The sequence below is a fragment of the Olleya namhaensis genome (assembly GCF_900114005.1).
Lineage (GTDB): Bacteria > Bacteroidota > Bacteroidia > Flavobacteriales > Flavobacteriaceae > Olleya > Olleya namhaensis.
In genome coordinates this window covers 173,015-403,700 of record NZ_FORM01000002.1, presented here as the reverse complement: position 1 = coordinate 403,700, position 230,686 = coordinate 173,015, and the positions used below count along the sequence as shown (strand labels likewise).

202 protein-coding genes, 2 tRNA genes, 1 pseudogene and 1 riboswitch (2 of these 206 cut by a window edge) are annotated in these 230,686 nt (G+C 33.1%); of the genes and pseudogenes, 115 read left to right on the top strand and 90 right to left on the bottom strand.

The window, feature by feature from the left end; all coding sequences use genetic code 11:
• The 5 genes in view from BMZ09_RS04895 to BMZ09_RS04875 are tightly spaced (at most 16 nt apart) and all read right to left on the bottom strand, a layout consistent with a single transcriptional unit that may run on beyond the window.
• A protein-coding gene (locus BMZ09_RS04895) for a cellulose synthase family protein (RefSeq protein ID WP_090838041.1) crosses the window boundary here: on the bottom strand, window positions 1-1,170 show its 5' portion. It extends 321 nt beyond the left edge of the window; only the first 1,170 of its 1,491 coding nucleotides appear in the window; it begins with the start codon at window positions 1,168-1,170; its stop codon lies off the left edge, out of view.
• Window positions 1,167-1,859 carry a glycosyltransferase family 2 protein gene (locus tag BMZ09_RS04890; protein ID WP_090838040.1) on the bottom strand — a complete coding sequence of 231 codons (693 nt, stop codon included), beginning with the start codon at window positions 1,857-1,859 and terminating at the stop codon, window positions 1,167-1,169. The genes BMZ09_RS04895 and BMZ09_RS04890 overlap by 4 nt, the downstream gene beginning before the upstream one ends.
• A complete protein-coding gene (locus BMZ09_RS04885; RefSeq protein WP_090838038.1) occupies window positions 1,856-2,692 on the bottom strand; it encodes a toxin-antitoxin system YwqK family antitoxin in 837 nt (278 codons plus the stop codon). The genes BMZ09_RS04890 and BMZ09_RS04885 overlap by 4 nt, the downstream gene beginning before the upstream one ends.
• Window positions 2,693-2,708: 16 nt before the next feature.
• Complete coding sequence (locus tag BMZ09_RS04880; RefSeq protein WP_090838036.1) at window positions 2,709-4,298, bottom strand: 4Fe-4S binding protein; 1,590 nt, start codon at window positions 4,296-4,298, stop codon at window positions 2,709-2,711.
• A gap of 11 nt (window positions 4,299-4,309) precedes the next feature.
• Window positions 4,310-5,614 carry an NAD(P)/FAD-dependent oxidoreductase gene (locus BMZ09_RS04875; protein WP_090838034.1) on the bottom strand — a complete coding sequence of 435 codons (1,305 nt, stop codon included), beginning with the start codon at window positions 5,612-5,614 and terminating at the stop codon, window positions 4,310-4,312.
• Window positions 5,615-5,810: 196 nt separating this feature from the next.
• Between BMZ09_RS04875 and BMZ09_RS04870 the strand changes: the two genes are divergently transcribed.
• The 4 genes from BMZ09_RS04870 to BMZ09_RS04855 all read left to right on the top strand — a co-directional run bounded on the left by BMZ09_RS04870 (window position 5,811) and on the right by BMZ09_RS04855 (window position 9,762).
• Window positions 5,811-6,527: a DUF547 domain-containing protein gene (locus BMZ09_RS04870; RefSeq protein WP_317042600.1), complete on the top strand. Its 717-nt coding sequence runs from the start codon at window positions 5,811-5,813 to the stop codon at window positions 6,525-6,527.
• Window positions 6,528-6,570: 43 nt separating this feature from the next.
• Window positions 6,571-7,437, top strand: a complete 867-nt coding sequence (locus BMZ09_RS04865) for a transporter family protein (RefSeq protein ID WP_090838030.1) — start codon at window positions 6,571-6,573, stop codon at window positions 7,435-7,437.
• A gap of 72 nt (window positions 7,438-7,509) precedes the next feature.
• Complete coding sequence (locus BMZ09_RS04860) at window positions 7,510-8,508, top strand: glycoside hydrolase family 113 (RefSeq protein ID WP_090838028.1); 999 nt, start codon at window positions 7,510-7,512, stop codon at window positions 8,506-8,508.
• The gene (locus BMZ09_RS04855) at window positions 8,509-9,762 is read left to right on the top strand and encodes a BamA/TamA family outer membrane protein (protein ID WP_090838027.1); all 1,254 of its coding nucleotides are present in this window, start codon (window positions 8,509-8,511) and stop codon (window positions 9,760-9,762) included.
• Here BMZ09_RS04855 and BMZ09_RS04850 read toward each other — a convergent pair.
• The 15 genes from BMZ09_RS04850 to BMZ09_RS04780 form a co-directional block, all read right to left on the bottom strand.
• A complete protein-coding gene (locus tag BMZ09_RS04850; RefSeq protein WP_090838025.1) occupies window positions 9,759-10,448 on the bottom strand; it encodes a TIGR04283 family arsenosugar biosynthesis glycosyltransferase in 690 nt (229 codons plus the stop codon). The two genes, BMZ09_RS04855 and BMZ09_RS04850, sit on opposite strands and share 4 nt — an antisense overlap.
• A gap of 32 nt (window positions 10,449-10,480) precedes the next feature.
• The gene (locus tag BMZ09_RS04845; RefSeq protein ID WP_090838023.1) at window positions 10,481-11,377 is read right to left on the bottom strand and encodes a DUF547 domain-containing protein; all 897 of its coding nucleotides are present in this window, start codon (window positions 11,375-11,377) and stop codon (window positions 10,481-10,483) included.
• A complete protein-coding gene (locus BMZ09_RS04840; protein WP_090838021.1) occupies window positions 11,374-12,255 on the bottom strand; it encodes a sterol desaturase family protein in 882 nt (293 codons plus the stop codon). Before BMZ09_RS04840 ends, BMZ09_RS04845 begins: the two co-directional genes overlap by 4 nt.
• Window positions 12,256-12,311: 56 nt before the next feature.
• On the bottom strand, window positions 12,312-13,124 hold the full coding sequence (locus tag BMZ09_RS04835) for a purine-nucleoside phosphorylase (RefSeq protein ID WP_090838019.1): 813 nt from the start codon (window positions 13,122-13,124) through the stop codon (window positions 12,312-12,314).
• A 4-nt stretch (window positions 13,125-13,128) separates the two neighbouring features.
• Window positions 13,129-13,851 carry a DM13 domain-containing protein gene (locus BMZ09_RS04830; RefSeq protein ID WP_090838018.1) on the bottom strand — a complete coding sequence of 241 codons (723 nt, stop codon included), beginning with the start codon at window positions 13,849-13,851 and terminating at the stop codon, window positions 13,129-13,131.
• Between the two features lie 12 nt (window positions 13,852-13,863).
• A complete protein-coding gene (locus BMZ09_RS04825; protein WP_090838016.1) occupies window positions 13,864-14,463 on the bottom strand; it encodes a TIGR04282 family arsenosugar biosynthesis glycosyltransferase in 600 nt (199 codons plus the stop codon).
• 10 nt (window positions 14,464-14,473) lie between these two features.
• On the bottom strand, window positions 14,474-15,016 hold the full coding sequence (locus BMZ09_RS04820) for a rhodanese-like domain-containing protein (protein WP_090838014.1): 543 nt from the start codon (window positions 15,014-15,016) through the stop codon (window positions 14,474-14,476).
• Window positions 15,017-15,020: 4 nt separating this feature from the next.
• Window positions 15,021-15,848, bottom strand: coding sequence for a metallophosphoesterase family protein (locus tag BMZ09_RS04815; protein WP_090838013.1), 828 nt, complete (start codon window positions 15,846-15,848; stop codon window positions 15,021-15,023).
• Entirely contained in the window at window positions 15,833-17,167 is a 1,335-nt protein-coding gene (locus BMZ09_RS04810) for an SLC5/6 family protein (RefSeq protein ID WP_090838011.1), read from the bottom strand. Before BMZ09_RS04810 ends, BMZ09_RS04815 begins: the two co-directional genes overlap by 16 nt.
• A gap of 3 nt (window positions 17,168-17,170) precedes the next feature.
• Window positions 17,171-18,616, bottom strand: a complete 1,446-nt coding sequence (locus BMZ09_RS04805) for a SusD/RagB family nutrient-binding outer membrane lipoprotein (RefSeq protein ID WP_090838010.1) — start codon at window positions 18,614-18,616, stop codon at window positions 17,171-17,173.
• A 10-nt stretch (window positions 18,617-18,626) separates the two neighbouring features.
• Window positions 18,627-21,818 (bottom strand): SusC/RagA family TonB-linked outer membrane protein, encoded by a 3,192-nt coding sequence (locus BMZ09_RS04800; RefSeq protein ID WP_090838008.1) that lies wholly within the window; start codon window positions 21,816-21,818, stop codon window positions 18,627-18,629.
• Window positions 21,819-21,859: 41 nt separating this feature from the next.
• Window positions 21,860-22,546: a TIGR04282 family arsenosugar biosynthesis glycosyltransferase gene (locus BMZ09_RS04795; protein ID WP_090838006.1), complete on the bottom strand. Its 687-nt coding sequence runs from the start codon at window positions 22,544-22,546 to the stop codon at window positions 21,860-21,862.
• Between the two features lie 36 nt (window positions 22,547-22,582).
• Window positions 22,583-23,638 (bottom strand): arsenosugar biosynthesis radical SAM (seleno)protein ArsS, encoded by a 1,056-nt coding sequence (gene arsS, locus BMZ09_RS04790; protein ID WP_090838003.1) that lies wholly within the window; start codon window positions 23,636-23,638, stop codon window positions 22,583-22,585.
• A 59-nt stretch (window positions 23,639-23,697) separates the two neighbouring features.
• Window positions 23,698-24,033 carry an arsenosugar biosynthesis-associated peroxidase-like protein gene (locus BMZ09_RS04785; RefSeq protein ID WP_090838001.1) on the bottom strand — a complete coding sequence of 112 codons (336 nt, stop codon included), beginning with the start codon at window positions 24,031-24,033 and terminating at the stop codon, window positions 23,698-23,700.
• A gap of 87 nt (window positions 24,034-24,120) precedes the next feature.
• Window positions 24,121-25,017, bottom strand: coding sequence for an alpha/beta hydrolase (locus BMZ09_RS04780; RefSeq protein ID WP_245741087.1), 897 nt, complete (start codon window positions 25,015-25,017; stop codon window positions 24,121-24,123).
• Window positions 25,018-25,098: 81 nt separating this feature from the next.
• On the opposite strand from BMZ09_RS04780, the gene BMZ09_RS04775 reads away from it, so the two are divergent.
• From BMZ09_RS04775 to BMZ09_RS04760, 4 genes are all read left to right on the top strand, one after another.
• Entirely contained in the window at window positions 25,099-26,340 is a 1,242-nt protein-coding gene (locus BMZ09_RS04775) for a cation:proton antiporter (protein WP_090837996.1), read from the top strand.
• 5 nt (window positions 26,341-26,345) lie between these two features.
• Entirely contained in the window at window positions 26,346-27,125 is a 780-nt protein-coding gene (xdhC, locus tag BMZ09_RS04770) for a xanthine dehydrogenase accessory protein XdhC (RefSeq protein ID WP_090837994.1), read from the top strand.
• Window positions 27,126-27,212: 87 nt separating this feature from the next.
• Window positions 27,213-28,220, top strand: coding sequence for a hypothetical protein (locus BMZ09_RS04765; protein ID WP_090837992.1), 1,008 nt, complete (start codon window positions 27,213-27,215; stop codon window positions 28,218-28,220).
• Window positions 28,217-28,702 (top strand): nucleoside-triphosphatase, encoded by a 486-nt coding sequence (locus tag BMZ09_RS04760; RefSeq protein ID WP_090837991.1) that lies wholly within the window; start codon window positions 28,217-28,219, stop codon window positions 28,700-28,702. Before BMZ09_RS04765 ends, BMZ09_RS04760 begins: the two co-directional genes overlap by 4 nt.
• On the opposite strand, the gene BMZ09_RS04755 is transcribed toward BMZ09_RS04760, so the two are convergent.
• The 6 genes from BMZ09_RS04755 to BMZ09_RS04730 all read right to left on the bottom strand — a co-directional run bounded on the left by BMZ09_RS04755 (window position 28,699) and on the right by BMZ09_RS04730 (window position 34,417).
• The gene (locus BMZ09_RS04755) at window positions 28,699-29,073 is read right to left on the bottom strand and encodes a hypothetical protein (protein WP_198520015.1); all 375 of its coding nucleotides are present in this window, start codon (window positions 29,071-29,073) and stop codon (window positions 28,699-28,701) included. The genes BMZ09_RS04760 and BMZ09_RS04755 overlap by 4 nt on opposite strands.
• Window positions 29,074-29,194: 121 nt before the next feature.
• Window positions 29,195-29,770 (bottom strand): GNAT family N-acetyltransferase, encoded by a 576-nt coding sequence (locus BMZ09_RS04750; protein WP_090837987.1) that lies wholly within the window; start codon window positions 29,768-29,770, stop codon window positions 29,195-29,197.
• 10 nt (window positions 29,771-29,780) lie between these two features.
• On the bottom strand, window positions 29,781-32,099 hold the full coding sequence (locus BMZ09_RS04745; RefSeq protein WP_090837984.1) for a xanthine dehydrogenase molybdopterin binding subunit: 2,319 nt from the start codon (window positions 32,097-32,099) through the stop codon (window positions 29,781-29,783).
• Window positions 32,092-33,501, bottom strand: coding sequence for an FAD binding domain-containing protein (locus BMZ09_RS04740; protein WP_090837982.1), 1,410 nt, complete (start codon window positions 33,499-33,501; stop codon window positions 32,092-32,094). Before BMZ09_RS04740 ends, BMZ09_RS04745 begins: the two co-directional genes overlap by 8 nt.
• A gap of 237 nt (window positions 33,502-33,738) precedes the next feature.
• Entirely contained in the window at window positions 33,739-34,212 is a 474-nt protein-coding gene (locus BMZ09_RS04735; RefSeq protein ID WP_090837980.1) for a nucleoside deaminase, read from the bottom strand.
• 129 nt (window positions 34,213-34,341) lie between these two features.
• A tRNA-Phe gene (locus BMZ09_RS04730) sits at window positions 34,342-34,417 on the bottom strand.
• A gap of 187 nt (window positions 34,418-34,604) precedes the next feature.
• Here BMZ09_RS04730 and BMZ09_RS04725 point away from each other — a divergent pair.
• The 7 genes from BMZ09_RS04725 (at window position 34,605) to BMZ09_RS04695 (ending at window position 42,359) form a co-directional block, all read left to right on the top strand.
• Window positions 34,605-35,333, top strand: coding sequence for a type III pantothenate kinase (locus BMZ09_RS04725; protein ID WP_090837977.1), 729 nt, complete (start codon window positions 34,605-34,607; stop codon window positions 35,331-35,333).
• Window positions 35,333-36,640: a BamG family beta-barrel-assembly machinery protein gene (locus tag BMZ09_RS04720; RefSeq protein WP_090837975.1), complete on the top strand. Its 1,308-nt coding sequence runs from the start codon at window positions 35,333-35,335 to the stop codon at window positions 36,638-36,640. Before BMZ09_RS04725 ends, BMZ09_RS04720 begins: the two co-directional genes overlap by 1 nt.
• A gap of 19 nt (window positions 36,641-36,659) precedes the next feature.
• Window positions 36,660-37,991 carry a tetratricopeptide repeat protein gene (locus BMZ09_RS04715; RefSeq protein WP_090838336.1) on the top strand — a complete coding sequence of 444 codons (1,332 nt, stop codon included), beginning with the start codon at window positions 36,660-36,662 and terminating at the stop codon, window positions 37,989-37,991.
• Window positions 37,991-38,545, top strand: coding sequence for an LPS export ABC transporter periplasmic protein LptC (gene lptC / locus BMZ09_RS04710; RefSeq protein ID WP_090837974.1), 555 nt, complete (start codon window positions 37,991-37,993; stop codon window positions 38,543-38,545). The genes BMZ09_RS04715 and lptC overlap by 1 nt, the downstream gene beginning before the upstream one ends.
• A gap of 64 nt (window positions 38,546-38,609) precedes the next feature.
• Window positions 38,610-38,795, top strand: a complete 186-nt coding sequence (locus tag BMZ09_RS04705; protein WP_090837971.1) for a hypothetical protein — start codon at window positions 38,610-38,612, stop codon at window positions 38,793-38,795.
• Window positions 38,796-40,085, top strand: a complete 1,290-nt coding sequence (locus BMZ09_RS04700; protein WP_090837969.1) for a hemolysin family protein — start codon at window positions 38,796-38,798, stop codon at window positions 40,083-40,085. It abuts the gene before it with no gap.
• 132 nt (window positions 40,086-40,217) lie between these two features.
• Window positions 40,218-42,359: a peptidylprolyl isomerase gene (locus BMZ09_RS04695; RefSeq protein ID WP_090837967.1), complete on the top strand. Its 2,142-nt coding sequence runs from the start codon at window positions 40,218-40,220 to the stop codon at window positions 42,357-42,359.
• Window positions 42,360-42,434: 75 nt separating this feature from the next.
• On the opposite strand, the gene BMZ09_RS04690 is transcribed toward BMZ09_RS04695, so the two are convergent.
• The gene (locus BMZ09_RS04690) at window positions 42,435-43,340 is read right to left on the bottom strand and encodes a GYDIA family GHMP kinase (protein ID WP_090837965.1); all 906 of its coding nucleotides are present in this window, start codon (window positions 43,338-43,340) and stop codon (window positions 42,435-42,437) included.
• Window positions 43,340-44,638, bottom strand: a complete 1,299-nt coding sequence (locus BMZ09_RS04685) for a hydroxymethylglutaryl-CoA reductase, degradative (protein ID WP_090837963.1) — start codon at window positions 44,636-44,638, stop codon at window positions 43,340-43,342. The genes BMZ09_RS04690 and BMZ09_RS04685 overlap by 1 nt, the downstream gene beginning before the upstream one ends.
• A 147-nt stretch (window positions 44,639-44,785) precedes the next feature.
• On the opposite strand from BMZ09_RS04685, the gene BMZ09_RS04680 reads away from it, so the two are divergent.
• The 4 genes from BMZ09_RS04680 to BMZ09_RS04665 all read left to right on the top strand — a co-directional run bounded on the left by BMZ09_RS04680 (window position 44,786) and on the right by BMZ09_RS04665 (window position 51,403).
• Window positions 44,786-46,972, top strand: a complete 2,187-nt coding sequence (locus tag BMZ09_RS04680) for a S9 family peptidase (RefSeq protein WP_090837961.1) — start codon at window positions 44,786-44,788, stop codon at window positions 46,970-46,972.
• A gap of 29 nt (window positions 46,973-47,001) precedes the next feature.
• Window positions 47,002-48,555 carry a peptide MFS transporter gene (locus BMZ09_RS04675; RefSeq protein WP_090837959.1) on the top strand — a complete coding sequence of 518 codons (1,554 nt, stop codon included), beginning with the start codon at window positions 47,002-47,004 and terminating at the stop codon, window positions 48,553-48,555.
• A 73-nt stretch (window positions 48,556-48,628) separates the two neighbouring features.
• Window positions 48,629-50,749 carry a peptide MFS transporter gene (locus BMZ09_RS04670; protein ID WP_090837957.1) on the top strand — a complete coding sequence of 707 codons (2,121 nt, stop codon included), beginning with the start codon at window positions 48,629-48,631 and terminating at the stop codon, window positions 50,747-50,749.
• Window positions 50,750-50,851: 102 nt separating this feature from the next.
• Window positions 50,852-51,403 carry a thioredoxin family protein gene (locus BMZ09_RS04665; protein WP_090837955.1) on the top strand — a complete coding sequence of 184 codons (552 nt, stop codon included), beginning with the start codon at window positions 50,852-50,854 and terminating at the stop codon, window positions 51,401-51,403.
• Window positions 51,404-51,409: 6 nt separating this feature from the next.
• Here the strand turns inward: BMZ09_RS04665 and BMZ09_RS04660 are convergent, their stop codons facing one another.
• From BMZ09_RS04660 to surE, 5 genes are read right to left on the bottom strand one after another with little or no spacing between them, the layout of a single operon-like run.
• Complete coding sequence (locus BMZ09_RS04660) at window positions 51,410-53,440, bottom strand: ComEC/Rec2 family competence protein (RefSeq protein ID WP_090837953.1); 2,031 nt, start codon at window positions 53,438-53,440, stop codon at window positions 51,410-51,412.
• Window positions 53,441-53,460: 20 nt separating this feature from the next.
• Window positions 53,461-54,057, bottom strand: a complete 597-nt coding sequence (locus tag BMZ09_RS04655; protein WP_090837951.1) for a C40 family peptidase — start codon at window positions 54,055-54,057, stop codon at window positions 53,461-53,463.
• Window positions 54,058-54,065: 8 nt separating this feature from the next.
• The gene (gene lpxB / locus BMZ09_RS04650; protein WP_090837949.1) at window positions 54,066-55,181 is read right to left on the bottom strand and encodes a lipid-A-disaccharide synthase; all 1,116 of its coding nucleotides are present in this window, start codon (window positions 55,179-55,181) and stop codon (window positions 54,066-54,068) included.
• A gap of 1 nt (window position 55,182) precedes the next feature.
• Window positions 55,183-55,464 (bottom strand): hypothetical protein, encoded by a 282-nt coding sequence (locus BMZ09_RS04645; RefSeq protein ID WP_090837947.1) that lies wholly within the window; start codon window positions 55,462-55,464, stop codon window positions 55,183-55,185.
• A complete protein-coding gene (surE, locus tag BMZ09_RS04640) occupies window positions 55,454-56,230 on the bottom strand; it encodes a 5'/3'-nucleotidase SurE (RefSeq protein ID WP_090837945.1) in 777 nt (258 codons plus the stop codon). Before surE ends, BMZ09_RS04645 begins: the two co-directional genes overlap by 11 nt.
• Window positions 56,231-56,385: 155 nt before the next feature.
• Here surE and BMZ09_RS04635 point away from each other — a divergent pair, with 155 nt between their 5' ends.
• Together BMZ09_RS04635 and BMZ09_RS04630 are read left to right on the top strand one after the other, a co-directional pair.
• Window positions 56,386-58,542, top strand: coding sequence for a carboxy terminal-processing peptidase (locus tag BMZ09_RS04635; protein ID WP_090837943.1), 2,157 nt, complete (start codon window positions 56,386-56,388; stop codon window positions 58,540-58,542).
• Between the two features lie 37 nt (window positions 58,543-58,579).
• Entirely contained in the window at window positions 58,580-59,674 is a 1,095-nt protein-coding gene (locus BMZ09_RS04630; protein ID WP_090837941.1) for an ABC transporter permease, read from the top strand.
• Here the strand turns inward: BMZ09_RS04630 and BMZ09_RS04625 are convergent.
• The 5 genes from BMZ09_RS04625 to BMZ09_RS04605 all read right to left on the bottom strand — a co-directional run bounded on the left by BMZ09_RS04625 (window position 59,671) and on the right by BMZ09_RS04605 (window position 63,168).
• Window positions 59,671-60,390, bottom strand: a complete 720-nt coding sequence (locus BMZ09_RS04625) for a 3-ketoacyl-ACP reductase (RefSeq protein ID WP_090837939.1) — start codon at window positions 60,388-60,390, stop codon at window positions 59,671-59,673. The two genes, BMZ09_RS04630 and BMZ09_RS04625, sit on opposite strands and share 4 nt — an antisense overlap.
• A 10-nt stretch (window positions 60,391-60,400) precedes the next feature.
• Window positions 60,401-60,625, bottom strand: a complete 225-nt coding sequence (locus tag BMZ09_RS04620; RefSeq protein WP_090837937.1) for a hypothetical protein — start codon at window positions 60,623-60,625, stop codon at window positions 60,401-60,403.
• A gap of 56 nt (window positions 60,626-60,681) precedes the next feature.
• Window positions 60,682-61,452, bottom strand: coding sequence for an SDR family NAD(P)-dependent oxidoreductase (locus tag BMZ09_RS04615; protein WP_090837935.1), 771 nt, complete (start codon window positions 61,450-61,452; stop codon window positions 60,682-60,684).
• A gap of 277 nt (window positions 61,453-61,729) precedes the next feature.
• Entirely contained in the window at window positions 61,730-62,335 is a 606-nt protein-coding gene (gene yihA, locus BMZ09_RS04610) for a ribosome biogenesis GTP-binding protein YihA/YsxC (RefSeq protein ID WP_090837933.1), read from the bottom strand.
• 68 nt (window positions 62,336-62,403) lie between these two features.
• On the bottom strand, window positions 62,404-63,168 hold the full coding sequence (locus tag BMZ09_RS04605) for an alpha/beta fold hydrolase (RefSeq protein ID WP_090837931.1): 765 nt from the start codon (window positions 63,166-63,168) through the stop codon (window positions 62,404-62,406).
• 282 nt (window positions 63,169-63,450) lie between these two features.
• Between BMZ09_RS04605 and mraZ the strand changes: the two genes are divergently transcribed.
• From mraZ to BMZ09_RS04515, 18 genes are all read left to right on the top strand, one after another.
• A complete protein-coding gene (gene mraZ, locus BMZ09_RS04600) occupies window positions 63,451-63,921 on the top strand; it encodes a division/cell wall cluster transcriptional repressor MraZ (RefSeq protein ID WP_090837929.1) in 471 nt (156 codons plus the stop codon).
• Complete coding sequence (gene rsmH, locus BMZ09_RS04595; RefSeq protein WP_090837927.1) at window positions 63,899-64,804, top strand: 16S rRNA (cytosine(1402)-N(4))-methyltransferase RsmH; 906 nt, start codon at window positions 63,899-63,901, stop codon at window positions 64,802-64,804. Before mraZ ends, rsmH begins: the two co-directional genes overlap by 23 nt.
• Window positions 64,805-64,807: 3 nt before the next feature.
• Complete coding sequence (locus BMZ09_RS04590) at window positions 64,808-65,125, top strand: FtsL-like putative cell division protein (protein ID WP_090837924.1); 318 nt, start codon at window positions 64,808-64,810, stop codon at window positions 65,123-65,125.
• Window positions 65,126-65,188: 63 nt separating this feature from the next.
• Window positions 65,189-67,141, top strand: coding sequence for a penicillin-binding protein (locus BMZ09_RS04585; RefSeq protein WP_090837922.1), 1,953 nt, complete (start codon window positions 65,189-65,191; stop codon window positions 67,139-67,141).
• A complete protein-coding gene (locus tag BMZ09_RS04580; RefSeq protein ID WP_090837920.1) occupies window positions 67,138-68,601 on the top strand; it encodes a UDP-N-acetylmuramoyl-L-alanyl-D-glutamate--2,6-diaminopimelate ligase in 1,464 nt (487 codons plus the stop codon). The genes BMZ09_RS04585 and BMZ09_RS04580 overlap by 4 nt, the downstream gene beginning before the upstream one ends.
• Window positions 68,602-68,655: 54 nt before the next feature.
• Entirely contained in the window at window positions 68,656-69,888 is a 1,233-nt protein-coding gene (mraY, locus tag BMZ09_RS04575; RefSeq protein ID WP_090837918.1) for a phospho-N-acetylmuramoyl-pentapeptide-transferase, read from the top strand.
• A gap of 1 nt (window position 69,889) precedes the next feature.
• Window positions 69,890-71,221 carry a UDP-N-acetylmuramoyl-L-alanine--D-glutamate ligase gene (gene murD / locus BMZ09_RS04570; protein WP_090837917.1) on the top strand — a complete coding sequence of 444 codons (1,332 nt, stop codon included), beginning with the start codon at window positions 69,890-69,892 and terminating at the stop codon, window positions 71,219-71,221.
• 52 nt (window positions 71,222-71,273) lie between these two features.
• The gene (locus tag BMZ09_RS04565; protein WP_090837915.1) at window positions 71,274-72,482 is read left to right on the top strand and encodes an FtsW/RodA/SpoVE family cell cycle protein; all 1,209 of its coding nucleotides are present in this window, start codon (window positions 71,274-71,276) and stop codon (window positions 72,480-72,482) included.
• Window positions 72,483-72,491: 9 nt separating this feature from the next.
• Window positions 72,492-73,598, top strand: a complete 1,107-nt coding sequence (gene murG / locus BMZ09_RS04560) for an undecaprenyldiphospho-muramoylpentapeptide beta-N-acetylglucosaminyltransferase (protein WP_090837912.1) — start codon at window positions 72,492-72,494, stop codon at window positions 73,596-73,598.
• Entirely contained in the window at window positions 73,598-74,950 is a 1,353-nt protein-coding gene (gene murC / locus BMZ09_RS04555) for a UDP-N-acetylmuramate--L-alanine ligase (RefSeq protein WP_090837910.1), read from the top strand. The genes murG and murC overlap by 1 nt, the downstream gene beginning before the upstream one ends.
• Window positions 74,940-75,659, top strand: coding sequence for a cell division protein FtsQ/DivIB (locus BMZ09_RS04550; protein ID WP_090837908.1), 720 nt, complete (start codon window positions 74,940-74,942; stop codon window positions 75,657-75,659). The genes murC and BMZ09_RS04550 overlap by 11 nt, the downstream gene beginning before the upstream one ends.
• A gap of 3 nt (window positions 75,660-75,662) precedes the next feature.
• The gene (gene ftsA, locus BMZ09_RS04545) at window positions 75,663-77,015 is read left to right on the top strand and encodes a cell division protein FtsA (RefSeq protein WP_090837907.1); all 1,353 of its coding nucleotides are present in this window, start codon (window positions 75,663-75,665) and stop codon (window positions 77,013-77,015) included.
• 68 nt (window positions 77,016-77,083) lie between these two features.
• The gene (gene ftsZ, locus BMZ09_RS04540) at window positions 77,084-79,048 is read left to right on the top strand and encodes a cell division protein FtsZ (protein WP_090837904.1); all 1,965 of its coding nucleotides are present in this window, start codon (window positions 77,084-77,086) and stop codon (window positions 79,046-79,048) included.
• A 207-nt stretch (window positions 79,049-79,255) separates the two neighbouring features.
• Entirely contained in the window at window positions 79,256-79,705 is a 450-nt protein-coding gene (locus BMZ09_RS04535) for a GatB/YqeY domain-containing protein (protein WP_090837902.1), read from the top strand.
• A gap of 7 nt (window positions 79,706-79,712) precedes the next feature.
• Window positions 79,713-79,786, top strand: a tRNA-Arg gene (locus BMZ09_RS04530).
• Between the two features lie 587 nt (window positions 79,787-80,373).
• On the top strand, window positions 80,374-81,939 hold the full coding sequence (locus BMZ09_RS04525) for a glycerol-3-phosphate dehydrogenase/oxidase (RefSeq protein ID WP_090837900.1): 1,566 nt from the start codon (window positions 80,374-80,376) through the stop codon (window positions 81,937-81,939).
• 12 nt (window positions 81,940-81,951) lie between these two features.
• The gene (locus tag BMZ09_RS04520; RefSeq protein WP_090837898.1) at window positions 81,952-82,833 is read left to right on the top strand and encodes a zinc-dependent peptidase; all 882 of its coding nucleotides are present in this window, start codon (window positions 81,952-81,954) and stop codon (window positions 82,831-82,833) included.
• A 78-nt stretch (window positions 82,834-82,911) separates the two neighbouring features.
• Window positions 82,912-83,331, top strand: a complete 420-nt coding sequence (locus BMZ09_RS04515; RefSeq protein ID WP_090837896.1) for a CBS domain-containing protein — start codon at window positions 82,912-82,914, stop codon at window positions 83,329-83,331.
• A gap of 60 nt (window positions 83,332-83,391) precedes the next feature.
• Here BMZ09_RS04515 and rpe read toward each other — a convergent pair whose 3' ends face one another.
• From rpe to BMZ09_RS04495, 4 genes are all read right to left on the bottom strand, one after another.
• A complete protein-coding gene (gene rpe / locus BMZ09_RS04510; RefSeq protein WP_090837894.1) occupies window positions 83,392-84,054 on the bottom strand; it encodes a ribulose-phosphate 3-epimerase in 663 nt (220 codons plus the stop codon).
• Between the two features lie 42 nt (window positions 84,055-84,096).
• Complete coding sequence (locus BMZ09_RS04505; RefSeq protein ID WP_157823477.1) at window positions 84,097-84,504, bottom strand: BLUF domain-containing protein; 408 nt, start codon at window positions 84,502-84,504, stop codon at window positions 84,097-84,099.
• Window positions 84,505-84,644: 140 nt separating this feature from the next.
• Window positions 84,645-85,508 (bottom strand): sigma-70 family RNA polymerase sigma factor, encoded by an 864-nt coding sequence (locus tag BMZ09_RS04500; protein WP_090837891.1) that lies wholly within the window; start codon window positions 85,506-85,508, stop codon window positions 84,645-84,647.
• 256 nt (window positions 85,509-85,764) lie between these two features.
• Entirely contained in the window at window positions 85,765-86,733 is a 969-nt protein-coding gene (locus BMZ09_RS04495; RefSeq protein WP_090837889.1) for a hypothetical protein, read from the bottom strand.
• Between the two features lie 117 nt (window positions 86,734-86,850).
• Here BMZ09_RS04495 and BMZ09_RS04490 point away from each other — a divergent pair, with 117 nt between their 5' ends.
• Window positions 86,851-87,513: a hypothetical protein gene (locus BMZ09_RS04490; RefSeq protein ID WP_090837888.1), complete on the top strand. Its 663-nt coding sequence runs from the start codon at window positions 86,851-86,853 to the stop codon at window positions 87,511-87,513.
• Here the strand turns inward: BMZ09_RS04490 and BMZ09_RS04485 are convergent.
• Window positions 87,510-88,508, bottom strand: coding sequence for a hypothetical protein (locus BMZ09_RS04485; RefSeq protein WP_090837886.1), 999 nt, complete (start codon window positions 88,506-88,508; stop codon window positions 87,510-87,512). The genes BMZ09_RS04490 and BMZ09_RS04485 overlap by 4 nt on opposite strands.
• A 136-nt stretch (window positions 88,509-88,644) precedes the next feature.
• On the opposite strand from BMZ09_RS04485, the gene BMZ09_RS04480 reads away from it, so the two are divergent.
• Complete coding sequence (locus BMZ09_RS04480) at window positions 88,645-89,031, top strand: hypothetical protein (RefSeq protein WP_143067785.1); 387 nt, start codon at window positions 88,645-88,647, stop codon at window positions 89,029-89,031.
• A gap of 47 nt (window positions 89,032-89,078) precedes the next feature.
• Here the strand turns inward: BMZ09_RS04480 and BMZ09_RS04475 are convergent, their stop codons facing one another.
• From BMZ09_RS04475 to BMZ09_RS04465, 3 genes are read right to left on the bottom strand one after another with little or no spacing between them, the layout of a single operon-like run.
• Window positions 89,079-90,299, bottom strand: a complete 1,221-nt coding sequence (locus tag BMZ09_RS04475; protein WP_090837882.1) for a hypothetical protein — start codon at window positions 90,297-90,299, stop codon at window positions 89,079-89,081.
• Window positions 90,289-90,840, bottom strand: a complete 552-nt coding sequence (locus BMZ09_RS04470) for an RNA polymerase sigma factor (RefSeq protein ID WP_090838335.1) — start codon at window positions 90,838-90,840, stop codon at window positions 90,289-90,291. Before BMZ09_RS04470 ends, BMZ09_RS04475 begins: the two co-directional genes overlap by 11 nt.
• A gap of 34 nt (window positions 90,841-90,874) precedes the next feature.
• Window positions 90,875-91,927: a hypothetical protein gene (locus BMZ09_RS04465; RefSeq protein ID WP_143067784.1), complete on the bottom strand. Its 1,053-nt coding sequence runs from the start codon at window positions 91,925-91,927 to the stop codon at window positions 90,875-90,877.
• Between the two features lie 172 nt (window positions 91,928-92,099).
• Here BMZ09_RS04465 and BMZ09_RS04460 point away from each other — a divergent pair, with 172 nt between their 5' ends.
• Window positions 92,100-93,098 (top strand): hypothetical protein, encoded by a 999-nt coding sequence (locus tag BMZ09_RS04460; protein WP_090837879.1) that lies wholly within the window; start codon window positions 92,100-92,102, stop codon window positions 93,096-93,098.
• Between the two features lie 113 nt (window positions 93,099-93,211).
• On the opposite strand, the gene BMZ09_RS04455 is transcribed toward BMZ09_RS04460, so the two are convergent.
• From BMZ09_RS04455 to rpsO, 3 genes are all read right to left on the bottom strand, one after another.
• Window positions 93,212-94,636 (bottom strand): glycosyltransferase family 2 protein, encoded by a 1,425-nt coding sequence (locus tag BMZ09_RS04455; protein WP_090837878.1) that lies wholly within the window; start codon window positions 94,634-94,636, stop codon window positions 93,212-93,214.
• A 198-nt stretch (window positions 94,637-94,834) separates the two neighbouring features.
• Window positions 94,835-97,075: a polyribonucleotide nucleotidyltransferase gene (locus BMZ09_RS04450; protein WP_090837876.1), complete on the bottom strand. Its 2,241-nt coding sequence runs from the start codon at window positions 97,073-97,075 to the stop codon at window positions 94,835-94,837.
• A gap of 186 nt (window positions 97,076-97,261) precedes the next feature.
• Window positions 97,262-97,531 (bottom strand): 30S ribosomal protein S15, encoded by a 270-nt coding sequence (gene rpsO, locus BMZ09_RS04445; protein WP_090837875.1) that lies wholly within the window; start codon window positions 97,529-97,531, stop codon window positions 97,262-97,264.
• A gap of 144 nt (window positions 97,532-97,675) precedes the next feature.
• Between rpsO and def the strand changes: the two genes are divergently transcribed.
• The gene (def, locus tag BMZ09_RS04440; RefSeq protein ID WP_090837873.1) at window positions 97,676-98,299 is read left to right on the top strand and encodes a peptide deformylase; all 624 of its coding nucleotides are present in this window, start codon (window positions 97,676-97,678) and stop codon (window positions 98,297-98,299) included.
• 40 nt (window positions 98,300-98,339) lie between these two features.
• Here the strand turns inward: def and accD are convergent, their stop codons facing one another.
• The 3 genes from accD to tamL all read right to left on the bottom strand — a co-directional run bounded on the left by accD (window position 98,340) and on the right by tamL (window position 103,238).
• Window positions 98,340-99,197: an acetyl-CoA carboxylase, carboxyltransferase subunit beta gene (gene accD, locus BMZ09_RS04435; RefSeq protein WP_090837871.1), complete on the bottom strand. Its 858-nt coding sequence runs from the start codon at window positions 99,195-99,197 to the stop codon at window positions 98,340-98,342.
• A 321-nt stretch (window positions 99,198-99,518) separates the two neighbouring features.
• Complete coding sequence (gene fbaA / locus BMZ09_RS04430; protein ID WP_090837869.1) at window positions 99,519-100,586, bottom strand: class II fructose-bisphosphate aldolase; 1,068 nt, start codon at window positions 100,584-100,586, stop codon at window positions 99,519-99,521.
• 114 nt (window positions 100,587-100,700) lie between these two features.
• The gene (tamL, locus tag BMZ09_RS04425; RefSeq protein WP_317042598.1) at window positions 100,701-103,238 is read right to left on the bottom strand and encodes a translocation and assembly module lipoprotein TamL; all 2,538 of its coding nucleotides are present in this window, start codon (window positions 103,236-103,238) and stop codon (window positions 100,701-100,703) included.
• A 163-nt stretch (window positions 103,239-103,401) separates the two neighbouring features.
• Here tamL and BMZ09_RS04420 point away from each other — a divergent pair, with 163 nt between their 5' ends.
• Window positions 103,402-104,115 (top strand): TrmH family RNA methyltransferase, encoded by a 714-nt coding sequence (locus tag BMZ09_RS04420; RefSeq protein ID WP_090837865.1) that lies wholly within the window; start codon window positions 103,402-103,404, stop codon window positions 104,113-104,115.
• A gap of 14 nt (window positions 104,116-104,129) precedes the next feature.
• The gene (locus BMZ09_RS04415; protein WP_090837863.1) at window positions 104,130-104,447 is read left to right on the top strand and encodes a hypothetical protein; all 318 of its coding nucleotides are present in this window, start codon (window positions 104,130-104,132) and stop codon (window positions 104,445-104,447) included.
• 13 nt (window positions 104,448-104,460) lie between these two features.
• Here the strand turns inward: BMZ09_RS04415 and porT are convergent, their stop codons facing one another.
• Window positions 104,461-105,186: a type IX secretion/gliding motility protein PorT/SprT gene (gene porT, locus BMZ09_RS04410; protein ID WP_090837861.1), complete on the bottom strand. Its 726-nt coding sequence runs from the start codon at window positions 105,184-105,186 to the stop codon at window positions 104,461-104,463.
• Entirely contained in the window at window positions 105,186-105,917 is a 732-nt protein-coding gene (gene ubiE, locus BMZ09_RS04405; RefSeq protein ID WP_177183508.1) for a bifunctional demethylmenaquinone methyltransferase/2-methoxy-6-polyprenyl-1,4-benzoquinol methylase UbiE, read from the bottom strand. Before ubiE ends, porT begins: the two co-directional genes overlap by 1 nt.
• A gap of 115 nt (window positions 105,918-106,032) precedes the next feature.
• Between ubiE and trkA the strand changes: the two genes are divergently transcribed.
• The 4 genes from trkA (at window position 106,033) to BMZ09_RS04385 (ending at window position 109,676) form a co-directional block, all read left to right on the top strand.
• A complete protein-coding gene (gene trkA / locus BMZ09_RS04400) occupies window positions 106,033-107,382 on the top strand; it encodes a Trk system potassium transporter TrkA (protein ID WP_090837857.1) in 1,350 nt (449 codons plus the stop codon).
• Window positions 107,382-108,887, top strand: a complete 1,506-nt coding sequence (locus BMZ09_RS04395; protein WP_090837855.1) for a TrkH family potassium uptake protein — start codon at window positions 107,382-107,384, stop codon at window positions 108,885-108,887. The genes trkA and BMZ09_RS04395 overlap by 1 nt, the downstream gene beginning before the upstream one ends.
• 93 nt (window positions 108,888-108,980) lie before the next feature.
• The gene (locus BMZ09_RS04390) at window positions 108,981-109,229 is read left to right on the top strand and encodes a hypothetical protein (protein ID WP_090837854.1); all 249 of its coding nucleotides are present in this window, start codon (window positions 108,981-108,983) and stop codon (window positions 109,227-109,229) included.
• Window positions 109,230-109,409: 180 nt separating this feature from the next.
• On the top strand, window positions 109,410-109,676 hold the full coding sequence (locus BMZ09_RS04385) for a hypothetical protein (RefSeq protein ID WP_090837853.1): 267 nt from the start codon (window positions 109,410-109,412) through the stop codon (window positions 109,674-109,676).
• 49 nt (window positions 109,677-109,725) lie between these two features.
• Here BMZ09_RS04385 and BMZ09_RS04380 read toward each other — a convergent pair whose 3' ends face one another.
• Window positions 109,726-110,916 carry a pyridoxal phosphate-dependent aminotransferase gene (locus BMZ09_RS04380; protein ID WP_090837852.1) on the bottom strand — a complete coding sequence of 397 codons (1,191 nt, stop codon included), beginning with the start codon at window positions 110,914-110,916 and terminating at the stop codon, window positions 109,726-109,728.
• Between the two features lie 30 nt (window positions 110,917-110,946).
• Window positions 110,947-112,041, bottom strand: coding sequence for a fatty acid desaturase family protein (locus BMZ09_RS04375; RefSeq protein WP_090837850.1), 1,095 nt, complete (start codon window positions 112,039-112,041; stop codon window positions 110,947-110,949).
• 135 nt (window positions 112,042-112,176) lie between these two features.
• Here BMZ09_RS04375 and rsmG point away from each other — a divergent pair, with 135 nt between their 5' ends.
• Window positions 112,177-112,809, top strand: coding sequence for a 16S rRNA (guanine(527)-N(7))-methyltransferase RsmG (gene rsmG / locus BMZ09_RS04370; RefSeq protein WP_090837849.1), 633 nt, complete (start codon window positions 112,177-112,179; stop codon window positions 112,807-112,809).
• A 60-nt stretch (window positions 112,810-112,869) separates the two neighbouring features.
• Here rsmG and metK read toward each other — a convergent pair whose 3' ends face one another.
• Window positions 112,870-114,126 (bottom strand): methionine adenosyltransferase, encoded by a 1,257-nt coding sequence (gene metK, locus BMZ09_RS04365; RefSeq protein ID WP_090837847.1) that lies wholly within the window; start codon window positions 114,124-114,126, stop codon window positions 112,870-112,872.
• A 352-nt stretch (window positions 114,127-114,478) separates the two neighbouring features.
• Here metK and BMZ09_RS04360 point away from each other — a divergent pair, with 352 nt between their 5' ends.
• The 18 genes from BMZ09_RS04360 to BMZ09_RS04275 all read left to right on the top strand — a co-directional run bounded on the left by BMZ09_RS04360 (window position 114,479) and on the right by BMZ09_RS04275 (window position 135,737).
• Window positions 114,479-117,058: a phosphoenolpyruvate carboxylase gene (locus tag BMZ09_RS04360; protein ID WP_090837845.1), complete on the top strand. Its 2,580-nt coding sequence runs from the start codon at window positions 114,479-114,481 to the stop codon at window positions 117,056-117,058.
• 231 nt (window positions 117,059-117,289) lie between these two features.
• Window positions 117,290-117,412, top strand: a riboswitch (SAM riboswitch).
• A 120-nt stretch (window positions 117,413-117,532) separates the two neighbouring features.
• Window positions 117,533-118,825 carry an O-acetylhomoserine aminocarboxypropyltransferase/cysteine synthase family protein gene (locus BMZ09_RS04355; RefSeq protein ID WP_090837844.1) on the top strand — a complete coding sequence of 431 codons (1,293 nt, stop codon included), beginning with the start codon at window positions 117,533-117,535 and terminating at the stop codon, window positions 118,823-118,825.
• A 93-nt stretch (window positions 118,826-118,918) separates the two neighbouring features.
• Window positions 118,919-119,923, top strand: coding sequence for an alpha/beta fold hydrolase (locus BMZ09_RS04350; protein WP_090837842.1), 1,005 nt, complete (start codon window positions 118,919-118,921; stop codon window positions 119,921-119,923).
• A gap of 2 nt (window positions 119,924-119,925) precedes the next feature.
• On the top strand, window positions 119,926-121,092 hold the full coding sequence (locus tag BMZ09_RS04345) for a trans-sulfuration enzyme family protein (RefSeq protein ID WP_090837840.1): 1,167 nt from the start codon (window positions 119,926-119,928) through the stop codon (window positions 121,090-121,092).
• 17 nt (window positions 121,093-121,109) lie between these two features.
• The gene (locus BMZ09_RS04340) at window positions 121,110-121,400 is read left to right on the top strand and encodes a rhodanese-like domain-containing protein (RefSeq protein WP_090837838.1); all 291 of its coding nucleotides are present in this window, start codon (window positions 121,110-121,112) and stop codon (window positions 121,398-121,400) included.
• Between the two features lie 10 nt (window positions 121,401-121,410).
• Window positions 121,411-122,412, top strand: a complete 1,002-nt coding sequence (locus tag BMZ09_RS04335; protein WP_090837835.1) for a homocysteine S-methyltransferase family protein — start codon at window positions 121,411-121,413, stop codon at window positions 122,410-122,412.
• A gap of 79 nt (window positions 122,413-122,491) precedes the next feature.
• The gene (gene metH, locus BMZ09_RS04330; protein WP_090837834.1) at window positions 122,492-125,203 is read left to right on the top strand and encodes a methionine synthase; all 2,712 of its coding nucleotides are present in this window, start codon (window positions 122,492-122,494) and stop codon (window positions 125,201-125,203) included.
• Window positions 125,204-125,315: 112 nt separating this feature from the next.
• Window positions 125,316-126,272 carry a methylenetetrahydrofolate reductase [NAD(P)H] gene (gene metF, locus BMZ09_RS04325; RefSeq protein ID WP_090837832.1) on the top strand — a complete coding sequence of 319 codons (957 nt, stop codon included), beginning with the start codon at window positions 125,316-125,318 and terminating at the stop codon, window positions 126,270-126,272.
• 26 nt (window positions 126,273-126,298) lie between these two features.
• Window positions 126,299-126,709 carry an RrF2 family transcriptional regulator gene (locus tag BMZ09_RS04320; RefSeq protein WP_090837831.1) on the top strand — a complete coding sequence of 137 codons (411 nt, stop codon included), beginning with the start codon at window positions 126,299-126,301 and terminating at the stop codon, window positions 126,707-126,709.
• Between the two features lie 122 nt (window positions 126,710-126,831).
• Window positions 126,832-127,452, top strand: coding sequence for a phosphoadenosine phosphosulfate reductase domain-containing protein (locus BMZ09_RS04315; RefSeq protein WP_090837829.1), 621 nt, complete (start codon window positions 126,832-126,834; stop codon window positions 127,450-127,452).
• 79 nt (window positions 127,453-127,531) lie between these two features.
• A complete protein-coding gene (locus tag BMZ09_RS04310) occupies window positions 127,532-129,622 on the top strand; it encodes a HEPN domain-containing protein (RefSeq protein WP_090837828.1) in 2,091 nt (696 codons plus the stop codon).
• A 21-nt stretch (window positions 129,623-129,643) separates the two neighbouring features.
• Entirely contained in the window at window positions 129,644-130,426 is a 783-nt protein-coding gene (cobA, locus tag BMZ09_RS04305; RefSeq protein WP_090837826.1) for a uroporphyrinogen-III C-methyltransferase, read from the top strand.
• A gap of 5 nt (window positions 130,427-130,431) precedes the next feature.
• On the top strand, window positions 130,432-131,013 hold the full coding sequence (locus BMZ09_RS04300; protein WP_090837824.1) for a precorrin-2 dehydrogenase/sirohydrochlorin ferrochelatase family protein: 582 nt from the start codon (window positions 130,432-130,434) through the stop codon (window positions 131,011-131,013).
• Between the two features lies 1 nt (window position 131,014).
• Entirely contained in the window at window positions 131,015-132,064 is a 1,050-nt protein-coding gene (locus BMZ09_RS04295) for an NAD(P)/FAD-dependent oxidoreductase (RefSeq protein ID WP_090837823.1), read from the top strand.
• An 80-nt stretch (window positions 132,065-132,144) separates the two neighbouring features.
• Window positions 132,145-132,882 (top strand): serine O-acetyltransferase EpsC, encoded by a 738-nt coding sequence (gene epsC, locus BMZ09_RS04290; protein WP_090837821.1) that lies wholly within the window; start codon window positions 132,145-132,147, stop codon window positions 132,880-132,882.
• 3 nt (window positions 132,883-132,885) lie between these two features.
• Window positions 132,886-133,764: a cysteine synthase CysM gene (gene cysM, locus BMZ09_RS04285; protein WP_090837820.1), complete on the top strand. Its 879-nt coding sequence runs from the start codon at window positions 132,886-132,888 to the stop codon at window positions 133,762-133,764.
• A 70-nt stretch (window positions 133,765-133,834) separates the two neighbouring features.
• Complete coding sequence (locus BMZ09_RS04280; protein ID WP_090837817.1) at window positions 133,835-134,926, top strand: acyloxyacyl hydrolase; 1,092 nt, start codon at window positions 133,835-133,837, stop codon at window positions 134,924-134,926.
• Window positions 134,927-134,993: 67 nt separating this feature from the next.
• The gene (locus BMZ09_RS04275; protein WP_090837815.1) at window positions 134,994-135,737 is read left to right on the top strand and encodes a head GIN domain-containing protein; all 744 of its coding nucleotides are present in this window, start codon (window positions 134,994-134,996) and stop codon (window positions 135,735-135,737) included.
• Window position 135,738: 1 nt separating this feature from the next.
• Here the strand turns inward: BMZ09_RS04275 and gldA are convergent, their stop codons facing one another.
• Window positions 135,739-136,632 carry a gliding motility-associated ABC transporter ATP-binding subunit GldA gene (gene gldA / locus BMZ09_RS04270; RefSeq protein ID WP_090837814.1) on the bottom strand — a complete coding sequence of 298 codons (894 nt, stop codon included), beginning with the start codon at window positions 136,630-136,632 and terminating at the stop codon, window positions 135,739-135,741.
• Between the two features lie 341 nt (window positions 136,633-136,973).
• On the opposite strand from gldA, the gene BMZ09_RS04265 reads away from it, so the two are divergent.
• Genes BMZ09_RS04265 through BMZ09_RS04250 form a run of 4 tightly spaced genes read left to right on the top strand, consistent with a single transcriptional unit; the run spans window position 136,974 to window position 140,918 of the window.
• Window positions 136,974-137,801: a prephenate dehydratase gene (locus BMZ09_RS04265; protein WP_090837812.1), complete on the top strand. Its 828-nt coding sequence runs from the start codon at window positions 136,974-136,976 to the stop codon at window positions 137,799-137,801.
• Window positions 137,798-138,940, top strand: coding sequence for a pyridoxal phosphate-dependent aminotransferase (locus tag BMZ09_RS04260; protein WP_090837810.1), 1,143 nt, complete (start codon window positions 137,798-137,800; stop codon window positions 138,938-138,940). Before BMZ09_RS04265 ends, BMZ09_RS04260 begins: the two co-directional genes overlap by 4 nt.
• A complete protein-coding gene (locus tag BMZ09_RS04255; RefSeq protein WP_090838333.1) occupies window positions 138,940-139,791 on the top strand; it encodes a prephenate dehydrogenase in 852 nt (283 codons plus the stop codon). Before BMZ09_RS04260 ends, BMZ09_RS04255 begins: the two co-directional genes overlap by 1 nt.
• 44 nt (window positions 139,792-139,835) lie before the next feature.
• On the top strand, window positions 139,836-140,918 hold the full coding sequence (locus BMZ09_RS04250) for a bifunctional 3-deoxy-7-phosphoheptulonate synthase/chorismate mutase type II (protein WP_090837809.1): 1,083 nt from the start codon (window positions 139,836-139,838) through the stop codon (window positions 140,916-140,918).
• A 56-nt stretch (window positions 140,919-140,974) separates the two neighbouring features.
• Here BMZ09_RS04250 and BMZ09_RS04245 read toward each other — a convergent pair whose 3' ends face one another.
• Window positions 140,975-141,454, bottom strand: a complete 480-nt coding sequence (locus BMZ09_RS04245) for a hypothetical protein (protein WP_090837807.1) — start codon at window positions 141,452-141,454, stop codon at window positions 140,975-140,977.
• A 113-nt stretch (window positions 141,455-141,567) separates the two neighbouring features.
• Here BMZ09_RS04245 and rsgA point away from each other — a divergent pair, with 113 nt between their 5' ends.
• The 9 genes from rsgA (at window position 141,568) to rlmN (ending at window position 153,248) form a co-directional block, all read left to right on the top strand.
• Window positions 141,568-142,518 (top strand): ribosome small subunit-dependent GTPase A, encoded by a 951-nt coding sequence (gene rsgA, locus BMZ09_RS04240; RefSeq protein ID WP_090837805.1) that lies wholly within the window; start codon window positions 141,568-141,570, stop codon window positions 142,516-142,518.
• Complete coding sequence (gene dtd, locus BMZ09_RS04235; RefSeq protein WP_090837803.1) at window positions 142,519-142,971, top strand: D-aminoacyl-tRNA deacylase; 453 nt, start codon at window positions 142,519-142,521, stop codon at window positions 142,969-142,971.
• A gap of 178 nt (window positions 142,972-143,149) precedes the next feature.
• On the top strand, window positions 143,150-145,018 hold the full coding sequence (locus tag BMZ09_RS04230; RefSeq protein ID WP_090838331.1) for a DUF3857 domain-containing protein: 1,869 nt from the start codon (window positions 143,150-143,152) through the stop codon (window positions 145,016-145,018).
• Between the two features lie 4 nt (window positions 145,019-145,022).
• The gene (locus tag BMZ09_RS04225; protein ID WP_090837801.1) at window positions 145,023-147,032 is read left to right on the top strand and encodes a DUF3857 domain-containing protein; all 2,010 of its coding nucleotides are present in this window, start codon (window positions 145,023-145,025) and stop codon (window positions 147,030-147,032) included.
• 189 nt (window positions 147,033-147,221) lie between these two features.
• Window positions 147,222-149,231, top strand: coding sequence for a DUF3857 domain-containing protein (locus tag BMZ09_RS04220; protein ID WP_090837799.1), 2,010 nt, complete (start codon window positions 147,222-147,224; stop codon window positions 149,229-149,231).
• Window position 149,232: 1 nt separating this feature from the next.
• Window positions 149,233-149,559, top strand: a complete 327-nt coding sequence (locus BMZ09_RS04215; RefSeq protein WP_090837797.1) for a nucleotide pyrophosphohydrolase — start codon at window positions 149,233-149,235, stop codon at window positions 149,557-149,559.
• Window positions 149,560-149,599: 40 nt separating this feature from the next.
• The gene (locus tag BMZ09_RS04210) at window positions 149,600-150,832 is read left to right on the top strand and encodes a 3-phosphoshikimate 1-carboxyvinyltransferase (RefSeq protein ID WP_090837795.1); all 1,233 of its coding nucleotides are present in this window, start codon (window positions 149,600-149,602) and stop codon (window positions 150,830-150,832) included.
• Between the two features lie 86 nt (window positions 150,833-150,918).
• Window positions 150,919-151,968, top strand: a complete 1,050-nt coding sequence (queA, locus tag BMZ09_RS04205; RefSeq protein ID WP_090837794.1) for a tRNA preQ1(34) S-adenosylmethionine ribosyltransferase-isomerase QueA — start codon at window positions 150,919-150,921, stop codon at window positions 151,966-151,968.
• Window positions 151,969-152,207: 239 nt separating this feature from the next.
• The gene (gene rlmN / locus BMZ09_RS04200) at window positions 152,208-153,248 is read left to right on the top strand and encodes a dual-specificity RNA methyltransferase RlmN (protein ID WP_090837792.1); all 1,041 of its coding nucleotides are present in this window, start codon (window positions 152,208-152,210) and stop codon (window positions 153,246-153,248) included.
• A 76-nt stretch (window positions 153,249-153,324) separates the two neighbouring features.
• Here rlmN and BMZ09_RS04195 read toward each other — a convergent pair whose 3' ends face one another.
• Window positions 153,325-154,488 carry a T9SS type A sorting domain-containing protein gene (locus BMZ09_RS04195; RefSeq protein WP_090837790.1) on the bottom strand — a complete coding sequence of 388 codons (1,164 nt, stop codon included), beginning with the start codon at window positions 154,486-154,488 and terminating at the stop codon, window positions 153,325-153,327.
• A 162-nt stretch (window positions 154,489-154,650) separates the two neighbouring features.
• Between BMZ09_RS04195 and BMZ09_RS04190 the strand changes: the two genes are divergently transcribed.
• On the top strand, window positions 154,651-155,628 hold the full coding sequence (locus BMZ09_RS04190) for a polyprenyl synthetase family protein (protein ID WP_090837788.1): 978 nt from the start codon (window positions 154,651-154,653) through the stop codon (window positions 155,626-155,628).
• Here BMZ09_RS04190 and BMZ09_RS04185 read toward each other — a convergent pair whose 3' ends face one another.
• Window positions 155,629-156,945: an aryl-sulfate sulfotransferase gene (locus tag BMZ09_RS04185; protein ID WP_090837786.1), complete on the bottom strand. Its 1,317-nt coding sequence runs from the start codon at window positions 156,943-156,945 to the stop codon at window positions 155,629-155,631.
• A gap of 84 nt (window positions 156,946-157,029) precedes the next feature.
• Between BMZ09_RS04185 and BMZ09_RS04180 the strand changes: the two genes are divergently transcribed.
• The 10 genes from BMZ09_RS04180 (at window position 157,030) to BMZ09_RS04135 (ending at window position 167,337) form a co-directional block, all read left to right on the top strand.
• Window positions 157,030-157,590, top strand: a complete 561-nt coding sequence (locus BMZ09_RS04180; RefSeq protein ID WP_090837784.1) for an RNA polymerase sigma factor — start codon at window positions 157,030-157,032, stop codon at window positions 157,588-157,590.
• Window positions 157,577-158,323: a hypothetical protein gene (locus BMZ09_RS04175; protein WP_090837782.1), complete on the top strand. Its 747-nt coding sequence runs from the start codon at window positions 157,577-157,579 to the stop codon at window positions 158,321-158,323. Before BMZ09_RS04180 ends, BMZ09_RS04175 begins: the two co-directional genes overlap by 14 nt.
• 33 nt (window positions 158,324-158,356) lie before the next feature.
• Window positions 158,357-159,406, top strand: coding sequence for a hypothetical protein (locus BMZ09_RS04170; RefSeq protein ID WP_090837780.1), 1,050 nt, complete (start codon window positions 158,357-158,359; stop codon window positions 159,404-159,406).
• Window positions 159,407-159,827: 421 nt separating this feature from the next.
• Window positions 159,828-161,225 carry an arginine decarboxylase gene (locus BMZ09_RS04165; protein WP_090837778.1) on the top strand — a complete coding sequence of 466 codons (1,398 nt, stop codon included), beginning with the start codon at window positions 159,828-159,830 and terminating at the stop codon, window positions 161,223-161,225.
• On the top strand, window positions 161,215-162,153 hold the full coding sequence (gene speB / locus BMZ09_RS04160; protein WP_090837776.1) for an agmatinase: 939 nt from the start codon (window positions 161,215-161,217) through the stop codon (window positions 162,151-162,153). The genes BMZ09_RS04165 and speB overlap by 11 nt, the downstream gene beginning before the upstream one ends.
• On the top strand, window positions 162,143-163,117 hold the full coding sequence (locus BMZ09_RS04155; RefSeq protein ID WP_090837774.1) for a deoxyhypusine synthase family protein: 975 nt from the start codon (window positions 162,143-162,145) through the stop codon (window positions 163,115-163,117). The genes speB and BMZ09_RS04155 overlap by 11 nt, the downstream gene beginning before the upstream one ends.
• Window positions 163,118-163,132: 15 nt before the next feature.
• Window positions 163,133-163,459: a hypothetical protein gene (locus tag BMZ09_RS04150; RefSeq protein ID WP_090837772.1), complete on the top strand. Its 327-nt coding sequence runs from the start codon at window positions 163,133-163,135 to the stop codon at window positions 163,457-163,459.
• Window positions 163,460-163,461: 2 nt separating this feature from the next.
• Window positions 163,462-164,238, top strand: coding sequence for an RMD1 family protein (locus BMZ09_RS04145; protein ID WP_090837770.1), 777 nt, complete (start codon window positions 163,462-163,464; stop codon window positions 164,236-164,238).
• Window positions 164,239-164,378: 140 nt separating this feature from the next.
• Entirely contained in the window at window positions 164,379-164,708 is a 330-nt protein-coding gene (locus tag BMZ09_RS04140; RefSeq protein WP_090837769.1) for a hypothetical protein, read from the top strand.
• Between the two features lie 247 nt (window positions 164,709-164,955).
• Complete coding sequence (locus BMZ09_RS04135; protein WP_090837767.1) at window positions 164,956-167,337, top strand: GAF domain-containing protein; 2,382 nt, start codon at window positions 164,956-164,958, stop codon at window positions 167,335-167,337.
• Here the strand turns inward: BMZ09_RS04135 and BMZ09_RS04130 are convergent.
• Window positions 167,327-168,598 carry a Pycsar system effector family protein gene (locus BMZ09_RS04130; RefSeq protein WP_090837766.1) on the bottom strand — a complete coding sequence of 424 codons (1,272 nt, stop codon included), beginning with the start codon at window positions 168,596-168,598 and terminating at the stop codon, window positions 167,327-167,329. The genes BMZ09_RS04135 and BMZ09_RS04130 overlap by 11 nt on opposite strands.
• A 55-nt stretch (window positions 168,599-168,653) precedes the next feature.
• Here BMZ09_RS04130 and BMZ09_RS04125 point away from each other — a divergent pair, with 55 nt between their 5' ends.
• Both BMZ09_RS04125 and BMZ09_RS16405 read left to right on the top strand, forming a co-directional pair.
• A complete protein-coding gene (locus tag BMZ09_RS04125; protein WP_090837764.1) occupies window positions 168,654-172,364 on the top strand; it encodes a metallophosphoesterase in 3,711 nt (1,236 codons plus the stop codon).
• Window positions 172,365-172,374: 10 nt separating this feature from the next.
• A pseudogene (locus BMZ09_RS16405) lies at window positions 172,375-173,657 on the top strand (DUF2254 domain-containing protein).
• Here BMZ09_RS16405 and BMZ09_RS04115 read toward each other — a convergent pair.
• Complete coding sequence (locus BMZ09_RS04115; protein WP_090837762.1) at window positions 173,652-174,458, bottom strand: SdiA-regulated/phytase-like domain-containing protein; 807 nt, start codon at window positions 174,456-174,458, stop codon at window positions 173,652-173,654. The pseudogene BMZ09_RS16405 and the gene BMZ09_RS04115 sit on opposite strands and share 6 nt — an antisense overlap.
• Before the next feature lie 86 nt (window positions 174,459-174,544).
• Between BMZ09_RS04115 and BMZ09_RS04110 the strand changes: the two genes are divergently transcribed.
• Genes BMZ09_RS04110 through BMZ09_RS04100 form a run of 3 tightly spaced genes read left to right on the top strand, consistent with a single transcriptional unit; the run spans window position 174,545 to window position 176,974 of the window.
• Window positions 174,545-175,231 (top strand): glycerophosphodiester phosphodiesterase, encoded by a 687-nt coding sequence (locus tag BMZ09_RS04110; RefSeq protein WP_090837760.1) that lies wholly within the window; start codon window positions 174,545-174,547, stop codon window positions 175,229-175,231.
• Window positions 175,228-176,439, top strand: a complete 1,212-nt coding sequence (locus BMZ09_RS04105; RefSeq protein ID WP_090837759.1) for a BaiN/RdsA family NAD(P)/FAD-dependent oxidoreductase — start codon at window positions 175,228-175,230, stop codon at window positions 176,437-176,439. Before BMZ09_RS04110 ends, BMZ09_RS04105 begins: the two co-directional genes overlap by 4 nt.
• Window position 176,440: 1 nt before the next feature.
• The gene (locus BMZ09_RS04100; RefSeq protein WP_090837757.1) at window positions 176,441-176,974 is read left to right on the top strand and encodes a DUF1697 domain-containing protein; all 534 of its coding nucleotides are present in this window, start codon (window positions 176,441-176,443) and stop codon (window positions 176,972-176,974) included.
• Here BMZ09_RS04100 and BMZ09_RS04095 read toward each other — a convergent pair whose 3' ends face one another.
• Entirely contained in the window at window positions 176,975-177,535 is a 561-nt protein-coding gene (locus BMZ09_RS04095; protein ID WP_090837755.1) for a TetR/AcrR family transcriptional regulator, read from the bottom strand. It lies immediately after the preceding gene.
• Between the two features lie 189 nt (window positions 177,536-177,724).
• On the opposite strand from BMZ09_RS04095, the gene BMZ09_RS04090 reads away from it, so the two are divergent.
• From BMZ09_RS04090 to BMZ09_RS04070, 5 genes are all read left to right on the top strand, one after another.
• Window positions 177,725-178,807: a diphosphomevalonate decarboxylase gene (locus BMZ09_RS04090; RefSeq protein ID WP_090837753.1), complete on the top strand. Its 1,083-nt coding sequence runs from the start codon at window positions 177,725-177,727 to the stop codon at window positions 178,805-178,807.
• A gap of 29 nt (window positions 178,808-178,836) precedes the next feature.
• Window positions 178,837-179,766 (top strand): mevalonate kinase family protein, encoded by a 930-nt coding sequence (locus tag BMZ09_RS04085; protein WP_090837751.1) that lies wholly within the window; start codon window positions 178,837-178,839, stop codon window positions 179,764-179,766.
• Between the two features lie 141 nt (window positions 179,767-179,907).
• Window positions 179,908-180,813 (top strand): geranylgeranylglycerol-phosphate geranylgeranyltransferase, encoded by a 906-nt coding sequence (locus BMZ09_RS04080; RefSeq protein ID WP_090837749.1) that lies wholly within the window; start codon window positions 179,908-179,910, stop codon window positions 180,811-180,813.
• Between the two features lie 4 nt (window positions 180,814-180,817).
• Window positions 180,818-181,768, top strand: coding sequence for a carbon-nitrogen hydrolase family protein (locus tag BMZ09_RS04075; RefSeq protein ID WP_090837748.1), 951 nt, complete (start codon window positions 180,818-180,820; stop codon window positions 181,766-181,768).
• A gap of 55 nt (window positions 181,769-181,823) precedes the next feature.
• Entirely contained in the window at window positions 181,824-182,678 is an 855-nt protein-coding gene (locus BMZ09_RS04070; protein ID WP_090837746.1) for a pseudouridine synthase, read from the top strand.
• Between the two features lie 85 nt (window positions 182,679-182,763).
• Here BMZ09_RS04070 and BMZ09_RS04065 read toward each other — a convergent pair whose 3' ends face one another.
• The 4 genes from BMZ09_RS04065 to BMZ09_RS04050 form a co-directional block, all read right to left on the bottom strand.
• Window positions 182,764-183,498, bottom strand: a complete 735-nt coding sequence (locus tag BMZ09_RS04065) for an SDR family oxidoreductase (protein ID WP_090837745.1) — start codon at window positions 183,496-183,498, stop codon at window positions 182,764-182,766.
• 38 nt (window positions 183,499-183,536) lie between these two features.
• Complete coding sequence (locus BMZ09_RS04060; RefSeq protein ID WP_090837743.1) at window positions 183,537-184,337, bottom strand: haloacid dehalogenase type II; 801 nt, start codon at window positions 184,335-184,337, stop codon at window positions 183,537-183,539.
• Window positions 184,338-184,386: 49 nt separating this feature from the next.
• Window positions 184,387-184,989, bottom strand: a complete 603-nt coding sequence (locus BMZ09_RS04055) for a TetR/AcrR family transcriptional regulator (protein ID WP_090837742.1) — start codon at window positions 184,987-184,989, stop codon at window positions 184,387-184,389.
• A gap of 101 nt (window positions 184,990-185,090) precedes the next feature.
• Window positions 185,091-186,002: a dihydrofolate reductase gene (locus tag BMZ09_RS04050; protein WP_090837740.1), complete on the bottom strand. Its 912-nt coding sequence runs from the start codon at window positions 186,000-186,002 to the stop codon at window positions 185,091-185,093.
• A 262-nt stretch (window positions 186,003-186,264) separates the two neighbouring features.
• Between BMZ09_RS04050 and BMZ09_RS04045 the strand changes: the two genes are divergently transcribed.
• Window positions 186,265-186,561 carry an isoamylase early set domain-containing protein gene (locus tag BMZ09_RS04045; RefSeq protein WP_090837738.1) on the top strand — a complete coding sequence of 99 codons (297 nt, stop codon included), beginning with the start codon at window positions 186,265-186,267 and terminating at the stop codon, window positions 186,559-186,561.
• Window positions 186,562-186,623: 62 nt separating this feature from the next.
• Here BMZ09_RS04045 and BMZ09_RS04040 read toward each other — a convergent pair whose 3' ends face one another.
• The 5 genes from BMZ09_RS04040 to BMZ09_RS04020 form a co-directional block, all read right to left on the bottom strand.
• Complete coding sequence (locus BMZ09_RS04040) at window positions 186,624-187,448, bottom strand: thymidylate synthase (RefSeq protein WP_090837736.1); 825 nt, start codon at window positions 187,446-187,448, stop codon at window positions 186,624-186,626.
• A 230-nt stretch (window positions 187,449-187,678) separates the two neighbouring features.
• Window positions 187,679-189,397: a NupC/NupG family nucleoside CNT transporter gene (locus BMZ09_RS04035; RefSeq protein WP_394364788.1), complete on the bottom strand. Its 1,719-nt coding sequence runs from the start codon at window positions 189,395-189,397 to the stop codon at window positions 187,679-187,681.
• Window positions 189,378-189,986 (bottom strand): bifunctional nuclease family protein, encoded by a 609-nt coding sequence (locus BMZ09_RS04030; RefSeq protein WP_090837732.1) that lies wholly within the window; start codon window positions 189,984-189,986, stop codon window positions 189,378-189,380. Before BMZ09_RS04030 ends, BMZ09_RS04035 begins: the two co-directional genes overlap by 20 nt.
• Window positions 189,987-190,100: 114 nt before the next feature.
• A complete protein-coding gene (locus BMZ09_RS04025) occupies window positions 190,101-191,063 on the bottom strand; it encodes an electron transfer flavoprotein subunit alpha/FixB family protein (RefSeq protein WP_090837730.1) in 963 nt (320 codons plus the stop codon).
• Window positions 191,064-191,144: 81 nt separating this feature from the next.
• Window positions 191,145-191,891, bottom strand: coding sequence for an electron transfer flavoprotein subunit beta/FixA family protein (locus BMZ09_RS04020; RefSeq protein ID WP_090837728.1), 747 nt, complete (start codon window positions 191,889-191,891; stop codon window positions 191,145-191,147).
• 241 nt (window positions 191,892-192,132) lie between these two features.
• Here BMZ09_RS04020 and BMZ09_RS04015 point away from each other — a divergent pair, with 241 nt between their 5' ends.
• The 6 genes from BMZ09_RS04015 (at window position 192,133) to BMZ09_RS03990 (ending at window position 201,303) form a co-directional block, all read left to right on the top strand.
• On the top strand, window positions 192,133-193,110 hold the full coding sequence (locus BMZ09_RS04015; RefSeq protein WP_090837726.1) for a pyruvate dehydrogenase complex E1 component subunit beta: 978 nt from the start codon (window positions 192,133-192,135) through the stop codon (window positions 193,108-193,110).
• A gap of 77 nt (window positions 193,111-193,187) precedes the next feature.
• Window positions 193,188-195,689 carry a DUF5686 family protein gene (locus BMZ09_RS04010; RefSeq protein WP_090837724.1) on the top strand — a complete coding sequence of 834 codons (2,502 nt, stop codon included), beginning with the start codon at window positions 193,188-193,190 and terminating at the stop codon, window positions 195,687-195,689.
• Between the two features lie 81 nt (window positions 195,690-195,770).
• Window positions 195,771-196,865 carry a methyltransferase gene (locus BMZ09_RS04005; protein ID WP_317042594.1) on the top strand — a complete coding sequence of 365 codons (1,095 nt, stop codon included), beginning with the start codon at window positions 195,771-195,773 and terminating at the stop codon, window positions 196,863-196,865.
• A 168-nt stretch (window positions 196,866-197,033) separates the two neighbouring features.
• The gene (locus BMZ09_RS04000) at window positions 197,034-197,561 is read left to right on the top strand and encodes an inorganic diphosphatase (RefSeq protein ID WP_090837722.1); all 528 of its coding nucleotides are present in this window, start codon (window positions 197,034-197,036) and stop codon (window positions 197,559-197,561) included.
• Between the two features lie 246 nt (window positions 197,562-197,807).
• Window positions 197,808-200,228, top strand: a complete 2,421-nt coding sequence (locus BMZ09_RS03995) for a sodium-translocating pyrophosphatase (protein ID WP_090837720.1) — start codon at window positions 197,808-197,810, stop codon at window positions 200,226-200,228.
• 70 nt (window positions 200,229-200,298) lie between these two features.
• The gene (locus tag BMZ09_RS03990; RefSeq protein ID WP_090837718.1) at window positions 200,299-201,303 is read left to right on the top strand and encodes an App1 family protein; all 1,005 of its coding nucleotides are present in this window, start codon (window positions 200,299-200,301) and stop codon (window positions 201,301-201,303) included.
• Between the two features lie 101 nt (window positions 201,304-201,404).
• Here BMZ09_RS03990 and BMZ09_RS03985 read toward each other — a convergent pair whose 3' ends face one another.
• Both BMZ09_RS03985 and BMZ09_RS03980 read right to left on the bottom strand, forming a co-directional pair.
• Entirely contained in the window at window positions 201,405-202,019 is a 615-nt protein-coding gene (locus BMZ09_RS03985) for a deoxynucleoside kinase (RefSeq protein ID WP_090837716.1), read from the bottom strand.
• A gap of 2 nt (window positions 202,020-202,021) precedes the next feature.
• Window positions 202,022-202,801 carry a hypothetical protein gene (locus BMZ09_RS03980; RefSeq protein ID WP_090837715.1) on the bottom strand — a complete coding sequence of 260 codons (780 nt, stop codon included), beginning with the start codon at window positions 202,799-202,801 and terminating at the stop codon, window positions 202,022-202,024.
• Window positions 202,802-202,962: 161 nt separating this feature from the next.
• On the opposite strand from BMZ09_RS03980, the gene BMZ09_RS03975 reads away from it, so the two are divergent.
• Entirely contained in the window at window positions 202,963-203,877 is a 915-nt protein-coding gene (locus BMZ09_RS03975) for a GLPGLI family protein (protein WP_090837714.1), read from the top strand.
• A gap of 37 nt (window positions 203,878-203,914) precedes the next feature.
• Entirely contained in the window at window positions 203,915-206,659 is a 2,745-nt protein-coding gene (locus BMZ09_RS03970) for a TonB-dependent receptor (protein ID WP_090837712.1), read from the top strand.
• Window positions 206,660-206,837: 178 nt separating this feature from the next.
• On the opposite strand, the gene rodA is transcribed toward BMZ09_RS03970, so the two are convergent.
• From rodA to BMZ09_RS03935, 7 genes are all read right to left on the bottom strand, one after another.
• On the bottom strand, window positions 206,838-208,112 hold the full coding sequence (rodA, locus tag BMZ09_RS03965; protein WP_090837710.1) for a rod shape-determining protein RodA: 1,275 nt from the start codon (window positions 208,110-208,112) through the stop codon (window positions 206,838-206,840).
• A complete protein-coding gene (gene mrdA / locus BMZ09_RS03960) occupies window positions 208,099-210,075 on the bottom strand; it encodes a penicillin-binding protein 2 (protein ID WP_090837708.1) in 1,977 nt (658 codons plus the stop codon). The genes rodA and mrdA overlap by 14 nt, the downstream gene beginning before the upstream one ends.
• Window positions 210,072-210,578 carry a rod shape-determining protein MreD gene (locus BMZ09_RS03955; RefSeq protein WP_090837706.1) on the bottom strand — a complete coding sequence of 169 codons (507 nt, stop codon included), beginning with the start codon at window positions 210,576-210,578 and terminating at the stop codon, window positions 210,072-210,074. Before BMZ09_RS03955 ends, mrdA begins: the two co-directional genes overlap by 4 nt.
• Entirely contained in the window at window positions 210,571-211,386 is an 816-nt protein-coding gene (gene mreC / locus BMZ09_RS03950) for a rod shape-determining protein MreC (RefSeq protein ID WP_090837704.1), read from the bottom strand. The genes BMZ09_RS03955 and mreC overlap by 8 nt, the downstream gene beginning before the upstream one ends.
• A 13-nt stretch (window positions 211,387-211,399) precedes the next feature.
• A complete protein-coding gene (locus BMZ09_RS03945; RefSeq protein ID WP_090837702.1) occupies window positions 211,400-212,428 on the bottom strand; it encodes a rod shape-determining protein in 1,029 nt (342 codons plus the stop codon).
• 242 nt (window positions 212,429-212,670) lie between these two features.
• Window positions 212,671-214,200 (bottom strand): bifunctional phosphoribosylaminoimidazolecarboxamide formyltransferase/IMP cyclohydrolase, encoded by a 1,530-nt coding sequence (gene purH, locus BMZ09_RS03940; protein ID WP_090837700.1) that lies wholly within the window; start codon window positions 214,198-214,200, stop codon window positions 212,671-212,673.
• 174 nt (window positions 214,201-214,374) lie between these two features.
• Window positions 214,375-214,830, bottom strand: a complete 456-nt coding sequence (locus BMZ09_RS03935; RefSeq protein WP_090837698.1) for a GAF domain-containing protein — start codon at window positions 214,828-214,830, stop codon at window positions 214,375-214,377.
• An 80-nt stretch (window positions 214,831-214,910) separates the two neighbouring features.
• Between BMZ09_RS03935 and xrtF the strand changes: the two genes are divergently transcribed.
• The 3 genes from xrtF (at window position 214,911) to BMZ09_RS03920 (ending at window position 220,035) form a co-directional block, all read left to right on the top strand.
• Window positions 214,911-215,453 (top strand): exosortase family protein XrtF, encoded by a 543-nt coding sequence (gene xrtF, locus BMZ09_RS03930; RefSeq protein WP_090837696.1) that lies wholly within the window; start codon window positions 214,911-214,913, stop codon window positions 215,451-215,453.
• Window positions 215,454-215,882 (top strand): exosortase F system-associated membrane protein, encoded by a 429-nt coding sequence (locus BMZ09_RS03925; protein ID WP_090837695.1) that lies wholly within the window; start codon window positions 215,454-215,456, stop codon window positions 215,880-215,882.
• 199 nt (window positions 215,883-216,081) lie between these two features.
• The gene (locus tag BMZ09_RS03920) at window positions 216,082-220,035 is read left to right on the top strand and encodes a LamG-like jellyroll fold domain-containing protein (protein WP_090837693.1); all 3,954 of its coding nucleotides are present in this window, start codon (window positions 216,082-216,084) and stop codon (window positions 220,033-220,035) included.
• 295 nt (window positions 220,036-220,330) lie between these two features.
• Here the strand turns inward: BMZ09_RS03920 and groL are convergent, their stop codons facing one another.
• From groL to miaB, 8 genes are all read right to left on the bottom strand, one after another.
• Window positions 220,331-221,965 carry a chaperonin GroEL gene (gene groL, locus BMZ09_RS03915; protein WP_090837691.1) on the bottom strand — a complete coding sequence of 545 codons (1,635 nt, stop codon included), beginning with the start codon at window positions 221,963-221,965 and terminating at the stop codon, window positions 220,331-220,333.
• Between the two features lie 103 nt (window positions 221,966-222,068).
• The gene (locus BMZ09_RS03910; protein ID WP_090837690.1) at window positions 222,069-222,347 is read right to left on the bottom strand and encodes a co-chaperone GroES; all 279 of its coding nucleotides are present in this window, start codon (window positions 222,345-222,347) and stop codon (window positions 222,069-222,071) included.
• A gap of 144 nt (window positions 222,348-222,491) precedes the next feature.
• Window positions 222,492-222,842 (bottom strand): preprotein translocase subunit SecG, encoded by a 351-nt coding sequence (secG, locus tag BMZ09_RS03905; RefSeq protein ID WP_090837687.1) that lies wholly within the window; start codon window positions 222,840-222,842, stop codon window positions 222,492-222,494.
• Window positions 222,843-222,855: 13 nt separating this feature from the next.
• Window positions 222,856-223,770, bottom strand: a complete 915-nt coding sequence (locus tag BMZ09_RS03900) for a hypothetical protein (protein ID WP_090837685.1) — start codon at window positions 223,768-223,770, stop codon at window positions 222,856-222,858.
• A gap of 5 nt (window positions 223,771-223,775) precedes the next feature.
• Window positions 223,776-224,279 (bottom strand): LptE family protein, encoded by a 504-nt coding sequence (locus BMZ09_RS03895; protein ID WP_090837684.1) that lies wholly within the window; start codon window positions 224,277-224,279, stop codon window positions 223,776-223,778.
• A gap of 31 nt (window positions 224,280-224,310) precedes the next feature.
• On the bottom strand, window positions 224,311-225,582 hold the full coding sequence (locus tag BMZ09_RS03890) for a sigma-54 interaction domain-containing protein (protein WP_090837682.1): 1,272 nt from the start codon (window positions 225,580-225,582) through the stop codon (window positions 224,311-224,313).
• Window positions 225,583-225,599: 17 nt separating this feature from the next.
• A complete protein-coding gene (locus tag BMZ09_RS03885) occupies window positions 225,600-226,520 on the bottom strand; it encodes a hypothetical protein (protein ID WP_090837681.1) in 921 nt (306 codons plus the stop codon).
• Between the two features lie 5 nt (window positions 226,521-226,525).
• The gene (miaB, locus tag BMZ09_RS03880) at window positions 226,526-227,974 is read right to left on the bottom strand and encodes a tRNA (N6-isopentenyl adenosine(37)-C2)-methylthiotransferase MiaB (protein ID WP_090837679.1); all 1,449 of its coding nucleotides are present in this window, start codon (window positions 227,972-227,974) and stop codon (window positions 226,526-226,528) included.
• A gap of 155 nt (window positions 227,975-228,129) precedes the next feature.
• On the opposite strand from miaB, the gene topA reads away from it, so the two are divergent.
• Window positions 228,130-230,686: the 5' portion of a type I DNA topoisomerase gene (gene topA / locus BMZ09_RS03875; RefSeq protein ID WP_090837677.1), read on the top strand. The gene runs 2 nt beyond the window's last position; the window shows 2,557 of its 2,559 coding nt (coding positions 1-2,557); it begins with the start codon at window positions 228,130-228,132; only part of the stop codon is in view: it crosses the right edge, with 1 base visible at window position 230,686.

Genomic DNA, 230,686 nt, shown 5'->3' with positions numbered 1-230,686 from the left:
GAAAAAGGTAAAAAATAGTGCGATATATTTTAAAAAGTCTTTGAAAGTATTACCATGACTTTGCTTGTACATAACCCAATAACATACAAAAAAGATAATTGTACTAACCACAAAAAAGCTCATAACATAAAAGTATGGTCTTAGGTGTGCATATTCGTTTTTAATGTATAACATCGGGATACTTAAAATACCAACTATTAGTACGTTTAAAAACATAGTACTATTTAATAAGTGTAATAACCCGTGAAGTTTAGTTTTAGCTGAAATGTTTTTACTTTTAACGACGCGTCCAAACATTTTTTGGAAGTTTTCTGCTCCACCTTTGTTCCATCTAAACTGTTGTGATCTTGCTGCGCTAATTACCACAGGAAGTTCTGCAGGTGTCTCTACATCTTCTAAGTACTTGAATTTCCAGTTTTTAAGCTGCGCTCTGTAACTTAAATCTAAATCCTCTGTCAATGTATCACCTTCCCAATTACCGGCATCTAAGACGCAAGTTTTACGCCATACACCAGCGGTACCGTTAAAGTTTATAAAATGTCCTTTACTGCTACGTCCAACTTGCTCTAAAGTAAAGTGTGCGTCTAAAGCAAAGGCTTGTATTTTTGTTAGTGTGGAATAGTCTCTGTTAATGTGTCCCCAGCGTGTTTGAACCACACCAATTTCTGGATCTTTAAAAAATGGAATGGTTTTTTTAAGCCAATTTGGTTCTGGTAAAAAATCGGCATCAAAAATAGCAATGTATTCTCCTTTTGCTATTTCTAAACCTTCTTTTAAAGCACCTGCTTTAAAACCTTGTCTGTTGGTTCTAGTAATATGGACAATGTCTAATCCTTGTGCTTTTAATTGTTCTACATGTGCTTTTGTAGTGGCAACGGTCTCATCTGTAGAGTCGTCTAAAACTTGTATCTCTAATTTGTCTTTTGGATAGTCCATTAAGGCTATGTTGTCCAATAGACGATCCATAACATACAACTCGTTATAAACGGGAAGTTGAATAGTTACTAGTGGAATTTCTTCCGAGTTATTAAAGTTGAATTTTGGTCCGTTTTCTTCTTTCTTTTTTGCTGCTAGGTAATTAAACAAAAGGTTTAATTGTGCCAAGGCATACATAAAGATAAGAACTAGCGCAATGCTATAAATAATAATGGTAATGGTTTCGAGAATCACTTTTTAAAACTGTATTTAAAAATCCACGTTAGTATTTTAACGCCAGCAAATATACTACCTTTTATTGTTCCTGAAACTTTTGAGACACCAATTCTATTTCTATAGTTTACAGGAACTTCTATATAGCTTAATTTTTGCTTTAACACTTTAAGTTGCATTTCTACTGTCCAGCCATAGGTTTTGTCTTCCATATTCAGCGCCAGTAGTTTATCATATTTAATGGCTCTGAAAGGACCTAAATCTGAAAATTTGGCACCAAAAAAAAGTGACATTAAAGTTGTTGCTAGCCAGTTGCCAAACACTTGTTGTGGCATCATGCTACCTTCCTCTCTCAAGTTTTTGACACGTGCTCCAATAACAAAGTCCATGTTTTGATCTATAATAGGGGCTACAATTTTGGTTAACTCTTCAGGGAAATCACTATAATCTCCATCTAAAAACACCACAATGTCAGGTTTACTATCTTGTTTAGCGATATAATCCATACCTTTTAAACAGGCGTAACCATAACCTTTATTACTTTCTTGTAACACAGTTGCACCTGCGTTTTTAGCATTAGCCTCTGTTAAATCTGTCGAGTTGTTGCTAACCACAATCACCTCGTCCACTATAGAAGGTATATCTTTAATTACATGTGCAATCGAGTCTTGCTCGTTATAGGCAGGAATGATGACTTTTATTTTGGTCATTTAAGGTCGCTTAATTTATTTTCTTTTTTGAAGGACTTTAAATCGGTCCATTCTTTTATTTTTTGTCCTGCTTTGTATTTTACAGCAGATATCAACGCTTCGTTTTTATACATTAGACAATACCCGTTTTTTTGATTGTCTTTGAGTTGGCATTTATGATTTATTTTTTCGTTGTCATCATAAAACAACCACCATTTTACCTTTTTATCGGTTAGATAATGGCCTTCCTTTTCTTTTTTACCGCTTTCGCGGAAATATTGCCAGTAGCCAACTTTTAGGTTTTGGTTAAAGCTTCCAAATTTAGATATTACTGCGTTGTTATGATAGAATTTCCAGAATTTATTTTTTAAACCATTAAGATAATTCCCTTCGCTTTTGCTTTTAGTATTGTCGTGATATGTTTTCCAATAGCCCGTTTTAGCGCCATTTATATAACGTCCTTGACTTTTTAAATTGGTGTTTTTATGGTATGTTTTCCAATAGCCATTAGCGTTATTATTGGTGTAATTACCTTCTTTTTCTAAGGTGTTACTTTCAAAATAGTACTTCCAATACTCGGTTTTTAAATCAGATGCAAAACGCCCTTTTGCTTTTACTATGTTGTTATCATGATAAAATATCCAGAAATCTGTTTTTAGATTATTTTTGTAATTTCCTTTTTTTTCAACATTTCCGTTTGGATAATAATAGATCCAAAAATCGGTTTTGTTATTGTCAATAGTCCATCCTTTGGATTGTATGTTGCCATTATCAAAATAAGTGGTGACATAGGTTTTTTCCGCGTAAGCGCCAACGCTTAAAACTAAAAACAGATATACTATAAAGGGTTTCATGATTAAAAATGGACGTTTATTTTTTGTTTACAAAATCCATTAAGTCTACATCGTTACCAAGTAATACTTCTGTTGGGTTTATACGTCCTTCCATTGAGTCGTTTTCTAATTTTAAAACTCCTCTTGGGCAAACCGCACTACAAACACCACATCCAACACAACTAGAACGTACTATGTTTTCTCCTTTTTGTGCGTATGCACGAACATCAATTCCCATCTCGCAACTGTTAGAACAGTTACCACAAGAGATACATTGTCCTCCGTTAGTTGTTATTCTAAATTTAGAAAACATACGTTGCTGAAATCCTAATATAGCTGCCATTGGACATCCAAATCGGCACCAAGAACGACTTCCTAATATTGGATAAAAACCAGTACCTATTACTCCAGAAAAGATAGACCCTATGTAAATACCGTAAGTAGATCTTAAAGCGGTTCCTTTAACAAAAAACAGTTGCTCTGTAGTAGATGTAAAATGCATGAATAATAATAAGGCAATTACAACAGCATAACCTATAGCACCAGCTTTTGCATCTTTACCAAGCTCTTTACCTCTAAAGTACATTACTGCAGCAAAAATGATAGTTAAAAATACTATTACTGATGTAATAAAAACATCACGTGTTAACCAAAAGTTATTACTGTCTTTACCTAAATAGCTATATACCATAGCAGTTGTCATAACTACAGAAAACACTAAAACCGTATGTATTAACCAGCGCTCTAACTTCCAAGCAGAAAGTTTTTTTGATGATAATTGTCTAAAACTATCTCCCGCAGTTTCTGCCAATCCACCACATCCACAAACCCATGAGCAATACCAACGTTTTCCGTATTTGTATGTTAAAATAGGGGTTATTAAAAAGGTAGATACAATACCAAATATTATTAAGGCTAAACCAAGATTACCATTAGATAAAAAGCCTTTAACAGACCACTCGTCAAAAAGATAATAGTTAAGTGGCCAAACACTTTTTAGATCGTAATATGGTAAGTCATTATTCATGACATACATAAATTCTGGAATCAAAAAGGCAAACCCTAATTGAAAAAACATAACAGACATGGTACGTATTTGTTGGTAACGGTTGTGTCTATATTTTAATATAAACTTATAACCAAAAGCAAGTATTGCAATAGTATATAATGATCCGTACACAAACCATTGGCTAGCATTACGTCCACTTAATAAATTACTTAAAGGGTCAAATAAACCAACCAAACCAGTATTTGGAGCACCATCTTTGGCTAATCCTAAATATTGTGGGTAAAAGTATAATACAATATAAAAGCTAGTTAATATTATACCTAAAGCCCAACCCCAAAAACCTCTGGAGGAAATGGATTTAAACCAGGTACCGTCGTTTTTTATTCCTTCTAATTTTGTTAAATAGGCTTCTCTAGAATAAACTACAATACCTACTGAAATTAGTCCGATAGCTAAGGTTAAAAATAATGCGGTATTAGGTAGATTTACATTAAATAAAGCTAGCGCTAGTATTAATAATCCAACAAGTCCAATACCTAAAGCAAACTTTTGTTTTGTTGATATATGAAACGCATCAGGAGATGCTAATGACATACTATGGTTTAATTTATTACTCATATCTGGAAAGGTTAGGCTGTTTGCATTTGGTTATTGTAAGTCTCTAAAATTTGATTTTCAAAATGTTTGTAAAATTCTGGATCAAAATTGGCTTCTTTTAAGTGATTGATAACATAATCAACGTCACGTTGTTCTGTCAGCCATGTGTCAAACGTTTCATGACGCATTCGGATTCCAAAAGTATTAATACCTAAAAACGCTTTAGTGTCTTTGTTGTAGGCTACGGTTATACATTTGGTGTCGTCTTCATGTTTCCAATGGAAGTGTTTTTCGTATTCTGGACGTCCACGCTCTCCAAATACCCAACCGTAGGTTTGGTATTCGATATCTAAAAATTTAGCACTATTAAACCAATGTCCTGGTTTGTATTGTAGTTTATTACCGCATAATGTTTGGGCTAAAGTTTCGCCCATCATACGTCCTGTATACCAAACGGCTTCAATTGGACGTCTGTTTCCAATTGCTTCGTGTTGCTCTGCACAATCACCAATGGCATACACGTCTTTAACGTTGGTCTCTAAGTAACGGTTAACTAAAATCCCTCTATTAATTTCGATTTTTGAGTCTTTTAAAAACGAAACATTAGGCGATACACCTGCTGTTAATCCAACAAAGTTACATTCTAGCTCTTCTCCAGTTTCTTCAATTATAATAGATTTGATATTTCCGTTTCCGTCCGATTTAATTTCTTTTAAATTGGTGCTTAATCTTAAATCTATATGATGGTTTTTAATATGTCTGTTAATCATTTGACTTTCGCCTTCAGGCAAGACGCCATTCCAAAAACTAGATTCTCTAACTAAAAAAGTGACCGGTATGTTTCTTGAGTTAAACATTTCTGCCATTTCAATACCAATTAATCCACCACCAACAATTACTGCACGTTTGCAGGCTTTGTTATCCGGAGCGATTTGCTCCATACTATCCAAATCTTGTTTGCTATATAAACCTTGCGCACCATTTAAATCTTGACCTGGCCAACCAAATTTGTTAGGTTTACTACCTGTGGCAATAATTAATTTATCATAAACTAAAGTGTCTCCTTCGGCAAATAATAAGGTTTTGTTATCTGTGTCAATACTATTTACGTATCCTTTTTTTAGCTCAATTCGGTTTTTCTTCCAAAACCAATTCTCGTAAGGTTGCGTGTGTTCAAACTTCATGTGTCCCATGTATACGTACATTAAGGCGGTTCTTGAGAAAAAATAATCCGTTTCGGCAGAAACAATTGTTATTTTTTTGTCCGATAATTTTCTGACGTGTCTTGCTAGAGTAACTCCAGAAATCCCGTTTCCTATAATGACGATGTGTTCCATAAATTTAGTTTGTTAGATAGTCTGTCGGTTTTAAAGTTAAAAACTTAATTGGATTTTTAGTTTAGAATCTTTTTAAATAACACAAAGTGTGTAAGGTTCTAACTAAAAATAAGACGTGAATTTTTTTTATTTTTTTTGAAAGTTTAGCGCAATTGTTAAGACTTAAAGCATGTTGTAAGTAATTAAAACTTTATAAATGATGAAAAATAACCTAATAATATTACTAGTATTCTGCGGATTGTTTTCCGCGAAAGCGCAAACGCTTGACGACTTTTTTATACAGACGGATGCCTTTTTAAAAGCACACGTGGCTAAAGGTAAAGTAGATTACAAAGCAGTAAAGGAAAACTCAGAAACTTTAACCTCTATTTTAACAATTGCTAACAAGGTGTCTGTAACAAAAGCAGATGCTAAAAACTACCAAGCCTTTTGGATTAATGCCTATAACTTATCCGTTATAAAAGGGATTGTGGATAATTATCCAATAGCATCACCTTTAGATAAATCTGGTTTTTTTGATAAAACTACATACAGTTTGGCTGGTAAAAAGGTGACTTTAAATACTATAGAAAATGAGTTGTTAAGAGCTAATTTTAAGGATGCAAGATTTCATTTTGTGCTAGTTTGTGGCGCTATTGGTTGTCCGCCTTTAATTGCAGAAGCTTATATGCCAAAAACTTTGGAAGCGCAGTTGGAACAACAAACCAAATTGGCTTTAAATGGTGATTATTTTATTAAGGTTAATGATAAAAAAGAAACCGTAGCAGGTTCTGAAATAATGAAATGGTATAACGAAGATTTTGTGCAAAATGGAATGACCGAAATTCAATTTATAAATAAATACAGAACTAATAAAATACCTGAAAATTATAAGCTGACCTATTTTACGTATAACTGGAAATTAAATAAATAATAATAAAATAACGCTTTCGCGGAAATTAAAATACACACAAAACATGAGAAAATTAACCATTGTATTACTTGCTTTATCAACAACCTTTGCAGGTTTTAGTCAAGAAGATCAAACTGAAACAACTAGTAACATCCAAACATATACACCATCTAAACTATTAAGTAAAGGACAATGGGATATTAAGTTTTTTAATAACCTATATACTCAAAACGAAAGTACGTTTACATCTGGTACAGAAGCTAGAGAGACTTATTTTACATCCACAGTTGATGTGTTTACAGGACTTAGCGATAGCAACCGTTTTAATGTTGGTTTATTATTAGAATTTAGATCTAATGTTATTGGAGATCGTGATGCTTTAGACGTTTTTAAATTTGATGGAGAGACAAATACTGCACGTTCTGGATTTACATCTTTTGCGCCTGCAATTAAGTTTAACCCGATTAAAAGTGTGAGTAATTTTACCATTCAAACCGCATTTCATATTCCTTTGGTAGATAACGAAAGTGAAAATGGGGTGTTTTTAGATCAAAAAGGATTTACATTTCAAAACCGTTTTTTCTATGATTATAATTTTAACTCTAAATGGCAATTATTTACGGAGCTTAATACAGAGTATCACTTTGGTAAAAAGGAAGAGAGTTTTGCTAATAACAGTTTAAGTTTAACACCAGGTTTGTTTTTAAGTTATTTCCCGAGTTCTAAATTTACTGTTTTAGGATTAGTGCAACATTCACAACGTATTGATACTGGTAACGATTTTGAACAAGATTTTACAGCAGTTGGTGGTGGTGCAAAGTATCAAATTAGTGACGTTTTAAATATTGAAACGTTATACACAACATTTGTAAGAGGTAATAATACAGGGTTAGGGCAATCTTTTAATATTGGTTTAAGAGCTTTATTCTAGAATAGTCATAAAATAATATGTCAAATATATCCTGCTGAAAAGCGGGATTTATTTATATTTAGTCAAAAAAAAATGCGCATTAATCCTCTATTACTTCTAATTGTGTTACTTCAGTCTTGTACGGCTCAGGTAAAAAAAATTAATGGCGTAAGTTACGTCGCACATAGGGATAGTATTACTCAAAAAAACATAGCACCTTTACTAAATATAAATGCTAATTATGCGGCCATAATGCCTTTTGCTATGATTAAAGACTTGGCACATCCAGTAGTTAATTATGATAAGGAAAGACAATGGTTTGGAGAAACCCTTACAGGCGGTAAACAATACATTAATACGTTAAAAAAGAACAATATTAATGCCATGCTTAAACCACAAATATGGGTATGGAAAGGGGAGTTTACTGGGTTTTTAGAAATGACAACCGAAGCCGATTGGCTAACGTTTGAAACCACGTATTCAAAATTTATTTTAGCTTTTGCTCAAGTAGCAGAAGATACCAATACTGAGATTTTTTGCATTGGTACAGAGTTAGAAAAATTTGTTGCTGCTAGACCAGAATATTGGTCTAAGTTAATTAAAGATATTCGCGCCATTTATAAAGGTAAATTAACCTACGCTGCCAATTGGAATGAGTTTGAAAAAACACCATTTTGGGATCAGTTAGATTATATTGGTGTCGATGCCTATTTTCCGGTTAGCGATAGTAAAACACCAACAATAGAAGAGTGTTTAAAAGGTTGGGCTAAGCATAAAGAAACACTCAAAACGTTTTCTGAAAAGTATAATAAACCTATTTTGTTTACAGAGTTTGGATACCGCAGTATAGATTATTCTGGTAAAGCACCTTGGACTGTAGACCGTGTAGAAAGTAAGGTAAATCTGGACGCTCAAGTTAATACCACAAAAGCGTTATTTAAAACCTTTTGGAACGAAGATTGGTTTGCAGGTGGTTTTGTGTGGAAATGGTTTATTAACCACGATAAAGTTGGAGGGCTGGAAAACAACCGTTTTACACCGCAAAATAAGCCCGCAGAAACTGTAATTAAAGAACATTATAAAGTAAATTAAATGAAATATTTTCTGTTTTTATTAAGCCTGTTAGCAACCATTGTAATGCACTCTCAAAACATTACAGATGTGAAAATTCAAGGTAATAAAAAACTGAAATCTAGTTTTGTAAAAAAAATAGCTATAGCAAAAGCAGGAGCTGTGTTAGACTCCATGCAACTAGAGGAAGATATTAAATTATTAAAACGTTTGCCATCCGTATCTCATGCGTATTATCAAGTGTTTCCGTCGGAAAATGGCAATTATAATGTGTTTTATAATATTGAAGAAAATTTTACTATTATTCCTTCTTTTAATGTTTATACATCTAATGATGGCGAGTTTGCTTACCGTTTAGGTGTTTATGAATTTAATTTGTTAGGTCAAAATATGATTTTTGGAGGTTTTTATCAAAAGGATATTTTTAGTTCTTATGGTATTAATTTTAGAGCACCTTTTTTGTTTAGTCGTCGGTTTGGTTTGGCGGTAAATCATCAAGATTTACAAACGTTAGAACCTGTCTTTTTTGATAATACAACATCAGATTATAAGTATAGAAATAAGTCTTTTGAAGTTTTGGGTTTATATCAACCTAATTTTAATAACCGTTTTGAATTTGGAATTAATTATTTTTTAGAAGAATATCAATACGTGTCAGGAGCTACAAGTCTTAGTGTGCCTCAGGAATTAAGTGTCAAAAAATTATTATACAAGGGTATTTACGAATATAACAACCTAGATTATAATTATCAATACGTATCTGGTTTTAAGAGCCAGTTAAATTTGCAATATGTGACGTCTACTAGTGATGACTTACCCGAGTTTTTAATTGGTTGGAACGATTTTAATTACTACAAAAGAGTAGGGCAGAAAGGGAATTGGGCGACACGAATGCGTGTTGGTTTTTCTAGTAATGATGACACACCATTTGCTCCGTTTTCAGTAGATAATAATTTAAATATTAGAGGTGTCGGTAATACCATTGATAGAGGTACAGGTGCTATTGTGGTTAATACAGAGTATAGACACACCTTATACGAAAAAGGTTGGTTTGCGTTGCAAGGTAATGCGTTTGTTGATGCAGGAAGCTGGCGTAATCCAGGAGGTGATTTTGGCGATTTTAGTGACGCTGATAACTTTAGGGTTTTTCCTGGTGTTGGTTTGCGCTTTATACACAAATCTATATTTAATGCTATTTTTAGAATAGATTATGGCTACGGAGTCTCAGAAAAAGATGGTCAAGGTTTAGTCTTTGGTATTGGACAATATTTCTAGCAAATATGTTTTTTGTAGTAATGATGCAAGTCTTCCGCAGAAGCGCCAAACCATTTTTTGACATATATTACCCAAAAGTGATATTGTAGTTTCCAAATTCCATGTTTCTCGTAGCGTCTTGCAGAGGTTTTAAGTTTGTGGTTGATAACTACAAATTCATTACGTTTATACAACTCGTTAATCAAAATATTGTCTTCGTAGATTGTATATGTTTCGTTAAAACCACCAATATCATTAAATAATGCTTTGGTAATAAATTGACTTTGATCACCACCGCGACTAGCTCTCCATGAAAATTTAGTTAGCCAACTAGCCAAGCGTAACCACCAATGTTTACTATCAAATTGTAACCTGAAACAACCTGCGTTATTTCCTTTTTTAATTTCTTCTAAAATTAAATGATCGTATCTGTTTGGTGGAAAAGAGTCGGCATGTAAAAAATAAAGAATGTCTCCTTTAGAAGCTTTTGCACCAATATTCATTTGTTTTGCACGTCCTTTTTCAGAATGCAACACTTTAATGTTTAAACCTAATGTATTGATAATTGAAACGGTATTGTCCGTACTTCCGCCATCAACAACAATAATCTCTTGAATGGTGTTTAATGAGGCGTTATCAATTAAATGATATAAGAGCTCAGTAATGTGTTCAGCTTCGTTTAAAACCGGGATAATAATGCTTATCATGCTTTATTTACGTAAGTTTTATTAGATTGGTTTTAGTTATTTAAGTCCCAGTTGTAATCTTTATAGCTAATTTTAGCTTTCGCTGAAATGGTTATGTCTGTATACTTGTTTAAAAAGTCAATCAAACTGCCATTTTGTTCAAAATCTTTATCAAACCATTTAAATATTTTTGATAATTTCAAACTGTTTTCTTTGATCTCGTTACGTTTAGTATCGCTTAAAAACTGTTTAGTTGCAGCAGTTAATTGTGTTTCTAAACTTGAAGCTGTAAATGCAGTATTTTGTAATTTAGGACAAGAATAAGAGGCGCAAACAATCGCGAAGTGAATACGCGGTTCGTCCATTTTACGCAAAATTTCATGCTCAATGTCTTCTAAACTATACCATTTGTCTCCTAGTTCCCAAAGTTTTTGGCCCCAAGGGGCTTTGATGTCTTTAATGCTTTTTACAGGATAGTTTTTTATAATTAAATCTATTGTTAATGCGTTGTATGCATTAATCCAATAGGCTAGCTTTTCGTTTTTAGAAATAGAATCAAATTCGGGTTTGGACTTTAATAAAGCCAGAATATGTATGTATTCTACTAATTTTTTATGATCAGTTTTAAAGGATTTATAGTTTACATTTCCGTTATCAGAAACATGTTTTTGTAATAGCTCATTCCATAAAAAATGAATGTTAGAATGCTCAGTTTTAGTAAGGATTTGATTGAATTCCTTTTGAATAATAGTGTCTTTTGCTTTTATGTTTTCAGTTTCTTGAATAGTGTTTTCTTTCAGTACTAAATCATCTGTTTTAATTTCAGCGACAGCTTGCTCCTGTAAAACAGTCGATTCTTGGATTGGTTTTGTGGTGTCTTGAGCAACTTTTTTTGCATTACAGCAAGAACTAAACAAGACAATTAAAATTAATACGATGCTGTTTTTCATTTTTTTAAAGGATATAATTCTTGACTAATAAAATCTTTTGGAAACGTTTCGTCACCTTCAAAACCTAACTCGATATCACGACCATCATGCGGAATGTAATTGGTTTTAAAAATATAATCCCAAATACTTAACGTGATCCCAAAGTTTACACCATAAGTTATGTTTTTTGGTAAGTGTTTTACGTGATGCCAAATGTGCATTTTTGGATTGTTAAATACATATTTTAAAGCCCCATAATCCCAACCTAAATTGGCATGATTTAAGTGCCCAACAGTGATCGCGAAAAAATGCACTATCGCAACATGTTGTGCATCAAATCCACCAATAATGGCAATAGGAATGTATAACATGGATTTATATAAAATAGGTTCCATCCAGTGGTAACGTAAATGTGCTGCAAATCCCATTTCTTTTACACTGTGGTGTACTTTATGGAAGTTCCATAAAAACTCAAAACGATGTAATAAATTATGTGTAATCCATTGTGTAAAGTCAGAGATTATAAAAAATATAAACAAGCCTAACCATAATGGTAAATTGTCAACATCAAACAGCTGAAAGTTAGAAATAGATAAACCAACAACACCTAAAATATCATCAAAAAAACCAGCAGCAGTATTAGATAATGCTATTAAAATGATAAGATTAAGCAAAAAGAAATTAAAGAACATATAAAACGTGTCCAACCAAAAATCTTTACGGAAAATAGATTGATTTTTACGCCAAGGAAACACAATCTCTAAACCCCAAACTACTAACGATATTAGGATTAACCCATAAAAATAGTTGTCCCAGTTATTTGGGAATATAATTTGGTGTTTTAGATAGTTCCAATAACCAAAATAGGCGTTTTTTATAATGTCTATATATTTTTCCATAGCTGGCTAAATTAGCCTTTTAGTTACTTTTTTGATGTAACTAAAGTTACATCGTGTTATAGTGTTTCTATTAAACCTTTAAATAACGTAATCATATCTGGTTCTGCTTGATTAGCCATTGCAATAATTTCGCTAATATCTACCGGTTTTAGATTACTTGGGTCGCATTCATCTGTTAAAACTGACACAGCAGCTACTTTTAAATTTAAATGATTAGCAACAATTACTTCTGGAACAGTACTCATCCCAACAGCATCGGTACCAATAATTTTTAACATTCTGTATTCTGCTCTAGTTTCTAATTGCGGTCCAACAACGCTAGTGTATACGCCTTCGTGTAATGTGATATTGTTTGCTTTAGCAATTGCTTTAAATTTTTTGTTTATTTCTAAATCGTAAGGCGCACTCATGTCAACAAAACGTTCTCCTAATTCTTGAACACCTTTAAAGGCTAAAGGAGAACTTCCTTGAAGGTTAATATGATCGTCAATTAACATCAATTCACCTTTCTTAAAGTCTAAATTAATGGCTCCAGAAGCATTAGAAACTAGTAATGTTTTAATCCCTAGTTTTTCCATAACTCTAACAGGGTAAGTCACGTCTTCCAAACTGTAACCTTCATAAATATGAAAGCGACCTTGCATGACAATTACTTTTTTACCTGCTAGATTTCCGAAAATTAATTTCCCTTTATGAAACTCGACAGTCGCTGTCGGAAAATTAGGAATATGATTATAACTTACTTCTTCTATAATCTCAATTTCGTCTGTTAATTTACCTAATCCAGTACCTAAAATAATACCAACTTCAGGAGTGTTAAAACCTTTTTCTTGAAGATATTCTACTGTTTTATTTATATGTTTTATCATTAATTTATTGCTTAATAAGCTTCTTTGTAATGCTTTTACCTTCAGCTTTAATTTCTACCAAATATACGCCAGAATTTAATGAAGATAAATTTATAGTTTGATTTCTTAAGGATACAGTATTATCTTCTAATACTTTTTTACCAAATACATTATATAAATTGATTTCTAAATTTAATTGCTTAGGGTTCGAAATCTCAATTTGATTATTTGTTGGGTTTGGGTAAAAAGAGACGTTGTTTAATAGCTCGTTTTCATCAACGCTTAATGTAGTGCAATCTGTTCCTGAAGGCGTATTTAAACTTACATGTCCCCAACGTTCATTTATTGTTATACATTGTATAACAATATAATCGTATTCATCTAAAGTTACAGTAGAAGGAATTGAAAAAGTCATCATTCCTGTTATTGGAGATACTCCTGGTCCTCCAGTTCCACCACCATCGTTCATTAATGGTTGTGTGCTTACTTCTAGAGCATCAGAACCAGTTGCTTCTATGTTATCGAATTTAGATAAATAAACTCTTAAATCGGCTCCTTGAACAGTTGCGAAATCAGATTCAAAAATCACATTTTTAGTTCCATTCGTTTCGAAAGTAATATTTCCAGTTCCACTAATACTATAAGCTGGATCACTTTGTATAAATGTCCCACTTCTTGAACATTGCGCATTTGCTAATTGAAAAAAAGCCGCAAAAAATGCAGCTAAATAAAGTAGTTTTGTTCTCATAGTAGTTTTGTTTTATTTTAAATATTTTTTAAAAATATCGTAAGGCTTTAAGTCTTCGACATAATCTATGTCGTTTAAAGTCTCTAAAACATACAAACTAGAAGTTAATTTTGAAACGGTTTGTTTGTAAACAGTTTCTGTTCCCCAATTTTCAATATCAAAAACAGATGTGTTAAGAGTTTTCATGCCTAAAAGATAATAACCACCATCTTCAGCAGGACCAATAACATTATCATTTGTGTCTAATTTCTTAAAAGCTTGATTTATTATTTCGGTATTTAAATCGTATAAATCGCTACCAACAATTATTATTTTCTCGTAACCTTTTTTAAATCCATTGTCGAAAGCATTTTGCATGCGTGCACCTAAATCGTCCCCAAATTGTTGGTGTTTAGAGAATACTTCTGAATCCCAAATATCATTTTCTCGTATTTTTACAGAATAATAAACCGCTCTATCACAATCTAATTTAGAAAGCACATTTTTAGTGTATTCTAATAAAAACTTGTAAATTTCTAAAGCAGAAGTTTCACCAATACCTTTTGCTAAGCGCGATTTAACCTTGCCTAACTCTGGATTTCTTGTAAATGTAATGATGAGATTTTTGTGCATTCTAGCTTAATTATTTTTTAGATTTCTTTCGTGTCTTTTTCTTCTCAGTTTTTGGCTCTTCTTCATAAATTTTATCTCCTTTTTTAAGCCATTTGCTCCATGCTTCATTAAAAGTATGGACTTTATTGGTTTCTTTTTCTTCCGAATCTACTACAATAAAATCGTTGTTTTTCCATTCGAAAATACCGCCATAAAGATTAAGTACATTTGTGTAGCCTTCGTCTTTTAGTTTTTTTGCAATTGTTTCTGATCGTATTCCAAGTGAGCAATAAACTACTATTTTTTGATCTTTGTTAGTATGTTTTTCTGTGACTGTTTTAATGTCAAAAAAGTCATAACCAACTAATATTGCATTTTTAATATGACTCACTTCAAACTCTTTAGGCTCTCGTGCATCTAGTATAACAGCGTCAGTTATTGGCATTGCTAATTCTTGCACAGTAATGTAAGGGACGCTGTTTTTATTGTGTTTTTTTAATAACTCATCCAACGTGTCTTGTGCTATACTTTGTGCAGCAAAAAGACTTATAAATAAAAATAATACTGTTTTCATAGGGTTATAAATTAATTCCGAAACCTTGTAAACCACTTTCTATTGCTGGTAATATTTCTGTGTTATCCCAAATTCCCGTAATAATGGTTCTTGCATATTCTTCTGGCAACAATCCATTTTTCATTAAACTATTGGTCAATTTATAATTATAGTCGAGGTTATGGTGTGTAAATTTCATTTCGCCATTAACATTTTCTAAAATAGCATACCATACTTGCGGAGTGCCATCATTAGCAGGCATACCAATAACGCCTGGATTTAACCATAATTTTTGGTCTTGCTCATGGCTAAAAGGCAGACCGCAATGTCCAGCAATAATAACATCGCTATTGGTGGCTTCTAATGTTTTTGATTTAACAGACCAGTCTGTAGATTTAAACACAAATTCTGATACATTAAAGTAATCACCATGTACAACCGCTACTTTTTTGTTGGCATAGTTAAATGTTATATGATCAGGAATCGTTTTAAGATGTTCAATGGAGTTTTTACTCAGCTGACTTTGGGCAAATGGATACCATAGTTTTGAAAACCCATCACAACGTGACCCTTCAGTAAAGTCGCAACCACAATCTTCTTCGCCTTCAATAAGTTGTATTTCTACATTACCTAAAACACTATTGGCTTTCCATAATTTAAACAGCTGGACTGTTTCTTCTGGTTGTGCGCAATAGCCAACAATATCTCCAGTACAAATGCAGTTTTCTGGTTTGATCTCTTCTTTTTCGGCAACAGCTTTAAGCGCTTCTAAAGCTTGTAAATTACTGTAAACGCCTCCAAAAAGAAGCACTTTACCAGATAATGTGCCAATATGTTTTATTGTTTTATCCATCTAGGAACGAAATATAAAATGTTACAACTAAAAATCCCCCAAACATTTACCCAAAGTAAATCGGCATAACGCCCTTTAGTAAAAATTAATGCCTCAGGAAAAGCTTTAAATATTAATAAAAATCCAAAAAGTAAGCCACAACCCACACTTAAATAAAAACTTATTTTGGGTACTTTATAATTCCAGAATAAAAAGATTGGTGTTAAACCAATGACCATAGTTCCGGAAATGGTGGTTGCTGATAGGATTTCGGCATTAAAAAAGATTGGAATGGTCCCTAATAAGGCAATTGCAACCATCGCTAATCTTCCAAAAGAAAGGCTTTTGCCTAAGCCTAAATCCACAGCTAATAATTTTGAAAATGAAGAAAAAGTAGAATCTAAGGTTGATGCTGCAGAGGTAATCATTATAAAATTAATGACTAACAATACCACCACACCAAATGCTTTTCCAACCTCAACTGCTGCTTGTCCTTTAAAACCTTGTGTTTGTGCGTAAACACCAATAATACTGAATAACACAATACAAATGGCGCCTAATAAACTAGCCCATAAAAAGCTTTTTCTAGTCACTTTAGGAGAACTTATAAAGGCTCTGTCGGTTAAAACGGGATCGTGAAAAGGGTAACTAAACGATTGGATTATAGCTGCAAAAAACAGATTTAAACCCAGTTCAAAACTCCAAGTTCCTGACGTTGCAATGTCTTTTGCTGTAAAATTTTCCACAGAAAAAATAGTATATAAAATAATGATTAGCAGTACAGAAAACAAGACCATCTGGATCACGTCCGTAAAAATAGAACTACTCAGACCACCTTTGATAGCATAGCTTAGCGTTAGTAATGTAAATACAATTATGGCTGTGTAGTAGCTAGCACTTCCTGTTTCTCCAAAGTAAGAGCCAATAACCATGGTGTTACTCCAGACCTCATTAAACAATCTAATAATAATCAAAATAGTAAAAACAGCGACTGCTTTTTTACCAAATTTACTTGTTAAAAACTGATGGATGCTAGTGTAGCCACCTTTGGTGCGTAATTGATATATTAGTAATCCTGCAACTGCAAAACTTAAATAATATCCCGCATAAGCGACTCCACCAACAATACCAAAGTCTAAACCTAAATTAGCCGCATTGGTAATGCTTTTGGCAAAAATCCAAGAAATAATAAGGCTTCCTGTTAGGACTAAAACGTTAGGTGATTTTTTATTGTGATTAGCTTTAAAAAACGACTCGGTAGTTTTAGCGTAAGGGGACAGTAAAAACAAGAGTAAACTTGATCCTACTACCAAAATCCATTGCCAAATTTCTGTACTCATCTGTTAGTTTTCGTCCCACCAAACTGGGAAGTTTATATCGTTACCATTTGTTGCATTTGCAGCTTGATTATAATTCTCAGCATTTAAAGCATCTTCTTCTGCAGGATAAGGCATTCTAACCGGAATTAAACCATTATTTAAACTTGCAGACACGGTGTTAAATTCAGGGTAACCTGTACGTCTGTAGTCTACCCAACCTTCATAACCATTAATAATATTAGCAATCCACTTTTGAGTCATTATTTGTTGTAACGGTGTTGTGCCAACAGCATCATAAGCTGCGTTATCTGTTAAGTAAGTTGCTGGTAAATCAGTCTGCCAATATTCAAAAGCTTGCGTTACTCCTGTGTTGTATAACGCTTGTGCATTTGCTGTAATTAACCCTTTTTCGGCAGCTTCGGCTAGTGTAAAGTAAACCTCCCAAGAGGTCATGAAATTAGCATCTAAAACCGAGGTGTCTTCTCTAAAAGCAGTGCCTGCTAAAGAGTATTCTGCTAAAGCAATAGATGTTGATGAGGCATCTATACCATTTAGTAAGCCGTTATACTCATTAGTTGTGGCGTTTTCAAAAGGTCTGAAAAAAGTGCCTATTCTGTTATCGTTTAAGTTCGTTAATAGCTCCTCCATAGTTTCGGATAGTACAAAATTATTGAAATCTCCAACACGCAATTGTGCTAGTCTAAAGCTGTTTGGATCAGTATTAGTAAAGTTAAATACTGCGTTTTCAGCTGTAGCTGAAATAAAATCGCCTGAGTTGTATAAGGCTTGTAAGTCTTCCGAAACATCGATTTTATCCGATAGTCTCATTAAATATTTCAACTTTAAACTATTAGCAAAAGTTATCCAAGCTTGCAAATTTCCATCAAATAGAATGTCACCTTCTAAAGGAATGGCTAAGCTGTAATTTTGGATGGCTGTAATCCCTTTGTCTAAGTTATCAAGGATTCCGTTCTCATCTAAATAAATAGATTGCTGCGTGTTATAAGTTGGTGTAACGGTTCCGTTAACACCATTAAAAGCTTCAAAGTAGGGCACATCTCCAAATAGATCTGTTAATCCTGCTGCCATATACGCTTTCAGAATTAAGGCTGGACCTTCATATACTTGAAAAGTAGCTGTTGTTCTGGATTGCGTTAGTATGATTTCGTTATCACGTAAGTTGGTGTAAAAAATAGGCCAAGGATTTCCTCCTAATTGTGGCGATTTTAAATCATGTCTGTCAAAAAGGTTAAAGTCTAAAGCGGTTCTGTGTTGCGATAATAAATCACCTGCAACAAAACCTTCGTAACTCATTTGTTCTCCAAAATCGTAAATAACTTGACGTAACAACAAACTTGGTTGTACAGTGTTTGGAGCGTTAGGATTAGTATTAATGTCTTCAAAGTCCTTGGTGCAACTTGTAGTTAAAACAAGCGCGAAAAAACTTAATATATATAATGTGTTTTTCATGGTGTTGCTCTTAAAAATTTAAACTTGCTTTTAATCCAAAACTACGTGATGAGGCATAACTCATGTCTTCCACACCACTTACAAAACCATCACCTTGAACCGCTAATTGCTCTGGATCAAAATGTGGGTTTTCTGTAATAACAAACAAGTTGCGACCAATTAAGGATATGGCAATATCGCCACCTTCTTCTAAGCCTAAAAAGCCTTCTTTTAGTTTAAAATTGTAACCAATAGAAAATTGTCTCAACTTTAAGTAAGACGCATCATAGACATTATTCTCTTCATGGTTTCTGTCGTAAAATTGTCTGTAATAGCTTTCGGCAGATACCGCTACGGTGTTAGGTTGTCCGGAAGCAGTTACACCTTCTGCAACAATACCATCTTCAGGTCTGTACTCGGTTTCTGCTAATTGACCTCCAACATTACCTAAAGCACTGGTTCTTGATACAATTTCTCCACCTTGTCTCCAATCAAACAAAAAGCTTGCAGTCCAATTTTTATAACTAAAATCGTTATTCCAACCTAATGTAAAATCTGGATTGTAATTCCCTAGTTTTTTAAGTGTATTGTCTGCTATATAGCGTCCGTCGCTATCTATTATAAATTGTCCGTCTTCGTTTTTAAGATACCCTGTACCATAAAAGTCTCCAATTTGCCCACCTTCTTCAACTTGAAACCAAACGGTTTGATTGGCACTATCGTAAATTCGGCTATAAGCCAATGTTAAACGACCATCAGCTTGCGGTAACTCTTCAATAGTTGCTTTGTTTTTAGCGAAGTTAAACGTCGTGTTCCACTTGAAGTTATTGGTTTTTACAGGTGTGATACCGGCAATAATTTCGATACCAGTCGATTTTACTTTACCACCGTTAACGACTTGTTGCTCATAACCTGAGGATATAGGAATAGGTAATGATATGATCTGGTCTTTGGTAATCGCATTGTAATAGGTAAAGTCAAAACGGATACGGTCATTTAGAAAACGTAAATCTGCACCAAACTCGTAATTAGTGGTGCTTTCTGGTTTTAAATTAGCGTTAGGAATAAAGTCCTGATTGCTAAAAGTTGGTTGACCGTTATAAGGTGTTTGGGAGATAAAAGCGCCCGAGGTTTGATACGCATTAGTATCGTTTCCTACTTGCGCTACACTAGCTCTTAGTTTAGCAAATGATACCGCTTTTGGAAGTGTGGTAACATTAGATAAAATAAAGCTAGCTGAAGCCGAAGGATAGAAAAATGAAGTCCCATCTACAGAAAAAGGGGTTGCTAAAGCACTAGACCAATCATTACGTCCTGTAATATCTAAATATAGAAAGTCTTTGTAACCCAATTTGGCAATACCGTAAAAAGAATTAATACGTTTTTTAGAGTCAAACTGAAATACTTCAATAGGAGATGCTGCATTATTTAAACTAAAAATACCAGGTTGTGCTAAATTAACGGTTTGCGCTTGTTTTGTGGATGCCTTCTGGTCTAAACGATTTCCTCCAGCGGATACATCTACTTTAAAATCGCCAAAGGTCTTATTGTAATTTAATAAAAAGTCAGTGTTAATTTCTCTGAAAAACACATCGTGTTCTGCGTAAGCACCATTTTTAAATCGGTTGCTAGAATAACTGCGTTTTAATTCTCTTTTTTCTGAAGAGTAGTCCATTCCTGTTCGGAATTGTAAACTAAAGGCATCGGTAAATTGATGCTTAAAAGCCACATTACCAAACACACGATCGCGATTAAAACTGTTGGTGTTTTCGTATAAAATAAAATAAGGATTGTCAAAAAACGTGTAGTTAAAACTGTATTGTTGCACGCCTTCTAAACCAGGTTGCCAATAATTTTTTAAGCTATTAATATCTAGACTTCGTGGTCCCCAAGCGACCAAACTATAATTTGCGTTTTCACTTCCATAACCATTAGACGGTCTATTATCACTAGTTGAGTTAGTGTAAGAAATAGAGGTTGAAATCGTGGTTTTATCCGTAGGTTCAAAATTTAGTTTTGCAGCAACGGTTTGCCTGTCTAAATTGACACCAGGGATAATAGATTCACTTCTCAAGTCTGTAAAAGACAAACGATAATCTCCTGTGTCAAACCCATTAGAGATCGCAATATTATTAATTGTTGTGACGCCAGTTTGATAAAAGTCTTTTAAGTTGTCAGGATTGGATTTTAAGAGTGTTGGTGTAATAGCGTCGCCATTATATAAAGCAGTATCGCCACCACGTATAATCGTTCCGTTTGACAACACGACAGGACTATCAAATTGCGATGCAAAATTACCTGCATCCAATTGCGGTCCCCAAGAATAGGTAATATTGTCGTTAATACCACCACCAAGACCATCTACATATTCAAATTGTCCAGAATTACCTTGTCCGTAACTATTTTGAAATTCTGGTAATCTAAAAGCAGAATCCACAAATACAGAGGTGTTAATACTAATCCCTAAACCTTTTGACTTTTTACCATCTTTAGTTTTTATTACAATAACGCCGTTTGATGCGCGCGTACCATATAAAGCAGCTGCACTTGGTCCTTTTAAAACCGAAACTTCTTCAATATCATCCGCATTAACATCCATTGCGCCATTTCCGAAATCTATTTCCTGAAAACCTGCAGCAGCTTCGTTTGTAAAGTTAAAAACAGTATTGTTATTGATAGGGACACCGTCGACAACAAATAGAGGATTGTTGTTAGAGAAAGAGGCTTCACCACGAATCGTGATTTTTGAAGACGATCCAACACCTGTTGCGCCTTGAGAGATCGTCACACCTGCTAATTTCCCTGCTAAATTGTCTAAAAAATTAACCGCTTTAACTTCTGTAAGTCCTTTTGAAGATAAAGACTGTACCACATAACCTAGCTCTTTTGTGTCGCGTTCTAACCCTAAGGCTGTGATAACCACTTCGTCTAAACTTGAAGCATCTTCCATTAAAGCAACGTTTATAGTGGTTTGATTAGTGATGGCTATTTGTTGTGTTTTATACCCAATAAACGAAAACGATAACGTCTCCGTATTATCTAAAATAGTAATAGAATATTGTCCATCGTTATCCGTAATTGTTCCGCTGTTGTTGCTAGTCACAATGTTAACGTATGGTAATGTTTGACCATCTTCAGCACTTGTAACGGTACCTGTAATTGTAGTTTGCGCGATGCTAAATGTAGATACAAGAAGCAAAGCACATAAGTAAATGTGTTTCATTTAAAAAGATTAGTTTCAGTAATAAAATGACTTAAAAGTCTTTAGTTTTTAATTGAAACTAATTGCGGAGAACCTTTATTAAAAAGGGTATGATTTATAGTAAAATTTATAACTATAGCAGTGTATAAAAGTATCGCTTTCGCGGAAATACAAAGCTGGAGTAATACTGTTTTTACTGCTTTTGAAATAGTTTTATAGCTATTTAATATTGAGGATATATCTGAAGCCGAATCAATATCAACCAAAGTTTCTAGTAAACTGAAGTTAATATGATTTACAGATAGTAACTGTAAAGTGGTTGTTTTTAACGCTGAGGTTTGCCAAGGAAGTTGACTAAAACGTTTAGTATTAAATAACGCTTTATTAAGTCCCATTAAATAAAAACCACCATCCTTAGAAGGCCCAAAGACTAACTGATTGTTATTTAGTTTTTGGTTCGCATCATTTAAATGCTTGGTTTTTAAATGAGGCGTGTCATTTCCTATCGAAATTATATTTGTAAAACCTTTGTCAAAAACGGTTTGTATTGCATGACTAAAACGTGCACCAAAAGACGTTCCTTCTTGCTGCGTTTCAGTAAAATGAAAATAGGGTAATCCCGTTTTTTTTACCTTATTAATGGTTTCATTAGTCAATGTTTCAAACAACTGACTATCTGCAAAAGATTTGCGCTTAGCATCCTCTTTAGCAGAATTTGAAAAAATTAATATGGCAGTTTTTTTTGTCATTTTTTAATTTCCGCGTAAGCGAAAACGCTATTTTAACTATGCAACAACACCTTGACAGCTGCTTCCTGCACCTGCAGTACAACCATAACAATGTTGAGAAATTATAATGTTTCGTCCCTCTAATAATTCTGTTTTATACTCAGAAATGTGTTTAGATTTACTGTTTACAGGTAGTTCTAACATTTGATTAAAATCACAATCAAATAAATAACCATCCCAACTTACAGATAATGTATTAGTACACATGACGTTTTGTACGGCTGCAGGATTATAAGCTTCTACTAAAGAGTACATGTAATCTTCATAGTTTTCTGAAGCAATTAAATAATCTAAAAAACGTGCAATTGGTAAGTTTGTAATAGCAAATAAGTTATGAAACTGAATGCTAAAATCTTCTGATAGTGCTTTCTTAAAATCTTTTTCCATAGCCATTTGATCACCAGGTAAAAATGCGCCTGAAGGATTATAAACTAAGTCCAGTTTTAAGTCGCTTCCTGGCATACCATAACCAACAGCATTTAATTCTTGTAACGCTTTTATGGACATGTCAAAAACACCTTCACCACGTTGTTTATCTGTTTTTCCTCTAGTCCAGTGTGGCATAGAGCTTATAACATGGATATTATGCTTTTTGAAAAACTCTGGTAAGTCGTAATACTTTTTATTAGCACGAATAATGGTTAAATTAGAGCGTACAATAAAATCTTTAATTCCAATTTTTGAAGCTTCTTCTACAAACCATCTAAAATTTGGGTTCATTTCTGGAGCACCTCCCGTTAAGTCTAAAGTATGCGCGCCAGTTGTTTTTATAACATCCAAGATTTGTTGCATGGTCTCTTGGGTCATGATTTCCTTTCGGTCAGGACCTGCATCTACGTGGCAGTGCTCGCACACTTGATTACACATGTAACCCACGTTAATTTGTAGTATTTCTAGTTTTTTCGCTATAAGCGGAAATTGACCAGTTTCAGAAATTTTATCTTTAAAAGTCGGTAATTCGCCATCAGCAAAAATACCACCAGACAAAATCTCTAATTGTTTATTGCTTTTTGCTAAATCGCTTCCTAGTTTTTTAAGGGACTTTGTTGCCATTAATACAGTTATCTTGTTTGTAGTCTACCTACGAAATTAATTAATCAGTGGTTTTAATACTAACCATCTAGTTTGTTTACTTTATTCATCATTTGCACACCGTGTACTAAAGTCGCACCGCTTTTTATGGCTGCACCAACGTGAATGGCTTCCATCATTTGCTCTTTTGTAATACCACGTTGTAAGGTGTCTTTGGTATAAGCATCAATGCAATAAGGGCATTGCTCTGTATGCGCAACAGCTAATGCTATTAAAGATTTTTCTCTAGCAGTTAAAGCGCCTTCTTCAAATACTTTTCCATAATAGTCAAAAAACTTGTTTCCAAGTTCTTCATTCCATTCTGTTATTTTTCCGAATTTTCTTAGGTCTGCTGGATCGTAATATGTTTTTGCCATTATGTTTTTTTTTAAAGATATAAATCTAAAACCGTTTTGTCGTAAAGTTTTAGTACTACTAACAAAGGTATCTAAATTTATGATAAATTAATAGGTGGTAGGTTTTGGCAATGTGTATTTTTTGGTTTGAATAACGTCGTTTTCTAGGACTGTTTTGTTTAAAAAATAAAATATAGCGTCTAGATCTTCAGGATGCACATTTGCAGCATCGTGAGTTCCGTTTTTAACAATGTTTAAAAAGTAAGACGCTTCTAAAGTGTCTAGTTTTTCTGTAATGGTTTTTGAGCCATGTAACATCATATACCCCGGTTTTTTAGGTTGGCAATTTTGGTGTGGAGCACTACCATAAGGTACAGCGCCGTCCTCTGTGCCATGTGTAAGTGCTATCGGAATAGCGTTGTCAATAGTTAATGAATCTATGTCTAAAAAGGCACCCGCAAATCCAATGACACCAGCAAATGTAATGTCTTTATATGTTGTTAAGTCAGGGATAAAAAAACGTCTCATAAAGGCAGCGTGTAATGCGGTTTCGGCACCAGAACTACTACCTGCAGCTATTATTTTTGTGGTGTCTACTTGTAGCATCGTACTATTTTGATAGATAAAATTAGTAGCGTCTAAAAAGTCGATAACTGCTTGGTTAAAGGTAAAAAGTTTATCCTCTTTACTGCAATTGCAACCAAAGCCTGTTTTGGTGCCTTTTCTTAATAATCGGTAAGAAATAGAAACACCAATATATCCATTTTTATTGGCAGCATTTACAATGTTGACCTCGTCAATACCATTACGTCCGCCTCCAGAAAAACCGCCACCATGCATCCAAATAACAACAGGTAAACTATCTGTTGGTTTTATATTCTCAGGCGTGTAAATATCTAATTTAAGTGTGTCTAATCCTTTTGTAGCGTAAGTGTATGTTTTCATGTTTTGTGCTGGACTTGAAAAATAGGTTAATACAAGAACTAGTATGTATAGGTTTTTCATAAAACGTATTAAAATCTAAATTTAGTCAAATAACAGATTTTTATGTTAATTATTTTAATTTAGCAATAAATATATTTTTCTATGGATTATTTTGTGATTGCATCAATATTAGTGCTTATTTCTGCCATTTTTGGGTATATAAATGTGCGGTTTTTAAAAATGCCTAATACTATAGGCTTAATGTTAATTACCATTGTATTTACTTTAGGAGTGTTTGCACTAAGTTATTTTGATGACACCTTGTTGAATGCTGAGAAGTTTATAATTACACAAATAGATTTTAAAAGTATTTTATTGGACGTTATGTTAAGTTTCTTGTTGTTTGCTGGTGCTTTGCATACTAATTTTGAACAGCTTAAAGTACAACGTTGGCCCGTATTAGCGTTTGCGACTTTTGGCGTTTTAATCTCGACATTTTTGGTTGGTGGCGCTATGTTTTTTGCGCTACCAATTATAGGCTTACATATAGATTTTATATACTGTTTATTGTTTGGGGCATTAATTTCGCCAACAGATCCAATTGCTGTTTTAGGGATACTAAAAAAAGCAGGTGTACCTAAAAAATTAGAAACCAAAATTGTTGGAGAATCCCTTTTTAACGATGGTGTTGGTGTTGTTATATTTTTAACCATTTTTAAAATTGCTGATTTAGGTATTGAAAATGTTAGTGCTTTAGAAGTTGTGGAGTTGTTTGGTGTTGAGGTGCTTGGAGGGATTGCATTAGGTTTGATTTTGGGTTGGATTACGTATAGATTAATGAAGTCTATTGACGATTATGATATTGAAGTTATTATAACCTTGGCTGCTGTTATGGGAGGAACTGTTTTAGCACAAAAGCTACATATATCAGCGCCTTTAGCAATGGTAACTGCTGGTTTGGTAGTTGGGAATGATACCGTTAGAGATAGCGCGATGTCAGATACTACGGAGGCTTATGTCGATAAGTTTTGGGAGTTGTTGGATATTCTTTTAAATACAATTCTGTTTGTTTTAATAGGAATGGAGATGTTAGTGTTAACCTTTAAATTTGAGTATTTAACTGCCGGTTTATTAGCAATTCCTTTAGTTTTAGTGTGCAGATATATTTCGTTATTGGTACCAATAAAATTCTTTGAAAACAAGTTAGACTTTGTTCCAAAAACTAACTTAATTATGACTTGGGGTGGACTACGCGGTGGAATATCTATAGCGTTGGCATTAGGCCTTACAGAAGTTATGGAGCGTGATTTAATTTTGGTAATTACTTATGTTGTGGTTGTCTTTTCTATATTAATACAAGGAATGACCGTTGGTAAATTGGTTAAAAAACTAGAAATTAAATAGCCTTTATGCAAAACTGGATTAGTCTATTATCTGATTTTAAGGCAAAACAACAACCTATTGCTTTTATTACTGTTTCCAAATGTCTGGGGTCAACACCTTGCGTTGTTGGTTCTAGAATGATAGTGACTAAAGACAAACAGATTTACGGAACTATAGGAGGAGGGAAGCTAGAGTTTAAAGCTATTGACGAAGCAATAACAGCTATTAATGACAACAGAATTATAGCGTCCAGTTACACTTTAGGACCAGAGTTTGAGCAATGCTGTGGCGGGAAAGTCGAATTTATTATAGAACCTATGAATCAATCGCCAGAGTTATTTTTATTCGGAGCAGGACATATTGGAGTAGAAATCTGCAAACTTTTAGTAGACACACCTTTTAAAGTTAATCTTATAGATTCTCGAGACGACTGGTTTTCTAATTTAGAGTTAGATGCTAGTATCGCAACACATCAAACTACCGAAACTGATTTTAAAACGTTTCAGGATGTTGTAAAATGGGGTAATAACAGCTACGTTTTAGTGTTAACACATAATCATGCAATTGACTTTGATATTATAGCAATGGCGTTACAAAATCAAACTAAGTTTTTGGGGTTGATTGGTAGTAAAACTAAAAAAGTCAGATTTAATAATATGCTTATTAAAGAGATGGCTATTCCTGAAGGTATGACTAATGTAGTTTGTCCTATTGGTTTAGATATTGGAGGTGATACACCAAAAGAAATTGCTATAAGCGTTGTTGCTCAATTACTACAAGTGCATTATAAAAGCTTAGCTAATTAATACTAAGATTTGATGATAATATCCCATCTAGGAGATTACAGAAGTGTCTTGTAAGTAAAAGAATGGCTATTATTGCAGCAACTAAAGATGAAAAAAAACAAATCAATCATAGATAAATTAACTGCGCTTTGGGCTTTAAACGAGTCCGGTTTAGGTGGTTTTTTACATGTGTTTAATTCGCCATTCACAGGTTTGATAGTTGGTGGTGTTTCAATATTACTAATTAGTTTAATTGCTTTTTATGCTAAAAACAAATGGCAAACTATTTTTAAAGCATTGGTTATTGTCTTGATTATTAAAATGGCAGTAAGTCCATATTCTCCATTCGGAGCTTATGTTGCGGTCAGTTTTCAAGCGCTTTTTGGTGCGTTTTTATTTTCTAACTTTTCTTGGAAAGGTTTTGTGTTATTGGTTTTAGGGATGGTGACTTTTTTAGAGTCCGCTTTGCAAAAACTAATAGTGCTAACAGTGGTTTATGGTACTGGTCTATGGGAAGCTATTAATATTTATGGCTCATGGGTTCAGAAAAAGTTAGACTTTGTTTCAGAAACCTCTACCACCTCTTTTTTAGTGACGTTATATCTTGTAGTATATGGCGTTTGTGGACTATTAGCAGGTGTCTTTATTAAAAGTATTATTAAGATAATAGCAAGTAAACCTGAAGTCGATTTTTATTTAGAAACAATGCCAAAAGCATCGGAAAGCACTAAAAGAAAAGTACCCTTTAAAACCAAAGTTATTTGGGTTTGGCTAATTACGGTTGCCGTAATTGTTTTAGGGTTTTCAATATTTGGAGGTGCCCTTTTTGGGTGGCAAAAGGCTATTTATATCGTGTTCCGTAGTTTTCTTATTTTAATGCTTTGGTATCTAGTAATTGGTCCTTTTTTATTAAAATTGGTTCAGAAATACTTAAGTAAAAAGGAATCTAAGTACCAGCAAGACATTACTAATGCTATGGATTTGTTCCCTTATTTTAGGCAGATTATTTCCTATACTTGGAAACAAACGCAGCATTTAAAAGGAATCAATCGGTTTAAGTTTTTTATGGCGAATAGCATTTCTAATTGTATTCATTTTAAAACGCCTACGGAATGATTTATATCCTCACGGGAGCAATACGATCAGGGAAGACTACAGCGCTGTTACATTGGTCTAAAAACAGGAGTAATGTTGATGGGGTATTGTGTCCCGATGATGCTAATGGAAAACGGTATTTTCTGAAATTAAAAAACAAAATAATTTTTAAGCTTGAAGCTGAAGCTGAAACCGAAGCTATTGTTGCAATAGGGGATTTTAAATTTTTGCGATCGGCTTTTAATGAAGCTAATGACTATTTGATTTTAGAAGCTTCTAAAACAGAACGTCAATATTTAATTATTGATGAAATAGGAAAGTTAGAATTAAAAAATGAAGGCTTGCACGTTTCAACCAAAGCTTTGATTTCTCAGATTAGATCTAATGATAACAAACATCTTATTTTGGTAGTCAGAGCTTATTTGTTGGATGCTGTTTTGGAGCATTATGGGATAACTGAATGTTCTATTCTGACTACAGAAGATTTAAAAAATTTATTCTAACTAAAAATAGTTTCGCCTAAAGCATAATAAATCGCCATTATTGCCGAGTATATTGCGCTTCCAAGAAAACGCCATTTTAATTTAAATCTATTTTGAATCAAGTAATTTGCTAAAAACGAAATAGGAATATTTACCAAAAAGGACCAAAAGGCAATTTGGATAAGGTTAAATCCAATGGCATTAAATTGAGCCGAAAATAATTTGATAAACAATAAGTGTCTTGCAACCCAAAGTGGATTAAAGTATGCTATGGCTAAACCCGTTTTAGATAATACAGCGCGTGCACCTTTTAAATCTTTAGTTTTTTTTACTATCCAATCAAAATAGTTGGGGATTTCAAATGCGTAAAAAGTGGCGCCAACAAATGCCATTCCTAGTAGTCTGTGCCAAGAAAATTCGTCAACAATTAAAGCTGCTATTGTGTCTCCAGCACTATAAATTAGTGCACCTTTTAAGATGTTTTGTGTTTTGTAATGTAGTGCGATAAGGCGTTTATTTTAAATCAGATTGTAGTAAGCAATAAATTTCGCTATCCAAAAATTGACCATTGTAATAAAAATTTTCTCTAAATAGAGCTTCTAATTTAAAGCCAAATTTTAGTAGTAGTGTTTTTGAATTGACATTTTCAAGATTAACATTGGCTGAAAAACTGTGAAGATTTAAATCTTTAAAACCAAAATTAATTAGTGTGGTTAAGGCTTCTGTCATATAGCCTTTACCCCAAAAATCAGGATGTAAAATATAACCAATTTCTCCTCTCGAGTTTTGTTTGTCGATGTGGTGAATTGCGAAATCACCAATAATAGTATTGTTTTCTTTTTCAATAAGTGCCCAAGTTATTCCTTTTCCTTCTTTAAAAGCTTTTATGTAGCCTTCAATTCTTTGTTCAGTATCTTCAATACGTTTTGGTATTGTTGTGTCCATGTATTTAGAGATCGCTTTATTGCTTCTTAGGTTTAAAAGCGTTTGCGCATCTTTTTTTGTGTAAGCTTCAAACAATAGGCGTTCGCTTTCCAGTTCGGGAAAAACATCGAAAACGGACTTATTTATATTTGTTTCTTCAATCATTTAGGCTTTTTTAATACAGACTCATTAATACCTTTTCAGGAGTCATTGGCGCGTTAAATTGCATGTCGTAATTGGGATTAAACGCTTTTATAGCATTCTGAAGTGCAAAATAAGCACCAATTCCATACATTAAAGGAGGCTCTCCAACAGCTTTAGATTTTAATATAGCCATGTCGTTTCCTTCAGTTTCTACAGGAATCACTTCTACTGTTTTGGGTACAGAAAAAATATCAGGAACTTTATATGTAGAAAGCGCATTTGATAATAATTTTCCATCTTTATTATAAGCAATCTCTTCCATAGTCATCCAGCCAATTCCTTGTATTAAAGCACCTTCTACTTGACCTAAATCAATACCTTCACTCATACTTTTTCCGTAATCGTGTACAATCTTTACGCTATCAAATTCGTAAGTACCACGCATGCAATCTATAGTGGTTGTTGTAATTGCGGTTCCGTAAACATGATAAGCAAAAGGGTGTCCTTTTTCCTTGGTTTTATCAAAGTGAATTTCTGGAGTCGCATAATGTGCGTTTTCAGTTAAAGCAACACGTTTTAACATGGCTTTGCTGACTAGCGCTGTCCAAGTTAAAGCTGATTTTTTGTTGTTGATATAAACAGATTCTTCTTTTAAAGTAATGTCTTTTACTGAAGCTTTTAAGTCTTCCGAAGCCACAATTTTTAATCTTTCAACTAAAGCATTACACGCCATTAAGGTTGCTTTTCCGTTTAAATCTGCGGTAGAACTTGCAGCAGATGGCGACGTATTGGCAACACGCGTTGTATTGGTTGTTTCTATTTTAATTTTTTCAATAGGAATAGAAAACACATCCGCAGCAATTTGCATCATTTTGGTGTTAACACCTTGGCCCATTTCCACAGCAGCAGTACTAATCCCAACGCTTCCGTCTAAATAAATATGAACCAAAGCACGTGCATGATTCATTGGTGTGTTTGTAAACGAAATACCAAAAGTAATGGGCATAAACGCTATTCCTTTTTTGAAACTTGTATTGTTTTTATTGAACGCTTCGACCGCTTGCTCTAAAGCTTCAATATTAAATATGTTTTTAGCAGAATGCCATGTGTTTTTGGCTTCTACTTTTTTAGCGATTTGTCCATAAGAAAACGTGTCGTTTTCATCTAACAAATTCGCTTCTTGAATTGTTCGTGTTGGTACACCAATTTCATGAGCAGCTTTTGCAATAGCAGATTCGATAACAAACATACCTTGTGGACCTCCAAATCCTCTAAACGCTGTGTTTGGCGGTAAGTTGGTTTTACAACTCAACACTTTTGTTGTTACATTAGGTATGTAATAACTGTTGGTTGCATGAAATAAAGTCCGCTCAGCAATTGCAGGAGATAAATCTGCTGCTGCACCAGAGTTTTGCAAAAACTCGGTTTGATACGCTATAATTTTTAAGTCTTTTGAAAGTCCAATTTTATATGTGCTTTCATAAGGATGACGTTTTCCTGTCATGCGTAGATCGTCATGACGATTTAAAATCAGTTTTACAGACTGGTTTAAATGGTGCGCAGCCAAAGCCGCCATTACAGCCCAAGGTGTTGCTTGGTCTTCTTTACCTCCAAATCCACCTCCAAGTCGTGTAACATCAACTTCAATTTTATGCATCGCAATGCCCAAAACTTTAGCGATAGTTTTTTGCACAGCTGTTGGACCTTGTGTAGATGACGTTACTTTTATGTTTCCGTTTTCTAAAGGTTCTGCATAAGCACCTTGTGTTTCGATATATAAATGCTCTTGTCCGTTAGAGAATGTTTCACCTTCAAAAATATACTCACAATTTGTAAATGCTTTTTCTGTATTTCCTAAACTAAAAGATCGTGGTGCATTAATAAAGCTGCCTTTTGCTTTGGCTTCTTTTGCTGTAGTGATTACAGGTAAGTCTTCAATTTTAATGTCAATTAAACCTCGTGCTTTTCGAGCAATAAATTCCGATTCTGCAACGATTAAGGCTATTGGCATGCCCCAAAAGTGGACTTCATCCTCCGCAAATAAGGGTTCGTCAGGAATAATACCACCAATTTCATTTTCACCAGGAACATCTTTATAGGTAAAAATACGTTGTACGCCTTCTAGAGCTTCTGCTTTAGAATAATCAATACTTTTTATTTTTCCGTGTGCTTTTGGCGAATCAAACACGACCGCATGAAATGTTCCTTGTCTAATATTAACATCGTCAACATACAATGATTCTCCACGGACATGCGTGTAAGAGTCTAAGTTTTTGGTGCTTTGTTTTAATGATTTTGAAACAGCATCTAATTTAGTGTCTAATACTTTATTTGGCTTGTTTTTATGCATGTTGTACAAAATCGTTTAAGGTGAATTGCTTCGGGAATAACGTTGTAAAATGAGCAAAAAATAATTGTCGTCCTAACAAACGTTTGTAGTCAGTTGTCCCACGAACATCACTAATTGGACTGATTTCATTTTGAAGTATTTGGTTAGCTTCAATTATAGTGTCAAAAGTCAAAGGTTTATCAACTAAAAAGGCTGAGGTCTCATGCAAATATTTTGGAATTGCAGCAACACCTCCAATGGAAACATGCGCTTCCGATATCGTTTTGTTTTCGATTGAAAGATGTATTGCAGAATTGACACTAGCAATATCTAAATGTGTCCGTTTACACACTTTTTCAAAATTGAAAAATGACTGTTCTGTTGGTAATTTAAATTGAATACTCTTTAAAAGTTCATCATCTTTTAAATCGTAAGTTTTGTATCCTTTGTAAAAGTTTTTAAGAGCAATTGTTCTTTCTTTTTCTGCGGAATTTAATATTGTAATATTACTATTAAGCGACAGAAAAAAGATAGTCATGTCTCCAATTGGCGAGGCGTTTACTAAATTTCCTCCAAGCGAAGCCATGTTTCTAATTTGTTCTGAAGAGACTAACTTTAAGTGTTTTTTTAAGTTTGGTAAAATACTATTTAACTCCGTATGATTCCATAAATCTGAAACCGTTGCGTTGGTTCCGATCGTGCAAATACCATTTTTAATGTTGATGCCTTTTAAATACTCCTTTTCGGCTATTAGATGTACAGCGTTATCTGCTAAATGATCCGCTTGTTGGACATATAAATCCGTACCTCCAGAAACATATTTCCCTTTGGGTTGATTTAAATCTTTAGCTTCAATGTCTTTTAATCGTTGTGGGATGTTTTTAAAATATTCAGGAATAAATTGATTTTCAATTAACCAATTAAATGTGGAGTTTGTATTGTTGTCTAGTTTTTTAACAACTTGATGCGCTGCTTTTTCAATTGCTTTGTATCCTGTACATCTGCAAATATTTCCGCTTATAGCGTCAATTGCATTAGTATAATTTTTATCTGAATTTGATAAAGCAAATCCTGTTAAAGCAACTACAAAACCAGGCGTGCAAAATCCGCATTGTGTGGCGTAATTTGCTTTCATGGCTTCTTGAGTTGTGGTTAATTTGTCTTTAAGATTTGTGCCTTCAACTGTAACAATGTGTTTGCCATGCGCATTTCCTAGTGGCGAAATACATGAGGTAATACTTTGGTATTCTATAATATCACCATGACGTGTTCCTACTAAAAGGGTGCAGGCGCCACAATCTCCTTCGCGACAACCAATCTTTGTTCCTGTTAAGCGTTGTTGATAACGCACAAAATCCAATAAAGTGGTTCCGGAATGTTCCGAGGTTTTTATGGTTTTGTTATTTAGGATGAAGGTTATCATGAGGTTTGTTTTAATTTTTCTTTATGTTCATTTTGTCTTGAAACAAAACGAACCAAAAATTCAAATCAATCTGAGGAAATTCCTGCGGACCATTCGCTTTCAAACTACATGCTCTAAGCTGCGCTTAGCATTTTCGTTTTTCGCTCATTATTTCTGCAGATTGATAATTCCGACTTTGTCGGAAATTGGGACTTGAATTTTTGCTGAGTTCTCTGTATTAATTGAATTTGTTTCTATTTAGTATTCAGTTTTATCATTTTTCTTAGTCCATTCTTGAAAAGGCTCTAATGCTATTTCGCGTGCTAATTGCTCAAATGGGATGCTTCTTTCTGCGTATGGTAATGGGATTTCTTTGTAAATAAATTCGTCATCAAAACCAATATTTGCAGCATCTACTTGATTGCTTCCGTAGTATACTTTGTCTGGTCTAGCCCAATAAATTGCACCTAAACACATTGGGCAAGGCTCGCAAGAGGTGTAAATCTCACAACCGTCTAATTGAAACGAGTCTAGATTTTTACAAGCATCTCTAATAGCTGTTACTTCTGCATGTGCAGTTGGATCGTTGGTAGAAGTTACTTTGTTGTTTCCGCGTCCTACAATTTTTCCGTCTTTAACAACTACGCAACCAAATGGTCCACCTTCATTGTTGTTCATTCCTTTTAAAGCTGCGTTTACAGCTTCTTGCATAAATTGATCTTTATTACTCATACTATAATTTAAATTTTTAAGTTGAAAAATGTAGCATTAGCTAATATACTACTTTTTTATAGTGAATTATTAATCTTTGGTTTAGTTCTTTAAACCAAAAAACCCGATTCAGATGAATCGGGTTTTTTCTGGTGGTGCCTCCAGGAATCGAACCAGGGACACAAGGATTTTCAGTCCTTTGCTCTACCAACTGAGCTAAGGCACCAGTAGCAATAAATTGCGAGTGCAAATATAGTTTCAATTTTAGAACTACCAAACAAAAAATCAAAAAATTTACAATCTTTTTTTACATTTGTGCTTTTATGAGGCTTAGTAGTCTCAATTTCAATATTATAAAATTATTAAGATTTTTATTGCAATCGTTTTGTAAATTTATCCTTTTTAGAAATTATATGAATTTAATAATAGATGTTGGAAATACTAGTACTAAACTAGCTGTTTTTAATAATAATAAGATAGAAAGTAAGACCGCTGTGGAGACTAAGCAGGTTTTAAATTCAATTAAACACATTTTGGAGACCTATCCAGAGGTGCGTTTGGCTATCGTGTCTTCAGTTGGACGACTTGAAAAAGAAGTTTTAGTTTATTTAGAGGCTAATTTGAAACTAGTTGTTTTAAATCATGAAACACCTATTCCTTTTAAAAATTTATATGCTACACCTAAAACACTAGGTATTGATAGGATTGCACTAGTTTGTGCTTCTGTGCAACAATTTCCTGATAAAAATGTTTTGATTATAGATGCGGGTACGTGTATTACATATGATTTTATTAATACAAATAACGAATATTTAGGAGGAGCAATTTCTCCAGGAATACGAATGCGCTATAAAGCACTACACAATCAGACTGCTAATTTACCGTTGTTAGAAACAGAACAACCAAAACATGTTATTGGTAATTCTACAATAGAAGCAATTAATAGTGGCGTAGTTAATGGTGTTTTAAGTGAATTAAATGGAATTATTAGTGAATATAGGTCTATATATTTAGATTTAACAATTATTTTAACAGGAGGAGATGCTAAATTTTTGTCAAAGCAATTAAAAAGTAGCATATTTGCCAATTCAAATTTCTTACTAGAAGGTTTGAACTACATATTACAACATAACACAGTCTAATGATAAAAAAACTTGTATTAGTTTTTATTGCATTATTTGCAATTCAAAGTTACGGTCAGAATGGAACAGCTTCGCCATATTCTTTTTATGGAATAGGGAGCACAAACTTTAAAGGTTCTGTAGAGAATAGAAGTATGGGAGGTCTTGGGATTTATAAGGACAGTGTCCATGTAAACTTTCAAAACCCAGCGACTTTTGCAGGGAATAATTTAGAAGGATGGAATAACGAATCTAGACCTGTAAAATTTACAGTAGGAGGTAGTGGTACATCTTCTAAACTAGAGACGTCTGGTAGTAGTGACAAGACTAAGAGTGCTAATTTTGATTATTTAGCATTATCTATCCCGGTTGGTAAATTTGGTTTTGGATTAGGATTACAACCGTATTCATCTGTTGGATATAAATTAGAGAACAGAGATGCTGAAGAAAATTTAGAGTACAGATATACTGGAGAAGGTGGTCTTAATAAAGTGTTTTTGAGTTTTGGTTACCAAATCACAAAGTCTTTGAGTGTTGGTATGCAAGCGGATTATGACTTTGGAAACATACAGAATAGCACAATTAATTTTGCCTATAATGATGAAGGACAATTTTTAGAGCGTCAGACTAAAGAATACACCCGTTCAGATTTAAGTGGGTTGAATTTTAATATTGGATTACATTATCAAAAAATGATAACTGATAAGTTAGAACTTCAAGGATCATTAACTTATACGCCAGAAACAGATTTGACGTCTAAAAATCAAAGAACGTTTTCAACAATAATTGTCGATGTAGATACAGAAAGTGAATTAATTTATAATCAAATAGAAGCAGATTTAGTAGCTTCTGGATTAGATGAAACGGATTTAACACTACCATCAAAATTAAGTATAGGTGCAGGATTAGGTGAACCAAGAAAATGGTTTGCTGGTGTGGAGTATACAACACAAAATACAGGTGATTTTTTCAATCCTCTATATAGTAACACAGGAGCAACTTATGAAGATGCATCAAAATTTTCTTTAGGAGGTTTTTATATTCCTGAATATAATTCGTTTGCTAAGAGCTGGAAGAGAATGACTTATCGTGCGGGTATGCGTTTTGAAAACACAGGGCTTGTAATAAATAATCAAACTATAAAAGAGTTTGGCATGTCTTTTGGAGTAGGTATACCAGTTGGAAATATGTTTTCTAATGCTAATATTGGTTTAGAGTTTGGAAAGAGGGGAACAACAAACGCTAATTTAGTAAAAGAAAATTTTGTAAGCTTCCAATTAAGTCTGTCATTAAATGATAGATGGTTCCAAAAAAGAAAATATGACTAACAACATAAAAATTAAGACTATGAAAACTAAAATTACTTTACTACTTGCTTTGATATTTGGGCTAAATATTGGGTTTGCTCAAAACACAGAAGAATGTATGACTAAGCTGTCTTTACTGACAGAAGCTGTAAAAGCAAAAAACTTTGATGCGGGTTATAAGCCTTTAACTGATTTGAGAAAAGATTGCCCACAATACCATATTGGAATATATAAGTATGGAGAAGATATTTTAGAACATTACATAAAAACTAAAACGGGTGAAGAAAAAAAAGGACACATTTTAGATTTAATTAAATTATGGGAAGAAAGAATTGCTAACTTTCCTAATGATAAAAAAGCAGGAGAATATTCTTCTAAAATATGTCAATTAAGATATGACAACAAAGAGGTGTTAGGTTTGAGTGATGCTGTTTTATACGATTGTTTTGATGCATCTTATAATGCTGATAAGGATAACTTTAAAAATGCAAAAAGTTTATACGTATACTTTAAGTTGATGGTTAATCTTTTTGATGCAAAGCAAAAAACAGATCAACAATTATTTGACAAGTATGATGATGTATCTGATAAAATTGAAGTTGAAACAGAATACAACGAAAGAAAGTTAAATGAATTAGTTGTTAAAGAAGACGCCGGTACTGCCTTGACTAAAAAGGAAGGGAAGTATAAAACGTTTTACGCTGCTATGGTTGGTGCTTTTGAAAAAGTACAAGATGGTGTTGATAAGGAATTAGGAGATAGAGCTAATTGTGCTAACTTAATCCCATTATACCAAAAAGACTACGAAGCAAATAAAAACAATGGTGTTTGGTTACAACGTGCAATGACTAAATTGTATGCAAAAGGATGTAAGACAGATCCTATGTTTGTTAAAATTTTAAATCAGAAAAACACAATTGAGCCTAATGCTAAAACGTCTTACTACTTATACATTATTACTGGTGAGCAAACGTATTTAGATCAAACAATGGAGCTAGAAACAGATCCAATTAAAAAGGCTAAATTAAATTATACAATTGCATTAGACTTTAAGAAAAGTGGTAATTATGGTAAGGCTAGACAATACTTTCAAGAGTCTTTAAGTCTTAATCCATCAAACAAAAAGCCTTATGATCATATCGCAAGAATGTATGCTGCAAGTGCAAACAACTGTGGAGATACTAACTTTAATAAGCGTGCTGTGTTCTGGTTAGCTGCAAACGAAGCTAGCAAAGGTGGATATTCTACATTAGCTACAAGTTATAGAGCTAAAGCACCAACTAAATCAGAAATATTTGCTGCAGGTAATGCTGGACAAAGTATTAAGATTGGATGTTGGATTGGAAGAAGTGTAACAGTGCCAAGCCTATAATGCAAAAACATAAATTACATATAATTAAAAACACGGTCATAGCTTTTGCTATGACTTTGTTTTTTGCATGTAAAAGCAATCTAAAGGACGTTAAGCAAATAGGAATGTCTGCTAATGATCCCGTAGGTGTATCAGACAGTATTAATTTAAAGTATACAGATTCTGGTCGTTTATCTGCTAACCTGATTAGTCCTAAAATGTATGACTATAGTAATAGGGCTTTTGCATACTCAGAGTTCCCGGAGGGTGTTATTTTGCATCTATATGATAAAAATGACGCTAAGACTACTATAATTTCGGATTATGCTATTATCTATAACAATACAGATTTAATAGATTTAAGAGGAAATGTAATTGCTGCAACACCAACAAATGATTCGTTATTTGCCGAGCAATTATATTATGACCAAACAAAAGAATGGTTATTTACCAATCTTCCTGCAACTTATAGGTCTAAAGGTTATGTGACTAGTGGTCGCGGATTTGATTCTGATAAAGATTTCAAAAAAGCTGAAATACTTGGAGTTACAGGTCAGTTTGCTGTGCAAGAATAACAATGGCTTTAGATTATAAAGCTTACTTTTTTTAGTATATTTACTTAACACTAATTTTATTTTAATGAAAACCTTTAAGTTTTTTCAATACGCTTATTTAGTATTTGCAGTGCTTTTTTTATATGATGCCATTGCAAGTTGGGGAGAGTCTAGAGCTTATATGTCCCTTTTATTAGGTGCAACAGCTGTTTTTATGTTCTTTTTTAAACAACGTTTTAATAAGAAGTTCGAAAACAATGACCGCAAGTAAATGATGACATCAATTATCATCATTGTAATTTGTCTATTACTGTCAGCTTTTTTCTCAGGAATGGAAATTGCTTACGTGTCTTCTAATAAAATTCATATTGAAATTGAAAAGAAGCAAGACGGATTTTTAGCTAAAATTTTATCTAAAATAACTGCTAAACCATCTAAATTTATTGCAACCATGCTTATTGGAAATAATATAGCATTGGTTATTTACGGGTTTTTTATGGGGGATTTGTTGATGGATTGGTTCCATAGCTTGTTACCAAGTAATTATCCTTTAGTGACGTATTTATTAACGGATTTAAGTCTGTTGTCACAAACTATTTTATCTACGCTTTTAATTTTATTTACAGCAGAATTTTTACCAAAGGTGTTTTTTCAGATCTATTCTAATACGCTACTTAAAGTATTGGCTTTTCCAGCTTATGTTTTTTATGTGTTTTTTAGTTGGGTCTCTGACTTTGTAATTTGGATTAGTGATGTTGTGCTTAAAAAGTTTTTTAAAACTGAAGGTGATCAAGTACAATTAGCGTTTACTAAGGTAGAGCTTGGGCATTACATTAGTGAGCAAATGGAAAGTGTGGAAGAACATGAAGATATTGATTCCGAAATTCAGATTTTTCAAAATGCATTAGAATTTTCAGAAGTAAAAGCAAGAGAGGTTATGGTACCTCGAACTGAAATTATTGCTTTAGAACTTCAAGATACTGTACAACATTTAAGTGCTGTTTTTACAGAAACGGGATGTTCTAAGATTTTGATTTATAAAGAAACCATAGATGATATCTTAGGGTATGTGCATTCGTTTGATTTATTTAAGAAACCTAAAAATATTGGTGCTATGATTATGCCAATAGAGTTGGTTCCAGAAACAATGTTAGTCAAAGACATTCTTAATGTTTTAATTAAAAAACGTAAAAGTATAGCAGTTGTAGTGGATGAGTACGGTGGCACATCAGGTATTATGACGGTGGAAGATATTGTTGAAGAGTTATTTGGCGAAATTGAAGATGAGCATGATACTATTGATTTAATTGAAGAGCAAAAAGACGATATTACGTTTGTGTTCTCCTCTAGATTAGAAGTGGATTATCTTAATGAAACGTATAAACTTAATTTGCCTGAAGGCGAAAACTACGAAACCTTAGGAGGTTTGATAGTTGATCATACAGAGCAAATTCCAATGCAAAATGAAGTCGTGTCTACAGAAAAATTTGACTTTAAAATTTTAGAAGCGTCAAATACTAAGATTGAATTAGTTGAGCTTACAATTAAGTCGGAAGACTAAGCTTAGGCTATAAAATCTACTCTTTTTCACCTTAGTCTATTCATTTAATTTATTTATTGTGTAAAGTGCTTTTATTATTGAATAGAAAATGGTATTTTCGCCCACTATATTTCACAAAATTTATCACACAAAATGGCAATTTTAAATAAAATTAGACAAAAAACAGTTGTATTAATCTTAGTTATTGCATTAGCGTTATTCGCTTTTATCTTATCAAGTTTATTTGATAATAAAGATGCATTATTCTCTAAGTCTCCTGATGTTGTAGCAACCATAAACGGTCAAGACATTTCTAGAGCAGAATTTTCTAATCTTGTTGAGTTTCAACAAAGACAAATGGGACCAAATGCAACTACTAGTCAAGTAATGAACAGTGTTTTTGAATCTAAGGTCAGAGAAATTGTTATGGACGGACAAATTAGTAAATTAGGGATGACGGTTGAGTCTGAGCAGATGAGAGACCTAATTAAAACTAATTATGCATCGGATCCAACGTTTTTAAACGAAGGTGGTGTTTTTGATGAGTCTAAAGTAAAGTTATTTATTGATAACCTTAAAAGTTCTTCAACTGAAGCTTACCAAAACTGGATTTCTGGAGAGCAAGCATTAGCATCTAACGCATTACAAGCAAACTACTTTAACATGGTTAAAGCTGGTACAACTGCAACGTTAGCGGAAGGTAAATTAGAACATAAATTAGAAGGAGAGAAAGTAGATATCAAATATGTACAAGTTCCTTTTAGCTCTATAGCAGATAGTACTGTAAAAGTATCTACTTCAGAGATTAAATCTTACATAAATAAAAACCCTAAAGCATACCAATCGGATGCAACAAGAGGTTTTCAATATGTATTCTTTAAAGAGGTTGCCTCTTTAGAAGATGAAAAGGCAATGCAAAAAGAACTTACTGATTTATTAAGCGATTCTAAAGTTTATAATGAAGTAACTAAAGCTACAGATAATAAAGCAGGTTTTAAAAACACTACGGATAACGAAGCGTTTGTAAATGGAAACTCTGACGATTTTAAATTTGTTGACAAATACCAATACAAGTCTAGCTTACCAAATGTAATTGCTGATACTATTTTTAAGTTAAACCCAGGTCAAACTTACGGTCCTTATAAAGATGGTAACTACTATAAAGTAACTAAGGTTTTAGATTTTAAAAGATTAGCAGATTCAATTGAGTCTAGTCATATTGTTATTCCTTTTGTTGGATCAACAAGAGCAGGTGCAGATGTAACTAGAACTAAAGAACAAGCTAAAGCGATGATAGATAGTATTTATCCTTTAGTTAAGAACAGTAAAACTAAATTTGCAGAAGTTGCCAATCAAATTAATGCGGATGGTACTAAAGGTAAAGATGGTGTTATTGGTTGGACTAGATTAACAACTTACAATCCTGCAGCTTTTGATCCTGATTTTGCTAACTTCTTATTCTTTAATGATAAAGGGAGTATTGATGTAGTATTATCTCAATTTGGATACCATATTATTAGAATTGACGACAAGAAAAATGTTGACAATACTGTAAAGGTTGCAACTATTGCTAGAAAAATTCAACCATCTTCTAAAACAGAAGATAAGATATTTGCTGATGCTTCTAATTTTGAATTAGCAATTGCTAACGGTAATTTTGCAGAAGTAGCTAAAACTTCTAATTATGATGTACGTCCAATGACTGCTAAAGAATTAGACGAAAGTATTCCTGGTTTAGGAAATCAACGTCAAATTGTACGTTGGTCTTTTGAAGATGGAACAAAAGTAGGAGACTATAAGCGTTTTGATAATGTACCAGGAGGAATTGTAATTGCACAATTAACAGCAATGCAAGACAAAGGAGTTATGAGTGTTGAAGATGCTTCAGTAACTGCTTTACCAGCCGTAAGAAAAGAAAAGAAAGCTAAAATGATTATGGATCGCGTTAATGCATCTTCTCTTGAAGATTTCGCTAAAGCGGAAAACCAAACAGTTAAATCTGCATCTGCTATTAACATGAAAAATCCAACAATTGCAGGAGCTGGAACAGAACCTATGGTTGTAGGTACTGCTTTTGGACTTGCTGAAGGAGCAACTTCTAAATTAGTAAAAGGTAATACAGGTGTATTTATGGTACAAGTAACTAAAAAGACAGCTGCTGTTGAATTAGAAAACTATTTACCATTTGCTAACCAGGTAAGTACTCAGAAATTAAATTCAGTACAAACAAGATTATATAATGCTTTAAAAGAATCTTCAGAGATTGAAGACTTTAGAGCAAAGACAGTACAATAAGAGACTTAAGTCTTAACCTAAAAAAGCCTTTTCAATTTGAAAAGGCTTTTTTTATGCGTTATACTTTTTAAGTCTTTATAAAACCATTGTAGTGTAAGATAGTATCGTGGTATAGCCTTTTGATTTAAAATAGGCTGTTGGGTTTGTGTTAGAAGCAACTAAAATAAAATCACCACCCCAAGCACCTAAACTTTTAATACTGCCATCAAAGTCTTTAAATAACGTGTCTTTGACTGGTGTTTGATTGGTGATTTGACCAATTAACTGCTCATGGGTATCTAATATAGATTGAAAGGCTGCAAGTGTATCGCAATCTATCATACTTTGAGTTAAAGTGTCAATTGCCTTTATGGTTTTAGTTGTGTTATGTCTATTGGCTTTGTAATGTGCAATACCATCGCGGCTATTTTGCTTTTTATTTAAATGAACAAAATAAAGGTGATCAGAAAACGAAGGATTAAATGTTACTAATTCTGTTTTAGGTAATTTGTTGTCTAAGTGATAAAGTAATGCGGTGTCATGCTGTGCGCAAGCAATATCGTATCCGCTACCCCCAAAAGAGTTAGCTAACAATTTATATGGATCTACTTTTGCCCATTGTGCAATGTTATTGATTAAAGTAGAAGAGGTGCCTAAACCCCAGTTTTGAGGGAATTCTAGAGTAGTCGTTATTTTAAAGCCTTCTTTATTATCTAAAAATTCAGGATTTAGTTGCTTGGTAGCATTCAAAATCTGAATTAATCTATTGGATACCTCATTTCCGGTATCTTTTAAACTAATAATATCGGCAATTGTTATAATGTCTGAAAACCACACATTATTGTGATTATCAAAACTAGTCCAATCAATATGTGGTGTTTTAATTGGTGTAACGGTAAGGTGTTGCCCGAAAACAGTAGGTACAGCCAATGCTTTTGCACCATCTAATACAACGTATTCTGCAGTAAGTAATAGTTTTCCGTGACTATAAAAACTGTCCATTAGGCTCTTAGTTTTTCAATAGCTTCTACTACAGCGCTATGTGTAACAATGTTTGTTTTAAAATGATCTACTATTTTAAGTTTTTCATCTGGTGTAGCTTCAAACTGATTTAGGATATTCATCAAGTGCATTTTCATGTGTCCTTCTTGTATTCCTGTTGTTGTCAAACTACGTAGTGCTGCAAAATTTTGTGCTAATCCTGCAACTGCCACTATTTGCATCAGTGTTTTTGCGTTGGGTTGGTCTAAAACTTGTAATGCTAATTTAACTAAAGGATGTAAATTAGTTAAACCACCTACAGTGCCCAAAGCTAATGGTATTTCCATCCAAAAGGTAAAGACTCCGTTTTCTATTTTAGCGTGTGTTAAACTGCTGTATTGACCATTTCTTGCTGCATAGGCGTGTACACCTGCTTCAATTGCTCTAAAATCATTTCCTGTCGCTAAAACCACAGCGTCAATTCCATTCATGATTCCTTTATTGTGTGTAACCGCTCTATAAGGTTCGATTTCAGCTATTTTTACGGCTTGTACAAACTTTTCGGCAAAGGTATTTGGGTCTATGTCTTTTTCGGCTAAATCTTCAACCTTACAACTCACTTCAGCCCTAACTAAACATTCTGGAACGTAATTAGATAAAATACTCATAATTACATTTATGGGTTTTGGTAAAGTGCTTTCAGCATTAGCTGTAAACGTTTTAGCAAACTGTTCTAAGCATGAGTTTATAAAATTGGCGCCCATTGCATCCAAAGTCTCAAAAGTAGCGTGCAGTTGGTAATAATTATCTAAGGCGTTGGTCTTGTTTCTTAATTCTATATCTAATATACCGCCACCACGCTTTTCCATGTTTTTGGTAATAGGCTTGGCGTCTTCAATTAATTGCGGTTTTATAGCATTAAAATAGGTTTCTAAAGCTTTAAAATCTCCGGTGTATGTAAAATGAACTTGTCCTATTTTGTTTGTGGATATAACAGTGGTTTTAAATCCACCACGCGTTTGCCAAAATTTAGCAGCTTTGCTAGCAGCAGCAACAACAGAGCTTTCTTCGGTTGTCATTGGTATAGTATAAACTTTGTCGTTTATTACAAAATTTGGTGCAACACCTAAAGGGAGGTAGTAATTAGTAATTGTGTTTTCTATAAACTCGTCATGCAATTGTTGCAGCTTTTGATCGCTATTCCAATACTGTTTTAGTGTGTTTTCTGCACCATCATAATCAGATAAATGGTTTTTGATTAACCAATTAACTTTTTCAGTTTTAGATAATTTTGAAAACCCGGAAACTAATCTACTCATGCTATTCATTTTAAAAAGCAAAGATACTATTTACGCTTTCAATTTTTGCTTACTAACATAATATTGCGGATTTATGTGTTAATGTTTACTGTTTTTTGGGTATTTTTTAGTAAACTTGACATCCTATTATTAAATAACTAATATTAAATGAAGATCTTAAGAATTCTATCCCTATTCTGTTTTTTATCAACCTCTTTTTTAACTGCTCAGAATAAGCAAATTACCTTGGAAGAAATATGGAGTGGAACCTTTAGAACTGAAGGATTAGACGCTTTGCACTCGATGGCTAATGGTCAGCAATATTCTGTTTTAAATTTTGATAGAACAAAAGGCGGAACAACAATAGATATTTATGATTATAAAACTTTAGAAAAAGTTAACACACTAGTTAGCTCTGCAGATCTAAAAGCCATCAAATATTTTACAGATTACACGTTTAGTGCAGACGAGAGCCAAGTGTTATTGGCTACGGAAGAAGAGTCTATTTTTAGACGCTCGTCTTTAGGTGTCTATTATGTATATAATACCAAAACAAAACAGACCACTTTAGTGTCAGAAGATAAAATACAAGAGCCAACATTTTCTCCGGATGGGACTAAAATTGCTTTTGGATTAAATAACAACCTTTACGTTAAGGATTTAGTGTCAGGTAAAATAACACAGTTTACTTTTGATGGCGTTAAAAACAAAGTTATTAATGGTATAACTGACTGGGTGTATGAAGAAGAATTTGCTTTTGTACGTGCATTTGACTGGAATGCAGACAGTAATAAAATAGCCTTTATAAGATTTGACGAAACAGATGTTCCAGAATTTTCTATGGATGTGTATGGTAAAGATTTATATCAAACACAAACTGTTTTTAAGTACCCAAAAGCAGGAGAGAAAAATGCGGTAGTGTCTTTACATTTATTTGATTTAAAATCGAATAAATTAAGCGAAGTTAAGGTTGATAAGTCTTATGACGATTTTTACATTCCTAGAATCAAGTGGACTAATGATGCAGATGTATTAAGCGCACAGTTTATGAATCGTCATCAAAACCAATTGGATTTATGGATGATTAACGCTAAAAAAAATAAAGCAACTTTGGCTGTAGCCGAAACTGATAAAGCTTACGTTGATGTTACTGATAATTTAACGTTTTTAGAGGATGATAGTTTTATTTGGACTAGCGAGAAAGATGGTTACAACCATATTTATCATTACGATAGTAAAGGAAAATTAATCAATCAAATTACCAAAGGAAACTGGGAGGTTACTACTTACTATGGTTATGACGCTAAGACGGATCAAATCTTTTATCAATCTGTTGAAAACGGAAGTATTAACAGAGATGTGTATTCTGTTAAACTAAATGGGACACAAAAAAGAAGATTAACACAGCAAACAGGTACTAATAATGCTGATTTTAGTGCTGATTTCACCTATTTTATAAACACATATTCTAGTGCTACAACGCCTTATTTATACACGTTAAATGACGCTAAGTCGGGACAAGTGCTAAAATCTATAAAGGATAATAGTGCTTTAATTGCGGGTTTAAAAGACTACAAATTATCTAAAAAAGAGTTTTCTACTATTAGTATAAATGGTAACGACTTAAATATGTGGATGATCAAGCCTGCAAATTTTGATGCCTCTAAAACATATCCATTATTTATGTATCAGTATTCTGGACCTGGATCTCAGCAAGTTGCTAATAAATGGAATAGTGCTAACGATTATTGGTATCAAATGCTAGCGCAGCAAGGTTATATTGTTGCATGTGTTGATGGTCGTGGGACAGGACTTAAAGGTGCAGATTTTAAAAAAGTAACACAAAACGAATTAGGTAAATTTGAAATTGAAGACCAAATAGCAGCAGCAAAATTATTAGGTTCAAAATCTTATATTGATTCTAGCAGAATTGGAATTTGGGGGTGGTCTTATGGTGGATTTATGTCTAGTAATGCATTGTTTAAAGGTAATGATGTCTTTAAAATGGCAATTGCAGTAGCGCCTGTGACAAGCTGGAGATTTTACGATTCAATTTATACAGAACGCTACATGACTACACCACAAGAAAATGCTAGCGGGTATGATGACAACTCACCAATAAACCATGTAGATAAATTAAAAGGAGACTTTTTATTAATTCATGGTACAGGAGATGATAATGTGCATGTGCAAAATACAATGCGTATGGTGGAAGCTTTAGTGCAAGCTAACAAGCAATTTGAATGGATGATTTATCCTGACAAAAACCATGGTATTTATGGTGGAAACACAAGATTACACTTGTATACAAAAATGACGAATTTTATTAATCGTACATTAGGAGACAAACTTTAAAATAAAACTAACTAACTAAAATATTTAATATGTCAAGTAAAGCTTTACAACCACATCAAAAAGAACTGTTTGGACAACCAATTGGTCTTTATATTTTGTTTTTAACCGAAATGTGGGAACGTTTTTCATATTATGGAATGCGAGCACTTTTAGTACTTTATATGACAACAGCTACTATTGGAGACGATAGAGGTGCTGGTTTAGGTTGGACAAGTCAAGAAGCTTTAGCACTTTATGGATGGTATACTATGTTAGTATATGTTATGTCTATTCCTGGAGGGATGATTGCGGATAAATTAATAGGCCAGAAAAAAGCAGTGTTACTCGGGGCTATTGTCTTGTGTTTAGGTCACGCTGTATTGGTGTTAACTGATATTTGGGCCTTTTATACAGGTTTAGGACTAGTTATTTTAGGTGTTGGTTTATTAAAACCGAATATATCTACAATGGTTGGTGGATTATATAAAGAAGGGGATATTAGAAGAGATAAAGGGTTTAGTATATTTTATATCGGTATTAACTTAGGGTCACTATTAGCAACTATGGTTGTTGGTGGAGTTGTCGCTAAATGGGGATGGCATGCAGGTTTTGGATTAGCTGGAATTGTAATGGTTTTAGGTTTGATAAATTACTTATACGGTCAAAAGTATTTAAAAGAAGTAGGTAATTTTGTACCTAGTACTGGCCATTCAAATGAAGTGTCTTACGGTCAATTATATTCTAAATTGTTCAGTTCTCCTAAGCAATTAACAATTGTAGGTATATTGGTTGCTGCATCAGTATATGGTTGGTATACTTTAGAATGGGGATTTGGTTTATTATTTATCTTTTTAACAGCAATAACAGCGTTATTAATGATGATTTATAAAGAATTAGATAGTCAAGTGTTTAAAGATCGTTTCTTAGTCTTATTACTATCTTTTATTATGGTAATAATTTTCTGGGGTGCTTTTGAGCAAGCTGGAGGATTAATGAATTTATATACAGATACAAAAACAGATAGAATGTTATTTGGATGGCAAATTCCAACAGTAATGTTTCAAAGTTTAAATGCTGGATTCATTATTTTATTTGCAACGTTTATTGCAGGTGTATGGGCTAAACGCAAATTAAAAGGTAAGGAAGCATCGTCATTGTTTAAAATGGCTTTAGGTATTATTATAATGGGCTTTGGGTTTTTATTCATGGTGTTTGCAGCAATGGAATTTGAAAAATCAGGAACATCTAGTATGATCTGGTTAGTATTAGCTTATTTTTTCCATACTATTGGAGAGTTATGTATATCTCCAGTGGCATTATCTTTTATTACTAAATTAGCACCGGTAAAATATGCATCTTTAATGATGGGAGTTTATTTTGCTGCTACTGGATTAGGAAATAAAGTTGCGGGTATAGTCGGAGAGTCTGCTAGTGAATATGGTGAGTTGGCAATCTTTTCAGGTATAGTAATCTTTACAGTAATTATTGGTTTGTTATTTATAGCAATGTTAAAACCATTAAAAAGATTAACACATGGCGCTGAAGAAAGCGAAAGAATATTAAAAAACGAAGAAGCTGAAGGATTTGAATTAGCTGACAATTAAAAATAACTAAATATAAAAACCTCACAAATTTTACTTTGTGGGGTTTTCTTTTTTTAACTAACTAAATTTTATCATGAATACAGATATTGAAAATCTATTTGAAGACAAGGTTTTAGGGCATCCAGCAGGTTTGTTCGTTTTGTTTTTTACTGAAATGTGGGAGCGTTTTTCATTCTACGGAATGCGAGTGCTTTTAGTCAATTTTTTAACCATGGCTGCTATTGGATATAATCCAGGTTGGGAATGGTCAGTAGAAAACGCAACAGCCTTGTTTGGGACTTACGCCATGCTATTGTACATAACTCCAATTATTGGAGGTTGGATTGCGGATAAATACACAGGTTACAGATGGGCGGTTATAATTGGATCGTTAATTATGACTTTAGGGCATTTGTCTATGGCTTTAGAAACAGAGTTTTCATTATACTTAGGTTTAGCTATGTTGGTTATTGGTACAGGTTTCTTTAAGCCAACTATGACGTCCATAATTTCTGAAATGTATAAGAAGAATCCTGAGAAAAAGGATGGTGCTTACACTATTTATTATATGGGTGTTAATGCAGGAGCCTTTTTTGGAATGATGCTTTGTGGTTATTTAGCTGAAAAAGTTGGCTGGGCTTATGGATTTGGACTAGCAGGAGTTTTTATGTTATTGGGGACACTTCAATTTTGGTTATCAGGAAATTTATTTGGTAAAATTGGTGAAAAACCTTCTCAAGTATATGAAGTGGAATTACCTCAAAATATTAATGAAGATAGTGCTGTTGTAAATGGTTCTGAGGTAGAAGAAAAAGAGAACGCATTTACATCTTTAGATAAGGTTTTAATAGTTTTATCTTCTATTTTAGGTTTAGGATATGCTGTAAATGACCCTATGTCTAGAATTGCAGGAATTGATATGTTTTCAGTTTTGCAGATAGGTGATTTTGAAGGGCAATATGTTGCAGTATTAACAGCATTAGCACTTTTTGTATATTTAGTTATTAGTAGAATATTAAGATATACAAAGGTGGTTAGACATCGTATGTTTGCATTTATCATCTTTGCTTTCTTTACTGTGTTCTTTTGGTTGTCATTTGAACAAGGAGCATCGTCACTTGTAATTTTTGCTAGGGACAATGTGGATAGGTTATTAAGTGGTAATTCTGCGACTATTTTTAATATTATCAACACACTGTTAACAGTTGTGCCTTTAATAATAATTTCATATGTGCTATACCTTCTTTGGAAAAAAACATATAGTAAAATACCAGGATCAAATATAGTCTTGGTTGTTTGTTTTGTTTTTATGTGGGGAATTGTTGGATGGATGTTAAATAGAGATTACAATACGACAGCTTATGATGTTAGTTATAGCGCTATAGAAAAGGCAGATTTAGATGATAAAGGTGTTCAGAAGAAAAATGAAAAAGGTGAATTGCAATTTTTATACATACCCGTTACACAAAGTATGGATACAAATCCTTCTCAAAATATTGTTACAAAAACAGTAACTGTTGGAGAACCATTTGTTGATTATAAGGTTGGAGATAAAAAAATGATTATCAATAAGGATAAAGAATTTTCTCAATTTTCTTTTATCTCTTCAGACGAGAAGCAGGAAAGCTTAATTGCTAATGCTAAAACATTAAATAGAGATAATGGATTTGTTAATGCTACCGTAACTAAAGTTAGAGATAATGAAGTTGAAATTACAGTATCTTGGTTTAGTATTTTAAATTCATTTTTTATAATTGTTTTTGCATCCTTCTTCTCTAAATGGTGGGAAAGTAAATACAATCCTTCAGCAGCAAATAAATATGCATTAGGATTGATTATTATGGCTGTAGGTTTTGGTTTACTTGCTTTTGGGTCATATGGTATGCAAGAAGGTGTTAAAGTAAGTATGATTTGGTTAATATTAGCTTATTTATTCCACACACTTGGAGAACTTTGTTTGTCTCCTGTTGGGCTGTCTTACGTAAGTAAACTGGTTCCAGCAAGGATGATTGCTTTAATGTTTGGGATGTGGTATTTAGCGATTGCTATCGGTAATAAGTTAGCGGCAGTATTAGGTGGACAGATAGAGAATATCACAAAAGAATATAGTTTGTCTACATTTTTCTTAATCTTTACATTAGTACCATTAGTTGCAGGTTTATTAGTTTTTGCTTTAAATCCGTTATTGAAGAAATTAATGCATGGTGTTAGATAACATGTTATAATTACCATAAATAAAACGCCTCATATTTGGGGCGTTTCTTTTTTTTGTAAATTTGGAACGTTATTTGCAAATACAAAACAAAACAACTATATAATGAAAAACATATTTTTAGCCTTTACATTACTGTTTGCAGTAAATACTATTGCTCAAGAAGAAATTAATTGGATGACTTTGGAAGAAGCGGTAGAGCTTCAAAAAACAGAACCAAAAAAAATATTAATGGATGCTTACACATCTTGGTGTGGTCCTTGCAAGCTTTTAGATGCTAGAACGTTTACTAATCAAGATTTAGTTGCTTTTGTAAATGAACATTATTACGCAGTCAAATTTGATGCTGAAGGTAACGAAGAGATCGATTTTAAAGGAAAGACTTATAAAAACCCTAGTTATGATCCTGCTAAATCTAAAAAAAGAAATTCTGCACACGAGCTTTCTCGTGGTTTAGGTATTAGAGCCTATCCAACATTATTGTTTTTTGATGAGAATGCCCAGCTTATAGCACCAGTTTCAGGGTATAAAACACCACAACAATTAGAGTTATATTTAAAGATGTTTCAATCTAATAAACATTTAGAGATGAAATCGCAATCAGAGTTTGATAAATACAATAAAGATTTTAAAGCGGAGTTTAAAAACAACGCATAAACACTTTTAATAGTCTATTATAAAAGTTCCTGTTTTACCAGTATGGTAAAATGGGAGTTTTCTTTTTTTACAAGTTGTTGTCCATTTATTAATATAAGATTTGTAATTGTTACCATCCGCAATAATGCCTTTTGGGTGTAAGCTATCTATTAAGCGTTCTAAATTTAATTTTGGAGATTGTGTTAATAGCACATAATCTATCGCCTTATTTTTAATATCAAAGACACCAAGACTATCAACAACTAATACATAATTGTTTTTTAGTTTGTAAACAGAATTTAAGGGTTTTGATGTCGTAGTGTTAAGTGCGTTTTTAACAGCATAACTTCTAATTATGGTGTTTGATTCAGCGTGTTTTATATCGGAATATAGTGTTAAACGATTATCGTGTTTTTGTCCAATGATTGTACTTCTGTTTTTATGAAATACTAAAAACCGATTTCCTTCTGTTTGATAATAATTATGGATATAAGTCAGTTGTATAAGTATAATCGAAACTAAAGTCAGACGCATCCATTTGTAGTTTTTGTAATGATACAATTTGTAAATCGTAAATATAAAAACATAAGAAACCACAACTTGCACTACTGTAAAGGGTATGTCAAGAATTAAAAAAGTTTCTTGGCTAGAAATCCAACCAAAAAAATGATTCATCCAATCAATAACTATTCCAAAAGCATCCGATATAAAGCTTTTAGGGACACTTAATAAGGCTAATGTTATAACCAATAATCCAAGTCCTAATATCATGCTTAAAAAAGGGATTACAATCAAATTGGACAACCAAAATAAACTAGGGAATTGATGAAAGTAATACAAGCTAATAGGAATTATCCCAAATTGTGCAGCTATAGTAACGGTTAGTGTTTGCCATAGTAGTTTAGGTAATTTGTATTTGGGGGTCCATAACTGTTCTAGTATGGGTTGAAAGCTTACAATTGCTATTACTGCAGCATAACTTAATTGAAATCCAACATCAAATAAAAAGTTAGGTTTGATTAGCAGTAAAACAAAAACGGAAATTGCTAAGGTGTTATAAATGTTGGTAGGACGTTTTAGATTTATACCAATAGCAACAATGCTAAACATAGTTGTTGCTCTAATTATCGAGGCAGAACCGCCCGCAATTAAAGCATAAGTCCATAGTAGTATTAACAGAATAATAGTCTTGATAGTTTTTCCGTGTTTTAATCGCTCTAGTGGAGAAAATATCAAGTTTAATAGTAAAAGTATAATTCCAACATGTAATCCAGATACAGCTAAAATATGTATAGCGCCAGCATTGGTGTAATTATCATAAACTGCTTTTGTAATGTTTTGTCTTTGTCCTAAAATTAAGGCATTAATAATCGAGAGTTGATCTTTTGTGTATTTGTATGCTGTTAGTTGTGTGTTTATATAGTTTCGGAAGGTCGCAGCATAACCAAATAAAGACGTGCTTGTATGTGGTAAATTAAAAATAGTAGTGTGGTCGGCGTACAATTGGTAATGTACTTGTTGCTTATCAAGGTAGTTTTTATAACTAAATTGATCTGGGTTTAATGGTGCTTTAACTTTGGTTAAATTGACGTTGGTTGTATAGATGGCGTCAATAGGTAAAGCAGAATGTATGCTGTCTTTCTTTATGTTTAATAATGCTTTTCCACTAACATGCTTAGTGTTTACGTTTAAAATGTTGACATAATAACGATGACTGTACGCATTTGGTTTTAAAGTTTCTCTAACCCGAAAGGTTATGATTTTACTAGTAGTGGTTTCATTTATTGCGTGAGAAAAATGACTGGCATCACGCACATCTTCATTAATATTAGTTAAAAAAAGACCAAAGAAGAGAAAGGTTATGTAGGTTGAGATCCCATAAATAAAAATAAAACGCTTTTTCTTTTTTAATATGAAATATAGCAAGACCGTAATTGCAGTAAAAATTACAGCTAGAATAAAGCTATAACTAGTGCTAATTGTAATTAATTTAGCCAGTAAAATGCCTAAAATTAAGCATAATGTAAATTTTATAATTGAAAAATGAAATAATTTCATCTTTCAATATAAGCAATTTCTTACAATACACGGCGTGCTTGTACAAAAGCAAAGTACCAGTAACGTTCTGACAATAAGCTGGTCATGACGCCTTTGCTAGTGCTAGAGTGTATAAACTCAATACGTCCTGGTCGTGAAGAGGTTACTAGTCCGACATGGTTTATAGTTCTGCTATTACGTTTGGTTGCAAAAAACAGTAAATCACCTTCTTCTACTTCTTTAACATCTATCCAGTCGCCTTGTTGCGCCATAGCGCTTGATGTTCTTGGTAGATCAACGTTTTCAGATCCAAACGCAGTATATAGTAATCCAGAACAATCCATCCCTTTTTTAGTAGTTCCGCCGTATTTATATCTAACGCCTTCAAAGCTTTTAGCGCTACTTATTATGTTAGCTATTTTTGGGCTAGTAGCTTTAATTGTTGGATAGGTTGGTGTTGTGTTAGTTTCTGGTGTTTCTGTATGTGTTGGTTTTCTAGTTGGTCGTTTTCTATTGCGTTTGGTTTCTGTTTGAGCTGTTGTTTTAGATTCTGATTTTTTGGTAACAACATGCTTGCTTTTAGAACTTCCGCAAGATAAAATTGTAGTTATAAGTAGGAGTAGGGCAATTTTTTTCATTGTAAAAATTATAGTTTTATAGCATCAAAAATTAACTTAGCTGTGTTTTGACTAGCGCCTTTACCTCCTAATTTTTTTTCTAATTCGTAATAGTCTACAAAAAACTTGGTACGTTCATAATCATTTAAAAGTCGATCTAGTTCTGTCTTCAAACGTTTAGTATTAAAGTCGCCTTGTATTAATTCGGTAACAGATTTTTTATTCAATATTAAATTAACAAGACTTATATATTCTAAATTAACCACGCGTTTACCAATTTGGTAAGACACCCAGCTACCTTTGTAACACACCACTTGAGGGACTTTAAATAAGCCTGTCTCTAAAGTTGCGGTTCCAGAAGTGACTAGTGCAGCAGTAGATAAGCTTAATAAATCATAGGTTTTATTGCTTATAAAATGAACGTTTGTTTGTTTAATAAACGTTTTATAAAACTCGTAATCTTGACTTGGTGCTCCAGCAATTACAAATTGGTATTTTGGATAGTCATCCACAACACTAAGCATTACGGATAGCATTTTTGTTATTTCCTGTTTTCTACTTCCTGGTAGTAATGCAATTATGGGTTTGTCGCTTAAACCATGTGCTTTTCTAAATTCAAACTCGTCAACTTGTGTTCTGTCAGAAATAGCATCAATTAAGGGGTGTCCAACAAAGTGAACTGGGTAATTGTGTTTCTTTTCGTAAAAATCTTTCTCAAAAGGAAGTATAACATACATTTCATCCACATCATTTTTGATGGCTTTTATACGTCCTTCTTTCCAAGCCCAAATTTGTGGTGAAATATAATAATGTGTTTTAAAGTTTTTTAGTTTTGCCCATTTGGCAATACGTAAATTAAAACCAGGATAGTCTATAAAAATAATGACGTCTGGATTATAATTAGCAATATCAGTCTTGCAAAAGGATAGGTTTTTAGCAATGGTTCTTAAATTCATTATAACTTCAGAAAACCCCATAAAAGCTAATGCTTTATAGTGCTTTACTAAAGTTCCTCCAACGTTTTCCATTAAGTCGCCTCCCCAAAATCTAAACGTTGCATTAACGTCTTGTTTTTGCAGTGCTTTCATTAGGTTAGAACCGTGTAGATCTCCAGAGGCTTCGCCAGCTATGATATAATATTTCAAATTATAGTCTGTTTATTATAAAAATTAGTCCAATTATTAGTGTGGCCATTAAAACACCTTTTGCTTTGTCGTCCTGCTTTCTGTTTAAAAACAGAAAGAATAATCCTAAGTTAAGCAAAGCGCCAAGACTAACCAACTTACCAACAAATTTAAATTGTAATGCTTGTTTTATAGTAGATTCAATTCCAAACTTTGAAAACAAAACAATATATAGTATCACACCAACACAGGTGCAAAGTATACCTAGAATAAATCCAATTATAACGTCTTTTTTATTTTTCAAATTGCCACGTGTTTAAGTGTTGCATATAATGGTGGGCAGTCAAATCGTATTGTACAGGTACTACAGATATGTAACCGTTTTGTAAAGCATACTCATCTGTATCAGTGCCTTTATCGTAATTTACAAATTCACCGGTTAGCCAATAGTAATCACGACCTTGAGGTGTTTGGCGTTTATCAAATTTTTCTTTCCAGTTTGCTTTTGCTTGTCGGCAAACCTTAATCCCTTTTAATTCCTTCTTTTTTAAATCGGGAATATTGACGTTTAAAATAATTCCTTCAGCAATTTTATTTTTAAGCGCGTTTTCTGCAATTTGCTTGATATACTTTTTTGAAGCTTCAAAATCGGCGTCCCAACTATAGTTTAATAAAGAAAACCCGATAGCAGGTATACCTTCAATACCAGCTTCTATTGCAGCACTCATCGTACCCGAGTAAATAACGTTTATACTACTGTTGGATCCGTGGTTAATACCGGATACACAAAGGTCTGGTCGTCTGTCTAGTACTTCGTTAATTGCAATTTTAACACAGTCGGCAGGTGTTCCAGAACAGCTATATTGTAAAGTTTTGTCACCAGGTTTAGAAACTTTATCTAAATGCAATACATTGTTTAATGTTATGGCATGACCCATTCCGCTTTGAGGACTATCGGGAGCCACAACTACAACATCTCCAAGGGTTTCCATAACTTCAATTAAAGCTAAAATTCCTGGTGCAGTTATTCCGTCATCATTAGTGATTAAAATCAGTGGTTTTTTACTCATAAAAGGGGATTTTATTTACGTAGCTAAAATACACAAAATCTCTCGGAACTGTTCAATTTATTCGGTTTAACAAAAAATTAGCTGCTTTAGGTTTTATTGGCATGGTTTTTTCTTTACTTTAGTAGAAATTTCTCGTAAAAATTTAAAAAGAACAGATGAAAAGGAAATATAATATAATATTACTAGTGCTATTATTAGCATTTGGGTCTTGTAGCTTTACTGCAAAAGTAGATGATGATCCTGATAAAGATAAATTACTGATTCAAATCATAACGTTGGCATTAGATCAACTCCACTTTGAACCAAAGGAATTAAATGATGCATTTTCTGCTGAAATCTATTCAGACTACCTAGAGTTAGTTGACCCATTAAAACGTTACTTTTTACAATCAGATATTGATGATTTCAAGAAATTTGAAACTGAAATTGATGACCAATTGAGAGCGTACGATATTTCGTTTTTTAATATGGTTTATGAGCGTTTAATACAACGTCAGCAGGATGCAAAAGAGTATTATAAAAGTATTTTGTCTAAACCATTTAATTATGAGCAAGACGAAGACTATAATGCAGATTACGAGAGTTTAGCATTTGTAAAAAACAAGAAGGCTTTAAAAGAACGTTGGAGACAACAATTAAAATTTAATACATTATCTGGTTATGATATGTTGATTGATCAGCAAAATGGTGAATCAAAAACCGATGATGAAGCTGAAGCTGAAGTAAAAGAGCCTATTGTAAAAAAGTCTTTAAAAGAAATTGAAGAAGAGTCAAGAGCAGAGACTTTAAAAACACTAGATAATTATTTTACAGATTATATAGATGATATGGAACGTGAAGACTGGTTTGCTATGTATGTTAATACAATAGTAGAGGAGTTTGATCCACATACATCTTATATGGCGCCAACAGATAAAGATCGTTTTGATCAACAAATGTCTGGTAAGTTAGAAGGTATTGGTGCGCGACTGCAAAAGAAAATGGACTACATTAAGATTGTAGAATTGATTTCTGGAGGACCAGCTTGGAGAGATGGAAAGATTGAGGTTGGAGATTTAATTGTTAAAGTACGTCAAGACAAAGAAAAAGAAGCGATTAGTGTGGTAGGTATGCGTATTGACGATGCCATCAAATTAATAAAAGGCCCAAAAGGAACTAAGGTTATTTTAACTATGAAAAAAGTTGATGGCTCTTTTGAAGATATTGCTATTACTAGAGATATTGTTGAGCTTGAAGAAACGTATGCAAAATCATCGATAGTTAAAAAGGATAACAAAAATTATGGTGTAATTAATTTACCTAAATTTTATGTGGATTTTGAAGACTATAAAAGCAGAAATGCATCTAGCGACATTAAGTTAGAAATTGAACGTTTAAAAGAGCAAGGTATAGAAGGATTAGTATTGGACTTACGTAACAACGGAGGTGGATCTTTAAGAACAGTTGTTGATATGGCTGGATTATTTATTAAAGATGGACCAGTAGTACAGGTAAGATCTACGGACGAGCCTAAAGAGGTGTTATCAGATACTGATAAATCTATTATTTGGGATGGGCCATTAGTAATTATGGTTAATGAGCTGTCTGCTTCTGCATCAGAGATTTTAGCTGCAGCTATGCAAGATTATAAACGTGCTATTATTATTGGAAGTAAGCAAACTTATGGGAAGGGAACAGTACAAAACGTATTGGATTTAAACCGTATGGTGCGTAACAGTTCTCACGGAGATTTGGGTGCTTTAAAATTAACGCGTCAAAAGTTTTACCGTATTAATGGTGGGTCTACACAATTAGAAGGTGTTAAAAGTGATGTGGTAGTTCCGGATCGTTATAGCTTTATCGATATTGGAGAGCGTGATCAAGAAAACCCTTTAGCTTGGGATAAAATTACACCTGTAGAATATGAAGTTTGGAATAGTTATTTTGATTACGATACAACTATCGCAAATAGTAAAAGCCGTATGGAAAACAATGCACAATTAAAGCTTATTGAAAGCAGTGCTAAATGGGCTAAAACTAAAATGGATGATAATAATTATTCACTTAATTACAAGAAATATAAAGCTGAGTTAAAGTTGAATGAGGAAGAAGCAAAACAGTTTGAGGCTATTGCCGATTATAAAACTAATTTGACTTTTGAATCATTACCATATGAGCAAAAGTTATTTGAACAAGACACAATTTTACGTGATAAGCGTAACAGGTGGCACGAAAATTTAAGTAAAGATGTTTATGTCGAAGAAGCTATTAATGTGCTTAACGACTTAAAAATGACTTACGAAATTAAAAAAGTAGCAACCATAAAAGACTAAGGTCTATCGGTCCTATTGCAATAGGAAACTAAAATTTATGGTGACTAAAACAAATTCATTATCACAAATAGCGCTTCAAAAGTTTAAAAAAAACTTTTGGGGCGTTTTTAGTTTGTGCTTTATAGGTGTTGTCGGGTTAATCTCCGTGTTTGCATATCTATTTGCGCCAGATAATTCGCAAAATGCTAATCAAATGCATGTCTCTATTCATTCTAAATCTCCAGGATTTACAGTAGACATGTTGACTATTCCTTCTCAAATTAAAAATGAACAGTCATTTTTAGATAAAATATTTTTTGGAGTAAAAAATACTGATACTGAAATACCAATAGCTACTTTCAGTGTAAACGATAATCAGTTGACTTATACGGAGTATGCTTCTGATGGTTTAGAGGGTGTTTCTAAAACAATTGCAGCAGATTTTATAATGAAAAATTCAGCTAGACAATATATAAAGTCGGTGACATTTTATTTAGGAACAGACAAGTATGGACGTGACCTGTTAAGTAGGTTATTAGTTGGTGCTAGGATCTCGTTTTTTATAGGTTTTGTGGCTGTATTTATATCTTTAGTTATTGGAGTTTTTATGGGGAGTGTCGCTGGTTATTACGGTGGAAAAGTAGATGCTTTTATAATGTGGATTATTAATGTAACTTGGTCCATTCCAACACTATTATTAGTGATTGCAATAACTTTAGCTTTAGGAAAAGGGTTTTGGCAAGTGTTTATAGCAGTAGGTTTAACCATGTGGGTGGAAGTTGCTAGAGTGGTAAGAGGGCAACTAATTAGTGCCAAAGAAATGCAGTATGTAACCGCAGCACGTGCTTTAGGGTTTAAAGACTATAGGATAATTACAAAGCATATACTGCCAAATATTATGGCGCCAGTTATTGTTATTTGTGCAGCCAATTTTGCAGCAGCAATTTTGATAGAATCTGGGCTTAGTTTTTTAGGGATTGGAGCACAACCGCCTATGGCTAGTTGGGGAGCAATGATTAAAGATCATTACAATTACATAATCCTAGGTAAACCTTATTTAGCGGTGTTACCAGGATTATGTATCATGTTTTTAGTAATGGCGTTTATGCTTATTGGAAATGCATTACGCGATGCTTTAGATGTTAAACATTAAGGATTTGTAGACCATAACGCTGCGCTTTTAAGCATAGCTCTTCTAGGTAACTTTAATCCAGCAACAACTAACTCTGCAAAGTCTTCAGGTTGTAAAATACTGTCTTCAGAGTCTCTGTTTGCAATACCTAAATCTACAGACATATCAGATGCAATAGTACTTGGTGTTAGTGTGCATACTCTAATGTTGTTTTTTCTAACTTCCTTCATTAAAGATTCTGATAAACCTATAACAGCAAATTTTGAAGCTGAATAGGCAGATGTAGTGGCATTACCACTTAATCCTGCTGTAGATGATACATTGATAATGTCACCTTCGTTTTTATCAATTAAATAAGGTAGGACTTCCTTGGTTACATAGTACATACCCATAACATTGGTTTGGATAATTTTAGTCCACTGACTAACTTCCATGTCATTTAAAGTCCCAAAAGCTGCAATACCTGCATTGTTGACTAATATATCAACAGTACCTAAAGTATCTATTAGTGTTTTAATACCTGTTTTTACTTGGTCATAATTACCAACGTCAAACGCAGCATAAGTTGCATTTACACCCAATGCTTTTAGTTCGGCAACAGTTGCTTTTAAAGTCTCTTCGTTTCTACCTGTAATAGCAACGTCAATACCTTCTTTAGCAAATGCAATTGCGGTAGCTTTACCTAGTCCTTTTCCGCCTCCAGTAATTATTGCTTTTTTATTTTTTAAGTGTTCCATTTATTCTTCTTTATTCTACTATTTCGTAATCAATACTTAGTTTTCGTAATGCTCTTAATGCGGATCCTGAATTTTTATCTTCCATTTCGATATCAACGGGATCGCCTTCTAATAAAATGTCTGTAAGCTCATTGGCTAGAGAGTCATTTATGTTTGATGAGATTTCGACAATACATTTAGCAATTGCTCTTTTGTCTGGTCGTTGCGCATCGCAGGATAATAGATTTATTTTCATGATTTTAATTTATAGTTGTAAAGATACTACTGTTTGTTTGGATTGACGGTGTGTCCTTACATATTGTAAACACCACCATTAATATCTAATGTTGCTCCGGTGATAAAACCATCATATTCTGAAGCTAGATATAATACGGCTCTTGCAACGTCATCTGCATTACCAGCTCGTTGTATAGGTATACCTGCTGTTGTAGCTGCAGCAGATTCTTTTGTTGTGTGTGTGTTATGAAACGATGTGCCTAAAATTAGTCCAGGCGATACGGCATTTACTCGTGTACCTTGAGGTCCTAATTCTGCAGAAAGCGCACGCGTTAATGTTAAAATAGCACCTTTACTTGTTGAGTAGGCCAATGATCCAGGGTGTCCGCCTTTACGTCCAGCTAAAGAAGCTAGGTTGACAATACTACTGTTGTCATTTTTTGCAAGATGCGGTGCAGCTGCTCGAGTAACAAACATCATAGAGGTTAGGTTTATGTCCATAACTTTATGCCAAAACTCAGCTTCCATTTCGTTAAGCAGTTTACGGGCAACCAGAGAACCTGCATTGTTTATTAATATATCTAAACCACCAAGTGCTTCTACCGTTTTTGTAACTAATGCGTTTGCATCCTCCTCTTTTGTTAAATCACCGCTTATGGCTACTGCTTTTTGTCCTTTTTTGGTGGCGTAAGTTGTCAACTCATTAGCAGTGTCAGCACTAGAAAAATAATGTATTGCAACATTGGCTCCGCTATCAATAAAGTGCTTAGTTATAGCTTCTCCAATACCTTGTGCTCCAGCTGTTATAAGTACATTTTTTCCGCTTAATTTAGTGTTGTTTGTCATGTTGTTCCGTCGTTTAGTATAATTTGTAATTGCATCAAGCCTAAAAAGAGTGTGTTAGACTTAAAATTTGGTTAAACAACTAAAGTAATAAAAAAGCTGAAGAGTAGCGGGTTTTCAATGTGAAAGTCTAGTTAAAACATGGTTGTTTTAGCTAAGTAAAATGATTGCGTAACTAATACGTGTATAATAGGTACGTGTTTTAGTTGCTATTTTTTAGAAAGTAGCAGTTAATTGCTCTGCAGCGTGAATTTGTATAAGAAGTAAAAGGTGTTAGAACTTAGTCTAAAATAAAGCTTTGGTTTAGGCTGTCAATATATTGTAATACCTCTTCTTTACCAATGTCCTTACTAGAAGACGTTATAAAGTAGTTTGGCATTTCCTCCCAAGTTTCTAACAAGATGTTTTTATAATCTTCAACATGGTTGTCAATTGCTTTAGGTTTAAGCTTATCCGCTTTAGTGAATATGATAGAAAACGGAATGCCTTTTTCTCCTAAATACTGCATAAAATCTTGGTCAACAGGTTGAGGTTTGTGCCTGATGTCTACAAGTACAAATGCAGTAACCAGTTGTTCACGTTGTTCTAAATACTGAGTGATAAATTTTTGAAAAACCTTTTTGATGCTTTTAGAAACCTTAGCGTAACCATAACCAGGTAAATCTACTAAAAACCAATCGTGATTGATTAAAAAGTGATTTATAAGCTGTGTTTTTCCTGGGCGACCAGATGTTTTTGCTAAACTTTTTCTGCTGGTAAGCATGTTTATTAATGATGATTTACCAACGTTACTTCTACCAATAAATGCATATTCTGGTAAGCGATCTTTCGGACACTTGGCAGCGTCAGAATTACTTGTTATAAATTCGGCAGACTTGATGTGCATTGTAAAACTGTTTTTGGTATCGCTAAAGCGAAAACTTTTAGTGTAAGATATGTAGTAACTAGTTTGGTTTAAATATTTCGAGTTTTAAACCAGTCAAATAAAATTTGATTAAATGTATCAGGATGTTCCATCATAGCAGCATGACCACATTTGTCTATCCAGAATAAATCAGAATTTGGTAGTAATGCATTAAACTCGTCAGCCACATCAGGAGGTGTAACACCATCATTTTTACCCCAAATGATACATGTTGGTGTATTCATTTTTGGTAAATCCTTAGCCATATTATGTCGGATGGCACTTTTAGCAATTGCTAAAGTTTTAATTAATTTGTTTCTGTCATTTACCGTTTCGTAAACTTCGTCAACAATTTCTTTGGTCGCTACAGCAGGATCATAAAAAACTTCTTGAGCCTTTTTCTTGATAACTTCGTAGTCACTTCTTTTAGTATAACCACCACCCATTGCACTTTCGTAAAGTCCAGAACTTCCTGTAATGACTAAAGCTTTTACTTTGTCAGGATGCATTTTAGTGTGATATAAACCAATATGCCCACCTAAAGAATTACCTAAAAGCACAACATCATTAAGTCCTTTGAATTCAATAAAATCGTAAAGATATTTTGCAAAAGATTTAACGTTAGTTTTAAGTAAAGACTTACTGTATATAGGCAGTTCAGGTATAATTACTTTGTAGCCATTAGCACTAAAAAAATCAGTGACAGCAGCAAAATTACTTAGTCCTCCCATAAGTCCGTGAAGTACAATTATTGGTTGTCCTTCACCAACTTCGATATAGTTGAATTTTCCTTCTTTTTTAAGTGTACGAGCCATTAATGATTACTAGTTTACATCAAAAGCAAATATAAGTATTTCATTTAAAAAACAGCTATTTTAATCATTTAGTTCATTGCGGTTTTATGAAATAAAATTCATAATTACTCCCACTTGGTTATAACTCTTTTAGTTGTCTGTTCTCTTGATACTTGTCTGTTTTTGAGCCTGATTTATGTGTTAAAGTTACAATACTTATTAACAATGTGGTAGAATGTGGTAAAAAGTGGTGTTTTTTTCAATATATTTGATTTTTACAAATTTTGATAGATAAAAACGGTTGTGAACTCATTAATAGGAACATACGAATGTAAAGTAGACGCAAAAGGGAGGCTTATGTTACCTGTTGCGTTGAAAAAACAGTTGGCTCCAGAGTTGCAGGACGGTTTTGTTTTAAAAAGAGCAGTTTTTCAGGAGTGTTTGGAGTTGTATCCAATGCAGGAATGGAATGTTTTGATGCAAAAGGTAAATAAGTTAAATAGATTTAAAAAGAAAAACAACGATTTTATACGTCGCTTCACTGCAGGTGTGAAAATAGTTGAAGTAGATGCTAGTGGGCGTTTGCTGATTCCTAAGGATTTAGTTGCTTTTGCGTCGATAACAAAAGAGATTGTAATGTCTTCGGCTGTAAATATTATCGAGATTTGGGATAAAACAAAATATGAGAAGGCTATTGATGATGCAACTGTTGATTTTGCAGATTTAGCTGAGGAAGTAATGGGTAAAGACGATGACGATGACAGCATATCATAATCCAGTATTATTAAATGAAACCGTTGGTGGCTTGGCTATCAAAGAGGATGGCGTCTATGTGGATGTTACATTTGGTGGTGGTGGACATAGTAGAGAAATATTAAAACGTTTAGGAGAAAACGGTAAGTTATATGCTTTTGATCAGGATAAAGATGCACTTGAAAACGCAATCGACGATCCTAGATTTGTATTAATACATGAAAATTTTAGATACATAAAACGCTTTTTACGCTTTCATGGTGTAAAAGCTGTGGATGGTATTTTGGCAGATTTTGGAGTGTCGTCGCATCAATTTGATGTCGCGGAACGTGGGTTTTCTACCCGCTTTGAGGCGGAGTTGGATATGCGTATGAATCAAAGTGATACACTGTCTGCTTATCATGTTATTAATGAGTATGATGAAGAGCAACTTAAACAGGTGTTGGCACAATATGGAGAGCTTCGTTCTGCTTCAGCTATGGCGGGTTTAATTGTAGAGCAACGTAAAGAAGAGGAGATTAGAACTAGTGATCAACTTAAAAAAGTATTGCAACGCTTTTTGTCTCCAAAACATGAAAACAAAATATTAGCGCAAATATATCAAGCGATAAGAATAGAGGTTAATCAAGAAATTGAGGCTTTGAAGGAGTTTTTACAACAAACGCCAGAGATTTTAAAGCCTAATGGGCGTGTTAGCTTAATTTCTTATCACTCTTTAGAAGATAGATTGGTAAAACGATTTATTAGAAATGGCTTGTTTGAAGGGGAGCCGGAGCGTGATGTGTTTGGTCGTTTTGAAGTGCCATTAAAAAAAGTTGGCGGTTTAATTATTCCGTCTAAAGAAGAAATAAAAATTAACAACAGAGCACGTAGTGCGAAGTTGCGTATTGCAGAAAAGATTTAAGCAATGAAAAAAAGTATCTATAGTTTATTGCGAGGGACTTTTTTAGTAAGTGAAGATTCTTTTAAAAACTGGAAAGTAATATTTTTTCTTTCGGCTTTAGCCTTAGTAATGATTGCTAGTTCTCACAGTTTGGATAAGAAAGTATACGAGATAGCAAAACTTAATAATCAAGTTAAAGAATTGCGATCCGAATTATATGATGGAAGGACCCGATTGATGCAGCTAAAAATGGAGTCCTCTGTTGTAAAAAAAATGAAAGAAAAAGGGTTGGCGCCTTCAGTAATTCCGCCTAAAAAAATAATTGTTAAACCAGAAAGCTAAGTTCAAATCGTGGCATTAACCGAAAAGAACATATTAAACAGATTGTATTTTGTCGCAGGATGTATGTTCGTCTTTGGGCTGCTTGTGGTTGGGAAATTGTTAACCATCCAAGTGGTGCAAGGTGATAAGTATAGGGCGCTTGCAGACAAGCGTGCTTTAAAGGATGTTGTCATTCCTGCAAACAGAGGTAATGTATATTCTTCAGATGGTAGCTTGTTAGCAACATCAATACCTAAGTATGATATTTTGTTTGATGCAGTAACGCCATCAGATAAAAATTTTAAAGCAAACATAATTGCTTTAAGCGAGGCTTTGTCTAAATATTCTGGTAAGTCTAAAACGTATTATAAAAAGGAATTAGGGAAAGCTAGAGCAAATAAAAATAGATACTTTTTGTTAGCACGAAATATTGGTTATTCAGACTATTTAAAGTTTAGAGAGTTTCCTTTATTAAAATTAGGCGCTTTTAAAGGTGGGTTAATTGTGGAGCAGAAAGTAAAAAGAGAACATCCTTTGGGCGAAGTAGCGCAACGTACTATTGGATATGAGCGTACGGATGATGAAGGTAATATTACAAGAGCAGGTATAGATGGTGCTTTTGGAGTGGATTATTTAAGAGGTAAAGACGGTAAGCGTCTTAAGCAGAAAATAGGAAAAGGACAATGGAAGCCAATTTTAGACTACGATCAAGTAGAGCCTAAGGATGGTTTGGATGTATATACAACTATAGATGTTAATATTCAGGATATTGCGCATCATGCCTTATTAGAGCAGTTAGAATTGTACGAAGCAGAACATGGTACTGTGGTGGTTATGGAAGTTGCTACGGGAGAGATTAAGGCAATTTCTAATTTAGGAAAAACAAAGTCTGGATATTATTACGAAAAAAGGAATTATGCGGTTTATGAGTCGCATGAGCCGGGTTCGACTTTTAAGCTAATGGCTATAATGGCAGCTTTAGAGGATAAAAAAATAGACACGTCAGATGTTATTGACACGGGTAATGGGTATAAGGTGTTTTATGGAAAAGGAATAAGGGATTCTCACGGAAACGGAAAAATATCTGCAGCTAGAGCTTTGGAGGTATCTTCAAATATTGGTTTAGCAACAATTATTGATGATGCTTATGCTAAAAATCCAGAACGCTTTTTAGATATTTTAAGCAGTTGGAATTTAGATAAAAAATTAGGTATTTCTATTAAAGGAGAAGGGGCACCAATGATCCCGAGACCGGGAGATGAAAAATGGAGTCGTAATGCGCTTCCGTCTATTGCTTATGGTTATAATCTTAGGTTGACGCCTTTGCAAACGCTAACTTTTTATAATGCGGTTGCTAATAATGGAGTTATGGTTAAGCCTAGGTTTATTAGAGAGGTTAAAGAGTTGGATAAGCAGATAGAGTCTTTTGAAAGGTCTGTGATTAATCCAAAAATCTGTTCGGACGCTACGCTAAATGCTGCTAAGGCAATGCTTAAAAATGTGGTGACTAGAGGTACTGGGCGTTCATTGTACTCTGATTATTTTTCAATGAGCGGAAAAACAGGTACTGCAAGGGTAGAGTATTGGATGGATGACTGGGCTAAAAAGCCAAGATATATTTCGTCTTTTGCGGGTTACTTTCCTTCGGACAAGCCTAAGTATTCTTGTATAGTCGTGATACATAAGCCGAGTATTAAAAAAGGATTTTATGGAGCAGATGTATCTGGTCCTGTATTTAAAAAAGTAGCTCAAAAAATATTTACAGACACACCGTTAATTGATGAGGTGGCATCATTAAATGTTGTGGATGTATCAGTAGAAAAAGAGTATGAAGGGTATTATAACGTTGCAAATACTTATAAAACAATTATGCCAGATGTAACCGGATTGCCAGTTATGGATGCATTGGCTTTGTTGGAAAACATGAATGTTAAAATCAAAGTCCAGTGTAATGGGGTTGGTGTAGTTAATAAGCAATCGGTAAGTAAAAATACCAAGTTAAAAAGTAATCAAATAATAGTTTTAGAAGCGTCGTGAATTCATTAAAAGACATATTATATAAGGTAACGCTAGATGCGGTAGTTGGTAGTACTGATGTTTTGGTGCGCAATATCCAGTTTAACTCTCGTAGTATCGCGGTTAATGATGTTTTTGTAGCTATAAAAGGTAGTCTTACGGATGGTCACAACTATATAGATAAAGCAATTGAGCAAGGTGCTATTGTTGTGGTTTGTCAAGAAGTACCTGTTAATACTAAAACAGGAATTACTTATATAAAGGTGGATGATTCTAGTCGTGCTTTAGCGATTATGGCAGCTAATTTTTATGGTAATCCTTCTGAGAATTTAAAGTTAGTTGGTGTAACGGGTACCAATGGAAAAACAACTGTTGCGTCACTTTTGTATCAATTATTTAAAAAAGCGGGGTATAAGGTTGGGTTGTTGTCTACGGTAAAGATTATGGTGGATAATGAAGTGTTTACGGCGACACATACAACACCCGATTCTTTAACAATAAATCAATATCTAAAGCAGATGAATGATCAGGGTGTTGAGTTTTGCTTCATGGAAGTTAGCTCGCACGGGATACATCAAAACAGAACTTTAGGTTTGAAATTTGAAGGTGGAATTTTCACAAATTTATCTCATGATCATTTAGATTATCACGATACGTTTGCAGAGTATAGAGATGTAAAAAAACGCTTTTTTGACGAGTTGCCTAAATCGGCATTCGCGTTAATTAATGGCGATGATAAAAATGGAAGCATTATGCTTCAAAACACTAAAGCGAAACAATATACTTATGCTTTAAAAACTTATGCGGATTATAAAGCTCAGATTTTAGAGAATCAGTTTAGTGGTTTATTATTAAAGCTTAATGATAATGAGGTTTGGGTAAGGTTAATTGGGACGTTTAATGCTTATAATATTTTGGCAATTTTCGCTACTGCGGAATTATTGGGTCTTGAAAAACAAGAGTCGTTAAGGCTAATTAGTGAGTTAGAGAGTGTGAGTGGGCGTTTTCAGTTTGTGATTTCTGATCAGAAAATAACTGCTATTGTAGATTATGCACATACACCGGATGCTTTAAAAAATGTGTTAGAAACTATTAATGATATCAGAACTAAAAATGAAGATGTTATTACTGTTGTTGGTTGTGGAGGTGATAGAGATGTCACTAAAAGACCAAAAATGGGGCATATCGCTTCGGCTTTAAGTACTAAAGTCATTTTTACAAGTGATAACCCAAGAAGTGAAGTGCCAGAAGCTATAATTGAAGCAATTGAAGTTGGAGTGGAGCCTCAAAATTTTAAAAAAACACTGTCTATTGTAGATAGAAAACAAGCAATAAAAACAGCGTGCCAGCTGGCTAAACCAAATGATATCATTTTAATAGCCGGAAAAGGGCATGAGACGTATCAAGAGGCAAAAGGAGAGCGTTCTGATTTTGATGATTTCAAAATAGTAAAAGCGTATTTAAAACAATTAGAAAAATAAATTTTGATGGGCTCTAGAAGTAGAGCTTCAAAAACAAAATAAAATATTAAGAGAATGCTGTATTACTTATTCGATTTTTTAGAAAAAAACTATCAATTTCCTGGTGCTAGTGTGTTTCAGTTTATCACATTTAGGGCTGCGTTGGCAATATTATTGTCGTTGTTGTTTTCTACAATTTTCGGTAAACGCATCATAGTAGCTTTACAGAGAAAGCAGGTTGGAGAATCTGTAAGAGATTTAGGTTTAGATGGTCAACTAGAAAAAGCGGGTACTCCAACAATGGGAGGTATTATCATTATTCTAGCTACTCTAATTCCTGTGTTGTTGTTTGCTAAGTTGGATAATATTTATGTGATATTATTAATTGTTACCATGTTGTGGATGGGAGCAGTTGGTTTTACAGATGATTATATAAAAGTATTTAAAAAGAATAAAGAAGGGTTAAGTGGTAAGTTTAAAGTTTTAGGTCAGGTTGGTCTTGGTTTATTTGTGGGGTCTGTGATGTATTTTCATCCGGGTATTACTATTAAAACAGAAAAGGTTAATCCTGTTTTTGAAACTGAATTAATTACACAGAATTCACCTAGAGAGTTTAATGTAGCGGAACAGTCTTTAAAAACAACGATTCCTTTTGTAAAAGATAACGAGTTTGATTACACAGATTTAGTGACTTGGATGGGTGATGAGTACGCTAAGTATGCGTGGTTAGTATTTATTCCAATCGTGATTTTTATTATCACAGCAGTCTCTAACGGGGCTAATTTAACGGATGGAATTGATGGTTTAGCAGCAGGTAGCTCCGCTATAATCGTCTTTGTGCTTGCTATTTTTGCTTTTATATCTGGTAACATTGTGTTCTCGGATTACTTAAATGTCATGTTTATTCCAAATCTGGGAGAAATGGTGGTGTTTATAGCTGCTTTTGTTGGGGCTTTGATTGGGTTTTTATGGTATAATACCTATCCAGCTCAAGTGTTTATGGGTGATACGGGTAGTTTAACTATCGGTGGTGTGATTGCTGTAATAGCAATTGCAGTAAGAAAAGAGTTGTTGATACCGGTGCTTTGCGGAATTTTCTTTGCAGAGTCACTATCAGTAATCTTACAGGTAGCTTACTTTAAATATACAAGAAAGAAATATGGTGAGGGTCGACGCATTTTTTTAATGTCGCCTTTACATCATCATTATCAGAAAAAAGGATATCACGAAAGTAAGATTGTAACACGTTTTTGGATTGTAGGTATTTTGCTTGCTATACTAACTGTTGTAACCTTAAAATTAAGATAGGATGAAACGATTAGTGATTCTTGGAGCAGGAGAAAGCGGTGTCGGAACTGCCCTTTTGGGACAAGCTAAAGGGTTTCAGGTCTTTGTTTCTGATAAAGGAAAGATTAAAGATAAATATAAAGAGGTTCTTATACATAATAAGGTTGAGTGGGAAGAGGAGCAGCACACTGAAGCTAAAATATTAAATGCAGATGTTGTGATGAAAAGTCCAGGAATTCCTGATAAAGTAGCTATTGTAAAAGCGCTTTTAGATAAAGGAGTTGCTGTGATTTCGGAAATAGAATTTGCAAGCCAGTTTACTGATGCTACAATAGTTGCAATTACAGGTAGTAACGGTAAAACAACAACAGCTATGTTGACGCACCATGTGTTAAAACAGGAATTAGATGTTGGATTGGCAGGTAATATTGGGGATAGTTTTGCAAAGCAAGTTTTAGAGCATGATTTTAAAAATTATGTTTTAGAAATAAGCAGTTTTCAATTAGATGGCTGTGTAAACTTTAAACCAAATATTGCTGTAATAACCAATATTGTACCGGATCATTTAGATCGATATGATTACAAATTTGAAAATTACATTGCTTCAAAATTTAGTATTACTAAAAATCAAACAAAAGAAGATTATTTGATTTACGATGCGGATGATGAAGTGATTTTAGAGTACATAAAAAAGAATACCATTCAAGCTACATTATTACCGTTTTCGTTAACAAAAACAATTGAAAATGGTGCGTATTTGGATCAAGACAACATTATAATAACAATAGATAATAATCAGATAATTATGCCAACAAAAAATATCGCTTTAGAAGGAAAACATAACGTAAAAAATGCAATGGCTGCATCTACAGTTTCACATTTATTAAAAATTAGAAAGCAAACTATTCGCGAAAGCTTAGAAAACTTTCAGGGTGTTGAGCATCGTTTAGAAAATGTGCTTAAGATTAATAAAGTACAGTATGTAAACGACTCTAAGGCGACTAATGTAAATGCAACTTATTTTGCTTTAGAAAGTATGTCATCACCAACGGTTTGGATTGTTGGAGGAGTGGATAAGGGTAACGATTATAAAGAGTTGTTTTCGTTTGTAAACGAAAAAGTAAAGGCTATTATTTGTTTAGGTGTAGATAACCAAAAGCTGTTGGCTAGCTTTGGTGATATGGTTGATGTTATTGTTGAAACGCAGTTTATGAGCGAAGCTGTAAAAATAGCTTACAAAATAGCGGAAGCTGGTGATAGTGTATTGTTATCTCCTGCATGCGCAAGTTTTGATTTATTTGAGAATTATGAGGATAGAGGGCGTCAATTTAAAGATGCGGTAAGAAATTTATAATATATAATTAAAAAAAACAAGTAAAAGCCTGTTTAAGTGGGATTGTGAGATAATGCAAAATTCAATAATAAATAATATAAAGGGAGATAAGTTAATATGGGCTATATCAGCACTGTTGGCTATATTTTCGTTTTTACCTGTTTATAGTGCTGCTAGTAATTTAGTAAATATTAGTGGTGACGGAAGTACGTTTGCATATTTTGTAAAACACTTTATGCATTTGTTTTTAGGGTTTTCTATTATGTACGGTGTACATAAAATACCATACAGATACTTTAGAGGGTTGTCAATGGTTATGATGCCTGTAGTTTTTGTCTTGTTAATTTTAACGGTATTGCAAGGAACTACTATTGATGGGGCTAATGCAAGTCGTTGGATAAGTATACCTTTTGTTAATATGTCATTTCAAACATCTACGTTGGCAGCAGTGGTGTTAATGGTTTATATAGCACGTTACTTATCAAAAATTAAAGACAAAATAATTACGTTTAAAGAGTCGATTTTACCGCTTTGGATTCCGGTGTTTTTAGTGTTAGCATTAATTTTGCCTTCCAATTTTTCTACAACCGCTATTATTTTTGTGATGGCTTGTGCGTTGTTGTTTTTAGGTGGGTATCCTTTACGTTATTTAATAGCGATGGGTCTAGCTGGTATTGTTGGTTTAGCCATGTTTGTGTTGGTTGCTAAAGCATTTCCAGATGCTATGCCTAACCGTGTTGATACCTGGATAAGTCGTGTAGAAAGTTTTTTTAACGGAGAGGATTCAAAAGAAGATTATCAAATAGAAAGGGCGAAAATTGCAATTGCTTCTGGAGGAATTGTTGGTGTTGGTTCGGGGAAAAGTATTCAGAAAAACTTTTTACCACAATCATCATCAGATTTTATTTATGCAATTATTGTTGAAGAGTACGGTTTAATTGGTGGCTTTGCATTAATGGTGTTGTATATGTGGTTGCTATTTAGAATAATAATAGTGTCTCAAAAAGCAGATACCGTTTTTGGTAAGTTACTTGTGTTAGGTGTTGGTTTGCCTATAATTTTTCAAGCAATGATAAATATGGCGGTGGCTGTAGAGTTGTTTCCTGTAACGGGGCAAACACTACCTTTAATTAGTAGTGGAGGTACTAGTATTTGGATGACCTGTTTGGCTATTGGAATTATTTTAAGTGTAAGCGCAAAAAGAGAAGAGTTAATTAATAAAGAAAAAGAAACCGATGTAGATAACCCGCTAGAGGTGTTGTCTGAGGCGTTGGAGGATTAAAATATAACAGTGAATAGTAAAAATAAAACATATAAAATTATTTTATCAGGTGGTGGTACGGGTGGTCATATCTATCCTGCTATAGCTATTGCTAACGAGCTTAAGTTGCGTTATCCAGATGCTGAGTTTTTGTTTGTTGGTGCAAAGGATAGAATGGAGATGGAGAAAGTACCTCAGGCTGGTTATGCTATAAAAGGGCTTTGGATTTCAGGTATTCAGCGTAAGCTAACACTTAAAAACATGATGTTTCCGTTTAAACTAATTAGTAGTTTATGGAATGCGAAAAAGATAATTAAACAATTTAAGCCAGATGTAGTTATTGGAACTGGTGGTTTTGCAAGTGGTCCATTGTTGCAAGTTGCAACGTATAAAGGAATACCTAGTTTAATTCAAGAGCAAAACTCATTTCCAGGTATTACAAATAAGTTTCTGGCTAAAAAAGCCGAAAAAGTATGTGTGGCCTATAACGGTTTAGAACGCTTTTTTCCTGCTGAAAAAATTATAAAAACAGGTAATCCTGTACGTCAGGATTTATTAGATATTTCTTCTAAAAGAGCAGAAGCAATAAAGTTTTTTGATTTAGTTGAAAGTAAGCAGACACTTTTAGTGTTAGGTGGTAGTTTAGGAGCTAAAGCAATTAACGAGTTAATGGTTAATGAGCTTGATTTTTTACAAACACTAAACATACAAGTGATTTGGCAATGTGGTAAGTTGTATTATCAGAGTTATAAGTTGTACGGTAATACAAAGCATGTTCAAATACATGAGTTTATAAATAAAATGGATTATGCCTATGCTGCTGCAGATTTTATAATATCTCGTGCGGGAGCTGGTTCTGTTAGTGAGTTGTGTATCGTTGGGAAGCCTGTAGTTTTTGTGCCTTCTCCATATGTGGCGGAAGACCATCAGACTAAAAATGCATCGGCAATAGTTAATGAAAACGCAGCGCTTTTAATTGCACAAGACGATTTAAAAGTAGACTTTAAAAATAAGTTTGGGCAGTTAGTGGCTTCAAAAGAAAAACAAGAAGAGTTAAGTAAAAATATAAAAAAATTAGCATTAGTAAACGCAACCAAAGACATCGCGGACGAGGTTGAAAAATTGCTAAATAAATAATGGATTTAAAAAAGATACATAACATTTATTTTATTGGTATTGGAGGTATCGGTATGTCTGCTATTGCACGCTATTTTAAAGCAAGTGGTAAGCAGGTGTCTGGGTATGATAAAACACAAACAGATATTACTAATAGTCTTCAGGATTTAGGTATAACGGTGTGTTTTGAAGATGCTATGGCTAATGTGGAGGGATGTTATTTAGATTCAGAGTCAACCTTGGTTGTGTATACGCCTGCAGTACCTAAAAGTCATTTGCAATTAACCTATTTTAAAAATAATGGGTTTACGGTTTTAAAGCGTTCTGAAATTTTAGGGCTAATAACAGAGCATACATTTTGTCTTGCTGTTGCTGGTACGCATGGTAAAACAACAACGACAAGTATTTTAGGGCATTTATTAAATGAATGTAATGTTAAGTTGACTGCTTTTTTAGGTGGGATTAGCGAAAATTATAATTCTAATCTAATATTAAACGGTGACAAAGTTAGTGTTGTAGAGGCAGATGAGTTTGATAGATCTTTCTTGACATTAAGTCCAGATATGGCGTGTATAACGTCTATGGATGCGGATCATTTGGATATTTATGGTGATGCTTCAGAGTTAATTAAAACATTTGAAGATTTTACCAGAAAGCTAAAGCCTAATGGGAAGTTGTTTGTTAAAAATGGGTTGCCTTTAAATGGGATTACTTACGGAATAGAAGATGATGCAGATTATACTGCTCAAAATATAAGAATAGAAAATGGGGCTTATGTTTTTGATGTTAAAACACCAGAAACAGTGCTCAAAGATTTTAAATTTAATTTACCGGGAAGACATAATTTATCTAATGCCTTAGTGGCTTTGGCTATGTCTATAGAGTATGGTATTTCTGGACCACAGCTTGTTGCAGCATTAGCATCGTATTTAGGGGTTAAACGCAGATTTACCTATCAGATTAAAACGGATGATTTAGTTTTTATTGATGATTATGCACATCATCCAGAAGAAATTAATGCGGTACATCAAGCAGTGCGCGAGATGTATCCAAAGGATAAGGTTGTAGCTGTTTTTCAGCCACATTTATTTTCTAGGACTAAGGATTTTGCAGTCGAATTTGGAAAAAGTTTGTCGCAGTTTGACGAGGTTATTTTGTTGGATATTTATCCAGCAAGAGAATTGCCTATTGAAGGCGTGACATCGGAATGGTTGTTGAGTCTAATAGATAATGAAAACAAAAAATTAGTATCAAAAACGGATCTAATTAGCAGTATAAAGCAAAGTAGTGCAAAAATTGTATTGACAATTGGAGCCGGAGATATTGGAGTTGAAGTTGCAAAAATTAAAAAAGCATTAATTAATGAAGATTAATTGGGACTATATAAAAATGATGGTACTACTAGGTTTAGTAGTGTTTTTGTATGCGTTTTCTTCAGCAAGAAATGCTAAGCGAGAAGTGTCAAAACCTCTAGTGGAATTTGTGGGTAATAAAAACCTATTTATTACGCATGAAGATGTTAGTAAGTTGTTAATACAAAATCAACAAAACGCTACCAACAAGTCCAAAGAAATTTTAGATTTGAATTTGTTAGAAAGTACCCTAAACGCAAATCCAATTATCGAGTTTGCAGATGTTTACGTTAGTGTTACCGGAAATTTGGTAGCTAAGGTTAAACAAAAAATGCCTATTGCTAGAGTTATAGACGAGACTTCTTTTTATGTAGACAGTAATGGTGGCTTTATGCCTCTGTCAAAAAACTACACAGAACGTGTCCCAATTGTAACCGGTATTGTGGACAAAAAAGACTTAGGAAGGATTCATGAAATAGCAACAAAAATTCAAAAAGATGAGTTTTTGAAAAAACATGTAGTACAAATTCAACAAAATAAGGATAATACTATAGATCTTAAGTTAAGACAGTGTAATTTTGTAGTCAAAATAGGCAGTTTAGAGCAATTGGATAAAAAAATCAACAATCTAAAAGCCTTCTATTTAAAAGCCACAAAAGATAAAACCTTAAATAATTACAGTAAAGTAAACTTACAATTTGGTAGTCAAGTTGTGTGTACAAAAGCATAAGTTATGGAACAGAACATTGCAGTAGGATTAGACATAGGTACAACTAAGATTGTAGCTATGATTGGTCGTAAGAACGATTATGGTAAAGTCGAAATTTTGGGCATAGGTAAGTCTAAAAGTTTAGGTGTACATCGTGGTGTAGTAAATAACATAACGCAAACCATACAATCCATTCAGCTAGCTATTCAAGAAGCAGAAGCTGCAGCAGCAACAAAAATTGAAGGTGTAACTGTTGGTATTGCTGGGCAACACATTAGAAGTTTACAACACAGTGACTATATAACAAGACCAAATAGCGAAACGGTTATTGATGATGATGACATTGATAGGTTAATTAACCAAGTGCACAAATTAGTGATGTTACCTGGAGAGGAAATTATCCATGTATTACCACAAGAGTATAAAATTGACGGTCAAGCCGAAATCAAAGAACCAATTGGTATGTATGGTGGGCGTTTGGAAGCTAATTTTCATGTTGTAGTTGGTCAAGTGTCATCTATTAGAAACATTGGTCGTTGTGTGCAAAGTGCAGGATTAACTTTGGAGGGTATTACTTTAGAGCCTTTAGCTAGTGCTAACGCAGTACTTAGTCAAGAAGAAAAAGAAGCAGGAGTTGCCTTAATTGATATAGGAGGTGGTACAACAGATTTAGCCATTTTTAGAGATGGTATAATCCGTCATACTGCAGTTATTCCTTTTGGAGGAAACGTTATTACAGAAGATATCAAAGAGGGGTGTTCTATAATTGAAAAGCAAGCCGAATTACTTAAAATTAAGTTTGGAAGTGCTTGGCCGGGAGAAAATAAGGATAATGAAATTGTTTCTATTCCAGGTTTAAGAGGACGTGACCCAAAAGAAATTACTTTAAAAAACTTGTCTAAAATAATTCATGCTAGAGTTGTGGAGATTGTAGAACAAGTGTACGTAGAGATTAAAAACTACGGTCACGAAGAGCAAAAAAAGAAACTAATAGCTGGTATTGTATTAACAGGTGGAGGAAGCCAATTAAAACACTTAAAGCAGTTAGTAGAATATATTACAGGTATGGATACAAGAATAGGGTACCCAAACGAACATTTAGCAGGAGATAGTGACGATACTATTACTAGCCCATTATTCGCAACAGCGGTAGGATTAGTGATGGACGGGTTAAAACGTCAAGATCGTAAAAAAGCCGAAGCTAAAATTGAAGAAGCTATCCAAGCACAAGAAGAGGCTGTTATAGCACAAGAGGAAGCTACGCAAGCAGAAGCTGAAGCAGAAATAGAAAAAATAGAACCACCTAAAAAACAACGTAAGTCGTTTTTAGATACGTTAACAGACAGAGTCAAAGACTTTTTGGATAACGCAGAATAATTTTAATAAAAAGTAAGCGATGTGTGTATCGCGAGAATAATAATAATTGATCCAGTAAAATAGAATTTATGAGCAGCAACAACGAATTCGAAAACATATCATTCGACCTTCCAAAAAACCAATCCAATGTGATTAAAGTCATTGGTGTAGGTGGAGGAGGTAGTAACGCTATTAACCACATGTTTCTTCAAGGAATAAAAGGGGTGGATTTTGTAATCTGTAATACAGATGCGCAAGCCTTACAAAACAGTGGTGTACCAAACAAAATCCAATTAGGTCTTAATTTAACCGAAGGGTTAGGGGCAGGAGCTAATCCAGATGTAGGAGAGCAGTCAGCTGTAGAAAGTTTTGACGATCTTCAACGCATGTTGGATACTAATACCAAAATGATTTTTATCACAGCAGGTATGGGTGGTGGAACAGGTACAGGTGCAGCACCAATTATTGCTAAAATGGCTAAGGATTTAGACATTTTAACGGTTGGTATTGTAACAATGCCTTTTCAGTTTGAAGGTAAAATGAGAAACCAACAAGCCCAAGAAGGGATTGAAAAATTACGTAGAGAAGTAGATTCTTTAGTAGTTATTAATAATAACAAACTTCGTGAAGTATACGGAAACCTAGGTTTTAAAGCCGGTTTCTCTAAAGCTGACGAAGTATTATCTACTGCTGCCCGTGGTATTGCAGAGGTAATAACACACCATTACACACAAAACATTGATTTACGTGATGCTAAAACAGTCCTAAGTAATAGCGGTACTGCTATTATGGGATCTGCTTCTGCATCAGGTCAAAATCGTGCACATGAAGCAATATCTAAAGCATTAGATTCACCTTTATTAAACGATAATAAAATTACTGGAGCTAAAAACGTATTGTTGCTAATCGTTTCTGGTGCTCAGGAAATTACTATTGATGAAATAGGAGAAATCAATGATCATATTCAAAATGAAGCGGGTCACGGTGCAAACATTATTATGGGAGTTGGAGAGGATGATAACCTTGAAGAGTCTATTGCTGTAACAATTATAGCTACAGGCTTTGATGTAGAACAACAAAACGAGATAAGTAATACAGAAACTAAAAAGGTAATTCATGCTTTGGAAGATGACCAAAACATGGAGCAAGATTTAACAGGAAAAGAAAAAGAACCTACTATAATCATGCCTACAATAGAGTTAGAAGATAAAAAAGAAGCACCTCAAGCTATTGTTAAACATACATTAGATTTAGATGAAGAAGATTTATCTGATATCGAAATCACACAAGTTAATAAGCCTAAAAACAACAGTTACCAAGATTTAGATTTAATTCCTACTAGCGAGTTTATAAAAAATATTGACGTTAAGTACAGCGAAGTAGACGTGGTGATTGATGAGACAGAAGAATTTAATATTATAGATTCTAATGTTAATAATATTGAAGTTGTTAAAGTTGAAGAAGATAAAAAACAACAAATTACTTTAAGCTTTGACATGCCTTTATCAGAACCAGTAGTAGAAACTATTGTTGAAGAAGAAGCTCCGGTTATAATGAATTTGTCAGACGATATCAATAACATGGAAGTTAACGATTTTGTTGAAGTTATTCCTGTAACTGAAAACTCGGAAAAAGGAGAAGTAAGATATGCTTTAGATGATTATATTGAGGCAGAGTCTACAATAAATAAAGTAGCAGAACCAAAAGTTGAGGTTGATAAAGAAGTTGTTTTTGAAAGAAAACAAGTAGAAGCTGAAGCGGTTGAAGTTGATGCAGATGCAGAAGTAGATCCAATGAATACGCCAATATCTGAATTACTAAAAAGTAGAGCAGATGAGCGTAGAAAGAAAATGAAAAACTTTAACCACAAGTTTAATAGTTCTAAAATTGAAGATATTGAGAAAATTCCAGCTTATAAACGTCAAGGTTTAGAGCTTAATGATAGTCAACATTCTTCAGATAATAATATTTCTAGAACCTCTTTAGGTGTAGATGATAATGATGATATTCAGTTAAGAAGTAATAATTCTTTCCTACATGATAATGTAGATTAATACCAATCATAATTAATAAAGATTATTAGTATTAAACCTATTTAATAGCAGGACTAATAAATTATATTAATCCATTTCTAACCCGAAAAGTTCCCTCAAACTTCTCGGGTTTTTTTAACCATAAATAAGTAACTGCTCCGTGAGACTTATAAACAGTAAACTAAATACTATTTATTATCTTCGTAGCTCAAATAAAACATAAAAAAGATGAGTTTATCTACAGATATAATGACAGCCTTAAAGGTGGCAATGAAAAGTAAAAATACAGTTGCGCTAACAGCATTAAGAGCGGTTAAGTCAGCTATATTATTAGCACAAACAGAAAATGGTGCAAAAGAAGAGTTAACAGAAGAGCAAGAACTTAAAATACTTCAAAAGCAAGTAAAGCAACGTAAAGATAGTGCTGCTATATTCTTAGAGCAAGGGCGTGAGGATTTAGCGACTCCAGAATTAGCTGAAGCTGAAGTAATCTCTCAATTTTTACCAGAAGCTATGAGTGATGAGGATGTTGCTAAAGTGGTTGAGGCTGTAATAGCTAAAACAGGAGCAGAAGGTATGAAAGACATGGGTAAAGTCATGGGAATGGTTAGTGGTGAATTAGCTGGTAAGGCGGACGGAAAAACAATTTCTACTATTGTAAAGGCTAAATTGTCTTAATAAGTTAGGCCTCGTAGTTCAACTGGATAGAATGTCAGATTTCGGCTCTGATGGTTGGGGGTTCGAATCCCTTCGGGGTCACGAATAAATAAAAAAGTTGCATGTCAAATCAAGCTCGCTTGAATTTGTAAGTGCAACTTTTTTATTTTCAAAGCTGAGCTTTGAGGATCACGTAGCGCAGCGGAGTAATCCCTTCGGATTGTCAAATCAAGCTCGCTTGAATTTGTAAGTGCAACTTTTTTATTTTCAAAGCTGAGCTTTGAGGATCACGTAGCGCAGCGGAGTAATCCCTTCGGATTGTCAAATCAAGCTCGCTTGAATTTGTAAGTGCAACTTTTTTATTTTCAAAGCTGAGCTTTGAGGATCACGTAGCGTAGCGAAGTAATCTATTGGGTAAGTCCAATCAAGCTCGCTTGAATTTGTAAATAAGTATTTTTAATTTTCAAAGGGCATTTTTTAGGTCAGTTAGTAATCCTCTCGAGGTCAACAATAAACATAAAAAACCAGAGTTAAAGTTGAGTGTATTCAATATTAGTTCTGGTTTTTTGTTGTCTTTTATTTTCCAGTTTAGTATTGTTTTAATTCATCTGTTTAGCTTCTTTTAGGTTTATCGTATAAACAGTTGGTATTTTATATATTTGGTAAACATTGTAATTTTTAACTATAAGATGTTTAACAGAGAAACTTTAGTAAACCAGGTCAAATCTAATCCAAATTGGGACGTCATTATTATTGGTGGTGGCGCAACAGGATTGGGTGTTGCATTGGACGCCGCAACAAGAGGTTATAAGACCTTATTGTTGGAACAGGTGGATTTTGCAAAAGGAACCTCTAGCCGAAGCACAAAACTAGTACATGGCGGTGTTAGATATTTAGCACAAGGACATGTGGATTTAGTACGTGAGGCTTTATATGAAAGAGGTTTGATGTTAAAAAATGCTTCTCACTTAGTAAGCAAGCAGTCCTTTATTATACCTAATTATAGATGGTTTGATTCCGCTTTTTATACGCTTGGATTAAAAGTGTACGATCTATTATCTGGTAAGTTAAGTTTTGGAAAATCTACAAGGATTAATAAGTCAGAAACGGTATCCCGGTTATCAACCTTAAAAAGCGATAAATTAAAAGGAGGTGTCGTGTATTACGATGGGCAATTTGATGATGCTAGATTAGCTATTAATATCGCACAAAGTTGTATTGAAAACGGAGCAACTGTTTTAAATCATTTTAAGGTAAATACGTTACTCAAAAATACGGATGGTAAGATTAACGGTGTTGTTGCAAAAGATACAGAGTCGGGATTAGAATACAAGCTAAATGCAGCAGTTGTCATTAATGCCACAGGTGTGTTCTCTGATGCAGTATTAAAAATGGATAATATAAGTGCTAAAACGTCTATACGACCTAGTCAAGGGATTCATTTAGTTTTTGATAAATCTTATTTACCAGGTAATGATGCTATCATGATTCCTAAAACAGAGGATGGTCGGGTGTTATTTTTGGTGCCTTGGCATAATAAAGTTGTGGTTGGTACTACAGATACTTTATTAGATAGCCATAGTTTAGAACCCAAACCATTAGAGCAAGAAATTGACTTTATTCTTCAAACAGCAAATAAATATTTAAATAAAAAGGCAACTAGAAAAGATGTGCTTAGCATTTTTGCAGGACTAAGACCATTGGCTGCTCCAAAGGATAATTCTGAAAAAACAAAAGAAATTTCACGAAGCCATAAAATTATCGTGTCATCTTCTGGATTGATTACAATTACTGGAGGAAAATGGACGACCTATAGGAGAATGGCGCAGGATACTATTAATAAAGTAATCGCACTTAAAAAGTTGCCAAAATTAAAATGTAAAACAAAAGACTTGCTAATACATGGTGCAAATGGGATAGTGGATAGATCCAATCATTTATATATTTATGGAACAGATCAAACACTTATTGCAGATTTAATTACAGAAAATCCAGACTTATCAGCACGCTTACATCCACGTTTACAATTTACAAAGGCGGAAGTTGTTTTGGCTGTAAGAAATGAAATGGCTAGAACTATTGATGATGTGCTTGCTAGACGGGTTCGTGTTTTGTTTTTAGATGCTAAAGCAGCTATAGAAATTGCACCATTGGTTGGAGAGCTTATTAGAGAAGAATTAAATCAAACAGCAGCATGGAAAGATGAACAAATTTCTGACTTTGTGAAGATGGCAGAACAATACGTTTTAAAATAAGATTTACTTCATATGCTTCAACACGTTTCTACAGAATTACAAGAAAACCCCTTGATCGATAAATACGTGATTGGTGGTCTTGCTATTATATTATCTATTGTAGTTGTGGTTGGAGCTCTTGTTTGGTTTTTCAATTTAATAGAAAGTATCTATGTAGATTATATTGGAGGTAAACCTTTATTTAGACATTTTTACTTTCGTATAAGAGATTTAAGCCCTAAACAGAAACATATTCTTGATACAGAATTTAGTTTTTATAAGTCGCTAAACTCTAAAGAGCAACGTTATTTTAGACATCGAGTTCATAAATTTTTAAGTACTACGGAATTTATTGGTAAGGAAGATTTAGTTATTACAGAACAACAACGTGTTTTAATTTCTGCTACAGCAATAATGTTAACCTTTGGATATCGTGTTTATGCCATCAAATTAGTAGATAAAATATTAGTTTATCCCTCTAGCTTTTACTCTAACCTGGATAAAGCGCATCATAAAGGACACTTTAATCCGGGTTTTAAAGCGGTAATATTCTCGTGGGAAGATTTTTTAATCGGTTATAAAATAGAAGACGATAATATAAACTTAGGGATTCATGAGTTTATTCACGCCATACATTTAAGTGCTTTAAAAACGGGGTATAAAAATAGTGTGTCGTCTTATTTGTTTCTGAGCGGATTACAAGAGGTAACGGATTTTATTAATGCAGACAGTAACTATAAAAACAAAATTAAACAATCTGAATATTTTAGAGATTACGCCTTTACAAATGACTTCGAATTTATTGCAGTCTTGATCGAAAATTTTATCGAAACTCCAAAAGCATTTAAATCCCAATTTCCAGAAATCTATAATAAAGTAAAGCGCATGCTTAATTTTAATTTCTCAGGATATTAATTCTATTTCTACTGACTTTTATCATGTTTATTTAGCGCTATTAATCCTAACTTTAAGGTATAAATAAAAGCTATCACCATGAAAAAAAGAACACCAATATCAGAGATTATGACAAGTGATGTCATTGCTTTAAATAAGACTGACGATCTAGAACAAGCAGAAAAATTATTTAAAGCCCATAACATAAGACATATTCCTGTGGTTAGTGGAGATCAAATAATTGGTATGTTAAGTTACACAGACTTACTTAGAATTAGTTTTGCAGATGCTGCGGACGATTATGCTGTGGATGTAGAAAGTGTGGTCTATAACATGTTTACAATAGAGCAGGTAATGGCAAAAAACCTGGTAAGTGTATCTAGTAGCACCACAATTAAAGAAGTTGCTCAATTACTAGCAAAAAAAGAATTTCACGCATTGCCTGTTGTAGATAATAACGTTTTGGTTGGTATTGTTACTACAACAGATTTAATTAATTACTTAATCAATCAGTTTTAGGGATAATATATTAATTAAGTAATTAAAAAAAGGCTCCATATTTTGGAGCCTTTTTATATTTTAACTGTTAGCTAATGCTTTAAGGTTTTTTATAGTTTCGGTTTGATTGTCACTTTTAAAAACATGACTACCAGCTACAAAAACATCAGCACCTGCTTCTACAAGTTTTTTAATGTTTTTATCAGTAACACCACCATCAATTTCAATTTTAGTGTCAAGACCTTGCTCATCAATCATTTTGCGCAATTTTTTAACGCGTTGATAAGTGATTTCTTCAAATTTTTGACCACCAAATCCAGGATTGATAGACATTAGTAGCACCATATAACATTCTGGTAAAATATCCTCTAAAACGGATATAGGTGTTGTTAAGTTAAGAACAATACCAGCTTTACAACCAGCATCTTTAATTTGTCTTAAAGTACGGTGTAAATGGACTGTAGACTCATGATGTACAGTAATTATATCTGCACCAACCTTTGCAAACTCCTCAATGTAGCGCTCTGGCTTTTCAATCATTAAATGGACGTCTAAAGGCTTTTTAGCATGTTTTTTTATGGCAGCAATTACCGGCATTCCGTAAGATATGTTTGGTACAAAGTGACCATCCATAACATCAATATGAAACCAGTCGGCATCACTATTATTTACCATTTCTGTGTCGCGTTGCAGGTTACCAAAATCGGCAGCGAGCATTGACGGAGCAATTAATTTTGAAGACATTTTTTTAGTTTTGTGTTGTTTTTACAAAGCTAAGGTTTTTTATTAGTGGTCACTTAATAGGCCTTCAATTATTTCTAAAAACAATGGACTGTTTTCATGTTTTTGCTGGTTTAAATTGGCAACAAACTGTTGTAAGCTATAAAGTGTGTCAACATCCTTAATAACAGAATAACCTATGTCAAACGTTTTAAAACTTAATTGTGGGATAGACGTGTTTAAAAACTCAGTAATATTGGAGTGTCTACGGTCTTTTTTTATGTCCTCGTAAACAGTGTCTATAATTATTGGGTTACCTTCTAATACCTGAAAAAACACATCGTTTCTTTTAACTAAAAACCCAGTAATATTATGACTGTCGTTTTTTAATTGTGTTTGATTAAATAAAGCTTCAAACTCCAAGAGTTGTAGTGTCTTATTGACATCGCTTTTGTAACAAATGGTTTTTAACATACCCATAAATAATAATAAAAAAATAAAAGTATAAAGATTTAGTGTCTAAAATGAGTGAACCCGAAGTAATCAGCTTCGGGTTCTTCATCAATCAAAAAACGAACAGTTATGAATAACTGTTTGTTATCGTAACTCAGGTTTTATCCTAAGTAAGTTTTTAATATTTTACTTCTAGACGTGTGTTTTAATCTACGTATAGCTTTTTCTTTAATTTGTCTAACACGTTCTCTAGTTAGGTCAAACGTTTCTCCAATTTCTTCTAAAGTCATTGGATGTTGGTTACCTAAACCAAAGTATAATCTAATAACATCAGCTTCACGAGGCGTTAGTGTTTCTAAAGCACGTTCAATTTCAGTACGTAAAGATTCGTGTAATAATTCACGATCTGGATTTGGTGACTCACCAGAATTTAATACATCATATAAGTTAGAATCTTCACCTTCAACTAATGGTGCATCCATACTTACGTGACGACCAGAATTTTTCATAGACTCCTTAACATCGTTAATAGTCATGTCTAATTCCTTAGCAATTTCTTCTGGACTTGGTGGACGCTCATGCGCTTGTTCCAAGAAAGCAAAAGTCTTGTTTATTTTATTAATAGATCCAATCTTATTTAATGGCAAACGTACAATTCTAGATTGCTCTGCTAACGCTTGTAAAATAGACTGTCTAATCCACCAAACAGCATAAGATATAAATTTAAAACCACGTGTTTCATCAAAACGTTGTCCGGCTTTAATTAATCCTAAGTTACCTTCATTAATTAAATCAGGAAGTGTTAATCCTTGATTTTGGTATTGCTTAGCTACAGATACAACAAAACGTAAGTTAGCCTTAGTCAGTTTTTCAAGAGCTACTTGATCTCCAGCCTTGATGCGTTGTGCTAATTCTACCTCTTCATCTGCGGTAATTAAGTCAACTTTCCCAATCTCTTGTAGATATTTATCTAAGGATGCGGTTTCACGGTTAGTAACCTGTTTGGTAATTTTTAGTTGTCTCATCTAAATAAGGGTAATTATTATTTGTGAATAATTTGCTATCAGTAGTTATACGTACAGAAGTTACAATTTGTTACAAAAAAAAGCAATTATTTTTTAGCGTTACCCTTTTAAGCCAAAAAAATGGTTTAAAAGCGTCAGGCTGTCCGTTATATCTTTTTTATTTGCACTTTACCTATGTTGTTCATGCTTCACAAAATAGATCAGGCAAAATAAAAAAGGATGCCACTTCCATCCTTAACGCGCTTACTGTTGTGGCTTACTCGAAATCTAATACCTGTGTCGCTTCTATTAATTGTTTTAAGGCATCGATTTTAGAAAATAGTTTATTAAAAAAATGATTGCGTTCTTTCTCTCCTGCTGTATTTAGTAATTTACTGTTCTGTAATTGCTTTTTCAAAAAGTGCTCTGCCTCTTGACACGTGTGTTTATCTTCCGTTTTGTAATAGGACAACAATGTAAATGGCACATATAGCATTTGGTTATTTGGTGTGCTAACCAAAACATTGTTATTCATTAAATGTAATTCATTATAATATAACGAAAAAGTATGATCTTCAGAAATTAACTTGGTAAAAATTGACGTAATTAATTGTTTTAGTAAATCACACAATAGTAATGCAGTTTTAGATTTGACCTGTCCAGCCTCAAAGTAAAAGTGTATTTGTTTTAGAGTACTGTTAATAGTCGTAATATCCCAAACTTCTTGCGTGTTTAAATTACTATATAAACTACCTAGTTGTTTTCCCGCTTCAATTAAAGATGGGCTAGGCGCAAAATTATCAAAACTTTTATTAGCCAGTTTAGGGTCTAATAACTTTAGCCATACATAATATTTAAACTGACTTAAAGGGTCGCCGTTTAAATTGTAAAATAAAGGAATGTCTTTAGCCGAGTATAATAGGGTGCTATTCTTTTGCTTTAATAAAGGTAATAGTGATTGGTAAGAGGCTTCAAAATAACGTTGCAATTCGGTTTCGTTTTCAATATGCTTTGTTTTTTCAATAGTAACAAACTCCGTAGATGTGGTTTCAAATAAGCGGTCTAAAGATAGATTGTAATATTTAGCTAAGGCAATGCTTTCGTCTAAAGACAATTTGCTTTTTAAACTTACACGCCTATGTGCTGCATCATAACTTATATCTAATGCTGTAGCGACTGCATCAATAGTTGAGGTGTTTTCTGGTAATTCATTTTTTAAGTGCTGTAAAAAAGTAGTTTGAAACATAAGGTAAATTACTAAATTTTGCGATAATCACAAAATTTACTTTTACGTTTCGTGATAAGCTCCATTTAAAATGCGTTTATAGCAATAGATTTGACTTGAATTTAAAAAACAACACTCATGAAAAATTTATTGTTAACCATAGTATTACTAATAAGTGTTCAAATTAGTAAAGCACAAAACGATACACTTTATGTGACCAATAGTAATCAATATCACGATTATTATAAAGCGTATTTTAAAACCGTGACGTTTAAAATAGGAGGAGGTGTGTTATTGCCCCAAGGTAAATTACAAGATTATTTTGGTCCATCACCTGTGTTGGAATTAAGTTTAGATTTTCCGGTAACCAAAACAAAATCTTTAGAGTTAGCGTTACAATTTGTAATTCCAGATCAAAAACAATCTTTTTTATTTGTCAGAACCACGGATACTATACAAGCAAAAGCCTCTTTTATGTTTAATCCGATGCTTAGATTTAAGAAAAATCTAAGTCAAAATGTAAATTCGCAATTACATCTTAGTTTAGGTGTTGGAGCTTCAGTAATTAAAACAGATGCTAGAAATCCTTTTTATACTGGAGACAATCAAGATAGCGAAAAATATGAAGTCGTGACTGCTTTTTTAATGGCTCCAGCTTTAGATTTTGTCAAAAAATTTAGAAGTAATGAGGAGCTAACCTTTAGTTTGGGTTTAAATTATTCGCCTTATAAAATAGAAGGCGCTCTTCAGGAAAATATTGGAGCAATTAGTTTAATCCCTCGGATACGATATAGTTTTTAATCAAATTGAAAATTTACATCAATTAGAATTCTTTCTTTTAATTTATTGATTTTTTGATGCATTTTATTAAAAAACAAGGTGCGGTCTTTTTCTCCAGAATGTACTAATAACTTAGAGTTTGTCATTTGTCTATTAAAAAAATCATCCATAATGTTACAGGTGTCTTGATGCTCTATTTTTAAATACTCTAGCACAGTATACGGAACAAAAAATGTTTTTCTATGTTTGGTTTTTACCATGATAATATTACTCATTGTTAATAAATCACTTTTATATAAATGGTAAGACGCATTGTTTTTTGAATTAATGATGCTCTGTTGTATGGTTTGTTCTTCAATATGATTAATAATTTCTTCTAAATCATCACATATTTTTAAAGCCAATGTTTTGGATAATAATTGAGATTCGTAGAAGTATATTATTTGCTGTATGGTCCCGTTAATTGTATTGTCATTCCAGAATTCGGTTATGTTTATAAAGTTATAAGTTTCGCCAAGTTGTATGGCTTTTTCTATTAAAGATTTTGGTATGGTATCAATAAATTGATCAAAAGAAATTTTGCTTTTAGTCATTTCTTTATTGGTTAATTTTAACCAAACGTAAATTTTATAACGTGTTATAAAGGAGTCTTTTAAGGTGTAAAATAAGGGGATGTCTTTTGCAGAGTATAAAATTGAAGCACTCTTTAATTTAGTTAACGGAGTTAGGTTTTCAATGGATTTTGAAAAATAAGACTCTAAGTGTGCTTCATTAGATATAATTGGTGATTTTTCAACTAAAACAGTGTTTTGACTACCAACCTGGTAAAGGTTGTTAAGTGATATTTTGTAATGTTTAGCCAATATAACAGCTTCTTCTAGGCTTAGGCTTGTTTTGTTGTTAATACGTCTATAAGCTGCGTCATACCCAATGTCTAAAACGGACGCTATCTCATCAACAAAAGAGTTGTTGTTGGCACTTTTCTTTTTTAGGTAGGTAAAAAAATGTTCTTGCATATTTTACAAATTATAACTTGAATTTAGTTAAAACTTGTGATATACAATAGTTTATGTTCTGATTTTTAGCATTATTTAATACATCTTGTTAATTATTGCAAGTAATTTAGAGGTGTAACCAATAAAATTTTTAATTATGAAAACAATTAAATTAGTATGTATCAGTTTGACGATGTTAATCATGTTACAGAGTTGCCGAGTGTATCATTCTAAGACGGTATCTTTAGAGGAAGCTTCTAAATCACAAAAAAGGGTGAAGGTTAAAACTAATGATAACAAGACCTTGAAGTTTAATAAGGTTGTTTTTGAGGATGGTCAGTTTTATGGTGTAAAAGGAAAAGGAGATAACGTTAGTAAGACTGTTTTAGATATGGACGATTTAAAGCAGGTAAGATTACACAATAAAAGTCTGTCTACTATTTTAGGTGTAGCTGTCCCGATTATAACAGTTGTGGGTATATTGGTTTTAGCAATTACCAATTGGAATGGTCCACAAATTGGTGATATCCAACCTTCTAATTAATATAAAAAAGCCCATCAAAATACGATGGGCTTTTTAGACTAACTAATTTAAAACTTGTATTCTAATCCTCCAAGAATGGATAGCGTGTAGGTTTTTGAGTCTAACCTGTTTTCTAAAGGTTTAAAGTGGTACTTAAACATAGGTTCCAAAACAAAATGTAATTTTTTAAGTAATAAAGTATCAAAACCTAAACCTAAATTAATAGACATGTTTGTGTTTTCTATAGATTCTATTTGAAGATTATTTTCTATACCATCCGTATATATGGAGGCCTTATCAAGCATTAAATAACTGACGCCTGCAATGATTGATGTATTAGCTTTTCCTTTTAATATTCTTTGTTTGATTTCTAAAGGGATTTCATAATAACTGATTTCTTCTGTAAAATTATATGTGTCTTCGTTTGATGTAAAGTTTAAATCTAACTTAGCGACTCCAATCCTTAGAGAAATATCTTCTGTGGCTAAATAGCTTAGTTTTATTCCATAATTAGTAGACGTATTGTCTTTTGTAGCATGATTTAAACTGCCAAAATAGTCTAAAGAGGCATAAGGCATTACGCTCCATTTTTTTATTATTTTTTGATTAATACTATCTGTCTTAACTGCCTTTTTTTGTTTTAATACTTGTTTTTTAGAGATACTATCGGCTTGTTTTTTTAATGCTAAGAGGTCTTTTTTAACAGTGCTTGTTATCAAACTATCTGCAGGAATTATTTTTTGTTTTTTTGTTGTATTACCTGAAGTTGTAGTCTTAAGTTTAGTTGTGTTATTTGTTTTATTTAAGAAGTTGTAACCGCTAGTGTTAGTTGGCTTAGAAGTGTTGTTCTTAAACTTGCTATTTCTATTTGTTTGGTACTTGTTAGTAGATGTATTATTATTATTATTATTATTATTATTATTTAGTTGGTTATTTTGCTTAACTGTTATACTACCAATAGCATTACTATCTATACTAGTGGTGTTGTTATTTGACTTGCTAAAGTTTATTTTTGTACTTATTGTTGTTGTGTTTTTAACCTTATTTATTGAAGTATTAGATATCGCATCCGTCTTTATCGTTGCTTCTTTTTTGTCTGTCTTTATTTTAAATATTAATAACAGTATTAAGGATAGGCCAATAGTAGGAAGTAAGAAAAACAGAAAGCGTCTTTTCTTTTTCTTTTTTAAATCAGCTTCGATTTTAGTCCAAACCATAACGTCTGGAGCCTTGTGCAGGTCTTTCAGTCGGTGTTTAATTCCATCACCTATGTCTTTGTTAACTTCCATAGTATAATTTAGGTTTGCTAGGATTTAATTTAGTAATTTTTTCTTTTAAGATTGCTTTTGCTCTATGTAAATTAGATTTAGATGTGCTTTCTGAAATATTTAATAAGCTAGCTATTTCTTTATGCGAATAGTTGTCTAATTGGTATAGGTTAAAAACTAAACGGTATTGGTCTGGTAACTCTTGAATACAAGTCAAGATGCTATCTAATTTAATGTCTAAATCGTCTTCAGTAACCGTTGTATCTTCAAGTATGTCGTTGTTGATTTCAATATTAAAGGGTCTTTCTTTTTTATATTTATTAATAGCTTGATTGATGGTGATACGTTTAATCCATCCTTCGAAAGACCCTTTACCTTTATATTTTTTTATGCTATTAAAAATTTCTATAAAGGAATCATGCAGGTTGTCTTGTGCTTCATCACTGTTTTTTGAGTATTTAAGGCACAGTATGTACAAGGTGTCTTTATATTTTTGATATAAATCACCTTGTGCCTTTAGGTTGTTTTTTCGGCAAGCTTTTATAAGTTGTTCTAGCTCCAAATACTGTAGTTTAAATAAACTGTGGTTTAATTGATTAACAAGGCTGTGCAATGATTAATATACTAATCGTATAAGAGGTGTCTTCGGTTAAATTCTCTACACGAATATATACATTTTGAAATTGTGATGTGTTTAAGTAAACTTGATCAGATGGTATTGGATTGGTGTTGTTTTCTGCATCTTCTTCTGTTTCAAAATAGATAAGGTTTGTTGTAGCACTGTCTATTTGAAGTATGTTTGTGATGCAAAAAGCGTAGTTGTCAAAGATGAATTCTGCCACGCCAGGAGTAGCTTCTAATTCGCACTCTTCAAACGAAAAATTTGTACATTGAGCATAATCATCATCACAGTATTGATGTATGACAAATGATTTTTCTTCATGTGTTAATTTTAGGGAATTGCTATCAAGGTAGTCTACTTTCCAATCATAGTTAAAATAATCTCCAATAATACCACTGTTGTTTAGACTGATATTTATATGTATTTCTCCTTCAATAAATAATGTAGACCAAGATCCAAAAAGTAATTGATCATTATGTGTAAAAGCTGTAGATCCATTGTCTTCATTAAATACGGCACCTAGATAGGTGTTGTCCATATCTCTAGTGTAACCCACTTTCCATACACAATTGTTTATTAAAAACAGACAGGCTTCAGCTTCAATTGCCTCTACCTCTTCAATACAAGATTCTATATTTTCTTTTAATTCTTGATTGTTATTAATGGTAAATGTGGTGCCATCTTCTAGTTGTGTAGTTATTGGGTAACTAATACTTATAGAATAGTCGTCTTCTAAGTTATTTAAGTAGGTTAAGAATAAGGCGTCGTTTTGTATTAATGTAGTGGTTAATAATTGTAGGTCAGCATCAAATGCATACATGGTTATAGGATAGTTAAAATCTACACAGGTTACAGGTAATTCTTCTTCTGGATCATCTGTCATTCTAGCTAGGTTGTTGTATAGCTCAGAGTGTACCGCAATTACTTCTTCTGCATTAATATTTAGTCCTCCAATAGGTTCGTTTTCGCAGGACAAGAAAGAAAGTAATAGTATAAATATCGATAATAGTTTAATAGCGTTTTTCATTAGTAGTGGTTTAGAGGTTTACCTATAGTCTCTATATTTTAAAAAGGTTGCGTTGATTAAAGATTTTTTTTTTAATGTTTGGATTTCTTTTTATTGAAATACTTCTCTTATATTGAGCATCCTAAAATAATTTTCAACCAATTTTCAACCAATTTTAATTAAAATGTTTAATATGAAATCCCATTTTTTAGTGCCATTATTATTTTTATTTACAACCTTGTCTTTGTCTCAAAGCACTAATTTAGATAGAGAAAAAGTTAATGTCTCTTATGTTAGTTTGCCTTCTAATCCTATTTTGGAAAAGGAAAACCGAACGTATTCTTCAAATGTCTCTGGCCTGACTATATCAGGATATAAAAGAGAATCTGAAGGAGGAACCTTAGATATTGATTTTGCCTATCACGGTACCCAGGTGGAAGATGTAAACGTAAATAAAGAAAAACATGAAAAAAAGGATAAAGAAGGAAATGTAACCTCTACTACTTATACCTACAATGTAACCGCCAATTATACATCTACAGGAACAATGATGGTTAATAATATTATATCCGGAGCTGCTAAAACTAAGAATTATTCTGAAAAAGAGGTTTTTGAAAGTAAAGATTATACAACTTACAAACAGGCAAGTGATTATTACAATAATAATAAGAATAACCTGAGAAGTAAATATAATAGTGCGCATAAAAGCACTATTATAAGTAATGCTAGAGGTTATTTGAATGCGACTTTTGGGTTTGTTCCTTTCATTAATAAGTACGATTTTTTCTGGATTCTAGGTTCTAAAAAGCATCCTGAATTTGCTAAACATCATGAAAATTTTGACAAACTGAAAGAGATTATTGATAATATGGAGTATGATGAGCCAATTGGTGAATTGGAAAAAGAGTTAGAACCTATTATTCTGTATTTTGAAAATGTCGTAGATAATTACCAAGGGAAGAAAAAGAAAATGAGAAAAGTAAGGTATGCAAGTTATTTTAATCTTGCTAAAATATATTATTATTTAGATCAGCCAGATAAATGCGCAGCATATGGGCAAAAAATAATTGATAATGATTATGACAAATCTGATGGTAAATATTTTATAAGAATATCAAAAAATTTAAAGCAAAAATTTGAAGCTAATAAAATTGAAACTAGACATTTTGAAATTGATTATTTAGAAGATTAGTTTTGTTCTAATTAGATTTTTTAAATTTAAAACGGATTAAATATAAGGTGTTGTTGATTTTTATAAATAAATGACACGCCTGTAATTAATCCGTTTTTTTATATATAAAACATTTATTTTTCATTAACTAAATCACGCGTTAGCCAACCGCTTCTGCTAGCTGTGGCTATGGCATAAGGTGTAATCCAGAATAATCCAAAGGTATATAAGATGCTATACGAGTAAGCCCAAAAGCCTTGGTAAGTTTTATGTTGATTAGTAAAAAACAATAATGAAAAAGTAGATAGTATTAAAATGCTTACCAGAGTAGAACCAATAAATAAGAGCGGATGTACTAAGACAAAAAACAACATAAATAAAACCATAGGATAGCTCATTACTAATTTTGAAAACTGGCTAAAAAACAATAATCGCGTACCTGTTTTATTTCCTTCTCTAAAATTTGTAAATACATATTTAGCCATTTCTAAACTCTCTCTAACATTGCTTCGTCCCCAACGGATAAACATTTTATATAACCCTAAATATTCTTCAGGGACATTTGTATAAGCTACTGCATTACTTTGAAATAGCACATGTTCGCCTTGTTTTAGTATCATGTTTGTTAAGGCGCGATCTTCTCCAATGTCTGAAGGTTGTCCCATAAATTTTTGATTGATCCATTCCGGCAAACAGTTAAATACCGCCTGACGTCTGTATGCAGCTAATGCTCCGGGAGTGCATAATACTGAGTTTAAATTACTCTCTGCAGATCTTACAAACTCAAAACTCATTACAAAACTAACATCCAACATTTTTGGAAGCATTTCATTTTTATTATTTAATACTCTAATATTACCTGCTACAGCACCACATTTGTCATCTTTTATAAAAGGACTCACTAAATTTCTTAAAGTATCAGGCGTAACTATTGAGTCGCTATCTACAGTAACAAAGATATCTCCTGTTCCAAGATTAAACCCGCGATATAATGCTTGACGCTTGCCTTGATTTTTAGGTTGTTTAAAAATTTCTAAACGATCTCCTAGTTTTTGTTTAGCATCTAGTATCCATGTCCAGGTGTCGTCTAAACTTCCATCGTCTATAGCTAGTAATTGTAATTTGTGTTCTGGATAATCACTTTTTGCTAAACTCATTAGTGTATCCCAAACTTGTTTTCCTTCGTTGTAAGCAGGTACTATAACCGTTACGGTTGGTAACTCTTTATCTGTAACAGACGTGATTGGTTTGTACTTAAAGTAGTTGTATCCAGTGAATATAAAAAACAGAATTTTGTATGCAAATAGGCTAGTGGCTGCTATTATAAAAGTAAACCCTAATGTTGTGTTTAGTTGCGTGTTGTTAAAAGCTTCGAAGTCTTTATGAAATACATAGAAAAAATAGACGCCTAAAGCTATAAATAAGAAGGTGCTTAATAAGACTAATCTATTTTGTGGGCTTCCTGTAATTCCTTTACTCTGAAAGAAGCCATTAATGCGATTGCTTAATCTTGGGTTTAGTGATTTATTTTTGGTAAGGTTGGTAATTTTAGTAGCCATAAATTTTTAGGGATTTTATAAATTAAAAACTACTAGAGTTACGCTATATATCAAGGTTTGGATGTTTTGTTTGTCACTTTTAAGAAAATTTTATAATTTGAAAGCCAGGTGTAAATAAAAATGATTAGTTAAAATAACTGCATAAAAAAAGCCCAACATAACTGTTGGGCTTTCTTAATATATAAAGTTTAAAAAGAATTAATCTTTTTTCTCTTCTCTTGGTTTTCTGTCATCACGACCTCTGTTGTCACGAGAACCTCTATTATCACGTCCACCAGAACGTTTGTCATCTCTTGGTGGTCTTGCTACATAACCTTCTGGTTTAGGCAAGATTGCTTTTCTAGACACTTTTTCTTTACGAGTTCTTGGATCAAGTCCGAAATACTTCACATCAAAAACGTCACCCATATTTACAACGTCAGAAACATTTTCTGTACGTTCCCATGCTAATTCACTTACGTGCAATAACACTTCGTTTCCTGGTGCATCCATATACTCAACAACAGCTCCAAAATCTAACATTTTGATCACTTTTACTTCGTATACGCTTCCAACGGTAGGTTTGAATAAAATAGCATCAATTTTTGCCATAACAGCATCAATACCTTTTTTACCAACTCCTAATATTTCTACGATACCTTCTTCAGTTACTGGATCTTCGTTAATAACGATAGTTGTCTCAGTTTCTTTTTGCATTTCTTGGATTACTTTTCCTCCAGGTCCAATTAACGCACCAATAAATTCGTTTGGTACACGTCTTGTAACCATTGTAGGAGCATGTTCCTTAACATCAGCATTAGGTGCTTGGATAGTATCCGTTAATTTGCCTAAGATATGTAAACGACCGTCACGAGCTTGTTTTAGTGCATTCACTAAAATCTCATATGATAATCCTTTTACTTTAATATCCATTTGACAAGCAGTAATACCTTCTGAAGTACCAGTTACTTTAAAATCCATATCACCTAAGTGATCTTCATCTCCTAAAATATCAGATAAAACAGCGTATTTTCCAGATTCTGCATCAGAAATTAATCCCATTGCAATACCAGAAACAGGTCTTGTCATTTGCACACCAGCGTCCATTAATGCCATAGTACCTGCACATACAGTTGCCATAGAAGACGAACCGTTAGATTCTAATACTTCAGATACAACTCTTACTGTGTAAGGGCAATCTGCAGGAATCATTCCTTTTAAACCACGTTGTGCTAAGTTACCGTGACCAACTTCTCTTCTTGAAGTTCCTCTTAGTGGTCTAGCTTCACCAGTACAAAAAGGAGGGAAGTTATAGTGTAAATAGAAATTCTCCTCACCTTCGTAAGATGGCATATCTATTTTGTTTGCGTCTCTTGATGTTCCTAAAGTAACTGTAGCTAATGCTTGAGTTTCTCCACGAGAGAAAATTGACGATCCGTGTGTAGATGGTAAGTAATCTACCTCACACCAGATAGGTCTAATCTCGTCAGTCTTACGACCATCTAAACGTAAACCTTCATCTAAAGTTAAGTTTCTAATTGCAGATTTCTCTGCTTTGCTATAATATTTTGAAACTAAATCTCCGAAATCTGCTAATTCTTCTTCAGAAAAAGTAGCTTTAATTCCGTCTTTAATTTCAGCAAATGCAGCTGTTCTTTCATGTTTAGCAGATCCAGCTTTTGCTATAGCATATACTTTATCGTATGCCATATCGTAAACTTTCTTCTCTAAAGCTTCATCTTCTCTTTCTCCTTCGTACTCACGTGTTTCTTTTTTACCAAAAGCTTCTGCTAATTTTACTTGAGCAGCACATTGTACTTTAATAGCTTCATGGGCAAATTTAATTGCATCTGCCATTTCTTCTTCAGAAATTTCATCCATTTCACCTTCAACCATCATTACAGAATCAGCTGAAGCTCCAATCATCATATCGATATCAGATTCTGCTAATTGTGCTCTTGTTGGGTTGATTACAAATTCTCCGTTGATACGTCCAACTCTTGCTTCAGAGATAGGGCATTCAAACGGGAAATCTGATAACTGGATAGCTGCAGATGCTGCTAAACCAGCCATTGCGTCTGGCATAACGTTTTCGTCATGAGACATTAATTGGATCATTACCTGTACTTCAGAGTGGTAATCCTTTGGGAATAATGGACGTAAAACACGATCCACTAAACGCATAGTTAATACCTCACCATCACTAGGTCTTGCTTCTCTTTTGAAGAAACCACCTGGATAACGACCTGCTGCTGCAAACTTTTCGCGGTAATCTACCGTTAATGGTAAAAAGTCTACTGGAGATTGTTTGTAGTTTGAAACAACCGTACATAACATCATACATTTTCCTGACTGTACAACAACGCTACCGTGCGCTTGTTTAGCCAGTTTTCCTGTTTCGATAGAGATTTCTCTTCCATCACCAAGGTCAATGACCTCTTTAAATACTTTTGGAATCATAAATTTTTTAATTCTAATTAAACAATGGTCGTTGTGTTGTGGTAGTGTAGTAGTAGTTGTAATGACCAATGAAAAACCGATAGACCTAAAGTTTATTTAGACCTAGCTTCTTATTAATTAACTCGTTGTAATCGAGTTGTTTTATATCAAAAAACCACGCTAAAAAGCGTGGTCTTTGTATTGAGATTATTTTCTTAATCCTAATTCTTTTACTATTGCACGATATCTTAAGACATCTTTCTTAATTAAGTAATCAAGTAAGCTTCTTCTTTTACCTACTAACATTACTAAAGAACGCTCTGTGTTATAATCTTTACGATTTTGTTTTAAGTGCTCAGTTAAGTGTGAAATTCTAGCTGTGAATAATGCTATTTGACCTTCTGCAGATCCAGTATCTTTAGCGTCTTTACCGTGTTTTGCAAAAATCTCTGCTTTTGCTTCTTTTGTGATGTACATTCTAATATTATTGTAAATGATTGTTATGTATACGAAAGTTTATCTTTCGAGGTGCAAATATAGTTATTTTTATTAAATAACAAACAATCCGCTTACTATATAAAAGGTGTAAATTAGTGAAAATTGTAAACTCTATTTTTTAAAATGAAAAATTGTATTAATCTTATAGTCATATTACTACTAGTAACTAGCTGTGGTACTAGTAAAACCAAAGTAACTAAAAACTTTTCAAGTAAGCAAGTAGGTATGATAATGAATGGTAAGGCTTTAGAGCCGATGCGTGTGTTTAAAATAAATAATACACAAGACTCTATTTTATTACGTTCTAAAAGTGCTTATGTTAAACCGGATGTTAACGATCTTGTTTTGAAACAATTTACAGACCGCCTTTTTGCTACAGTTAGAGATAGTATGTCTATGGGTGTTGGTATTGCTGCACCACAAGTTGGGATACTTAAAAACATTATTTGGGTACAACGTTTTGATAAAGACGAGGCGCCTTTTGAAGTTTATTTAAACCCTATAATTACTAACTATTCTGATATTAAGCAGACACGACGTGAGGGTTGTTTGTCTATACCAGATCGAGCTGAGGTTTTAAATTCTAGGTCTAAATCAATTACTATTGAGTATGATACTATGGAAGCCAAGCATGTTGTAGAAACAATTACAGATTTTACTGCTGTAATTTTCCAGCATGAGATAGACCATTTATATGGTATCCTTTTTCTGGATCATTTAGATAAGGAGATTAGAGATGCTAATTGACATAAAAAAAACCTTACTGAAAAGTAAGGTTTTTTTTGTTTTATGCTCTTAGAGGCTGATTTGTAATCAGGTCTATATATAAATTGACTTTGTTTTTTAGTTCTTTACGATGTGTAATAAAATCTAAGAAACCATGTTCTAACAAAAATTCTGAGGTTTGAAAACCTTCTGGTAATTCTTGTCCTGTAGTGTCACGCACTACACGTGGTCCTGCAAATCCTATTAATGCACCTGGCTCTGCAATTGTAATATCACCTAGCATTGCAAAAGAAGCTGTTGTACCACCTGTTGTTGGATCTGTACATAATGATATGTAAGGGATTCCAGCATCAGCTAATTGTCCTAGTCTTGCAGATGTTTTAGCTAATTGCATTAAAGATAATGCAGCTTCCATCATACGTGCGCCTCCTGATTTAGAAATAATCATTAAAGGCAATTTCTTTTTTAAAGAATATTCTGCAGCTCGTGCAATTTTTTCTCCTACAACACTACCCATTGATCCACCAATAAAGGCAAAGTCCATACAAGCGATTACCAAATCTTTTCCTTTAGATTTTCCTACTGCACAACGTACAGCATCTTTAAGGTTTGTTTTCTCTTCGGCAGCTTTTAAACGGTCTGGATATTTTTTAGTATCCTCAAATTTTAAAGGGTCTTTAGAGGTTAGATTTTCGTCTAGCTCTTTAAATTTATTGTCGTCAAAGAGGATTTCAAAGTATTCTTTACTTCCAATTCTTACGTGGTAACCATCTTCTGGGCTTACGTAAAAGTTTTTTTCAAGCTCTTTAGAGTCTACTATTTTACCAGTTGGAGATTTATACCACAACCCTTTTGGGATGTCTTTTTTCTCTGCGGTTTCGGTTGTTATTCCTTTTTCTTTTCTTTTAAACCAAGCCATATTGATTTACTATTTTGGGATTAAGATTTTTAGATGTTTTCTAAAAGTCTATGCTTTTATTAGTTTTAGTTTGCTTTACACAAGCGTACAAAATTACTGTTTTTATTAATCAAACTCAAAAATAGTAGTCGCTATCTGTTTGTTGTTACTTTTGAGGTATAAAAAAATCCCGTTTAAGTGCTGTGGTTAATCAGTTTAAACGGAATTTTATTTTATGTAATTATGTTGGCACGCGTTAGGGATTGTAGAGGCATCCTTTTTTGTCTTTTTTCAAAAAAGATATAACGGAAAGCCCGACCCTTGGGTAACGCCAAAATAAAATTATAGTGTATTGACGTTATTTAAATCTTCGAATGCTTTTTTAAGACGCTCTACAAATGTAATTTCTCCTTCTCTTAACCATTTTCTTGGGTCGTAGTATTTTTTGTTTGGAGATTCTGGACCGTCTGGGCTACCTATTTGAGACTGTAAATAGTCTGTTTTGTCTGCCATATAATCTCTAACTCCAGTCATAAATGCATATTGCATGTCTGTGTCAATGTTCATTTTTATAACACCGTAACCTATTGCTTCTCTGATTTCTTCTAGAGTAGATCCTGATCCACCATGGAAAACAAAGTCGATATGGTTATGTGGTAAGTTGTATTTTTTAGATAAAAACTCTTGAGAATTTTTTAATATTTTTGGCGTAAGTTTTACGTTTCCTGGCTTGTAAACACCGTGTACGTTTCCAAAAGCTGCTGCAATTGTAAATTGGTCGCTTACTTTGCTTAACTCTTCATATGCATACGCTACTTCTTCTGGTTGTGTGTATAATTTAGACTCGTCTACATCACTATTATCTACACCATCTTCTTCACCTCCTGTAATACCTAATTCTATTTCTAAAGTCATACCCATTTTGCTCATTCTGGCAAGGTATGTTTTACAGATTTCTATGTTTTCTTCAAGTGGTTCTTCACTTAAATCAATCATGTGCGAGCTGTATAATGGTTTTCCTGTTTCTTTAAAATGTTGCTCACTAGCATCCAATAATCCGTCTATCCAAGGTAATAATTTTTTTGCACAATGGTCCGTATGTAATATTACTGGCACGCCATAAGCTTCTGCCATTAAATGTACGTGTTTGGCACCAGCTATACTTCCTGCAATTGCAGCTTTTTGACCGTCGTTACTTAATCCTTTTCCTGCGTTAAATACACCACCTCCATTTGAAAACTGTATAATAACAGGAGCGTTTAAAGCTGCTGCTGTTTCTAAAACACCGTTTATGGTATTAGAACCAACTACGTTTACTGCTGGTAATGCAAAACCTTTTTCTTTTGCTAATTTGAAAATTTCTTGTACTTCTTTTCCAGTAGCAACTCCTGGTTTGATATTGTGAGCCATTTTGTTTTTTTTTAGTTGAATTTGAATAGTACCAAAAGTAACAAAAAATGATATGTTTTATTCATTTTTAGTCAAAAAAGCACGCAAACGTTGTCGGTAATTGGTCTGTTTTTATTAGAAAGGATAGTTGATTCCGATGTTGTAAACAGCGTTACCAAAGTTGTAGTCATTAAACCATCGGCTACCTGTTGGGTAGGATGGGTCGTATGTTTTAAAACCAATATCACCACGCAGTACAAAAAAGCTAAAGTCGTAACGGATACCAAAACCAGAACCGACTGCGATATCTTTTAAAGATTTAAAACCAGAAAATGTAGCATCTTCTTGGTTAATGTCATCAAGGACATTCCAGATATTTCCAGCATCAATAAATATAGCACCATTAAAAGCACCAAATAAATTGAAGCGTTGCTCTGCGCTTAATGCTATTTTTAGATTGGCTTCATTAAACTCGTCAGTTGTAGTTAAACTTCCTGGTCCAAGACTATAGGCAGTCCAAGCTCTGTTATCATTTGCTCCTCCAGCAAAGAAACTTTTAGAGAAGGGGATGTTGGTGGAGTTTCCATAAGGTATTGCAATACCAAAAAAGGTGCGTATGGCTAATACGTTTTTGTAGCCTAAGCTCCAGTGTTTAATATAATCTAATTCTGTTTTTATGTATTGTGAGAATGCGACATTAAACATCTCGTACTTACCATTGGCGTTTTTTTCTAGGCCTAATATTTTTGAGGTTGCAGAAAATAGGTTTCCTGCTAATTCTACACGTGTCCTAAATATAGAGAAGTCTTCGTCTGTTAAGTCGTCTCTATTGTTTTTAACGTAACTAAAATTGGTTGCGAATATAAGGTTGTCTTCCGTTAGTCTTTGTTTTCTTTCGCTAATGGCATTAGCTGTATCTAAATCGTCCTCAGACAAGACGCTGTTATAAGTACCATTATCAATAAGGTTTAGAAAACTATCTGCACCAGCAGGTATGCTTAAACTCTCTGATGAGGTTATAAAACCACTAGTTTGGGCAATTGTATTTAAAGAGTTGTATGAGTTTTCATAAACATTAAAATAATTGGCAATATTTAAGTTTTTTACAAATTGAATATTAAATAAATCTAATTTATTGGTTACCTTTTTATTTGGATACCAACGGTAATTAAACGAGCCTGTAAAGGTCTGTTTATCTAGCCCTATATTGGTTTGACTAGAGGCTGCAACTGTTAAGCTGGTTCTAGGAAACATGAATTTAGGGATTATTTTTTCTGTGTTAAAAGGTGAAAATAACCTTGGGATAGTTAGTTTTAAGTTTGCTCCGATCTCGTTAATATCAAAAAACTTGTCAGTGGAGCTGTTGGAGTCTTTTGAAGCTCCTATAGATGCAAAACCCGATATTTCTAATGTTTCAGCAGCATTAAATATATTTCTAATTAATAGGCTTGGGTTTGCTGAAAATCCGATGGTTTGAATATTGCTTTGTAAGGCTTCTGCACTAAACTCTAATTCAAACTTTTTTAATGGTGTTAAGTAGATGTTTGCTGTTAGTGTAGTGTCTTGATTTTCTACGTATGATATGTTAGGGTATTTAAAGGTGCGTAAATCACTAATTTTTCTAGATGTTAAAGGTCTGTTTTTATCCCTAAATACTGTGTTTGGTGTTATAAACACAGCGTTGGTTAATGCTTTTGGTTTGTAGTTAAGTTTTCCAATACTATAGATGTTATAACCGTCAAAAACAGTAGTATCGTTTATGGTCGAGTTTCTGTCTTTAAAAGAGTTGTTGGTGTAAATATTAACATCTTTTACCTTGTAGATTTTAAACTTTTCTGTTCTAGTAATTTCGTCTTCTCTAATAATGCGGTCTTCAATAATGGTTTCAATATTCATTTTATTATTACCAAAATTATTGTCTGCTTCAAACTTGACATAATCTTTACTAAAATGATACACACCATTATCACGCATCAACTCCACAATTCTATCTTCTTCGTTATAAACTTTAGATAGACGGTATTGTTCTCCTGTTTTTATTAAGCTTTTGTTTTTGTGTTGGTTGTAAATTTTTTCTACTTCCGGAGATCCTATTTTGGAGTAAATAGTGTCTAATATATAAGCTTCTCCTGTATCTATAATATAATCTATTGTAGCTTTTTTATCATCCCCTTTATTGACTTTAAATTCTGCTTTAGCATCAAACCAACCATTAACTTTATAATAGTTTTGGATGCGTGTAATTGATTTACTAGTTAATGACGTGTCAATAATTACTGGCGCTTCACCACTGCGTTTGATCCATTTATTAAAATTAGATTTAGACTCTATTCTTTTATCTAATTGTTTTCTAGATAAAAAACGTGATTTACGTGCCATTTTCTCGGGATTGCTATAGTATTTTTCATTTAATATAGAATCCATATTGGGACGTGCTGTATTGTAAAAATATAGCTTAAGCGGAATGTTTGTGTAAGGGATAGGCAACCTGCTGTTTGGTTTTTGATACAGCAAGTTGGATATTGTATCGTTAGTTACTTTTTTGTCGTTTATAGTTAACGTGTTTTTTGTTAAAAGATGTTGGTTTTCTGCAACGCGTTTTACTGAGTCACACCCACTAAGTAGCATTGTAAAAGCTAATAAACCGACTATTTTAAACTGAAAATTTTTCAAAGGAAATGTTTACTAATTCTAACGTTTATTACAATTTTGATGCCTAATATTTACATCACATTCAAAAATACACTATTTATTGTACAAACAAATTTTAAATAAATAGAAACACACAAATGGTAACTGCATTTTTTTCATTTTCTTTATAAAAATTTTCAAAATTGTGATTTCTAAAAATCAAATTAAAAATATAACGCGTTTAAAGCAAAAAAAATATAGACAACAAGACGGTTTGTTTATTGCTGAAGGCAGAAAGGTTATTGAGGAGTTTTTAAATTCTACTTTTAAATTGGTAGATTTATTTACAACCGAAACTTTTGATGTGGATCAAGAGGTTATTATATCTGAAAACGATTTAAAAAAAATAAGTTGTTTAACCACACCTAACAAAGCATTGGCTGTTTTTAAAATACCAGAAGACTTAAGCTTACAATCTGACGGTTTAATTTTAGCATTAGATAGTGTACGTGATCCCGGTAATTTAGGAACTATTATTAGATTATGCGATTGGTTTGGAGTTGATCAATTGGTGTGTAGTCAAGAAACAGTGGATTGCTATAATCCAAAAGTAGTACAAGCTACAATGGGGTCTTTAACAAGGGTCGCAATACATTATGTGGATCTTGAATCCTATTTACAAAAAGTAGATTTACCTGTGTTTGGAGCCTTTATGGAAGGTAAAGATGTGTATAAATCTAAGATGCCTAAATCAGGTGTTTTAGTTTTAGGAAATGAGGCCAACGGAATATCCAAAGCTATTGAGGTTTGTGTTACTGATAAGATCAGTATCCCAAGATTTGGAGCGCTTCAAGCAACCGAAAGTTTAAACGTCGCTACTGCAGGAGCAATTTTATTAAGTGAATTTAGAAGAGGATAGTCTTATAATTTGTGATGAAAGCATTAAAAGATGAAACAGGAATTATTAAAACAAGCAGATTAGTAGCTATATTGTCCTTTTTGTTTGGGTCGCTTATTTTGTTGTTTTTTTACCTGACAGAAAACACTCTTTTTATGTTGCTAGGTATGGTCTTCCTATTTGGGGCTTTTATTTTAAATAGTATTTTATTGATTGGATTACTCTTAAAATATTCTGAAGATGACGCACAAAAAGATTTGAGAATTAGTATCTTAATAATATTAGCTAATATTCCAATTGCTTATTGCTATTACCAAATAGCAATGCACATTTTTAGTACTATAATTGACTAAGTGTAAGTTGTCTTTACTGCACTGTAAAGTTAATAAAAACGCCACGTGTTTGCATTTGACTAATGTTACCTGTCCAAGGACTATTAGGGTCTCTGTCTCTAATAAGTTCGTCTTTCATGGCAAATACACCTCTAATTGATGGTGTAAATTTAAAACGATCTAAGTAAAAATCTATACCAAAACCAATTTCAAAAAACTGCATATTTTTTACCATTCTAAAATCTCCAGCAGAATTGTCGTCAGGGTTTTTCTCGTTACTAGATAAGTTAATCGCTGTAGAGACACCTGCTAAAACAAACGGCTTAAAGTTATTGACACGCTTTGTAGATATTTTTAATAGTAAAGGAAAATAGACATAAGTCGATTTTACCTCACGTAAAAGGTCAGAGTCATTTACTTCGTCATCAAAATCTGCGAAATAATTTTCTTGATACATTAAATTACGTTGTGCAATTACTAAACCTGGCTCTAGACGTAAATCTAAATACTCATTAATACGTAAGTTTCCTAAAAGTCCAACATTAAAACCCGTAGTGCGTTCTGTTTGAATGTCTCCAATATTACTATTGTAATCAAACTTAAAATCCAGATTATTAAATCCTAAGTAATAACCCCAGCTTATTCTAGCTTTGTCTACAGATTCAAGGTTTTTAATTTTTTCTTTCGAAAAAAGTTGTGCTTGAGACACTGTTGTAAATAATAAAGTAAACAGTAATAGGTAGGTGTATCTTGTATTCATTATTGTTTTGATGCTTTGTAAATTGTAGCTACACCAAATGTTTGAGGCATATCTGTAACATTAATAAACCCAATATTACGTAAAATATTGTTCAACTTTTCTCCGTAAGGAAAAGCATTAGCACTTTCGCTTAAGTATTTGTAAGCTGTTTTGTCCTTAGAAAAAAGTTTTCCAACAGTAGGTAAAATTACTTTAGAATGAAACTGGTAGCCTTGTTTAAAAGGAAACTTAGTAGGTACAGATGTTTCTAAAATAACAAAAACACCACCCGGTTTTAATACGCGTAAAATGTCTTTTAATCCGTTTTCTAAAGTTTCAAAATTACGGACTCCAAATGCTACTGTTATGGCATCAAAACTATTGTCGTCAAAAGGCATGTTCTCGGAATCACCAATAACCATGTCAATTTTTTGATCTAATTGCTTGGCTTTAATTTTTTGTTTTCCAACCTCTAGCATTCCGCTACTAATGTCTAAACCTATAATTTTTTCGGCACTAGTTTCTGCTAGGTTAATTGCTAAATCACCGGTTCCGGTTGCAATATCAAGGACATTTTTAGGATTGCTAGCTTTGACTATTTCAACAACTTTTTTTCGCCATTTAATATCAATACCAAATGATATTACACGGTTTAAGCCATCATACTCTCCAGAAATGGTGTCAAACATTTTAGCAACTTGTTCTTTTTTGCCTAAGTCACTATTTTTGTAAGGATTTATTTTCGTCAAAATCAATTTTTTTACAAAGATAATGCATTCAGAATAGTCTATAAAACTTCAAAAGAATAAATAATTGACCCTTAAATATTTAAATTAATTATCTTTGCATTCCCATTATTAAATAAATATGAAAATAATTATTGCTGGAGCTGGTGAAGTTGGATTTCATTTAGCAAAATTATTGTCTTACGAGTCTCAAGAAATTACACTTATTGATACGGATAGAGACAGTTTGTCTTACGCGGATAACCATTTAGATATCAAAGTCATAAAAGGTGATGCGACGTCAATTGCTATTTTAAAAGAGGCAAAAATTGACCGCGCAGATCTTTTAATTGGTGTTACAGCATCCGAAACAACAAATATTACAGTTTGTGTTTTGGCCAAACAACTAGGAGCAAAACGTACCATTGCAAGAATCTCTAATACCGAGTTTATTAAACATAAAGATGAGGTAGGGTTTACTAGATTTGGTATTGATGAATTGATTTCTCCAGAAAGTTTAGCAGCATCAGAGATTGAGTTACTTTTAAATCAATCGGCTTTTAAAGATAGTTATGAGTTTGAAGATGGTGCATTAACCATGGTAAGCTTAAAGCTTTCAAGAACCGCAGGTTTTGTTGGAAAAACAGTCAAAGAAGCAGCCGAGTTATTTTCTGAAATACATTTTGTGCCCATTGCAATTCAACGTTTTGGAACACAGTATACAATTATTCCTAGAGGAGATACTGAGTTTAGAGAAGGTGATAATGCCGTATTTATTACGTGTGCAGGTGGAGGAGAAGAGTTATGCAGAATGACCGGTAAAGCCAATACTCCTGTAAAGGATGTTATGATTTTAGGAGGAAGTAAAATTGGTTTTAAAACAGCAAGAGACTTATCTGCTAATGGTTTTAATGTTAAATTAATAGAAAATAATAAAGATGTTGCTTTTGATGTAGCAGATGATTTGCCAAAAGTACTGGTGATAAATGGTGATGGTAGAAATGTAGAATTATTAGAAGAAGAAAATATTAGCGATATGGATGCTTTTATTTCTGTAACTGGTAATTCAGAGACTAACATCATGTCTTGTTTGATGGCTAAGTCTAAAGGTGTAAAGAAAACTATTGCTTTGGTTGAGAATATGGACTATTTTGAATTGTCTCAATCTATAGGTATTGATACACTTATAAATAAAAAACTACTTGCAGCAAATAACATTTTTAGATATATCCGTAAAGGTGATGTTGTTGCAATGACTAAACTTAACAACATGAATGCAGAGTTGTTAGAGTTTAAGGTCAAGTCTAGTTCTAAGATTTGTAATAAATTAATAAAAGACGTTAAGTTTCCTAGATCAGCTATTGTAGGCGGTGTAATTAGACACGGTGAAGGTTTAATAGCTTTAGGAGGTTTTAGGATCGAAGAAGGCGATTATATCGTGGTATGTTGTTTACCAAGATCTATAAAAGAGGTTGAAAAATTATTTTTATAATGAGAAAACGTTTACGTCTTAACTACAAAATAATATTTTATTTTTTCGGATTGTTATTGGTGTTTAATGGTGGCTTTATTTTGTTGTCAGCATTAGTCAGTCTTATCTATGAAGATGGGGTAACATTAAATCTGTTTTTATCTGGTTTTGGAGTGTTACTTTTTGGTCTTTTAGGGATGTTTAATCATCGGGACCATAACAAAGAGTTAAACAAACGTGAGGGTTATATTGTAGTGTCCTTTGGGTGGATTGTAATGTCACTATCAGGTGCTATTCCATATTTAGCTACAGGAGCTATTCCAAGTTTTACAAATGCTTTTTTTGAAACCATGTCTGGTTTTACAACTACGGGAGCTTCCATTTTAAATGACATTGAGATTGTTCCAAAAGGGGTATTGTTTTGGAGGAGTTTAACGCACTGGATTGGTGGTATGGGTATTATTGTGTTGGCAGTAGCCATACTTCCATTATTAGGTATTGGAGGGATGCAGTTATTTGCTGCAGAAGCACCTGGTCCGAGTGCAGATAAATTACATCCACGAATTACAGATACAGCTAAGCGTCTGTGGTTAATCTATTTTGGATATACAGCTGCCGAAACTATATTACTTAAGGTAGCAGGAATGAGCTTTTTTGATGCTGTAAATCACTCGATGTGTACTTTGTCTACTGGTGGGTTTTCTACAAAAAATGCCAGTGTTGCCTATTGGAATAATAAGCCTATTATACAGTATATTATTATCTTTTTTATGTTTTTGGCAGGGTCAAATTTTGTCTTAAGTTATTTTGCTTTTAAAGGAAAAGTGCAAAAGGTAATCCAGGACGAGGAGTTTAAATTGTACTTCATGTTTGTGGCTATTTTTACTATTGTATCAGCTTTAATTATTTATTTCAGAGCAGATTTATCATTATCGTCTATAGACCATCCAATGGTTTGGGGACGTGGAGAGAGTGCTTTTAGACATGCTTTATTTCAAGTAATATCAGTAATAACAACCACTGGATTTGTTACCGCAGATTATACACTGTGGACACCATTTTTAGTTGTGCTTTTCTTTGGGTTGATGTTTTTAGGCGGGTCAGCAGGAAGTACTGCTGGAGGTGTAAAAGTAGTGCGCCACATGGTCTTAATTAAAAATGGGTTTTTAGAATTTAAAAGAACGTTACACCCTAATGCTATAGTACCTGTTAGATATAACAAAAGGGCAATTTCCAAAGAAATTGTATTTAATATATTAGGATTCTTTATTTTATATATGATCTCTTTTATTATCGGTGCTCTTGGTTTTTCTATGATGGGTATTAATTTTGAATCCTCTATAGGTATTGCGGCTTCTAGCTTAGGTAACGTTGGACCTGCTTTAGGGCAATTTGGTCCAGTAAATAACTACGCATCATTACCTGCAATAGGTAAGTGGTGGTCTGCGTTTTTAATGCTAATTGGTAGATTAGAGTTGTTTACGGTGCTTATTTTATTGACGCCTTTCTTCTGGCGAAACAGATAATACAAATTAATTACTTCCATGTATTTTAATGTTGTACTGTAACATTTTAAAGACTACCTCGTCTTTATTATATAACCAATACATCAATCAATCATGGAATTATCAATCAACACACAATCATTAGAACCAGACTCAGTTATTTCTTTTAATAATTATTCAGGTATCTTAAATACAAATTACAAGTCTATTGTTATTTCAAATTATAGAAATTTCAAATCAAAATCTCTGTTTAACAGAAGGCAACAATTAAAAAGTTGGTCTTATAATAGAACTTGTTGTGCCACTGCGACACTAATTAAAGTGGCATTGTTTGCGGTTATGTTAGTATTAATTGCTACTTAATTTTATTAGTCTTTTGTTATTTTCTTTATAAAGAAATGTAACATTTATCAAAAAGCTGCTACTTATATGTAAAGCAGCTTTTTTTTATGGAATAATTTTAAGGTAGTTGAATTAACTTCAACTGTCCACGGATTATTAATGTTTAATTTCTGAAGTCATTCAGACTAAAATTTAGAAATCATGGGAGGAGAAGGCGCAATGATGGCTGCAAACCAGTCGTTAAAAAGTAATAGAAGTATGATGGCAAAACGTAAAGAGAAGTCTTTTAGTTTTGTTACTAATTCTACAGAGAAGACAGAATATAATTTACCGAAGATCACAGAGCAAAAGATTCTAATGTTACGCAAGAAACTGCAGCAAGAGCAAAAATTAAGGCGTACTAAACAAGTCGTAGTTTTGTCAGTTGTGATGCTGATTTTAATTGGAACGCTAATATATTATATGTAAAAAAAAGCTTCACCTAAGTGAAGCTTTTAATAATTTATAGGGTTGCTAGTTAGCTTACCACTTCTTTGATACGCTTAATAGCTTCAATAATTTCTTTTTGTGAAGCCGCATAACTTATTCTGATACAATTAGAATTTCCGAAAGCATCACCAGTTACGGTTGCTACTAAAGCTTCTTCTAGTAAATATAAAGAAAAGTCGGTTGCGTTATTAATTGTTTTTCCTCTTAATGTTTTTCCAAAAAAGTAAGACACATCTGGAAATACGTAAAAAGCACCTTCTGGTGTGTTAGTTTGAAAACCTTCAATGTTACTAAGTAAATCAAGAACTAAATCACGACGTACTTTAAACTCGTCAATCATAAACTTTACAACACTAGGATCTGCATTTAAAGCTGTAATTACTGCACGTTGTGCAATACAGTTTGCACCACTAGTAATTTGACCTTGCATTTTGTTACACGCACGTGCAATCCAATCTGGGGCACCTATGTAACCAATACGCCATCCAGTCATAGCAAATGCTTTAGAGACTCCGTTTACTGTAATAGTATTGTTAAACATACCATCAATACCAGCCATGCTTGCGTGTGCTTTACCTGTATAATTGATGTGCTCGTAAATCTCGTCAGAGACTACATAAATATTTGGATGTTGTCTTAAAACAACCGCCAAAGCTTCTAATTCTGCTTTGCTATATAATGATCCACTTGGGTTACAAGGACTACTAAACCAAACCATTTTTGTTTTTGGTGTAATAGCTGTTTCTAACTGTGCAGGCGTCATTTTAAAGTCTGTATCAATACTTGTTTTAACTTCAACAGGGACACCTTCACTAAGTTTAACAATATCAGAGTAACTAACCCAGTAAGGGCATGGTAAAATAACCTCGTCTCCTTTGTTTAACATAACAGCAGCTATATTTGCTAAACTTTGTTTAGCTCCTGTAGACACAACTACTTGTGGTAACGTATAGGTTAAGTTATTATCACGTTTAAACTTGGTAATAACCGCTTCTTTTAATTCTACATAACCATCCACTGGAGAGTATGAATTATAATTGTCGTTTATAGCTTGGATACCAGCATCTTTAATAAAGTCCGGTGTATTAAAGTCTGGTTCTCCTAAACTTAATCCAATAATGTCTTTGCCTTCACCTCTAAGTTCTCTTGCTTTTGCTGCCATAGCTAAAGTGGCAGAGGTAGACATGTTTAAAATACGGTCAGAAAGTGGTTGGTTCATTTGTGTGTTGTTATGTTGTGCAAAAATTAATTACGCTATGTTAGGGTTTTGTCCTAACATTTTTAGTTGTTGGTAATGCTCTCCAATAGCTTTCCACATCGTGTTATACTCGTTGTATGGTAAGCTAAATTCATGCGCTGTATCTTTTACTATTTTAGCAATGTTTTTGTAATGTACATGACTAATATGTGCAAATAAATGGTGTTCTACCTGTCTGTTTAATCCACCTGTGTAAAATTCTACTAACCAATTTTTAGGCGAAAAGTTAGACGTTGTAAATAACTGGTGAATGGCCCACGTGTTTTTCATGTTACCGTTTTCGTCAGGTAAAGGCATGTCCGTGTTAGGCATAACGTGTGCTAATTGAAAGACAACGCTTAAAATGATTCCTGCAGTATAATGCATGATCAAAAAGCCAATTAATACTTGCCACCAAGCATAGCCTAATGATAAAGGTAGGACTACCCAAATAGTGTAGTATAAGATTTTACCAATAATTAATTTAGTCCATTGGGTTGCAGGCTTAGGGAAATCTCCATAAGATAATTTTCTTTTTAAGTAAATGTAAGTTTGCTTAAAATCTGTAGTGATAGCCCAATTTACAGTTAATAAACCGTAAAGTAAAAAGGCATAATATTTTTGGTATTGGTGAATTTTTAACCATTTAGAATGCTTAGAGAAACGTATGATTCTTCCAGCGTCAATATCTTCATCGTGCCCTTCAATGTTAGTGTAAGTGTGGTGTAACACATTGTGTTGCACTTTCCAGTTATAATCATTACCAGCTAAAATGTGTATGCTACTTCCCATTAAGCGGTTTACCCATTTTTTACTAGAAAAGGATCCGTGATTGGCATCATGCATAACATTCATACCTACACCAGCCATACCAATACCTATAACCATAACAGATATAATTTGTAGCCAAGTTGGTAAGTCAACCGTTAATAACAATACTAAGGGACCTAGTAATAATGTAAACATTACTACTGTTTTAATATATAATTTCCAGTTACCTGTTTTTTTAATCTTGTTTTCTTTAAAATAATTATTAACACGTTTGTTAAGTGTTTTAAAAAATTTTGCAGAGTCTGTTCGAGAGAACGTTACTGTTTGTTTTGTCATCGTAATAGTATTCTTTTTTATCTTAACGAAAAAAATCGCTAAATAATATTTATTACAAAGATAATTAATTAAGCAAAACAGAACCTCCCTTTTTAGTGTTAAAATGCATATTTTTGCCAAAAATTATAAACGACTATGGAGCTGATTTTAAAGTATTTTCCTGATTTAACACCTTTACAAATAGAACAATTTACTAAGCTTGAAGCTTTGTATCAAGATTGGAACCTTAAAATAAATGTGGTTTCTAGAAAGGATATTGACGAGCTGTATTTACGTCACGTATTACACAGTTTAGCGATTGCTAAAATTGTTGATTTTAAAGCAGGAAGTTCTCTTATGGACGTTGGTACTGGTGGTGGTTTTCCTGGAATACCATTGGCTATATTGTATCCAGAATGCGAGTTTCATTTAGTAGACAGTATTAACAAAAAACTAAATGTGGTACGTGAAGTTATGGCGGGTCTTGAGCTTCAAAATGTAAAAGTAACACACTCTAGAGTTGAGGATATTAAAGAAACTTACGACTTTATTATTAGTCGTGCGGTTGCAGCAATGCCAACCTTTGTACATTGGATAAAAGGTAAAGTAGCTAAGGCACAACAAAACGATTTGAAAAATGGAATCCTATATTTAAAAGGTGGTGATTTAACGGAAGAGTTACAAAATTATCAAACCGCTAAGATTTTTGATATTTCAGATTTTTATGAAGAAGAATTTTTTGAAACTAAAAAAGTGGTGCATTTACCTATAAAGTGGAAAGCAAACTAATACATAAAAAAAGCCTCTCAAATATTTTGAGAGGCTTTTTTTATATCAGTAAGTTGGTTATTATAATCCAAACTCAGCTTTTACTTTATCTACGTAGTCTAGTTTTTCCCAAGTAAATAATTCAACATCTAAAGTGATGTCTCCTCCGTTTGGTCTTGAAAATGTTTTAGATACGGTTTCGTTTTTTCTACCCATATGTCCGTATGCAGCAGTTTCGCTGTACATTGGATTACGTAATTTTAAACGGTCTTCAATAGCTGATGGACGCATGTCAAATATCTTAGATATTTTTTGAGCAATTTCGCCATCTGTCATATTAAAAGGACATGTACCATAAGTATCAACAAAAATCCCCATTGGTTCTACTACACCAATAGCATAAGATACCTGTACTAAAACTTCGTCAGCAACACCTGCTGCAACTAGGTTTTTAGCAATATGTCTTGTCGCATAAGCAGCACTTCTATCTACCTTACTTGGATCTTTTCCTGAAAAAGCACCACCACCATGGGCTCCTTTTCCTCCGTAAGTATCAACAATAATCTTACGACCTGTTAATCCTGTATCTCCATGAGGTCCACCAATAACAAATTTTCCTGTTGGGTTAATATGGTATTTGATGTCGTCATTAAATAACGCTTGGATAGTTTCTGGTAATTTAGCAACTACCCTTGGTATTAATATCTCAACAATGTCTTTTCTAATTTTAGATAACATCACGTCATCTACAGCATCAAAATCGTCATGTTGTGTAGACACTACAATAGCTTCAATACGTTGTGGTGTATTATCATCACTATACTCAATAGTTACTTGACTTTTAGAGTCAGGTCTTAAGTAAGTGATGTCTTTGTTTTCACGACGTAACTCCGCTAATTCAATTAAAATTTTATGAGATAAGTCTAATGCTAAAGGCATAAAGTTTTCAGTTTCACGAGTAGCATAACCAAACATCATTCCTTGGTCACCTGCACCTTGCTCTTCTTTACTAGCTCTGTCAACACCACGATTAATGTCAGCTGACTGTTCATGTATTGCGCTAAACACACCACAAGAATTACCGTCAAACATATACTCACTTTTAGTATATCCAATCTTATTAATGGTATCTCTTGCTATTTTTTGTACGTCTAAATACGTGTTTGATTTAACCTCTCCAGCTAATACAACTTGACCTGTAGTTACTAAAGTTTCGCAAGCAACCTTACTGTCTTGGTCAAATGCTAAAAAATTATCTATTAAAGCATCACTAATTTGATCTGCTACTTTGTCTGGGTGTCCTTCAGACACACTCTCTGATGTAAATAAATACGCCATATTTGTTTTTTAAAATGTATATAATAGATTTGACGAAAGCGTCTAAGGAAGTTTACACTGCCTTTAGCATTTTTTAATGAGGTTGCAATCAGTCAAATCCGTCCTCTAAATTTATTGAGGTGCAAAAGTAGCAAAATAAAGTAAGTTATAAAGGTTACTAAAGTTAAAAATAGTTAATTGATCAATTCAAATTATTATTTCAGATTTAGTAAAAATCAAAAAACAGAGGTTAAATTATACATTTCGTATTAAGTAAACGATATAGTATTATAATTCGCAAAATCTTTGGCTAAAATTATATAGTAAACGATTGTTGCTTAACTTTATAAATTAAATAAACTTAAATAGCGTTATGTCTTTACAACCTAAATTAACACGTTTTAATCAAAATGTATTGTCAAAATATCAAATATACAATGGTATTTTTATGACGCTTCCTTTTGATACAATTACAAAAACAGGAGTCTTACTTCCTTTGTTTCATGAGACTTGTAAAAAAGGATTTGATAGTGGAGATAACCCTACCGTGATTGTCGATACTTTTTTTAAAAAATATCAAGCTAGACGTTCGGATTCATCCAAAATAGATTTATTATTTAGGTTTATTCAATATATAGAACGTCAAGTCGTGTTATTTGATGCTATTGAAGATGCAGCATTTCCTATTGTTAATAATATGGAAGGGATAGGTACGCTTCGTAGTTTAAAAGAGAGCGCTGCTGCGGAAGGGAAGCTAGATAAATTACGTCAGTATTTAGAAGAGTTTAAAGTACGTATTGTACTAACAGCGCATCCAACACAGTTTTATCCTGGAGCAGTTTTAGGTATTATTACGGATCTTACAGAAGCTATAAAGCAAAATGATTTATTAAGAATCAATGATTTATTGGCACAGTTAGGAAAAACACCATTTTTTAAACATGAAAAGCCAACGCCTTATGATGAAGCGGTTAGCTTGATATGGTATTTAGAAAATGTTTTTTATGAATCCTTCGGAACAATTTACGACTACATCCAGCAAAATATTTTTGATGGTCAGCATATAGATAACGAGATTATTAATATTGGATTTTGGCCAGGAGGAGATAGAGATGGTAACCCATTTGTAACGCCGGAAATAACAGTAAAAGTGGCAACAAGGTTACACGAAACTATTATTAAAAACTACCATAAAGATGTTAGGAAGTTAAAGCGTAAACTAACTTTTCAAGGTGTTGAGGAGCGTATTTCTAAAATCGAAACTGAGTTATATAAAAAGATTCTTAACGAAAAATCGACTTTAACTTTAGACGGTTTTGTTTCAGAATTAAAAGAAATCAAGCAAATCATTATTGACAAGCATCAGTCGCTATATGTTACTGAGATTACTAGTTTGTTAAACAAATTACATCTGTTTGGATTTCATTTTTCAAGTTTAGATATACGTCAAGATAGTAGAGTACATCACTCCATATTTACGTCTATGATAAATAGTATGATAGAAAATGGAAGTAAAGATATACCTGCTAATTATCATGATTTATCAGAGAAAGAGCAAGTAAAACTACTATCTGAGGTAAAAGGTACAGTAGACTTGTCTTTAATTAAAGACGAAGAAACGCTTAAAGCACTTAATACCATAAAGGCTTTAAAGTCCATCCAAGAGACTAATGGAGAGTTGGCAGCAAACCGATATATTATAAGTAATAATCAAACAACGTTGCATGTTATGCAGTTATTTGCTATGCTAAAATTGGTTGCTTTTCAAGATGATTTAACCGTAGATGTCGGTCCGCTTTTTGAAACTATTACAGATTTAGAAAATGCACATCTAGTTATGGAAGAGTTGTATACTAATCCTGCTTATGCCAAACATTTAAAAGCTAGAGGAAATAAACAAACCATTATGCTAGGGTTTAGTGATGGAACTAAAGATGGTGGGTATTTAATGGCTAACTGGGCTATTTATAAAGCTAAAGAGCGTTTGACTGCTATTTCTAGAAAATATGATATTACAGTAATATTTTTTGATGGTCGTGGTGGACCGCCAGCAAGAGGTGGAGGTAAAACACATAATTTTTATGCATCTTTAGGACCAACTATTGAGGATAAAGAAGTGCAATTAACTATTCAAGGACAGACTATTAGTTCTAATTTTGGAACGTTAGATTCGTCACAATATAATTTAGAGCAATTAATCAGTTCTGGTATTTACAATAGTTTAAGCGATACGGATTTGCGTATGTTACCAGAAAATAGAGTGGTGATGGATAATTTAGCAAAACTGAGTTACCAAGCTTATGTAGATTTTAAAAACCATCCCAAGTTTATATCATATTTAGAACATATGAGTACTTTAAAGTACTATGCTAAAACTAATATTGGAAGTAGACCATCCAAACGTGGTAAAGCAGAAGGTTTGGTGTTTGAAGATTTAAGAGCCATACCATTTGTAGGATCTTGGAGTCAATTAAAACAGAATGTACCAGGGTTTTTTGGTGTTGGTACTGCTTTAAAGCATTATGAAGATGCAGGCGAATTTGAAAAAGCGCAAAACTTATTTAAAACGTCTAGTTTCTTTAAAACACTAATAGAAAATAGTATGATGTCTTTATCAAAGTCGTTTTTTGATTTGACTAAATACATGAGTGATGATCCAGAATATGGTGCTTTTTGGAATGTTATCCATACGGAATACGTTACTACAAAACGCTTAATTTTAAAGCTTACGGGTTACACGGAGTTAATGGAGGAAGAACCATCAGGGAAAGCGTCTATTAAGGTCAGAGAATCTATTGTATTGCCACTTCTAACTATTCAGCAATTTGCTTTAAAACAAATTCAAGAATTAGAAAAAGTAGAAGTAAAAGACACAGCACTTATTGCAGTTTATGAAAAACTAGTAACACGATCGTTGTTTGGAAATATAAACGCGAGTCGTAATTCGGCTTAAATTTCCTAAAAAATTATTTTTTTTACTAAGGGTGTATGGCAGGTTTGATCTTTTTCAAACTTGCCATACTTGTTTTTGTTAGTTTTTTATTCTGTTTAAATCGCATTATTAAGAATTATTTTCTGTTTAATTAATTATTTGTTAATTATTCGGAAAAATATTCTGTTTTGTTTGTTTGTAAACAATATATTTTGCAATATTTGTATTCACAAAGTTCAAAAACTTACTGAAATGTTATCAAGAAAGGTGGAGAGATAGACTCGCTGAAGCCTTAGCAACCCTTAGACTTACTAAGAAGGTGCTAAATTCTACTTAATTTTCGATTCATTAATCGAAACATTGGATAGATAACTCAAATCTAATTACCCATCTGTAATTAGTATTTTCTTTTTAACATTTTTCTATTATGTATGTCTCACAAAGAGACTTATTTGACTTTTGGTTTAATTTATTTAACTCGAAAAACTTAGAAAAATGAGTACACAAAAATTTGCAACACAAGCATTACACGCAGGTCACGACACAACAAAAACAGGAGGGACAAGAGCGGTTCCAATTTATCAAACAACATCATACGTTTTTGACGATTCTGATGATGCAGCAGGACGTTTTAACTTATCCGTCCCTGGGTTTATTTACACACGATTAAACAATCCTACAAACGATGTTTTAGAGCAACGTATTGCGGCGCTAGAAGGTGGTATTGCGGCAGTCGCAACAGCGTCAGGTACAGCAGCAATTTCTACAACATTATTAACGCTATTAAAAGCAGGAGATCATATTGTTGCCTCTAGTAGTTTGTACGGTGGGACTTATAACTTATTAAGTGTAACCTTACCAAGACACGGTATTACAACCACTTTTGTGGATCCGTCAGATCCAGAAAATTTTAGTAAAGCAGTACAAGAAAACACAAGAGCTGTATTTGTAGAGTCTTTAGGGAATCCAAAATTGGATGTATTAGATTTAGAAGCCATATCAAAACAAGCAAAAGCGCATAAAGTACCATTAATTGTAGATAATACAGTTGCGACACCTTACTTGTTAAATCCTATCGCGTATGGCGCAAACATCGTCATTCACTCCTTAACAAAGTATATTACAGGTAACGGGACTTCATTAGGAGGAATTATAGTAGATGCAGGAACATTTGATTGGACTAATGGAAAATTTCCAGAATTTACAGAACCTTCTGCAGGTTATCATGGTTTGGTTTATAGTGATGTTATTGGTGCAGCAGCATTTATAGCAAAAGTGAGAATTGAAGGTTTACGTGATTATGGTGGTGCATTAAGCCCTTTTAATGCGTTTCAGATTATTCAAGGATTAGAAACTTTAGAACTAAGGATTTTAAAGCATTCTCAAAATGCATTAGAATTGGCAAAATGGTTACAAGAACAACCAGAGGTAACTTGGGTAAACTATCCAGGATTACAAACTAGTAAATACAATGCTTTAGCTAAAAAGTATTTGCCAAAAGGACAAAGTGGTGTTGTAACGTTTGGAGTTGATGGTGGTTTTGAATCTGCTAAAAAAATAGCTGATACTACTAAACTGTTTTCATTATTAGCAAATATTGGAGATACAAAATCATTAATTATTCATCCAGCAAGTACAACGCATCAACAACTTAGTGATGAGGCGCAACATGCTACAGGTGTTACAAAAGATTTAATTAGACTATCTGTGGGTATTGAGAATATTGACGATTTAAAAGCCGATTTAAAAGAAGCGTTTGCAGTAGTTAAAAAAACAGTTTTAGCATAAGTATAAAATAATTTTAGTTGTTTAACCCGAAATATAGTTTCACGCTTTTTAGTTGCCATTTTAAAGCGTGAAACCTATTTCTAACACAATACCATGAGTCAGTTAAAACACATAGATATACCTGATTTTGTTACTCAAAACGGAACAGTAACCAATATTAATTTGTCGTATCAAGTTTTTGGTAAGCCATTACATACGGCGCCCATTATTTTGGTTAATCATGCGTTAACTGGTAATAGTAATGTTACTGGAAGTGATGGTTGGTGGTCTGATTTAATTGGAGATAATAAGTGTATAGATACATTGCATTATACCATTTTGGCTTTTAATATTCCAGGTAATGGGTTTGATGCTAATCCCGCAAATCTGATTCATAATTATAAAGATTTTTCGGCACGTAATATAGCGCAGCTATTCGCCTTAGGCTTACAGCATTTATTAATAAATAAGTTGTTTGCTATTATTGGAGGTTCAGTAGGTGGTGGTATTGCTTGGGAGCTAGCTGTGTTAAAACCAGACTTAGCAACGCATATTATTCCTATAGCTACAGATTGGAAAGTAACAGATTGGTTAATTGCTAATTGCCATATTCAAGATGCTATTTTAAATAATTCAAGCAAGCCTTTAGAGGATGCAAGGATGCATGCTATGACTTTATATCGTACACCAGAGTCGTTATCCAAAAAATTTGATCGTAATCAAAACTCAGAATCCCTTTTTAAGGTGGAAAGTTGGCTTAATTATCATGGAGACAACCTAAATAAGCGATTTAATTTATCTGCCTATAAATTAATGAACCAAGTTTTAAAAACTATAGACATAACCAGAAACAGACTAGCTTTTAAGGAGGTTGCTTCTAGAATTAGTGGGACGGTACATATCATAACTATTAATAGTGATTTGTTTTTTAAGGCTGAAGAAAACTGGGAAACGTTTATTGACCTAAAATCTGTAAAACAAAATGTGACTATTGGCGAAATAAAATCCATACATGGTCACGATGCTTTTTTAATCGAATTTGAGCAATTATCAAAATTATTAACACCCGTGTTTAAAATTGAAAACACAAGCGATGCTGTATTAAAAAAAGCAATATAAATATGAAACACCATTTTGAAACCGAAGCTATTAGAACACAGACGGAGCGCAGTCAGTATTTAGAGCATTCTACGCCATTATATTTAACGTCTAGTTATGTTTTTGAAGATGCTGAGGATATGCGCGCTTCTTTTGCAGATCAGAAAGTGCGTAATATTTACAGTCGCTATTCTAACCCAAATACATCGGAATTTATAGATAAAATATGTAAAATGGAAGGCGCGGAAAATGGTTATGCATTTGCTTCAGGTATGTCTGCTGTGTTTTCTACCTTGGCAGCGTTACTAAATGCAGGAGATCATATACTGTCTTGCAGAAGTGTTTTTGGTTCTACTCAAACCATGTTTAAAAATATTTTGCCTAAATGGAATATTAGCACTAGTTATTTTAAAATAGATGAAATTGAAAGCATAGAACGTTTAATTCAACCTAATACAAAAATTATTTATGCCGAAAGTCCAACAAATCCAGCGGTAGATATTTTGGATTTAGAAGCTTTAGGAAGCATTGCCAAAAAGCACAACCTTATTTTAATTATTGATAACTGTTTTGCGACACCTTATTTACAGCAACCAATACAATTTGGAGCAGATTTAGTAATTCACTCTGCTACAAAATTAATAGATGGTCAAGGTCGTGTGTTGGGCGGTATAACTGTTGGTAATGCTAAGTTAATTAAGCAAGTGTATTTGTTTTCAAGAAACACAGGACCAGCATTATCACCATTTAATGCTTGGGTGTTATCTAAAAGTTTAGAGACGTTAGCAGTAAGATTGGACAGACATTGTGATAATGCTTTAAAAGTAGCCGTGTTTTTAGAAAGTCACAATAAAGTAAATCTTGTAAAATATCCCTTTTTAAAATCACACCCGCAGCATCAGTTGGCTAAAAAGCAAATGAAAGCAGGTGGAAGTGTTGTTGCATTTGAAGTTAAAGGCGGTATTGATGCAGGACGACAGTTTTTAAACAGTATAAAACTATTGTCATTGTCAGCAAATTTAGGTGATACCAGAACTATAGTTACACACCCAGCATCGACCACACATGCAAAATTAACAGAAGAGGAAAGACTGCAAACAGGTATAACCGGTGGTTTGGTACGTATTTCAGTAGGGTTGGAGCACCCTGAAGATATTATTAACGATTTAAAACAAGCTTTAGCTTTTTAAAATAAAACATATAAATTATGAGTAGTAACCCAGAATTTAAACACATCCAAGAATACTTAGACAAAGGTGCTGTAATATTAGATGTCAGAACTGAAGTAGAATATAATGAAGGTCATGTTAAGCAGTCCTTGCATATTGTTTTGGATGATTTAGAAGACGAAATTGAGCATGTAAAAGCACTGCAAAAACCCATTATTACATGTTGCAGAAGTGGTGCAAGAAGCGAAAGGGCTAAAGATCTTTTGGCGGATTATGGGGTAGATGTCATTAATGGTGGTCCTTGGCAAAACGTTCAATCTTATCTTTAAAATATAGGGTATGGCAGATATTTATAAAGAAATACAGAAACGAATTTTAGTCTTAGATGGCGCGATGGGAACTATGTTACAACGTTATAATTTTTCTGAAGAAGATTTTAGAGGAGAACGTTTTAAGGATTATCCGTCTTCCTTAAAAGGAAATAATGATTTGCTGTCATTAACACAACCTAATGCTATCGCAGATATACACCGTAAGTATTTTGAAGCGGGAGCGGATATAGTAGAAACCAATACATTTTCTGGTACAACAATAGCTATGGCGGATTATGATATGGAAAATTTAGTCTATGAACTTAATTATGAGTCTGCTGTAATTGCTAAATATGTCGCAACGGAGTTCACTAATAAAAACCCAGATAAACCACGTTTTGTTGCAGGTAGTATTGGTCCAACAAATCGTACAGCAAGTTTAAGCCCTGATGTTAATAGACCAGAATATCGTGCGGTAACTTTTGATCAATTACGGGTGGCTTACAAACAACAAGTAGAAGCTTTAATTGATGGCGGTGTAGATTTGCTTTTAGTCGAAACTATTTTTGATACTCTAAATGCTAAAGCGGCATTATTTGCTATAGAAGAAGTCAAGGAAGATCGCAATATAGATATTCCAATTATGGTGTCTGGTACTATAACAGACGCTTCTGGGCGCACATTATCAGGACAAACAGTAGAAGCTTTTTTGGCTTCGGTATCTCATATTCCGTTGTTAAGTGTTGGTTTTAATTGCGCACTTGGAGCAGAACAGTTGCAACCTTATTTAAAGCGGTTGTCTAATCAAACCGAGTTTTATACATCGGCACATCCAAATGCAGGATTACCCAATGCTTTTGGCGAGTATGATCAAACACCCAAACAGATGCAGGCTTTAATTGAAGCATACTTAAAAGACGGTCTAATTAATATTATTGGCGGTTGCTGTGGTACAAATCCAGAACATATTAACGCCATTGCTGAGGTTTCTAAAAACTATAAACCAAGGCAAACAGATGTTGCTGTTTAATATAATCAAGTTGACATTTTTACTTCTGATAAAATAGTTTAAACACACCTGTAAATTATCGCTTTCGCGGAAACTAAACATGAAAAAAAGCACCAATAAATATTTAACACTTTCTGGGTTAGAACCCTTAATTGTAACGCCGGAAAGTAATTTTATAAACGTAGGAGAACGTACTAATGTTACTGGGTCTCGTAAGTTTTTAAGATTAATTAAAGAAGAAAAATATAACGAAGCTTTAGAGGTTGCAAGAGACCAAGTAGATGGTGGCGCGCAAATTTTAGATGTCAACATGGACGAAGGGATGTTGGATGGGGTTTATGCCATGACCACCTTTTTAAACCTGATTGCTTCAGAACCTGATATTTCCAGAATCCCTATAATGATTGATAGCTCTAAATGGGAAATTATTGAAGCCGGCTTAAAGGTGGTCCAGGGTAAATCAGTTGTTAATTCTATAAGTTTAAAAGAAGGTGAAGCTAATTTTATACATCAGGCTAAATTAGTTAAACGTTATGGAGCAGCTGTAATTGTTATGGCTTTTGACGAAGATGGTCAGGCAGATACTTATGAGCGTAGAATTGAAATTTGTAAACGGTCTTACGACGTTTTAGTCAATACCGTGGGGTTTCCTCCGCAGGACATTATTTTTGATCCTAATATTTTTCCTGTAGCAACAGGAATGGAAGAACATAGAAAAAATGCATTAGATTTTTTTAATGCCACAAAATGGATTCGAGAAAATTTACCTTATGCTAATGTGTCTGGAGGTGTTAGTAATGTGTCGTTTTCTTTTAGAGGAAACAATACAGTGCGCGAAGCCATGCATTCTTCATTTTTATATCACGCCATTAAAAATGGGATGAATATGGGAATTGTAAATCCAACGATGCTTGAGATTTATGACGAAATTGATAAAGCCTTGTTACAGTGTGTGGAAGATGTTTTGTTTGATAGACGTGACGATGCTACAGAGCGCTTATTGGATTATGCAGAAACGGTTAAAGATAATTATAAAGCAGCCGATGTGGCTGTTCAGGAATGGAGAAGCGAACCACTTCAAAAACGAATTACACATGCGTTAGTTAAAGGGATTGATGCCTTTATTATTGAAGATGTTGAAGAAGCAAGGCTAATTGCTAAAAGACCAATTGAAGTTATTGAAGGTAATTTAATGATTGGAATGAGTGTTGTTGGAGATTTGTTTGGTAGCGGAAAAATGTTTTTACCACAAGTTGTAAAATCGGCTAGAGTAATGAAAAAAGCAGTTGCTTATTTGCAACCTTTTATAGAAGCAGAAAAAGACGGAAAACAGGAGTTTGCTGGTAAAATTTTAATGGCAACGGTAAAAGGAGATGTGCACGATATTGGAAAAAATATAGTGAGTGTTGTTTTGGGTTGTAACAATTATGAGATTGTGGATCTAGGCGTTATGGTTCCGCCAGAAAAAATAATAGAAACTGCTATTAGAGAGCAAGTGGATATTATTGGTTTAAGTGGATTAATAACACCATCGTTGGATGAGATGGTTTATATCTCTAAAGAAATGGAGAAAAATAATTTAGATATTCCGTTAATTATTGGAGGTGCAACAACGTCCAAAGCGCATACTTCTGTTAAGATTGCACCACATTATAAAGATACCGTTGTGCATATTAATGATGCATCTAGAGCAGTAACTGTGGTTGGCGAGCTGTTAAACAAAAATAATGTTGTTTATAAAGAACAGATTAGAACGGAGTATGATAAGTTTAGAGAGCAGTTTTTAAATAGAACAAAACAAAAGGACTATATCACCATTGAAGACGCTAGGAAAAGAAAGTTTCCAATCGATTGGAATACCACCACTATTGTAAAACCTAAGCAATTGGGCATCGAGATCATTGAAGATTTTGATATTACTAAATTAGAGTCGTTTATAGATTGGTCCCCGTTTTTTAGAAGTTGGGATTTACATGGTAAATATCCTGATATTTTAACGGATACTATTGTTGGAGAACAAGCAACGGATTTGTTTGCTGATGCTCAAGAATTATTACAGAAAATTTTTGATCAAAAGTTATTAAAAGCTAAAGCTGTTTTTGGATTATTTCCTGCAAATACTGTAAACGATGATGATATTGAGGTTACTCTCAAAGGACGTGATGCTGAACTTGTTTCAGTATCTCATAATCAGGAGGACCAACTAACCTTCTTAACCTTACGTCAACAATTGAAGAAAAGAGACGGTGTGCCTAATCATGCATTAGCAGATTTTATTGCACCAAAAGACACCGGAATCCAAGATTATATGGGCGCTTTTTGTGTATCTACTGGATTTGGAACTGCAGCATTAGCTAAGCAGTTTGAGGATGATAACGATGACTATAATTCGATTATGATAAAAGCATTAGCTGATCGTTTAGCGGAGGCTTTCGCCGAATATTTGCATAAAGAAGTTAGAACCAACCATTGGGGGTATGCACAAGACGAAAGTCTTACTAATCAAGATTTGATTAAAGAAAATTATAAGGGCATTAGGCCAGCACCTGGCTATCCTGCTTGTCCAGATCATCTAGAAAAGCAAACCATTTGGAAGCTGTTAAAGGTTGAAGAAAATATTGGTGTGCAATTAACAGAGAGTCTAGCCATGTGGCCTGCAGCTAGTGTAAGTGGTTACTATTTTGGAAATCCAGAGGCTAAGTATTTTGGCTTAGGAAAAATAAAAGAAGATCAATTAAATGATTATGCAAAACGCAGAGGCATTAGTAAAGCAGAAGCAACCAAATGGCTAAACCCAAATTTAGCGGATTAGTGCGTTAGTGATTGAACGGTTTGTCTGAGCTCCTCGCAGAGAGCGAGTAGTGAAAGCGCGACCCTTGCGGTAACGCCAAAAAAAATAGTACTGAAATAATTTTAGGCACAAAATGAAAGTAACAGAACATATAAGTAGAGGTGAAGGGAAAACGCAATTTTCTTTCGAGATTTTACCACCTTTAAAAGGGCAACACATACAGAAGATTTTTGATAATATTGATCCATTAATGGCCTTTAATCCGCCTTTTATTGATGTGACGTATCACCGTGAGGAATATGTTTATAAGGATTTGGGTGATGGTTTGCTTAAAAAACAGGTGGTTAAAAAGCGTCCGGGCACGGTTGGTATTTGTGCTGCTATCCAGAATAAATATAATGTGGATGCTATTCCGCATATTTTATGTGGTGGTTTTACTAAAGAGGATACTGAGAATTTTTTGATTGATTTGGATTTTTTAAATATTGACAATGTTATGGCGTTACGTGGTGATGCGGTTAAAACCGAAACCTATTTTACGCCAGAAAAAGAGGGCCATGCCTATGCTAGTGATTTGGTAAAACAAATAGCAGCGCTTAATAAGGCTAATTATTTAGATGATCAATTACTTAATTGTAGTGCCACAGATTTTTGCGTTGGAGTTGGTGCGTATCCTGAAAAACATATGGAGGCACCGAGTTTGGATAGTGATATTCATTTTTTGAAAAAGAAGATTAAAAATGGCGCTGAATATGTGGTCACACAAATGTTTTTTGATAACGAAAAGTACTTTCAGTTTGTAGACAAATGTAGGAGTGAGGGGATTACGGTCCCGATTATCCCGGGATTAAAACCAATATCTACTTTAAAACAGTTAAATGTTATTCCGCATCGTTTTCATGTGGATTTACCAGAAGCGTTAATTAAAAGTATTATTAAATGTAAAACAAATGTTGAGGTTAGGCAGGTTGGTATTGAGTGGTGTATACAGCAATCTTTAGAGCTTAAAAAAGCAGGATTACCGATGCTACATTACTATTCGATGGGAAAAAGTGATAATATAAAAGCAATCGCAGAAGCTGTTTTTTAATAATAAAAAACGCTTACTTTTGTATCATGCTTTCTAAAAAAACAAAATACGGAATTAAGGCGCTTACTTTTCTAGCAAGACAGGATACACATGTGCCTGTTAGAATTGCTACAATATCTGAAAGCGAAAATATTTCTTTAAAATTTTTAGAAACGATTTTATTATCGCTTCGTAAAAGTGGTTTTTTAGGTTCTAAAAAAGGCAAAGGTGGTGGTTATTATTTATTGAAAAACCCAAAAGATATTCCTATGACGGAAGTTATGAGAGTCTTGGAAGGTCCAATAGCCATGGTGCCTTGCGTAAGTTTAAACTTTTACGAAAAATGTCAAGATTGTCCAGATGAGGATATTTGTGCAGTCAATAAAATTATGCTTAAAGTACGTGATAGTACATTAGAGATTTTTAGAAATACGACATTAGCGGATTTATCTAATTAGCAGATTCTCAATAATCACCCCTATTTTTTTAACTATTATTCTTGATTTATAACATATAAATTTATAGGTTTGCACTATTACCCTACTAAATCTATAGGGTAATAGTAAAATGTTGGAATGTAATGATAGAATTGGATATAAATAAAATAAATAAAGAATTAAGACATCAAACACCAGATCAAATTATTGAATGGGCTTTGGGGTTGTCAGATAATAGAATTGTGACTACAAGTTTTGGTGTCTATTCTGCTATTCTCTTAAGTAAAATGTCTAAGCACGATAAGGATATAAAAGTAATTTGGTGTGATACGTTATATAATCAACCAAGTACTTATGCTCATGCGGAAGATCTTATTAAAACCTACCAGTTGAATATAAAAAAGTATCAATCTGTTAAAAGTAAAGCGGAAATAGATGCTACAATTGGTGTGCCGAGTGTTGAGGATGATAACCACGAGGCGTTTTCTGAATTAGTTAAATTGGAACCATTTAGAAGAGCTTTAAAAGAAACTAATCCTGATTTGTGGTTTACTAATATTAGAGTGAGACAAACAGAATTAAGAAGTAAAAAAGATATTTTAAGTTACAGTAAAGATGGGATTTTAAAAATTAGTCCTTTTTATTGGTGTACTGATGCTGATTTGGACAATTACCTTATCAAGAATAATTTGCCAAAAAACAGTGACTATTTTGATCCTATAAAGGCTTTGCAAAATAGAGAGTGTGGTATCCATTTACAGTAGTTAAATAACTATAAATAAAATAATTTTATAAATCAATTCTAATTACCCTACAAAGTCTATAGGGATTATATATAAGATAATGCAAAGTTTTAGAACAGAAATTGAAAACCCTTTAGTACAAAAGGATATTGTTGAATTAGCCAATAAGATTGAGCTGTTTAATAACGGGAAAATTGATGAAGAAAAATTTAGAAGTTTACGTTTAGCACGTGGGGTTTACGGTCAGCGTCAGGAAGGCGTACAAATGATTAGAATAAAACTACCTTACGGGAAAGTGTTAAGTAACCAATTGCGTCGTATTGCCGAGGTGTCTGATGAGTATTCTAGAAGTAGGTTGCACATTACTACACGTCAAGACATCCAAATCCATTATGTAGATTTACAACGTACGCCAGAACTTTGGGCAGAATTAGAGCGTGATAATGTCACACTAAGGGAAGCTTGTGGTAATGCGGTAAGAAATGTAACAGCTAGTGAAACTGCAGGGATAGATCGTAACGAGCCTTTTGATGTGTCTCCTTATGCGGATGCTGTTTTTAAATTCTTTTTACGAAACCCAATCTGTCAAGAAATGGGACGTAAGTTTAAAGTGTCTTTTTCTGGTACAGATGAAGATACTGGTTTATCATACATGCACGATTTAGGATTTATTGCTAAGATTGAAAACGGTGTTAAAGGATTTAAAGTAATGCTTGGTGGTGGACTGGGGTCTCAGCCAAGACACGCAGATTTGTTTTATACCTTTTTAGCTTCAGACAAAATCATTCCATTAATGGAAGGTGTTTTAAGAGTTTTTGATCGTTATGGCGAACGTAAAAGTCGTGCGAAAGCAAGATTAAAATTCTTAATAAAAGATATTGGTTTAGAAGCGTTTAAAATTTTAGTTGAAGAAGAACAAAATGCAATAGAATTTAAGACGGTTACTATTGATGAAGCCAATTATTCAGCTTCAATACCGGTCTCAGTTAAAGCTCCGGTTATAACTATTGAGGATACTGAAACTTATAATTTATGGCAAGCGACTAATGTAATACCACAAAAGCAAAACGGTTATTTTGCTATTGGTATTAAAGTGTTATTAGGCGATTTTTACACAGATAAAGCAAGATTATTAGCAGATTTAGTGGAGCAGTATGCTGCTGGAGAAATCCGTTTATCATTAAGACAAAACATCTTAATTCCGTTTGTGAAAGCAGAGTTGCTTCCATTTTTTTATACTGAATTAAAAAAATTAGGGTTTACGGAAGCCGGTTATAATAAAGCTGTAGATATTACAGCTTGTCCTGGTACTGATACCTGTAATTTAGGTATTGCTAGTAGTACGGGAATAGCGGAAGAATTGGAACGTGTTATAAAAGCAGAATATCCTCAATACTTATCTAATCAAGATTTAGTGATTAAAATTAGTGGGTGTATGAATGCTTGTGGACAACACAATATGGCAAATATTGGTTTTCAAGGGATGTCTATTCGTACAAAAGATAAGCTGGTTGCTCCTGCATTACAAGTGCTTTTAGGTGGTGCAAATCTTGGAGATGGTAATGCTTATTTTGCAGATAAGGTTGTAAAAGTGCCAAGTAGAAGAGGTCCAGAAGCGTTGCGTCGTATTTTAAACGATTTTGAAGCTAATGCTAACGGGCTTGTGTTTTCTGAATATTATAAACAACAAGGCGAAAAGTATTTTTATCAATTACTTACAGATTTATCTGATGTTGACAACCTAACACAAGAAGATTTTATTGATTGGGGAACCGAAGAAGCTTATGTTAAAGCTATTGGTGTGGGAGAGTGTGCAGGTGTTGTTATTGATTTAATTGCAACATTGTTTCTTGAAAGTGATGAAAAAATTGCAGAAGCGCAACAATCCTTTAATGACAAAGTTTACTCGGGTGCTATCTACGAAGCGTACCGATCTATGGTTAATTCCGCGAAAGCGATATTAATTTCTGAAAACATAAAAACAAATACACAAGCTGGTATTGTAAGTCAGTTTGACGAGTTGTTTGTGGCCTCAAATAAAATAGACTTAGGAGTTTCTTTTTCAGATTTAATCTACCAAATAAAAGTGTTTCCTCCAACGGAAGCGTTTGCTTCTCGATATATCCAAAATGCAACGCAGTTTTTGGAGAAAGTAAGAACATTTAGAGAACAAGCAATCACAACCGTTTAATAATATTAAAATCACGTACTCATGATAAATCCAAGATTAACAGTTGTTGGCGCAGGGCCAGGAGATCCAGAATTAATTACATTAAAAGCAATAAAGGCTATACAGTCTGCCGATGTTATAATGTATGATGCTTTGGTTAATAAAGCACTATTGGAGTATGCTTCAAAAAAGGCAGAACTTATTTTTGTGGGTAAACGTAAAGGTTGTTATGCTTACCAGCAAAATCAAATTAACGAATTAATTGTGGTGCGCGCTTTAAGAGGTAATCATGTGGTTAGATTAAAAGGTGGAGATCCATTTATTTTTGGTCGTGGTGCAGAGGAGTTGGAATATGCTAAGGAATATGCAATTGAAGTAGCAGTGGTTTCTGGTATCTCTTCGTCTTCTGCAGTGCCAGCTTATCAAGGTATTCCGCTTACAAAGCGAAATGCTTCAGAAAGTTTTTGGGTAATTACAGGGACGACAAAATCTCACGAAATTTCGTCAGATATTGCATTAGCAGCACAATCTACAGCAACCGTGGTTGTATTAATGGGTATGGGGAAGCTGTCAGAAATTGTTTCCATTTTTACTTCGGAAGGTAAGGCAGATACAGCAATTGCGGTTATTCAGAATGGCACCCGAGAGGATGAAAAAGTAGGGATTGGTAAGATCAGTACTATTGAAGCTATTGTTGCAGAAAAGCAATTGTCGTCTCCAGCAATTATAATTATTGGAGAGGTGGTTAATCAACGTGTTAATTTAGATACGATGTACGAAAAAGCAAATCAAGCTAGTCGAATCAAGCAACGTGCAATCGCATAATAATTATGGAAAGAAATAATCTATATCCAGTATTTTTAAAAGTTAAAAACTTAGAAGTTTTGATTATTGGAGGCGGTTTTGTTGCTGAAGAAAAACTAACGTTTTTGTTAAAGTCAAGTCCAGATGCTAATGTTACTATGGTGTCTCCCATGTTTAGAGAAGGCACTATAAAAATAGCCGACACAGGAAATGTTACAAGGATAATTGATACGTATAACGATTCTTATTTAGAAGGTAAACATATGGTTGTTGCAACTACAGATTTACCCGAGGTTAATGTTCAGGTTTATAATGCTTGTCGCGCACAAAGTAAGTTAGTTAACGTGGCTGATAATCCGCCATATTGTGATTTTTATATGGGTGGTATTGTGACTAAAGGTAATGTAAAGGTTGCTATCTCTACCAACGGGAAGTCGCCAACCACAGCAAAGCGATTACGTCAGTTTTTTGAAGACGTGATACCAGAAAATATTGATGATTTAGTAAAAAATCTAAACGAATATAGAAAAACTATAAAAGGAGATTTTGAACAAAAAGTCGAAAAATTAAATGAATTTACTAAAGGCTTAGTAGAAAAAATAAAATAGTATGATTAAAACAGATATATTAATAATAGGAGCTGGACCAACAGGTTTATTTACCGTTTTTGAAGCGGGATTGTTAAAATTAAAGTGCCATTTAATTGATGCATTACCACAACCTGGAGGACAATGTTCTGAGTTATATCCTAAAAAACCAATTTATGATATTCCTGGTTTTCCAGAGATTTTGGCAGGAGATTTAACGGGTAATCTATTGGAGCAAGGTAAGCAGTTTGAGCCAGGGTTTACTTTAGGAGAACGTGCAGAAACAATAGATAAACAAGAGGATGGTAGTTTTATTGTAACTACAAATAAGGGGACAAAACACCATGCGCCAATTGTAGCTATCGCTGGTGGTTTAGGTAGTTTTGAACCAAGAAAACCTAAATTAGAAAATATAGAGCAGTACGAGGATAAAGGGGTTAATTATTTTATTAAAGATCCTGAAGTTTATAGAGATAAAAAAGTAATTATTGCTGGTGGTGGAGATTCTGCTTTAGATTGGGCAATCTTTTTAGCAGATGTCGCGTCAAGTGTTACTTTAGTACATAGACGAAATGAGTTTAGAGGGGCATTAGATTCTGTTGAAAAAGTTCAGGAATTAAAATTGTTAAATAAAATAAATTTAATCACGCCGGCTGAAGTTACTGCATTGCATGGAGATGATCATATTACGGGTATTACGGTTTCAAAGGATGGAGAAGCAACCACTTTGGATACTGATTATTTTATTCCGCTTTTTGGGCTATCGCCAAAATTAGGGCCAATTGGTAATTGGGGTCTAGAAATCGAAAAAAATGCGATAAAAGTAAACACGGTTGATTACCAAACTAATATAGATGGTATATTTGCTATAGGAGATGTTAATACCTACGAAGGTAAATTAAAGTTGATTTTATGTGGTTTTCATGAAGCAACATTAATGTGCCAATCGGCTTATAAAATATTAAATCCTGGCAAGAAATTTGTTTTAAAATATACAACTGTAAGTGGTGTAGATGGGTTTGATGGAACACGTAAGGAGTCTCCAAAAGCAGTGGTAAAAGCTATAGTTTGATAAACATGACGTTATTAATACTTTTAGCCAGTGCCCATTATTAATGTAGAGTAGTAGCTAAAAGTATTAAATAATATAGTATGCAAAAAGAATTGCAAATTCCATTTAGGTTTAAAGAAAAGGTAGAAGATTTAGCAAAAGAATTGTTTTATTGTGCTTTAGAAGTTTCAGATAATCAAGAACAGCTTTTAGAAGATTTAAAGGCAGACTTTTTTTATGTGTCAAAAGCACTAGATTGCGGTGTTTGTAATACAAAATGGGGGCAGTTTAAAACGGATATAAAAACCTTAAAATCTAAATTGCAATTAGATGCAGAAGCAGCTTATAATAGTGATCCTGCAGCAAAAAGTGTAAAAGAAGTGTACTTAGCGTATCCGGGATTTTATGCGATTGCCATGTATCGTATAAGTCATATATTATGGCTATTAGAAATCCCTATTTTACCAAGAATGATTTCGGAATATGCACATGGTATAACAGGTACAGATATTCATCCTGGAGCAACTATTGGAGCCTCATTTTTTATAGATCATGCAACGGGAGTTGTAATCGGAGAAACTGCTGTTATACATAATAATGTTATTATTTACCAAGGGGTAACTTTAGGTGGTATAACTGTAGAAAAAGCATTGAAAAACACAAAACGACATCCAACAATACATGATAACGTAACTATTTATGCTAATGCGACCATATTAGGTGGTGATGTTGTTATTGGAAAAGGGTGTATAATTGGTGCCAATGTTTGGATTACAAAGTCTATACCGGAGAATGCATTGGTTACTTACAAGTCAGATATAAAAATAACTAATAGATAAGTTATGAGTGTTTTAAAGCAAATAGGAAATACACCGTTAGTAGAGTCTACAAATTTAGTTTCTAAGCCTAACGTCAAATTATTTCTAAAACTAGAAGGTAATAACCCTGGCGGAAGTGTAAAAGACAGACCTGCTTATAATATGATTGCCGAAGCTGTAAAACGAGGTGACATAAAAAAAGGGGGACATATCGTAGAAGCTACAAGTGGTAATACAGGTATTGCACTAGCTTATGTTGCAAGTTTATTTGGGATTAATATCTCTTTGGTAATGCCAGAAAATGCAACAATAGAACGTGTTAAAACAATGCGTGCTTATGGTGCAGAGGTAGTATTGACAAGTGCAGATAAGGGAATAGAAGGTGCTAGAGATGTTGCTTTTAATATGAGAGACCAAAAAGGGTATTTATTATTAAATCAATTTGAAAATAATGACAATTGGAAAGCACATTATAAAACCACAGGGCCTGAAATTTGGAGAGATACCAACGGGACAATAACTCATTTTGTCTCAGCAATGGGAACCACAGGAACCATAATGGGTAACTCTACATATCTAAAAGAAAAAAACAGTAATATCCAGATTATTGGTGCACAACCAATGGATGGTTCTAGGATACCAGGAATAAGAAAATGGTCTCCAGATTACGTGCCAAGTATTTTTGATGCCTCTAAAGTTGATCAAATAGTAGAAGTTAGTCAGGACGAAGCTATTGCTATGACAAGACGTTTGGCAAAGGAAGAAGGTATTCTTGCAGGTATGAGTAGTGGTGGCTCTGTAGCGACTGCTTTAAAATTAATTGAAACCTTAGATGAAGGTGTTGTTGTTGCTATTATTTGTGACCGTGGCGATCGTTACTTGTCTTCAAGTTTATTCGAATAGTAATTCTGTAATAACTACGCTACACTTTATTTAAATTAGTTACTTTTGTGCCCTAACTTTCAGTATTTAAATGAAGTATTATTTTAGTTGTTTACTCTTGATTTTTGGAGTGTTTGCTTTGGCTCAAGAAGAAAAAAATCCGTTTACATTAGATCTTAACCTTTTTTATGGAAACATAGCGGAGCATAATAGTGATATTTCACATTTAATAAAAGGGCATCCTACAGGATTTATTTTAAGTTATAATCAAAAAACATTTGGTAAAAAAACTTGGGAAAGTAGATTTAACTACCCAGATTATGGGGCTTCAGTTATTTATCAAGATTTAAAAAACGAAACTTTAGGAAATAATTTTGGTGTTTATGCGCACTATAATTTTTACTTTTTCAATCGTAACTTAATGTTTAGGATTGGTCAGGGTTTAGCATATAATACTAATCCATATGACAAAGTAGATAATTACCGTAACAACGCTTTTGGTACAGCCATATTAAGTAGTACTTATTTAATGCTTAATTATAAAAAGGAAAACCTATTTAAAGGTTTTGGGTTGCAAACGGGTTTGACTTTAATACATTATTCCAATGCTAACGTAAAGGCACCTAACAGTTCTATAAATAGTATCGCTTTTAATTTAGGAGTAAATTATATTTTTGATTCAGAAAACACCACGGAATTTATCGAGCATGTAGACGAAGCATTTACAGAGAAAGTAAAGTATAACTTTGCTTTAAGAACAGGAGTTAACGAGAGCGATATTATTAATTCGGGGCAGTATGCATTTTATGTGGTTTCTGCTTATGCGGATAAACGTTTAAATCATAAAAGTGCGATTCAAGCAGGTACAGATGTATTTTTCTCTAATTTTTTGAAAACTCATATTAGATATAAATCTGTTGCTTTTCCGGAAGATAATGTGTCAGGAGATGAGGATTATAAACGAGTTGGAGTATTTGTAGGACACGAATTGTTTATTAGTAAAACATCATTAATAACCCAGTTAGGTTACTATGTGTATTATCCTTTTGATTTTGAAGGACGTGTTTATAATAGAATAGGTTTAAAACGTTATTTTGGAAATAAAATGTACGGTGCATTAACCTTAAAGTCACATGGTGCAAAAGCAGAGGCAGTTGAATTTGGAATTGGAATACGTCTGTAATTTGTTATTTCGCGCTTGACGCGGAAACTTTTTAAAATTTAAAACATACCGCTTACGCGGAAATTATATGAAAAAAATATTACTTATTTTAACTACAGTTTTTCTGTTAGGGTGCAATTCGGAAAATGCTCCAGATTGTTTTCAAAGTGCAGGAGATATCATTCAGCAGGACATTGAAGTTGATTTGTTTACTAAAATATTAGTTTACCAAAATGTAGAGTTGTTTGTTGAACAAGGATTAACTCAAAAGGTGGTTTTAGAAACAGGCGAAAACTTGCTGAATGACACACAAGTTTATGTTGAGAATGGACAATTAATTTTAAAAGATAACAACGGATGTAATTTGACAAGAGATTACGGTGTTACTAAAGTTTATGTTACGACACCAAATCTAATTGAAATAAGAAATAGCAGTGCTTTTGATGTAAATAGTATTGGTATGCTAAACTTCCCTGAATTAAGGTTGTTGTCAGAAGATTATAATGGAGAATACTATAATGTGGGTAATTTTAATTTAGAAGTTACTTGTACTAATTTATCAGTGGTAATTAATAATGTAACTACAAATATCATTTCTGGAACGACTGAAAATTTAAATATAAATCACGCATCTGGAGATGGTCGTTTTGAAGGTCGTAATTTAATAGCACAAAATGTTACCATTTACCACAGAGGAAGTAATGATATTATAGTTAATCCTCAGGTTAGCTTAATAGCTAATTTGGTTAGTACAGGAGATGTTATAGCTGTAAATACACCATCAACAGTTACAAAATCAGAACTATTTGATGGACGAGTAATTTTTGAGTAACTTAACTAGTTAGCTCTTGAAATAAAGTTTCTAAACTCGCGTTTTTCTGATTAAGCTGAAGAATCTTAAGTTCGTTATCATGTGCAAAATCAAACACGTTACTGCGCATATCTTCAGAGGTTTCAAAAGTGATTTCGTAAATAAAATCATGTGTATTTTTCACCTTTTTAGCATTTGGTAATCTAAGTAAAAAAGCATCTTCTACTCTGTAGTCAAACTCGACAACAACAATTTGTGCTTGTCCATCGCGTAAGTCTTTTAGTTTTTTATTGGCAACAATTTCACCTTTATTAATAATAATCACACGATCACACATAGCTTCTACTTCTTGCATAATATGTGTTGATAAAAATACAGTTTTGTCTTTTCCTAAATTTTTAATTAGGTTTCTGATATCAATTAATTGATTTGGATCTAAGCCGGTTGTGGGTTCGTCTAAAATTAAAACCTCTGGATTGTGCAGTAAAGCATTTGCTAGGCCAACACGTTGTCTGTATCCTTTACTTAGTTGTCCAATAGTTTTATGTGCTTCTGGTGTTAATCCTGTTAATTTAATAACCTCTTCAATACGTGTTTTGTCAACATTATAGACGCTGGCATTAAAGCTTAGGTACTCTCGTACATATTGTTCTAAATACAAAGGATTATGCTCAGGTAAATAGCCTACACTTTTCTGTACGTTTTTGGTGTCTGTTAAAATATCGTGGCCATTAACAGCCGCTTCACCTTCGGTAGGACTAATATATGTGGTTAAAATCTTCATCATTGTAGACTTTCCGGCACCATTAGGCCCTAAAAAACCAACAATTTCGGGACGATCGATTTCAAAAGAAATATTATTTAAAGCTTTCTGTGAGCCGTAAACTTTAGTGATGTTTTCAACTTTAATAGACATACTTGTAATGTTTACTCAAAAATAGACATTCTGTAATTTAAACCACACATTATTAATAAATCTTTAAATCTTTACTAAAAAGCACAAAAATAGATGCTTAGTGTTTTGTTATATCATTTTATTATTTACTTTAGCAGTATTATTACAAACATGAGCACAATAAACACTACATATTTCAGCTGGTATTATTTCTTTTTTAACAAAAGGAACGAGACACTGTATATGTAATTTTACAACATATATTTTTTAAAAAGTCTCGATATATATCGAGACTTTTTTTGTTTTTATAGGTCATGATTGTGTAAAAAAAGAATGAGGTAAATCAGTAAATAAATAATAATTTGATAAAATCAGTAGCCATACAAGGTATAAAAGGATCGTTTCATCACATTGTGTCTCAAAATTATTTTAAGACTCCTGTTAGTATAGCGCCATTTATGTCTTTTGATCAAACGGTAGATAGTGTTCTTAAAAAGGAGACGGATGCAGCTATAATGGCTATTGAGAATTCAATTGCAGGTTCTATTATTCCTAATTACGCATTAATAGATGCTAATAATTTGCACATTGTTGGCGAGTATTATTTGGATATTCAGCATAATTTAATGGCGCTTCCCAATCAAAAGATAGAGGACATTACAGAAGTGTATTCTCATCCTATGGCGTTGTTACAATGTAAAGCCTTTTTTAAACAATATCCTCATATTAAACTTATAGAAGATAAGGATACTGCTGAGGTTGCGGAGCGTATCCATAAAAAACAATTAAAAAATACTGGGGCTATTGCTAGTGCTTTAGCTGCAGAGATATTTGAGTTAGATATTTTAGCAAAAAGTATTCAGACGATTAAGCATAACGAAACCCGTTTTGTTATTGTAAAAGAAGATAATTCTGAAATCGCTGAAGCGGAAATAAATAAAGCATCTATCAAATTTGAATTAGATCATAAAAGAGGAAGTTTAGCAACCATTTTGAATGTTATGAGTGATTGCAAATTAAACTTAACAAAAATACAGTCTTTACCAATAATTGAAACTCCTTGGAAATATGCCTTTTTTGTAGATGTTACATTTCAGGATTATCAAGATTTTAAAAAAGCCAAATCTATAATGGATATTATGGCCACACATTTTAAGGTTATTGGTCAATATAAAAATGCGAAAATATAATGAAAGTAGCTAATAGATTACATAGTGTAGAGGAATACTACTTTTCTAAAAAATTAAAGGAGGTCAATGCTTTAAAAGCAGCAGGAAAACCTATCATTAATTTAGGAATTGGAAGCCCAGATTTACAACCATCAAAACAAGTTGTTGCAGCGTTAACAGCAGGTTTGTTAGATGCTAATGCGCATAAGTATCAAAGTTATCAAGGCTTACCAGAGTTTAGGCAAGCTATTGCGGATTTTTATAAAGCACATTATAACGTATCAATTAATCCAGATGCAGAAGTGTTACCATTAATGGGAAGCAAAGAGGGAATTATGCATATATCTATGGCTTTTTTAAATGAAGGTGATAGCGTATTAATTCCTAATCCAGGATATCCAACGTATGCAGCTGTGACTAAATTAGTGCAAGCTAATCCTATCACTTATAATTTAGATCAAAGCAATAATTGGTTGCCTAATTTAGAGGAGATTGAAACCTTAGATTTAAGTAACGTTAAGATTATGTGGACCAGTTATCCGCATATGCCAACAGGTGCTAAAGCGTCTAAAACGGATTTGAAAAAGTTAGTCGATTTTGCTAAAAAGCATGATATTTTACTAGTAAATGATAATCCTTATAGTTTTATTTTAAATAATAATCCATTAAGTATTTTAAATGTTGAAGGTGCAAAGGATGTTTGTTTGGAGCTAAATTCTCTAAGTAAAACTTTTAATATGGCTGGTTGGAGAATTGGAATGGTTTTAGGAAGTCCAGAACATATAAATGCAATTTTAAAAGTAAAAAGTAATATGGATTCTGGTATGTTTTACGGGATTCAAAAAGGAGCAATAGCTGCATTAAATAGTCCGCAAGAGTGGTTTGATAGTTTAAATACGGTATACACAACACGTCGTGAATTAGTTTGGCAGTTAGCAGATAAATTAAACTGTACCTATGATAAAGAAGCTTCAGGTTTATTTGTTTGGGCAAAAGCACCAGAAGGTTACAAATCAGAAACATTTATAGATACTTTGTTACACGATAAAAGTCTATTTATAACACCAGGGACAGTTTTTGGAACACAAGGCGAAGGGTATGTAAGATTTTCGTTATGTGCAACAGTAGAACAAATAGAAGAAGCAATAGCAAGAGTATGATACAAAATATATACATAATTGGTGTTGGATTAATTGGCGGTAGCTTGGCTTTGGACATAAAAAATAAACGTCCTGAAGTTAAAGTTTATGGTATTGATAAATCCGAAGACCACATAAATCAAGCTTTAGAGCTTGGTGTTATTGATCATAAAGCCACTTTTGAAGATTTAGATAAGGCAGATTTAGTAGTATTAGCTATTCCTGTGGATGCTTCTGTTAGTGTTTTGCCCGATGTGCTTGATAAAATATCAGATTTTACGTTAGTTGCTGATGTTGGTTCGACTAAGTCTGATATCTGCAAAGTGGTAGCGAACCATCCAAGACGACGCAATTTTTTAGCAATGCATCCTATTGCAGGAACTGAGTTTTCAGGACCAAAAGCAGCAATCAGAGATTTGTTTAATCAAAAGACAAATATTATTTGCGAAGTAGAAAAAACAGCCTTCAAGCTACAAGAAAAAGCAGTCGGTTTGTTTACGGAAATAGGAATGCGTATGCGTTATATGAATCCAGAATCTCATGATAAACATATTGCTTATGTGTCGCATTTATCACATATTAGTGCATTTATGTTAGGGAAAACGGTCATTGAAAAAGAAAAAAACGAGCGTGATATTTTTGATATGGCGGGTTCGGGATTTGAAAGTACAGTAAGATTAGCAAAAAGTAGTCCCGCTATGTGGACTCCTATTTTTAAACAGAATAAAACTAATGTAGTCGAAACATTAGAGGATTACATCGCTAATTTAACACAGTTTAAAAACCTTATAGAAAACGATGATTTTGAAGGTGTCTTTAACGAAATGAAAGACACCAATTACATCAAACAAATATTAAACGGAATACAATAAATAGTAACATTCTATAAAATTTTATAGGATTAGATAAGAAGATTATGGAAAACAAAAAAGAAATGAGAAACTGGTTGGATGACATGAAGTTAGATCATCCATTAGTAATCGCTGGACCATGTAGTGCAGAGACAGAAGAGCAAGTATTAAAAATAGCGCACGAGCTAAAAGATACGGATGTTAGCTATTTTAGAGCAGGTATATGGAAACCACGTACTAGACCAGGAATGTTTGAAGGTGTTGGTGCTTTAGGTTTGAATTGGCTTAAAAAAGTAAAAGAAGAAACAGGTATGAAAACCTGTACAGAAGTTGCTAATGCGGCACACGTAAAATTAGCTATAGAAAATGATGTTGACTTACTTTGGATTGGAGCACGATCTACAGTTAGTCCATTTATCATGCAAGAATTAGCAGATGCATTGGCAGGAACAGATAAAATTGTATTAGTTAAAAATCCAGTAAATCCAGATTTAGCCTTATGGTTAGGTGGTATTGAAAGATTATATACTGCGGGTATTAAAAACTTAGGAGCAATCCATAGAGGGTTTTCTACTTACGAAAAAACGAAGTATAGAAACATTCCAGAATGGCAAATTGCTATTGAGTTTCAAAACAGATTTCCAGATTTACCATTAATAAACGATCCATCGCATATTACTGGAAAACGTGATATGGTTTTTGATGTTTCTCAAACTGCATTAGATTTAAATTTTGATGGTTTAATGATTGAAACTCATACAGATCCTGATAATGCATGGAGTGATGCGGCACAGCAAGTAACACCTGCATCTTTAATTCAAATGATGGTAGATTTAAAGATTAGAAAAGAATCTGATCCAGAAGCAGAATACAATCAGGAATTAACTAACCTAAGAGCGCAAATTGATGTTGTGGATAATCAGATTATCGAAGCTTTAGGTAAACGTATGAAAATTGCTGATGGAATAGGAGGTCTTAAAAAACAGAAAAACGTTGCAGTTTTACAAAGTAAACGTTGGAACGAGATTTTAGGAAAAATGGTTTTAGAAGGTGAGTCTAAAGGTCTAAGTGAAGAGTTTATCTTAAAAATGTTTAAGGCTATTCATCAAGAGTCTATTAATCATCAAGAAAAAATTATAAAAGGATAATTTTAGTTTTGAATATAAAAAAAAAGCCTCTTAAATTTAAGAGGCTTTTTTGTGTTTTAAAGTGTTCGTTTAAACGTATATCTTGTAATAAAAATACCTTTACCATCACCTTTTCCTCCTTCACTTTCAACACCAGTATTAATAAAGGCTAATTCCCATCCTTGGGCAACCATGTCGTTAACTTTTGAAGTCATAACAGCATCGTTAGCAGCTATATTTTGAAATCTAATTCCACCTAAATTATAAAAGTTTAATAGCTTAGTTTCGTCATAATTTTTAACTCTGATTTCACTTCTTTTAGATTTGTTTTTTTCATCAGAATCTTTATCGTCAGAGCGCACAGTTGTATATTCTTTGTAATCTTTAGTCTCATTTGCAGATATCATTCTAGAACGACCTAAGCCATTAGGTACTATAGATTCTACAACAGTTACAACTTTATACTCTACCTGAACTCTATTGTCAGATTTAGTAATAAAAGAGAAAGAAATAAAGCCAACTATGGCTAAAGCGATAAATAAATAGTTTTTTTTCATAATATGTGTTTAGATTAAGATACGAAGTTAATAAAAAAAATAAACAGACCAAGGATGCCATTTGATACTGATTTTTGTTGGTTGAGACCATAATAATTTTCATATTTGTAATAATGACAGGACGCGTATATAAATCTACAGGAAGCTGGTACACAGTAAAGACCGAATTAGGTCAAACTTACGAGTGCAGAATAAAAGGTAAGTTTAGACTTAAAGGTATTAAAAGTACAAATCCAATTGCGGTTGGAGATTTTGTAGACTTTGAATTGGATACAAAATCAGATAAAGAAACAGGGGTTATTGACAAAATTCACGATAGACAAAACTATATTGTGCGTAAGTCTGTAAACCTGTCTAAGCAAACGCATATAATTGCTTCAAATATTGATTTAGTCTTTTTATTGGTCACGATAGACAATCCACCAACATTTACAAGTTTTATTGATCGCTTTTTAGTTACTGCGGAAGCTTATGATATAAAAGCAGTTTTGTTATTTAATAAAATTGATACTTATGATCAAGATACTTTGGATGAGGTTAGATACCTGGCTCATGTATACAGACATATTGGTTATGAGTGTATTGGTATTTCGGCGAAGACCGGAAAAAATCTAGACCAAGTTAAGGCGCTAATGGAGGGCAAGGTTAGTATGTTTACAGGACATTCTGGTGTTGGAAAATCTACATTAGTTAATGCAATAGAGCCTACTTTGGATCTAAAAACAAAAGCAATATCATCACAACATATGCAAGGTCAACACACCACAACATTTGCAGAGATGTTTGATTTAAGTTTTGATGCACGAATTATTGACACGCCCGGTATAAAAGGGTTTGGAATAGTCGATATGGAAAAGGAAGAAATTGGAGATTATTATCCCGAATTTTTTGCTTTAAAACAAGACTGTAAATTTAATAACTGTTTGCATATAGAAGAACCTAAATGTGCGGTTAAAGAGGCATTAGAAAAAGATGAAATTGCAGCATCACGATACAAAAGTTATGTGCAACTTATTGAAGGGGATGATGAACATTACAGAACCGATATTTGGGAAAAAGAATAAATGAAAGCAGTTATCCAGCGTGTTAGTAAAGCTAGCGTTACCATTGAAGATAAAAAGGTAGCTAATATTGATATTGGATTACTGGTTTTACTTGGTATTGTTGCAGAGGATACGGAAGAAGACATTAAATGGTTGGTCAATAAAATTGCTAATTGTCGTATTTTTAATGATGATAATCAAGTCATGAATTTATCGCTTATAGACTCCAAAGGTGATATTATTGTTGTTAGTCAATTTACACTACACGCAAGCACAAAAAAAGGTAACAGGCCAAGTTATATAAAAGCAGCAAGACCTGATGTGGCAATACCATTGTATGAGGCGTTTGTTAAATCAATACAATTAGTTTTAGGGAAGCCCGTTCAAACCGGTCAATTTGGTGCAGACATGAAAGTCGAACTGGTAAATGACGGTCCAGTGACAATAATTATGGACTCTAAAAATAAAGCGTAATCTTCTGATTTTTCATGCATAGTTCCTGTTTTTGTTGAATAAATTAAAATGTAGGATATTTATTACTGTTTTTGTTTTAATTAGTACCGAACAGTTTTCGTTTTTATCATAATATGTCTATATTGTTGGCTAATTAGATGTAATGCCTACAAACACATTCTTAAAAAGTATACTATGTATGCTTTTCTTTTCAGTCAACGTATTTTCTCAAGATAGTTACCAAGCTATAGTTTTAAACCCTGATTTACAATCAAACGCAAATGCTATAGTACGATCTAGTACAATAGATGTCAGTATTGAAGCAAGGGATAAAATAGTTATTACAGAGCAACGCGTTGTTACTGTTTTAAACGAAAGAGGTCAAAGACATGTTGGAGCGGTCGTATATTATGATCAGTCAAAGTCCATCAAAACATTAGAGGCAGTAGTTTTTAATGCTTTTGGAAAAGAAATTAAAAAGTTCAAGAAAAAAGATTTTATAGATGTTAGTGTTGCTGACGGTGTATCTATTTTTACAGATAACAGAGCGCGTTATATCGACTACACACCTGTGTCTTATCCATACACTGTAGTGTTTAATTTAGAAGTGATATCCTCTAATACTGCTTTTATACCTCAGTGGTTTCCTATTGATGACTATTACTTAAGTGTAGAAAAAGCATCGTATAAAATACAAAATCAAACAGACATACCTTTAGATTTTAAAGCCAGCAACTTAGAAGCGTTTAAAATTGAAAAAATGTCCGACTATAATTATCAAGCCAATAATCTATCAGCGATAAAAAGAGAGGCTTATAGCCCGTCGTTTTATAGCGTGGCACCTTCCGTTAAATTTGCGCTTAAACAATTTAGTATGCTAGGTGTTGAAGGGGATAATAATAGTTGGAGTGATTTTGGTAAATGGATGAGTGATAAGCTAATTGATGGTACTCAAGAACTTCCAGAAATTGTTAAGGTAGAAATTAAAGCACTTACCCAAAATGCAAAAACAGATTTAGAAAAGGCTAAGATTGTATATCAGTTTATGCAAAATAAAACACGTTATATAAGTGTGCAAGTCGGGATTGGAGGTTGGAAGCCTATGCTTGCAAGTGATGTGGATAGATTAGGATATGGAGATTGTAAAGGGTTATCCAATTATACAAAAGCGCTTTTGGATGAGGTTGGAGTTACCTCTTTTTATACAATTGTTTATGGAGGACAAGATGTGCGGAGTATAGATGCATCGTTTTCATCTTTACAAGGTAATCATGCAATACTGTCAATACCCGACAACAATGGTTATATCACTTTAGAGTGCACTAGCCAGTCCACGCCTTTTGGTTACAATGCTAACTTTACAGATGACAGAGACGTTTTAATTGTTACGCCATCCGGAGGTGAAATAGTTCATACAAAAGTATACAGCACAAATGAAAACAGTCAGGTAATTAACTCCAATATTATATTAGATAGTTTAGGAGGGTTTAAAGCCAAGTTAAATATTACTTCTAAAGGGACGCAATACGATAAATACAGACGTATTGAAGTCCAAACAGAAAAAGAAAACAAGCTATATTACAAGGATAATTTTTCGGATATAAATAACCTACAAGTAAATAATATGCTTTTTAACAATGATAAAGATAATATTGTTTTTAAAGAAGATTTAGACCTACAAGTAGACAAGTATGTAACTAAAGCTGGAGATAGGTGGTTAATGCAACCTAACTTTTTTAATAAATTTAAAACAGCACCGCCAAGATATAAAAACAGAAAATTGCCTTTTGAGATTGATAGAGGTTTTGTGGACGAAGATCAATATCAAATTACGTTACCAGAGAATGTTAAAGTAGAAGCATTACAGGACGATGTAGTAATAAAAAATAAGTTTGGAGAATATCACTATTCAATAAAACAAACAGATGACAAAAATTTAGTATTCAAAAGAAAAATTATTATAAATAAAGGTCAGTTTTCTAAAGAAGATTATAGTGCTTTTAGAAAATTTAGACTCGCTATTGTTAAACACGATAAATCAAAAATAGTATTAACCACTACTAATTAAATAAATGAAAAAATTAATCATCCTTGCGTTTATGTTTATGTCCGTTGTAGGACAATCACAAAATTTTAAATTTGGAAAAATCAGTAAAGAAGAATTAAAAGAAACCAGTCACCCAAATTATCCTGAGGCAAATGCAGTAGTGTTGTTTAAAAAACAATATACAAGTTTTCCTTTTTCAGAAGAAAATGGATTTGAACAAGAAACTGAATATTATGAGCGTATAAAAATTTATAATAAAGAAGGTTATGATTGGGCTACGAAAAGAATTGAGTTATATAACGAGAACAGTTCTATGAGTCAAAATTTAATTGGTCTAAAAGGTTATACTTATAAACTTGTAAATGGTAAAATTGAAAAAAGTAAGCTCAAAAATGAAAATATTTTCAAAGAAGATAATAATAAATATTGGAGTTCTAAGACTTTTACAATGCCTGGTTTGGCAGAGGGTTGCATTATAGAATTTGAGTACAAAGTAAAATCTACTTTTTTATCAATAGACGATGTTGTTTTGCAATATGATATTCCTATTAAAAAAATTGAGATAGATATTATAACCCCTGAATATTTCAACTACAATAAGTTTGTTAGCCCGAGAGCTTCTTTTTTGCCAAAAATTGAAGAGTCAAAAAAAGATAGAAAAGAAACGGTAGTAAGTAAAGTAAGAACAGGTTTTTATGTTCCAAAATCAACGGTTAATAGCTCTAGTTTTGTTTTTAAAGAGAATGTAGTCAAAATATATATGGAAGATTTACCAGCTTTGGTCGACGAGCCATTTACAGATAATATAGATAATTACAGAGCTAAGGTGGCATTTGAATATGCTTTTTATAAAGGGCCAGATGGAACAATAAAAAATTATGCTACTAATTGGGATAAAGTAATTAGCAATATTTATAATAATGAAGATTTTGGTGGGCAGCTTAGTAAAAGTAATTATTTTGAAGACGATGTTAACAACTTGATTAAAACTGTGGCTACAGACTCAGAGAAAATTCAACTAATTTTTGACTTTGTAAAAACTAAAATTAAGAAAAATGATTTTATAGGTTATACCTCAGAAAATGGTGTTAAAAACGCATATAAAGATGGTTCTGGTAATACAGCAGATATTAATTTAATGCTAATTGCTATGTTGAGATATGCTAAAATAAAAGCTAATCCAGTACTGTTAAGTACAAGAAATAATGGTGTGCCATTATTTCCAACTAGAACTGGATTTAACTATGTTGTTTGCGCTGTCGAAACTCAGGATCAATTACTGCTTTTAGATGCTACAGAGCAGCATACAAAGCCTAATATCTTACCTGTAAAGGCTATTAATTGGCAAGGACGATTAATCAGAGAAGATGGGACCTCTACATGGGTTAGTTTAAATCCAAAAAGCACTTCAAAAAAAGTAGTGTCAATAAGTATTAATTTGGATGAAAACCTTTCTGCTAAAGGGAAAATAAGACAGTTTTTTACTAATTATCAGGCCTATAATTACAGAAAAAACTTTTATAATAAAAGTAAAGAGGATTTGATAGCATATAAGGAAAGAGAAAACCCCGGACTTGTTGTAATTGAGTTGGATACAAAAAACGTGAAATCAAAAACTAAACCTGTATCAGAAACGTATGATTTTACTTTTGAGGAAGCAGCTGAAAAAATAGGAGATAATATTTATGTCTCACCACTATTATTTTTAAATAAAGAAGAAAATCCTTTTACTCAAGATGTTAGAGGTTATCCTATAGATTTTATATATCCTACATCAGAAAAGCAAACCGTCACTATTATAATACCGGAGGGGTATAAGGTTGAGTCACTCCCAGAAAGTACTAAACTAAATTTTAATGATACATCCGCTAGTTTTTCATATTTAATAAAGCAAACGGGTAATACTATCCAATTATCTAAAAATTTAGAGATAATCAAAACGATTATTTTGCCTGAGTCTTACTCAGATTTTAAAAGTTTTTATCAATTTATGGTTGAAAAAAACTTAGAAAAAATAGTGCTAAAAAAAATATAGGACTGACGTTGTCATTGATTGTTTTAAGTAGACATCATCAAAAAACCTATTAATAGTCTTTAGGTGTCATAATTATTATAAATAAAGGGCAGTTTTCTAAAGAAGATTATAGTGCTTTTAGAAAATTTAGATTCGCTATTATTAAACACGATAAATCAAAAATAGTATTAACCACTACTAACTAAATAAATGAAAAAATTAATCATCCTTGCGTTTATGTTTATGTCCGTTGTAGGACAATCACAAAATTTTAAATTTGGAAAAATCAGTAAAGAAGAATTAAAAGAAACCAGTCACCCAAATCATCCTGAGGCAAATGCAGTAGTGTTGTTTAAAAAACAATATACTAGTTTTCCTTTTAATAATGAAGACGGTTTTACGCAAGAGACAAGATATCATGAGCGTATAAAGATATACAATAAGGAAGGCTATGATTGGGCCATAAAAAAGATAAGCTTGTATGATGTTAGTAATACTAGTCAACAAAAAATTGAAGGACTAAAAGGGTATACTTATACGCTTGTAGATGGCGAGATACAAAAAGACAAGCTTAGAAATGAGAATATTTTTGAGAAAAGAACAAGTAAATATTATACGTCTTGTACTTTTACTATGCCAGGATTAAGTGAAGGGTGTGTAATAGAGTTTGAATACTCAATAAAGTCACCTTTCTTAAGTATAGAAGATGTTGTTTTGCAGTATCAAATTCCTATCAATCAAATTGAAGTAGATATTATAACTCCTGAATTTTATAATTATAATAAGGTAGTCAATCCAAAATCTTCTTTTTTACCCAAAATAAATGAATCACAAAAAGTACGTGATGAAAAAATTCTAACAAAACAAAGAACCGTAGTTAAAACTTCAACTACCAAATTTTCAGAATCAAACCTTGCTTTTAAAGAGAATGTAGTAAGTGTTTACATGGAAGATATTCCAGCATTAAAAGAAGAACCGTTTATAGATAACTTGAATAATTATAGAGCACTAATTGCTTTTGAATACGCGTTTTATAGAGGTCCGGATTTAAAAATAAAAAGTGTGGCTACTAGTTGGGAGCGAGTGACGGAAACAATTTATAATGATGAGGATTTTGGTGGGCAACTTAATAAAAAAAGATATTTTGAAGAGGCAGTGGATGCTGCAATTGCAAAGGCAACCTCTGATGATGAAAAAATTCTATTAATTTTCAACCTAGTTAAAAGTAAAGTTAAGTTTAACGATTACATTGGTTTTATTGCCGAAAATGGGGTTAAAAAAGCATTTAAAGAAGGAACAGGAAATGTAGCGGATATCAATTTGATGTTGGTAGCAATGCTAAGATATGCAGGTGTAAATGCTAATCCAGTTTTAGTAAGTACAAAAGATAATGGGGTGCCACTTTTTCCAACACGTTCAGGATTTAATTATGTGATTTGCGCAGTAGAGGCACAAGATAGTGTGTTGCTTTTGGATGCTTCTAGTCGTTTTACAAAACCTAACATTATTCCAGAATATGTGATTAATTGGCAAGGAAGATTAATTAGAGAAGATGGAAGTTCGACTTGGATTAGTTTAAGCCCATCAGTGCAATCTAAGAATATTGTGTCTGCCAGTGTACAAATCAATGCGGATTTATCAATGGAAGGTAAGTTAAGAAAGGCTTTGACAGCATATCAGGCCCTTAGTTATAGAAATAATAAAGCAGGATTAACCAATGAGTCTTTAGTACAAATTATAGAAAAAGGAAATGCAGGGCTTGTAGTCTCAGATTTGGAAGTTAAAAACGTTAATAACGTGTATAAACCAATAATGCAATCATATAATTTTACTTTGGATGGAGCGGTAGAAGATATAGCGGGTAATCTTTACATTTCGCCTTTATTGTTTTTAACTAATGAAGAAAATCCTTTTACACAAGATTCTAGAGCGTATCCAGTAGACTTTGTGTGTCCGCTTTCAGATAAATATATTGTTAACATAGACATACCGGAAGGCTATCAATTAGAGTCTTTGCCAGAAAGCGAAGCAATTAACTTTAATACCGATGCATTAACTTTTTCTTATCTTACAAAACAAATTGGCGATAAAATTCAAATAGTTGTAAATTTGGAGATTAATAACACCTATATATTACCGTCTGATTATACTAATTTTAAAGAGTTTTATAAAATTATGACAGATAAAAAGGCTGAGAAAATAGTGCTTAAAAAACAATAAAATGGATATTAAAAATGCACAATTAGAAGTAGATAACTGGATAAAAAACCATGGAGTGCGTTATTTTAACGAGTTAACTAATATGGCTCAGTTAACAGAGGAGGTTGGAGAAGTTGCGCGTATTATTGCAAGGCGTTACGGAGAGCAAAGCGAAAAGGAATCTGATAAAAATAAAGATTTAGGAGAAGAGCTTGCAGACGTTATGTTTGTAGTTTTATGTTTAGCAAACCAAACAGGAATAGATTTGCAAGAGGCATTTGATAAAAAGTTAGATATAAAAACAAAACGTGATCACGATAGACATCACAACAATCAAAAATTAAAATAAAGTTTAGTCATTTCTGCGTAAGCAAAAAGTTAGTATTTACATGAATTTACACCTTAATAAATCAACAATACATAAAGCTTCTACTATCCAAATAACAGGTTCAAAAAGCGAGTCTAATAGATTATTGTTGTTACAAGCCTTATATCCAGAAATAAAAATAACTAATGTGTCAAATAGTGATGACTCTGTGTTAATGTCAAAAGCATTGGCATCACGGGACAACATTATAGATATACATCATGCAGGGACAGCGATGCGTTTTTTAACCGCATATTTTTCTACGCAAGACGGTAGGGATATTGAGTTGACGGGTTCTAAACGCATGAAGGAGCGTCCGATAGCAATTCTTGTAGATGCATTAAATCAATTAGGCGCAGATATAAGTTATAAAGAAAATCAAGGATTTCCGCCATTATTAATCAAAGGAAAAAAGCTTACTAAAAATAAGGTAACGCTAAAAGCAAATGTTAGTAGTCAATATATTTCTGCCTTACTATTAATTGCTCCAAAATTAGAAAACGGAATAGAGCTAACACTTGACGGAGAAATTACATCTGTACCGTATATTAAAATGACACTTAGTTTGTTAGAAGAGATTGGTGTAAAAACTAAATTTGAAGGCAATCTAATTACTATAGCACCTAAAAAACAATCAGAAGTTAATGCACAACAGTTAACCGTAGAAAGTGATTGGTCATCAGCGTCGTATTTTTATAGTATTGCTGCTATGTCTGCTATTGGGACAAGTATTACGTTGTCTTCTTACAAACAAAATAGCCTGCAAGGTGATTCCGCTTTAGCGACAATTTACAAGTCTTTTGGTGTGACAACAACATTTAAAGACAATAGTGTTACGCTTCAAAAAGTGGAAGAAGTTACTTTGGATACTCAAATTAATTTCGATTTAAAAAACGCGCCAGATATTGCACAAACTATTTCGGTAACCGCATTTGGTTTAGGATTAGAGTGTCATTTAACAGGATTACATACTTTAAAAATTAAAGAAACCGACCGTTTAGTAGCCTTAAAAACCGAAATCGAAAAATTAGGAGGTCAAGTCGCTATTACAGATAACAGTTTGACATTAAAAAAAGTAACTAATAGACAGCAAAATATTACAATAGCAACATATAATGACCACAGAATGGCTATGGCATTTGCACCATTGGCCTTAAAAGTGCCAATAATTATTGAAGATTCAAAAGTAGTATCAAAATCTTACCCAACGTTTTGGGACGATTTGGCTGCTTTAGGGTTCATTTTTAGCGTTTAATAAATAATAATTGCCCATTTACTTGACAAGGCCTATCTCCAGATTGTATATTTGCAGTCTTGTTAACTTAACAACTATATTAATAAATGAAATTATCACACTTCCATTTTGACTTACCAGATGAATTATTAGCAGAATATCCTGCTGAAAACAGAGACGAGTCTCGTTTAATGGTATTAAACCGTAAAGAGCAAACCATTGAACATAAAATGTTTAAAGATTTGATCGAGTATTTTGATGAAAAGGATGTGATGATTCTTAATAACACCAAAGTATTTCCAGCACGTTTATTTGGTAACAAAGAAAAAACAGGAGCTAGAATTGAAGTGTTTTTATTACGTGAGTTAAATAAAGAACAACGTCTGTGGGATGTATTAGTAGATCCAGCACGTAAAATACGTATTGGTAACAAATTATACTTTGGTGATGACGAAACGTTAGTTGCAGAAGTAATAGATAATACAACATCTAGAGGACGTACATTACGTTTTTTATACGATGGATCTTATGAAGAGTTTAGAAAAAAACTACAACTTTTAGGAGAAACGCCATTACCAAAATATATCAAAAGAGAGGTAGAGCCGGAAGACGAAGAACGTTACCAAACAATCTATGCAAAAGAGGAAGGTGCAGTAGCAGCTCCAACAGCAGGATTACACTTTTCTAAACATTTATTAAAGCGTTTAGAGATAAAAGGTGTTGACTTTGCAGAAGTAACTTTACACGTTGGATTAGGGACTTTTAACCCTGTTGAAGTGGAAGATCTTTCAAAGCATAAAATGGATAGCGAAGAGCTTAAAATTGAAGCGCCAGCAGTAGAGATTATCAATAATGCTAAAAAAGAAAAGCGTCGTATTTGTGCAGTAGGTACAACAGCAATGCGTGCTATAGAAAGCTCAGTATCTTCAAGCGGAACGTTAAACGAAATTGAAGGATGGACAAATAAATTTATCTTCCCTCCATACGATTTTAGTATTGCTAACGCCATGATCACAAATTTTCATACACCAAAATCAACATTAATGATGATGGTATCTGCCTTTGCAGGTCATGATTTTATGAAAAAAGCATACGAAGAAGCAGTAAAAGAAAAGTACAAATTTTACAGTTATGGAGACGCGATGTTAATCATCTAATTCTTTCTAAATAAATAATTAAAACCTCTTTTGTCTGTAATCAGTAAAAGAGGTTTTTTTATGGCATTACCCAAGGGTCGCGCTCTCGACAGTCGCTTTGCATTTGCTTATTAGGCAAAAGCAAGAGCTTCAACAAATGTCTCCATCGCTAATGCGCTAGCCAAAGGTTTGTTATAAATTAAAGTAAAGTAAATCAACAGTCGTCAATCGTCATTCAAAATCACTATTTTTGCAATCCAATGGACATCAAGAAAAAAGACATACGCGCATTAACTAAAGAGCAACTTAGAGAATTCTTTGAAAAAGAAGGAGATAAAGCCTTTAGAGGTAATCAAGTTTACGAATGGTTATGGAGCAAAGGCGCCCATACCTTTGAGGATATGACAAACCTCTCTAAAGAGACGCGTCAAATGTTAGAAGATAACTTTGTTATAAACCATATCAAAGTGGACGTTATGCAGCGTAGTAGCGATGGTACAGTAAAAAATGCAGTACGATTACATGATGATTTAATTGTCGAGTCTGTTTTAATACCAACAAAAACCAGAACCACAGCCTGTGTGTCTAGTCAAGTAGGATGTAGTTTAGACTGTAAATTTTGCGCAACATCACGATTAAAACGTATGCGTAACCTTAACCCTGACGAGATTTATGATCAAGTAGTAGCCATAGACAGAGAAAGTAGATTGTACTTTGATAGACCATTAAGTAATATTGTGTTTATGGGGATGGGAGAACCATTGATGAACTATAATAACGTACTTAAAGCTATCGAGAAAATTACATCTCCCGAAGGTTTAGCTATGTCACCAAAACGTATTGTAGTCTCTACTTCAGGTGTGCCAAAAATGATTAAAAAAATGGCAGATGATAATGTTAAGTTTAAATTAGCAGTATCACTTCACTCTGCAATTGACGAAGTAAGAACATCCATAATGCCATTTAATGCAACATTCCCGTTAGCAGATCTTAGAGAAGCGTTGGTGTATTGGTACCAAAAAACTAAGAATCGTATTACTTATGAGTATGTTGTTTGGGAAGGCATAAACGATAAACGTAAGGATGTAGATGCATTAGTACAGTTTTGTAAGTTTGCACCAAGTAAGGTTAATATTATAGAGTATAACCCGATTGATGACGGAGAGTTCCAACAAGCTAAATCAGAAGCCATAGACATGTATAAAAACGTGTTAGAAGATAATAATATTACTGTAACTGTAAGACGTAGTAGAGGTAAGGATATTGATGCAGCATGTGGACAGTTAGCTAATAAAGAATAGTTTATTATTAAATAATAAGCATAAAAAAAGCGACTTTCAATTAATTGAAAGTCGCTTTTTTTGATTGGTGTAAAGTTTATTCTTTAATAAATTTCATTGTTTTTTCTTGATTTCCAGCAAAGATTTTCATGAAATAAATTCCGCTTTTTAAATCATTTATATTGATTGTGTTTTCAATCATACTGTCAGCTTCAACTTGCATAACACGTTGCCCTAGTTGATTAAAAATTTCAATAGACGTAAGTTGTGATTTAGATTTAATACTAATACTGCTTTTAGCTGGGTTAGGATAAAGACTAAAAGTAGTAGCTTCAAAGCTTGCTGCAGATAAAGCAGGGTCTGCTTCTGTAGTAAATGACCAAACAGCACTAACAGTAGACCCAAAGCAATTAAATGACTCTACAGACCAATAGTATGTCGTGTCATAAGCCCAGTTAAAAGTAATGCCGTTTCCATTAGTAGCACCATCTATAGTACCAATATCCGTTCCTGCAGTATCTGTACCTAAAGATAAGTTGAAAACGGTAGCAGATGGTCCAGCAGTCCAATTAAAAGGAGTAATTAACGGTGTTGTACCTGTAACATCAATAGCAACATTTGTGGCACCATTAGCAGGAGTAGTTGCAGTTGCAGCAGTTGGAGCAGTAGTTTCTGTACAAGAAAATACTTTTACATTATCAAAAGCCCAAAAATATGAATAATCTCCAACCCATCTAAATCTTACTTTTGCATTACTTACACCTGCTAATTGTGCAGATACATTATAAGATTTAAAACCAAAATCAAGTTCGTTGGCTCCACTAGTATTGTTTGTGCTGTTAAACAATACGACTTGTACCCAAGCTGTACCATCAAACACTTCAACAAAACCATTACCAGCAAATTCAGCACGAATAACATGATTAAATGTTAATTGTACATCAGTTAATGCAGAAGCATCAAAAGTTGGGCTTTCTAAATAAGCATCTTCAGGTTCGCTATCATTACCTATAGCATCACTATCAAAAATAGGATAGCTTCCAGAGAAACCTTCGTCATATAAAACAGTGTTTGCTGCCCCAAAACCTGGAGCTTCACCGCTATTAGCAAAAGACCAAACACCACCATTAGCAAGGTCAGTGTTAGACCAACCAGTTGGTGTGCTTAAGCCGGCATCAAAATTTTCGTCAATTAAAACTTGACTAAATGCAAATGATGTGGTAAGAAATAAAAATAAAAATAAAAATGTAGTTTTTTTCATAAGTAAAAGATTACAGCGTTGATTGTTAGTTGAATAATAGTACCATAAAGGTAATTTTTTTTTTTAAATATTATAATTTTTATAGAATAATTACGAATTATTAATATTAGGGTCTATAAGTTTATTTGTATTTTTGGTATCACTAAAAATTAGATCTAAATTTTGAAGATAACAGAACAGATAAAACAGCCTATTGCTTTTGAAATGGATCTTTTTGAGAAGAAGTTTAGGCTGGCTATGTCTTCAAAAGTAGCACTCTTAAATAGGATAACGTACTATATTGTTAACCGTAAAGGGAAGCAAATGCGTCCAATGTTTGTCTTTTTAGTAGCTAAAATGGTATCTAACGGAGAGGTAAGTGAGCGTACCTATCGTGGCGCCTCGGTAATAGAGCTAATACATACTGCGACTTTAGTCCATGATGATGTAGTAGATGACAGTAATAAACGTCGTGGGTTTTTCTCCATCAATGCTCTATGGAAAAATAAAATAGCTGTCCTGATAGGTGATTTTTTGTTGTCTAAAGGGTTGTTGCTTTCTATTGATAATAACGATTTTGATTTGCTTAAAATTATTTCTATTGCAGTAAGGGAAATGAGTGAAGGGGAATTACTTCAAATAGAAAAAGCAAGAAAGCTAGATATAACAGAAGATATTTATTACGAAATTATTAGACAGAAAACAGCAACGCTTATAGCGGCATGTTGTAGTCTTGGAGCAGCCTCAGTAAAGCCTAATTCTGTTGAGGTAGAAAGTATGCGTAAATTTGGAGAGCTTATCGGAATGGCTTTTCAAATTAAAGATGACTTGTTTGATTATGGTACACAAAGTATTGGTAAGCCTACAGGGATAGATATTAAAGAGCAAAAAATGACCTTACCTTTAATTTATGTTCTAAGTAACTGTTCTAAAAAAGATAAAAAGTGGGTAATCAATTCGATTAAAAACCACAACAAAGACAGAAAACGCGTCAATCAAGTTATCGATTTTGTAAAACAAAATGGCGGTTTGGATTATGCGGTTTCAAAAATGAAATCTTTTCAAGAAGAAGCTTTAGTCTTGCTAAATGGATTTCCAAAATCGGAATATAGAGATTCGCTTGAGTTGATGGTTAATTATGTTATTGAAAGAAAAAAGTAGTTATAGTCCTAAATTAATTATAGCTTCATCACCTGGATAATAATCATAACCTCTCCAAAAAGCAGGAACATCCAAACCTGAATATTTCCAAACGACAGTGCCATTAGTTGTAACTTCCCAATAACCGTAATCACCTTCACAAATTAAAGTGTTTCCGTTTCTTAATCTCACAGCTCCAGATATGCGTCCGTTATATAAATTTGCATCGGTAAAATTCCAAATTACTTCAGGTTCGTTATTTTGAGAGCCATTAAGACTAAAGTTTACGGGCATTTTAAATTCGTATACAATGGATTGATTGTTATTACTACCATTCATGTATACTAAAATATTATCTTCTCCTGGTTTACCCTCATCAATTATTGTTGGTGCATGATTGTTGTAAAACAATCTTGGTGACGTTGTGTTTTTGTAGGCTTCAGGATTTCCAAATCTATATATTAGATCGCCTCCTTTGTTGTAATTTCCTCCCGTATTGCTTGCTGCTTCAGTTGTGGAAGTACTATGGTCTATTACCCAAACTTCGCTGTAAAAATTAATACTTAAATAAATAATGTCTTTTATTGGATCATAGTCTATTCCATTGGCGTGCATAATATCACCATTAGCAATAGTGCTATTATAGTTAACATCTATTAATTGTGGGTTATCGTTTACGTTGTTGTAATTAAGTTTAGAATTGTCATGGTCTTGTACAATATGATCCATGCTATTCCATTTCCAAACTATTTGATCTGTAGTTGGGTCTATTTCCACTAAAGTTTCAGGAAATATATCATTACTATTATTAAAACCATTAGCAATAGCAACTGCATTATCTACCTTTTGCCAAGCAATAAACAAGAAATTTCCATTAGGTAATTGTTTTACATCATGATGTGCTAGAACAATGTCATCAGAGTAGTTATACTCATAAATAGTTTGAGAATCACTGTTTATGATTTTTATAACACCACCATAACCACCTAGTGTAAATGAAGGAGTATTTGTTTTAAACATACCTAATAGAGTTCCATTAGGTAATAGTTTTATGTCATTACCTAAATTACTGTCAAAATTCCATTGTTTAATTTTATTACCGCCTTTGTCAATAAGATAAGAGGTGTCTGCTCCATTTTCTATAGCTAAAATGTATCCTAATTGAATAGCGCTTTCATCAATTAACTCAATGTTTTCCGTTATATTTAGGGGTGTTTCTTCAATTTCTGGTTCCATTGTAATTGGTGTGTCGTCATCAGATTTACAATTAAACAAGACTATAAAGGATAATAAGATAATGTATGGAAAGGCTTTATTAAAGAAACTTATTTTAGGCATATTCTTTTTTTTTATTGTTATTGAGGCAACTATTTATATCAATTTTGCGTCTATATAAATATAATGCGAATTTAAATACTTTTTGTGAAAGTTGTAACCTTATTTAATAACGAAACTAAGCTTATCAAAAAAGCTGCTCAGAATAATCGTGAAGCCCAACACGTATTGTTTGAAATGCATGCACCCAAAATGTTAAGTGTTTGTCGTTATTATGTCAAAAACTTACAACATGCAGAGGAGGTTATGCTTAACGGGTTTTTAAAAGTCTTTACAAATTTAAAAAGTTTTAGGGGAGAAGGTAGTTTTGAAGGTTGGATTAGGCGGATTATGGTTAGAGAGTCAATTTCATTTTTGAGACAGAAAAAAACGATTCAATTTGTAGACGATGATTATGAACATGTCGAAATTCAGGATGAAAGTTCGCAACAATATGATGTGGCACAATTACAAGAATTGATAGATAATTTACCAGAAGGTTACAAAATGGTGTTTGTAATGTATGCCATAGAGGGGTATAAGCATGCAGAGATAGCTAAACTTTTAAATATAAGTGAAGGGACTTCTAAATCTCAACTATTTAAAGCGCGTAAATTATTACAGAATAATATTAGAATACTTAATACCAAGGAATATGGCACCAAATAAATTTGAAAAGCAATTAAAAGACACTTTAGAGCGTCGTACAATTGCACCAAGTAAAACAACTTGGAGTCAGTTAGACACACTATTAGATCAACGTCAAGATAAACGTAAAGTCTCATTTTGGTGGCTGAGTATTGCAGCAACACTTGTAGGCGTTTGTTTGACGGTTTTTATTTTTAGAAATCAATCAAATACTATTAATGAGGTTGTTGAAGAAGTGAAAAATGAAATAAATATACCAAGAAAAATACAGGCAGTACAACCAGATGTAATTGTAAATAAAAAGGACGCTAAAAGTGATGTGTTAAATGAAAAGCAAGAGCAGCAGTATCAAGTAAAAAAGAACAATGCCGTTATTACGGCACCTACAAAAAAAGCAACCGTAATTAATGTAGCTTCAGGGAATTTAAAACCTACCAGCTTAGAAGCTGAGGGTAATGCTTTAAATACCGTTTCTAACAGTGTGACTAGTACTGTTGTTGCGCAATCTCAGTCAGTAGATACACAAATAATTAAGAGTAAAATTTTAACTAATGAAGCAGATTTGCTTTTAGATAAAGCTTATGCCAAAGTTAAGGCAACAAATACGGGGTATAAATCCGAAAAAATAGACGCGAACTCTTTACTAGAGGAGATAGAGATGACATCAGAAAAGTCTCTAAAAAACAGATTGTTTCATGCTGTAAAATCAGGCTATGAAACTTTAAGAACGACAGTAGTAGAGCGCGATAATTAAATCAATTAATCATTAAAAAAAAAACGAACAGTTATGCAAAACATTACAAAACATTTAGTGTACTTGTTTTTATTGTTGGCAGTAAGTCAGCTTAAAGCACAAGTAATGGATTCAATACCAAGAATAGAATCCATAAAAGAAACAATTACTACGGAAGAGCGTGATGCCTTGAAATTAGAAATTGAAACAATAAATGATCAATTAGAGGAAGATGAGATTACTTTTGAAGAAGCAGAACAATTAAAAAAAGAAGCTGCGGAAAAAAGAGCATTAAATATAGAAAATAGAATAGCTATTGCGGTAAATAGATTAGAGTTTTTAACTCGAAATAATCAAGGTTCTAAGGATGATATTCAAAAAACAGTAGTGTCTATTAAAATTGGAGACAGTGATAGAGAGATTTTAGGGGTAAGAGCAAATAGGAAACCACCCAAAAAAGATATCCGTACAGGTAACCAAATGCTTTTTGCAATGGGGTTTAATAATACAATAATTGATGGTGTTAGTTTAAGTGATACGCCATATAAATTAGGAGGTTCTGGTTTTGTAGAGCTAGGATGGCTATGGAAAACTAGAGTACTAAAAGAGTCTAATTTTTTACGTTTTAAATATGGGCTTTCTGTGCAATGGAATAAATTAGATATTAAGAACGATATGTATTTTGTTCAAGATGGTAATCAAACAATATTACAGTCTTTTGATGGCGATTTAAAACGCGCCAAGTTTAGAACCACTAGCTTAGTAATTCCTATGCATCTTGAGTTTGGTCCATGGAATAAAAAAGACTATAAAGATGGTCGTGTCCGTTATTTTAATCATAATAAGTTTAAAGTAGGATTGGGAGGTTATTTTGGTGTAAATGGTAATGCAGTACAAAAGTTAACCTACAAAGAAAACGGAGATCGTGTAAAGGAGAAAATTAAAAGAAACTTTAATACCAACACTTTTACGTACGGTCTTAGCGGGTATATTGGAGTAGGAGATTTAAGTTTATATGCTAAATATGACATTGCCCCACTATTTAAAAATCAAACGTTTGATCAAAACAATATTTCTTTAGGTATTAGATTGGATTTAGATTAGTTTTTAAAGTAATTTAGGTAAAAGCACTTCTTTTAATTTAATAAAAGAAGTGCTTTTGTGTTTTTTAGAGTTGTAAGTGCTCTTGTTATCAGAGTATTAAATGTTTTTTATTTTTTTAATAAAAAAGTTTTTAATTCAAAAAAAAGTATTTCATTTGCAGTATAATAGCTGAACACTTTGAACTCTGTTTCTATGTTCGGGCTTTTGAAAATTAGGAAGTCATATTCAAAAGCAGCTTACAGATTAAGCGACCGAATTCTAAAGCTAACTTCCGCTTTCACATCTATATATGCTAGCCAGCATCAGTTTGGCTTTGCGCCTACTTACGACCTTAGAATTCAAATTTGATAGTCACTTTGTTATTTTTTTTAACAAGGATTTTTTTACTATTTATATTTTAATTTTAACGTTTTAAACAAAAATGAACACAAAGTACATAGACTTAATCAGTCAAACTTTTGATTTTCCTCAACCAGAATTTAAGTTAGAGGACAAGACATTACAATTTCATGATATCGATTTAATGGAGTTAGTAGAAGAGTATGGAGCACCTTTAAAATTTACATACTTACCACAAATTTCTAACAATATACAACGTGCAAAAACATGGTTTAGAGATGCCATAAAAAAACACGATTACAAAGGGAACTACAACTATTGCTATTGCACAAAAAGCTCTCACTTTAAACATGTTTTAAATGAGGCTTTAAAAAATGATATTCACATTGAAACATCATCTGCTTTTGATATTGATATTGTTGAAAACCTTAAGAAGGAAGGTAAGATAACTGACGAAACATTTATTATTAGTAATGGATTTAAACGTGATCAATATGTTTCAAACATTGCTCGGTTAATTAATAACGGTCAAAAAAACTGTATTCCAATTATTGATAACTACGAAGAAATAGATTTACTTTCTGAGCAAATTGATGGAAACTTTAAAGTAGGTATTAGAATTGCATCAGAGGAAGAGCCTAAGTTTGAGTTTTATACTTCAAGATTAGGAATTGGGTACAAAAACATAATCCCGTTTTATAAAAATCAAATAAAATCTAATCCTAAAGTAGAGCTTAAAATGCTTCACTTTTTTATCAATACGGGAATTAGAGATAATGCGTATTACTGGAACGAACTTTTAAAATGTTTAAAAGTATACACGAGTTTAAAAAAGGTTTGTCCTAGCTTAGATAGTTTAAATATTGGAGGAGGATTTCCGATTAAAAACTCGTTAGCATTTGATTTTGATTATGAATATATGATTGACGAAATCATTAATCAAATTAAACAAACGTGTGAAGAGGAAGAAGTAGATGTACCAAATATTTTTACAGAATTTGGAAGTTTTACAGTAGGAGAAAGTGGTGGCGCTATTTATGAAGTGTTGTATCAAAAACAACAAAATGATCGTGAAAAGTGGAACATGATAAACTCTTCTTTTATTACAACATTACCAGATACTTGGGCAATTAACAAGCGTTTTATAATGTTAGCGATAAACCGTTGGCATGACTCTTATGAGCGTGTTTTACTAGGAGGTTTAACTTGCGATAGTGATGATTATTACAACAGTGAGCAGCATATGAACGCTATTTATTTACCAAAATACAACAAAGAAAAACCATTGTATATAGGTTTTTTTAATACTGGAGCATATCAAGAAACAATTGGTGGTTTTGGAGGATTACAACATTGTTTAATACCATCTCCAAAACATATTTTAATAGATAAAGACAAGGATGGAAACATCACAAAAACATTATTTTCTGAACAACAAAAAAGTGAAGACTTACTTAAAATTTTAGGTTATGCAAACTAAAACTTATGCTGGTATTCCAGAAGAATTAGCAAAATTAGAAAAAGCTAAAATTGTTTTAATTCCTGTACCTTATGATGGTACTAGTACATGGCAAAAAGGGGCTGATAAAGGTCCTGAAGCATTTTTAGATGCTTCTGCAAATATGGAACTTTATGATATCGAAACAGATTCTGAAGTATACAATCAAGGGGTGTATTTAGCAGATGCTGTAACAGAAAATAGCTCGCCAGAAGCAATGGTAGAAGCTGTTCATCAAGCAACTAAAAAGTATATTAAAAAAAATAAGTTTGTTACTATTTTTGGAGGAGAACATTCTATATCTATTGGTACAATACGTGCATTTAACGAGATGTTTCCTAGTTTAACAGTATTGCAATTAGATGCGCATGCAGATTTGCGTAAGGAGTATGAAGGTACAGCATGTAACCACGCGTGTGCATTATACGAAGCAAGTCAAAATACTAACTTGATTCAAGTAGGTATACGCTCTATGGATGCTATTGAAAAGACTGTAATGGACACAGAGAAGACATACTTTGCGCATGAGATGGCATTGGATGATACTTGGATGGATAGTGCTATAGATCAGATGACGGATAATGTATTTATTACCATAGATTTAGATGCATTTGACCCTTCAATTATGCCAAGTACCGGTACGCCAGAGCCGGGTGGTTTATTATGGTACGAAACTTTAGAGTTTTTAAAGCAAGTATTTGAAGAGAAAAACGTGGTTGGATTTGATATTGTTGAATTATGTCCAAATAAAGTGGATAAATCTTCAGACTTTTTAGCTGCGAAATTATATTATAAAATGCTAAGCTATAAGTTTTTAAATCAAGGCGCAGAAGACGATTACGACAACACATACGAGAAAGACACACAAAAAAATAACACTTCTAAATTCAACGAAGACGATGAGTACTAAAGGACCAGTTTCACAATTTATAGAACATCATTATTTACATTTTAACGCAGCAGCTTTAGTAGATGCAGCAAAAGGATACGAAACACAATTAGACAATGGCGCTAAGATGTTAGTGTCTCTTGCTGGTGCTATGAGTACTGCCGAACTTGGTAAAAGTTTTGCAGAAATGATTCGTCAAGATAAAGTGCATATTATTTCATGTACTGGAGCAAACTTAGAAGAGGATATCATGAATTTGGTAGCACATTCGCACTACAAGCGTGTGCCTAATTACCGTGATTTAACACCTCAAGAAGAGTGGGATTTATTAGAAAAAGGACTTAACCGTGTAACAGATACTTGTATTCCTGAGCACGAAGCATTTAGACGTTTACAACACCATATTGAAAAAATATGGAAAGATGCTGAGGCTAATGGAGAGCGTTTTTTACCACATGAGTACATGTACAAAATGTTATTGTCAGGCGTTTTAGAAGAGTATTACGAGATTGATTTAAAAGACTCTTGGATGTATGCTGCAGCAGAAAAAAACTTACCAATAGTTTGCCCAGGTTGGGAAGACAGTACTATGGGTAATATTTTTGCAAGCTACGTATTAAAGGGAGAGCTTAAAGCTAGTACCATGAAATCTGGAATCGAGTACATGACGTTTTTAGCAGATTGGTATACTGAAAACTCTAAAAACGGAATCGGGTTTTTCCAAATTGGAGGTGGTATCGCAGGAGATTTTCCAATATGTGTAGTGCCAATGTTATATCAAGATATGGAGCGTACAGATACACCATTTTGGAGTTATTTTTGCCAAATAAGTGACTCTACAACTAGTTACGGGTCATATTCTGGAGCTGTACCTAATGAGAAAATTACTTGGGGGAAACTGGATATTGATACACCAAAATTTATTGTAGAGAGTGATGCAACAATAGTTGCTCCGCTTATATTTGCTTACATATTAGGATTATAATTGCTTTCGTAAAAAATGAAAAAAACAGACAATTTAAAACGTGTCATAGTAGACTTTAAAAAACTAACACCTGAAATATTAAAATTGTTAGTAGAAAAGTATCCTGATGGCTACGACGAAGATCATATTATCGAGTTTAGAAATGCTAAAAACGAGCTTATAGAAGCTGTAGAAGTAACTACGGAAGACACTAAGTATTTAGTCAAGGTTAGTACCAAGTTGGTAAAAACTATGGAAAACTACGACGAAGATGATTATGAAGATTTTGAAGACGATGACGCAGAAGCAGTTCAGGATCCAGAATCAGAACCAAGCGAGGAACAAGATCACGACGATTTCTAAGTATGTATACTGTAGTTGCCTATCAGGTAGCTAGCACTATCAATATAAAACAATGTAAACAACAACTGTCTTGGCAGTTGTTGTTTAATGATAGTGACGAGCTGTATTACAAATGCGACGATAATGCGTTTGTGTACATTTTTCAATACGGAATAGTAAGCTTTTTTAATATGACCACTCAGTCTATTAATAAGGTGCTTGCTAGTATGGAGCCATTCTCCAATAATTATTTGTCAGAAAAACTATCCGAAGAGGTTAAGGTACTTATCAAGCCCAATAGTTTAAAAGTTGATTTTAATCATATAGAGTTACCAGAATTAAACGATGACATGATTAGGTTAGTCATGCTTAACGTGTCACAAAGTGTGGCGCTAGATCGTTATTCTGATATTACGTATGATCTTTTAGAAGAAACGAATAAACACACGCTTTATCTTGAAAAGAAAGGGAAACTAGATATTTCAGGAAATAAGCTAAAACGATTTATAGGTAGAACTTTAAATATTAAAAACCGAATTTCGGAAAATCTATATATTTTTGATTCTCCTGATAGTACATGGGAAAACGAACAATTAAATCAGCTTAATCAAGATTTAAAACAAACGTTTGATTTAAAAGACAGATACCGTTTAATTCATGATAGGATAGAAATTATAAAAGAAAATCTTGAGCTTTTTAAAGACATAATGGACCATAAAGAAAGCAGTAGGCTAGAGTGGATCATTATTATTTTAATTGTAATTGAAGTTTTTGATATGTTTATTACTAAATTTATGTAATCTAAATAACACTTTAAAAACGTATATTAGACTTACCACGTGTATTGCCAAAATAAACAATACTAAAAGCACTTTTGGACTTGAGGTGGCAAATTTCCGAAAACAACAAACAATACAATAATTTTATAAATTTTTTTAAAATGAAAACAAAATTAATTATTATAGCATTAGCTTTTTTTAGCTTAACATCATTCACAACTACAAATCCAATAGTTGTTACAGGTATTTACAAAGGCGTTGTAGAGTATGATTATGTATTTAATGTTCCAGAAAACGGTAAAAGCCCAAAAATGTTATTTCAATATGTATCAGAAGAAGCTTTAGAGGCTTTTGATTTAGAATCTGACGATTTTGTTGGAAGTAAATTCAAGGTTACTTATGAGAAAACAATGGAAATGAGTGAAGATGCAGAAGGAAACGAAATAGAAATTGAAGTATTAACGATTACTGGTTTAGAGCTTAAAGACTAATATCAGTAGTATATATAACTAATAAAAATCCGGAATTTATTCCGGATTTTTTTGTTTTAAATTGGTTTTGTGTTAATAAAATGTTTGTTTTATAATGTTTTAAGAACTTTTAATTTTCTGTTTTGTATCTTTAAAAGAGTCCATATTTAGTCTAGTAGTTTTTAATAAGACAAAAAGATGTCAACTTATTTAAAGTATCACGACTAATAGTGATAATGCGTATCTTTGCCGAACTTTAATACTTTCGATGATTGATCTAAATGACAATATAAATTTACCGTTTTCGTTACAAATTAGTTTCAATAAATTAATTGAACGTTACAAACCATTGGCTAAAAGTGAAGATCCATTCACCGCAGCTAAGGCGAAGCGTATACTAGAAATTCAAGAAGCAAATCCTATTTTAAAAGAAGGGTTTAGTAATATTTCTGTTTTAGAAAAGTATAAAGACGAAATTCAGATACTATTACAAGATTCGTTTAGCGAAGTTTTAAGTTTAAACGAGATTAAGACCGTAAGTGTACCTTATCATAATTTTATTTTTAATGCGTCAAAACGTTTTGAAAATATAATTAAAACAGCAGGTCCTGATTTTAAATTGGTTATAAAAAACATGCCAGAAAATGACTGGTATATTTTAGGGTGTACCATTATCATGAGTTTCTGTTATGGCTTTGATACTAATTTCAAACGACCATTATATTATGAAATTCCGGATGAAAACGGAATGATTAGAGTTTATAAAATCACGTATAATGCGGATTTTATGGAGATTTTACCAACGGATAAAGCACCAAAATTAACACAGTCAGATTTTGATGAGTTGTTGGATAATTTTGACAATATAGAGTTATGGAAAGCTAAGTTTCCGCCAAACAGTTACATTTCCAATGGGTTTGTAATTTCTAATATGTTTGATGTTACTGATGATCAAGCAATATCAAATATAAAAACGACTTTAATAGGAAACAACAAACGTAAAGACGAAAGCTTTATGAGTGATTTCCAACAAGTGTTTAGGTCTTTGTTAGGGGTTAGTGATTTGCAGGTTGGTTTTTCTATATTCAATAAAGAAGAAAACACGTTAATGAAAGTGCATGACTCTGCTATTAGTAGTTTTTTATTAAAAGCAAAAGAGCAGTTTAAATGCGAGAATTTATTCTGTCATTACAGTTATGATAAAATATTAAAGGAGAAAACAAACTTTGCAATCTCTGATGTTGACAAAGGGTTTGAGCTTTCAAAGGGATTAGTACCTCAAATAAAGGTTTTAAAAGAACAAGGTTTTAAAAGTGCCATTTTTGCTCCTATTGCAGAAAATGGAGAATTGTTGGCAGTTTTAGAGTTGGTGTCTGCAACACCAAGAGCTTTAAATAGTATAAACTCTAATAAATTGGTAGATGTGATGCCTTTTATTTTGTCTGCAGTAAAACGCTCTAAAAGAGACGAAGAGAACCTTATTCAGGCTATTATCCAAAGAGAATGCACCTCTATCCATCCAAGTGTGAAATGGAAGTTTGAGAAGGCAGCTAGGCAGTTTATGCAAGAAGATTATAGTGGAGTAGATAACCCTACTTTTAATAAAATTAGTTTTGAAAACGTATACCCTTTATTTGGGCAAATAGATGTTAAAGGATCTTCAGAAGCTAGAAATAATGCAACTCAAAAAGATCTAGCACTTCAACTTAAAATGGTTGAAAAAATTATAAAAATAGCTTTAAAAGAAGAACATTTACCAATATTTGAGCAGGTATTGTTTCAAATTAAAACCTATAAAACAGCTTTAAAAATTGATTTTAAAGTAGATAGTGAGCAAAAAATCACTCAGTTTTTTAAGTATGAAATTGAACCACTTTTTAGATTTCAACTTAAAAACAAACCCTATTTAAAAGAAGATATAGAAGATTATTTTAGTAAAGTAAATACTGATTTAGAAGTTATTTATTATTATCGAAAAAATTATGATGACACGATAAGTCTGATTAATAAAAACATGTCTTCATTATTAGATAGAAAGCAAGTTGAAGCACAAGCAATGTATCCTCACTTTTTTGAGCGTTTCAAAACAGATGGTGTAGAGCATAATATGTATATAGGAGAGTCCATAACAAAAGAAGATTCTTTTAACGAATTGTACTTGTATAATTTACGCTTGTGGCAAATGCAAGTTATGATAGATATGGAGACTGCTTTCTATAACAAGCAGCACAAATATCCAATAGCTTTGGATGTCGCTTCTATGATATTGGTGTTTAATCAGCCATTATCTATAAGGTTTAGGGCAGACGAGAAACATTTTGATGTTGATGGAACTTACAATGCAAGATATGAGGTGGTTAAAAAACGTGTAGACAAAGCTAACATTAAAGGTACTACAGAACGTATTACAGCTAAAGGTAAATTAACCATTGTCTATTCTCAACAAGCAGATGAGTTTGAGTATTTAAAATACGTTAAATTCTTACAGTCTAAACATAAGCTAGGGGACGAGGTAGAAATTCTTGAATTAGAAGACCTACAAGGCGTAACTGGTCTAAAGGCTATTAGAATTAATATGTTATACCAAAAAGATTCTAGTAAAAAAGAGTTTTATACATACGACGATTTAATGAATGAAATTAAAGCATAGCTACAAACGTATTAGCAACACCATTTGGTAATACGGATTGTATGTGTGTAGATGTGTTTAAAACGTCTTGGATATTAACACCTGGGTTGTTTTTTACAGCTATACCAAAAGCTAATAGAGACACTATTATTCCAATCATAAATACGGTGTACGTTATTCTTAATAAACGGTATTTACGTTCTAAAACTAATCCTAAAAAGTATAAATCTTTGGTTAGTGATTTATAGATGTATTCTTTATCACTAATCATTTCATTAATAGCCCATTCAAATTCTTTAAGCCCCATTTTATGGAAGTTTCCAAAAAAGGTAAGGTTTACTTCCTTATTTTTTACGTCTTCTTTAGTAAATTGTCCGCTAGTTACATTTGGACGTGTTGCTATAATGGACATTACCATAGATATTACACTAAATAATGTAAATATCACTGTAGGCCAAATCAAATAAGGGTTAGTATCTAATTTTGATATTAAATTAGCTAAGACTACAGATATTATAATGGCATTTACAGATAATAAAATGTTTGCTTTTGTATCTGCAATATCACTCAGTTTTATATGATTTTTTAAAGCTGTTCTGTAAAAAGATTGGATAGCACGTTCTGGACTTTCATTTTTGTATTGCGCTTTATATTTTGCTTTTAGCTCTTCATTTTTAATTTTTGTCTTCTGTTTCTTTTTGGTTTTAATAAGCTTCGCTAAATTCTTTTCTTTTCTAGATTGCCAGTTTTTTAAAGCGTAATCTGTATGATATTTGTGTTTTTTAGATAATACTTTTATGTTTTCGTCTAACCATTCACTAGGTGTATAATTAGCTATACCGGATAATTCTAGTTCTTTTCTTAAAAACTCGCTAGCTTCAGGGAAGTATTTTTTTCCAAAATGAGAGCAATCTGCATCACGAATTATTTTTTCTAACTCGTTTTGCGGCTGTGCATCAAATTGAGTTGCTAATATGCAATTTTCAACACTTTTAATAAGGCTTTCGCTCGCATTTTCAGACGTTAAAAAATCTCTAGCAATTTTCGCGCTAACAACTTCATGACCGTCTCTAGTTTGTGTATATCCTACGTCATGCAATAAGGCAGCTAATTCAAGTATTTCCGCATCATTAACATCAATTTTAGAATTTTCTATAATTTCTTTTGTACTTTTAAATACTCTTAGGGTATGCGTATGATTGTGGTAGACTATAGTGTTTGGAAGCTCGTTTTTAAGGAGATCAAATACAAAAGCTTCGGTTTTTTCAACTAGTTTAGACATAGGTATGTAATTATTCTTATCCAAAGTACTAAAAAAATAAAACTATCAACCTTTAATGACAAAAAATAACATATTTCTAACGTTTGCACTTGCTCTAATTTTAAGTAATTGCGCCAGTTTTGAAGCACAATACAAGGCTGCAGATTCAGCAATTAAAGCATTGCCTAATAAAGCGGTTCATAAAACCTTTTATTTGGTTGGTGATGCCGGTATTTCTCCTGAAAACGGATTTTCTAACGGGTTAAAAGCCTATAAGAATTTCATTAAAAATAAAGATACAAAAGGAGATGTGACACTTTTTTTAGGTGATAATATTTATCCTGCAGGTTTACCTTCAAAGGGACATAAATCTTATAACGAGGCTAAAAATAATATTGAAGCACAAGTTAAATCTGTTAACGATTTTGATGGGCAGGTAGTATTTATTCCTGGTAATCATGATTGGTATGCCAATGGATTACATGGTTTAAAAAATGAAGAGAAATTTATAGAAGAGGCTTTAGGAGAGGATACTTTTAAACCAGAAAATGGTTGTCCTTTAGAAGTTGTTGAGATTAGTGATCAAGTAGAGCTAATTATTATAGATACCCAGTGGTATTTAGAAAACTGGAATAAACACCCAACTATAAATGATGATTGCGAAATAAAAACAAGAGAGCGTTTTTTGCTAGAATTAGAAGGCGAATTTAAAAAAGCCCAAAACAAAAATGTAGTTGTAGCCATGCATCATCCGATGTATACTAACGGTTCGCATGGTGGTTTTTATACTAAAGACAAACATTTGTTTCCTTTTCAAAGTAATTTGCCTTTACCATTTTTTGCATCTCTAATTACGCAAATCAGAACCCAAGGTGGCGTCTCTATTCAGGATCGTTATAACGAGCGTTATAACAAAATGATGAACCGTATTAAAACCCTAGCCTTAGAGTATCAAAATATTGTATTTACTTCTGGTCACGAGCATACGTTACAGTATATTGAAGATAGTGGTATCAAGCAAATAGTATCGGGTTCTGGATCTAAAAGTTCTGGTGCGTCTTTAAGTAATAATGGATTGTTTGCGTCAGGACAACAAGGGTTTGCAACATTAACAATGTTTGAAGATGGTAGTAGTTATGTTAGCTTTTATGGCGAAGACAATGAACAAGCAAAACTGTTGTTTACAAAACAAGTATTAGATAAAAAAGCTGCAGAATATGATCTGTCGCAATTACCAGATAGTTTTCCAACAACAACGCAAGCGTCTATTTATTCAAAAGAAGAAACAGATAAAACAGGGGTGTATCAAGCATTATTTGGAGAAAAATATAGAGCGTTATACAGTCAAAAAATAGAAGTACCTGTAGCTACTTTAGACACACTTTATGGTGGGTTAGAAATTGTAAGAGAAGGCGGAGGGCATCAAACCCGCTCTTTAAGATTGCAAACCAAAGATGGGCGTCAGTTAAATATGAGAGCATTACGTAAAAGTGCAACACAATATTTGCAGACCGTTTTATTTAAAGAAACATATTTAAGTGATGATTTTGATAAAACTAAAGTCGAAGATTTAATATTAGATTTTTACACAGCAGCGCATCCCTACGCGTTTTCTGTAGTTCCGGATTTATCTCATGCAGCAGATGTATACCATACCAATCCAAAATTATATTATATACCAAAACACAAATATTTAAAGGATTATAATTACAATTATGGAGGCGAATTATATTTAATTGAAGAACGTCCAGAAGACAATTATTCTGACGAGAAAAACTTTGGTTATGCGGATGATATTGAAAGCACACATGATATTATTAAGAAAATCCGTAAAGATGAAAAATATAAAATAGACGAAAATGCATTTGTTAGAGCGCGTTTATTTGATATGCTTTTAGGGGATTGGGATAGGCATCAAGACCAATGGAGATGGGCACAATTTAATCAAGAGAATGGTGATAAACTATACCGTCCAATACCAAGAGATAGAGACCAAGTGTTTTCTAATTTTGATGGTGCAATCTTAGATATAATGCGTTTTATTTCTGGGTCAACAAAGCAATTACAAGTGTATGATGCCGAGTTAAAAGACATCAAGTGGATGAATAGTGCCGGAATAAAATTAGATAAAGTGTTAATCCAAAAATCGGATAAATCGGTTTGGTTAAAGCAAGCGCAATACTTAATGGATCATATTACAGACGATGTGATAGAAGAGGCATTTAGTAAAGTGCCAGAAGAAGCTCAAGACGAATCATTACAACAAATTAAAACCTTTTTGAAAGGAAGACGTTCTAATTTGTTAGATATAGCGGAACGTTATTCGGATTATTTAAACGAATTAGTCATACTTACCGGAACAGATAAAGACGATTATATTGAAGTAAAAAGGGTTGGTGATAACGAAACTCAAGTCATAATTTCTAGAATAAAAAAAGGAAAGAAAGCAGATGTTATTGTTGATCGTACGTTTAATAAAAACATCACTAAAGAGTTATGGATTTATGCACTAGATGATGATGATGTTATTGAAGTAACGGGAAAGGCTAATAACTTGATTTTTACAAGAATTATTGGTGGTCAAAATAATGACGAATATATTATTAACAACGGAAGACGCGTACGTATTTATGACCACGAGTCTAAGCCAAATACGATAACTAAAAATAATGGAGCCAAAATAAACTTCACGGATGTTTATAACAATAACTTGTTTGATTTTCAGAAAAACATAGTTAAAACCAGTGTCTTAACACCCAGTTTGGGATATAATCCGGATGATGGTTTTAAAGTTGGTTTTGGATTAAATTATACTATCAAAGGGTTTACTCGTAATCCATACTCGCAACAACACCGTTTTAATGCAGGTTACTTTTTTGCAACTAGTGGATTTAGCGTAAACTATGATGGTGAGTTTGCTAACCTTTTTGGGGATTGGAACTTACATGTTGCAGGGCAAGTAACTAGCGAGAATTTTACAAATAACTTTTTTGGATACGGTAACCAAACCGTTAATAATGATGATGTTTTAGAATTAGATTATAATCGAATAAAAACAAGTACCTATGCGGCAAGTGTTGGTATATTGAAAAAAGGAGATTTTGGATCAGACTATGGCGCTAAATTATTAACCGAAGCTATTGAAATTGGAGAAACAACAAATCGTTTTATTGAAACTTTAGAACCATCGACAACAAATGACGATTTTTATAATCGACGTGTCTTTGTAGGTTTAGAAGGTAATTTTAATTACCAGAGTTTTGATAATGCTTCTAATCCAACGCGAGGAATGACTTTAGGTTTAGACGTGGGAGCAAAATCAGAAGTGAATAATTCTAAATATACTTATGGTTATATAAACTCAGAATTAGGGTTTTACAATGCGTTATCTACTAATAGAAAATTAGTTTTAAAAACAGATGTGCGCTCTCAGTTACGTTTTGGGGATGATTTGATATTTTATCAAGCAGCAAATATTGGTGGTAACAATGGATTAAGAGGGTATAGATTACAGCGTTTTACGGGACAGAATAGTTTAACAGGTAGTGCAGATATACGTTATAGTTTTAATCAATTTAAAACCCGTGCATTACCACTACAACTAGGTGTGTTTGCTGGAGGAGATGTAGGACGTGTGTGGCTTAAAAATGGAGATTCAAAAGTATGGCATAATGATTTTGGTGTTGGTTTTTGGGTAACCGCAGCAGACAGTGTTTCTGGTACATTTAACTTTTTTAATAGTGAAGAAGGGTTACGCTTTTCTTTTGGATTTGGGTTGAATTTTTAACAACCAATACATGAAAAATATAATAGTCAGTGGGTTTGAATATTTAAAAAAGCTAGAAAGTAAAATAGCGTTTTATCCAACGGTGTATAGCTTAGTTGGTGTGGGCTTTGCCTTTTTTATGTTTTACATAGAAAATAAAGGGGTTTCTGCCTATTTAATGGATCATGTTCCTTTACTGGTTATAAATAATACAGAAACTGCTTTTAGTATTTTAACCACGTTTATTGCTGGGTTAATTTCAATAATGGTGTTTAGTTTTTCGATGGTTATGGTTTTACTTAATCAAGCATCAAGTAATTTTTCGCCAAGAGTATTGCCAGGTTTGATTTCTAATAAACGCCATCAAAAAATATTAGGTATTTACAATGCAACGCTACTGTATTGTATATTCACAATGGTTTCAATAGAGCCTGATGGTGATAAATATCAATTGCCAGGTTTTTCAGTGTTATTGGCTATTGTTTTAATGGTCGTTTGTTTGGGTGCTTTTATTTTATTCATTCTATTTCTCAAGAAATTCAAGTGCATAATATAATGCAGCGTATTTTTTCTGAAGCAAAAAACAGATTAGACCAACTTATTACATCAGAAAAGAATGGTGATCATGATTTTCCAGACACTGATAATTGGACGACTTATAATTCGGTTTCAACCGGTTTTTTACAAGATATAATACTAGACCCCGTGTTAGAGTTTGCTAAAAATAACGATTGCAAATGCCATGTGGTAGCCATAAAAGGACAGTACATTTATAAGGATAAACCCTTATTTAAATGTAATGCAGAAATAGACGAAGAGGCTCTTGATGATTTATTAAGCTTTTTTCAGTTTTCTAGAGACGAAGTTATTGAAGATAATTATGTTTTAGGGTTTAAACAAATTACCGAGATTGCAGTAAAAGCAATGTCGCCAGGGGTAAATGATCCCGGAACTACAGAAATTGCAATAGATTATTTAACAGAATTATTTGAAAAAAGAATGCAGAAGCAAGATGTTAGTATTTTACAACATAATGATGATGCCTTGATTAAAATTAATTCGGTAAGTTTTAAGGACCTATTATTTTCTGTTTTAGCACCAATTAGGACTTATGCCAAGCATGATGTTGTAGTAGTGGTTAAATTAATACATATGCTTAATCACTTAGCTTTTACGGTTGGTTGTAACAATAAAACCTATGTTAATGCTGTGCATGAAGAGGCTAGTAAGCTTTTTGAAGATGCTAAAAAGGCAATTACTAATCCAGAGGACGTAAAGCTAATTACGCTTCAATTAAAGCCCTTTAATTTATAGTTTAAAGCTGTAAATGTTGTTTCCATCTTTTCCAGAATCTTCATCAGTAATATAAACTGTTTTGTTGTCTTTAAAGCAAATGCCTTCCTTTTGGCTGTCGTGTTTTAAATCTATTTTGGACACAACACCTTCAAAAAAGTTATCTGTATTATATTCCGTTAAGGTCCATATGCGATCATGATTTAATAGTACAACGGTTTTGCCATCAGGACTAATGTCTGCAGAGGTTACACGTGTATCTTTTCCTTTTAATTCATATTCTGTAATGTAAGTAGCTACATGTTCTCCTACTTTGTTCGGGACTTTAAGAAGCATTGTCTTTTTGTTCTCTTTACTAAAAACATAAAAGCTGTCTTTCCATAAAAAAAACGATTCAAAATCTTCTGATTTTACATCTTTTGGTAATGTAAAACTAATCGTTAATGCTTCGGTTTTATGATCCACATTTGCTAAGTTTTCAATTTTATAGATGAAGAATTTTTTTCGTTTTCTAGAGTTGTTTCCAAGATCACCAATGTATAAATTGCCTTCAGTATCGCTAGCTAAATCTTCCCAGTCTTGATTTTTAATGTTACTAACATCAATGTCTTTAACAATGTCACCTTTTAAATCTAAACCGTAAACATTATTATTGTTTCCGGCGTCTTGTATGGTCCAAATTAAATTAGAGTTTGTAACCATTTGTGCTGCAGAAGCTTCTTCTAAATCATTATCAATAGACCCAACCACAGTTAGTTTTCCGGTGTTGCATGACATAAAAAGTAATGCTGAAACTAGTATTGGTTTTAATTGAAATGTCATAAATTGTGATGATTTTAAATTCAAATAAATATAAGCATATATCAAACCAAATGTAGTTTTGGAATCTTAAAATATTGATAAAATTAATGAGTAAATTTCTTAAAATTGGCCACCGTGGCGCTAAAGGTTATGTTACGGAAAACACGTTAGAATCTATTGCAAAAGCTATAGATTTAGGTGTTGATGGTGTGGAGATTGATGTGCATGTTTGTAAAACAGGAGAGCTAGTTGTTTTTCATGATTTTATTTTAGATCGTATTACAAATGGGGTAGGTGCAATAGCTAATTTGACCTTAACAGATATTAAAAAATTAAAAGTAGATAATCAATTTAAGATACCAACTTTAATAGAAGTGTTGGATTTAATTGATAATACTATTGTAATAAATATTGAATTAAAAGGCGAAGGAACTGCAATTCCAACAGATCATATTGTTAAAGATTATATAGATAATAAAGGATGGGCTTTGGATAATATTATAGTTAGTAGTTTTAAGCATTCCGTATTACTTGAGCTTTACAATATAAATCCTGATATTCCATTAGGTGTATTGACAGAAGATAATTTTAGTGAGGCTTTAGCATTTGCGAATGTTATAAAAGCGAAAGCAATTCATCCTAAATTTTCCTTGTTAACCAAACTTAATGTTGCGCAAGCTCAAGCATTAGGGTATAAGATTAATACATGGACGGTTAATACAAAACAAGATATAAAACAAGCCATTAGCTATCAAGTAGATGCTATAATTAGTGATTTTCCAGACAGATTATGAAACAGTACGATGTAATTATTATAGGAGGCGGAGCAGCAGGTTTTTTTGCTGCAGTAAACATTGGAGAGCTACATCCTAACCTAAAAGTAGCCATATTAGAAAGAGGTAAAGATGTCCTTGGTAAAGTTAAAGTGTCAGGTGGTGGGCGTTGCAATGTGACGCATGCCGAGTTTATCCCACAAGAATTAACGACGTATTACCCTAGAGGGGAAAAAGAGCTGTTGGGGCCTTTTCATACTTTTATGACAGGAGATACTATGGGCTGGTTTGAAGCGCGTGGTGTACCACTAAAGATTGAAGATGATGGACGTATCTTTCCAACCAGTAATAACTCTCAAACTATTATAGATTGTTTTTTAAATGAAGCGGATAAGCACAATGTTGATGTGTTGACTAATCAATCTGTGATAAGTTTTGAAAAAATAAATACGCAATGGAGTATTAGCACTAAAACAGATCAGTTTTTAGCAAATAAATTAATAGTTGCAACTGGAAGTAATCCAAAAATATGGTCTTTTTTACAGCAATTAGAACATACTATTATCAAGCCTGTTCCATCATTATTTACGTTTAATATTAACGATCAACGTATAAAAGATATTCCTGGTGTAGTCGCTCAGAATGTTACAGTAAAAGTGGTTGATTCTAAATTAGAATCTTCTGGGCCATTATTGATTACCCATTGGGGGATGAGTGCACCTTCAATTTTAAAGCTATCTGCTTTTGGAGCTTTAGAGTTAGCAAAAAGAGATTATAAATTTGATATTGAAGTTAATTTTATTAATCAAGAATTTGAAACAGCGTTGTCAGATTTAAAAGACATCAAACAGGACTTGTCTAAAAAAACGGTGTTTAAAGCAACACAATTTGATTTGCCAAAACGCCTATGGAAAACACTAGTTTTAGCTGCAGATATTACGGAAGATAATAGATGGGCAGATCTTAATAAAATACAATTAGAGGCCTTAGCTGGACAATTAACAAAAGCTGTTTTTAAGGTAGATGGAAAAAGCACCTTTAAAGAAGAGTTTGTTACTGCAGGAGGAATAGATCTTAAAGAGGTTAATTTTAAAAATTACCAAAGTAAGATCCATGATAACTTATATTTTGCTGGCGAAATAATTAACGTAGATGCAGTTACTGGTGGTTTTAACTTTCAAAATGCATGGACAAGCGCCTATATTGTAGCTAAAAATATAGATAATTAGCATGCAAAAATATATTGCGTTTTTAAGAGGTATTAACGTTGGTGGTCATAATAAACTACCAATGCAAGATTTAAGAGCGCTTATGGAATTGTTAGGGTTTTTAGAGGTGAAAACCTATATTCAAACGGGTAATATTGTGTTTAAGTCGGATGTAGCAGATATAGCTATAATAACCTCTAAGATTGAAGCGGGTATTGAAAATAGTTTTGGTTTTAAAATCCCCGTTTTAGTTAAAACACCAAAACAAGTGGCGCTAATTTTAGAGAAATATCCCTTTAGCGAAACTGAAAAACAAACCAGTTATTTTGCATTATTGTACACAAAAGTAGGTCGCAATCAAAAACAATTGATCACGACCTTTAGTTTTTTAAACGAAAAATTTAAGCTTATAAATGATTGTGTGTATTTATATTCTAGTACAGGTTACGGTAGGGCAAAAGCCAATAATAATTTTTTAGAAAAAAAATTAGAAATTACGGTAACTACCAGGAATTTTAAAACACTAACAAAGTTACTCGCATTAAGTGAGGCTTAATTAACGTTGATTTTTAATACAATCCCAAGACATAGCAATAGCTGTCTTTAAGTCGTCTCCTTCCATGTCTAATTCTCCTTTAGTTTTTAACCAAACTGCAGATACAACATTACCATAAGCATATTGTAAAACTAATCGTAATGGGGCATCTCTAAGATGTTTGTCTTTGATACCATTTAAAAAGAAATCTCTTACAGAAGAAAAATGGACTACTGTTTTGTCCATAACTTCCTTAGAAATAATAGGAGGGACACCAATAAACTCTACAAATTGAAACGCAAGAGGATTACCTATAAAGTAGTTATATAAATTCAACCACATCGCTTCGTATTGTTTTTGGAAACCTTCATTTGGTAGGTTTGCCATCAAAACAACGCCATAATCTTGATAAATCATATTATAGATCTCTTCAATAATTTGATTTTTGTTTTCAAAATAGTGATATATTGTTCCTACTGCAACATTAGCCTCTCGGGCAACCTGTGACATTGGCGTAGCGTGTACACCTTGTTTTACCACTAGCTCAAGCATAGTGATAATTATACGTTGTTTCTTGTCCATGAAATAGACTTGTTATAATCGGTAAATTAGCTAAAAGCGAAGTTTTAAGGGAACCTTTTTACCTATTGTTAGTTATTAAATATAGTAAATAAAACTCAGTTTTTATCAGAAACTGAACGATTATTCGGTAGCAAAATTAAGAATTTATATAAAATAATAGACCTATCTTTGCTAAAACTTATAAAATAAATGAATTCAACTCGTTTTAAACTAGGTAAATACACGAATACTCTTACAAGCGGATCAGCGTCTTGGTCGTCTCCAAGTAACATTGCTTTAGTTAAATATTGGGGAAAAAAGGAACATCAAATTCCGGAAAACCCTAGTATTAGTTTCACTTTGGATGCCTGTAAAACAATTACCGAAATAAAATTTGAGAAAAGAGAAGGTGATCAATCTACTTTTTCATTTGAAGTTTTTTTAGATGATATGCCAAAACCAGATTTTCATCCTAAAATTGAAACTTTTTTCAATCGTATTGAAGCATATTTACCCTTCTTAAAAGAATTTCATTTTACAATACATACGCAAAACACGTTTCCGCACAGTTCTGGAATCGCATCTTCAGCATCAGGAATGAGTGCTTTGGCTTTGTGTTTAATGAGTATTGAAAAACAATTAAATCCTAAATTATCTGATTCAGATTTTATTCAAAAAGCTTCATTTTTAGCCAGATTAGGGTCAGGAAGTGCTTGCAGAAGTTTGGAAGGTGATTTAGTTGTTTGGGGTGCACATCCAGAAATAGAAGGAAGTAACGATCTTTTTGGTGTTAAATATCCATATAAAGTACATGATAATTTTAAAAATTATCAGGATACTATTTTGTTGGTTGATAAAGGCGAGAAGCAAGTCAGTAGTACAATAGGACATAATTTAATGCATGGTCATCCCTTTGCTAAGCAACGTTTTGATCAAGCAGTAGGTAATATTTCAAAAATTAAAAACATATTAGAATCTGGAGATTTAGAAGCTTTTATTGCTTTAGTGGAGAGCGAAGCATTAACCCTTCATGCCATGATGATGACTAGTATGCCTTATTTTATATTAATGAAACCAAACACTCTAGAGATTATTAATAAAATCTGGAGTTTTAGACAAGAGACAGGTTTGCCAATCAGTTTTACATTAGATGCCGGAGCAAATGTACACGTGTTATATCCAGAAAAAGATGCAGACCAAATTTTAGAATTCATTAAATCACAGTTAGTTGCATATTGCCAAAACGGTCACTATATTTGTGATAAAATTGGTTTTGGAGCAAAACAGTCGTAACTTTATAAAATCAATGATTTAGATAGCATATGAAAGGCCCTTTATTTTATTCAAAAATTTTATTGTTCGGAGAGTACGGAATTATTAAAGACTCTAAAGGACTGTCTATACCTTATAACTTTTATAATGGTGCACTTAAAACGGAAGAAAATCCGTCTGAAGAGGCTATAAAATCTAATAAAAGTTTGAAACGCTTTGCGGACTATCTTGCAAAAGTTGATAGTGATTTGGTGGTGTTTGATATTAAAACATTAAAATCAGATGTTAAAGCTGGAATGTATTTTGACTCATCAATCCCACAAGGATATGGTGTAGGAAGTAGCGGAGCACTTGTTGCGGCTATTTATGATAAATATGCTCAAGATAAAATTACAGTTTTAGAAAACTTAACTAGGGAGAAATTATTAATTCTTAAATCGGTTTTTGCTGAAATGGAATCTTTTTTCCATGGTAAGTCGTCTGGTTTAGATCCATTAAATAGTTATTTAAGTTTACCAATTTTAATAAACTCTCAAGAAAATATTGAAGCTACAGGCATCCCGACACAAAGTAGTGATGGGCAAGGTGCTGTGTTTTTATTAGATTCTGGTATTATTGGCGAAACAGCACCAATGGTAAGCATTTTTATGGAAAGCATGAAGCAAGAAGGGTTTAGAAAAATGCTTAAAACACAGTTTATAAAACATACAGATGCTTGTGTTGACGATTTCTTAAAAGGCGATATAAAATCGTTGTTTAAAAATACCAAGCAATTATCTAAAGTGGTGTTAAATAATTTTAAACCGATGATTCCTGCTCAGTTTCATGAGTTATGGAAAAATGGAATCGAAACTAATGACTACTATTTAAAACTTTGTGGTTCTGGCGGTGGAGGTTATATTTTAGGTTTTACACCAGATATTAAAAAAGCAGAACAAGCACTAAAGGACTATAAATTAGAAGTCGTTTATAATTTTTAAAATTAATTTGAGATGGAAGCAACGTTAAATGATTTTTCAATAGGTTTATTTTTAATGCAAATACTTGGTTTTCTTTTGAGTTTTGCCATTTTATTTATTGTTTATAAGGTTTTAAGAAAATTCTTATCAAATAAATAATTAATGTTTACCAGAAAACAAAAACATCTTTACTTAAAGTTTTTTAGTATGTTTTCTGTAGTTAGAGGCTATAATATTCTTATTATAGTTATTGCTCAGTACTTAGCATCTATTTACATCTTTGCATCCGACAAACCATTAAAACAAGTATTGTTTGATGTTAATTTATTAATGCTAGTTTTAGCCACAGGAGCTGTTATTGCAGGTGGTTATATCATCAATAATTTTTACGATTCTGAAAAGGACTTAATTAATAGGCCTAATAAGACAATGTTAGATAAGTTGGTTAGTCAAAATACTAAGTTGTCTTTCTATTTTGTGCTTAATTTTTCAGCAGTTGTTTTGGCTAGCTACGTTTCTTTTAAGCCCGTATTATTTTTTTCATTCTACATATTCGCTATTTGGTTTTATTCGCATAAGTTAAAAAAGAGACCTATTGTTGGTAATATTGTTTCGGCTATTTTAACCTTGACACCTTTTTTTGTCATTTTTGTGTACTACTATAATTTTAAGTCAGTTATTTTGGTACACGCCACCTTTTTATTTCTTATAATTTTTATAAGAGAGTTAACTAAAGATTTAGAGAATATAAAAGGAGATCTGACTTTAAACTATAGAACCGTACCCATTGTTTATGGCGAAAAAATGTCCAAAAAAATAATATCGTTTTTAGTTATAGCAACCTTATTTCCGGTGTATTTTTTAATTACCAGATTTGATATAGGACAGATGTACCTCTATTTTTACATGTGCGAAATTTTATTAATTATTTATCTAGTACTACTTTGGAGATCAAGCACAAAGACACAATACTTGTGGCTTCATAATATTTTAAAATTTATTATTGTAGCAGGTGTTTTTAGTATCTTGTTAATTGATATTGATTTAGTTTTAAACCGAATACTTTAAAAACATGGAACACACTTTAAAAGTGGCTATAGCCCAAATTACACCTGTACTTTTAAATAAACTAGAAACACTTAAAAAAGTAGAACAATCTATAATTGATGCAGCACATGTTGGATCAGAATTAATTGTTTTTGGAGAAGCTTTAGTGCCAGGTTATCCGTTTTGGGTGGCATTAACTGGGGGAGCAGAATGGGATACTAAAGTTAATAAAGAGTTGCATGCGACGTATGTTAAAAATTCTATCCAGATAGAAGCGGGAGAGTTAGATCGTATTTGTGATCTTGCTAAAACTAATAAAATTGCGGTTTATTTAGGTATTATGGAACGCGCCAAAAATAGAGGCGGTCATAGTATTTATGCGTCTCTTGTATATATTGACGCTGCAGGAGTTATTAAATCTGTGCATAGAAAATTACAACCAACCTATGATGAGCGATTAACTTGGGCGCCTGGTGACGGTAACGGTTTGCAAGTGCATCCTTTAAAACAATTTACAGTAGGAGGTCTAAATTGTTGGGAAAATTGGATGCCATTACCAAGAACTGCATTATATGGTTTAGGAGAAAATCTTCATATTGCTGTTTGGCCTGGAAGTGATCATAATACTAAAGATATCACTCGTTTTATTGCAAGGGAATCAAGAAGTTATGTGATTTCGGCTTCAAGTCTTATGACTAAAAAAGATTTTCCTGAAAGTACACCGCATTTAGATACCATTTTAACTAACGCTCCGGAGGTGTTAGCTAATGGCGGAAGTTGCATTGCTGGACCTGATGGCGAATGGATTATTGAACCTGTTTTACATAAAGAAGGCTTGATTACTGCGACTTTAGATTTTAATCGCGTGTTGGAAGAACGTCAGAATTTTGACGTTGTTGGACACTATTCTAGACCAGATGTTACCAAGCTAACAGTGAATAGACAAAGACAATCTACAGTCGAGTTTAACGATTAAGAATCTTTTTAATTTATAATCAAAAAAACATTGTAAATTTGCACAAAATTATATCATGAGTAAAGCACGCGAAGGAAAGGACAAAGGAAAAGGGAAAGCTAATCCAAGAGCACCTTTTAGACCTAAAAAAAGAGGGAAAGATGTTGCCGATGAGTCATCTAAGCCTGCTTTTGATAAAAAACCTGGACAGAAAAGAGTTTCTATTCCAGGCGAAATACGTTTAAATAAATACGTTGCCAATTCTGGTATGTGTTCTCGTAGAGAAGCAGATCAGCATATTGCAATGGGATTAGTGTCCGTTAACGGTAAAGTAGTCGTTGAAATGGGCTATAAAGTAAAGTTAGAAGACGAGGTGCGTTACGATGGAGCAAGAATAAATCCAGAAAAAAAGGCTTACGTTTTATTAAACAAGCCAAAAGGATTTGCAACTACTACTAGTGACCAGAAAGGTAAAACGGTAATGGATTTAGTCGGTAATTCTACAAGTTCTAGAATTAAACCAATTGGACGTTTAGGACGTAACTCTACCGGGTTATTGTTGTTTACTAATGACGAAAAAGTTGTTGCTCGTTTTACAAATTCTAATAAAGGAGTTGAGCGTTTATTTCATTTAGAGTTGGATAAAAACTTAAAAATGGAAGACATGAAGAAGATTAGAGAAGGATTTAAAGTAGAAGGTAAATCTGTAAAAGTTGAAGAAATTGACTACGTAAATAATACTAAAAACGAAGTTGGTGTAAAAATAAAGAATACAGGTAATACTATTTTACATACTATTTTTGAACACTTAAAATATGAGTTAGTAAGAATAGATTGTGTACAGATAGCACATTTAACTAAAAAAGATATTCCTAGAGGTAACTGGAAAATTTTAACGGAACAAGAAGTTAACACTCTTAAGATGTTATAATAACAGTTTATAATCTTAGATTATAAAATCATATAAAAAAAGCAAAATTCTAATATTAGAATTTTGCTTTTTTTTGTTTAATCAATTATACTAAAGCACCATTGGCGCCAATAACTTGACCTGAGATCCATTTGGAGTCATCACTAGCTAAAAACAAAACGACTTTAGCAATGTCTATTGGTTTTGCTAGTCTGTTAAAGGCATTCATGCTACTTAGTTTATCTATAAATTCTTGTGATTTTCCTTTTAAAAACAACTCAGTTTCTGTAGCGCCTGGGGCAATTGCATTTACGGATATTCCTCTTCCAATTTCTTTTGAAAATACGCGCGTTATTTGCTCTACAGCAGCTTTAGAAGCCGAATAAAGGGCGTAGGTTGGAAACATTAATTTTACTGTGCTTGATGAAACGCTTATAATAATTCCATTATCGGCTAACTTACTGTCTGCTTCTTGTAGCGTATTAAAGACACCTTTAACATTGATGTCAAACTGCTTATTAAAATCGTCTTGTGTGTTATCCTTGATTTTTTTTGAAATCATTACACCTGCATTGTTTATTAAAACATCAATTTTACCATATTGCGCTATAGCTTGATCAAATAATCTAGTAACATCTTCTCGGTTACTTACATCTGCTTTTATCGCTATAGCCTCACCGTTATTGTCTTTTATGCTTTGTACAGTAGCCGAAGCTTCTTTTTCGCTATTAGAATGATTTACAATTATTTTAGCTCCGTTTTTGGCTAATAATTGTGCTATTTCTTTACCAATTCCTCTAGAAGAACCAGTAACTATGATGACTTTGTTTTCTAATGTCATGTGTTTTGGTATTATGAATTATTAATTTAGGATGATACTTATTTTAAAGCTATTAATTGATCTGTAATTAAAGCTAAATCTGAGGCTATAATTTCGGGCTTTTCTGCTAATGGATATAATTGTGCTCCTGGTCTACTAATAAATGCGCCACGCCAATTGGCCCAAAGTGCTCCTGCAATATCCCAACCATGGGCAGCAACTAACAGGCATTCTTCAGGTTTTATTTGCATTTTTCTTGCGGCCCAAATGTAAGCATCTACGTGTGGTTTAAATTTACCGATGTCTTCTACACTTAATCTTTCGTCAAAATAATTTAATAAGCCTGAGTTTTTAAATTGTGTTTCTACACCTTTATTAGAAGAGTTTGTAAAAGATACCAATTTGTAACCTGCATCCTTTAATTTTTGTAAACTAGCTTTTACTTCAGGATGTGCTGGTAATGATCTTATAGGGCCTAGGATAGAAGCTTTAGCTTGTGCTTCGGTTAACGTAATTCCGTTGTTGGCAGCTACCATTTGTAGGGCAGCAGCACCTATAATACCAAAATCGTTATATTGGTTTCCAACTGTACTTACTAAGGAGTATTGTAACATGGTTGTAAACCAAAGGGATAATAAATCTTTTCGGCCACCTAACACTTGCCCCACACTATCTTTCATAGCGGTAAGATCTAATAACGTCTCGTTGACATCAAAAAATAAAACTTTAGGTCTTTGGGCTATTGTTATAGTGTCTTGTGTATTTTTAGTTGATGTTGAGAAGGCTAGGTGGGGCGCTACTAAACTTGCTAATGCTGCCTTTTTAATAAAATCTCTTCTTTTGTTTTGTTCTTTCTTCATATATAATTATTTAAAACATACTACATGGTATGTTTTGTTTTAAAAAAAATTACGCTTTAATTTGTTTTAGGTATAACGATAATCCATCGATATATTGGTCTAGAATATCATCAGTATCATACAGTTTTCTAATGCCACGTATCCCTTCAAAAGCACTTATTAAATACACGGCTATAGCTTTACTTGACAGTGTTTTACTAATGGTGTTTTCTTTTTGCCCTCTATCTATTAAGGTTATTAATGCCGCTTTCCAATCTTCAATAATACGTCGTAAAGCTAATTGGTAGGCAACTTCAAGATCACCAACTTCATTTATAAAATTATTCATGGGACAACCATGCTGTTTGTCGTAAACTGGAAAGGATTTTAAGCGGTCTAAAAACGTAGTCTCTAAAATCTGTAAAGCATTACCAGATTGGTACAATGGTGTAATCATACCTTTGTAAACACGTTGTTGCACTTTTAGACTTATGACTGCTAGCCCAAGTTCTTTTTTGTTTTTGTAATGATGATAAAAAGCACCTTTAGTCAACTTTGTTGCTTTCATTATCTTATCTACGCTAGTGGTTTTAAAACCATTTTCGTAAAATAATGTAAACGACTTGTCTAAGATTATTTGTTTGGTAAGTTCTGATTTTTCGTTTTGCAACATGTTACAAATGTATATTTAAAAGATACTAAGAGGTATGTTTTTGGTGTTAAATTTAAACTAAAGTTAGATTACCCTTTTTTTAAATTAAATTTTAGAGTGAATTAATCTCTTTGATAAGTTACAAATGAAAACTCAAAGTCATGGTTTTCGTCTTTTGTATGAAAGGTATTTGCAGTTTCTTTCCAAACAGATAGATCAATCTCCGGAAAGAATGTGTCTGCATCAAAATTTGAATGTACACGAGTTAATTCAAGTTTAGAAGCATAGGGCATAGCTAGTTTGTAAATTTCTCCACCCCCAATAATAAATGGTTGTGCATCATCTTTAGCTAAGGCAATAGCAGCTTCTATATTGTTTACTACAATAACACCTTCAGGTACTTTATAGTCAGACTGTCTTGAAATTACAATATGTGTACGGTTAGGTAATGGCTTTGGAAAGCTCTCAAATGTCTTGCGTCCCATGATTATATGATGACCAGAAGTTAGTGCTTTAAAGCGCTTTAAATCATCACGTAAATGCCAAATTAAATCGTTGTTTTTACCAATTTCATTATTCTCACCTGCAGCAACAATCATGGTTAGATTGTTAATCGCTTTAGTTTGTTGTGCTTTAAAAACTTCACTTTTTGCAAGTGTTAAATCTTCTTTCTCCACTTGTAGTTTTAATTTTTCAATTCTGACCTTCTGCTTAGTGACTAGTTTTGCTAATTGTTGTTCTTCCCATTCTTTACCCATAAATTTTGAAGTTACAAAGACACTAAATAAATGATATAAAAAGAAAAACAGCCAAGCCATAATAGCAAATACAAACCAATCAATTCCAAAAAATTTGGTTTCTTTTCCTATTCCTAAAACGGTGTTTGCTACTATTAAAAATACAGCACCAATTAAGAAGATTACAAAATGCGCATACAAACGCTTTTTTTGCTTAATTCTACGCTGAGCATTTTTAATTAATTCTAATTGCTCTTTATCTATTTGAGGTTTTTCTTTTTTCTTTATTCCGAACATAGGTCGCTATTATTATGTAAAGTTAATGAATTTATGAGATTTGCTTTTAATATTTGTAGACGAAATCGATATAGTTTGATTATCAATTGTTTACAGCTGTTTTTGTGTTAATAATATTAACAATTTATTGCCATTAAATTAACGAAATAGATGTTTTTAGGCAGTAATTTTAATAATCTCATAAAAGTTTAAAATTAGTTATTTTTTATTTTGATGGCTGAAAAAATCTTATCTAATTTTGAATCTTTAAAACACTTATATTATGGCTATTAAGAAACAATTTTTGAAAAGTAAACCAGTTTGTAAAGTAACTTTTACTGTTCCGGCAGCAGAAGCAAAGCAAGTTACTGTTGCAGGTAATTGGAATGAATGGAATACTGAAGCAGAACCATTAAAAAAGTTAAAAAACGGAACCTTTAAAGGGACTGTAAACCTAGAAGCAGGTCAGGCTTACGAGTTTAAATACGTTGTTGATGGACAATGGCAGAATGACGTGGAAGCAGATGGGTATGCTTGGAATGATTATGCTGCTGCAGATAATAGTGTGATAAACTTATAAAAACAAATAGAGCGCTTAGTTATTAAGCGCTCTATTTGTTTTTGTAATTAAAAGGATACTGTTTAAACTGCCACAGCACCTTTGATATGCGGGTGTGGGTTATAGTTTTCTAATTTGAAATCTTCAAATTTAAAATCAAAAATATCCTTTACATCAGGATTAATTGTCATTGTTGGTAATGGTCTTACATCTCTAGATAGTTGTAATTCCAGTTGCTCAAAATGGTTGCTATAAATATGTGCATCTCCAAAAGTGTGTATAAAATCACCAGCTTCATAACCACAAACTTGTGCTATCATCATAGTAAACAAGGCATAAGAAGCAATATTAAAAGGGACTCCTAAAAACGTATCTGCACTACGTTGGTATAGTTGGCAAGATAATTTGCCATCTGCTACGTAAAACTGGAAAAAGGCATGACACGGTGGTAATGCAGCTTTTCCATTAGCAACATTCTCAGAAAAACTTTTGGAATTGTCAGGTAAAACAGACGGGTTCCATGCAGACACTAACATACGTCTACTATTAGGATTGTTTTTTAAGGTGTCTATAACGTCTTTAATTTGGTCAATCTCATCACTATTCCAATTTCTCCATTGGTGTCCGTAAACAGGTCCTAAATCACCATTTTCATCAGCCCAAGAATTCCATATTTTAACGCCATTTTCAGTAAGGTAGTTGATGTTTGTATCTCCTTTTAAAAACCAAAGTAACTCATAAATAATAGATTTTAAGTGTAGTTTCTTGGTTGTTAACATCGGGAAACCTTTACTTAAGTCAAAACGCATTTGATAACCAAAAACGCTTTTTGTTCCAGTGCCTGTACGGTCTCCTTTTTCGTTTCCATGTTCTAATATGTGCTTAACTAAGTCGTGATATTGTTTCATATAGTGTAGTTCTGTGATGGCAGAATGTTTTTAATTAAGTGTTAGTTACTATAATTTTTACTATAAACTATTTCAGCAAAATTAATAAAAACAATTTTAATTTTGGATTGCTCGAAATATATTGAAGTTTGTTTTTGATATTTTAAAATTTAAAAGCTCATATTATTTGTTTAATATGAGCTTTTAAGTATTTTTTTGTTAAAATAAAATATCTGAAATTCTAGTGATTATTATCCAATAATCATACCTGCAATAGTTGCAGATATTAGTGATGCTATAGTACCTCCAAGTAGTGCTTTCATCCCGAATTTAGACAAGGTTTTACGTTGTCCTGGCGCTAAAGATCCAATACCTCCAATTTGAATTCCAATAGAGGCAAAGTTAGCAAAACCACAAAGCATATAAGTTGCCATAATTATTGACTTCTCATAAGATAAGTGTGTTGCATTAGCTACATTTTTAAGTTCTGCTAATTGTATGTAACCTACAAATTCACTTGCAGCTAATTTAATACCTAATAGTTGCCCCATAAGTGCCATATCTGCTTGTGCGACACCTATTAACCACATTAGTGGTGCAAAGATGTAACCCAATATAAGTTCTAGAGATAAAGCTTTATAACTTGTGTTTAAAGCAATCCAGGCGTTTAGGTTAGTAACATCTCCAACCCAACCTAAAATACCATTTAACATGGCTATAAAAGCAACAAATACTAATAGCATTGCTCCAACATTAACAGCTAGTTTTAAACCTTCAGTTGTACCGTTGGCTATAGCGTCTAATATGTTAGAACCTATTTTGTCTTGAGAGACTTCTACATCTGTATTTACCTCTTCTGTTTGAGGAAATAATATTTTTGAAATAACTATGGCACCAGGAGCTGCCATTACGGAAGCTGCTAATAAATGCTTAGCGTAAAATAAACGTAACACTTCATCATCACCACCTAAAAAGCCAATATATGCAGCAAGTACTGCTCCTGCTACTGTTGCCATACCTCCAATCATAACTAAAAGCATTTCTGATTTAGTCATTTTTTCTAAGTAAGCTTTAATAAGTAATGGCGCTTCTGTTTGTCCTAAAAAGATATTTCCTGCAACACTTAAGCTTTCTGCTCCAGAAATTTTAAGCGCTTTTGATAATAACCAAGCCATAGCTTTTACTACTCTTTGGATAATACCTAGATAAAATAATAAAGAAGTTAATGCAGAAAAGAAAATGATAGTTGGTAATACTTGGAAAGCGAAAATAAATCCGAAAGTATCCATATCAACCACTAATCCTTCGAATAAAAATTTACTTCCGGCTCTAGTAAAATCTAAAACACTTATAAATAGACCTCCAATAAATTCGAATGCTGTTTTTATAAAATCAACTTTTAAAACCCCAATTGCAATTAGTAACTGAAAGGCTAAACCAATCACTACAATTTTCCAATCGATAGCTTTTCTGTTGCTACTAAATAAAAATGAAATAAATAATAAAGCAACCATTCCTAAAGCACCTCTCCATAGACTAGTTACAGAAAAACCACCACTAGGTATTATTTTGTTAGCTTCAGATACTGCAAGTTGCGCAGCTGTTTTTTCTTTTATTTTAAACGAATAAATGTTTTCTTTTTGTTTGAAAACTAAAGTAGAATCTGTTAAGGTTTGTACTTTTAAACGTTGAGAAACATCGCTAGGTGTATCATAATAAAATACTAGTACATTGTTTTGAAATAAATAGTCTCCAAATAAATTGTTATGATTAAAACTACCATCTTTAATGGTTAGTACATCTTTATCAGATAAGTCTAAACTTGTCGAGTCTAATTTAGTTTGACCTGCTTCAAGCTGCCATTCTTTTTCAATATCCTGAGCATAGGTAGATGTAATGCTCGTTAAAGTCGCTAGAATAGCAAGTATAAAATATTTCATTGTAAAGGGATTATCGTTTAGAGATTTCATCTCTGATTTTAGCTGCTTTTTCGTAATCTTCATTAGTTACAGCTTCGTCTAAAAGGTTGTGTAGTTCTTCTGTTGTTTTAGAAAAATAATCGTCTTGTTCGTCTTCTAATTCAAACTCTTCGTTTATTATATCTTCAACAAGGATGTTATCTGGATCATTTTCTTGTGTAGGGTCAACCTTTAGGTATATTCCGGCTTTGTCCAGTATGTTTTTATATGTAAAAATTGGCGCTTTAAAACGTAAGGCTAATGCAATAGCATCGCTAGTTCTAGCATCAATAATTTCTTCGATTTTATCGCGCTCGCAAATTAAAGAGGAGTAAAATACACCATCTACTAATTTATGAATAATAACTTGTTTAACCACAATATCAAAACGATCTGCAAAGTTTTTAAATAGGTCGTGGGTGAGTGGTCTTGGTGGTCTAATTTCTTTTTCTAATGCTATAGCAATAGACTGCGCTTCAAAAGCACCAATAACAATTGGTAATTTACGATCGCCATCAACTTCGTTTAGAATAAGTGCATACGCACCATTTTGTGTTTGGCTGTAAGAAATACCTTTTATATTTAATCGGACTAAACTCATAGTGTATAAAAAACAAAGAACCGTTTAAATTAGGACTTTACCAAACTACGATAAGTAGTTTTTGTACATAATTTAAACAGTCCTTTGTTAATAAGAACTTAATTTTATAAAAACTTAGGCGTTTGCTGCCTTAAATGCTTTTAACTTTTCTATTAATTGTGGTACCACTTCAAAAGCATCTCCAACAACTCCATAATCTGCTGCTTTAAAGAAAGGTGCTTCTGGATCTGTGTTAATAACCACTTTTACTTTAGAGGCATTAATACCTGCTAAATGTTGTATTGCACCAGAGATTCCGATTGCAATATATAAGTTTGATGCTACTGGTTTTCCTGTTTGTCCAACGTGCTCACTGTGTGGTCTCCATCCTAAGTCAGATACGGGTTTAGAACATGCTGTTGCTGCTCCTAAAACATCTGCTAACTCTTCAATCATTCCCCAGTTTTCTGGTCCTTTCATTCCACGTCCTGCAGATACTACTATTTCAGCATCAGCAATAGTTACTTTGTCTGTTGCTTTATCTACAGACTCTACAGTTACTCCTGTAGCAGGTAAGCTTGGTGCAAAATCTTCCGCAGCAGCGCTAGCACTTTTTTCTACTAATCCAAAAGAGTTATTAGAAACACCAACAATTTTTACATCTGTATCAATTGTAGTTAAATTAAACGCTTTGTTTGTAAATGCTGTACGTTTTACTGTAAAAGGAGCGGTAGATGATGGCGCTTCCATAACATTAGAGGCGTAACCAGCTTCTAAAGCTACTGATAATATAGGTGCTAAATATTTGCTATCTGCACTTTGACTTACTATTACAACTTTAGCATCTTCGTTTTTTGCTGCTTGTGCAATTGCAGAAGCATAAGATTTTGCATTAAAGTTATTTAAAGAAGCATCTGATATTTTTAATACCTTATCTACTCCGTATTGTCCTAATTCTGAAACATCATTTGCATTAACTGTTATAGCTGTTACAGTTGTTCCCATTTGGTCTGCAACTGCTTTTGCATAAGATGCTACTTCTAGAGCTGTTTTTTTAAAGGCTCCGTTTTCTGATTCTGTATATACTAAAACTGACATAATTTTTTATTTTAAAAATTAAAACTCCAAAGCTATATTCCAAAGTTTGATTTCTTGGAATACGGAATTTTAATATTGGATTTATATTACTTTAGCTTCGTTGTGAAGTAAGTTAACTAACTCATCTAAATTATCAGGAGCAACTAAAGTTACCGCACCTTTTGGAGTAGGTTTTTCAAATTTAACAGAAGACGTTTCAACAGACGCGCCAACTGGCTCAACAACAGTTAATGGTTTTTTTCTTGCCATCATAATCCCTCTCATGTTTGGGATACGTAAATCACTTTCTTCAACTAAACCTTTTTGACCACCAATAACTAAAGGTAATGCAGTAGCAACCGTTTCTTTACCACCATCAATTTCTCTTACAGCTTTAGCAGTTGTACCATCCACATCTAAACTAATACAGTTTGTTACAAAATTTGCGTCAATCATTTCTGCAATCATACCAGGTACCATTCCACCGTTATAATCAATAGACTCACGACCAGCAATTACTAAGTCGTAACCACCTTCTTTTACTACGTTAGCAATTTCTTTAGCAACTTGGTACCCATCTTTAGCTTCCGTATTAACTCTAATAGCGGTATCTGCACCAATAGCTAAAGCTTTACGTAAAGTAGGTTCGGTTTCTGGTCCTCCAACATTTATAACATCTACAGATGCACCTTGTTTTTCTTTAAACCACATAGCACGTGTTAAACCAAATTCGTCGTTTGGATTAATTACAAATTGCACTCCAGTTGTGTCAAATTTTGAATCTCCATCTGTAAAATTAATTTTTGATGTCGTATCTGGTACATGACTAATACACACTAAAATTTTCATATTATTTTTGTTTTATGAGTTCTGTTACGTTAGATGCAATCAACTATAACGATATAGTTTGTCTAACTTTTATTTAATTTTTGATAAATTTAAGTCTTTAAAAATCCGCTTAAATCTTACGGACACGAAGATAATTATTTTATTTCGAAAAAATACTATGCATGCATAGTAAATTTTAAATAATTCTGTAGTTAAAAGTTTTTCATTTATTGTTATTTTTGCTTTTCAAATTATTATTTAGATGAAGACAATTCAATTTAGAGAAGCTATATGTGAAGCCATGAGTGAAGAAATGCGCAGAGATGAAAGCATTTACTTAATGGGAGAAGAAGTAGCAGAATATAATGGTGCATATAAAGCATCAAAAGGGATGTTAGATGAGTTTGGTGCAAAACGTGTTATTGATACACCAATTGCCGAGCTTGGATTTGCTGGTATTGCTATAGGTTCTACCATGACAGGTAACAGACCAATTGTAGAATACATGACGTTTAACTTTTCGTTAGTTGGTATTGATCAAATTATAAATAACGCTGCTAAAATTAGACAAATGTCTGGTGGACAATTTAATTGTCCTATTGTATTTAGAGGTCCTACAGGAAGTGCAGGACAATTAGGTGCAACACACTCTCAGGCTTTTGAAAATTGGTTTGCAAATACACCAGGTCTAAAGGTAGTAGTACCTTCAAATCCGTATGATGCTAAAGGTTTATTAAAATCTGCAATTCGTGATAACGATCCTGTGATCTTCATGGAAAGTGAGCAAATGTATGGTGATAAAGGAGAAGTGCCAGAAGGAGAATACACAATACCATTAGGAGTTGCTGAGATAAAAAGAGAAGGTACAGATGTAACAATCGTATCTTTTGGTAAGATTATTAAAGAGGCTTATATCGCAGCAGAGCAATTAGCTAAAGATGGTATTTCTTGTGAGATTATCGATTTACGTACAGTACGTCCAATGGATAGAGAAGCCATTGTTAAATCTGTAAAGAAAACAAACCGCTTAATAATTTTAGAAGAAGCATGGCCATTTGGAAACGTTGCGACTGAAATTACTTATTTGGTACAAAGTGAAGCATTTGATTATTTAGATGCTCCAATTATAAAAATTAACACTGCAGATACACCTGCACCTTACTCTCCAGTATTATTAGCAGAATGGTTACCGGACCATACAGATGTTATTACTGCTGTTAAAAAAGTAATGTATAAATAAAAAAATAGTATTTTCTATTTATTAAAAGCTTCATTAGCACGATTGTTGATGAAGCTTTTTGTATTAAATGCCTAAATATGAATAGTAAACTTTTTTGCCTCTTTTTTATCTTCGGAAGTCTTTTTGCAATCGCACAAACTAAGGTCAGTGGTGTTGTTTTTGACGAGTTTGATCAGCCAATATCTTTTGCAAATGTCGTTTTTAAAGGATCGTCTGTTGGTGTTATTACCAATGAGGAAGGTCGTTTTTATCTTGAAGACGAAAACACATGGGACACCATTGTAGTCTCTTTTATTAGTTTTGAAACACAAGAAATTAAGCTTGAGAAAAAAGTTAATTACGATTTAAAATTTATTCTAAAAGAAGAAGTTGCTGCACTTGACGAAGTCTTTATTGTATCAGGTAAGCAGTCTAAAAAAAATAACCCAGCAATTGATATTCTTAGAAAAATCTGGGCTAACAAACGTAGTAACGGTTTAAAAAAGTACAAACAATACCAGTATGATAAATACGAGAAAGTAGAGTTTGACCTTAATACAGTGGACAGCACTTTAATGGAAAGTAAACTATTTAGAGGTATGGAGTTTGTTTTTGATCAAGTGGATACGTCTAAAGTTACAGGTAAAACGTATTTGCCAATGTTTATTAACGAGTCGTCTAGCGAGGTCTATGGAGATAATATAACCAAGGCAAAGCGTGATATTTTAAAAGGAAACAAAAACTCAGGGTTTAGTAATAATCAAATTATTATTGACTTTGTGGATGACTTATATTCAGAATACGATGTGTATGATAATTACCTTAAGTTTTTTGATAAAAGTTTTACTAGTCCAATTTCCAGAACAGGAATTCAGACCTATAACTACGTATTAGCAGATAGTAGTTATATAGATAATAAATGGTGTTATAATATTATTTATTATCCAAGACGTAAAAACGAATTAACTTTTAAAGGCGATTTTTGGGTTGCAGATACCACCTTCGCAATTAAGGAAATTAATATGCAGGCTTCTAAAAGTGCCAACATAAACTGGGTAAAAGAAATTTATATAGAACAAGAGTTTGAGGTCTTAAACGACTCGGTGTTTTTAATAAAGCGTGATTACTTTATGAGTGATTTTGCTTTTAATAAAAAAGAAAAATCAAAAGGTATTTATGGTAAGCGTACTACATTGTACGATAACTATAAGTTTGATCAAGAAAAAGACCCTAAGTTTTATAAAGAAAAAGTATTCAGTTTTGATGAAGATATTTATAATCAAGACGATAGTTTTTGGGACCAAAACCGAATGGAAACCTTAAGTAAGGACGAAAAAGGCGTATACGTCATGCTGGACTCTTTAAAAAACACTCAAAAATTTAAACGCCTATATAACTTAGGAAGTATACTAGCTTCGGGTTATGTAGAGTTTCCTCAGCTTAATTTAGATTATGGTCCGATCTTTTCAACATTTGGTTATAATGAAGTAGAAGGAGTAAGGTTAAGAGCAGGAGGACGTACTTATTTTGGGCAAAACGATTTATGGCGTATTGAAGGATTTACAGCCTACGGGTTTAGAGATAATAAGTTTAAATATGGTCTATCAGGTAAATGGTTACTTGATAAGCGTAGTCGTTTAATTATCTCTGGAGGTAACCGTCGTGATGTGGAGCAAATTGGAGCTAGTTTAACCACTAGTACTGATGTTTTAGGGCGAAGTTTAGCCAGTAGCTCTGTAGTTGGGACAGGGACAAATGATAAATTAACTAACTTAAATTTAAGTACATTATCTATCGAAGCTGAGCCTTTTAGAAATGTAATTACTCGCTTAAGCGGAAGTTATAGAACTTTGGAATCTGCCTCTCAAACGTTTAGTTTAGATTATTTTACAGATGCCACACAAACAGCAACTAAATCTGAAGTTAAGCAATACGAAACAGCCTTTTCTATGTCTTATTTTCCAAAACGTGAAATGACAGGGTATGGAGTAGAGCGTCGTACTAAAAACGATGATTTTGCAAGGCTATTTGCTCAAGTAACTGTTGGAGATAAAAGTGTTTTAAATAGTGATTTTGATTATACAAGATTACAATTTTCTTACACCCAACCATGGGCTTTAGGAGGTTATGGTCGTTTATATACTACTATTGAAGCAGGAAAAACATTTGGAGAAGTGCCATTAGGATTACTTAGCGTTGTGCCAGGTAATCAAAGTTATTTTTCAATATATAATACGTTTTCGAACTTAGATTTTTACGAGTTTGTTACGGATGAATATGCAACATTGCATATTGAGCATAACTTTAACGGACGTTTATTTTCTCGTATTCCATTTCTTAAAAAGTATAATTTAAGAGCTATTGTTGGAGCAAGAGGCGTTATTGGAGATGTTTCTCAGGAAAATAGAGATATTAATGCGTCAGGTTTAGTTTATAGAGCACCAAAGACTGAAGCGTATTATGAGTATAGCGTTGGTGTAGGTAATATTTTTAAAGTCTTTAGAATAGACTTTAATTTTAGAGGTAACTATTTGGATCCAGTAACTAATCCAGATGCTAGAAAATTTGGTATTACCGGTAGTTTTGGTTTCTACTTCTAAAAACAAATAGTAAATTATTGATTTCAATCTTACGTCTTGCGTGCTGTTGTAGTTTGCAAAACGTTTCAATTTAAAATATATATGGCTGTATCAAAAGCAGAAGTAAATGGCATGTCAGAGTTAACTCTAAATAAGCCAGAAATAATTGTTTCAGATAAACAGTTAATGTTATTTAGTAAAGGAACAGATGTTAGATTAACAATAAAAACATTAGAAGCTGGTCATCCTGTATTAATAACAGCATTTTATAGTAATGGATTAACACTATTAAAGGAGTTAAAAGTTTACTTACATAAAAAGTTGCCTAATAAGTCTTTTAAAGAGCAACGCGAATACAGAGCGCAATATAAAAAATTGTCTAGCTTAATTTTGATCGAAATTGTTGATTATAAATTAGCAGTCAAAAAAGCACCAGCTATTGGTTGGTTAGAAAAATTATATCCAGAAGCTAGTCGTTTTTTATTGCCATTTGTACAAGTTCAAGGACTTAACAGTGCATGGCAATGGTATGAAAATGGTGTAAACATTCCTGTGTTACGTAATAAAATACATCCTTATTTTGGGACGTACTTTCCAACGCGTTATGATCATTTAATTTTATTTGACAATTGGTTAAAGCGTTATGAAGGACCAAAAAAATCCGCAATTGATGTGGGAATTGGAAGTGGTGTGTTATCACTGCAAATGGTAAAACACGGTTTTCAAAAAGTACATGGTACGGATACTAATCCTAATGCTATTTTTGGATTAAACGAATCTATTAAGGATACCAAGTTGTCTAGAAAAATTACGTTGGAATACGCTAATCTTTTTGGAACACATGAAAAGCAAACGGAGCTGATTGTTTTTAACCCACCGTGGTTACCAACGTCTAGTCGTTTAAATAGGTTAGACGAAGCTATATATTATAACGAAAGTTTGTTTCCTGACTTTTTTGAAAGTGCAAAACAACGTTTATTGCCAGACGGTAAGTTAGTCTTGTTGTTTTCAAACCTGGCTCAGATAACAGAAGTAACTAAAGCACACCCTATAGAAAAGGAATTAGCAGAAGGTGGACGCTTTGAGTTAGAAAAATGTTTAAAACGTAAAGTTAAATTGGCTTCTGATAAAACAAAAAGAGATCAACATTGGCGTGCTTTAGAAGAAGTAGAACTGTGGGTTTTAAAGCCTATATAACTGGTTGTTTTTGACTTAGTCTAAATTGAAAATAGGATAAAAATAGTGTTGTTGGCAAAAATCAAAACGTTTCTCTTGCCAATACCTAAATAATCTCGTACTTTCGCATCCCGAAAAAGTAAAAATTAATATTTAAATTCCGCTTGACGGAAACTAAAAATAAAGAATATGAGTCCAGGAGGAAAATTAACATTTGATGTATTAATAGAGATACCAAAAGGAAGCAGAAATAAATACGAATACGATTTTGAATTAAATAAAATCCGTTTTGACCGTATGTTATTTTCTTCAATGATGTATCCAGGAGATTACGGTTTTATTCCAGAAACATTAGCATTAGATGGTGATCCATTAGATGTTTTAGTTATGGGAACTGAGCCAACTTTTCCAGGTTGTGTAATGGAGGTTAAGCCAATTGGTGTATTCCACATGGCTGATGAAAAAGGACCAGACGAAAAAATTATTTGTGTACCAACTACAGATCCAATTTGGAATAGCTACAACGATATTGACGATTTAAATCCTCACAGAGTTAAAGAAATCACTCACTTTTTTCAAGTATATAAGGACTTAGAAATGAAAAAAGTAGATATCGGAGCATGGGGTGATGCAAAAGAAGCCTATGAGATTTTAAATAAATGTGTTGAGCGTTATGAGAATAGCGAGCATAAGAAAAATGGTAATTTTACTATCTAAGAAGTAAATTTATCCAAAATATTAAACCCCTTTTACTGCAAAGTAAAAGGGGTTTTTGTTTTGCACAAGTATTTGTATTAGTAATCTGTTAATATAAAGTCAGTTTATTTTATTTTTTTGATGTTTAATTGGTTTTTAAATTATTGATAATATAATTTTAATGTTAAAAAATTATCATTTTAATATTTTTGTTTCTATTTGATTTGTTACTTTAGCAATACTTAACAACCTAATAAACAAACTTATATGGAATCAATGATGATATATATGCCTATTGCTATGGCAATTTTGGGCTTAATTTACATGATTATTAAACAATCTTGGGTAATGAAGCAAGATTCTGGTGATGGTAAGATGAAAGAGATTTCGGATCACATCTACGAAGGGGCTTTAGCTTTTTTAAATGCCGAGTATAGATTGCTTTCAATTTTTGTAGTTATAGTAAGTGTCTTACTTGCTGTAGTCGCGTATTTTGTACCCACTACTAGTTATTTAATAGTAATTGCTTTTATCTGCGGGGCTATTTTTTCTGCTTTTGCGGGAAATATAGGTATGAAGATCGCAACCAAAACTAACGTTAGAACAACACAGGCAGCAAAAACAAGTCTGCCAAGTGCTTTAAAAATATCTTTTGGAGGCGGAACAGTAATGGGACTTGGTGTTGCAGGATTAGCTGTTTTAGGGTTGACTGCCTTTTTTATAATATTTTACAAGTTTGTATTTATGCCAGATGGCTGGACTAATACAGAGGACATGACACTTGTGTTAGAGACCTTAGCTGGGTTTTCTTTAGGTGCAGAGTCAATTGCTTTGTTTGCTCGTGTTGGTGGCGGTATTTATACTAAAGCAGCCGATGTTGGTGCTGATTTAGTAGGTAAGGTAGAAGCTGGTATACCAGAAGATGATCCTCGTAATCCAGCAACTATTGCAGATAATGTTGGTGATAATGTTGGAGATGTAGCAGGTATGGGAGCTGATTTATTTGGATCTTATGTTGCAACAGTACTAGCAGCAATGGTATTGGGTAATTATGTGATTAAAGATATGGGAGGAAATATAGATGATGCTTTTGGAGGTATTGGACCAATTTTATTACCAATGTCTATTGCTGGTGTCGGAATTATTATTTCTATTATAGGAACTTTATTAGTCAAAATAAATAGTAATGATGCTAAGGAGCCCGAAGTAATGGGCGCTTTAAACCGTGGTAATTGGGTATCTATTGCATTGGTGGCAGCAGCTTGTTATGGATTAGTAACTTGGATGTTACCAGAAACTATGCAAATGAACTTTTTTGGAGAAGGTACTATAGAAGTGTCCTCTATGCGTGTGTTTTATTCGACATTAGTTGGGCTATTTGTTGGAGCGGTAATATCATCTGTAACGGAGTATTATACAGGATTAGGTAAAAAGCCGATTTTAAAAATTGTACAACAATCTAGTACCGGAGCAGGAACAAATATAATTGCAGGTTTAGCTACGGGAATGATTTCTACATTTCCATCGGTATTATTATTTGCAGCAGCCATTTGGTCGTCTTATGCATTAGCAGGATTTTATGGTGTTGCTTTAGCTGCCTCTGCTATGATGGCTACAACAGCTATGCAATTAGCAATTGATGCTTTTGGTCCAATATCTGATAATGCCGGAGGTATTGCAGAAATGAGTGAGCAAGATCCGATTGTAAGAGAGCGTACGGACATATTAGACTCGGTTGGTAACACAACAGCTGCAACAGGAAAAGGGTTTGCTATCGCATCCGCAGCATTAACATCGTTAGCGTTGTTTGCTGCTTATGTAACGTTTACAGGAATTGACGGTATAAATATTTTTAAAGCACCGGTTTTAGCAATGTTATTTGTTGGAGGAATGGTGCCTGTTGTGTTTTCGGCTTTAGCCATGAATGCGGTTGGTAAAGCAGCTATGGAAATGGTAGAAGAAGTACGACGCCAGTTTAAAGAAATCCCTGGTATTATGGAAGGTACCGGAAAGCCCGAATATGATAAATGTGTGGCTATATCTACTAAAGCGTCTTTAAAAGAAATGATGTTACCGGGGTTATTAACTATTGGTTTTCCGTTGGTGATAGCTTTTGTGCCATTACTTTTTGGAATGCATCATTTGGCTGTTGCCGAAATGTTAGGAGGTTATATGGCAGGTGTTACTGTTAGCGGTGTTTTATGGGCTATTTTTCAAAACAATGCTGGTGGTGCTTGGGATAATGCAAAAAAGTCTTTTGAGGCTGGTGTAGAGATTAATGGCGAAATGACTTATAAAGGAAGTGATGCACATAAAGCTGCTGTTACTGGAGATACAGTTGGTGATCCGTTTAAAGATACGTCTGGACCATCGATGAATATTTTAATAAAACTAACGTGTTTAATTGGGTTGGTGATTGCACCAATTTTAGGTGGTCATGCTGATACAGGTGTAGCACATACAGAAGACGTTACTATTGAAAAACAAATGGTTGCAGACAGTAATGTGGCTGAAGCTGTTATAATATATACTATTGTGGTTAATGGAGAAACAGTTGTTAAAACGGAAACCTTTAAGGGTGTTAAGACTGACGTCGAAACTAAAATAAAAGCGTTTGAAGCCGATAATAATGCACGTATTGAGGCGGATAAGAAAATTATTAAATCGGTAAATGTAAAAAAGGGCTAACTGTATTAAAATTATAAATTTTACGCCTGCTAATAACATTAGCAGGTTTTTTTTATGCTATATTTGAGTAATGAGTTGGTTTAAGAAAGATCCCTTACAAATTATTTCGTTTTTAAGTTATGGTACGCCCAGCCATTTGTACCATCGCGGTCGTGCGTTGGAAGACGAAACTATTGACTTAGACCAAAAAAGTATGTTTAATCTTGTTTTGAATACGTGGAAACGATTTGAAACCGACGAAATAAAACATACAAGACTTAAAATTACACTCCCTAATAATCAAGTATTTTACACTGAAACGGATAAGGATGGCTATTATAAAATAGATGAAGCTATTTCTGATTTTGGTGATTTTATAAATACGGAAGGTTGGTTAAATTTTGAGGTGTCTTATGATGATGCGTCTTTAAAACGAACAATACAAAGTCAGAATAGATTCCGTGCAGAGTTGTTGATACCTAATCAGGATTCTGACTTTGGTGTTATTAGCGATATTGATGATACTATTTTGCACACTGGTGTGGTGTCTGTTTTAAAATGGCGTGTGTTGTATAATACATTTTTTAAACATGCTCAAAATAGAATTCCGTTGGAAGGTGCAGCAGATTTTTACCATAAATTGCATAAAGGTCCTACTAATAAAAAGGCGAATCCTATTTTTTACGTAAGCCATAGTCCATGGAATTTATACCGTTATTTAGAGTTTTTTTTAAGAACTAATAATTTTCCTAAAGGCCCAATTTTATTGAGGGGTTTTAGTACTATTTTTAAAAAGAAAACGCCTGATAGTAAGCCTGAAAAACAGTTAGAGATTGAAAATATTTTAAAGACGTATCCTAAGTTATCTATTATTTTAATTGGTGATAGTGGAGAGCATGATCCTGATATTTATCTACAACTTGTAAATGCCTATCCTGACCGTATTAAAGCAGTATATTTAAGAAGTGTTAATGATAAGAAGAAAACCAAGCGGGTAAAAAGTTTACTTAGTCATTATAAGCAAACTCCAGTGTTATTGGTAAATTCTAGTAAAGAGGCTATAGTCCATGCTAGAAGTCATGGTCTTATTAAATAAGCCCGCGTTAGCGATGGAAATGGCATCCTTTTTTTGCTGCCACAAATGGCAAAAAAAGATATAATGTACAGCGCGACCCTTGTGGTAACGCCCCAAACTATCTAAAATAAACCGTTTATTTCTGCGTCTATTTTATTGATAATAATACCTAAGTCTTCAGGATTTGCAACAAAGTCCATATTGTCTACATCAATAACTAATAAATTACCTTTTGTGTAACCATGTATCCAAGCCTCGTAACGCTCGTTAAGTCTGCTTAGGTAATCTATGCTTATTGAGTTTTCGTAATCACGTCCACGTTTGTGTATTTGAGATACCAAATTTGGGATAGAACTGCGTAAGTAAATTAATAAATCAGGACTGGCAACAAAACCTTCCATTAGATCAAAAAGGGATTTGTAGTTTTCAAAATCGCGATTGGTCATTAAACCCATAGCGTGCAGGTTAGGAGCAAATATGTGTGCATCCTCATAAATAGTCCTGTCTTGTATGATGTCTTTTCCACTTTCGTGAATTTGAGAAACCTGTCTAAAACGACTGTTTAAAAAGTAAACTTGCAGGTTAAAACTCCAACGTTCCATCTGATTATAAAAATCGTCAAGGTACGGGTTGTCTACAACGTCTTCTAATTGCGCCTCCCAGTTAAAGTGTTTGGCTAATAATTTAGTAAGCGTCGTTTTTCCTGCGCCTATGTTTCCTGCTATGGCAACGTGCATAGTTAGTCTGTTTTAAGTTGGTATTGAAATAGTAATTTACGATTGTAAATATACAGGATTTGATTGGTTACAAAAAACTGACTTATTAACATATTTGGTAATTTAATAGGTATCAGTGTTTTGGTTTTGTGATTATAAAAAATTAAACCGTTTTGGTTTTTAATTATTAGGTTTTTGTTGGAGGCTTTGATGCTTGAATAGCCATCGTTTTTGATTTTGTAAACAACACTTCCAAAATAATTATAACAATACAGGTTGTTTTCTGTCAATAACCAGCAGTAATTGTAATTACTTGTTATGTCTAAAACCTTTGAGGCTACTGGTATGGTTTTGTAACGTGTGGTTTGTGTTTTGTAATCGTATAATTCTAAATACTGAAAATCTTGGTTAAATAACCAAACAGTATTATCAAAACCGGTAGTTACATGCGATACGTTTTTGTAGTCTTGTAATGCGTTAAAGTCTATTTTAGAGACTTCGGCTAATCTATTATCTAATATAATCACTGTGTTTAGGTCTGCATAAAACACGTTTATTTTTAACGGATTAAAAGTGTGTGCGGTGGTTATTTTGCCTAACTGAAAATTACTGTAGTTTATAGTATTGCCATCTTGGCTTTTTATAAACGAATTGTCTTTTATGTAATAGAGGCTTTCAAAATTATTTTTAGAAATAAATTGATCGGCATCTAGACTGTCCTTTTGGACTAAAGTCGCGCTTATCGCATCTTGAGCGTATAAGGGAAATGATAAAATACAGAATAATATTAGTATTGCCTTCATGGACTACCAATGTACAAAAACTAAACCAAAGGTGCATCAGAAAACATATTTAGAGGACTATTGTTTTTGCTAATTTAATTTTTAACACTTTTAGATTAAACCATTATCTTTTTTTGAGGTCTAATGGACGTATTACCCTTATAAATTTAAAATCTATTACAATGAAACTAAAAACTACTATTAAAAATCTGGCTATTCTAGTGGTCATGATTATGTCATCAAATGCGTTTGCGCAAGATGGTTTTCAAGGTCAAGCTATTTATATGTCAAAGACAACTGTTGATATGGATAGTTTTGGTGGACGTGAGATGAGCCCTGAACGTAAGAAGTCTATTATGGAGCGTATGAAGAGTATGCTTGAAAAAACATTTATTCTAGATTTTAATAAAACAGAATCTATGTATAAAGAAGACGAAGCTTTAGAAGCACCAAGTGGAGGTAGAGGTGGATTTAATATGGGTGGTATGTCTGCAGGAACGGTATATAAAAATGTTAAAGACAATCAATTATTGCAAGATCAAGAGTTTTTTGGTAAGCAGTTTTTAATTAAAGATAGTTTAGTCAAGTTAGATTGGAAAATGACTGGCGAGTCTAAGCAAATTGGTAAGTATACTTGTTTTAAGGCTACTGCTACTAAAAAGGTTGATGCTGCCGATTGGACCAACATGAGAAGAAGAGGTGGTGATAGAGGAAAAAAAGAGGCTGATAAAAAAGAAACTGCAGAGGTTAAAAGTGATAGCACAAAAGCAGATGTGCCAAAAGATCCTTTTGAAGATATAGAAATCCCTAAAGAAGTTGAGGTTGTTGCTTGGTATACTATGGATATCCCTGTAAGCGCTGGTCCTGGAGAATATTGGGGACTTCCTGGCTTAATCTTGGAGGTTAATTCTGGTAGAACTACCATTTTATGTACTAAAATAGTCATGAATCCTTCTGATAAAAACGAAATCAAAAAGCCTACTAAAGGTAAAGAAGTTACTATGGAAGCGTATCAAGACATTGTAAAGAAAAAAATGGAAGAGATGCGCGAGATGTTTAGATCACGTGGAGGAAGAGGCGGAGGACGTCGTAATTAATTTTTTAGTACATAACCCAACCAATTAAATAATACAAATGAAACATATTTTAACCACGCTGCTTTTATTAGTGGCTAGCACCTCGTTTGCCCAAGTCAAATTTGAAGGTGTAGTAAAAGATAGCACAGGTGTTGCATTAGAGCTAGCTAATGTAATCGCTATAAACCAAGAGACTAAAATATTAGAGTCTTACGCTATAACTAACGATAAAGGACGTTATAAGCTTAATTTAGATGTTAATTCTAGTTATAGTATTAAGGTAAGCTATATTGGAATGCAACAAATTTCTGAGACTGTTAATACTAAAGAAGCAGGTATTACTAAAGACTACATAATGACTATTGATAATAGTTTGGATGAAGTTGAAATTACTTATGAAATGCCAGTGACTATAAGTGGAGATACAATTACATACAACGCAGATTCTTTTAAAAACGGAACGGAACGTAAACTTGGTGATGTACTAGAAAAAATGCCAGGTGTAGAGATTAATGACGATGGAGAGGTAGAGATTGAAGGAAAGAAGGTTGGTAAAGTTATGATTGATGGTAAAGAGTTTTTTGATGGTGATACTAAATTGGCAACAAAAAATATCCCAGCAAATGCTATTGATAAAGTTCAGGTTTTAAAAAATTATTCTGAAGTTGGTCAATTAAGTGGTGTGACTAATAACCAAGATAATATTGCCATTAATATTAAATTAAAAGAAGGAAAGAAAAACTTTTGGTTTGGTACTATTACTGCTGGAGCGGGAGATTCTAGTAGTGGTGAGCTGTATTTAGCACAGCCTAAATTATTTTATTATAGCCCTAAAAAGAGTATTAATTTTATTGGTGATTTAAATAATATTGGCGAATTAGCATTGTCGCGTCGTGATATTTTTAATTTCTCAGGAGGCTTCCAACAACCAAGTCAGCAAAGTGGAACTAACATTAGTTTAGGTAGTAATGACTTAGGTTTTAGACAACTTCAAAACAATCAAGCAAAAAGTATTAATACTAAGTTTGGTGCTGCTAATTTTAGCTACTCTCCAAAAAGTACTTTAGATGTTAGTGGATTTGCCATTTTTGCAAGTAGCAGAATAGAGTTGCAGGAAAACAGTGCGGTATTATATACAGATCAGACGTTAGGTATTCCTGATGAAAACACACAGAGCAATACGCAACAAAAAAGTGATTTAGGGTTGGTTAAGTTTAGTGCTAAATACAAACCAAATGCGAGTAATCAATTGGATTATGATATTTTAGGACGTGTGTCTAAAGACGAACAATTAAACGGAACGTTCTCTAACGTGATTGGACCAATTGATCAAAATGAAGAAACCAATCCATACAAGATAAATCAAAATTTAAATTATTATTACACAATGGATGAAGATAATATTTTTGCATTATCAATACAACATTTATTGCAAGATGAAGATCCATTTTACAATGCTTTACTGCAAAATGATCCAAGTAATAATACTGATGCTGATCCAAATAACAGGGATCCTTTTGATGACACTGCTCAAGGTTTAGGTTTAGATGGGACGCAGGTTAGTTATGATGTTAATCAACAAAAACGTGTTAAAACTAATCAAGTAGATGCTAAAGTAGATTATTGGAATATTCTAAATAAAAAGAGTGACATAAACTTTACAGTTGGAACTATTTATAGCAATCAGCAATTTGATTCTAATATTTTTCAAACCTTGGATGATGGTTCAGAATTAGACACCAATACCACAATAACAGGTTTGTCTGATGTTAATGATATTAAGTACACGTTTAGTGATTTGTATCTAGGAGCGCATTATCGTTTTAAAACTGGTAAGTTTACAATTAGTCCTGGAGTTTCTGCACATGCTTATAGTGCTGTTAACGATCAGTTTAGTACTAAGACAACGGATAACTTTTTTAGAGTATTGCCAGATTTAAATGTGCGTATTCAATTAAAGGGGACAGAAACTTTAAATTTATCTTATAAGATGCAGACGCAGTTTACGGATGTTAATCAGTTTGCCCAAGGTTTAGTTTTAAACAATTATAATTCTACGTTTAGAGGAAATCCTGATTTAGAAAGCTCTTTAGCACATAATATAAACTTAAGTTACTTTAGTTTTAACATGTTTAATTATACTAACGTGTTTGCGTTTATTAACTACTCTAAAAACATTGATAATATTAGAAACGTATCAGAGTTTCAGCCGGGATCTGTTATTAGAACAAGTACACCTTATAATTCTGGTTTAGATGACGAGAGTTTAAGTGCAAGCGGACGTTTTCAAAGACGTTTTGGAAAATTACAAGCTAGTGTTAGAGGAACATTTAACTACTCTAAATTTAATCAGTTTATTAATAGTCAAGTTTCGGTTAACGAAAACTATAGTCAAAGTTATACAGCTGAGTTTAGATCTAATTTTAGAGAAGCTCCAAATTTTAAATTACGATATACGTATGGTTTAAGTGATAATGACCAAGGGACAAGGCGTACTAAAATATATACCAATGCCCCATCAGCAGAATTTGATGCGTTAATATTTAAAAAATTCACCTTTAAAACAGACTATACATACAACCGTCAAACGCTAGAAGGTAATAGTAATAGTTTTGGATTATGGAATGCTAATTTAGCGTATAGAAAAAGTAGTGATAGTAAATGGGAATATGAGCTTAAAGCTACAAATTTATTAGATACGGATTCTAGAGTGCAAAATAGTAACGATGCTTTTTCTGTAAGCACTAGTGAGTATTTTATTCAACCTAGATTTGTTACAGCTCGATTTATTTATAATCTTTAAGATGAAATAAAATAAAATTTCAAATCCCTTTTAACGTCAAGTTGAAAGGGATTTTTTTATGTGTTATTTTAAACCGAAACAACTAGTTGTAATCAAGTTGTGAAAAGGAGTCATTTTTATATAAGTGAATGTTCAAACTTTGCAAAAGGCAAAAGGCAAAAGGTAAAAGGCAAAAACACTACCACTCATTAATACGATTAGAATCTAACTTAATAAAGATAAATACTAAGATTGTAAAACCCCAAAGACCAGAGCCACCATAGCTAAAGAAGGGTAGTGGTATACCAATGGTTGGTATTAATCCCATGACCATACCAATATTAATCATAAAGTGTAAAAAGAGTATGGCGCCTACTGCATAACCATACATTCTGCTAAATTGTGTTTTCTGTCGTTCGGCAAGTATAAGTATCCTAATAATTAGCAAAAGAAAAACAACTACCGTTAAAAAGCTACCAATAAAACCCCATTCTTCTCCAACAGTACTAAAAATATAATCAGTGTGCTGTTCTGGCACAAAATTACCTGTGGTACGTGTACCTTCTAAAAATCCTTTTCCTTTAAATCCACCACTACTAATGGCTTTTTCAGATTCATTTAAGTTGTAGGCAACGGTCTTTTTCATGCGCTCCAATTTGTCAGGGTCTTTTTCAAGACTCAACCAAATTGTAATGCGGTCTTTTTGATGCGCAGGAAGAATATTATCATAAAAAAAGCGCACACTAAATGCTAATGACGTGCACAATAATATAACAGTAATAGGTTGTATAATGGATGGTTTTTTCTTTCTTGTAAAGTAATAAGTTAATACAACTATAGATGTAATTAACAACGTGCTGATTACTCCAAATTTTAATGCGAATATGGAAAGTAGTATTAAAAGGACACCTACAATTAAGTAAATGTGTGGTAGACCTTCTCTGTATAAAACAAAGAAAAAAGCACCGTAAACAATGGCGCTTCCTGCATCAGGTTGTAATAGCACTAATAGAGCAGGGGTAACAATTATAGCAAAGGTTTTAAGTTGATCATTAAAACGATTTATATCTGTGTTCAAATCGCTTATATATTTGGCAACAGCTAGAGCAGTGGCAACCTTAGCAAACTCTCCTGGTTGAAACGTGAAACTACCAATTGGGTACCAAGATGTGGCACCATTTATATTTTTTCCAAAGACAAATAGACCCGCTAAAGACAGTAGGGCAATGATGTAAATAACACTAGAAAAGCGCTCGTAAAACTTGGCTTCTATGGATAGAATAAGGATTATTAATAGTACAGACAGTCCAATAAACACTAATTGCTTGCTGTAAAAATGCGAGAAATTAGAAAACTCTAAAGCTTCTCCAGAATGTGAAGCAGATATAATGTTTACCCAACCAAACATAACTAGTATAAAATATAGTAGTATGGTTAACCAATCAAATTTAAAATGTCTATCAGTTTGCCTCATTTACGTGTATTGGGGTAGCTTGTATTTGCTGTTTTTCTAAGTTTGTTTTTGGTGTTGCGTTTATGTCGTTTTTATTCGGAGCAGGTACAATTTGTAACTGTGTTTCTCTGTTAATCTTAAAAGGCTCTCCAGAATATTGTTTAGCATATTCGTTTTCTAAACTATGGGTTAAAATCCATTTTTCTAAATCTGTACGACTAATACTTCCGTTTAAATATTGTTCAATCATTAAAGTAGAAATCTTTCCAGCAAAACGACTTCCCCAATACCCATTTTCAACAAATACAGCAATGGCTATTTTAGGATTGTCTTTAGGTGCAAATGCAACAAAAATGGAGTGGTCTGTTAATTGCGTTTGTACACCGTCAATTTTAGCATAGTTTTCTGCAGTCCCTGTTTTTCCGCAAATTTCTATTCCTTCAACTTGTAAGTTTTCTGCAGTACCTTTATTAAATACATCGTACATTCCTTCTACCACGGGTTCAAAATGTTTGCGGTCTACAGTTGTGTATCTTGGTGTTGTATATTTTTCGTCAATAGTTTCGCCTTCAATACTTTTTATAATGTGTGGTGTTATAAAGTAACCTCTGTTGGCAATAGCTGCAACCATGTTTGCTAATTGTATAGGAGTTGCTTCAACTTCTCCTTGTCCAATCGCGTTAGAGGTCATAAATGTAGAACTCCATCTATTTTTACCGTACCATTTGGCGTAAAATTTACTGTCTGGAATGCGTCCTTTTCTTCCAACCACTAAATCATATCCTAAATAATCACCTAATCCAAAACTCTTGGCATGATTACTCCAAACATCCATACCTTCAGCTGAGGTTGGGTATTTTTCTAAAATTCGTCTATAGACATTAACAAAGTAGGCATTACAGGATTCGTAAATACCTAAATTCATATTAACAGGACTTCTATGGCTATGACAACCGTGTAGTTTTCTACCGTTGTAATAATATCCCATTCTACAAGTAAACTGTTCTGAAGTAGTTACCACGCCTTCTTGTAAACCAATTAAGGCATTTATAACTTTAAAAGGAGATCCAGGTGCATATTGCGCTTGTAGTCCTCTGTCAAATGTTGGATTTGCTATGGAGTCATTATATAATTTTGTAAAGTTTTTTGAGCGATCTCTACCTACTAAAATATTAGGATCATAACTTGGTCCAGATACTAATGCTAGAATTTCGCCTGATTTTGGGTCTATAGCAATAATACCACCACGTTTGTTGGTCATTAATAGCTCACCGTACGCTTGTAGGTCTGCATCAATGGTTATTTTTATATCTTTTCCAGCTTCTGGTAATGTGTCGTGTATCCCGTCTTGGTAAGGTCCTAGGTTTCTGTTAAATCTGTCTTTTTGTATAAATTTAATACCTTTTTGTCCTCGTAAAGTAGACTCATAAGACGCCTCAACACCTGCTTTACCAATTAAGTCTCCTGATTGATAATAGTTATCATTTTTAATGTTTCTATCGTTTACTTCACCAATATCTCCTAAAACATTAGCGCCAATAGTAGTTTCGTATTTTCTTAAACTACGTTTTTGAATATAGAAACCTTCATATTTACGCATTTTTTCTTGCAAAATGGCGTAATCTTCTTTGGATAAGTGTGACACAAAAACGTACGGTAGTCGTGGAGAATACCTGTTAGCTTTTGTAAGCTTTTTTATAAATGTAGGCTTGTCAATTTTTAATAAGTTACAAAACTCTAAAGTATCTAGAGGCTTTACTTCTCTAGGTATTACCATGACGTCATAAGACGGTTGGTTGGATACTAATAGTTTGCCATTACGGTCATAAACAAAACCACGTTTAGGGTAGTCAAATACCTTTCTGATGGCGTTATCCTTGTATAAATCTGTTGAGGTTGCATTGTATACTTGAAGGTATAGTAATCTACCTGTAAAAACGATGCCTACAATTATGACAGATAAAAGAAGTAAAAGTTTTCTCATTTAGATTTTTTGCTGAAAATAGAGGTTATTAATATGCATAGTATAATAGTGAATATACTAGAAAACAACGTATTTTGTAACACAAAAATTACTTTGGAAACGTTAAATATTTCAAATAGAAAATAGGTTAGTGTGTGTGCAAAAGTTAATATAGAGATATAAGTTAATTTTTGTCCAAAATCTATATTATTAAATTTAAGAGCTTGATGCTCGTAAACCGCACCAAAACTGAATTTTAAAACTGCCGGTCTTATAAAAGCAGTCACTAAAGCTGCTGAGGCATTAATCCCTCCAGAATCCATGAAAATGTCCACACATAGGCCTAATAAAAAGCTTAGAAATAAAAATAAGATGCGGTTATTTTTTACTGGAAATAGTATGATAAACAGGATGTAAACATGTGGGTTTATGTAGCCTAAAAAGTTTATTTTATTAAATAATAATACCTGAAGTAAAATCAGTACAAAAAACCTAACAGTATGTATGGATAATAGGTTATTCATTAGTTTTTTGTAAGTCGTCTATTAGTGGTTTGTCTTTGTTTTCAATAACACTAACGTGCTCTAGATTTGTCATGTCATTAAATAAAAGCACATTGACTTCAAAAAAGTTTTTAGTGACATCTAATTTAAAATCTTCAATAGTACCCACTAAAATTCCTTTTGGGAATATGGCAGAACGTCCAGAAGTAACTATGGTGTCTCCTTTTACTAATTTTGCGCTTTTCTGGATATCCGTTAATTGTATTAATCGTGACGATTTACCATTCCAACTTAGGGTTCCGAATTGATTTGTTTTTTTTAATTGACCACTAATTTTATTGGTGGTGTTTAAAATTGAAATTACTGTTGCGTATTTGCTATTTGTATTATCAATAATACCAATAATACCTTTGGAAGAAATAACACCTAAATCTTGCTTTATGCTATCGCGACTACCTTTATTTATTGTTAAATAATTATTCTGAAGCGAGTAGCTGTTTTTTATAATTTTTGCAGTAGTAAAAGTATATCTACCTTTAAAAGAAGTCGAATCTATAAACGTTTTTGCATCAATATTTTGATTAAAAAGTAATGATCTTAATCGTGTATTTTCTTCGTGTAGTTTATCGTTTTCTTGTTTTAAACCAAAATAACTACTTACGGAGTTGCTTGTATTATAAACACCGCCAGTAATACTGTTAGCGGAGTTTATAAACTTGCTTTTATGATAAGAATGTGATTGTATAGTAAGTCCAACCGAAACACATAACAGCAACAAGAAAAACAAAAAAGATTTGTTTCTAAGTATAAAATTTACAATTTGTTGCATTTAGTTTCTATTACTACTTTATCAATACACTTTTGTACTTCGCTAAATTTTTAAGTGTGATTCCCGTACCTCTAACTACAGCACGTAACGGATCTTCAGCAATATAAACAGGTAAGTCTGTTTTTTGAGATAAACGCTTGTCTAAACCACGTAACATAGATCCACCACCAGCAAGATAAATACCAGTGTTGTATATATCGGCAGCTAATTCTGGAGGTGTTTGTGATAACGTTTCCATCACCGCGTCTTCAATACGTAAAATAGATTTGTCTAAAGCTTTAGCAATCTCTCTGTAGCTAATTTGTACTTGCTTTGGCTTACCAGTTAATAAATCACGTCCTTGGACACTCATATCTTCTGGCGGAAGATCTAAATCTTCAGTAGCAGCACCTATTTGTATTTTTATTTTTTCAGCAGTACGTTCTCCAACATATAAGTTGTGTTGTGTACGCATGTAATAAATAATGTCGTTTGTAAAAACATCACCTGCAATTTTTACAGATTTATCACAAACAATACCACCAAGCGCAATAACTGCAATTTCTGTAGTACCACCACCTATATCTACAATCATGTTTCCTTTTGGTTGCATGATATCTACACCAATACCAATAGCAGCAGCCATAGGTTCGTGTATTAAATAAACTTCTTTTCCATTAACACGCTCACAAGATTCCTTTACTGCACGCATTTCTACTTCTGTAATCCCAGACGGGATACAAACTACCATACGTAAAGCTGGGGTAAATAATTTCTTTTTTAAAGCGGGAATATTTTTAATAAACAAACTTATCATTTGTTCAGACGCATCAAAATCTGCAATTACACCATCTTTTAATGGTCTAATAGTTTTAATGTTTTCATGGGTTTTACCTTGCATCATGTTGGCTTCTTGACCAACTGCAATAATTTTGCCCGAAATCCTGTCTCTAGCCACTATGGATGGAGCATCAACAACAACCTTGTCGTTATGAATAATTAATGTGTTGGCAGTACCTAAATCTATAGCGATTTCTTCTGTCAGGAAATCAAAAAATCCCATGTGTTATTTGTAATTATAAGGCGTTATTAAAAAGATGCTGTAAAAGTAATAAAAGTATGGTAATATAAGGATTTAATGCCTCACAATTTTTATTAATCGACGTATGAATAAAAGATACGTTTAAAACAAAGTTTTAGATGTTTTGCTTACGCAGAAATTTAGCCAGATGGGATAAAAAAAGCTTCGGTAATTAAACCGAAGCTTTTAGATGTTATTTAAGTCGCTTTATTCTAAGAGTACTCTTAGTGCTTAAAATGACGTGTACCAGTCATTACCATTGCTATATTGTTAGCATTACAGTAATCAATACTTAATTGGTCTTTAATAGAGCCTCCTGGTTGGATGACACTAGTTATTCCAACGTTACCTGCAATTTCCACACAGTCAGGGAAAGGGAAAAATGCATCACTAGCCATAACACTGTCTTTTAAATCAAAATTAAAAGATTGTGCTTTATGTATGGCTTGATTTAAAGCATCCACACGACTAGTTTGCCCAGTTCCACTAGCGCAAAGTTGTTTGTTTTTAACTAAAACAATTGTATTTGATTTTGTATGCTTACATATTTTTGAAGCAAAAATTAAATCGTCAATTGCAGCACTTGAAGGTTTACTTTCTGTAACATACTTTAAGTCTTCTACAGTATCCGTTTTATTATTTTTGTCTTGTACTAAAACGCCATTTAGACATGTTCTAACAGTTGTTTCTGCAAAGTCGGTGTCTTTTAAAACTAATAGGATTCTGTTTTTCTTACCTTTTAAAATGCTTTCAGCTTCAGCTGAAAAAGAAGGTGCAATTACGACCTCGCAAAATAAATTATGAATATCTGTCGCTGTTGCTACGTCTATTTCTGTATTGCTAATTAAAACACCACCAAAAGCAGAAACAGGGTCTCCTGCTAACGCATCTGTATAGGCTTGAGATACTGTTTCGCGTTGAGCAAATCCACAAGCATTGTTATGTTTTAAAATAGCAAATGTTGGTTTTTCGCCTTTAAATTCTTGAATTAAATTTACAGCAGCATCAACGTCTAAAAGGTTATTGTAGCTTAATTCTTTACCATGTAATTTAGTGAAAAGTGCGTCAAAATTTCCGAAGAAAAAACCTTTTTGATGTGGGTTTTCTCCGTAACGTAATACTTTACCATTAGTTTCGCTTATTTTTAAAGCAGGAATAGCATGGTCTGCATTAAAGTAATTGAAAATAGCAGAATCGTAATGAGAAGAGACATTAAATGCTTTGGCAGCAAATGCTTTTCTATCCGCTTCAGATAAATCACCTTTTTTATCTGTAATTAACTCTAAAAACTCGGCATAATCATCTACAGAAGAGACACAGATTACATCCGCATAGTTTTTAGCAGCAGCACGTATTAAAGAAATACCTCCAATGTCTATTTTTTCAATAATATCTTGATTTGAAGCTCCCGTAGCTACTGTCTTTTCAAATGGGTATAAATCTACAATTACAACATCTATTTGAGGGATGTCAAAATCTTTCATTTCTTTTACATCTCCATCATGGTTTTGACGGTTTAAAATACCACCAAAAACTTTAGGGTGTAATGTTTTTACACGTCCACCTAAAATAGAAGGGTACGACGTTACGTCCTCTACGGGAACAACATCTATACCAAGATTTTTAATAAAAGTTTCGGTTCCTCCAGTAGAATATATGGTGACACCTTGTTTGTGTAATTCTTTAACAATAGGTTCTAGACCGTCTTTGCTAAATACTGAAATTAATGCAGATTTAATTGTTTTGTTGCTCATTATAGTTGTGTTAATAAGCAAGCAAATTTAAGTAAAAGTAAATTGGTATAGTTGAAAATAAATAGTGGTTTTTCAACTAAAACACTAAGTTGTTAACAAGCAGTAGTAAATATCAAATTCCGGAAGCTGTTAATTGTAATAATTAGTAGCTTCCGGAATTTGTAATTATATATGTTATAATAATGTTGCTACCTTTTGGCAAACAAATTCTAAAAAGCGCTCATCAGCTTCCGTAAATGGGTCTGGAGTATTAGAGTCTATATCTATTTGACCTAAATTTTCGCCATTAACAAATATAGGAATCACTATTTCTGCTTTTACAGTAATACTACAAGCTATATAATTGTCTTGTGCAGCGACGTCAGGTACTACAAAGTTTTCATTACTAACAGCAACTTGACCACAGATACCTTTTCCAAAAGGAATAATGGTATGGTCTGTTGGAGCGCCAACGTAAGGTCCAAGTTTAAGTTCGTTTTTATCTCCATTTTTAAAATAGAAACCAACCCAGTTGTAATACGAGATGTTTTGGTCTAATAACTGACAAATTTGTAATAATTTATCATCAGTAGTAGTTGTTGTGTTAGAAACAATAGTTTCAATTTGAGGTTTTAAAGTTTCGAATGTCATTTATTTGAAAATTTTGGTAAAAGTATTTAAAAAGGCGTAATTTCAACTCCTAAAAAATCTTAAAATTTATTCTTTTTTAATTGAAAGCATTGCTCTTAAAATATAAGCCCGTTATAAAATTTATCTTAACCTTTTTATTGGTTTACGGCGTGCTAAGTTTAGCTTATAGTTATTACTTAGATTTTTCTAAAGGCGGTGCCTATTATCCTGATTTATTTACCAGTTTGGTCGCGGAGCAATCTCAAAACTTACTAGAGGTTGTTGGGTATAAAACACAAATGATGCCACATCCGGATGAGCCTTCTGTAAAGGTGGTTGTTGAGGGTAAATATGTGGCCAGAGTTATAGAAGGTTGTAATGGTCTAAGTATTATTATTTTATTTATTGCTTTTATAATTGCTTTTGCTGGTAGATTTAAAACTACTTTTATTTATATTCTTACTGGTAGTGTGCTATTGTATGTAGTTAACTTAATTAGAATTGTTATTTTATCAATAGGCTTGTATCATTACCCTTGGAGAGAGGAGATATTACATAGTGTTATTTTTCCTGCGATGATATATGGTATGGTATTTTTGCTTTGGATGTTTTGGGTTAACCGTTTTTCTCATATAAATAAGTAAATGGGTAAGTATTCTAAATATATAGGGATAGCGTTTGTGTTTTTGTTACTTGCATTGGTAAGATGGTTTCAAAACGAATTGTTTTATGATCCGTATTTGTTGTTTTTTCAGAATGACTATCTATATATGGATTCTCCTAGGCAAGAAACATTAAAGTTAGTTGCTAGTACGGCTCTTAGATTTTTTGTAAATACAGGGTTGTCTTTATTAGTATTGTACCTCTTTTTTAAAGATATTAGTATTGTTAAGTTTTCTGCGTTAGTGTATGGTGTTTCTTTTTGTATTCTAATTCCGTTGTTTCTTTTTTACGTACTAGATCCTAAACAAGAAAACTATTATCTCTTTTTTAATATCAGACGCTTTTTGATTCAGCCCATCTTATTGTTGTTGTTATTGCCTGCATTTTATTACAATAGACTTAACCAGTAGTTAAATGTTTTTTGGTTGACTAACAACCACTTAGTGGTGTTGTTTGGCGATTATATACGCATATTTGTGTTTTTTAGCGGTTATTATTGCGTTTAAGCGGGTTAGTTTTTTTTAAGCATTGGTAAAAGTTACTTTTGTATCATAATCGTTTTCTTTGCCCGAGAGAATGATTTATCCCTCAAATCTAATATTTTAACCTATGAAGAAAACTACTTTGTTTTTCAGTGTGCTTTTATGCGCCATGTTTTGTGTCTCTTTTACAACACAAGCACAAGAATCAGATTTTGACAATGACGGTATTGTTGATCGACTAGATGTTGACGATGATAATGATGGTATACTTGATACTGTTGAGTGTCCTGCTATTGCAGGAGCTGCTAGTCCGCAAACAGATCAAATAGCTTGGAAGCTTAATCAATATAAAGTTTTTACAATCAGTGCTAACACCAATGGATTAGGATATCAAGAATCTGGATACCAAGAGGAAGTGTTTAGTAGAGGGCAATCTTTAACAGTGCTTAATGGTGCTTCTGATTTTTCTTTTCCGGCGTCTTCTTGGACTGCTGGTTCTGCAAATACTAGCGTCGGTACTTTTGCTAATGGTACTTTGTCTTTTGAAGATAATTATTATAGAAGAACAAGTTCTCCTAGAATTAATTTGTTTAGAACAACTACAAGTGCTGGTTTTACTTCTGGAGATGGTCCATCTCATGGTCTTTATGTTAAGCCAGAAGTTGCTGCTGAAACTGGTGATTTTTATTCAGTACACATAAATTTTACGGAGCCTGTGGCTTCATTTAGTTTTGATTTTGTTGATGCTTATGATACCAATGCAGGTGCGGGAGTAATGAATTACGAGGTGTATGCAGATGGGGATTTAATAGCCTATTATAGTGATACTTATTTTGGAGATGACTTAGTTGGTGTTATTGAGTTGTTTGATGCAAATGGAGTTTCAAAGGGAGTTGTTTCGGCTGGTCAAAATATTGAAAATACAATTGGTTTTGTAACTAGTGAATTAGTTAGTCATGTTGAGATTAGACATATCGTGACGGCAGGAGCGTTAGTAGGAGGGACTCATGATCCTCATGGTTTAGATGGATTTGCTTACAGCTTTTTATGTCAGCCACAATTAGATATAGATGTTGATGAGGACGGAATACCTGATAATGTAGAAGCACAAACAACTACCGGTTATTTAGCGCCAAGTGGTGTTGTAGGTTCTAATGGATTATATACAAATTATGGTTCAGGATTTACGCCCGTAAATACGGATGGTACAGATTTACCTGACTACTTAGATACAGATACTGATAATGATGGTATTTTAGATATTAATGAAAATGGACATGCTAATATTGTAGCTAATACAGATTCTGATGGAGATGGACTAGATGATAACTTTGATGTTATTTCTGCTGTTTATGATTCTAATGATGAAGTAACAATTGGAGATGTGCCGAATTTAGTTAGTTCTTTTGGAGATTTTGATGCGGATGCGTCTACCGGAGGAGATTTAGATTATAGAGATGATAATACTGGTTTTGTAGGGTCAAATACAATTGATTTTGACGGAGTTGATGATTATTTAGATGCGCCTAATTTTATTAGTGATTGGTCTAAAGCAACAATTATGGCTTGGGTTAAAATAGAAGGAGATAATAACGCTTTGCCCAACTTATTTAGTATTGCGGGTCAAGAAAATATGCGTATTTATATTAGTAATGGTAGAGTGCCAAACTTTATTGTTCTTACTCAGGATCAAGTTACATCCTCTAGCAATTATCCAAGTAATAATTTTACAGCTTCGCCTGACCCTTTACTTAATTTGAAAATTGAAAGTGATGTATGGTATCACATAGCAGGTGTTTTTGACGCTGCAACATCTTCAATTAAGTTATATGTTAATGGAGAACTAGTTGGTACAGAAACTGATCCATTATTAAATTCAGTTTTATTGACTAAAAATTTTAATGGTTCAGATCATATATATTCTGGAAGAGAATTTACTGTAGGAAGATATCCTACAAATACAAGTGAGGCAGGTTTTGGGCATTTAGATGGTAATATTGACGAAGTTAGAGTTTTTAAAGAAGCTTTAACATCAGATCAATTACAGAGTATGGTGTATCAAGAAATTAAAAATAATGCAGGTACTATTAGAGGAACTGTAATAGAGAAAGATATTATAGATTTTACATCAGGAGCTTCAGTACCTTGGTCAGCCTTAGAAGCTTACTATCCAATGACAAATATTGTTAATGGTGTAACTTATGACGAGTCTAATAATTCTCACGTTTTAAAATTAAATCATATTACGACTGTTCAAGAACAAACCGCTCCAATGCCTTATGAGAGTGTTTCTAATGGACCATGGATTGATGAGAGTACATGGTTACATGGAGATGTTTGGGATATTGAAAATTTACCAAATAAAGATTGGTCCATAGTTCATATAAAAAACAGAGTTACAACAAATGCGTCACACACACATTTAGGATTGATTATAGATGAAAATAAAAGACTTATTGTTAACGGAAGTAACGAAATCAATAACTATTGGTATTTAGAATTAAATGGGGTTTTAATTTTAAAAGAAGAGTCTCAATTAGTGCAAACTAAACTAAGTGAATTAAAAGTAACAAGTTCTGGTAACATAGTGAGACGTCAAGAAGGGACTAGTAATTTATTTAGATATAATTATTGGAGCTCGCCAGTAGGTGTGGAAAGTACAACTTCAAATAATACAGATTTTTCAATTGATATGTTAAGGGATGCTAATGGTCCTATTCAGTTTACTAATGGATATTCTCCTGCGGTAACAACGCCAGCGACATTAAGTACCTATTGGTTATATACTTTTAAAAATGGAGTAACCTATTATGATTGGGCTGGCTTAAATGAATCGTCTCCAATAGAACCAGGTGTGGGCTATACGCAAAAAGGAACAGGTGTTGGAAGTGGTGATTTTCAATACATATTTGAAGGTAAGCCAAATAATGGAGAAATTTTAGTAAGTGTAAATGATACAGGAGGTCCCGGTTCTGTAGGAGGTACAAGTAAAACTGAATATTTATTAGGTAATCCTTATCCTTCAGCATTAGATGTTCATGCATTTATAGATGATAACGCAGGAATTATTAATGGAGCTGTTTATTTCTGGGAGCAATGGGCTGGAGAAAGTCATGTGTTAAGTCAATACCAAGCAGGATATGCTACTTTAAATAAAATTGGAGGTACAAAGGCGTATCAATTTGTAGGTTTAGATGGAGCAACTACTGGTGGTGCAGCGGGTCTTAAAACACCTGAAAGATATATTGCAGTTGCACAAGGTTTTATGGCGGAGATTGTTGGAAGTGGTAATGTAGAATTTAATAATAGTCAAAGAGTTTTTAAGACAGAAGCTTCGGGAGAATCAGAATTTTTAAGAACGACTGCTGTTGCGGACCAAGAGACTGAAGCATCCGAACTTCAGATAATAAGATTAGAGTTTGTAACGTCTAATGACCTAAGTAGAGAATTGTTATTTGGTTTTGGAGAGGATATTAATGATGATGCTTTTGATTATGGGTATGATGCTAGAGCTAGTGAAGTTTTTGCAAATGATTTATTATCTACTTTAGATGGAGAAGATTATATTATTCAAGGGTATTCTACTATTCAATCTGACAAGGAAGTTGCTTTAAGATTGAAAAGTGAAGCAGTAGCGATGTATACTATAAAAATGACAGAAACTAAAAATATAGATGCTTCTCAAGAGATTTATATATATGATAGTTTGGAAGGTGTTTATCACGATTTACGATCAGGAGATTATAATTTTACTGCTCAAGCTGGTGACGATGCGGATCGTTTAAAAATTGTTTTTCAAATGGAGCAGTCATTATCTAATGAGGATTTTGAAGCAATAAACAATGTTTCAATATTTGTGAATAACAACCTAAATCAATTACACATTAAAGGATTAGATCAAGATATAAAAGGGTTGAATTTAATTAATATGTTAGGTCAGAGTGTAATGCGTTTGTCTAATGTAAATGCTACTCAGGCGAGTTCAGGAGTGAAATTGAATAATTTGAGTACAGGTGTTTATATCGTAGATGTAACATTAAAAGATGGTCGTGTACTTTCTAAAAAAGTAACCATTAATTAAATAGAGTAAAAGATTATAAAAGCCTCAACATATTTTATGTTGAGGCTTTTTTTTATGGTAATATATCTAATATCTAATATCTAAAAGTAAGCTAATTACAATTTGAAGACTAGTTTATTCGAGTTGTATGTAATAATAGTAACTTTCTAATTGATATCAGTAATTAATATCATATTCATGGTAATTTGAATCTCGTTACTATAAAATAGTTTTAAGTCATATAAATCAGAATCCAAATAAAAAGGCCTCAACTAATGTTGAGGCCTTTTTATTGTATTTATAGATGATGTTTTTATTACATCATTCCTGGCATACCTCCACCCATTGGCATTCCGCCTCCAGCTGGAGCAGCTTCTTTAATATCTACTAAAGCACACTCTGTAGTTAATATCATTCCTGCAACAGAAGCAGCATTTTCTAATGCTATTCTTGTTACTTTTTTAGGATCGATAATACCCGCTTTAAGCATGTCTACGTAAGTTTCAGTTTTTGCATCATATCCAAAGTCATTTTTACCTTCCATGACCTTAGAAACAACAACACTACCTTCTCCACCTGCGTTTTCAACAATAGTACGTAACGGTGCTTCAATAGCACGTGCTACGATTTGTATTCCTGTAGTTTCGTCTAAGTTTTCAGTTGTAATGTCATTCAATACAGATTTTGCTCTAACTAAAGCAACACCTCCACCAGCAACAATACCTTCTTCTACTGCAGCACGAGTAGCATGTAAAGCATCATCAACACGGTCTTTCTTTTCTTTCATTTCTACTTCACTAGCAGCACCTACATAAAGTACAGCAACACCACCTGCTAATTTAGCAAGACGTTCTTGTAGTTTTTCTTTATCGTAATCACTAGTTGTAGTTTCGATCTGAGCTTTAATTTGGTTAACTCTATTCTTGATTAAGCTCTTGTCTCCTGCACCGTTTACAACAGTTGTATTGTCTTTATCAATAGTTACACGTTCTGCCGTACCAAGCATCTCTAAAGTCGTGTTTTCAAGTGTAAAACCTCTTTCTTCAGATATTACAGTACCTCCAGTTAAAATAGCAATATCTTCTAACATTGCTTTTCTACGATCTCCAAATCCTGGCGCTTTTACAGCTGCAATCTTAAGAGAACCACGTAATTTATTAACTACTAATGTTGCTAATGCTTCTCCATCAACATCTTCAGCAATAATTAATAATGGTTTTCCTGATTGTGCAACAGGTTCTAAAATAGGAAGTAAATCCTTCATTGTAGATACTTTTTTATCATACAATAAAATGTAAGGATTCTCTAAATCAGTTACCATTTTGTCACTGTTAGTTACAAAATAAGGCGATAAATACCCTCTGTCAAATTGCATTCCTTCAACGATATCTACGTATGTTTCAGTTCCTTTAGCCTCTTCAACAGTAATAACTCCTTCTTTACCAACTTTACCAAATGCTTTAGCGATTAAATCACCAATAACGTCATCATTGTTAGCAGAAATTGAAGCCACTTGCTTAATCTTTTCAGAAGAATTTCCTACTTCTTTAGATTGTTTTGCTAAATCAGCAACAATAGCCTCTACAGCTTTATCAATACCACGTTTTAAATCCATTGGATTTGCACCCGCAGCAACGTTTTTTAAACCTTCCTTAACTATTGCTTGAGCCAATACAGTTGCGGTAGTTGTTCCATCTCCAGCTAAATCATTAGTTTTAGAAGCAACTTCTTTTACCATTTGCGCCCCCATATTTTCTAATGGGTCTTCTAATTCTATTTCTTTTGCAACACTCACACCATCTTTAGTTACTATTGGGGCTCCAAATGAACGTCCAATAATTACATTTCTTCCTTTTGGTCCTAAAGTTACTTTTACTGCGTTTGCTAATGCATCTACACCACGTTTTAAACCGTCACGTGCTTCTACATCAAATTTTATGTCTTTTGCCATAATAAGATTATTTTGAGATTTTAATTGTTATTTCTAACTTATGGTTGCCCATTGAAGATCAATTAAAATATTTAAATTAGTTTTTAGTTTTTGAAATTTCAGACTAGATAATTGCCAAGATGTCTTCTTCGCGCATCATTAGGTATTCTTTTCCTTCTAATTTGATTTCAGACCCAGAATACTTTCCGTAAAGTACAGTATCTCCAACTTTTACCGTTAAAGGTTCGTCTTTTTTACCGTTACCTACTGCAACGATTGTTCCTTTATGTTGCTTTTCTTGTGCTGTATCTGGTATGTATAAACCAGAAGCTGTTTGTGTTTCGGCAGGTAGTGCTTCTACTAGCACACGATCTGCAAGTGGTTTAATGTTTAATTTACTCATAATATATATGTTTAATTAATTATAATTATAGTGCTTAATAATAAGCTAAAAATGTGCCAATAGAGTACAACTGACAAACTTGCAGAAACAAAAAATGCCAACTTATAAAGTTGGCATTTTTTGTTATGTTTTAGTGATAGCTTATTACTCAGTAACTGGATCTATTACTTTAGCAGCATCATCTGTTGCAGGTGCAGCAGTTGGTGTTGGTAAATCAATACTGTCGCTTTCTAAAATTTTAGATTCTGCAGATTGACCATTTTTGTCAATACCTAAGCTAGAGGCTAATATTAATGCTAGTAAGATAGTAGCTAATGTCCAAGTACTTTTATCTAAAAAGTCTGTTGTTTTTTTAACACCACCTAGTTGTTGTGTACCACCGCCACCAAATGAAGAAGATAAACCTCCACCTTTTGGGTTTTGTACCATAATTACAACTATTAGTAGAAATGCTACTATTACTATTAAGATCAAAAAGATTGCAAATGTGCTCATTATAATTTGTTATTTATTCTTGTAATTTTTCTATTGCTTTAATTTGGTCTGCAAAGAAACCACTTTTTTCTGGATATTTCAAACTTAAAATTTTATAAGATTGAATCGCTTTTTTATAGTTTTTTTGTTCGACATAAATACGAGCCAATGTTTCTGTCATTAATTCGTCTGACTGTATCATCTGCGCTTGCGCAATGTTGTGTGTCGACACCTTTGCTTTTTTAGCTTCGAGCTTAGGGTTTTTGATAATAAACTGATCTATTAAATCAAACTTTTTAGCGCGTTCTAAATTTGCTTCTTCCTTCAAAGGGTCTTCTGGTTCGCGTTGTATTGGTTTGAATTTAGCAATATTCAACCATTCATTAAAACTATGAGTTTCGTCTTTTTCAAATTGAAGTGGTTTTCCAATGTTTAAAAAGTCTTCAATTTCTTTTTTACTTGAATTTAGGGACGCATCATTTTCTGTTTTGGTAGTCTCATTTTTAATTAAATTTGAGCTAATGACAGGTTGTGTTTCTGTTTTAGGTTGAAATAAATCAGGATCAAGTATACTTCTAGTCTCCTCAAGTTGCTGCTTTAAGGTTGGGTCTGTAGATGTTGTGTTATTTACAGAAATATCTTCTACAAAAACATCTAAACTATTAATATAGTCAGCGTTTTGTTTAATATACTCCGAAATTTCATTTTGATTAAAGGTGTCGCTTGTAATAAAATCAAACAATATACTTCTGTCTGCTGTATAAGCAGCTGTAACTCTTAATGCTTGATTGTATTTAAAACTCTCTTTGTTTTTTAAGCCTTTAAGAAAAACGGCACGTGCTGATTGGAAATAAGGAAATTCTTCCAATATGGAACCCAACATAGCGGTCTGCTCTGCAGTTACTACTTGTGGTAGTTGTAATACGTTTGTTAATTCTTGGCTAGTCATTAGGTTTACCAGTTTGCAAGTGATGCGTTAAAAATATCTTGTGTCAAACGTTCAAAGATCTCTTCGTAAGCCAATGTTTTTGTTGTACCAGATAATAATTCGCTTCCTGTATAATCATAAAAGAATGAAAAAGATTTTTCAAAATCCTTTTCACTATCCTTTTTATTGTAAAATCTTACTTTTACACCTATGGTTAAGCGGTTTTGAGCAGCTGTACTATTAGCGGTAGCAGTAGTAGGAGAGATTCTGTAATTTGTAATATCACCTTCATAAACTAAATCGGCACTAGAATTAACTAGACTTAGACTGGTTTGATCTTGTATTAAATCTTGTAATGCTCTTGTAAAGTCTAGGTCCAATCCTGGATCTATTAAATTGGCTGTGTTTTTAAAATAATTAACTTGAAATGTTTTTGCGGTACCAATATCTGCTCCAGTAAAAGAATACGCGCCACAACCAAATATGGTAAATGATATTAATAGTAATAATATATATTTAAACTGTTTCATTTTAGTTTTTGTTTAGAATTACAACGTGATATTATAAATCAAATTGCTTAATTTTTCTATAAAGTGTACGTTCGCTAATTCCTAATTCTTCGGCAGCTAGCTTCCTTTTGCCTTTATGACGCTCTAAAGATTTTTTGATTAATTCTAACTCTTTGTCATGTAACGATAGCGTTTCTTCTTCCTCAATTTCTTCAGCAAAATGGTACTTATCTTGTGTATTCTCAGTTTCTATTGTGCTAGGTGGTTGCATTGCATTTTGAGATATTGACAACACTTCCATGTCTTCTACATGCTCATCAAACTCAGTATCGCTATCGTTCTCACCATAGATTTTCTGAATTAAACCTTCGTTTTCTTTCTGTACTTCTTTAGCGTTACCAGTTTTCATTAATTCCATGGTTAGCTTTTTTAGATCGTTTAAATCAGCTTTCATGTCAAATAATACTTTGTATAAAATCTCACGTTCACTTCCAAAATCGCTTTCTGATTTGGTAGTGTTAATTACAGCAGGTAAATTACTACCAACAGGCAAATAACTATGAAGTGTGCTTGCGCTAATGGTTCTGTTTTGTTCTAATACCGAAACCTGTTCTGCAACGTTACGAAGCTGTCTAATATTTCCGCTCCAGCGATATTTTATTAATAATTGTACAGCGTCATCAGTTAATTTTATAGTAGGCATTTTGTACTTTAATGCAAAGTCACTAGCAAATTTTCTGAATAATATATGGATGTCTTCTTGACGCTCTCTTAAAGGCGGTAGGTTAATGTCAACCGTGCTTAATCGGTAAAATAGGTCTTCTCTAAATTTTTCTTTTTTAATAGCGTCAAACATGTGCACGTTTGTAGCTGCAACAATACGCACATTTGTTTTTTGTACTTTACTAGATCCAACCTTAATAAATTCGCCATTTTCTAAAACTCTTAGTAAACGTACTTGCGTAGTTAAGGGCAGTTCTCCAACTTCATCTAAAAAAATAGTTCCACCATCGGCTACTTCAAAATAACCATTTCTAGTTGCTGTTGCACCAGTAAAGGCTCCTTTTTCATGGCCAAAAAGCTCACTGTCAATAGTTCCTTCTGGTATTGCACCACAGTTTACAGCAATATATTTACCATGTTTTCTGTGAGAGAGTTGATGGATTATTTTTGGAATACTCTCCTTTCCAACACCACTTTCTCCGGTTACTAAAACAGAGATGTCTGTTGGCGCAACTTGCATCGCTTTTTCAATAGAGCGATTTAAAGTTGGACTGTTTCCTATAATTCCGAAACGTTGTTTTATAGATTGTATTGATTCCATGTAAACTCAGAAAGTGTTTAGTTAACGTAATTAAAGGCTTCTTCTTGTACTATTTCAATACCACTTAAAGAAAATACACCACTTCTAGATGTAATTCTGTTAGTGCTATCGTAATTAATCATTAAAGTTACGGTTGTACCTTCTGATGATACAGAGTTCCAGTTGTTACTACCATGAAATTGAACTATTGCTGGCCCAGCTTCGTCTTCGTAATCATCGTCTAGAATTGATAACCAGTACTGATCGCTGAATCCATCTTTTAATGGGTTTGAAAAACTATCAAATCCGTATGTTGTTGTATTGTTGAATTCTCCAGTTGAAACTACAGAAATACAATTGTCATTAGCATCATAAGTTAATATTTCTGATTGAATAAGTTCTCCAGCTTCAAAAGAAGATTTGTCTATTAATTTACCAGATCCATCCGCAGTATATACAGTAGTGACAGGGTTGCCAGGTTCTGTTTTTGTAATTTGATTATTTAATGTTGTAAAATTAAAGGTGTAATCCTCTGCGTTATCATCAAAATCGTCATGTGTTATTTGAGAAATTGTATTGCCTGCAGAGTAAAAGATGTCTGTTTGACTTACTAATGCGCTACCGTCAAAAGTCTGTATTGCTGTAATTTTACCATCTGTATCTCTTATTACAGTTCCAGTAGTAGTAAAAGGAAAGCCAAATGCAATAGTTTCGACATTTAAAGTGTTTACCTTATTGTCATCATTAAAATTAAAGTCTGAGTTAAGAATAAGTGGCCCGATAAACGGAGCTTCTGTCTCAACATCATAGGTGTAGCTTGCTAATTTTAGCTCGTCCGAAGTGTTTCCAGGAATTGTACCTTCATCGCTATCAAGAGCAGCGAAGTAGCCTTCAACAGGCTCGTCATTACAAGCTGTGAATAGGCTTAACGATAATAATAAAACTAATACTTTTTTCATGATTCTTAATTATTATTTGATTTTCCAATAGCTTCACCTATTAGTGTTGCTTTTGTGCAATCTGTTACAGTTACGTTTACAAAATCTCCAATTTTATACTCGCCTTTAGGAAAAACAGCAACAATGTTCTGTTGTGTGCGTCCAGACCATTCTTGGTTAGATTTTTTAGATTCTTTTTCTACTAACACTTCAACGGTTGTATTTATAAACTGTTTAGTTCTAAACTCGCTATGCTTAAGTTGTAGTGCTATAATTTCGCTAAGACGTCTACTCTTAGTTTTTTCAGGAACATCATCTTCAAATTTACGTTCTGCTAAGGTTCCTGGTCTTTCAGAATACGTAAACATATAGCCAAAATTATATTTTACATACTCCATTAGGCTTAATGTATCTTGGTGGTCTTCTTCAGTTTCTGTTGGAAAACCAGTTATCATATCATGACTTATAACACAATTCGGAATTATTTTTTTGATATTATCAATTAACGTAAAATATTCTTGTCTTGTGTGCAGACGATTCATTGCTTTTAAAATACGATCACTTCCACTTTGTACAGGTAAATGTATGTGATTACAAATATTATCATATTTTGCCATCATTTTTATCACCTCAAGATGCATGTCTTGCGGATTAGATGTGCTAAAACGGATTCTCATCTTTGGTTGTGCAGTAGCACATAGCTCTAAAAGTTTAGAGAAGTCTGTTGCTGTAGCTTTTTCTAGATCAGAAGCTTTGTCAAAATCTTTTTTCATGCCACCACCATACCAAAGGTAGCTGTCTACATTTTGACCTAAAAGTGTTATTTCTTTATAGCCTTTACTCCAAAGATCATTAATTTCTTCTATAATACTTTGTGGATCACGACTACGTTCTCTTCCTCTTGTAAAAGGAACTACGCAAAACGTGCACATATTATCACAACCTCTAGTTATAGATACCAAGGCAGTAACACCATTGGTGTTTAAACGGACAGGGCTGATGTCTCCATAAGTTTCTTCTTTGGATAGTACCACGTTTATTGCATCGTGTCCGTCTTCAACTTCTGCAATTAAATTAGGTAAGTCCTTATATGCATCAGGTCCAACAACTAAGTCTACAATTTTTTCTTCTTCTAAAAATTTACTTTTTAAACGTTCTGCCATACACCCTAAAACACCAACCTTCATGTTAGGGTTGATATCTCTTTTTACAGCATTATATTTTTCTAAGCGTTTACGTACAGTTACTTCTGCCTTGTCTCTAATAGAGCAAGTATTAACTAGTACTAAGTCTGCTTCTTCTAGATTTTGTGTTGTATTATAACCTTCGTTTTGCAGTATAGAGGCTACTATTTCGCTATCACTAAAATTCATTGCACAACCATAACTTTCAATAAAAAGCTTTTTTGTGTTTTCTTCGTTTTTAGCTATTACTAATGTTTCGCCTTGTTTGTTTTCGTCTATTGTCTTTTCCATAAATATATTGAAATCACTCATCTCCAATAAGCACGCAAAGATAGGATTATTTTAAAATTATGACAATCTGACAGACCTAAAATTTTAGCTAATACTTATTAAATTAGGATGATAAATTTTTTTTGATATACCTTTGCACTCATAAAAATCGAAGAATGGCGAAGAATTTAGTAATAGTTGAGTCACCTGCAAAAGCAAAAACAATTGAAAAATTTTTAGGAAAAGACTTTAAAGTCGAATCCAGTTTTGGGCATATTTCTGACTTACCATCTAAAGAATTAGGAGTAGATGTAGAAGGAGATTTTGATCCAAAATATGAAGTCTCTTCAGATAAAAAAGCACTAGTAAAAAAATTAAAACAACTTGCTAAGAAAGCCGAAATGGTTTGGTTAGCAAGTGATGAAGATAGGGAAGGAGAGGCTATTGCATGGCATTTAGCAGAATCTCTAGACTTGGATAAAGATAAAACAAAACGTATTGTTTTTCATGAGATTACTAAAGCTGCAATCCAGAAAGCAGTTGAAAACCCAAGACAAATTGATTACGATTTAGTAGATGCACAACAAGCCCGTCGTGTATTAGATAGAATTGTAGGTTATGAGTTGTCTCCGGTATTATGGCGTAAAGTAAAAGGAGGTTTGTCTGCAGGTCGTGTACAATCAGTATCTGTTAGATTAATTGTAGAGCGTGAACGCGACATTCAAAATTTTACGCCAGAAGCATCTTATAGAGTGGATGCTGAATTTTCAAATGCAGCAGGGCAGTCTTTTAAAGCTAAATTACCAAAAACATTTTCGACTAAAAAAGAAGCATTAGATTTCTTAGAAAGTAACGCAAGCGCAGATTTTAAGGTAGCAGACTTAACTAAAAAGCCAGCTAAAAAATCTCCTGCAGCACCATTTACTACGTCAACATTACAACAAGAAGCATCACGTAAATTATATTTTTCTGTTAGTAAAACCATGACCATGGCACAACGTTTATACGAAGCCGGTTTGATTACTTATATGAGAACAGATAGTGTTAATTTATCTGATGAAGCTAGAAAAGGAGCAGAGAAAGAAATTGTAGCAGCCTACGGTAAAGAATATAGTAAGGAGCGTAATTTTAAAGGAAAGTCTAAAGGGGCGCAAGAGGCTCACGAAGCGATTAGACCAACAGACTTTAAAACACACAGTGTTGATATAGATTACGATCAAGCACGTTTATATGATTTAATTTGGAAACGCGCCATCGCATCGCAAATGAGTGAAGCACAATTAGAGCGTACAAACGTGAAAATTGAAGCAAACACGCATAACCAAACGTTTACAGCAAATGGAGAGGTTATTAAATTTGATGGATTTTTAAAAGTTTATTTAGAAGGGACAGATGATGAAGATCTAGAGCAAGAAGGAATGCTTCCTGCAATGAAGACTAATGAGACCTTACTAAATAAATATATTACAGCAACTGAGCGTTACAGTCGTGCGCCTTACAGATACACGGAAGCTTCTTTAGTAAAGAAACTAGAAGAGTTAGGTATTGGACGTCCGTCTACTTATGCACCAACAATTTCGACAATTCAAAATAGGAATTATGTAGAAAAAGGTGCTATAGATGGTGTGGAGCGCGAGTATACACAATTAGTATTAGAAGAAGGAACAGTAAAGGATAACATGCTTTCGGAAAAAGTAGGTTCAGATAAAGGTAAGTTAGTGCCAACAGATATTGGTATGATTGTTACTGATTTTTTAGTTAACCATTTTGAAAGTATTTTAGATTATAATTTTACCGCAAAGGTAGAAAGTCAGTTTGATGATATTGCCGAAGGTAAAGAGGACTGGAAAAAAATGATGAAAACATTCTATAAGAAGTTTCATCCAGTAGTTGTAGATGTTCAGGAAAATGCAGATAGAGAATCTGGTGAGCGTATTTTAGGTAAAGATCCAAAAACAGGAAAGCAAGTTAGTGTGCGTCTTGGTAAATTTGGTCCTATGGTACAGATGGGAACGGTAGATGATGAAGAAAAACCAACATTTGCAAGTTTAAGTCCTGATCAGCAATTAGGTAGTATTACCTATGAAGAAGCAATGGATTTATTTAAACTACCTAGAACTTTAGGTCAGTATGAAGATGAAGATATTGAGGTGAATAATGGGCGTTTTGGACCTTATGTAAAATATGGTAAAAAGTTTGTGTCTTTAGCTCCGGGTCAAGATCCAATAAGTATCGAGCTTAAAGATGCTATTGAGTTGATTAAAGAAAAAGAAATTGCAGACGCGCCAGTATACCATTACAAAGATCATGGTGTAACTAAAGGAAAAGGGCGTTTTGGACCATTTATTAAATGGAACGGTTTGTTTATCAACGTTAATAAAAAATACGATTGGGATACTTTAACTAATGAAGAGATTGAAGAGTTAGTAGATGCTAAAATTCAAAAAGAAATAGATAAGGTTGTCCATAATTGGGAAGAAGAAGGAATCCGTGTTGAAAAAGCACGTTGGGGAAGACATAATATCCTAAAAGGAAAAGTTAAGATAGAATTGGCTAAGACAGTTGATGCAGCAGCTTTAACTTTGGAAGAAGTACAAGATATTATAGAAAAGAAAGCACCTAAAAAGAAAGCAGCTGCAAAGAAGAAAGCACCAGCTAAAAAGAAGGCAGCAACGAAAAAGACGGCTACCAAGAAGCCGGCAGCAAAGAAAAAAACTACAGCAAAAAAGAAGT

What these genes read in the sequence shown, in the direction of transcription:
- BMZ09_RS04890 (WP_090838040.1), bottom strand. Translation starts at nt 1,859, where the DNA reads ATGACCAAAATAAAAGTCATCATTCCTGCCTATAACGAGCAAGACTCG.
- BMZ09_RS04885 (WP_090838038.1), bottom strand. Translation starts at nt 2,692, where the DNA reads ATGAAACCCTTTATAGTATATCTGTTTTTAGTTTTAAGCGTTGGCGCT.
- BMZ09_RS04880 (WP_090838036.1), bottom strand. Translation starts at nt 4,298, where the DNA reads ATGAGTAATAAATTAAACCATAGTATGTCATTAGCATCTCCTGATGCG.
- BMZ09_RS04875 (WP_090838034.1), bottom strand. Translation starts at nt 5,614, where the DNA reads ATGGAACACATCGTCATTATAGGAAACGGGATTTCTGGAGTTACTCTA.
- BMZ09_RS04870 (WP_317042600.1), top strand. Translation starts at nt 5,811, where the DNA reads ATGATGAAAAATAACCTAATAATATTACTAGTATTCTGCGGATTGTTT.
- BMZ09_RS04865 (WP_090838030.1), top strand. Translation starts at nt 6,571, where the DNA reads ATGAGAAAATTAACCATTGTATTACTTGCTTTATCAACAACCTTTGCA.
- BMZ09_RS04860 (WP_090838028.1), top strand. Translation starts at nt 7,510, where the DNA reads ATGCGCATTAATCCTCTATTACTTCTAATTGTGTTACTTCAGTCTTGT.
- BMZ09_RS04855 (WP_090838027.1), top strand. Translation starts at nt 8,509, where the DNA reads ATGAAATATTTTCTGTTTTTATTAAGCCTGTTAGCAACCATTGTAATG.
- BMZ09_RS04850 (WP_090838025.1), bottom strand. Translation starts at nt 10,448, where the DNA reads ATGATAAGCATTATTATCCCGGTTTTAAACGAAGCTGAACACATTACT.
- BMZ09_RS04845 (WP_090838023.1), bottom strand. Translation starts at nt 11,377, where the DNA reads ATGAAAAACAGCATCGTATTAATTTTAATTGTCTTGTTTAGTTCTTGC.
- BMZ09_RS04840 (WP_090838021.1), bottom strand. Translation starts at nt 12,255, where the DNA reads ATGGAAAAATATATAGACATTATAAAAAACGCCTATTTTGGTTATTGG.
- BMZ09_RS04835 (WP_090838019.1), bottom strand. Translation starts at nt 13,124, where the DNA reads ATGATAAAACATATAAATAAAACAGTAGAATATCTTCAAGAAAAAGGT.
- BMZ09_RS04830 (WP_090838018.1), bottom strand. Translation starts at nt 13,851, where the DNA reads ATGAGAACAAAACTACTTTATTTAGCTGCATTTTTTGCGGCTTTTTTT.
- BMZ09_RS04825 (WP_090838016.1), bottom strand. Translation starts at nt 14,463, where the DNA reads ATGCACAAAAATCTCATCATTACATTTACAAGAAATCCAGAGTTAGGC.
- BMZ09_RS04820 (WP_090838014.1), bottom strand. Translation starts at nt 15,016, where the DNA reads ATGAAAACAGTATTATTTTTATTTATAAGTCTTTTTGCTGCACAAAGT.
- BMZ09_RS04815 (WP_090838013.1), bottom strand. Translation starts at nt 15,848, where the DNA reads ATGGATAAAACAATAAAACATATTGGCACATTATCTGGTAAAGTGCTT.
- BMZ09_RS04810 (WP_090838011.1), bottom strand. Translation starts at nt 17,167, where the DNA reads ATGAGTACAGAAATTTGGCAATGGATTTTGGTAGTAGGATCAAGTTTA.
- BMZ09_RS04805 (WP_090838010.1), bottom strand. Translation starts at nt 18,616, where the DNA reads ATGAAAAACACATTATATATATTAAGTTTTTTCGCGCTTGTTTTAACT.
- BMZ09_RS04800 (WP_090838008.1), bottom strand. Translation starts at nt 21,818, where the DNA reads ATGAAACACATTTACTTATGTGCTTTGCTTCTTGTATCTACATTTAGC.
- BMZ09_RS04795 (WP_090838006.1), bottom strand. Translation starts at nt 22,546, where the DNA reads ATGACAAAAAAAACTGCCATATTAATTTTTTCAAATTCTGCTAAAGAG.
- arsS (WP_090838003.1), bottom strand. Translation starts at nt 23,638, where the DNA reads ATGGCAACAAAGTCCCTTAAAAAACTAGGAAGCGATTTAGCAAAAAGC.
- BMZ09_RS04785 (WP_090838001.1), bottom strand. Translation starts at nt 24,033, where the DNA reads ATGGCAAAAACATATTACGATCCAGCAGACCTAAGAAAATTCGGAAAA.
- BMZ09_RS04780 (WP_245741087.1), bottom strand. Translation starts at nt 25,017, where the DNA reads ATGAAAAACCTATACATACTAGTTCTTGTATTAACCTATTTTTCAAGT.
- BMZ09_RS04775 (WP_090837996.1), top strand. Translation starts at nt 25,099, where the DNA reads ATGGATTATTTTGTGATTGCATCAATATTAGTGCTTATTTCTGCCATT.
- xdhC (WP_090837994.1), top strand. Translation starts at nt 26,346, where the DNA reads ATGCAAAACTGGATTAGTCTATTATCTGATTTTAAGGCAAAACAACAA.
- BMZ09_RS04765 (WP_090837992.1), top strand. Translation starts at nt 27,213, where the DNA reads ATGAAAAAAAACAAATCAATCATAGATAAATTAACTGCGCTTTGGGCT.
- BMZ09_RS04760 (WP_090837991.1), top strand. Translation starts at nt 28,217, where the DNA reads ATGATTTATATCCTCACGGGAGCAATACGATCAGGGAAGACTACAGCG.
- BMZ09_RS04755 (WP_198520015.1), bottom strand. Translation starts at nt 29,073, where the DNA reads ATGGCATTTGTTGGCGCCACTTTTTACGCATTTGAAATCCCCAACTAT.
- BMZ09_RS04750 (WP_090837987.1), bottom strand. Translation starts at nt 29,770, where the DNA reads ATGATTGAAGAAACAAATATAAATAAGTCCGTTTTCGATGTTTTTCCC.
- BMZ09_RS04745 (WP_090837984.1), bottom strand. Translation starts at nt 32,099, where the DNA reads ATGCATAAAAACAAGCCAAATAAAGTATTAGACACTAAATTAGATGCT.
- BMZ09_RS04740 (WP_090837982.1), bottom strand. Translation starts at nt 33,501, where the DNA reads ATGATAACCTTCATCCTAAATAACAAAACCATAAAAACCTCGGAACAT.
- BMZ09_RS04735 (WP_090837980.1), bottom strand. Translation starts at nt 34,212, where the DNA reads ATGAGTAATAAAGATCAATTTATGCAAGAAGCTGTAAACGCAGCTTTA.
- BMZ09_RS04725 (WP_090837977.1), top strand. Translation starts at nt 34,605, where the DNA reads ATGAATTTAATAATAGATGTTGGAAATACTAGTACTAAACTAGCTGTT.
- BMZ09_RS04720 (WP_090837975.1), top strand. Translation starts at nt 35,333, where the DNA reads ATGATAAAAAAACTTGTATTAGTTTTTATTGCATTATTTGCAATTCAA.
- BMZ09_RS04715 (WP_090838336.1), top strand. Translation starts at nt 36,660, where the DNA reads ATGAAAACTAAAATTACTTTACTACTTGCTTTGATATTTGGGCTAAAT.
- lptC (WP_090837974.1), top strand. Translation starts at nt 37,991, where the DNA reads ATGCAAAAACATAAATTACATATAATTAAAAACACGGTCATAGCTTTT.
- BMZ09_RS04705 (WP_090837971.1), top strand. Translation starts at nt 38,610, where the DNA reads ATGAAAACCTTTAAGTTTTTTCAATACGCTTATTTAGTATTTGCAGTG.
- BMZ09_RS04700 (WP_090837969.1), top strand. Translation starts at nt 38,796, where the DNA reads ATGATGACATCAATTATCATCATTGTAATTTGTCTATTACTGTCAGCT.
- BMZ09_RS04695 (WP_090837967.1), top strand. Translation starts at nt 40,218, where the DNA reads ATGGCAATTTTAAATAAAATTAGACAAAAAACAGTTGTATTAATCTTA.
- BMZ09_RS04690 (WP_090837965.1), bottom strand. Translation starts at nt 43,340, where the DNA reads ATGGACAGTTTTTATAGTCACGGAAAACTATTACTTACTGCAGAATAC.
- BMZ09_RS04685 (WP_090837963.1), bottom strand. Translation starts at nt 44,638, where the DNA reads ATGAGTAGATTAGTTTCCGGGTTTTCAAAATTATCTAAAACTGAAAAA.
- BMZ09_RS04680 (WP_090837961.1), top strand. Translation starts at nt 44,786, where the DNA reads ATGAAGATCTTAAGAATTCTATCCCTATTCTGTTTTTTATCAACCTCT.
- BMZ09_RS04675 (WP_090837959.1), top strand. Translation starts at nt 47,002, where the DNA reads ATGTCAAGTAAAGCTTTACAACCACATCAAAAAGAACTGTTTGGACAA.
- BMZ09_RS04670 (WP_090837957.1), top strand. Translation starts at nt 48,629, where the DNA reads ATGAATACAGATATTGAAAATCTATTTGAAGACAAGGTTTTAGGGCAT.
- BMZ09_RS04665 (WP_090837955.1), top strand. Translation starts at nt 50,852, where the DNA reads ATGAAAAACATATTTTTAGCCTTTACATTACTGTTTGCAGTAAATACT.
- BMZ09_RS04660 (WP_090837953.1), bottom strand. Translation starts at nt 53,440, where the DNA reads ATGAAATTATTTCATTTTTCAATTATAAAATTTACATTATGCTTAATT.
- BMZ09_RS04655 (WP_090837951.1), bottom strand. Translation starts at nt 54,057, where the DNA reads ATGAAAAAAATTGCCCTACTCCTACTTATAACTACAATTTTATCTTGC.
- surE (WP_090837945.1), bottom strand. Translation starts at nt 56,230, where the DNA reads ATGAGTAAAAAACCACTGATTTTAATCACTAATGATGACGGAATAACT.
- BMZ09_RS04635 (WP_090837943.1), top strand. Translation starts at nt 56,386, where the DNA reads ATGAAAAGGAAATATAATATAATATTACTAGTGCTATTATTAGCATTT.
- BMZ09_RS04630 (WP_090837941.1), top strand. Translation starts at nt 58,580, where the DNA reads ATGGTGACTAAAACAAATTCATTATCACAAATAGCGCTTCAAAAGTTT.
- BMZ09_RS04625 (WP_090837939.1), bottom strand. Translation starts at nt 60,390, where the DNA reads ATGGAACACTTAAAAAATAAAAAAGCAATAATTACTGGAGGCGGAAAA.
- BMZ09_RS04620 (WP_090837937.1), bottom strand. Translation starts at nt 60,625, where the DNA reads ATGAAAATAAATCTATTATCCTGCGATGCGCAACGACCAGACAAAAGA.
- BMZ09_RS04615 (WP_090837935.1), bottom strand. Translation starts at nt 61,452, where the DNA reads ATGACAAACAACACTAAATTAAGCGGAAAAAATGTACTTATAACAGCT.
- yihA (WP_090837933.1), bottom strand. Translation starts at nt 62,335, where the DNA reads ATGCACATCAAGTCTGCCGAATTTATAACAAGTAATTCTGACGCTGCC.
- BMZ09_RS04605 (WP_090837931.1), bottom strand. Translation starts at nt 63,168, where the DNA reads ATGGCTCGTACACTTAAAAAAGAAGGAAAATTCAACTATATCGAAGTT.
- rsmH (WP_090837927.1), top strand. Translation starts at nt 63,899, where the DNA reads ATGACGATGACAGCATATCATAATCCAGTATTATTAAATGAAACCGTT.
- BMZ09_RS04590 (WP_090837924.1), top strand. Translation starts at nt 64,808, where the DNA reads ATGAAAAAAAGTATCTATAGTTTATTGCGAGGGACTTTTTTAGTAAGT.
- BMZ09_RS04585 (WP_090837922.1), top strand. Translation starts at nt 65,189, where the DNA reads ATGTTCGTCTTTGGGCTGCTTGTGGTTGGGAAATTGTTAACCATCCAA.
- mraY (WP_090837918.1), top strand. Translation starts at nt 68,656, where the DNA reads ATGCTGTATTACTTATTCGATTTTTTAGAAAAAAACTATCAATTTCCT.
- murD (WP_090837917.1), top strand. Translation starts at nt 69,890, where the DNA reads ATGAAACGATTAGTGATTCTTGGAGCAGGAGAAAGCGGTGTCGGAACT.
- BMZ09_RS04565 (WP_090837915.1), top strand. Translation starts at nt 71,274, where the DNA reads ATGCAAAATTCAATAATAAATAATATAAAGGGAGATAAGTTAATATGG.
- murC (WP_090837910.1), top strand. Translation starts at nt 73,598, where the DNA reads ATGGATTTAAAAAAGATACATAACATTTATTTTATTGGTATTGGAGGT.
- BMZ09_RS04550 (WP_090837908.1), top strand. Translation starts at nt 74,940, where the DNA reads ATGAAGATTAATTGGGACTATATAAAAATGATGGTACTACTAGGTTTA.
- ftsA (WP_090837907.1), top strand. Translation starts at nt 75,663, where the DNA reads ATGGAACAGAACATTGCAGTAGGATTAGACATAGGTACAACTAAGATT.
- ftsZ (WP_090837904.1), top strand. Translation starts at nt 77,084, where the DNA reads ATGAGCAGCAACAACGAATTCGAAAACATATCATTCGACCTTCCAAAA.
- BMZ09_RS04535 (WP_090837902.1), top strand. Translation starts at nt 79,256, where the DNA reads ATGAGTTTATCTACAGATATAATGACAGCCTTAAAGGTGGCAATGAAA.
- BMZ09_RS04525 (WP_090837900.1), top strand. Translation starts at nt 80,374, where the DNA reads ATGTTTAACAGAGAAACTTTAGTAAACCAGGTCAAATCTAATCCAAAT.
- BMZ09_RS04520 (WP_090837898.1), top strand. Translation starts at nt 81,952, where the DNA reads ATGCTTCAACACGTTTCTACAGAATTACAAGAAAACCCCTTGATCGAT.
- BMZ09_RS04515 (WP_090837896.1), top strand. Translation starts at nt 82,912, where the DNA reads ATGAAAAAAAGAACACCAATATCAGAGATTATGACAAGTGATGTCATT.
- rpe (WP_090837894.1), bottom strand. Translation starts at nt 84,054, where the DNA reads ATGTCTTCAAAATTAATTGCTCCGTCAATGCTCGCTGCCGATTTTGGT.
- BMZ09_RS04505 (WP_157823477.1), bottom strand. Translation starts at nt 84,504, where the DNA reads ATGTTAAAAACCATTTGTTACAAAAGCGATGTCAATAAGACACTACAA.
- BMZ09_RS04500 (WP_090837891.1), bottom strand. Translation starts at nt 85,508, where the DNA reads ATGAGACAACTAAAAATTACCAAACAGGTTACTAACCGTGAAACCGCA.
- BMZ09_RS04495 (WP_090837889.1), bottom strand. Translation starts at nt 86,733, where the DNA reads ATGTTTCAAACTACTTTTTTACAGCACTTAAAAAATGAATTACCAGAA.
- BMZ09_RS04490 (WP_090837888.1), top strand. Translation starts at nt 86,851, where the DNA reads ATGAAAAATTTATTGTTAACCATAGTATTACTAATAAGTGTTCAAATT.
- BMZ09_RS04485 (WP_090837886.1), bottom strand. Translation starts at nt 88,508, where the DNA reads ATGCAAGAACATTTTTTTACCTACCTAAAAAAGAAAAGTGCCAACAAC.
- BMZ09_RS04480 (WP_143067785.1), top strand. Translation starts at nt 88,645, where the DNA reads ATGAAAACAATTAAATTAGTATGTATCAGTTTGACGATGTTAATCATG.
- BMZ09_RS04475 (WP_090837882.1), bottom strand. Translation starts at nt 90,299, where the DNA reads ATGGAAGTTAACAAAGACATAGGTGATGGAATTAAACACCGACTGAAA.
- BMZ09_RS04465 (WP_143067784.1), bottom strand. Translation starts at nt 91,927, where the DNA reads ATGAAAAACGCTATTAAACTATTATCGATATTTATACTATTACTTTCT.
- BMZ09_RS04460 (WP_090837879.1), top strand. Translation starts at nt 92,100, where the DNA reads ATGAAATCCCATTTTTTAGTGCCATTATTATTTTTATTTACAACCTTG.
- BMZ09_RS04455 (WP_090837878.1), bottom strand. Translation starts at nt 94,636, where the DNA reads ATGGCTACTAAAATTACCAACCTTACCAAAAATAAATCACTAAACCCA.
- BMZ09_RS04450 (WP_090837876.1), bottom strand. Translation starts at nt 97,075, where the DNA reads ATGATTCCAAAAGTATTTAAAGAGGTCATTGACCTTGGTGATGGAAGA.
- rpsO (WP_090837875.1), bottom strand. Translation starts at nt 97,531, where the DNA reads ATGTACATCACAAAAGAAGCAAAAGCAGAGATTTTTGCAAAACACGGT.
- def (WP_090837873.1), top strand. Translation starts at nt 97,676, where the DNA reads ATGAAAAATTGTATTAATCTTATAGTCATATTACTACTAGTAACTAGC.
- accD (WP_090837871.1), bottom strand. Translation starts at nt 99,197, where the DNA reads ATGGCTTGGTTTAAAAGAAAAGAAAAAGGAATAACAACCGAAACCGCA.
- fbaA (WP_090837869.1), bottom strand. Translation starts at nt 100,586, where the DNA reads ATGGCTCACAATATCAAACCAGGAGTTGCTACTGGAAAAGAAGTACAA.
- BMZ09_RS04415 (WP_090837863.1), top strand. Translation starts at nt 104,130, where the DNA reads ATGAAAGCATTAAAAGATGAAACAGGAATTATTAAAACAAGCAGATTA.
- porT (WP_090837861.1), bottom strand. Translation starts at nt 105,186, where the DNA reads ATGAATACAAGATACACCTACCTATTACTGTTTACTTTATTATTTACA.
- trkA (WP_090837857.1), top strand. Translation starts at nt 106,033, where the DNA reads ATGAAAATAATTATTGCTGGAGCTGGTGAAGTTGGATTTCATTTAGCA.
- BMZ09_RS04395 (WP_090837855.1), top strand. Translation starts at nt 107,382, where the DNA reads ATGAGAAAACGTTTACGTCTTAACTACAAAATAATATTTTATTTTTTC.
- BMZ09_RS04390 (WP_090837854.1), top strand. Translation starts at nt 108,981, where the DNA reads ATGGAATTATCAATCAACACACAATCATTAGAACCAGACTCAGTTATT.
- BMZ09_RS04385 (WP_090837853.1), top strand. Translation starts at nt 109,410, where the DNA reads ATGGGAGGAGAAGGCGCAATGATGGCTGCAAACCAGTCGTTAAAAAGT.
- BMZ09_RS04380 (WP_090837852.1), bottom strand. Translation starts at nt 110,916, where the DNA reads ATGAACCAACCACTTTCTGACCGTATTTTAAACATGTCTACCTCTGCC.
- BMZ09_RS04375 (WP_090837850.1), bottom strand. Translation starts at nt 112,041, where the DNA reads ATGACAAAACAAACAGTAACGTTCTCTCGAACAGACTCTGCAAAATTT.
- rsmG (WP_090837849.1), top strand. Translation starts at nt 112,177, where the DNA reads ATGGAGCTGATTTTAAAGTATTTTCCTGATTTAACACCTTTACAAATA.
- metK (WP_090837847.1), bottom strand. Translation starts at nt 114,126, where the DNA reads ATGGCGTATTTATTTACATCAGAGAGTGTGTCTGAAGGACACCCAGAC.
- BMZ09_RS04360 (WP_090837845.1), top strand. Translation starts at nt 114,479, where the DNA reads ATGTCTTTACAACCTAAATTAACACGTTTTAATCAAAATGTATTGTCA.
- BMZ09_RS04355 (WP_090837844.1), top strand. Translation starts at nt 117,533, where the DNA reads ATGAGTACACAAAAATTTGCAACACAAGCATTACACGCAGGTCACGAC.
- BMZ09_RS04350 (WP_090837842.1), top strand. Translation starts at nt 118,919, where the DNA reads ATGAGTCAGTTAAAACACATAGATATACCTGATTTTGTTACTCAAAAC.
- BMZ09_RS04345 (WP_090837840.1), top strand. Translation starts at nt 119,926, where the DNA reads ATGAAACACCATTTTGAAACCGAAGCTATTAGAACACAGACGGAGCGC.
- BMZ09_RS04340 (WP_090837838.1), top strand. Translation starts at nt 121,110, where the DNA reads ATGAGTAGTAACCCAGAATTTAAACACATCCAAGAATACTTAGACAAA.
- BMZ09_RS04335 (WP_090837835.1), top strand. Translation starts at nt 121,411, where the DNA reads ATGGCAGATATTTATAAAGAAATACAGAAACGAATTTTAGTCTTAGAT.
- metH (WP_090837834.1), top strand. Translation starts at nt 122,492, where the DNA reads ATGAAAAAAAGCACCAATAAATATTTAACACTTTCTGGGTTAGAACCC.
- metF (WP_090837832.1), top strand. Translation starts at nt 125,316, where the DNA reads ATGAAAGTAACAGAACATATAAGTAGAGGTGAAGGGAAAACGCAATTT.
- BMZ09_RS04320 (WP_090837831.1), top strand. Translation starts at nt 126,299, where the DNA reads ATGCTTTCTAAAAAAACAAAATACGGAATTAAGGCGCTTACTTTTCTA.
- BMZ09_RS04315 (WP_090837829.1), top strand. Translation starts at nt 126,832, where the DNA reads ATGATAGAATTGGATATAAATAAAATAAATAAAGAATTAAGACATCAA.
- BMZ09_RS04310 (WP_090837828.1), top strand. Translation starts at nt 127,532, where the DNA reads ATGCAAAGTTTTAGAACAGAAATTGAAAACCCTTTAGTACAAAAGGAT.
- cobA (WP_090837826.1), top strand. Translation starts at nt 129,644, where the DNA reads ATGATAAATCCAAGATTAACAGTTGTTGGCGCAGGGCCAGGAGATCCA.
- BMZ09_RS04300 (WP_090837824.1), top strand. Translation starts at nt 130,432, where the DNA reads ATGGAAAGAAATAATCTATATCCAGTATTTTTAAAAGTTAAAAACTTA.
- BMZ09_RS04295 (WP_090837823.1), top strand. Translation starts at nt 131,015, where the DNA reads ATGATTAAAACAGATATATTAATAATAGGAGCTGGACCAACAGGTTTA.
- epsC (WP_090837821.1), top strand. Translation starts at nt 132,145, where the DNA reads ATGCAAAAAGAATTGCAAATTCCATTTAGGTTTAAAGAAAAGGTAGAA.
- cysM (WP_090837820.1), top strand. Translation starts at nt 132,886, where the DNA reads ATGAGTGTTTTAAAGCAAATAGGAAATACACCGTTAGTAGAGTCTACA.
- BMZ09_RS04280 (WP_090837817.1), top strand. Translation starts at nt 133,835, where the DNA reads ATGAAGTATTATTTTAGTTGTTTACTCTTGATTTTTGGAGTGTTTGCT.
- BMZ09_RS04275 (WP_090837815.1), top strand. Translation starts at nt 134,994, where the DNA reads ATGAAAAAAATATTACTTATTTTAACTACAGTTTTTCTGTTAGGGTGC.
- gldA (WP_090837814.1), bottom strand. Translation starts at nt 136,632, where the DNA reads ATGTCTATTAAAGTTGAAAACATCACTAAAGTTTACGGCTCACAGAAA.
- BMZ09_RS04250 (WP_090837809.1), top strand. Translation starts at nt 139,836, where the DNA reads ATGGAAAACAAAAAAGAAATGAGAAACTGGTTGGATGACATGAAGTTA.
- BMZ09_RS04245 (WP_090837807.1), bottom strand. Translation starts at nt 141,454, where the DNA reads ATGAAAAAAAACTATTTATTTATCGCTTTAGCCATAGTTGGCTTTATT.
- rsgA (WP_090837805.1), top strand. Translation starts at nt 141,568, where the DNA reads ATGACAGGACGCGTATATAAATCTACAGGAAGCTGGTACACAGTAAAG.
- dtd (WP_090837803.1), top strand. Translation starts at nt 142,519, where the DNA reads ATGAAAGCAGTTATCCAGCGTGTTAGTAAAGCTAGCGTTACCATTGAA.
- BMZ09_RS04230 (WP_090838331.1), top strand. Translation starts at nt 143,150, where the DNA reads ATGCTTTTCTTTTCAGTCAACGTATTTTCTCAAGATAGTTACCAAGCT.
- BMZ09_RS04225 (WP_090837801.1), top strand. Translation starts at nt 145,023, where the DNA reads ATGAAAAAATTAATCATCCTTGCGTTTATGTTTATGTCCGTTGTAGGA.
- BMZ09_RS04220 (WP_090837799.1), top strand. Translation starts at nt 147,222, where the DNA reads ATGAAAAAATTAATCATCCTTGCGTTTATGTTTATGTCCGTTGTAGGA.
- BMZ09_RS04215 (WP_090837797.1), top strand. Translation starts at nt 149,233, where the DNA reads ATGGATATTAAAAATGCACAATTAGAAGTAGATAACTGGATAAAAAAC.
- BMZ09_RS04210 (WP_090837795.1), top strand. Translation starts at nt 149,600, where the DNA reads ATGAATTTACACCTTAATAAATCAACAATACATAAAGCTTCTACTATC.
- queA (WP_090837794.1), top strand. Translation starts at nt 150,919, where the DNA reads ATGAAATTATCACACTTCCATTTTGACTTACCAGATGAATTATTAGCA.
- rlmN (WP_090837792.1), top strand. Translation starts at nt 152,208, where the DNA reads ATGGACATCAAGAAAAAAGACATACGCGCATTAACTAAAGAGCAACTT.
- BMZ09_RS04195 (WP_090837790.1), bottom strand. Translation starts at nt 154,488, where the DNA reads ATGAAAAAAACTACATTTTTATTTTTATTTTTATTTCTTACCACATCA.
- BMZ09_RS04185 (WP_090837786.1), bottom strand. Translation starts at nt 156,945, where the DNA reads ATGCCTAAAATAAGTTTCTTTAATAAAGCCTTTCCATACATTATCTTA.
- BMZ09_RS04175 (WP_090837782.1), top strand. Translation starts at nt 157,577, where the DNA reads ATGGCACCAAATAAATTTGAAAAGCAATTAAAAGACACTTTAGAGCGT.
- BMZ09_RS04170 (WP_090837780.1), top strand. Translation starts at nt 158,357, where the DNA reads ATGCAAAACATTACAAAACATTTAGTGTACTTGTTTTTATTGTTGGCA.
- BMZ09_RS04165 (WP_090837778.1), top strand. Translation starts at nt 159,828, where the DNA reads ATGAACACAAAGTACATAGACTTAATCAGTCAAACTTTTGATTTTCCT.
- speB (WP_090837776.1), top strand. Translation starts at nt 161,215, where the DNA reads ATGCAAACTAAAACTTATGCTGGTATTCCAGAAGAATTAGCAAAATTA.
- BMZ09_RS04155 (WP_090837774.1), top strand. Translation starts at nt 162,143, where the DNA reads ATGAGTACTAAAGGACCAGTTTCACAATTTATAGAACATCATTATTTA.
- BMZ09_RS04150 (WP_090837772.1), top strand. Translation starts at nt 163,133, where the DNA reads ATGAAAAAAACAGACAATTTAAAACGTGTCATAGTAGACTTTAAAAAA.
- BMZ09_RS04145 (WP_090837770.1), top strand. Translation starts at nt 163,462, where the DNA reads ATGTATACTGTAGTTGCCTATCAGGTAGCTAGCACTATCAATATAAAA.
- BMZ09_RS04140 (WP_090837769.1), top strand. Translation starts at nt 164,379, where the DNA reads ATGAAAACAAAATTAATTATTATAGCATTAGCTTTTTTTAGCTTAACA.
- BMZ09_RS04135 (WP_090837767.1), top strand. Translation starts at nt 164,956, where the DNA reads ATGATTGATCTAAATGACAATATAAATTTACCGTTTTCGTTACAAATT.
- BMZ09_RS04130 (WP_090837766.1), bottom strand. Translation starts at nt 168,598, where the DNA reads ATGTCTAAACTAGTTGAAAAAACCGAAGCTTTTGTATTTGATCTCCTT.
- BMZ09_RS04125 (WP_090837764.1), top strand. Translation starts at nt 168,654, where the DNA reads ATGACAAAAAATAACATATTTCTAACGTTTGCACTTGCTCTAATTTTA.
- BMZ09_RS04115 (WP_090837762.1), bottom strand. Translation starts at nt 174,458, where the DNA reads ATGACATTTCAATTAAAACCAATACTAGTTTCAGCATTACTTTTTATG.
- BMZ09_RS04110 (WP_090837760.1), top strand. Translation starts at nt 174,545, where the DNA reads ATGAGTAAATTTCTTAAAATTGGCCACCGTGGCGCTAAAGGTTATGTT.
- BMZ09_RS04105 (WP_090837759.1), top strand. Translation starts at nt 175,228, where the DNA reads ATGAAACAGTACGATGTAATTATTATAGGAGGCGGAGCAGCAGGTTTT.
- BMZ09_RS04100 (WP_090837757.1), top strand. Translation starts at nt 176,441, where the DNA reads ATGCAAAAATATATTGCGTTTTTAAGAGGTATTAACGTTGGTGGTCAT.
- BMZ09_RS04095 (WP_090837755.1), bottom strand. Translation starts at nt 177,535, where the DNA reads ATGGACAAGAAACAACGTATAATTATCACTATGCTTGAGCTAGTGGTA.
- BMZ09_RS04090 (WP_090837753.1), top strand. Translation starts at nt 177,725, where the DNA reads ATGAATTCAACTCGTTTTAAACTAGGTAAATACACGAATACTCTTACA.
- BMZ09_RS04085 (WP_090837751.1), top strand. Translation starts at nt 178,837, where the DNA reads ATGAAAGGCCCTTTATTTTATTCAAAAATTTTATTGTTCGGAGAGTAC.
- BMZ09_RS04080 (WP_090837749.1), top strand. Translation starts at nt 179,908, where the DNA reads ATGTTTACCAGAAAACAAAAACATCTTTACTTAAAGTTTTTTAGTATG.
- BMZ09_RS04075 (WP_090837748.1), top strand. Translation starts at nt 180,818, where the DNA reads ATGGAACACACTTTAAAAGTGGCTATAGCCCAAATTACACCTGTACTT.
- BMZ09_RS04070 (WP_090837746.1), top strand. Translation starts at nt 181,824, where the DNA reads ATGAGTAAAGCACGCGAAGGAAAGGACAAAGGAAAAGGGAAAGCTAAT.
- BMZ09_RS04065 (WP_090837745.1), bottom strand. Translation starts at nt 183,498, where the DNA reads ATGACATTAGAAAACAAAGTCATCATAGTTACTGGTTCTTCTAGAGGA.
- BMZ09_RS04060 (WP_090837743.1), bottom strand. Translation starts at nt 184,337, where the DNA reads ATGAAGAAAGAACAAAACAAAAGAAGAGATTTTATTAAAAAGGCAGCA.
- BMZ09_RS04055 (WP_090837742.1), bottom strand. Translation starts at nt 184,989, where the DNA reads ATGTTGCAAAACGAAAAATCAGAACTTACCAAACAAATAATCTTAGAC.
- BMZ09_RS04050 (WP_090837740.1), bottom strand. Translation starts at nt 186,002, where the DNA reads ATGTTCGGAATAAAGAAAAAAGAAAAACCTCAAATAGATAAAGAGCAA.
- BMZ09_RS04045 (WP_090837738.1), top strand. Translation starts at nt 186,265, where the DNA reads ATGGCTATTAAGAAACAATTTTTGAAAAGTAAACCAGTTTGTAAAGTA.
- BMZ09_RS04040 (WP_090837736.1), bottom strand. Translation starts at nt 187,448, where the DNA reads ATGAAACAATATCACGACTTAGTTAAGCACATATTAGAACATGGAAAC.
- BMZ09_RS04035 (WP_394364788.1), bottom strand. Translation starts at nt 189,397, where the DNA reads ATGAAATCTCTAAACGATAATCCCTTTACAATGAAATATTTTATACTT.
- BMZ09_RS04030 (WP_090837732.1), bottom strand. Translation starts at nt 189,986, where the DNA reads ATGAGTTTAGTCCGATTAAATATAAAAGGTATTTCTTACAGCCAAACA.
- BMZ09_RS04025 (WP_090837730.1), bottom strand. Translation starts at nt 191,063, where the DNA reads ATGTCAGTTTTAGTATATACAGAATCAGAAAACGGAGCCTTTAAAAAA.
- BMZ09_RS04020 (WP_090837728.1), bottom strand. Translation starts at nt 191,891, where the DNA reads ATGAAAATTTTAGTGTGTATTAGTCATGTACCAGATACGACATCAAAA.
- BMZ09_RS04015 (WP_090837726.1), top strand. Translation starts at nt 192,133, where the DNA reads ATGAAGACAATTCAATTTAGAGAAGCTATATGTGAAGCCATGAGTGAA.
- BMZ09_RS04010 (WP_090837724.1), top strand. Translation starts at nt 193,188, where the DNA reads ATGAATAGTAAACTTTTTTGCCTCTTTTTTATCTTCGGAAGTCTTTTT.
- BMZ09_RS04005 (WP_317042594.1), top strand. Translation starts at nt 195,771, where the DNA reads ATGGCTGTATCAAAAGCAGAAGTAAATGGCATGTCAGAGTTAACTCTA.
- BMZ09_RS04000 (WP_090837722.1), top strand. Translation starts at nt 197,034, where the DNA reads ATGAGTCCAGGAGGAAAATTAACATTTGATGTATTAATAGAGATACCA.
- BMZ09_RS03995 (WP_090837720.1), top strand. Translation starts at nt 197,808, where the DNA reads ATGGAATCAATGATGATATATATGCCTATTGCTATGGCAATTTTGGGC.
- BMZ09_RS03990 (WP_090837718.1), top strand. Translation starts at nt 200,299, where the DNA reads ATGAGTTGGTTTAAGAAAGATCCCTTACAAATTATTTCGTTTTTAAGT.
- BMZ09_RS03985 (WP_090837716.1), bottom strand. Translation starts at nt 202,019, where the DNA reads ATGCACGTTGCCATAGCAGGAAACATAGGCGCAGGAAAAACGACGCTT.
- BMZ09_RS03980 (WP_090837715.1), bottom strand. Translation starts at nt 202,801, where the DNA reads ATGAAGGCAATACTAATATTATTCTGTATTTTATCATTTCCCTTATAC.
- BMZ09_RS03975 (WP_090837714.1), top strand. Translation starts at nt 202,963, where the DNA reads ATGAAACTAAAAACTACTATTAAAAATCTGGCTATTCTAGTGGTCATG.
- BMZ09_RS03970 (WP_090837712.1), top strand. Translation starts at nt 203,915, where the DNA reads ATGAAACATATTTTAACCACGCTGCTTTTATTAGTGGCTAGCACCTCG.
- rodA (WP_090837710.1), bottom strand. Translation starts at nt 208,112, where the DNA reads ATGAGGCAAACTGATAGACATTTTAAATTTGATTGGTTAACCATACTA.
- mrdA (WP_090837708.1), bottom strand. Translation starts at nt 210,075, where the DNA reads ATGAGAAAACTTTTACTTCTTTTATCTGTCATAATTGTAGGCATCGTT.
- BMZ09_RS03955 (WP_090837706.1), bottom strand. Translation starts at nt 210,578, where the DNA reads ATGAATAACCTATTATCCATACATACTGTTAGGTTTTTTGTACTGATT.
- mreC (WP_090837704.1), bottom strand. Translation starts at nt 211,386, where the DNA reads ATGCAACAAATTGTAAATTTTATACTTAGAAACAAATCTTTTTTGTTT.
- BMZ09_RS03945 (WP_090837702.1), bottom strand. Translation starts at nt 212,428, where the DNA reads ATGGGATTTTTTGATTTCCTGACAGAAGAAATCGCTATAGATTTAGGT.
- purH (WP_090837700.1), bottom strand. Translation starts at nt 214,200, where the DNA reads ATGAGCAACAAAACAATTAAATCTGCATTAATTTCAGTATTTAGCAAA.
- BMZ09_RS03935 (WP_090837698.1), bottom strand. Translation starts at nt 214,830, where the DNA reads ATGACATTCGAAACTTTAAAACCTCAAATTGAAACTATTGTTTCTAAC.
- BMZ09_RS03925 (WP_090837695.1), top strand. Translation starts at nt 215,454, where the DNA reads ATGGGTAAGTATTCTAAATATATAGGGATAGCGTTTGTGTTTTTGTTA.
- BMZ09_RS03920 (WP_090837693.1), top strand. Translation starts at nt 216,082, where the DNA reads ATGAAGAAAACTACTTTGTTTTTCAGTGTGCTTTTATGCGCCATGTTT.
- groL (WP_090837691.1), bottom strand. Translation starts at nt 221,965, where the DNA reads ATGGCAAAAGACATAAAATTTGATGTAGAAGCACGTGACGGTTTAAAA.
- BMZ09_RS03910 (WP_090837690.1), bottom strand. Translation starts at nt 222,347, where the DNA reads ATGAGTAAATTAAACATTAAACCACTTGCAGATCGTGTGCTAGTAGAA.
- secG (WP_090837687.1), bottom strand. Translation starts at nt 222,842, where the DNA reads ATGAGCACATTTGCAATCTTTTTGATCTTAATAGTAATAGTAGCATTT.
- BMZ09_RS03900 (WP_090837685.1), bottom strand. Translation starts at nt 223,770, where the DNA reads ATGACTAGCCAAGAATTAACAAACGTATTACAACTACCACAAGTAGTA.
- BMZ09_RS03895 (WP_090837684.1), bottom strand. Translation starts at nt 224,279, where the DNA reads ATGAAACAGTTTAAATATATATTATTACTATTAATATCATTTACCATA.
- BMZ09_RS03890 (WP_090837682.1), bottom strand. Translation starts at nt 225,582, where the DNA reads ATGGAATCAATACAATCTATAAAACAACGTTTCGGAATTATAGGAAAC.
- BMZ09_RS03885 (WP_090837681.1), bottom strand. Translation starts at nt 226,520, where the DNA reads ATGAAAAAAGTATTAGTTTTATTATTATCGTTAAGCCTATTCACAGCT.
- miaB (WP_090837679.1), bottom strand. Translation starts at nt 227,974, where the DNA reads ATGGAAAAGACAATAGACGAAAACAAACAAGGCGAAACATTAGTAATA.